Annotated in this window: 206 protein-coding genes, 4 tRNA genes, 1 pseudogene and 1 riboswitch (2 of these 212 running past the window's edge); of the genes and pseudogenes, 105 read left to right on the top strand and 106 right to left on the bottom strand. The window is 71.9% G+C overall.

What is annotated here, in order from left to right:
* Positions 1–104 carry the start of an HAD family hydrolase gene (locus ACFYXU_RS30575; protein ID WP_376507517.1) on the bottom strand. 559 nt of this gene lie to the left of the window's left edge, so only the first 104 of its 663 coding nucleotides appear in the window; it begins with the start codon at positions 102–104; its stop codon lies beyond the left edge, outside the window.
* A 186-nt stretch (positions 105–290) separates the two neighbouring features.
* On the opposite strand from ACFYXU_RS30575, the gene ACFYXU_RS30570 reads away from it, so the two are divergent.
* From ACFYXU_RS30570 to ACFYXU_RS30560, 3 genes are all read left to right on the top strand, one after another.
* Positions 291–1,154, top strand: coding sequence for a GNAT family N-acetyltransferase (locus ACFYXU_RS30570; protein ID WP_376507516.1), 864 nt, complete (start codon positions 291–293; stop codon positions 1,152–1,154).
* 87 nt (positions 1,155–1,241) lie between these two features.
* On the top strand, positions 1,242–1,700 hold the full coding sequence (locus ACFYXU_RS30565; RefSeq protein ID WP_376507515.1) for a MarR family winged helix-turn-helix transcriptional regulator: 459 nt from the start codon (positions 1,242–1,244) through the stop codon (positions 1,698–1,700).
* A gap of 25 nt (positions 1,701–1,725) precedes the next feature.
* Complete coding sequence (locus ACFYXU_RS30560; protein ID WP_329856038.1) at positions 1,726–2,178, top strand: GNAT family N-acetyltransferase; 453 nt, start codon at positions 1,726–1,728, stop codon at positions 2,176–2,178.
* Positions 2,179–2,287: 109 nt separating this feature from the next.
* Here ACFYXU_RS30560 and ACFYXU_RS30555 read toward each other — a convergent pair whose 3' ends face one another.
* On the bottom strand, positions 2,288–3,670 hold the full coding sequence (locus tag ACFYXU_RS30555) for a serine hydrolase domain-containing protein (protein WP_389460919.1): 1,383 nt from the start codon (positions 3,668–3,670) through the stop codon (positions 2,288–2,290).
* Positions 3,671–3,718: 48 nt separating this feature from the next.
* Positions 3,719–5,200 (bottom strand): replicative DNA helicase, encoded by a 1,482-nt coding sequence (dnaB, locus tag ACFYXU_RS30550; RefSeq protein ID WP_329856036.1) that lies wholly within the window; start codon positions 5,198–5,200, stop codon positions 3,719–3,721.
* Positions 5,201–5,624: 424 nt separating this feature from the next.
* On the opposite strand from dnaB, the gene ACFYXU_RS30545 reads away from it, so the two are divergent.
* Entirely contained in the window at positions 5,625–6,962 is a 1,338-nt protein-coding gene (locus ACFYXU_RS30545) for an MATE family efflux transporter (RefSeq protein ID WP_376507513.1), read from the top strand.
* Between the two features lie 147 nt (positions 6,963–7,109).
* Here the strand turns inward: ACFYXU_RS30545 and rplI are convergent, their stop codons facing one another.
* The 4 genes from rplI to rpsF all read right to left on the bottom strand — a co-directional run bounded on the left by rplI (position 7,110) and on the right by rpsF (position 8,836).
* Positions 7,110–7,556, bottom strand: coding sequence for a 50S ribosomal protein L9 (gene rplI / locus ACFYXU_RS30540; protein ID WP_053640001.1), 447 nt, complete (start codon positions 7,554–7,556; stop codon positions 7,110–7,112).
* A gap of 18 nt (positions 7,557–7,574) precedes the next feature.
* The gene (gene rpsR / locus ACFYXU_RS30535; RefSeq protein ID WP_005315025.1) at positions 7,575–7,811 is read right to left on the bottom strand and encodes a 30S ribosomal protein S18; all 237 of its coding nucleotides are present in this window, start codon (positions 7,809–7,811) and stop codon (positions 7,575–7,577) included.
* 57 nt (positions 7,812–7,868) lie between these two features.
* Positions 7,869–8,471, bottom strand: coding sequence for a single-stranded DNA-binding protein (locus ACFYXU_RS30530; protein ID WP_389407836.1), 603 nt, complete (start codon positions 8,469–8,471; stop codon positions 7,869–7,871).
* Between the two features lie 74 nt (positions 8,472–8,545).
* Entirely contained in the window at positions 8,546–8,836 is a 291-nt protein-coding gene (gene rpsF / locus ACFYXU_RS30525; protein ID WP_007383258.1) for a 30S ribosomal protein S6, read from the bottom strand.
* 285 nt (positions 8,837–9,121) lie between these two features.
* On the opposite strand from rpsF, the gene ACFYXU_RS30520 reads away from it, so the two are divergent.
* The 3 genes from ACFYXU_RS30520 (at position 9,122) to ACFYXU_RS30510 (ending at position 11,777) form a co-directional block, all read left to right on the top strand.
* Positions 9,122–9,436 carry a hypothetical protein gene (locus tag ACFYXU_RS30520; protein WP_329856006.1) on the top strand — a complete coding sequence of 105 codons (315 nt, stop codon included), beginning with the start codon at positions 9,122–9,124 and terminating at the stop codon, positions 9,434–9,436.
* 119 nt (positions 9,437–9,555) lie between these two features.
* Positions 9,556–10,674, top strand: coding sequence for a peptidoglycan bridge formation glycyltransferase FemA/FemB family protein (locus tag ACFYXU_RS30515; RefSeq protein WP_329856004.1), 1,119 nt, complete (start codon positions 9,556–9,558; stop codon positions 10,672–10,674).
* 71 nt (positions 10,675–10,745) lie between these two features.
* A complete protein-coding gene (locus ACFYXU_RS30510; protein WP_389407835.1) occupies positions 10,746–11,777 on the top strand; it encodes an alanine racemase in 1,032 nt (343 codons plus the stop codon).
* A gap of 74 nt (positions 11,778–11,851) precedes the next feature.
* On the opposite strand, the gene ACFYXU_RS30505 is transcribed toward ACFYXU_RS30510, so the two are convergent.
* Entirely contained in the window at positions 11,852–13,366 is a 1,515-nt protein-coding gene (locus ACFYXU_RS30505) for a glycosyltransferase family 87 protein (protein ID WP_389460917.1), read from the bottom strand.
* A 140-nt stretch (positions 13,367–13,506) separates the two neighbouring features.
* Positions 13,507–16,257 (bottom strand): transglycosylase domain-containing protein, encoded by a 2,751-nt coding sequence (locus ACFYXU_RS30500; RefSeq protein ID WP_389460915.1) that lies wholly within the window; start codon positions 16,255–16,257, stop codon positions 13,507–13,509.
* A 371-nt stretch (positions 16,258–16,628) separates the two neighbouring features.
* On the opposite strand from ACFYXU_RS30500, the gene ACFYXU_RS30495 reads away from it, so the two are divergent.
* The 3 genes from ACFYXU_RS30495 to ACFYXU_RS30485 all read left to right on the top strand — a co-directional run bounded on the left by ACFYXU_RS30495 (position 16,629) and on the right by ACFYXU_RS30485 (position 19,774).
* Positions 16,629–17,309 (top strand): helix-turn-helix transcriptional regulator, encoded by a 681-nt coding sequence (locus tag ACFYXU_RS30495; protein ID WP_329855996.1) that lies wholly within the window; start codon positions 16,629–16,631, stop codon positions 17,307–17,309.
* A 47-nt stretch (positions 17,310–17,356) separates the two neighbouring features.
* Complete coding sequence (locus ACFYXU_RS30490) at positions 17,357–18,439, top strand: inositol-3-phosphate synthase (RefSeq protein WP_329855994.1); 1,083 nt, start codon at positions 17,357–17,359, stop codon at positions 18,437–18,439.
* 75 nt (positions 18,440–18,514) lie between these two features.
* Entirely contained in the window at positions 18,515–19,774 is a 1,260-nt protein-coding gene (locus ACFYXU_RS30485) for an MFS transporter (protein ID WP_389460913.1), read from the top strand.
* An 87-nt stretch (positions 19,775–19,861) separates the two neighbouring features.
* On the opposite strand, the gene ACFYXU_RS30480 is transcribed toward ACFYXU_RS30485, so the two are convergent.
* Positions 19,862–21,304: a CCA tRNA nucleotidyltransferase gene (locus ACFYXU_RS30480; RefSeq protein WP_376507507.1), complete on the bottom strand. Its 1,443-nt coding sequence runs from the start codon at positions 21,302–21,304 to the stop codon at positions 19,862–19,864.
* Between the two features lie 235 nt (positions 21,305–21,539).
* On the opposite strand from ACFYXU_RS30480, the gene ACFYXU_RS30475 reads away from it, so the two are divergent.
* The 7 genes from ACFYXU_RS30475 (at position 21,540) to trxA (ending at position 31,194) form a co-directional block, all read left to right on the top strand.
* Entirely contained in the window at positions 21,540–23,948 is a 2,409-nt protein-coding gene (locus tag ACFYXU_RS30475) for a DUF6049 family protein (protein ID WP_389460911.1), read from the top strand.
* A 45-nt stretch (positions 23,949–23,993) separates the two neighbouring features.
* The gene (gene murJ, locus ACFYXU_RS30470; RefSeq protein ID WP_389460909.1) at positions 23,994–26,249 is read left to right on the top strand and encodes a murein biosynthesis integral membrane protein MurJ; all 2,256 of its coding nucleotides are present in this window, start codon (positions 23,994–23,996) and stop codon (positions 26,247–26,249) included.
* Positions 26,250–26,367: 118 nt separating this feature from the next.
* Complete coding sequence (locus tag ACFYXU_RS30465) at positions 26,368–28,059, top strand: protein kinase family protein (protein WP_389460907.1); 1,692 nt, start codon at positions 26,368–26,370, stop codon at positions 28,057–28,059.
* 35 nt (positions 28,060–28,094) lie between these two features.
* Complete coding sequence (sigM, locus tag ACFYXU_RS30460; protein ID WP_376507503.1) at positions 28,095–28,790, top strand: RNA polymerase sigma factor SigM; 696 nt, start codon at positions 28,095–28,097, stop codon at positions 28,788–28,790.
* On the top strand, positions 28,787–29,716 hold the full coding sequence (locus tag ACFYXU_RS30455; RefSeq protein WP_389460905.1) for a zf-HC2 domain-containing protein: 930 nt from the start codon (positions 28,787–28,789) through the stop codon (positions 29,714–29,716). Before sigM ends, ACFYXU_RS30455 begins: the two co-directional genes overlap by 4 nt.
* 140 nt (positions 29,717–29,856) lie before the next feature.
* Positions 29,857–30,822, top strand: a complete 966-nt coding sequence (gene trxB, locus ACFYXU_RS30450) for a thioredoxin-disulfide reductase (RefSeq protein ID WP_376507501.1) — start codon at positions 29,857–29,859, stop codon at positions 30,820–30,822.
* Positions 30,823–30,867: 45 nt separating this feature from the next.
* Positions 30,868–31,194, top strand: a complete 327-nt coding sequence (gene trxA / locus ACFYXU_RS30445; protein WP_329855980.1) for a thioredoxin — start codon at positions 30,868–30,870, stop codon at positions 31,192–31,194.
* 97 nt (positions 31,195–31,291) lie between these two features.
* On the opposite strand, the gene ACFYXU_RS30440 is transcribed toward trxA, so the two are convergent.
* The 9 genes from ACFYXU_RS30440 to rpmH all read right to left on the bottom strand — a co-directional run bounded on the left by ACFYXU_RS30440 (position 31,292) and on the right by rpmH (position 37,959).
* Positions 31,292–31,909 (bottom strand): GNAT family N-acetyltransferase, encoded by a 618-nt coding sequence (locus ACFYXU_RS30440; RefSeq protein ID WP_329855978.1) that lies wholly within the window; start codon positions 31,907–31,909, stop codon positions 31,292–31,294.
* A gap of 162 nt (positions 31,910–32,071) precedes the next feature.
* Positions 32,072–33,100 (bottom strand): ParB/RepB/Spo0J family partition protein, encoded by a 1,029-nt coding sequence (locus ACFYXU_RS30435; RefSeq protein WP_389407829.1) that lies wholly within the window; start codon positions 33,098–33,100, stop codon positions 32,072–32,074.
* Positions 33,097–34,173 (bottom strand): ParA family protein, encoded by a 1,077-nt coding sequence (locus tag ACFYXU_RS30430; protein WP_329855974.1) that lies wholly within the window; start codon positions 34,171–34,173, stop codon positions 33,097–33,099. Before ACFYXU_RS30430 ends, ACFYXU_RS30435 begins: the two co-directional genes overlap by 4 nt.
* Positions 34,174–34,409: 236 nt before the next feature.
* The gene (gene rsmG, locus ACFYXU_RS30425) at positions 34,410–35,126 is read right to left on the bottom strand and encodes a 16S rRNA (guanine(527)-N(7))-methyltransferase RsmG (protein ID WP_376516732.1); all 717 of its coding nucleotides are present in this window, start codon (positions 35,124–35,126) and stop codon (positions 34,410–34,412) included.
* Between the two features lie 118 nt (positions 35,127–35,244).
* Positions 35,245–35,757 (bottom strand): R3H domain-containing nucleic acid-binding protein, encoded by a 513-nt coding sequence (locus ACFYXU_RS30420; protein WP_361406218.1) that lies wholly within the window; start codon positions 35,755–35,757, stop codon positions 35,245–35,247.
* 29 nt (positions 35,758–35,786) lie between these two features.
* Positions 35,787–37,103 carry a membrane protein insertase YidC gene (gene yidC, locus ACFYXU_RS30415; protein ID WP_389407828.1) on the bottom strand — a complete coding sequence of 439 codons (1,317 nt, stop codon included), beginning with the start codon at positions 37,101–37,103 and terminating at the stop codon, positions 35,787–35,789.
* Positions 37,104–37,106: 3 nt separating this feature from the next.
* Entirely contained in the window at positions 37,107–37,433 is a 327-nt protein-coding gene (gene yidD / locus ACFYXU_RS30410; RefSeq protein ID WP_329855968.1) for a membrane protein insertion efficiency factor YidD, read from the bottom strand.
* Positions 37,430–37,801, bottom strand: a complete 372-nt coding sequence (gene rnpA / locus ACFYXU_RS30405) for a ribonuclease P protein component (RefSeq protein WP_361406212.1) — start codon at positions 37,799–37,801, stop codon at positions 37,430–37,432. The genes yidD and rnpA overlap by 4 nt, the downstream gene beginning before the upstream one ends.
* A 20-nt stretch (positions 37,802–37,821) precedes the next feature.
* On the bottom strand, positions 37,822–37,959 hold the full coding sequence (gene rpmH / locus ACFYXU_RS30400) for a 50S ribosomal protein L34 (protein ID WP_030205020.1): 138 nt from the start codon (positions 37,957–37,959) through the stop codon (positions 37,822–37,824).
* A gap of 397 nt (positions 37,960–38,356) precedes the next feature.
* On the opposite strand from rpmH, the gene dnaA reads away from it, so the two are divergent.
* From dnaA to ACFYXU_RS30345, 11 genes are all read left to right on the top strand, one after another.
* Positions 38,357–40,156 (top strand): chromosomal replication initiator protein DnaA, encoded by a 1,800-nt coding sequence (dnaA, locus tag ACFYXU_RS30395; RefSeq protein ID WP_389460902.1) that lies wholly within the window; start codon positions 38,357–38,359, stop codon positions 40,154–40,156.
* Between the two features lie 945 nt (positions 40,157–41,101).
* A complete protein-coding gene (gene dnaN / locus ACFYXU_RS30390; RefSeq protein WP_041130169.1) occupies positions 41,102–42,232 on the top strand; it encodes a DNA polymerase III subunit beta in 1,131 nt (376 codons plus the stop codon).
* 187 nt (positions 42,233–42,419) lie between these two features.
* On the top strand, positions 42,420–43,298 hold the full coding sequence (gene gnd / locus ACFYXU_RS30385) for a phosphogluconate dehydrogenase (NAD(+)-dependent, decarboxylating) (RefSeq protein ID WP_329855963.1): 879 nt from the start codon (positions 42,420–42,422) through the stop codon (positions 43,296–43,298).
* Positions 43,299–43,357: 59 nt separating this feature from the next.
* A complete protein-coding gene (gene recF / locus ACFYXU_RS30380; RefSeq protein ID WP_329855962.1) occupies positions 43,358–44,479 on the top strand; it encodes a DNA replication/repair protein RecF in 1,122 nt (373 codons plus the stop codon).
* On the top strand, positions 44,476–45,030 hold the full coding sequence (locus ACFYXU_RS30375; RefSeq protein ID WP_329855960.1) for a DciA family protein: 555 nt from the start codon (positions 44,476–44,478) through the stop codon (positions 45,028–45,030). The genes recF and ACFYXU_RS30375 overlap by 4 nt, the downstream gene beginning before the upstream one ends.
* A 651-nt stretch (positions 45,031–45,681) precedes the next feature.
* Entirely contained in the window at positions 45,682–47,712 is a 2,031-nt protein-coding gene (gene gyrB / locus ACFYXU_RS30370) for a DNA topoisomerase (ATP-hydrolyzing) subunit B (RefSeq protein WP_329855957.1), read from the top strand.
* A gap of 41 nt (positions 47,713–47,753) precedes the next feature.
* Positions 47,754–50,354 (top strand): DNA gyrase subunit A, encoded by a 2,601-nt coding sequence (gene gyrA / locus ACFYXU_RS30365; RefSeq protein ID WP_361406202.1) that lies wholly within the window; start codon positions 47,754–47,756, stop codon positions 50,352–50,354.
* 4 nt (positions 50,355–50,358) lie between these two features.
* Entirely contained in the window at positions 50,359–51,021 is a 663-nt protein-coding gene (locus ACFYXU_RS30360; RefSeq protein ID WP_376516719.1) for a DUF3566 domain-containing protein, read from the top strand.
* 98 nt (positions 51,022–51,119) lie between these two features.
* Positions 51,120–51,193 (top strand) — tRNA-Ile (locus ACFYXU_RS30355).
* Between the two features lie 147 nt (positions 51,194–51,340).
* Positions 51,341–51,475 carry a DLW-39 family protein gene (locus tag ACFYXU_RS30350; protein WP_003958712.1) on the top strand — a complete coding sequence of 45 codons (135 nt, stop codon included), beginning with the start codon at positions 51,341–51,343 and terminating at the stop codon, positions 51,473–51,475.
* Positions 51,476–51,818: 343 nt separating this feature from the next.
* Entirely contained in the window at positions 51,819–53,123 is a 1,305-nt protein-coding gene (locus ACFYXU_RS30345; RefSeq protein WP_389460900.1) for a hypothetical protein, read from the top strand.
* A 1-nt stretch (position 53,124) separates the two neighbouring features.
* Here the strand turns inward: ACFYXU_RS30345 and ACFYXU_RS30340 are convergent, their stop codons facing one another.
* Both ACFYXU_RS30340 and ACFYXU_RS30335 read right to left on the bottom strand, forming a co-directional pair.
* On the bottom strand, positions 53,125–54,600 hold the full coding sequence (locus ACFYXU_RS30340; protein ID WP_389460898.1) for a serine/threonine-protein kinase: 1,476 nt from the start codon (positions 54,598–54,600) through the stop codon (positions 53,125–53,127).
* A 63-nt stretch (positions 54,601–54,663) separates the two neighbouring features.
* Positions 54,664–55,212 carry a DNA-binding protein gene (locus ACFYXU_RS30335; RefSeq protein WP_329855948.1) on the bottom strand — a complete coding sequence of 183 codons (549 nt, stop codon included), beginning with the start codon at positions 55,210–55,212 and terminating at the stop codon, positions 54,664–54,666.
* Positions 55,213–55,341: 129 nt separating this feature from the next.
* Here ACFYXU_RS30335 and ACFYXU_RS30330 point away from each other — a divergent pair.
* The 3 genes from ACFYXU_RS30330 (at position 55,342) to ACFYXU_RS30320 (ending at position 57,611) form a co-directional block, all read left to right on the top strand.
* Positions 55,342–55,414, top strand: a tRNA-Ala gene (locus ACFYXU_RS30330).
* Positions 55,415–55,963: 549 nt separating this feature from the next.
* A complete protein-coding gene (locus ACFYXU_RS30325; protein ID WP_376508527.1) occupies positions 55,964–57,079 on the top strand; it encodes an acyltransferase family protein in 1,116 nt (371 codons plus the stop codon).
* A 157-nt stretch (positions 57,080–57,236) separates the two neighbouring features.
* Positions 57,237–57,611 carry a DUF6344 domain-containing protein gene (locus ACFYXU_RS30320; RefSeq protein ID WP_389460896.1) on the top strand — a complete coding sequence of 125 codons (375 nt, stop codon included), beginning with the start codon at positions 57,237–57,239 and terminating at the stop codon, positions 57,609–57,611.
* A 427-nt stretch (positions 57,612–58,038) separates the two neighbouring features.
* On the opposite strand, the gene ACFYXU_RS30315 is transcribed toward ACFYXU_RS30320, so the two are convergent.
* Entirely contained in the window at positions 58,039–58,737 is a 699-nt protein-coding gene (locus tag ACFYXU_RS30315; protein ID WP_389460894.1) for a DUF5324 family protein, read from the bottom strand.
* Between the two features lie 183 nt (positions 58,738–58,920).
* Here ACFYXU_RS30315 and ACFYXU_RS30310 point away from each other — a divergent pair, with 183 nt between their 5' ends.
* Both ACFYXU_RS30310 and ACFYXU_RS30305 read left to right on the top strand, forming a co-directional pair.
* A complete protein-coding gene (locus tag ACFYXU_RS30310; protein ID WP_329855941.1) occupies positions 58,921–59,448 on the top strand; it encodes a peptidylprolyl isomerase in 528 nt (175 codons plus the stop codon).
* Positions 59,449–59,473: 25 nt separating this feature from the next.
* Positions 59,474–60,337: a rhomboid family intramembrane serine protease gene (locus ACFYXU_RS30305; protein WP_389460892.1), complete on the top strand. Its 864-nt coding sequence runs from the start codon at positions 59,474–59,476 to the stop codon at positions 60,335–60,337.
* 327 nt (positions 60,338–60,664) lie between these two features.
* On the opposite strand, the gene crgA is transcribed toward ACFYXU_RS30305, so the two are convergent.
* Positions 60,665–60,919: a cell division protein CrgA gene (gene crgA / locus ACFYXU_RS30300; RefSeq protein ID WP_329855938.1), complete on the bottom strand. Its 255-nt coding sequence runs from the start codon at positions 60,917–60,919 to the stop codon at positions 60,665–60,667.
* Between the two features lie 140 nt (positions 60,920–61,059).
* Here crgA and ACFYXU_RS30295 point away from each other — a divergent pair, with 140 nt between their 5' ends.
* The 6 genes from ACFYXU_RS30295 (at position 61,060) to ACFYXU_RS30270 (ending at position 65,560) form a co-directional block, all read left to right on the top strand.
* The gene (locus ACFYXU_RS30295; RefSeq protein ID WP_376508521.1) at positions 61,060–61,827 is read left to right on the top strand and encodes a DUF881 domain-containing protein; all 768 of its coding nucleotides are present in this window, start codon (positions 61,060–61,062) and stop codon (positions 61,825–61,827) included.
* A 92-nt stretch (positions 61,828–61,919) separates the two neighbouring features.
* A complete protein-coding gene (locus ACFYXU_RS30290; protein WP_389460890.1) occupies positions 61,920–62,630 on the top strand; it encodes a class E sortase in 711 nt (236 codons plus the stop codon).
* Positions 62,631–62,694: 64 nt separating this feature from the next.
* Positions 62,695–62,856 (top strand): hypothetical protein, encoded by a 162-nt coding sequence (locus ACFYXU_RS30285; RefSeq protein WP_017240377.1) that lies wholly within the window; start codon positions 62,695–62,697, stop codon positions 62,854–62,856.
* Positions 62,853–63,491 (top strand): aminodeoxychorismate/anthranilate synthase component II, encoded by a 639-nt coding sequence (locus ACFYXU_RS30280; protein ID WP_389460888.1) that lies wholly within the window; start codon positions 62,853–62,855, stop codon positions 63,489–63,491. Before ACFYXU_RS30285 ends, ACFYXU_RS30280 begins: the two co-directional genes overlap by 4 nt.
* Positions 63,488–64,843 (top strand): class E sortase, encoded by a 1,356-nt coding sequence (locus tag ACFYXU_RS30275; protein WP_389460886.1) that lies wholly within the window; start codon positions 63,488–63,490, stop codon positions 64,841–64,843. Before ACFYXU_RS30280 ends, ACFYXU_RS30275 begins: the two co-directional genes overlap by 4 nt.
* Positions 64,844–64,882: 39 nt before the next feature.
* Entirely contained in the window at positions 64,883–65,560 is a 678-nt protein-coding gene (locus ACFYXU_RS30270; RefSeq protein WP_329855040.1) for a class E sortase, read from the top strand.
* 91 nt (positions 65,561–65,651) lie between these two features.
* Here ACFYXU_RS30270 and pknB read toward each other — a convergent pair whose 3' ends face one another.
* The 6 genes from pknB to ACFYXU_RS30240 all read right to left on the bottom strand — a co-directional run bounded on the left by pknB (position 65,652) and on the right by ACFYXU_RS30240 (position 73,852).
* The gene (gene pknB, locus ACFYXU_RS30265) at positions 65,652–67,673 is read right to left on the bottom strand and encodes a Stk1 family PASTA domain-containing Ser/Thr kinase (RefSeq protein WP_384563025.1); all 2,022 of its coding nucleotides are present in this window, start codon (positions 67,671–67,673) and stop codon (positions 65,652–65,654) included.
* A 157-nt stretch (positions 67,674–67,830) separates the two neighbouring features.
* Complete coding sequence (locus ACFYXU_RS30260) at positions 67,831–69,297, bottom strand: peptidoglycan D,D-transpeptidase FtsI family protein (RefSeq protein ID WP_376508512.1); 1,467 nt, start codon at positions 69,295–69,297, stop codon at positions 67,831–67,833.
* Positions 69,294–70,736: an FtsW/RodA/SpoVE family cell cycle protein gene (locus ACFYXU_RS30255; protein WP_329855037.1), complete on the bottom strand. Its 1,443-nt coding sequence runs from the start codon at positions 70,734–70,736 to the stop codon at positions 69,294–69,296. The genes ACFYXU_RS30260 and ACFYXU_RS30255 overlap by 4 nt, the downstream gene beginning before the upstream one ends.
* Positions 70,737–70,762: 26 nt before the next feature.
* Positions 70,763–72,277: a Stp1/IreP family PP2C-type Ser/Thr phosphatase gene (locus ACFYXU_RS30250; protein WP_389407821.1), complete on the bottom strand. Its 1,515-nt coding sequence runs from the start codon at positions 72,275–72,277 to the stop codon at positions 70,763–70,765.
* A gap of 179 nt (positions 72,278–72,456) precedes the next feature.
* Positions 72,457–72,975: an FHA domain-containing protein gene (locus ACFYXU_RS30245; protein WP_189803004.1), complete on the bottom strand. Its 519-nt coding sequence runs from the start codon at positions 72,973–72,975 to the stop codon at positions 72,457–72,459.
* A 10-nt stretch (positions 72,976–72,985) separates the two neighbouring features.
* The gene (locus ACFYXU_RS30240) at positions 72,986–73,852 is read right to left on the bottom strand and encodes an FhaA domain-containing protein (protein WP_389407820.1); all 867 of its coding nucleotides are present in this window, start codon (positions 73,850–73,852) and stop codon (positions 72,986–72,988) included.
* Between the two features lie 587 nt (positions 73,853–74,439).
* Between ACFYXU_RS30240 and ACFYXU_RS30235 the strand changes: the two genes are divergently transcribed.
* The 3 genes from ACFYXU_RS30235 to ACFYXU_RS30225 all read left to right on the top strand — a co-directional run bounded on the left by ACFYXU_RS30235 (position 74,440) and on the right by ACFYXU_RS30225 (position 77,170).
* A tRNA-Leu gene (locus ACFYXU_RS30235) sits at positions 74,440–74,526 on the top strand.
* Positions 74,527–74,695: 169 nt separating this feature from the next.
* A complete protein-coding gene (locus ACFYXU_RS30230) occupies positions 74,696–76,474 on the top strand; it encodes a sensor histidine kinase (RefSeq protein ID WP_389407960.1) in 1,779 nt (592 codons plus the stop codon).
* 36 nt (positions 76,475–76,510) lie between these two features.
* Positions 76,511–77,170, top strand: a complete 660-nt coding sequence (locus ACFYXU_RS30225) for a response regulator (RefSeq protein WP_389407819.1) — start codon at positions 76,511–76,513, stop codon at positions 77,168–77,170.
* Between the two features lie 65 nt (positions 77,171–77,235).
* Here ACFYXU_RS30225 and ACFYXU_RS30220 read toward each other — a convergent pair whose 3' ends face one another.
* On the bottom strand, positions 77,236–77,703 hold the full coding sequence (locus ACFYXU_RS30220; protein WP_376508547.1) for a MarR family winged helix-turn-helix transcriptional regulator: 468 nt from the start codon (positions 77,701–77,703) through the stop codon (positions 77,236–77,238).
* A 183-nt stretch (positions 77,704–77,886) separates the two neighbouring features.
* On the opposite strand from ACFYXU_RS30220, the gene ACFYXU_RS30215 reads away from it, so the two are divergent.
* The 4 genes from ACFYXU_RS30215 to ACFYXU_RS30200 all read left to right on the top strand — a co-directional run bounded on the left by ACFYXU_RS30215 (position 77,887) and on the right by ACFYXU_RS30200 (position 81,892).
* Positions 77,887–79,026: a hypothetical protein gene (locus ACFYXU_RS30215; protein WP_389460883.1), complete on the top strand. Its 1,140-nt coding sequence runs from the start codon at positions 77,887–77,889 to the stop codon at positions 79,024–79,026.
* A 140-nt stretch (positions 79,027–79,166) separates the two neighbouring features.
* On the top strand, positions 79,167–80,630 hold the full coding sequence (locus tag ACFYXU_RS30210; RefSeq protein WP_376508504.1) for a DUF2252 domain-containing protein: 1,464 nt from the start codon (positions 79,167–79,169) through the stop codon (positions 80,628–80,630).
* A gap of 43 nt (positions 80,631–80,673) precedes the next feature.
* Positions 80,674–81,492 carry a hypothetical protein gene (locus ACFYXU_RS30205; RefSeq protein ID WP_389461132.1) on the top strand — a complete coding sequence of 273 codons (819 nt, stop codon included), beginning with the start codon at positions 80,674–80,676 and terminating at the stop codon, positions 81,490–81,492.
* 55 nt (positions 81,493–81,547) lie between these two features.
* Complete coding sequence (locus ACFYXU_RS30200) at positions 81,548–81,892, top strand: rhodanese-like domain-containing protein (RefSeq protein ID WP_389407817.1); 345 nt, start codon at positions 81,548–81,550, stop codon at positions 81,890–81,892.
* Positions 81,893–81,907: 15 nt separating this feature from the next.
* Here ACFYXU_RS30200 and ACFYXU_RS30195 read toward each other — a convergent pair whose 3' ends face one another.
* The 6 genes from ACFYXU_RS30195 to paaA all read right to left on the bottom strand — a co-directional run bounded on the left by ACFYXU_RS30195 (position 81,908) and on the right by paaA (position 86,944).
* A complete protein-coding gene (locus tag ACFYXU_RS30195; RefSeq protein ID WP_389460881.1) occupies positions 81,908–83,041 on the bottom strand; it encodes an acyl-CoA dehydrogenase family protein in 1,134 nt (377 codons plus the stop codon).
* Positions 83,042–83,338: 297 nt separating this feature from the next.
* A complete protein-coding gene (locus ACFYXU_RS30190; RefSeq protein WP_389460879.1) occupies positions 83,339–84,427 on the bottom strand; it encodes a 2Fe-2S iron-sulfur cluster-binding protein in 1,089 nt (362 codons plus the stop codon).
* Complete coding sequence (paaD, locus tag ACFYXU_RS30185) at positions 84,428–84,925, bottom strand: 1,2-phenylacetyl-CoA epoxidase subunit PaaD (protein WP_329855027.1); 498 nt, start codon at positions 84,923–84,925, stop codon at positions 84,428–84,430.
* Positions 84,919–85,647 carry a 1,2-phenylacetyl-CoA epoxidase subunit PaaC gene (gene paaC, locus ACFYXU_RS30180; protein WP_389460877.1) on the bottom strand — a complete coding sequence of 243 codons (729 nt, stop codon included), beginning with the start codon at positions 85,645–85,647 and terminating at the stop codon, positions 84,919–84,921. Before paaC ends, paaD begins: the two co-directional genes overlap by 7 nt.
* Entirely contained in the window at positions 85,644–85,931 is a 288-nt protein-coding gene (paaB, locus tag ACFYXU_RS30175; RefSeq protein ID WP_329855025.1) for a 1,2-phenylacetyl-CoA epoxidase subunit PaaB, read from the bottom strand. Before paaB ends, paaC begins: the two co-directional genes overlap by 4 nt.
* A complete protein-coding gene (gene paaA, locus ACFYXU_RS30170; RefSeq protein WP_329855024.1) occupies positions 85,928–86,944 on the bottom strand; it encodes a 1,2-phenylacetyl-CoA epoxidase subunit PaaA in 1,017 nt (338 codons plus the stop codon). Before paaA ends, paaB begins: the two co-directional genes overlap by 4 nt.
* A 310-nt stretch (positions 86,945–87,254) precedes the next feature.
* Here paaA and ACFYXU_RS30165 point away from each other — a divergent pair, with 310 nt between their 5' ends.
* Genes ACFYXU_RS30165 through ACFYXU_RS30155 form a run of 3 tightly spaced genes read left to right on the top strand, consistent with a single transcriptional unit; the run spans position 87,255 to position 89,820 of the window.
* A complete protein-coding gene (locus ACFYXU_RS30165) occupies positions 87,255–87,923 on the top strand; it encodes a DUF5819 family protein (protein WP_329855023.1) in 669 nt (222 codons plus the stop codon).
* Positions 87,920–89,161, top strand: a complete 1,242-nt coding sequence (locus ACFYXU_RS30160) for an HTTM domain-containing protein (protein ID WP_389460874.1) — start codon at positions 87,920–87,922, stop codon at positions 89,159–89,161. Before ACFYXU_RS30165 ends, ACFYXU_RS30160 begins: the two co-directional genes overlap by 4 nt.
* A complete protein-coding gene (locus tag ACFYXU_RS30155) occupies positions 89,158–89,820 on the top strand; it encodes a TrmH family RNA methyltransferase (RefSeq protein WP_389460872.1) in 663 nt (220 codons plus the stop codon). Before ACFYXU_RS30160 ends, ACFYXU_RS30155 begins: the two co-directional genes overlap by 4 nt.
* A gap of 119 nt (positions 89,821–89,939) precedes the next feature.
* Here the strand turns inward: ACFYXU_RS30155 and paaN are convergent, their stop codons facing one another.
* A complete protein-coding gene (paaN, locus tag ACFYXU_RS30150) occupies positions 89,940–91,637 on the bottom strand; it encodes a phenylacetic acid degradation protein PaaN (RefSeq protein WP_376508489.1) in 1,698 nt (565 codons plus the stop codon).
* A gap of 124 nt (positions 91,638–91,761) precedes the next feature.
* Here paaN and ACFYXU_RS30145 point away from each other — a divergent pair, with 124 nt between their 5' ends.
* Both ACFYXU_RS30145 and ACFYXU_RS30140 read left to right on the top strand, forming a co-directional pair.
* Positions 91,762–93,345 carry a 3-hydroxyacyl-CoA dehydrogenase gene (locus tag ACFYXU_RS30145; RefSeq protein WP_389460870.1) on the top strand — a complete coding sequence of 528 codons (1,584 nt, stop codon included), beginning with the start codon at positions 91,762–91,764 and terminating at the stop codon, positions 93,343–93,345.
* Positions 93,345–93,938 carry a TetR/AcrR family transcriptional regulator gene (locus ACFYXU_RS30140; protein WP_389407811.1) on the top strand — a complete coding sequence of 198 codons (594 nt, stop codon included), beginning with the start codon at positions 93,345–93,347 and terminating at the stop codon, positions 93,936–93,938. Before ACFYXU_RS30145 ends, ACFYXU_RS30140 begins: the two co-directional genes overlap by 1 nt.
* Before the next feature lie 280 nt (positions 93,939–94,218).
* On the opposite strand, the gene ACFYXU_RS30135 is transcribed toward ACFYXU_RS30140, so the two are convergent.
* Positions 94,219–94,743, bottom strand: coding sequence for an Lrp/AsnC family transcriptional regulator (locus ACFYXU_RS30135; protein ID WP_361395796.1), 525 nt, complete (start codon positions 94,741–94,743; stop codon positions 94,219–94,221).
* Between the two features lie 192 nt (positions 94,744–94,935).
* On the opposite strand from ACFYXU_RS30135, the gene pdhA (ACFYXU_RS30130) reads away from it, so the two are divergent.
* The 7 genes from pdhA (ACFYXU_RS30130) to ACFYXU_RS30100 all read left to right on the top strand — a co-directional run bounded on the left by pdhA (ACFYXU_RS30130) (position 94,936) and on the right by ACFYXU_RS30100 (position 103,116).
* Positions 94,936–96,096: a pyruvate dehydrogenase (acetyl-transferring) E1 component subunit alpha gene (pdhA, locus tag ACFYXU_RS30130; RefSeq protein WP_361395793.1), complete on the top strand. Its 1,161-nt coding sequence runs from the start codon at positions 94,936–94,938 to the stop codon at positions 96,094–96,096.
* The gene (locus ACFYXU_RS30125; RefSeq protein WP_384562981.1) at positions 96,096–97,142 is read left to right on the top strand and encodes an alpha-ketoacid dehydrogenase subunit beta; all 1,047 of its coding nucleotides are present in this window, start codon (positions 96,096–96,098) and stop codon (positions 97,140–97,142) included. Before pdhA (ACFYXU_RS30130) ends, ACFYXU_RS30125 begins: the two co-directional genes overlap by 1 nt.
* On the top strand, positions 97,142–98,530 hold the full coding sequence (locus tag ACFYXU_RS30120) for a dihydrolipoamide acetyltransferase family protein (protein WP_389460868.1): 1,389 nt from the start codon (positions 97,142–97,144) through the stop codon (positions 98,528–98,530). Before ACFYXU_RS30125 ends, ACFYXU_RS30120 begins: the two co-directional genes overlap by 1 nt.
* A gap of 257 nt (positions 98,531–98,787) precedes the next feature.
* On the top strand, positions 98,788–99,642 hold the full coding sequence (locus ACFYXU_RS30115) for an NTP transferase domain-containing protein (RefSeq protein ID WP_389460866.1): 855 nt from the start codon (positions 98,788–98,790) through the stop codon (positions 99,640–99,642).
* Complete coding sequence (locus tag ACFYXU_RS30110) at positions 99,639–101,021, top strand: molybdopterin molybdotransferase MoeA (protein ID WP_389460864.1); 1,383 nt, start codon at positions 99,639–99,641, stop codon at positions 101,019–101,021. The genes ACFYXU_RS30115 and ACFYXU_RS30110 overlap by 4 nt, the downstream gene beginning before the upstream one ends.
* Positions 101,018–102,103: a potassium channel family protein gene (locus ACFYXU_RS30105; RefSeq protein ID WP_329855014.1), complete on the top strand. Its 1,086-nt coding sequence runs from the start codon at positions 101,018–101,020 to the stop codon at positions 102,101–102,103. Before ACFYXU_RS30110 ends, ACFYXU_RS30105 begins: the two co-directional genes overlap by 4 nt.
* A 26-nt stretch (positions 102,104–102,129) precedes the next feature.
* On the top strand, positions 102,130–103,116 hold the full coding sequence (locus ACFYXU_RS30100; RefSeq protein ID WP_389460862.1) for an NAD(P)H-quinone oxidoreductase: 987 nt from the start codon (positions 102,130–102,132) through the stop codon (positions 103,114–103,116).
* Between the two features lie 104 nt (positions 103,117–103,220).
* On the opposite strand, the gene ACFYXU_RS30095 is transcribed toward ACFYXU_RS30100, so the two are convergent.
* The 6 genes from ACFYXU_RS30095 to ACFYXU_RS30070 all read right to left on the bottom strand — a co-directional run bounded on the left by ACFYXU_RS30095 (position 103,221) and on the right by ACFYXU_RS30070 (position 111,174).
* Positions 103,221–103,769 carry a bacterial proteasome activator family protein gene (locus ACFYXU_RS30095; RefSeq protein ID WP_329855012.1) on the bottom strand — a complete coding sequence of 183 codons (549 nt, stop codon included), beginning with the start codon at positions 103,767–103,769 and terminating at the stop codon, positions 103,221–103,223.
* A 97-nt stretch (positions 103,770–103,866) separates the two neighbouring features.
* Positions 103,867–106,731 (bottom strand): FtsX-like permease family protein, encoded by a 2,865-nt coding sequence (locus ACFYXU_RS30090; protein ID WP_389460860.1) that lies wholly within the window; start codon positions 106,729–106,731, stop codon positions 103,867–103,869.
* A complete protein-coding gene (locus ACFYXU_RS30085; protein ID WP_329855010.1) occupies positions 106,728–107,462 on the bottom strand; it encodes an ABC transporter ATP-binding protein in 735 nt (244 codons plus the stop codon). Before ACFYXU_RS30085 ends, ACFYXU_RS30090 begins: the two co-directional genes overlap by 4 nt.
* A 136-nt stretch (positions 107,463–107,598) precedes the next feature.
* The gene (locus ACFYXU_RS30080; protein WP_389460858.1) at positions 107,599–108,303 is read right to left on the bottom strand and encodes a PadR family transcriptional regulator; all 705 of its coding nucleotides are present in this window, start codon (positions 108,301–108,303) and stop codon (positions 107,599–107,601) included.
* A gap of 95 nt (positions 108,304–108,398) precedes the next feature.
* On the bottom strand, positions 108,399–108,542 hold the full coding sequence (locus ACFYXU_RS30075) for a hypothetical protein (protein ID WP_329855008.1): 144 nt from the start codon (positions 108,540–108,542) through the stop codon (positions 108,399–108,401).
* 979 nt (positions 108,543–109,521) lie between these two features.
* Complete coding sequence (locus ACFYXU_RS30070; protein ID WP_389460856.1) at positions 109,522–111,174, bottom strand: protein kinase; 1,653 nt, start codon at positions 111,172–111,174, stop codon at positions 109,522–109,524.
* Positions 111,175–111,461: 287 nt separating this feature from the next.
* Here ACFYXU_RS30070 and ACFYXU_RS30065 point away from each other — a divergent pair, with 287 nt between their 5' ends.
* Positions 111,462–113,072: a protein kinase gene (locus ACFYXU_RS30065; protein WP_329855006.1), complete on the top strand. Its 1,611-nt coding sequence runs from the start codon at positions 111,462–111,464 to the stop codon at positions 113,070–113,072.
* A gap of 108 nt (positions 113,073–113,180) precedes the next feature.
* On the opposite strand, the gene ACFYXU_RS30060 is transcribed toward ACFYXU_RS30065, so the two are convergent.
* From ACFYXU_RS30060 to ACFYXU_RS30050, 3 genes and pseudogenes are all read right to left on the bottom strand, one after another.
* Positions 113,181–114,197, bottom strand: coding sequence for a phosphotransferase (locus ACFYXU_RS30060; protein WP_361395668.1), 1,017 nt, complete (start codon positions 114,195–114,197; stop codon positions 113,181–113,183).
* A 143-nt stretch (positions 114,198–114,340) separates the two neighbouring features.
* Positions 114,341–114,728: pseudogene (locus tag ACFYXU_RS30055) on the bottom strand (pyridoxamine 5'-phosphate oxidase family protein); the annotation flags it as partial.
* Positions 114,729–114,958: 230 nt separating this feature from the next.
* Entirely contained in the window at positions 114,959–115,618 is a 660-nt protein-coding gene (locus ACFYXU_RS30050) for a response regulator transcription factor (protein ID WP_329855003.1), read from the bottom strand.
* 338 nt (positions 115,619–115,956) lie between these two features.
* Here ACFYXU_RS30050 and pdhA (ACFYXU_RS30045) point away from each other — a divergent pair, with 338 nt between their 5' ends.
* The 5 genes from pdhA (ACFYXU_RS30045) (at position 115,957) to ACFYXU_RS30025 (ending at position 121,778) form a co-directional block, all read left to right on the top strand.
* Positions 115,957–117,147: a pyruvate dehydrogenase (acetyl-transferring) E1 component subunit alpha gene (pdhA, locus tag ACFYXU_RS30045; RefSeq protein WP_329855002.1), complete on the top strand. Its 1,191-nt coding sequence runs from the start codon at positions 115,957–115,959 to the stop codon at positions 117,145–117,147.
* A 2-nt stretch (positions 117,148–117,149) separates the two neighbouring features.
* Positions 117,150–118,130 (top strand): alpha-ketoacid dehydrogenase subunit beta, encoded by a 981-nt coding sequence (locus ACFYXU_RS30040; RefSeq protein ID WP_329855001.1) that lies wholly within the window; start codon positions 117,150–117,152, stop codon positions 118,128–118,130.
* Between the two features lie 10 nt (positions 118,131–118,140).
* Complete coding sequence (locus ACFYXU_RS30035; protein ID WP_389407804.1) at positions 118,141–119,550, top strand: dihydrolipoamide acetyltransferase family protein; 1,410 nt, start codon at positions 118,141–118,143, stop codon at positions 119,548–119,550.
* Positions 119,551–119,796: 246 nt separating this feature from the next.
* Entirely contained in the window at positions 119,797–120,471 is a 675-nt protein-coding gene (locus ACFYXU_RS30030; protein ID WP_389407803.1) for a GntR family transcriptional regulator, read from the top strand.
* Entirely contained in the window at positions 120,468–121,778 is a 1,311-nt protein-coding gene (locus tag ACFYXU_RS30025) for a nitrate/nitrite transporter (RefSeq protein WP_389407802.1), read from the top strand. The genes ACFYXU_RS30030 and ACFYXU_RS30025 overlap by 4 nt, the downstream gene beginning before the upstream one ends.
* A gap of 66 nt (positions 121,779–121,844) precedes the next feature.
* Here the strand turns inward: ACFYXU_RS30025 and ACFYXU_RS30020 are convergent, their stop codons facing one another.
* Positions 121,845–122,672, bottom strand: a complete 828-nt coding sequence (locus ACFYXU_RS30020; RefSeq protein WP_329854997.1) for a maleylpyruvate isomerase family mycothiol-dependent enzyme — start codon at positions 122,670–122,672, stop codon at positions 121,845–121,847.
* A 155-nt stretch (positions 122,673–122,827) separates the two neighbouring features.
* Here ACFYXU_RS30020 and ACFYXU_RS30015 point away from each other — a divergent pair, with 155 nt between their 5' ends.
* Positions 122,828–123,631, top strand: a complete 804-nt coding sequence (locus tag ACFYXU_RS30015) for a carbon-nitrogen family hydrolase (RefSeq protein WP_361395648.1) — start codon at positions 122,828–122,830, stop codon at positions 123,629–123,631.
* A gap of 207 nt (positions 123,632–123,838) precedes the next feature.
* On the opposite strand, the gene ACFYXU_RS30010 is transcribed toward ACFYXU_RS30015, so the two are convergent.
* Positions 123,839–124,447 (bottom strand): hypothetical protein, encoded by a 609-nt coding sequence (locus ACFYXU_RS30010; RefSeq protein ID WP_389407801.1) that lies wholly within the window; start codon positions 124,445–124,447, stop codon positions 123,839–123,841.
* A gap of 174 nt (positions 124,448–124,621) precedes the next feature.
* Positions 124,622–126,205, bottom strand: coding sequence for a PLP-dependent aminotransferase family protein (locus tag ACFYXU_RS30005; protein ID WP_389460852.1), 1,584 nt, complete (start codon positions 126,203–126,205; stop codon positions 124,622–124,624).
* 63 nt (positions 126,206–126,268) lie between these two features.
* On the opposite strand from ACFYXU_RS30005, the gene ACFYXU_RS30000 reads away from it, so the two are divergent.
* A complete protein-coding gene (locus ACFYXU_RS30000) occupies positions 126,269–127,480 on the top strand; it encodes a trans-sulfuration enzyme family protein (protein WP_376508452.1) in 1,212 nt (403 codons plus the stop codon).
* Between the two features lie 69 nt (positions 127,481–127,549).
* Here ACFYXU_RS30000 and ACFYXU_RS29995 read toward each other — a convergent pair whose 3' ends face one another.
* Entirely contained in the window at positions 127,550–128,041 is a 492-nt protein-coding gene (locus ACFYXU_RS29995) for an LURP-one-related/scramblase family protein (protein ID WP_389460849.1), read from the bottom strand.
* Positions 128,042–128,134: 93 nt separating this feature from the next.
* On the opposite strand from ACFYXU_RS29995, the gene ACFYXU_RS29990 reads away from it, so the two are divergent.
* A complete protein-coding gene (locus ACFYXU_RS29990) occupies positions 128,135–129,940 on the top strand; it encodes an NHL domain-containing thioredoxin family protein (protein ID WP_389460847.1) in 1,806 nt (601 codons plus the stop codon).
* A gap of 59 nt (positions 129,941–129,999) precedes the next feature.
* Here the strand turns inward: ACFYXU_RS29990 and ACFYXU_RS29985 are convergent, their stop codons facing one another.
* The 3 genes from ACFYXU_RS29985 to ACFYXU_RS29975 form a co-directional block, all read right to left on the bottom strand.
* The gene (locus ACFYXU_RS29985) at positions 130,000–130,344 is read right to left on the bottom strand and encodes a hypothetical protein (protein ID WP_376508444.1); all 345 of its coding nucleotides are present in this window, start codon (positions 130,342–130,344) and stop codon (positions 130,000–130,002) included.
* Positions 130,345–130,403: 59 nt separating this feature from the next.
* The gene (locus ACFYXU_RS29980; protein WP_329854989.1) at positions 130,404–131,711 is read right to left on the bottom strand and encodes a M18 family aminopeptidase; all 1,308 of its coding nucleotides are present in this window, start codon (positions 131,709–131,711) and stop codon (positions 130,404–130,406) included.
* Between the two features lie 267 nt (positions 131,712–131,978).
* Positions 131,979–133,808, bottom strand: coding sequence for an acyl-CoA dehydrogenase (locus tag ACFYXU_RS29975; RefSeq protein WP_361395791.1), 1,830 nt, complete (start codon positions 133,806–133,808; stop codon positions 131,979–131,981).
* Positions 133,809–134,149: 341 nt separating this feature from the next.
* On the opposite strand from ACFYXU_RS29975, the gene ACFYXU_RS29970 reads away from it, so the two are divergent.
* On the top strand, positions 134,150–134,656 hold the full coding sequence (locus tag ACFYXU_RS29970) for an SseB family protein (protein ID WP_329854988.1): 507 nt from the start codon (positions 134,150–134,152) through the stop codon (positions 134,654–134,656).
* A 125-nt stretch (positions 134,657–134,781) separates the two neighbouring features.
* Here the strand turns inward: ACFYXU_RS29970 and gcvH are convergent, their stop codons facing one another.
* Complete coding sequence (gcvH, locus tag ACFYXU_RS29965; protein WP_389407797.1) at positions 134,782–135,177, bottom strand: glycine cleavage system protein GcvH; 396 nt, start codon at positions 135,175–135,177, stop codon at positions 134,782–134,784.
* Between the two features lie 267 nt (positions 135,178–135,444).
* On the opposite strand from gcvH, the gene ACFYXU_RS29960 reads away from it, so the two are divergent.
* Together ACFYXU_RS29960 and ACFYXU_RS29955 are read left to right on the top strand one after the other, a co-directional pair.
* Positions 135,445–136,407 carry a pirin family protein gene (locus tag ACFYXU_RS29960; protein WP_389407796.1) on the top strand — a complete coding sequence of 321 codons (963 nt, stop codon included), beginning with the start codon at positions 135,445–135,447 and terminating at the stop codon, positions 136,405–136,407.
* Between the two features lie 88 nt (positions 136,408–136,495).
* Positions 136,496–137,578 carry an AI-2E family transporter gene (locus ACFYXU_RS29955; RefSeq protein ID WP_389407795.1) on the top strand — a complete coding sequence of 361 codons (1,083 nt, stop codon included), beginning with the start codon at positions 136,496–136,498 and terminating at the stop codon, positions 137,576–137,578.
* A 110-nt stretch (positions 137,579–137,688) separates the two neighbouring features.
* On the opposite strand, the gene ACFYXU_RS29950 is transcribed toward ACFYXU_RS29955, so the two are convergent.
* Positions 137,689–139,806, bottom strand: a complete 2,118-nt coding sequence (locus ACFYXU_RS29950) for a SpoIIE family protein phosphatase (RefSeq protein WP_389407794.1) — start codon at positions 139,804–139,806, stop codon at positions 137,689–137,691.
* Positions 139,807–139,976: 170 nt separating this feature from the next.
* On the opposite strand from ACFYXU_RS29950, the gene aspS reads away from it, so the two are divergent.
* Positions 139,977–141,785, top strand: a complete 1,809-nt coding sequence (gene aspS, locus ACFYXU_RS29945) for an aspartate--tRNA ligase (protein WP_329854983.1) — start codon at positions 139,977–139,979, stop codon at positions 141,783–141,785.
* A 133-nt stretch (positions 141,786–141,918) separates the two neighbouring features.
* Here aspS and ACFYXU_RS29940 read toward each other — a convergent pair whose 3' ends face one another.
* From ACFYXU_RS29940 to ACFYXU_RS29910, 7 genes are all read right to left on the bottom strand, one after another.
* Complete coding sequence (locus ACFYXU_RS29940; protein WP_389460844.1) at positions 141,919–142,443, bottom strand: SMI1/KNR4 family protein; 525 nt, start codon at positions 142,441–142,443, stop codon at positions 141,919–141,921.
* A 460-nt stretch (positions 142,444–142,903) separates the two neighbouring features.
* Positions 142,904–143,371 carry a hypothetical protein gene (locus ACFYXU_RS29935; RefSeq protein ID WP_389460842.1) on the bottom strand — a complete coding sequence of 156 codons (468 nt, stop codon included), beginning with the start codon at positions 143,369–143,371 and terminating at the stop codon, positions 142,904–142,906.
* A 20-nt stretch (positions 143,372–143,391) separates the two neighbouring features.
* A complete protein-coding gene (locus ACFYXU_RS29930) occupies positions 143,392–148,029 on the bottom strand; it encodes a putative T7SS-secreted protein (protein ID WP_389460840.1) in 4,638 nt (1,545 codons plus the stop codon).
* Complete coding sequence (locus ACFYXU_RS29925) at positions 148,029–148,676, bottom strand: hypothetical protein (protein ID WP_389460838.1); 648 nt, start codon at positions 148,674–148,676, stop codon at positions 148,029–148,031. Before ACFYXU_RS29925 ends, ACFYXU_RS29930 begins: the two co-directional genes overlap by 1 nt.
* Positions 148,673–149,068 carry an SseB family protein gene (locus ACFYXU_RS29920; RefSeq protein ID WP_389461130.1) on the bottom strand — a complete coding sequence of 132 codons (396 nt, stop codon included), beginning with the start codon at positions 149,066–149,068 and terminating at the stop codon, positions 148,673–148,675. Before ACFYXU_RS29920 ends, ACFYXU_RS29925 begins: the two co-directional genes overlap by 4 nt.
* 192 nt (positions 149,069–149,260) lie before the next feature.
* Positions 149,261–150,238 (bottom strand): helix-turn-helix domain-containing protein, encoded by a 978-nt coding sequence (locus ACFYXU_RS29915; protein ID WP_389460836.1) that lies wholly within the window; start codon positions 150,236–150,238, stop codon positions 149,261–149,263.
* 217 nt (positions 150,239–150,455) lie between these two features.
* Complete coding sequence (locus ACFYXU_RS29910) at positions 150,456–150,947, bottom strand: ATP-binding protein (protein WP_389460834.1); 492 nt, start codon at positions 150,945–150,947, stop codon at positions 150,456–150,458.
* 154 nt (positions 150,948–151,101) lie between these two features.
* Between ACFYXU_RS29910 and ACFYXU_RS29905 the strand changes: the two genes are divergently transcribed.
* Both ACFYXU_RS29905 and ACFYXU_RS29900 read left to right on the top strand, forming a co-directional pair.
* Positions 151,102–151,977 (top strand): helix-turn-helix domain-containing protein, encoded by an 876-nt coding sequence (locus ACFYXU_RS29905; RefSeq protein ID WP_376508419.1) that lies wholly within the window; start codon positions 151,102–151,104, stop codon positions 151,975–151,977.
* The gene (locus tag ACFYXU_RS29900) at positions 151,974–152,240 is read left to right on the top strand and encodes a DUF397 domain-containing protein (protein WP_389460832.1); all 267 of its coding nucleotides are present in this window, start codon (positions 151,974–151,976) and stop codon (positions 152,238–152,240) included. Before ACFYXU_RS29905 ends, ACFYXU_RS29900 begins: the two co-directional genes overlap by 4 nt.
* A gap of 16 nt (positions 152,241–152,256) precedes the next feature.
* Here ACFYXU_RS29900 and ACFYXU_RS29895 read toward each other — a convergent pair whose 3' ends face one another.
* Entirely contained in the window at positions 152,257–152,688 is a 432-nt protein-coding gene (locus tag ACFYXU_RS29895; RefSeq protein ID WP_389460830.1) for a helix-turn-helix domain-containing protein, read from the bottom strand.
* A gap of 199 nt (positions 152,689–152,887) precedes the next feature.
* On the opposite strand from ACFYXU_RS29895, the gene ACFYXU_RS29890 reads away from it, so the two are divergent.
* Together ACFYXU_RS29890 and ACFYXU_RS29885 are read left to right on the top strand one after the other, a co-directional pair.
* Positions 152,888–153,454 (top strand): Uma2 family endonuclease, encoded by a 567-nt coding sequence (locus ACFYXU_RS29890; protein ID WP_389407786.1) that lies wholly within the window; start codon positions 152,888–152,890, stop codon positions 153,452–153,454.
* 97 nt (positions 153,455–153,551) lie between these two features.
* On the top strand, positions 153,552–153,893 hold the full coding sequence (locus ACFYXU_RS29885) for a DoxX family protein (RefSeq protein WP_389407785.1): 342 nt from the start codon (positions 153,552–153,554) through the stop codon (positions 153,891–153,893).
* A 61-nt stretch (positions 153,894–153,954) separates the two neighbouring features.
* Here ACFYXU_RS29885 and metG read toward each other — a convergent pair whose 3' ends face one another.
* A complete protein-coding gene (gene metG / locus ACFYXU_RS29880; protein ID WP_389407784.1) occupies positions 153,955–155,562 on the bottom strand; it encodes a methionine--tRNA ligase in 1,608 nt (535 codons plus the stop codon).
* 71 nt (positions 155,563–155,633) lie between these two features.
* On the opposite strand from metG, the gene ACFYXU_RS29875 reads away from it, so the two are divergent.
* Positions 155,634–156,290, top strand: a complete 657-nt coding sequence (locus tag ACFYXU_RS29875; RefSeq protein WP_376508407.1) for a response regulator transcription factor — start codon at positions 155,634–155,636, stop codon at positions 156,288–156,290.
* Positions 156,287–157,372, top strand: coding sequence for a sensor histidine kinase (locus tag ACFYXU_RS29870; protein ID WP_376508405.1), 1,086 nt, complete (start codon positions 156,287–156,289; stop codon positions 157,370–157,372). The genes ACFYXU_RS29875 and ACFYXU_RS29870 overlap by 4 nt, the downstream gene beginning before the upstream one ends.
* A gap of 142 nt (positions 157,373–157,514) precedes the next feature.
* Here ACFYXU_RS29870 and ACFYXU_RS29865 read toward each other — a convergent pair whose 3' ends face one another.
* Positions 157,515–159,173: a VWA domain-containing protein gene (locus ACFYXU_RS29865; RefSeq protein ID WP_389460828.1), complete on the bottom strand. Its 1,659-nt coding sequence runs from the start codon at positions 159,171–159,173 to the stop codon at positions 157,515–157,517.
* 258 nt (positions 159,174–159,431) lie between these two features.
* Between ACFYXU_RS29865 and ACFYXU_RS29860 the strand changes: the two genes are divergently transcribed.
* The gene (locus ACFYXU_RS29860; RefSeq protein ID WP_389407782.1) at positions 159,432–161,495 is read left to right on the top strand and encodes a PhoX family protein; all 2,064 of its coding nucleotides are present in this window, start codon (positions 159,432–159,434) and stop codon (positions 161,493–161,495) included.
* Positions 161,496–161,520: 25 nt separating this feature from the next.
* Here ACFYXU_RS29860 and ACFYXU_RS29855 read toward each other — a convergent pair whose 3' ends face one another.
* The 7 genes from ACFYXU_RS29855 to ACFYXU_RS29825 form a co-directional block, all read right to left on the bottom strand.
* Positions 161,521–162,510, bottom strand: coding sequence for a hypothetical protein (locus ACFYXU_RS29855; RefSeq protein ID WP_329854960.1), 990 nt, complete (start codon positions 162,508–162,510; stop codon positions 161,521–161,523).
* Positions 162,511–162,566: 56 nt separating this feature from the next.
* Entirely contained in the window at positions 162,567–164,039 is a 1,473-nt protein-coding gene (locus tag ACFYXU_RS29850; RefSeq protein ID WP_361395580.1) for an APC family permease, read from the bottom strand.
* Between the two features lie 306 nt (positions 164,040–164,345).
* Positions 164,346–166,298: an FUSC family protein gene (locus ACFYXU_RS29845; protein WP_376508399.1), complete on the bottom strand. Its 1,953-nt coding sequence runs from the start codon at positions 166,296–166,298 to the stop codon at positions 164,346–164,348.
* 478 nt (positions 166,299–166,776) lie between these two features.
* The gene (locus tag ACFYXU_RS29840) at positions 166,777–167,019 is read right to left on the bottom strand and encodes a DUF2630 family protein (RefSeq protein WP_329854957.1); all 243 of its coding nucleotides are present in this window, start codon (positions 167,017–167,019) and stop codon (positions 166,777–166,779) included.
* 175 nt (positions 167,020–167,194) lie between these two features.
* Positions 167,195–167,626 (bottom strand): hypothetical protein, encoded by a 432-nt coding sequence (locus tag ACFYXU_RS29835; protein WP_376508395.1) that lies wholly within the window; start codon positions 167,624–167,626, stop codon positions 167,195–167,197.
* Between the two features lie 11 nt (positions 167,627–167,637).
* Positions 167,638–168,066 carry a hypothetical protein gene (locus tag ACFYXU_RS29830; RefSeq protein ID WP_389460825.1) on the bottom strand — a complete coding sequence of 143 codons (429 nt, stop codon included), beginning with the start codon at positions 168,064–168,066 and terminating at the stop codon, positions 167,638–167,640.
* Positions 168,067–168,103: 37 nt separating this feature from the next.
* Positions 168,104–168,901 carry an alpha/beta fold hydrolase gene (locus ACFYXU_RS29825; protein ID WP_376508391.1) on the bottom strand — a complete coding sequence of 266 codons (798 nt, stop codon included), beginning with the start codon at positions 168,899–168,901 and terminating at the stop codon, positions 168,104–168,106.
* Positions 168,902–168,980: 79 nt separating this feature from the next.
* Here ACFYXU_RS29825 and ACFYXU_RS29820 point away from each other — a divergent pair, with 79 nt between their 5' ends.
* The 4 genes from ACFYXU_RS29820 to ACFYXU_RS29805 all read left to right on the top strand — a co-directional run bounded on the left by ACFYXU_RS29820 (position 168,981) and on the right by ACFYXU_RS29805 (position 171,891).
* Positions 168,981–170,327, top strand: a complete 1,347-nt coding sequence (locus ACFYXU_RS29820) for a PLP-dependent aminotransferase family protein (protein WP_389460822.1) — start codon at positions 168,981–168,983, stop codon at positions 170,325–170,327.
* Positions 170,328–170,376: 49 nt separating this feature from the next.
* The gene (locus tag ACFYXU_RS29815) at positions 170,377–170,850 is read left to right on the top strand and encodes an RrF2 family transcriptional regulator (protein ID WP_389461128.1); all 474 of its coding nucleotides are present in this window, start codon (positions 170,377–170,379) and stop codon (positions 170,848–170,850) included.
* Between the two features lie 143 nt (positions 170,851–170,993).
* Positions 170,994–171,401 carry a RidA family protein gene (locus ACFYXU_RS29810; RefSeq protein WP_389407779.1) on the top strand — a complete coding sequence of 136 codons (408 nt, stop codon included), beginning with the start codon at positions 170,994–170,996 and terminating at the stop codon, positions 171,399–171,401.
* An 85-nt stretch (positions 171,402–171,486) separates the two neighbouring features.
* Entirely contained in the window at positions 171,487–171,891 is a 405-nt protein-coding gene (locus ACFYXU_RS29805) for a hypothetical protein (protein WP_389407778.1), read from the top strand.
* Between the two features lie 467 nt (positions 171,892–172,358).
* Here the strand turns inward: ACFYXU_RS29805 and ACFYXU_RS29800 are convergent, their stop codons facing one another.
* From ACFYXU_RS29800 to ACFYXU_RS29785, 4 genes are all read right to left on the bottom strand, one after another.
* A complete protein-coding gene (locus ACFYXU_RS29800; protein ID WP_389407777.1) occupies positions 172,359–172,727 on the bottom strand; it encodes a VOC family protein in 369 nt (122 codons plus the stop codon).
* A gap of 7 nt (positions 172,728–172,734) precedes the next feature.
* Positions 172,735–173,193, bottom strand: coding sequence for a universal stress protein (locus ACFYXU_RS29795; RefSeq protein WP_389407776.1), 459 nt, complete (start codon positions 173,191–173,193; stop codon positions 172,735–172,737).
* 78 nt (positions 173,194–173,271) lie between these two features.
* Complete coding sequence (locus ACFYXU_RS29790; RefSeq protein ID WP_389407775.1) at positions 173,272–173,895, bottom strand: FMN reductase; 624 nt, start codon at positions 173,893–173,895, stop codon at positions 173,272–173,274.
* Between the two features lie 4 nt (positions 173,896–173,899).
* Positions 173,900–174,979 carry an LLM class flavin-dependent oxidoreductase gene (locus ACFYXU_RS29785; RefSeq protein WP_361395785.1) on the bottom strand — a complete coding sequence of 360 codons (1,080 nt, stop codon included), beginning with the start codon at positions 174,977–174,979 and terminating at the stop codon, positions 173,900–173,902.
* Between the two features lie 256 nt (positions 174,980–175,235).
* Between ACFYXU_RS29785 and cbiE the strand changes: the two genes are divergently transcribed.
* On the top strand, positions 175,236–176,459 hold the full coding sequence (gene cbiE / locus ACFYXU_RS29780; RefSeq protein WP_389460820.1) for a precorrin-6y C5,15-methyltransferase (decarboxylating) subunit CbiE: 1,224 nt from the start codon (positions 175,236–175,238) through the stop codon (positions 176,457–176,459).
* On the top strand, positions 176,456–177,205 hold the full coding sequence (cobM, locus tag ACFYXU_RS29775; protein ID WP_329854946.1) for a precorrin-4 C(11)-methyltransferase: 750 nt from the start codon (positions 176,456–176,458) through the stop codon (positions 177,203–177,205). The genes cbiE and cobM overlap by 4 nt, the downstream gene beginning before the upstream one ends.
* A 24-nt stretch (positions 177,206–177,229) precedes the next feature.
* On the opposite strand, the gene ACFYXU_RS29770 is transcribed toward cobM, so the two are convergent.
* The 3 genes from ACFYXU_RS29770 to ACFYXU_RS29760 all read right to left on the bottom strand — a co-directional run bounded on the left by ACFYXU_RS29770 (position 177,230) and on the right by ACFYXU_RS29760 (position 179,271).
* The gene (locus tag ACFYXU_RS29770; RefSeq protein WP_099895366.1) at positions 177,230–177,304 is read right to left on the bottom strand and encodes a 50S ribosomal protein bL37; all 75 of its coding nucleotides are present in this window, start codon (positions 177,302–177,304) and stop codon (positions 177,230–177,232) included.
* Between the two features lie 129 nt (positions 177,305–177,433).
* Complete coding sequence (locus tag ACFYXU_RS29765; protein ID WP_329854942.1) at positions 177,434–177,997, bottom strand: GNAT family protein; 564 nt, start codon at positions 177,995–177,997, stop codon at positions 177,434–177,436.
* A 146-nt stretch (positions 177,998–178,143) separates the two neighbouring features.
* Positions 178,144–179,271, bottom strand: coding sequence for a cobalt-precorrin-5B (C(1))-methyltransferase (locus ACFYXU_RS29760; RefSeq protein WP_389407774.1), 1,128 nt, complete (start codon positions 179,269–179,271; stop codon positions 178,144–178,146).
* 12 nt (positions 179,272–179,283) lie between these two features.
* Between ACFYXU_RS29760 and ACFYXU_RS29755 the strand changes: the two genes are divergently transcribed.
* On the top strand, positions 179,284–180,030 hold the full coding sequence (locus ACFYXU_RS29755) for a cobalt-precorrin-6A reductase (RefSeq protein WP_389407773.1): 747 nt from the start codon (positions 179,284–179,286) through the stop codon (positions 180,028–180,030).
* A 75-nt stretch (positions 180,031–180,105) separates the two neighbouring features.
* Here ACFYXU_RS29755 and ACFYXU_RS29750 read toward each other — a convergent pair whose 3' ends face one another.
* From ACFYXU_RS29750 to ACFYXU_RS29740, 3 genes are read right to left on the bottom strand one after another with little or no spacing between them, the layout of a single operon-like run.
* A complete protein-coding gene (locus tag ACFYXU_RS29750; RefSeq protein ID WP_376508373.1) occupies positions 180,106–181,599 on the bottom strand; it encodes a precorrin-2 C(20)-methyltransferase in 1,494 nt (497 codons plus the stop codon).
* Positions 181,596–182,231, bottom strand: coding sequence for a precorrin-8X methylmutase (locus ACFYXU_RS29745; protein ID WP_376508536.1), 636 nt, complete (start codon positions 182,229–182,231; stop codon positions 181,596–181,598). Before ACFYXU_RS29745 ends, ACFYXU_RS29750 begins: the two co-directional genes overlap by 4 nt.
* Before the next feature lie 14 nt (positions 182,232–182,245).
* Positions 182,246–183,496, bottom strand: a complete 1,251-nt coding sequence (locus tag ACFYXU_RS29740) for a cobalamin biosynthesis protein CobG (RefSeq protein WP_389461126.1) — start codon at positions 183,494–183,496, stop codon at positions 182,246–182,248.
* 79 nt (positions 183,497–183,575) lie between these two features.
* A riboswitch (cobalamin riboswitch) is annotated at positions 183,576–183,704 on the top strand.
* A 37-nt stretch (positions 183,705–183,741) separates the two neighbouring features.
* On the opposite strand from ACFYXU_RS29740, the gene cobN reads away from it, so the two are divergent.
* Complete coding sequence (cobN, locus tag ACFYXU_RS29735) at positions 183,742–187,347, top strand: cobaltochelatase subunit CobN (protein WP_389407772.1); 3,606 nt, start codon at positions 183,742–183,744, stop codon at positions 187,345–187,347.
* Here the strand turns inward: cobN and abc-f are convergent.
* On the bottom strand, positions 187,344–188,936 hold the full coding sequence (gene abc-f / locus ACFYXU_RS29730; protein ID WP_389407771.1) for a ribosomal protection-like ABC-F family protein: 1,593 nt from the start codon (positions 188,934–188,936) through the stop codon (positions 187,344–187,346). The two genes, cobN and abc-f, sit on opposite strands and share 4 nt — an antisense overlap.
* A gap of 260 nt (positions 188,937–189,196) precedes the next feature.
* Here abc-f and ACFYXU_RS29725 point away from each other — a divergent pair, with 260 nt between their 5' ends.
* Positions 189,197–190,060, top strand: a complete 864-nt coding sequence (locus tag ACFYXU_RS29725) for an alpha/beta fold hydrolase (protein ID WP_389407955.1) — start codon at positions 189,197–189,199, stop codon at positions 190,058–190,060.
* Between the two features lie 85 nt (positions 190,061–190,145).
* Here ACFYXU_RS29725 and ACFYXU_RS29720 read toward each other — a convergent pair whose 3' ends face one another.
* On the bottom strand, positions 190,146–191,120 hold the full coding sequence (locus ACFYXU_RS29720; protein ID WP_389407770.1) for a S8 family serine peptidase: 975 nt from the start codon (positions 191,118–191,120) through the stop codon (positions 190,146–190,148).
* A 122-nt stretch (positions 191,121–191,242) separates the two neighbouring features.
* Between ACFYXU_RS29720 and ACFYXU_RS29715 the strand changes: the two genes are divergently transcribed.
* On the top strand, positions 191,243–192,187 hold the full coding sequence (locus ACFYXU_RS29715; RefSeq protein ID WP_389407769.1) for a DUF1648 domain-containing protein: 945 nt from the start codon (positions 191,243–191,245) through the stop codon (positions 192,185–192,187).
* 2 nt (positions 192,188–192,189) lie between these two features.
* Positions 192,190–192,546 (top strand): GntR family transcriptional regulator, encoded by a 357-nt coding sequence (locus ACFYXU_RS29710; protein WP_329854932.1) that lies wholly within the window; start codon positions 192,190–192,192, stop codon positions 192,544–192,546.
* Here ACFYXU_RS29710 and ACFYXU_RS29705 read toward each other — a convergent pair.
* Together ACFYXU_RS29705 and ACFYXU_RS29700 are read right to left on the bottom strand one after the other, a co-directional pair.
* Entirely contained in the window at positions 192,543–193,427 is an 885-nt protein-coding gene (locus tag ACFYXU_RS29705; protein WP_389407768.1) for an NAD-dependent epimerase/dehydratase family protein, read from the bottom strand. The two genes, ACFYXU_RS29710 and ACFYXU_RS29705, sit on opposite strands and share 4 nt — an antisense overlap.
* Before the next feature lie 96 nt (positions 193,428–193,523).
* Entirely contained in the window at positions 193,524–194,483 is a 960-nt protein-coding gene (locus tag ACFYXU_RS29700; protein WP_389460817.1) for a D-2-hydroxyacid dehydrogenase family protein, read from the bottom strand.
* A gap of 102 nt (positions 194,484–194,585) precedes the next feature.
* On the opposite strand from ACFYXU_RS29700, the gene ACFYXU_RS29695 reads away from it, so the two are divergent.
* The gene (locus ACFYXU_RS29695; RefSeq protein WP_389407767.1) at positions 194,586–195,896 is read left to right on the top strand and encodes a hypothetical protein; all 1,311 of its coding nucleotides are present in this window, start codon (positions 194,586–194,588) and stop codon (positions 195,894–195,896) included.
* A 390-nt stretch (positions 195,897–196,286) separates the two neighbouring features.
* Here the strand turns inward: ACFYXU_RS29695 and ACFYXU_RS29690 are convergent, their stop codons facing one another.
* From ACFYXU_RS29690 to ACFYXU_RS29680, 3 genes are all read right to left on the bottom strand, one after another.
* On the bottom strand, positions 196,287–196,724 hold the full coding sequence (locus tag ACFYXU_RS29690) for a hypothetical protein (RefSeq protein WP_376508266.1): 438 nt from the start codon (positions 196,722–196,724) through the stop codon (positions 196,287–196,289).
* Positions 196,721–198,184 (bottom strand): APC family permease, encoded by a 1,464-nt coding sequence (locus tag ACFYXU_RS29685; RefSeq protein WP_376508265.1) that lies wholly within the window; start codon positions 198,182–198,184, stop codon positions 196,721–196,723. The genes ACFYXU_RS29690 and ACFYXU_RS29685 overlap by 4 nt, the downstream gene beginning before the upstream one ends.
* Before the next feature lie 215 nt (positions 198,185–198,399).
* Positions 198,400–199,095: a TetR/AcrR family transcriptional regulator gene (locus tag ACFYXU_RS29680; protein WP_389407766.1), complete on the bottom strand. Its 696-nt coding sequence runs from the start codon at positions 199,093–199,095 to the stop codon at positions 198,400–198,402.
* Between the two features lie 142 nt (positions 199,096–199,237).
* On the opposite strand from ACFYXU_RS29680, the gene ACFYXU_RS29675 reads away from it, so the two are divergent.
* Positions 199,238–199,762, top strand: a complete 525-nt coding sequence (locus ACFYXU_RS29675; protein ID WP_389407765.1) for a hypothetical protein — start codon at positions 199,238–199,240, stop codon at positions 199,760–199,762.
* Positions 199,763–199,782: 20 nt separating this feature from the next.
* Here ACFYXU_RS29675 and ACFYXU_RS29670 read toward each other — a convergent pair whose 3' ends face one another.
* The gene (locus ACFYXU_RS29670) at positions 199,783–200,691 is read right to left on the bottom strand and encodes a GlxA family transcriptional regulator (protein WP_389407954.1); all 909 of its coding nucleotides are present in this window, start codon (positions 200,689–200,691) and stop codon (positions 199,783–199,785) included.
* A gap of 126 nt (positions 200,692–200,817) precedes the next feature.
* Here ACFYXU_RS29670 and ACFYXU_RS29665 point away from each other — a divergent pair, with 126 nt between their 5' ends.
* On the top strand, positions 200,818–201,552 hold the full coding sequence (locus tag ACFYXU_RS29665; RefSeq protein WP_376508263.1) for an MBL fold metallo-hydrolase: 735 nt from the start codon (positions 200,818–200,820) through the stop codon (positions 201,550–201,552).
* 60 nt (positions 201,553–201,612) lie between these two features.
* Here ACFYXU_RS29665 and ACFYXU_RS29660 read toward each other — a convergent pair whose 3' ends face one another.
* A complete protein-coding gene (locus tag ACFYXU_RS29660; RefSeq protein WP_376508262.1) occupies positions 201,613–202,011 on the bottom strand; it encodes a MerR family transcriptional regulator in 399 nt (132 codons plus the stop codon).
* Between the two features lie 69 nt (positions 202,012–202,080).
* Here ACFYXU_RS29660 and ACFYXU_RS29655 point away from each other — a divergent pair, with 69 nt between their 5' ends.
* Positions 202,081–202,440 (top strand): hypothetical protein, encoded by a 360-nt coding sequence (locus ACFYXU_RS29655; RefSeq protein WP_376508261.1) that lies wholly within the window; start codon positions 202,081–202,083, stop codon positions 202,438–202,440.
* 73 nt (positions 202,441–202,513) lie between these two features.
* On the opposite strand, the gene ACFYXU_RS29650 is transcribed toward ACFYXU_RS29655, so the two are convergent.
* From ACFYXU_RS29650 to ACFYXU_RS29640, 3 genes are all read right to left on the bottom strand, one after another.
* Entirely contained in the window at positions 202,514–202,789 is a 276-nt protein-coding gene (locus ACFYXU_RS29650; RefSeq protein ID WP_376508260.1) for an SCO5918 family protein, read from the bottom strand.
* A 100-nt stretch (positions 202,790–202,889) separates the two neighbouring features.
* Complete coding sequence (locus ACFYXU_RS29645) at positions 202,890–203,093, bottom strand: cold-shock protein (RefSeq protein ID WP_189803101.1); 204 nt, start codon at positions 203,091–203,093, stop codon at positions 202,890–202,892.
* Between the two features lie 276 nt (positions 203,094–203,369).
* Positions 203,370–204,203 (bottom strand): class I SAM-dependent methyltransferase, encoded by an 834-nt coding sequence (locus ACFYXU_RS29640; protein WP_389460815.1) that lies wholly within the window; start codon positions 204,201–204,203, stop codon positions 203,370–203,372.
* A 187-nt stretch (positions 204,204–204,390) separates the two neighbouring features.
* Between ACFYXU_RS29640 and ACFYXU_RS29635 the strand changes: the two genes are divergently transcribed.
* The 5 genes from ACFYXU_RS29635 to ACFYXU_RS29615 all read left to right on the top strand — a co-directional run bounded on the left by ACFYXU_RS29635 (position 204,391) and on the right by ACFYXU_RS29615 (position 207,927).
* On the top strand, positions 204,391–205,785 hold the full coding sequence (locus ACFYXU_RS29635) for a glutamate decarboxylase (RefSeq protein WP_376508258.1): 1,395 nt from the start codon (positions 204,391–204,393) through the stop codon (positions 205,783–205,785).
* A gap of 67 nt (positions 205,786–205,852) precedes the next feature.
* The gene (locus ACFYXU_RS29630; RefSeq protein ID WP_361395485.1) at positions 205,853–206,263 is read left to right on the top strand and encodes a VOC family protein; all 411 of its coding nucleotides are present in this window, start codon (positions 205,853–205,855) and stop codon (positions 206,261–206,263) included.
* On the top strand, positions 206,264–206,527 hold the full coding sequence (locus ACFYXU_RS29625; protein ID WP_389407763.1) for a hypothetical protein: 264 nt from the start codon (positions 206,264–206,266) through the stop codon (positions 206,525–206,527).
* A gap of 112 nt (positions 206,528–206,639) precedes the next feature.
* Positions 206,640–207,077: an iron chaperone gene (locus tag ACFYXU_RS29620; RefSeq protein WP_376508256.1), complete on the top strand. Its 438-nt coding sequence runs from the start codon at positions 206,640–206,642 to the stop codon at positions 207,075–207,077.
* Between the two features lie 97 nt (positions 207,078–207,174).
* Entirely contained in the window at positions 207,175–207,927 is a 753-nt protein-coding gene (locus tag ACFYXU_RS29615) for a GNAT family N-acetyltransferase (protein ID WP_376508255.1), read from the top strand.
* A 185-nt stretch (positions 207,928–208,112) separates the two neighbouring features.
* On the opposite strand, the gene ACFYXU_RS29610 is transcribed toward ACFYXU_RS29615, so the two are convergent.
* Complete coding sequence (locus ACFYXU_RS29610) at positions 208,113–211,253, bottom strand: hypothetical protein (protein WP_389460813.1); 3,141 nt, start codon at positions 211,251–211,253, stop codon at positions 208,113–208,115.
* Between the two features lie 123 nt (positions 211,254–211,376).
* Complete coding sequence (locus tag ACFYXU_RS29605) at positions 211,377–212,138, bottom strand: hypothetical protein (RefSeq protein WP_389460811.1); 762 nt, start codon at positions 212,136–212,138, stop codon at positions 211,377–211,379.
* Positions 212,139–212,443: 305 nt separating this feature from the next.
* On the opposite strand from ACFYXU_RS29605, the gene ACFYXU_RS29600 reads away from it, so the two are divergent.
* Positions 212,444–213,214, top strand: coding sequence for a glyoxalase (locus tag ACFYXU_RS29600; RefSeq protein WP_389407760.1), 771 nt, complete (start codon positions 212,444–212,446; stop codon positions 213,212–213,214).
* Positions 213,215–213,510: 296 nt separating this feature from the next.
* On the opposite strand, the gene ACFYXU_RS29595 is transcribed toward ACFYXU_RS29600, so the two are convergent.
* The 3 genes from ACFYXU_RS29595 to ACFYXU_RS29585 all read right to left on the bottom strand — a co-directional run bounded on the left by ACFYXU_RS29595 (position 213,511) and on the right by ACFYXU_RS29585 (position 216,273).
* Positions 213,511–214,107, bottom strand: a complete 597-nt coding sequence (locus tag ACFYXU_RS29595; protein ID WP_389460809.1) for a hypothetical protein — start codon at positions 214,105–214,107, stop codon at positions 213,511–213,513.
* Positions 214,108–214,399: 292 nt separating this feature from the next.
* Entirely contained in the window at positions 214,400–215,065 is a 666-nt protein-coding gene (locus ACFYXU_RS29590; protein ID WP_376508251.1) for a response regulator, read from the bottom strand.
* 35 nt (positions 215,066–215,100) lie between these two features.
* The gene (locus tag ACFYXU_RS29585; protein WP_389460807.1) at positions 215,101–216,273 is read right to left on the bottom strand and encodes a sensor histidine kinase; all 1,173 of its coding nucleotides are present in this window, start codon (positions 216,271–216,273) and stop codon (positions 215,101–215,103) included.
* 162 nt (positions 216,274–216,435) lie between these two features.
* Here ACFYXU_RS29585 and ACFYXU_RS29580 point away from each other — a divergent pair, with 162 nt between their 5' ends.
* From ACFYXU_RS29580 to ACFYXU_RS29570, 3 genes are all read left to right on the top strand, one after another.
* A complete protein-coding gene (locus tag ACFYXU_RS29580; RefSeq protein WP_376508249.1) occupies positions 216,436–217,161 on the top strand; it encodes an ABC transporter ATP-binding protein in 726 nt (241 codons plus the stop codon).
* Entirely contained in the window at positions 217,161–218,498 is a 1,338-nt protein-coding gene (locus tag ACFYXU_RS29575) for an FtsX-like permease family protein (RefSeq protein ID WP_389461124.1), read from the top strand. Before ACFYXU_RS29580 ends, ACFYXU_RS29575 begins: the two co-directional genes overlap by 1 nt.
* Positions 218,499–218,656: 158 nt before the next feature.
* Positions 218,657–219,412, top strand: a complete 756-nt coding sequence (locus ACFYXU_RS29570; protein ID WP_389460805.1) for a DUF4097 family beta strand repeat-containing protein — start codon at positions 218,657–218,659, stop codon at positions 219,410–219,412.
* Between the two features lie 126 nt (positions 219,413–219,538).
* Here the strand turns inward: ACFYXU_RS29570 and ACFYXU_RS29565 are convergent, their stop codons facing one another.
* From ACFYXU_RS29565 to ACFYXU_RS29550, 4 genes are all read right to left on the bottom strand, one after another.
* The gene (locus ACFYXU_RS29565; protein ID WP_389407753.1) at positions 219,539–219,691 is read right to left on the bottom strand and encodes a hypothetical protein; all 153 of its coding nucleotides are present in this window, start codon (positions 219,689–219,691) and stop codon (positions 219,539–219,541) included.
* A gap of 4 nt (positions 219,692–219,695) precedes the next feature.
* Positions 219,696–220,250, bottom strand: a complete 555-nt coding sequence (locus ACFYXU_RS29560) for a DUF5994 family protein (RefSeq protein ID WP_389407752.1) — start codon at positions 220,248–220,250, stop codon at positions 219,696–219,698.
* Positions 220,251–220,472: 222 nt separating this feature from the next.
* Positions 220,473–221,672, bottom strand: coding sequence for a PP2C family protein-serine/threonine phosphatase (locus tag ACFYXU_RS29555; RefSeq protein WP_389460802.1), 1,200 nt, complete (start codon positions 221,670–221,672; stop codon positions 220,473–220,475).
* A 201-nt stretch (positions 221,673–221,873) separates the two neighbouring features.
* A tRNA-Gly gene (locus tag ACFYXU_RS29550) sits at positions 221,874–221,944 on the bottom strand.
* 407 nt (positions 221,945–222,351) lie between these two features.
* Between ACFYXU_RS29550 and dcd the strand changes: the two genes are divergently transcribed.
* Both dcd and ACFYXU_RS29540 read left to right on the top strand, forming a co-directional pair.
* A complete protein-coding gene (gene dcd / locus ACFYXU_RS29545) occupies positions 222,352–222,927 on the top strand; it encodes a dCTP deaminase (RefSeq protein WP_017240230.1) in 576 nt (191 codons plus the stop codon).
* A 13-nt stretch (positions 222,928–222,940) separates the two neighbouring features.
* Positions 222,941–223,438 (top strand): phosphoribosyltransferase, encoded by a 498-nt coding sequence (locus ACFYXU_RS29540; protein ID WP_329854888.1) that lies wholly within the window; start codon positions 222,941–222,943, stop codon positions 223,436–223,438.
* 81 nt (positions 223,439–223,519) lie between these two features.
* On the opposite strand, the gene ACFYXU_RS29535 is transcribed toward ACFYXU_RS29540, so the two are convergent.
* Positions 223,520–224,422, bottom strand: coding sequence for a Yip1 family protein (locus ACFYXU_RS29535; protein WP_361395427.1), 903 nt, complete (start codon positions 224,420–224,422; stop codon positions 223,520–223,522).
* A gap of 202 nt (positions 224,423–224,624) precedes the next feature.
* Between ACFYXU_RS29535 and ACFYXU_RS29530 the strand changes: the two genes are divergently transcribed.
* On the top strand, positions 224,625–225,155 hold the full coding sequence (locus ACFYXU_RS29530) for a hypothetical protein (RefSeq protein ID WP_389460800.1): 531 nt from the start codon (positions 224,625–224,627) through the stop codon (positions 225,153–225,155).
* 59 nt (positions 225,156–225,214) lie between these two features.
* On the opposite strand, the gene ACFYXU_RS29525 is transcribed toward ACFYXU_RS29530, so the two are convergent.
* Positions 225,215–226,687: the 3' portion of a (Fe-S)-binding protein gene (locus ACFYXU_RS29525; RefSeq protein WP_389460798.1), read on the bottom strand. Its footprint extends 786 nt past the window's final position; 1,473 of the gene's 2,259 nt are visible here — the last part of the coding sequence; its start codon lies off the right edge, out of view — the gene reads right to left on this strand; it ends in the stop codon at positions 225,215–225,217.

Raw genomic sequence — 226,687 nt, 5'->3', positions numbered from 1 at the left:
CGTGAGATCTCCACCGCGGCGGCCGAGCCTCGGATCAGGGTGCCGTCAAGATCGAAGAGATGGAGGCGTCGCGTTCGGGTGTCTCGGGGTTTCACGTGAAACATCGTCCGCGCCCAGGACGCCGGAGGCAAAGGCTCCTCGCGCCCGCCGGTCCTCTCGCTTCAAAACGGTGGGCGCGGAACCGCCACCCTTGGCATCGGGCCGGAGACCCCCCTTCGAGGCAGTGAGCAGGAGATCGCCACGCGGTAAAGCGGTGGACGGGAGTTCGCCACGTCGGCCAGCCTGACAGGATGCCGATCTCCCCCACCCCGCTCGCGCAGCTCCCGGTCCGTCGCCTCACCACGCAGGACCTCCTCGCCTGCGCCGACCTCTCCGAGAACCGGGGCTGGCCGCGCGAGGAACACAAGTGGGGGCTGCTCCTGGCCGCCGGCACCGGCCACGGCATCGACGATCCCGACGGTCCGGGCCTGGCCGCCTGCACGGTGGTCACCTCGTACGGACCGGGGCTCGCCGCGATCGGCATGGTCCTCGTCGCCGAGCGGCACGCGCGCCAGGGCCTGGGACGCCGCCTCATGGAGCACGTCCTGGCGGAGGCCGGGGACACCCCGGTCACCCTGCACGCCACCCCGAACGGACAGCCCCTGTACGAACAGCTCGGGTTCACCGAGACGAGCCGGGCGGACATGGTGCGCGGACGCTTCACCTTCACCGTCCCGGCGCCGGACGTCCCGGTCCGCCCGGCGACCGCGGAGGACCTCCCGGCGATCCTGCGCCTGGACCACGAGGTGTTCGGCCTCGACCGCACCCACATCGTCGCCCGGATCCCCGCTTTCGCGGACCACCTCCGGGTCGCCGAGGAGGACGGCGAGATCACCGGCTTCGCGGCGGCCTGGCCCAACATGGACACACATGTCATCGGCCCTCTGATCGCGCGGGACCCGGGCACCGCCCAGGCCCTGATCGCCTCCCTGGCATCCGCCACCGACCGGCCGCTGCGCACCGACATCGACGTGCGCCACAGCTCGCTGCTCGGCTGGGTGAAGGAGAACGGCCTCGACACGATCGCGAGCAACGCGGTGATGATCCGCTCCCTGCCCCACCTCCCCGGCGACTGGCGCCGTCGCTTCGCTCCCCTGACGGTCGCTGCCGGGTAGGTTTACTTGCAGACGCGCATTATTGCGTCTCTTCGTCTACCCTGGAGCGGAGCCTTTCCGGCGCCGAGGAGACACCGAGGAGCGATCATGACCGCGACGGACCCCGCACTCACCGCGCTCTCCCAGCGCTGGTGCGCCCTCTCCCTGCTGCACGGCAGGATCGAGGCCCACCTGGAGCGCGCCCTGGAGTCCGGGCACGGTCTGAGCGTGCGGGAGTACTCGCTGCTCGACGTTCTCAGCCGTCAGCACAGCGGCCCGGGTGGTCACCTCCAGATGAAGCAGGTCGCCGACGCCGTCGTGCTCAGCCAGAGCGCCACCACCCGGCTCGTCACCCGGCTGGAGGACCGCGGCCTGCTGACCCGGTACCTGTGCGCCACCGACCGGCGTGGCATCTACACCGACGTCACCGAGACGGGCCTCACGCTCCTCGAAGAGGCCCGGCCCACCAACGACAGGGCCCTGCGCGAGGCTCTCGACGACGCCGCGAAGAACCCGGAGCTGGCACCCCTGGTGCAGGTCGTGGAGGGCGCGGTCGCGCCCGTGTGACTCGGCGGCGCGTACGCTGCCGGGCATGAGCGATCTTGAGATACGCCCCGCCACGGCGGAGGACCTCGCGGCCGTCGTCGCCATGCTCGCCGACGACCCCCTGGGCGCACAGCGCGAGTCCCCCGACGACCTCGCCCCGTACCTCGCGGCCTTCGAGCGACTCGCGGCCGACCCGAACCAGCACGTCGTCGTGGCCGTGCGCGGGGACAAGGTCGTCGGCACGCTCCAGCTGACGGTCATCCCCGGGCTCTCCCGCAAGGGCACCACGCGGTCGATCATCGAGGGCGTCCGCATCCACTCCGACGAGCGCGGAAGCGGGCTCGGGACCCAGCTCATCGAGTGGGCCGTCGCGGAGTCCGGCCGCCAGGACTGCCGGCTCGTCCAGCTGACGTCCGACGTCACCCGCACCGATGCGCACCGCTTCTACGAGCGCCTGGGGTTCGAGGCCTCCCACGTGGGGTTCAAGAAGAGTCTCTGAGGAGGCGTTTCACGTGAAACACGCCGGTTTCACGTGAAACATCCCTGGGCGCCGACCACCGGTCGGCGCCCCCACGGACGGACCCGTCCCCGACCGCTCCGCCGACGGCTCAGAGACCGCGCCAGCCCGCCTCGTCCACGCCGCCGGGCACCGCGTCCCCCGGCTCGTACGGCTCGCGCGTGAAGACGAACGACCCGAGGTCGAGATGGCTCACGCTGCCGTCGGCACGGCGCACCGCCCTGAGCGGCTCCCCCGCGTAGTAGCCGTTCAGCCCGACCCAGCCGCCCTCGGGCAGCGCCCGGAACCGAGCCGAGCGCCCGGCACCCTTCAGGGGTTCGAGCACCACGCTCCGCTCGGGACCGAGCCGCAGCCCGTAGGCGTACGTGCCCCAGTACCAGGGCCCGGTGAGCGCGAGCAGTTCCTCGTCGACCTCCGCCGCGGGAAGGGGCCGCCAGGGCTCCGGGAACCTCGGCTCCGCCTCCGCCACGATCCGCACAAGATCGGCGGCCACAGCCCCCGCCAGCGGGCCCGAGGTGGCATTGGAGAGGGCGATGCCCGCGAGCCCGTCCTCCACGCTCACCCACACACAGGCGACGAAGCCCGGCAGTGAGCCGGAATGCCCGATGAGCGTGCGGCCGTCCCGGCGCAGCAGCTGGAGCCCGAGCCCGTAGCTCCCCTCCCAGTCCCCTTCGCCCGCCGGGGCCGCCGGCGCGCGCATCTCCTCCACGGACGCGGCGGCGAGCACCCGCTCGTCTCCCGCCGCGAGGAAGGCGGCGAAACGGCCGAGGTCGGCGGCCGTGGACCAGAGCTGCCCGGCCGGCGCCATCAGGCCGAGGTCCTCGGACGGCTCGGGAAGCATGACGTCGGCCCAGGGGTGCACCGCCCAGCCACCCGCGTGCGGGGCCACGGGGGCCGACGTCGTCCGGCCCATCCCCAGCGGCTCCAGGATCTCGCGCCGCAGCGCCTCCTCCCAGGACACTCCCCGGACCGTCTCGACCAAGGAGCCGAGCAGCGTGTAACCGGGATTGGAGTAGTGGTGGCGCCGCCCCGGGGACTGGAGGAAGGGCTCCTCCCCCAGGACGTCGGAGAGTTCGGGCCGCAGCGCGCCGGAGGACCGCTCCCACCACGCACCGGGCGTCTCGGCCGCGAGACCGCCCGTGTGGCCCAGAAGCTGGGCGATCGTCACCTCACCGGCGCCCGTGCCCCTCAGGTGCTTCTCCAACGGATCGTCGAGCCCGAGCAGCCCCTCGTCCCGCAGCCGCATCACCAGCACGGCCGTGAAGACCTTGGTGATCGACCCGATCCTGAACTGGGTGTCGGCGTCCGGCGCGTGGCCGTCCACACAGCTGCGCGCCCCGCTCCACACCAGCGCTCCGTCCCGCACCACCGCCCCCACGAAGGAGGGGGTACGCCCCTGGGACTGGGCGACCGCGACGCGGTGCAGCAGAGCCCGCTCGGTCCCGGGCAGCAGGGCTTCGAAAGATGTCGTCATGCGGACCATCCAACGCGACGCCAGGGCGCCACGCTCCCCGTTTTCGGGTCAGGTCTGGGCCATGTCGACGAATCGGGAGTAGTGACCCTGGAAGGCCACGGTGATCGTCGCCGTCGGGCCGTTACGGTGCTTGCCGACGATGATGTCCGCCTCGCCCGCGCGCGGCGACTCCTTCTCGTAGGCGTCCTCGCGGTGCAGCAGGATGACCATGTCGGCGTCCTGCTCGATCGAGCCGGACTCACGCAGGTCGGAGACCATCGGCTTCTTGTCGGTGCGCTGCTCGGGACCACGGTTCAGCTGCGAGAGCGCGATCACCGGCAGCTCCAGCTCCTTGGCGAGGAGCTTCAGGTTTCGCGACATGTCGGAGACCTCTTGCTGGCGGCTCTCCTGCCGCTTGGAGCCGCCCGACTGCATGAGCTGCAGATAGTCGATGATGACAAGCTTGAGGCCGTTGCGCTGCTTCAGCCGGCGGCACTTCGCGCGGATCTCCATCATCGACAGGTTCGGGGAGTCGTCGATGTACAGCGGAGCCTGGGAGACGTCCGGCATCCGGCGGGCCAGGCGCGTCCAGTCCTCGTCGGTCATCGTCCCGGAGCGCATGTGGTGGAGCGCGACGCGGGCCTCGGCCGAGAGCAGGCGCATCGCGATCTCGTTGCGGCCCATTTCGAGGGAGAAGATGACGCTGGGCAGGTTGTGCTTGATGGAGGCCGCCCGGGCGAAGTCCAGCGCGAGGGTCGACTTACCCATGGCGGGACGGGCCGCGATGATGATCATCTGGCCGGGGTGGAGTCCGTTGGTGAGCGAGTCGAGATCGGTGAAGCCGGTGGGCACGCCCGTCATCTCGCCGCTGCGGGAGCCGATCGCCTCGATCTCGTCGAGCGCGCCTTCCATGATGTCGCCGAGCGGAAGGTAGTCCTCGGTGGTGCGCTGCTCGGTGACCGCGTAGATCTCGGCCTGGGCCGAGTTCACGATCTCGTCGACGTCCCCGTCGGCCGCGTAACCCATCTGCGTGATCTTGGTGCCGGCTTCCACGAGGCGGCGCAGCACGGCCCGCTCGTGGACGATCTCCGCGTAGTAGGAGGCGTTGGCGGCGGTCGGGACCGACTGGACCAGGGTGTGGAGGTACGAGGCTCCGCCGACACGGGTGATCTCGCCGCGCTTGGTGAGCTCGGCGCCGACCGTGATCGGGTCGGCGGGCTCACCCTTGGCGTAGAGGTCGAGGATCGCCGCGTAGACGGTCTCGTGGGCGGGCTTGTAGAAGTCGTTGCCCTTGATGATCTCCACGACGTCCGCGATGGCGTCCTTGGAGAGCAGCATGCCGCCGAGGACGGACTGCTCGGCGTCGAGGTCCTGCGGGGGAACGCGCTCGAAGCCGGAGAGCCCGCCGTCCCAGGAGCTCTCGCTTCCCCGCTCGTGCTGGTCGTCCCGGCCACGGCCCCGGCCTCGCCCTTCGCCGCGGGTACGGGTGGGCAGCCGGTCGCTCGGTCCGCTGTCGGCCCAAGGGTCGTCCATGGGCTCGGGAACGCTCACCAAGCCACCTCCTCCCGTCCGCTCCGCGGACCTCGCCGTGCCACTCTTTCTTACGCCACGGCCTTGATCAACGAGTGGCTTCGCGTCCGCTTCTGGCGCGTCGGGCGCCGGACCACGGTAGGCCCGCCGGAGGCGTCAGCCAATCTGGTTATCCACAGGCCCTGTGGGTGAAGGCCCAGATGCTGTGGAGAACTCCCCGGATCCTGTGCACGGAGCGGGGGACAGTCATGTGGACAAACTCATAACACCCTCGGCACCACACATCTGACCTGCGCTTTTCCCATCCACGGGCTGTGGGGGAGAAAAACTTCTGCCCCTGGACCAAGATCAGAACAAACGGCCCACACCCGAAGCCTCGCGCCAGGCAGAAGTAAGGATCACCAAGGCATTGCATCGCTTACCTGTGGAAGATTAGATTGAGCCCATGACTCAGGCCCCCGCGACCCCCAAGGCCGTCCGCCGGCAGCACGACCGCGAGATCGTCTCCCTCGCCCTGCCGGCCTTCGGTGCGCTCGTCGCCGAGCCGCTCTTCCTGATGGTCGACAGCGCCATCGTCGGCCACCTCGGCACACCCCAGCTCGCGGGCCTCGCGATCGCCGCCGCACTGCTCTCCACCGCCGTCAGCGTCTTCGTCTTCCTCGCCTACGCCACCACGGCAGCCGTCGCCCGGCGCGTGGGCGCGGGCGACCTCCCGGCCGCCATCCGACAGGGCATGGACGGCATCTGGCTCGCCCTGCTGCTCGGCGTCGCCGTGGTGGCGCTGACCCTGCCCGCGGCGCCGTGGCTCATCGACATCTTCGGGGCCTCCGACACCGCCGCCCCGTACGCCGTCACCTATCTGAGGATCTCCAGCCTGGGGATCCCCGCCATGCTGGTGGTCCTGGCCGCCACCGGCGTCCTGCGCGGCCTCCAGGACACCCGTACACCGCTCTACGTGGCCATCGCGGGCTTCGCGGCCAACGGCGCGCTCAACGTCGGTCTGGTCTACGGCGCCGGCCTCGGCATCGCCGGATCGGCCTGGGGCACGGTCATCGCCCAGTGCGGCATGGCCGCCGCCTACCTGGTCGTGGTCGTCCGGGGAGCCCGGAAGCACGGCGCCTCCCTCCGGCCCGACGCGGCCGGCATCCGCGCCTCCGCCCAGGCCGGCGTCCCCCTCCTGGTCCGTACGCTCTCGCTCCGCGCGGTCCTGATGATCGCCACGGCCGTCGCCGCCCGGATGGGGGACGCGGAGGTCGCGGCCCACCAGATCATCCTGTCCCTGTGGAGCCTGATGGCCTTCGCCCTCGACGCCATCGCCATCGCGGGCCAGGCCATCATCGGCCGCTACCTCGGAGCGGACGACGCCGACGGCGCACGTCAGGTCTGCCGCCGCATGATCCAGTGGGGCGTGGTCTCCGGTGTGGCGCTGGGCGCACTGCTGATCGTCGCCCGCCCCCTCTTCGTCCCCCTCTTCACCGGCGACACCACCGTGCAGGAGACGCTGCTCCCCGCCCTCCTGGTCGTCGCGCTCTCCCAGCCGATCTCGGGCGTGGTCTTCGTCCTCGACGGCGTCCTGATGGGCGCGGGGGACGGCCCCTACCTGGCGTGGGCCATGCTCCTGACGCTGGCCGTCTTCGCCCCGGTCGCGCTCATGGTCCCCGCGCTCGGTGGCGGGCTGACGGCCCTCTGGTGGGCGATGACCCTGATGATGACGGTGCGAATGGGCACGCTCTGGTTCCGCATGCGCTCCGGCCGCTGGATCGTCACCGGCGCCACCCGCTGAGCGGCGGGATGTTTCACGTGAAACGGCCGAAGGGCCGCACCCCGAGGAGTACGGCGGAGGGCCACACCCGAGGAGTACGGCAGAAGGGCCGCACCCCGAGGGGTGCGGCCCTTCCTCACTGCTGAGCGCAGACTGCCGGGGGCAGCGTTACGCGGCGACGACCTCGACGCCGAGCTTCGCGGCAACCTCGGGGTGCAGACGCACGGACACCTGGTGCGAGCCCAGGGTCTTGATCGGCGAACCGAGCTCGACGCGACGCTTGTCGACGTCGGGGCCACCCGCGGTCTTGATCGCCGAGGCGATGTCGGCCGGGGTCACGGAGCCGAAGAGACGGCCGGCGTCGCCGGAGCGAACGGCCAGGCGCACCTTCGTGCCCTCGAGCTGGGCCTTGATCTCGTTGGCCTGCTCGATGGTCGCGATCTCGTGGATCTTGCGGGCGCGGCGGATCTGCGCCACGTCCTTCTCGCCACCCTTGGTCCAGCGGATCGCGAAACCACGCGGGACCAGGTAGTTACGAGCGTAGCCGTCCTTGACGTCGACGACATCGCCGGCGGCACCGAGGCCAGAGACCTCGTGGGTCAGGATGATCTTCATTGTTCGGTCACCCTTTCCTTATCGCGCGGTGGACGTGTAGGGCAGCAGCGCCATCTCACGGCTGTTCTTGACGGCCGTGGCGACGTCACGCTGGTGCTGCGTGCAGTTGCCGGTGACGCGGCGGGCACGGATCTTGCCGCGGTCGGAAATGAACTTCCGCAGCATGTTCGTGTCCTTGTAGTCCACGTACGCGGTCTTGTCCTTGCAGAACGCGCAGACCTTCTTCTTAGGCTTGCGCACAGGCGGCTTCGCCATGGTGTTTCTCCTGTGTGATCAAGAAGTGGGAGTACGAGCTGCTTCTGGGGGCGTGCCCTAGAAGGGGGGCTCGTCCGAGTAGCCGCCGCCGGAGTTTCCACCCCAGCCGCCACCGCCGCCGCTGCCGCCCTGCTGGCCGCCGCCGGAGGAGGAGGGGCTGCCGGTCGCCCACGGGTCGTCGGCGGGAGCACCGCCACCACCCTGCTGGGAACCGCCGGAGTTTCCACCCCAGCCGCCACCGCCACCGCCGCCGCCCTGCTGGCCGCCGCCGCCGTATCCACCCTGGCCACCGCGACCGGTGGTCTTGGTGACCTTGGCCGTGGCGTTCTTGAGGCTGGGGCCGACTTCCTCGACGTCCAGCTCGTAGACCGTGCGCTTGACGCCCTCACGGTCCTCGTAGGACCGCTGCTTCAGCCGGCCCTGCACGACGACGCGCATGCCTCGCTGGAGCGACTCGGCGACGTTCTCCGCCGCCTGACGCCAGACCGAGCAGGTGAGGAAGAGGCTCTCGCCGTCCTTCCACTCGTTGGTCTGGCGGTCGAAGGTGCGGGGGGTGGACGCGATACGGAACTTCGCGACCGCCGCACCGGACGGGGTGAAGCGCAGCTCGGGGTCGTCGACAAGATTGCCGACGACCGTGATGACGGTCTCGCCTGCCATGGGGGAACCTCTCGGCGGGTTTGCTTCTGGCTGCTGTGTTGCTACTCGGACCCGATGACCTCTGAGCTAGAAGCTCAGTGGGTCTCGGGGCGGAGGACCTTGGTCCGGAGGACCGACTCGTTCAGGTTGAGCTGGCGGTCGAGCTCCTTGACGACCGCAGGCTCGGCCTGCAGGTCGATGACCGAGTAGATGCCCTCGGGCTTCTTCTTGATCTCGTACGAGAGACGACGACGGCCCCAGGTGTCGACCTTCTCGACCTTTCCGTTGCCCTCACGGACGACGGAGAGGAAGTTCTCGATCAGGGGGGCGACAGCGCGCTCCTCCAGATCGGGGTCGAGGATGACCATCACTTCGTAGTGACGCATGTGGAACCCACCTCCTTTGGACTCAGCGGCCACGGTCGTTCCGTGGCAGGAGGGTCGTGATGCGTGAGCGACGGTACCCACCCCCACTGACAGTCCCCCTCGGCTGGCGAGGGGTGCCGTCGGGGATCCCGGAGGGACCTGGGCAGACACCGGCGCAGCTGTACAGAGTACCCGCACATCGGCTTCCGGTTGAAATCCTCCGGGGAGGGGACGCAATCTGTACACAACGGATGCCGGCGGCGCCACGAGGCGCCGCCTTCCCGCAGGCACGCCAGGAGGTGCCCCATGGCACAGGCAATGCGACCCGAATCCGGCCACTCTCTCTTCGCGAGCGACGGCAAGCCCCACCCGCTCCAGGACACCCTGATGGCTGTCACGCTGGTGCTGGGGATCATCTCGTTCACCACCGCGCAGTTCCACAACCTGCACCTGCTGAGCTCCTGGTCGGGCCTGATCGGCATCCTGACCGGCGCGTACGGCCAGTTCATCTCCGTGACCACGCGCGAACGGTTCCTGCTGATCCTCGGACTCGGCGCCTCGGCCTTCGGCTTCTACCTCGGAATGGCGCACGGCGGCCTCTTCGGCGGCGTCATCAGCTGACCCCGACGGCACGTCGGGGCACACACACATATTCGGGGCGCTCCAAGGTCACAGTAGGCTTCGGCGCGAGAGCCGGAGCCCCTGACCGATGGGGACACACCTGCCGAGGAGCGCCCCGCATGAGCCTGACCCTGAGGACCATCAGCCGTGAGCAGCATCTGGCATTCATCCAGAGCCAGCCCTCGGCGAGCCACTGCCAGGTCCCGGCGTGGGCTGACGTGAAGACCGAGTGGCGCTCGGAGAACCTCGGCTGGTTCGACAAGTCCGGTGAGCTCGTCGGCGCCGGCCTGGTGCTCTACCGCCAGCTCCCGAAGATCAAGCGCTACCTGGCGTACCTGCCCGAGGGCCCGGTCATCAACTGGTACGCGCCGAACCTGGACGACTGGTTGCAGCCGATGCTGGCCCACCTCAAGCAGCAGGGCGCCTTCTCGGTGAAGATGGGCCCGCCGGTGGTCATCCGCCGCTGGGACTCGACCGCCATCAAGGCCGGCATCCAGGACCCCGACGTCAAGCGCCTCAAGGACGTCGAGGCCACCCACATCGAGCCGCGTGCCTTCGAGGTGGCGGACCGGCTGCGGAAGATGGGCTGGCAGCAGGGCGAGGACGGCGGCGCCGGCTTCGGCGACGTGCAGCCCCGCTACGTCTTCCAGGTGCCCCTCGCCAACCGCTCGCTGGACGACGTCCTCAAGGGCTTCAACCAGCTGTGGCGCCGCAACATCAAGAAGGCCGAGAAGGCCGGTGTCGAGGTCGTCCAGGGCGGCTTCGAGGACCTGGCCGAGTGGCAGCGGCTGTACGAGATCACGGCCGTCCGCGACCACTTCCGGCCGCGCCCGCTCTCGTACTTCCAGCGCATGTGGACCGTCCTCAACAACGAGGACCCCAACCGCATGCGGCTCTACTTCGCGCGCCACAACGGGGTGAACCTGTCGGCCGCGACCATGCTCGTCGTGGGCGGCCACGTCTGGTACTCCTACGGCGCCTCCGACAACATCGGCCGTGAGGTCCGGCCCTCGAACGCGATGCAGTGGCGGATGCTGCGCGACGCGTACGCCATGGGCGCGACCGTCTACGACCTGCGCGGCATCTCGGACTCGCTCGACGAGACCGACCACCTCTTCGGACTCATCCAGTTCAAGGTGGGTACCGGCGGCGAGGCCGTCGAGTACGTCGGCGAGTGGGACTTCCCTCTGAACAAGCTTCTGCACAAGGCGCTCGACATCTACATGTCGCGTCGCTGACCGTTCCGTAGGCTTCCTAGTCGTACACCCCAGTTTTTCACCGCTGCCATCAGAAAGGTTCCGGGCCGGCCATGGCGCTCTCCCTCTACGTCGACACCGCTCGCTGGCGGGCGCACCAGAAGACCGTCATCGACCAGTTCCCCGGGATCATCCCGGTGTGCAAGGGCAACGGATACGGCTTCGGGCACGAGCGCCTCGCGGACGAGGCGGCCCGGTTCGGCGCCGACATGCTCGCCGTCGGCACCACGTACGAAGCCGCGAAGATCAAGGACTGGTTCGGCGGCGACCTGCTGGTCCTCACGCCCTTCCGGCGCGGTGAGGAACCGGTTCCGCTGCCCGACCGGGTGATCCGGTCCGTCTCGTCCGTGGACGGCGTCCACGCCCTCGTGGGGGCCCGGGTCGTCATCGAGTGCATGAGCTCGATGAAGCGGCACGGCGTGCGCGAGGAGGAGCTCCAGCAGCTCCACGCCGCCATCGAGGACGTCCGTCTGGAGGGCTTCGCCCTCCACCTGCCCCTGGACCGCCCCGACGGCACGGACGCCGTCGAGGAGGTCATCACCTGGATGGACCGGCTGCGCAACGCCCGCCTGCCGCTGCACACCATGTTCGTGAGCCACCTGCGGGCCGAGGAGCAGGCGCGGCTCCAGCAGCAGTTCCCGCAGACCCGCTTCCGCGCCCGGATCGGCACCCGGCTGTGGCTGGGCGACCACGAGGCCACCGAGTACCGCGGCGCCGTCCTCGACGTGACCCGGGTCGCCAAGGGCGACCGCTTCGGATACCGCCAGCAGAAGGCCGCTTCGGAGGGCTGGCTGGTCGTCGTCGCCGGCGGGACCTCCCACGGCGTGGGCCTGGAGGCCCCGAAGGCGATGCACGGCGTCATGCCGCGCGCCAAGGGCGTCGCCCGGGCGGGCCTCGCCACGGTGAACCGGAACCTCTCGCCGTTCGTCTGGGCCGGGAAGCAGCGCTGGTTCGCCGAGCCTCCGCACATGCAGGTGTCCATCCTGTTCGTGCCGGCCGACGCCCAGGAGCCCCGGGTGGGCGACGAGCTCGTGGCGCACCTGCGCCACACCACGACGCAGTTCGACCGTCTCGTCGAGCGCTGAGCCGGCCGCGCGGCGCCGCGCGGGAGAAACACCTCACCCCCGGGAGTCCGTCTCCGGGGTGAGGTGTCTTCCGGTCAGTCGACCGCGCCCCACGGGAGGGCGGAGTCCTCAGTCGTGCCCCAGCGCACCCGCTGCCCCTCCAGCACCGTCGGGGCGGCGTGCCGGGCCGGGTGGGCCGCCCTGCCCGCCACGACGACGTCCCCGGCGCCGTCCAGGACGCCCCCCGAGGGGTCGTCCGCGCCGTCCTGGCGGACCGGGTCCTTCTCGGGCGCCAGGATGTCCCGTACGACCATCACGCACAGGTACAGCGTGCCGAGCAGGTGCAGGACGATCGCGAACTGGTAGCCGTCCGCCGGGAGGCCCTGCTTCTCGCCGCTGGTGGTGAACGCCAGGTACATCCAGACCCCGACGAAGTACATGACCTCGCAGCCCTGCCAGATCAGGAAGTCGCGCCAGCGGGGCCGGGCGAGCGCGGCCAGCGGCACCAGCCACAGGACGTACTGCGGCGAGTACACCTTGTTGGTCAGTACGAACGCGGCGACGACCAGGAAGGCCAGCTGGACGAAACGCGGCCTGCGGGGCGCCGTGAACGCCAGGTACGCGAGACCCGCCACCGCCGCCGCCATCAGCAGCAGCGCGTACAGGTTGGCCCGGTCCGGTGTGATGGCCTCGCCCGTGCGCTGGCTGATCAGCAGCCAGACCGAGCCGAAGTCGACGTTCCGGTCCCGGCTGAAGAGGTAGAACTGCTTCCACCCCTCGGGCGCGAGCAGCATCACGGGCAGGTTCACGGCCAGCCAGGCGCCCACCGCGCCGAGCACGGCCGTCCCGTACTCCCGCCACTTCCCGGCGCGCCAGCAGAGCAGCAGCAGCGGGCAGAGCAGCAGTATCGGGTAGAACTTGGCGGCCGTGGCCAGGCCCAGCAGGATCCCGAAGGCCAGCGGCCGGCTCCGCGACCACATCAGGACGGCGGCGGCGGTCAGGGCGACGGCCAGTATGTCCCAGTTGATCGTCGCGGTGAGCGCCACCGAGGGCGCGAGCGCGACCAGGAGCCCGTCCCAGGGCCGCAGGCGGTGCGTCCGGGTCACACAGACCGCCAGGACGGCCGCGCAGACCATGAGCAGACCCGCGTTGACCAGCCAGTACCACTGCTCCCGCTGCGTCATGTCGTCGCCGCCCGGCGTCAGCCAGGCCGCGACCTCCATGAAGAGGCCCGTCAGGACCGGGTACTCCAGGAACGGTATGTCGCCGCCCAGCCGGTCGAAGTACGGGACCAGGCCGTCGGCGAAGCCCCGCCCGGCGAAGAGGTGCGGGATGTCGGAGTAGCAGGCGTGCGTGTACTGGGAGGTCGTCCCGCGGAACCAGGCCCAGTTGTAGCAGGGCAGCTTCTGCACCATGCCGAGGGCGTACATGCCGAGGGCCACGAGGACGATCACCCGCACCGGCGTCAGCTGCCCGGTGCCGGCCGCCGCCCTGCGGCCGTAGGGGCCGCCGATCAGTTCGCTGCCCGCGGCGGCCACCTTGTCCCGGTGGGTGGGGACGACCGTCTGCGAGCGGTCCCGCGGGGCGCTCGACTTCTGGAGGCTCGGCATGGGGACATCCTGCCGTACGACCTCGGGAAAACGGCGAGGGCCGCCGCGGCCACTCCGTACGGAAGGTACGGAGCGGCCGCGACGGCCCTCGGGACGTGCCCGGACCGGCTCTCAGAAGAGAACCGGCGGAGGCTTCAGGATCACGGGAAGGTCCCCGCACCGCCCGGCCTGCCGTTCCCGTTGCCGCCGGAACTGTCGTCCGTCGCCGGGGGACTCGTCGTCGGCGTCTCGGTGGTCGGCGGTGTGGTCGTGGGCTCCCCGGTGTTGCCGCCCGGATCGCCCGGATCGCAGTTCCAGTCCAGGACGTCACAGGTCGTCTTGCCCGGCTTCGGCGTCCTGGTCGGCGTCGGCGGCGGGGTCGTCTGAGTCGGCGAGGCCGGGGGGGTCGTCGGCGGCGTCGTCGTCTCGGTGGGCGTCGGGGTCGCCGTCGGAGTCGGCGTCGGGCTCTTGGCACCGCCACCGAAGACGGGCCGGGCGCCCTCCAGCTTCTCCGGCTTCGGGAAGTCCACGAGCGGCATGCCCGCCACGGCGTCCGTCATGTACTCCCGCCAGATCCGGGAGGGGAACGACGAACCGTGGATCGTCGGCTGGTCACCCGTGCCGTACATCGGGAGGAAGGTGCGGCCCGTCTTCGACTCGTCGTCGTCGAACCGGTACATGTCGATGGCGGTCGCCAGCTGCGCCGTGTAGCCCACGAACCAGGCCGACATGTTGTCGTCGGTCGTACCGGTCTTGCCGGCCACCGCGCGGCCCGGGATGCGGGCCTTGGTGCCGGTACCCCGCGGGTCGTCCACGACGGACCGGAGCACGTCGGTGACGTTGCTCGCGATGGCCGGGCTGAAGGCCTCCTTGGGCTTCGCCTCGTGCTTGTGGATGACGACGCCGCCCCGCTTCACCCGCTCGACCGAGTACGGGTCGTTCTGCACGCCCTTGTTGGCGAAGGTGGAGTAGGCGCCGGCCATGCGGATGGCGCTCGGGCTGGAGACACCGAGGGAGAACGACGGAACGTCGCCCTTGACCAGGGACTCGTCGCGGAGACCGGCGGCCATGGCCGCGTCACGGACCTTGTCGATGCCGACGTCCATGCCGAGCTGCACGTACGGGGAGTTGGCCGACTTGATCATGGCGTAGCGCAGCGAGATCGGACCGTAGCTGGCGTCCTCGTCGTTGCTCTGGCGCCACTCGTCGCCCTTGTCGTCGAGCCAGATGTCCCCGTTGTACTTCCGGATCGTCAGGTCGTCCTTGCCGTTGTAGAGGCTCTTGTCCGGGTCGAGGATCGTGCGCTCGGAAGCGTCCTGGTCCGGGCCGAGCTCCTTGTCACGGACGCCGTCCTTCATCGCCGCGGCGAGCACGAACGGCTTGAACGTCGATCCGACCTGGGCGCCGGTCGCGTCGGCGTTGCTCTGGTAGTGCTTGGTGGCGTCGACGCCGCCGTAGAGGGCGACGATCTTCCCGGACGCCGTGTCGACCGAAGCGCCGCCGAACTGGACGTGCTTGTCCGTCTTGGGGCGCTTCTTCGGGTCGATGTTCTCCTTGATGACGTTCTTGATCGTCGTTTCCATCTTGTCCACCTTCTCCTTGTCGAAGGTGGTGTAGATCTCGTAGCCGCCGCGCTCCAGTTCCTGCTGCGTGATGCCGAACTGGTTCTTCATGTTCTGGTTGGCGGTGCTGACGAGGTAGCCGATCTGGCCGCTCAGGTTGGCACTCTTACGGATCTTCTCCACCTTGGGGAAGGTGGTGTACTTCGCCCGCTCGGCGGCCGTGAGATGCCCGTCCTTCTGCATCTCGTCGAGGATCCACTTCCACCGCTTGGTGGCCCGCGCGGTGTTCTTCACGGCGGAGGCTTCGGGATCGATGTCGGGGTAGCCGGCGGGGTCGTAGTACGTCGCACCCTTCAGCACCGCGGCGAGCAGCGCCGACTGGCTCGGGTCGAGCTTGTTGGCGTCCTTGTTGAAGTAGGCGCGCGCCGCGGCCTGGATGCCGTAGGCACCCCGTCCGTAGTACGAGGTGTTCAGGTAGCCGGCCATGACCTCGTCCTTGCCGAGCTCGTTGCCGACCTTCATCGAGATGAAGAGTTCCTTGACCTTGCGCGTGATGGTCTGCGACTGGTCGTCCAGGCGGTTGTTCTTCACGTACTGCTGGGTGATCGTCGAACCACCCTGGGTCTCGCCGCCCTTGGCCATGTTCCACACGGCGCGGGCGATGCCCATCGGGTCGATGCCGGAGTCGTCCCGGAAGGTCTTGTTCTCCGCCGAGATCACCGCGTTCTGCATCGACAGCGGGATCTCGCCGATCTGGACGATCTGCCGGTTGGTGCCGCTGCCCGTCGCGACCATGCGCGACCCATTGGCCCAGTAGTAGATGTTGTTCTGCGAGGTCGCGGTGTCGGCGGTGTTGGGAATGTCCACCCTCGAGTACGCGATGGCGGCGGCGCCCATGATGATCGCCACGAAGAAGAGGAAGGTGCCCGACACGAGCTTCCACGACGGCATCCAGCGACGCCAGCCGTACTTGTTGTGGCGCGGGTAGTCGATCAGGCGCTTCTTGCCCGGCTGACCACCGCCGGCGCCTTGACCCGGACCGCTGCCGCGACCACCGCCACCACCACCGCGCCGACCCCCACCGGGTCCGCCGGGGCCACCGGGACCGGAATCGGCTCCCTTGCGGCGGCTGCCGCGCTGGGCGGCCCGCCGGGCCTCCGCGCGGCCGCCGTAGGGACGCTGCTCCTCTCCGTGAGAGGAGGGCGGCCCGTACGAGGCCGTCGGGGCCCCCGTACCGGCGTCATGGGCCGGGGCCGACCTGCGGCCCGGCTGTTGGGCAGCGCGCCGTGCCGCCGCGCGACCGCCCGTCGGCGGCTGCTGCGGCGGCATTTTGCGACGATGCTCGCTCATCGAACGACTACTCCTCGGGCAGGCGCGTACGCCTGGAAGCGGCAGTTGAGTTCCGGTCCCCCCGAAATGGGCACGTCCGGACCCCATCGGAAGTCCCTCCGTACCGCAGCCGGTCACCCGCAGCACTGACGCCCCAGGGCATCGCTCGGTTCCCGGTGGTCTGCATGCCGCACAGACTACGCACGGCCAAATCCCACCTACAGCCGGACTTCACCCCAAATCAGGCAAGTCGACCGCTGTGAATTGATGATGTGACGCCGGTCACGGCCGTCCCGCTTGTCGAGACAGATCGGCCGTTCTATCGTGCTGATGTATCGAGTCGATACATCAGCACGGCATAAGGGCCCCGGAAGCGGAGGAGGAGGCGAAGGATGAGCAGACGCTCCGGCATCCTCGAGTTCGCCGTTCTCGGCCTGCTGCGCGAGGCCCCGATGCACGGGTACGAGCTGCGAAAACGCCTGAACACCTCGCTGGGCGTCTTCCGGGCCTTCAGCTACGGGACGCTGTATCCCTGCCTCAAGACGCTGGTCGCCAACGGCTGGTTGATCGAGGAACCGGGCAGCGCTCCCGAGGAGGCCCTCGCCGCTTCACTCGCAGGGCGCCGGGCCAAGATCGTCTACCGGTTGACCCCGGCAGGTAAGGAGCAGTTCGAGGAGCTCCTCTCCCACACCGGCCCGGACGCCTGGGAGGACGAGCACTTCGCGGCACGCTTCGCCTTCTTCGGGCAGACCGAGCGCGAGGTGCGGATGCGCGTGCTGGAGGGTCGCCGGAGCCGGCTGGAGGAGCGTCTGGAGAAGATGCGCGCCTCTCTGGCCCGGACCCGCGAGCGCCTCGACGACTACACGCTTGAGCTGCAGCGCCACGGAATGGAGTCCGTGGAGCGCGAAGTGCGCTGGCTGAACGAGCTCATCGAGAGCGAGCGGGCGGGACGGGATCAGCGATCCGGCCCCGACGCCCCCGCTCTGCACGACAACGATTCTGGAGAGACGGGCGGCCTGCCCCGGCACGGGGGCAGTACCCGGCCGGATCCGTCCGACGACACCGCCAAGTGAAACCCTGCGCCAGCAGGGCTTCCACGATCACACAGGGAGCAACCGGAATGGGTTCGGTTCGCGTAGCCATCGTCGGCGTGGGCAACTGCGCCGCCTCGCTGGTGCAGGGCGTCGAGTACTACAAGGACGCCGATCCGGCGGCCAAGGTGCCCGGCCTGATGCACGTCCAGTTCGGCGACTACCACGTCCGCGACATCGAGTTCGTGGCCGCTTTCGACGTCGACGCGAAGAAGGTCGGCCTCGACCTCTCCGACGCCATCGGCGCCAGCGAGAACAACACCATCAAGATCTGCGACGTCCCGAACGCGGGCGTCACGGTCCAGCGCGGTCACACGCTCGACGGTCTCGGCAAGTACTACCGCCTGACCATCGAGGAGTCCGCCGAGGAGCCCGTCGACGTCGTCCAGATCCTCAAGGACCGCCAGGTCGACGTCCTCATCTGCTACCTGCCCGTCGGTTCCGAGGACGCTGCGAAGTTCTACGCGCAGTGCGCCATCGACGCCAAGGTCGCGTTCGTCAACGCTCTCCCGGTCTTCATCGCCGGCACCAAGGAGTGGGCGGACAAGTTCACCGAAGCGGGCGTCCCGATCGTCGGCGACGACATCAAGTCGCAGGTCGGCGCGACCATCACGCACCGCGTGATGGCGAAGCTGTTCGAGGACCGCGGTGTCCGTCTTGAGCGCACGATGCAGCTCAACGTCGGCGGCAACATGGACTTCAAGAACATGCTGGAGCGCGACCGCCTGGAGTCCAAGAAGATCTCCAAGACCCAGGCCGTCACCTCGCAGATCCCGGACCGCGAGCTGGGCGACAAGAACGTCCACATCGGCCCGTCGGACTACGTGGCCTGGCTGGACGACCGCAAGTGGGCGTACGTCCGCCTCGAGGGCCGCGCCTTCGGCGACGTTCCGCTGAACCTGGAGTACAAGCTCGAGGTGTGGGACTCCCCGAACTCGGCCGGTGTCATCATCGACGCCCTGCGCGCCGCGAAGATCGCCAAGGACCGCGGCATCGGCGGCCCGATCCTCTCCGCGTCCTCGTACTTCATGAAGTCCCCGCCGGTGCAGTACTTCGACGACGAGGCCCTGGCCAACGTCGAGAAGTTCATCAAGGGTGAGGTCGAGCGCTAAAGCTCCGCACACTTGTCGATCGAGGGTCCCCGAGCCACTGCCCGGGGGCCCTCTTCGTATGTGAGTCTTGCTGCCATGTCCGTCGTACGTGATCTGCGCGTACTCCTGCGCCTGACGAACTTCCGCCGCCTGCTCGCCGTCCGGCTCCTCTCGCAGTGCTCCGACGGTGTCTACCAGGTGGCCCTGGCCACGTACGTCGTCTTCTCCCCCGAGAAGCAGACCTCCCCGACCGCGATCGCCTCCGCCATGGCGGTGCTCCTCCTCCCGTACTCGCTCGTGGGACCCTTCGCCGGAGTGCTCCTCGACCGCTGGCAGCGCCGACAGGTCTTCCTGTACGGGAACCTCCTGCGCGCGCTCCTCGCCTGCGGCACCGCCGTCCTCGTCCTCGCCTCGGTGCCGGACTGGCTCTTCTACGCCTCCGCGCTCTCCGTCACCGCCGTCAACCGGTTCGTCCTGGCGGGTCTCTCGGCCTCCCTCCCGCGCGTCGTCGACGAGGAGCGGCTCGTCCTCGCGAACTCGCTCTCCCCCACCGCGGGCACCCTCGCCGCGACCGTGGGCGGCGGACTCGCCTTCGGGGTCCGGCTCGTAGCCGACGACTCCGACGCCGCGGTCGTCGCCTTCGGCGCGGTCCTCTATCTCTGCGCCGCCCTCGCCTCCCTGCGCATGCCCCGGGCACTCCTCGGCCCCGACCCCGACCTCACGCCCCAGCCCCTGGCCTCGGCCCTGAAGGCGACGGCCCACGGGCTGGCGGCGGGGCTGCGGCACCTCGCCGAGCGACGGCCCGCCGCCCGCGCGCTCATCGCGGTGGGCCTCATGCGCTTCTGCTACGGCGCCCTGCTCGTCACCGTCCTCATGCTCGCCCGCTACGCGTGGAGCTCCACGGACTCCGAGGGCCTCGGTCTCCTGGGGCTCGCCGTCGCCGCCTCGGGTGCGGGCTTCTTCGCGGCCGCCGTCCTCTCCCCCTGGGCCGTGGGGCGGTTCGGGCCCTTCGGCTGGATGACCGTGTGCACGGCGGCGGCGGCCGTGCTCGTGCCGGCGCTCTGCCTGACCTTCGCCCCGACCCCGTTCCTCATCGCCGCCTTCGCCCTCGGACTCATCACCCAGGGGGCCAAGATCGCCACGGACACCGTGGTCCAGACGACCGTGGACGACTCCTTCCGGGGACGGGTCTTCTCGCTCTACGACGTGCTGTTCAACGTCGCCTTCGTGGGCGCGGCGGGCGTCGCCGCGCTGATGCTGCCGCCCGACGGCCGCTCGCCGCTGCTGGTCGTGCTGGTGGCGGTGATCTACGCGGCGCTCGCCGTGGCCCTGCGCCGGGAACGCCAGGAGGGGTGACGTTTCACGTGAAACGTCACCCCTCCCCGGCATCGACCGGGTCCCTGTTTCACGTGAAACATCACCCCGTCCAAGCGCTGGGCCGGCTCAGTCGCGTGCTGCCCACCACTCCTTGAGGGCCGCGACGGCCTGGTCGTACTCCATCGGCCCGTTCTCCAGCCGGAGCTCCAGCAGGAACTTGTACGCCTGGCCGATGGCCGGGCCCGGCCGGATGCCCAGAATCTCCTGGATCTGGTTGCCGTCGAGGTCGGGGCGGATCGCGTCCAGCTCCTCCTGCTCCTGGAGCTGGGCGATGCGGTCCTCCAGGCCGTCGTAGGCGCGGGAGAGCGCACCCGCCTTGCGCTTGTTCCGCGTCGTGCAGTCCGAGCGGGTCAGCTTGTGCAGCCGTGAGAGCAGCGGCCCGGCGTCCCGTACGTAGCGCCGCACGGCCGAGTCGGTCCACTCGCCGGTCCCGTAGCCGTGGAAGCGGAGGTGGAGCTCCACCAGGCGCGAGACGTCCTTGATCATCTCGTTGGAGTACTTCAGCGCGGTCATGCGCTTCTTGGTCATCTTGGCGCCGACCACCTCGTGGTGGTGGAAGGAGACCCGGCCGTCCTTCTCGAACCGGCGGGTGCGCGGCTTGCCGATGTCGTGGAGCAGGGCGGCGAGACGCAGCACCAGGTCGGGGCCGTCCTCCTCCAGGTCGATCGCCTGGTCGAGCACGGTCAGCGAGTGCTCGTAGACGTCCTTGTGCCGGTGGTGCTCATCGCTCTCCAGACGCAGCGACGGCAGCTCGGGCAGGACGTGCTCGGCGAGGCCCGTGTCCACGAGCAGTCCGAGGCCCTTCCGGGGGTGCGCCGACAGCAGCAGCTTGTTGAGCTCCTCACGGACCCGCTCGGCGGAGACGATCTCGATCCGGCCGGACATCTCCTTCATCGCCGTGACGACCTCGGGGGCGACCTCGAAGTCCAGCTGCGCGGCGAACCGTGCGGCCCGCATCATGCGCAGGGGGTCGTCGGAGAACGACTCCTCCGGGGTGCCCGGCGTGCGCAGGACCCGGGCGGCGAGGTCCTCGAGACCGCCGTACGGGTCGACGAACTCCTTCTCGGGAAGGGCCACGGCCATGGCGTTGACGGTGAAGTCGCGCCGGACGAGATCCTCGTCGATGGAGTCGCCGTAGGAGACCTCGGGCTTCCGGGAGGTCCGGTCGTACGCCTCCGAGCGGTACGTGGTGACCTCGATCTGGTAGCCGTCCTTCTGGGAGCCGACGGTCCCGAAGGCGATGCCGACCTCCCACACGGCGTCGGCCCACGGCCGGACGATCTTCAGTACGTCCTCGGGGCGGGCGTCCGTGGTGAAGTCCAGGTCGTTGCCGAGCCGGCCGAGCAACGCGTCGCGCACCGAACCGCCGACCAGCGCGAGGCTGAACCCGGCCTCCTGGAAGCGGCGGGCGAGGTCGTCGGCGACAGGGGACACACGCAGCAGTTCACTGACCGCGCGGCGTTGCACCTGGCTCAGTGCAGTCGGGGTGTCTTCGTTGGCGTTCGGCACAACAGAAAAGGGTACGTGCCCCGGCCCGCCGCGACGTCCCCGTTTCCGGCGGGACCGCACGCCCCGGAGTTCGGGGACCATGGACCCGACGGCACCGGCGGGCGCCCGGTCGAAGATCGGCTGGAGCAGTCCCCGGCACTTGCTCCCAGCATGCCTCGTTACCATGCCTGGACACAGCAACCGGGAACCACCGACACCACTGGCACCACAGACAACGACGAGGACGGGCGAACGCGTGGCCGAGGCGGCAGACATCCAGGGGACCGGTCCCTCACCTGCCCGCCGATGGCTGCGGCGCACGATCATCGTCGCCGTCGGGGCACCCCTTCTGGCCGGTCTGCTCCAGGCCCCGGTCACGGCCGCCCCGGCGGCCCCCGCCGAGGACGGCGCCGGCACCCGGACCGTCGATGTGTCCCTCGACACGATGACGCCGACCGCGCCCGCCGAGGGGGACACCGTCACCGTCACCGGCACGGTGACCAACCGGGGCAAGAAGGCCGTCACCGACGCGACCGTGAACCTGCGCGTCGGGCCGAGGATGACGAGCCGTAGCGAGATCGCGCAGGTCACGGGGCGCACCGGCTTCCGGGGAGACAGGGATCCCGCTCCCCTCGACGACGGTCCCGCCGTCAAGATCGACCGACTGGGCGCGGGCCTGAGCTCGGACTTCTCGCTCTCCGTGCCCGTCGCCGACCTCGGGATCGAGGACGAGGGCGTCTACCAGCTGGGCGTCTCCCTCAACGGGCAGACCTCGGACCGGCCGTACGACCGGGTGCTCGGCATCGAGCGGACGTTCCTGCCGTACCAGCCCGAGGCGACCGAGAAGAAGACCCAGCTCACCTACCTGTGGCCGCTGATCGGCTCGGCGCACGTCTCGGCGCAGACGGCCACGGACGACCAGCAGACCCCGGTCTTCGAGGACGACGACCTGGCGGCCGAGCTGCGCCCGGGCGGGCGCCTGGACGAGATGGTCGCGCTGGGCAAGGACCTTCCGGTCACCTGGGTGGTCGACCCGGACCTGCTGGCCTCGGTCGACGCCATGGCCAACGGCTACCGGGTCAAGGACGGCACCGCCCTGGACGTCCCCGGCAGGAACCAGGCCGTCGCCGAGCGCTGGCTGGACGCCCTGGAGAAGGCGGTGCAGGGGCACAAGGTCGTCGCCCTCCCCTTCGCCGACCCGGACCTGGCCTCCCTCGCCCATCGGGGCAGGGACGTGCCCGGCTCCCTGGGTCACCTCCAGTCGGCGACCGCCCTGGCCGGGATGACGGTCGAGACCGTCCTCCACGTCGAGGCCTCCACGGACTTCGCCTGGCCCGCCGACGGGGCCGTGGACCCCTCCATCGTGGCGGTCGCGACCTCGGCCGGCGCCGACAAGGTGATCGCCCGCAGCGACAGCGTCCGCGACGACCTCGCCTACACGCCCACGGCCGCCCGCCCGCTCGGCAACGGCAGCACCACGGCCGTCGTGAGCGACGCGTTGCTGTCCACCGCCTTCGAGGGGGACATGGTCCGCGCGGAGCGCTCCACGCTCGCGGTCCAGGAGTTCCTCGCGCAGACGCTCGCGATCACCCTGGAGCAGCCGGAGGACCAGCGGAGCGTCGTGGTCGCCCCGCAGCGGATGCCAACCGTCGCCCAGGCGCACTCCATGGCGACCGCCCTGGGCGGCCTCTCCGGACGCCGCTGGAGCCAGCCCAGCGACCTCCTCGCGGCCGCCGCGGCCAAGCCGGACCCGGACGCCTCCACCACGGTGCCGAGCAGCTCCCGCTACCCGAAGCGGCTGCGCGACCGGGAGCTCCCGGTGCAGGCCTTCCGTGACATGAAGACGACACGGGACGAGCTCAACGACTTCAAGGTCATCCTGACCCAGTCGGAACGCGTCGTGACGCCCTTCGGCAACGCGATCAACCGCGAGATGTCGACCTCCTGGCGCGGTGAGGCCCGGGCGGCGGCGATCTACCGCAACAACGTCCTGGACTATCTACAGAGCCTCACCAACGGCGTCCAGTTGGTCGACAAGTCGGACCTCACGCTCTCCGGCCGCAGCGCGACCATCCCGGTCACCGTCCAGAACAAGCTGTTGCAGGGCGTGGAACACCTGAAGCTGCGCCTCACCTCCGGCAACAAGAACCGGCTGGAGCTGAACGGCGAGAGGTACGCCGAGCTCCCGGTGAAGGTCGGCGGCGGGCACAGCCAGTCGGTGAAGTTCAGCGCCTCGGCCAACGTCAACGGCCAGGTGCCGATGACGGCCCAGCTCTACACCGAGGACGGCACCCCGTACGGGCAGCCGATGAACTTCACCGTGCGGGTCTCCGAGATCACTCCCACGGTGATGCTGGTGATCGCCGGTGGCGTCCTCCTCCTGGTGCTCGCCGGTGTCCGCATGTACAGCCAGCGCAAGCGCGTGGCCGCCCGGAACGCCGAGGCGGAGGCGGCCGAGGCCGCCGACGGCGCCGAGAGCGACGAGACAGCCGGGAGCGACGAGGGCGACGCCGCCGCGGACGACGCCGTGCCGGAGCCCCGTGAGGACGCCCCGCGCGAGCGGGGGTCCGACGGGGACGAACCCGTGCAGCCGAGTGACCCGACACCGGACACCGGGCACGAAAGCGGCGACCCGTCGGGCCCGGGTGAGAAAGTGGACCGTTGAGCGATGTCGTGGCCGGTCGGCCGGGGACGATGAGGTGGGGTAACCATGAACGCGCCGTACGACGGTGACCGCGGCCAGGGCCCGGGCGGCCCGGCGCCGTCCGGTGGGACGCCCGACGTGCCTCCCGGTGCCGGCCACCCGCCGGTGCCGCCCCCGCAGCAGGGCGCCCCTGGCCCGCAGGGGCAGCAGGACCCCTACGGGCAGAACCCGTACGCCCCGGAGCAGTACGCGCAGGACCAGTACCCGCAGGACCCCTACGTCCAGGACGCCTTCGCCCACGACCCGTACCGGGCCCAGGACCTGTCCGCGCAGGACCCGGTGACCGAGGCGCTGTACGACCGCGCCGCGCACCCGCCGCCCCCGCCCGGCACCTACCAGGACCCGCACGCGCTCTACCAGCAGCCGGCCGCGCCGCAGCACGCCCCCGACCCCCGGGTGTGGGCACAGACGCCGGCGCCCGAGCCGGACGGACCCTCGCGCCACCTGCCGTACGGCGACGACGCGCGCACGGTCCAGTTCACCGGGGTCGACGACCTGGTCACCCGGGCCGGTGAGGAGACCCCCGAGCCGGACGCGTTCGCGCACCTGTACCGGGACCAGCAGGCGCCCGGCCAGGTGCCGCCGCCCGCCCCGGAGCCGGACCCGCTGCCCGCGCCCGCCCCGAAGAAGTCGGGCCGCGCCTCCGGGCTGCTGAAGTCGAGCGCCGTGATGGCGGCCGGCACCCTGGTCTCCCGGCTCACCGGCTTCGTCCGCAGCCTGGTGATCACCGGTGCGCTCGGTGCCGCCCTGCTCGGTGACACCTTCACCATCGCCTACACCCTGCCGACGATGATCTACATCCTCACCGTCGGCGGCGGCCTCAACTCGGTCTTCGTCCCGCAGCTCGTCCGCTCGATGAAGAACGACGAGGACGGCGGCGAGGCGTACGCCAACCGCCTGCTCACCCTCGTCATGGTGGCGCTCGGCCTCATCGTGGCGCTGGCCGTCTTCGCGGCGCCGCTGCTGATCCGGCTGATGTCGAACACCATCGCCGACGACGCCGCGGCCAACAGCGTGGCCGTGACCTTCGCCCGCTACTGCCTGCCCACGATCTTCTTCATGGGCGTGCACGTGGTGATGGGCCAGATCCTCAACGCCCGCGGCAAGTTCGGCGCGATGATGTGGACCCCGGTCCTGAACAACATCGTCATGATCGTCACCTTCGGCCTCTTCATCTGGGTCTACGGCACCTCCGCCGAGTCCCACATGGGCGTGCAGACCATTCCGGACGACGGCATCCGCCTGCTTGGCATCGGCACCCTGCTCGGCCTCGTCGTCCAGGCCCTGGCGATGATCCCGTACCTGCGCGAGACCGGCTTCCGCTTCCGGCCCCGCTTCGACTGGAAGGGCCACGGGCTCGGCAAGACGGTCAAGCTGGCCAAGTGGACGGTCCTCTTCGTCCTTGCCAACCAGGCGGGCGTCCTGGTCGTCACCCAGCTCGCCACCGCCGCCGGTGAGGCGTCCGGGAAGAACGGCGCCGGCTTCCTCGCGTACTCGAACGCCCAGCTGATCTGGGGCATGCCGCAGGCCATCATCACGGTCTCCGTCATGGCCGCCCTGCTGCCGCGGATCTCCCGCGCCGCCCACGACGACGACCCGGGCGCCGTCCGGGACGACATCTCGCAGGGCCTGCGGAACTCCGCCGTCGCGATCGTCCCGGTCTCCTTCGCCTTCCTGGCGCTCGGCGTCCCGATGTGCACCCTGCTCTACGCCTCCAGCGGCATCGAGGCCGCCCAGGGCATGGGCTTCATCCTGATGGCCTTCGGCCTCGGTCTGATCCCGTACTCCGTCCAGTACGTCGTGCTCCGCGGCTTCTACGCCTACGAGGACACCCGGACGCCCTTCTACAACACGGTGATCGTCGCCGCCGTCAACGCGGCCGCCTCCGCCCTCTGCTACGTCGTCCTGCCCGCCCAGTGGGCCGTGGTCGGCATGGCCGCCTCCTACGGCCTCGCCTACGCGGTCGGCGTCGGCATCGCGTGGCGGCGGCTCAGCAAGCGTCTGGGCGGCGACCTGGACGGCACCCACGTGCTGCGGACCTACGCCCGCCTCTGCATGGCCTCCGTGCCCGCCGCGGTCGTCGCCGGCGCCGTCGGCTTCGGTCTGCTGAAGCTGCTGGGGGAGGGCGCCCTGGGCTCGCTGGTCGCGCTCGTCGTCGGCGGTGCGGTGCTCCTCGGCGTCTTCTTCGTCGCCGCGAAGCGCATGCGGATCGCGGAGCTGAACACCCTGGTCGGTATGGTCCGCGGACGCCTGGGACGCTGAACCCGGCGGGCCCGCACAACCATCGACGGGATCCGCGTGTCGTGCATAGCGTCCGACTGTGGGCACAATTGGCTTGGCTGTTGGATCTGACGCAACGGATGGGGAGGCAGGAACGACGGTGGCGGAACGTAGCACGGCTGCCGTCGACGTGGCCGACAACAGCGGTGACGACCCGCTGACCGCCAAGGCGGACACGGCCGCGACCGACGGGGTGGCGGAAGACCAGAAGGTGGCGGGCAAGACCGCCGAGGCCATGGAGAACAAGGCGGTCGAACGACAGAGCGGCGAACAGCCCTCGATCACGGCACCCGAGCTGCACAGCGGCCACAAACTGGCCAGACGCTACCGGCTCGAGGAATGCGTCACCCGTCTGGACGGCTTCAGCAGTTGGCGCGCCGTCGACGAGAAGCTGCGCCGCGCGGTCGGGGTCCACCTGCTGCCGGCCGACCACCCCCGGGCCCGGTCGGTCCTCGCCGCAGCCCGGTCCTCGGCGCTCCTCGGCGATCCCCGGTTCGTCCAGGTCCTCGACGCCGTCGAGGAGAACGACCTCGTGTACGTGGTGCACGAGTGGCTGCCGGACTCCACCGAGCTGACCGCGCTGCTCGCGGCCGGCCCGCTGGAGCCCCACGACGCCTACCAGCTCGTCACCCAGGTCTCCCAGGCCATGGCAGCCGCCCACCGCGAGGGCCTCGCGCACCTCCGGCTGACCCCGAGCGCCGTCCTGCGGAGCTCCACGGGGCAGTACCGGATCCGCGGCCTGGCCGTGAACGCCGCCCTGCGCGGCATCACCGCCGAGCGTCCGCAGCGCAACGACACCGAGGCGATCGGAGCCCTGCTGTACGCCGCGCTGACCCAGCGCTGGCCGTACGACAGCGACGCCTACGGCCTCTCCGGCCTTCCCAAGGGCGTGGGGCTGCTGCCGCCGGACCAGGTCCGCGCCGGCGTCCACCGGGGCCTCTCCGAGATCGCCATGCGGGCCCTGGCGAACGACGGGGCCACCGCCTCGCGTCAGGAACCGCCCTGCACGACCCCGGACGAACTGGCCAAGGCTGTGGCGGCGATGCCCCGCGTCCGTCCGCCGGAGCCGGAGTTCATCGCCCCGCCCGAGTACCAGCACACCACCTACCAGCAGGGCACCTACGGACGTCCTCAGGCACGTCCCATGGTCACGCAGCCGCTCGTCATCCCCCCGCCGCCGCTCCAGAGCCGCACGGGCAAGGCGCTGAAGTGGGTCGTCTCGGCCCTGCTGATCGCCGCACTGGGCCTCGGCAGCTGGCAGATCGCCGACCAGCTCCTCAAGCCGGAGCCCAAGAAGGACACCCCCATAGTCCACCCCTCGGCCGACGAGAAGCCCGCGGCGCCGAAGCCGATCGCCATCGCGTCCGCCGACGACTTCGACCCGCCCCCCGGGGGCAACGGGGAGGAGTACCCCGAGTCCGTGGCGAACGCCTACGACGGGGACCCGAGCACCTTCTGGCACACCAAGAACTACACCACCGCGCAGTTCGGCAACCTGAAGACCGGCGTCGGCATCGTGCTGGACCTGGGCTCGGACCAGAAGGTCAGCTCGGTCGACCTGTCGTTCGTCGGGGACACGAAGGTGGAGGTCCGCACGGCACCCGCGGGCGCCTCCTCGGCACCGTCCACGGCCGAAGGTTTCACCACCCAGGCATCGGACAGGGGCAGCGACGTGAAGTTGAAGCTCACCAAGCAGGTCACGACCCGCTACGTTCTGGTCTGGTTGACGGAGCTGCCCCTCACCGACGGTGAGTTCCGCGGCCAGCTGACCGAAGTCAAGGTCATGGGCTGACGACCAGGGGAGGGGGCTCACCGTTGGACCGACCGATGGACGACGCCACGGACGACCAGGAACTTCTGGCCCGCCATGTCGCCGGAGACCCGGACGCCTTCGGTGAGCTGGTGCGGCGTCACCGTGACCGGCTCTGGGCGGTGGCCCTGCGGACCCTGGGGGACCGCGAGGAAGCCGCTGACGCGGTCCAGGACGCGCTGATCTCCGCCTTCCGGGCCGCCCACACCTTCCGCGGCCAGTCGGCCGTCACGACCTGGCTCCACCGCATCACCGTGAACGCCTGCCTCGACCGGGTACGCAAGGCCGCTTCCCGCAAGACCTCGCCCGTCGACGACACCGACCGCTTCGAGCAGCTCCTCGACCCGCACGAATCGGCCGAGGCACCGGTGGAGCGCCACGATCTCCACCGTCAGGTGCTCGGCGCCCTCGCGGCGATCCCCGAGGACCAGCGCGCCGCGCTGGTCCTCGTCGACATGCAGGGATACCCGGTCGCCGAGGCAGCCCGTATCCTCGGCGTTCCCACCGGGACCGTGAAGAGCCGGTGCGCGCGCGGGCGGGCACGCCTCCTTCCGCTGGTCACTCATCTGCGCGCCGACACCGTGGGTAACGAGACCGCCGAAGGGGGAAGGAACCGGACGCCGGGGACATCCGTCCCACCGGTGGTGCCGGGACCGACGGAGACCGGACCGACAGATCCAGCTGCTGTGAAGGGCGGAGGTGGGCGCACGTGACTTCCACGGCCGACAGGGCCGACACCACACAGCACCCGGACGTCTCGGAGATCTCCGACCTGACCGAGGGGCTGCTGTCACCCACCCGCTCGGCGGCCGTACGACGGCACCTGGACGGCTGTCCCCTCTGTGCCGACGTGCGGTCCTCCCTCGACGAGATCCGGGGCCTGCTCGGTACCTTGCCGGGCCCGCCGCGGATGCCCGCCGAGATCGCGGGGCGGATCGACGCCGCTCTGGCCGCGGAGGCCCTCCTCAACGCCACTTCCCCACAGAGCGACACCCCCGTTTCACGTGAAACATCGCGCCCCTCCGACGGGACCGCAGCTTCGTCACCGGCGACGGACCGCCCTGCCGGACACCCCCGCGCCGGCACGGGTCCCGGCCGCCCCCGTGCGCGCCGACGTCGCCGCATCGCGCTGCTCTCCTCGATCGGCGCCGCGTTCGCAGCCGCGGTCCTCGGTACGAGCCTGTACGTGACCCAGACCGGCAACGTGACCGCCGGCCGTGCCGACAGCAGCACCAAGAAGGCCGAAGCGCTCGCGAGCGCCCCCCTCAGTCCGTTCTCCGGCGCTCCCGTCGAGGAGCGCGTCGACGCCCTCCTGAACGAGAGCCGCTCGCCCAAGACACCCCAGGGGGTCGGGCCCGAATCGATGTCCGCAGAGACCGACGGCACCACCTCCCGGCGCAACGGAGGGACCGACGTCCCCGCCTGCGTCCTGGCCGGTACCGGCCGGACCGACGGGGTGCTGGGCCACGAGCGGGGCGAATACCAGGGGACGCCCGCCTACCTGCTCGTCCTGTCGGATCCGGCGGACAGCAGCCGGGTCCAGGCCTACGTCCTCGACGCCTCCTGCGCCGACCGGCCCGCGAAGACCGGAGGCCCGGCCGCCGACCTCCTGGTGAGCCAGACGTATCCCCGCTCCTGACCTCGCTCTTCGTCCGGCTGCGGTGCCGCGCGGCGGTCTCGGGAATGTACGCCCCTTAGGATCCGTTGGGTGGGGTGAGAGCGACCGAGACAACCGCCCCCGTAGGCAGTGGCAAGTCTGCAGAGACGAGGAAGAAACCCGTGAGCGACGTCCGTAATGTGATCATCATCGGCTCCGGTCCCGCGGGGTACACCGCTGCGCTCTACACGGCCCGAGCGGCCCTCAAGCCCCTGGTCTTCGAGGGAGCCGTCACCGCCGGTGGCGCCCTGATGAACACGACCGAGGTCGAGAACTTCCCCGGCTTCCGTGACGGCATCATGGGCCCGGACCTCATGGACAACATGCGCGCCCAGGCCGAGCGCTTCGGCGCCGAGCTGGTCCCGGACGATGTCATCGCCGTCGACCTGACCGGTGAGATCAAGACGGTCACCGACACCGCCGGCACCGTGCACCGCGCCAAGGCCGTGATCGTCACCACCGGTTCCCAGCACCGCAAGCTCGGCCTCCCGAACGAGGACGCGCTCTCCGGTCGCGGAGTCTCCTGGTGCGCCACCTGCGACGGGTTCTTCTTCAAGGACCAGGACATCGCCGTGGTCGGCGGCGGCGACACCGCGATCGAGGAGGCGACCTTCCTCTCGCGCTTCGCCAAGTCCGTCACGATCGTCCACCGCCGCGACGCCCTGCGCGCCTCCAAGGCCATGCAGGACCGCGCCTTCGCCGACCCGAAGATCTCCTTCGCCTGGGACAGCGAGGTCACCGAGATCCACGGTGAGCAGAAGCTCAGCGGCCTGACCCTGCGCGACACCAAGACCGGTGCGACGCGCGAGCTCGCCGTCACGGGCCTCTTCATCGCCGTGGGCCACGACCCGCGCACCGAGCTCTTCAAGGGCCAGCTGGACCTGGACGAGGAGGGCTACCTCAAGGTCGCCGCCCCCTCGACGCGCACCAACCTCACGGGCGTCTTCGGCGCCGGCGATGTCGTCGACCACACCTACCGTCAGGCCATCACGGCCGCCGGCACCGGCTGCTCCGCCGCGCTGGACGCCGAGCGCTTCCTGGCCGCCCTCGCCGACAGCGAGAAGCTGGCCGAGACCCCCGCGGTCTGACCCCCCGTCTCTCTCCACCACACCCCGCGAATGAAGGAGGCCGCCGTGGCCGGCGCCCTGAAGAACGTGACCGACGCAGACTTCGATGACGTTGTCCTCAAGAGCGACAAGCCCGTCCTCGTGGACTTCTGGGCCGCCTGGTGCGGTCCGTGCCGCCAGATCGCCCCGTCGCTGGAGGCCATCGCCGCCGAGCACGGCGAGATCGAGGTCGTGAAGCTCAACATCGACGAGAACCCGGCCACGGCTGCCAAGTACGGCGTCATGTCGATCCCGACGCTCAACGTCTACCAGGGCGGCGAGGTCGTCAAGACCATCGTCGGCGCCAAGCCGAAGGCCGCGATCCTGCGCGACCTGGAGCCCTTCACCGCCTGACGCACGTCGTATGTTTCACGTGAAACAGAAACGGCCCGTCCCCGACAGGGGGCGGGCCGTTCTCGTGCACCGGAGCTAGAGAGTGTGACGACACGCCCTAGAGGGGCCGCAGCGCGGGCTCCTTCTGCACGGCGCCGAGCAGGCGGTCCAGGGCCATCTCGACGTCCTCCTTCCAGGAGAGCGTCGTCCTCAGGTCCAGTCTCAGCCGGGGGAACGCGTGATGCGGGCGGACCGTCTTGAAGCCCACCGCGAGAAGGTGCTCGGCCGGCAGCACACAGGCCGGCTCCTTCCACCGGGCGTCCCCGAACGCCTCTATCGCCTTGAAGCCCCGCCTCATCACGTCCTTGGCGACGGTCTGCACCACCACACGCCCCAGCCCCTGGCCCTGATAGCCGGGCATGATCCACGCCGTCATCAGTTGGACGGCGTCCGCCGCCACGGGACTCGTCGGGAAAGCCGTCGAGCGCGGGACATAGGCCGGGGGAGCGTAGAGGACGTAACCGACCGGCACCTCGTCGACATAGACCACGCGGCCGCAGGAGCCCCACTCCAGGAGAACGGCCGAGATCCAGGCCTCCTTCTCCACTTCCGGGCGCCCCGCTTTCACCGCCGCCTCACCGCTGACCGGGTCGAGCTCCCAGAAGACACAGGAGCGACACCGCTTGGGGAGATCCGGAAGGTTGTCCAGGGTGAGCGGTACGAGCCGACGCCCCACGACTGCTCCTCGTTTCCCTCGCCATCGCGCACGGATACGCCTCTCGGAATCGTATCGATCGGGCGATCGGGGCGATACCGCTCATAGGCAAAGGGCGGGCCGTGTTCCGATGAAGATCGGAACACGGCCCGCCCTGAGCGGCCTCGGCGAGCGGTGAGGAGGTCAGCCCTCGGCGTTCTTCTGGTCCATGACCCGACCCTCGCCGGGAGCCAGGGTCGAGAGGATCCGCTCCAGGTCGTCCATCGAGGCGAACTCGACGACGATCTTGCCCTTCTTCTGCCCCAGGTCGACCTTCACTCGCGTCTCGAAGCGGTCCGAGAGACGGGAAGCGAGGTCCGTCAGCGCGGGCGAGACCCGGGCACCGGCACGCGGCCCCTTCGGCTTGACCGCGGACGCGGGCTCCTCGGAGCCCATGAGGCTCACGATCTCCTCGACGCTGCGGACCGACAGGCCCTCGGAGACGATCCGGTACGCCAGCTTGTCCTGGGCCTCCGGGTCCTCCACACCGAGCAGGGCCCGCGCGTGGCCGGCCGAGAGCACCCCGGCGGCGACCCGGCGCTGGACCGGCGACGAGAGACGCAGCAGGCGCAGCGTGTTGGAGATCTGCGGACGGGAACGCCCGATCCGCTCCGCGAGCTGGTCGTGCGTGCAGCCGAAGTCCTTGAGCAGCTGCTCGTAGGCGTGGGCCTCTTCGATCGCGTTCAGCTGAGCCCGGTGGAGGTTCTCCAGGAGTGCGTCCAGGAGCATCTTCTCGTCGTCGGTGTCCCGGACGATCGCCGGAATCCGCTCCAGACCCGCCGTCGTCGACGCCCGCAGACGACGCTCACCCATGACGAGCTCGTAGCGGTCGGCCTCGACCTTGCGGACGACCACGGGCTGGAGCAGGCCGACCTCCTTGATGGAGGTGACAAGCTCGGCCAGCGCATCCTCGTCGAAGACCTCACGGGGCTGATGCCGGTTGGGAACGATGGCATCGATCGGAAGCTCGGTGAAGTAGGCACCGGCAGGAGGCTCCGGCAGGGCCACGGGCTCGGGCTCATTCCACGCCGGCGACGACTCGGGAGCCTGTGGGCTCTGCGGCAGCGTCGCCAGCTTCGCGGCGGCCACCCCGCGCTCCACCTGTCGCTCCTGGGGAGCAGCGGGAATCAGCGCACCGAGCCCACGCCCCAATCCCCTACGTCGCTCGCTCACTGGATCCCCTCCGACATGCTGCGCTGGTTGTTCTGGTGCCCTGCATGGGCGTGCTGCGGGTCGTACTGCACGGCAACCCCCCGCAGGGCGATCTCTCGGGCCGCTTCGAGGTACGACAGGGCGCCGCTGGAGCCCGGGTCGTAGGTGAGGACCGTCTGTCCGTAGCTCGGTGCCTCCGAGATGCGGACGGACCTCGGAATGCTGGTCCGCAGCACCTCCTCGGCGAAGTGGCTGCGCACCTCGTCGGCGACCTGCGAGGCGAGCCTCGTCCTGCCGTCGTACATGGTGAGCAGGATCGTCGAGACGTGGAGCCCCGGGTTGAGGTGCCCTCGGACCAGGTCGACGTTCCGGAGGAGCTGTCCCAGGCCTTCCAGCGCGTAGTACTCGCACTGGATCGGGATCAGCACCTCGGCGCCGGCCACCATGGCGTTGACCGTGAGGAGGCCGAGCGAGGGCGGGCAGTCGATCAGGATGTAGTCCAGCGGCTGCTCATAGGCCTGGATCGCCCGCTGGAGGCGGCTCTCGCGCGCCACCAGCGACACCAGCTCGATCTCCGCACCGGCGAGGTCGATGGTGGCGGGGGCGCAGAAGAGCCCCTCGACGTCCATGACCGGCTGCACCACGTCGGACAGCGGCTTGCTGTCCACCAGGACGTCGTAGATCGAGGGGACCTCGGCGTGGTGGTCGATGCCGAGCGCCGTCGAGGCGTTGCCCTGCGGGTCCAGGTCGATGACGAGGACCCGGGCACCGTGCAGGGCCAGGGACGCGGCAAGGTTGACCGTCGTGGTCGTTTTGCCCACGCCGCCTTTCTGATTGGCGACGACCATCACGCGGGTCTGTGCCGGGCGGGGAAGTCCCTCACCTGCACGACCCAGCGCCTCTACTGCCAGCTGGGCAGCACGACCGATGGGGGTGTCGTCCATCGGGGGCGGTGTTTCACGTGAAACATCCTCCCCCGCCGATTCGGTTCGGGGACCGGGGACCGGATCGGTCATCGGTCCCGCGATGTTGGCGTCGGACCGCAAGGATTCACTCTCCTCGGCTTCAGGCTCGCGATGAGCAGAGCCTGCCATGCTTTCGGGGTCGCGAACCAGCGAGGTCGGTGGTTCTGTGGGTGAATCCACCTCTGTGGACAGCTCCGTAACCCTCACGGGTGGCTTCACACGGGGTCTACGGTCCCTGGGCGTGGCAGCCGCGCGACCGCGGCTGATGATCCCCTGCAGCAGTGAGCGACGTTTCACGTGAAACACCATGCCCCCGCCACCCGGCCGGGACCGGTCGACACTCCGAAATGGGACGAATGCGACGCTCAGCGGCGTCGGCGGGTCTTGCTCGTCCGGGCCGCCTTGGCGCGCTTGGCAGCGAACCGCACGCCACCGGGGCTCTCTCCGACCTCCACCCGGACGACCGTCGACATCGGGTCGACGACGCCCTCACCGACCTGAAGGACCTGGGTCCCCACCACACCGAGCTTGGAGAGCGCGGCGCGAGCACCGTCGATCTCCTCCTGGGCGGTGTCGCCCTTGAGCGCCAGCATCTCTCCGTACGGGCGCAGCAGGGGAACGCCCCAGCCGGCCAGCCGGTCGAGCGGCGCCACGGCGCGGGCGGTCACCACGTGCACGGGCGTGATCTTGTCGAGCATCTCCTCCGCGCGCCCCCGGACCACGGTCACGTGGTCCAGGCCCAGCAGCTCGACGACCTCCTGGAGGAAGTTCGTCCTGCGCAGGAGCGGCTCAAGGAGCGTGATCTTGAGGTCGGGCCGGACCAGGGCCAGGGGGATGCCGGGCAGACCGGCGCCCGAGCCCACGTCGCAGACGGTGACGCCCTCGGGGACGACCTCCGAGAGGACGGCGCAGTTCAGCAGGTGGCGTTCCCAGAGACGAGGGACCTCGCGCGGGCCGATCAGCCCCCGCTTCACACCCGCGTCCGCGAGGAGCTCCGCGTACCGCACGGCCTCCGGGAAGTACTCACCGAAGACTGTCCGCGCCTGCTCCGGCGCCTCGGGGAGCTCCGCTGCCTCCGTCACGGGAACCGTCCTTCCGTACCGCACGCCCGGCGTGCGAGCGCGCTGTGGTGGCTGACTATCAAGGCTGACAAAGATCGGCCCCGCCTGCGAACAGACGGGGCCGACACTACGTGAGGGGTCAGGCCGGGAGCACGACGACGAAGCGCTGCGGCTCCTCGCCCTCGGACTCGCTGCGCAGACCGGCGGCGGCGATCGCGTCGTGCACGACCTTGCGCTCGAACGGCGTCATCGGGTCCAGCTTGACCGGCTCGCCCGAGGCCTTCACCTCGGCCGCGGCCTTGGCACCCAGCTCGGCCAGCTCGGCACGCTTCTTGGCCCGGAAGCCGCCGATGTCGAGCATCAGACGGCTGCGGTCACCGGTCTCGCGGTGCACGGCGAGTCGGGTCAGCTCCTGGAGCGCCTCCAGGACCTCACCGTCGCGACCCACGAGCTTCTGGAGGTCGCGGCTGCTGGAGTCGCTGATGATCGAGACCGCGGCCCGGTCCGCCTCGACGTCCATGTCGATGTCGCCGTCCAGGTCGGCGATGTCGAGCAGGCCCTCGAGGTAGTCGGCCGCGATCTCACCCTCCTGCTCCAGGCGGGTCAGGGTGTCGCCACCCTCGGCGGCGGCGGAGGTGGTGCCTTCCGTCACGGATGACTCCTTCTAGCTTCTGGGAGGGCTTACTTCTTGGAGGACGGGTGCTTGGGCCGCTGCTGGCCCTTGCGCTGACCCTGACCGGACTTGCCCTGGCGGGAACCGCCGGAGTTGGCTCGGCTCGGACGCTGGGGCTTGTCGGCCGGCGTCGCGTCCTCGGCCTCGGTGGTGGCCGGGGCCTGGGGCTTCTTCTCGAGCGAGGGGGTCGCCGCTTCGGCTGCCGGCTCGTCGCCGTCCTCGGTGTCCTTCGCCAGGGGGTGCTGAGCACCGGAGGCCTGGCGCTGGGCCTTGGTCTGGCGCTTGGGCTGCTGACGCCTGGCGGCGGCACCGCCCTCGGCCTCGGCCACGAGCGTGTCGCCCTTGATCACGGTGCCGTCGGCCTGGGCGGCGAAGCCGGCCTTGGAGAGGCCCACGAAGAAGCGGCGCTCGTTCTCGTTGCGGTCGCTGCCCTTGGCGACGATCACCTTGACGACGTTCTTCCGGCGGCGGCCGCGGACCTCACCGTGCTGCGTGACGCTCTTCAGCAGGCGCTGCAGGTAGGAGTCCTGCGCCTTGCTGCCCGGGGTCGGGTTCTGGTTGATCACGTACATCTGCTGGCCCATGGTCCACACGTTGGTGGTCAGCCAGTAGACGAGGACACCGACGGGGAAGTTGATGCCCATGACGGCGAAGATCACCGGGAAGATGTACATCAGCATCTTCTGCTGCTGCATGTACGGGGTCTTCACCGAGAGGTCGACGTTCTTCATCATCAGCTGGCGCTGGGTGAAGAACTGCGAGGCCGACATCATGATGATCATGACCGCGGTGACGATGCGGACATCGGTCAGCGAGGCGTTGAGCGCGGCGACCTCGGCGGCGGAGTTCGTGAACTTCGCGGCGAGCGGAGCGCCGAAGATGTGCGCCTGACGGGCGCTCTCGAGCAGCGGCTCGTCGATGACGCCGATCGTCTTGCCCGAGGCGATCGCGGAGAGCACGTGGTAGAGGGCGAAGAAGAAGGGCGACTGCGCCAGGATGGGAAGGCACGAGGAGAGCGGGTTGGTACCCGTCTCCTTGTACAGCTTCATCATCTCTTCGGACTGACGCTGCTTGTCGCTCTTGTAGCGCTCCTGGATCGCCTTCATCTTCGGCTGGAGCGCCTGCATGTTCCGCGTCGACTTGATCTGCTTGACGAACAGCGGAATCAGACAGATACGGATCAGCACCACGAGGGACACGATGGACAGGCCCCAGGCCCAGCCCGTGTCGGGGCCGAAGACCGCCCCGTACACCTTGTGGAACTGGACGATGACCCAGGAAACGGGCCAGGTGATGAAGCTGAACAGACTGGCAATCGTGTCCACTAATCAGGCTCCTTGAGCATTGGGCGAGGTCTCGGCGGCCGGGCTCGTCTCGGCGGGGGACCCGCCCTTGTCGCCGCGCAGCGCGTTCCGCAGCATCTCGTGCCAGCGGGGCCGCTTGCGCGCGGGGACGTGATCCACACCGCCGGGCGACCACGGGTTGCACCGCAGGATGCGCCAGGCGGTCAGGGCCGTGCCCTTGATCGCGCCATGCCGGTCGATGGCCGTGAATCCGTAGTGGGAACACGACGGGTAGTACCGGCAGACGGGGCCCAGGAGAGGGCTGATCGTCCACTGGTACAGCTTGATGAGAGCCAGCAGCGGGTACTTCATCGCGTGCCCCCTCCCAGCAGCCGCTGGAGAGCGGCGTCCAGGTCTCGGGCCAGCTGTGCGTGGTCGGCGTCGCCGGCTCCGGGCAACGCCCGTACGACCACCAGGCTACCGGGGGGCAGCTCGGTGAGGCGGTCGCGTACGAGATGGCGCAGGCGACGCTTGACCTGGTTGCGTACGACCGCACCACCCACGGCTTTGCTCACGACGAAACCCGCACGCGTCGGGGGAGCGCTCTCCCCAGGCGCGTGCGGGTTCGTTGCACCGCTGCGTAGGTGGACGACGAGGAGCGGGCGACCGGCCCGGCGACCTCGGCGTACCGCGGTTGCGAAGTCCTCGCGCCGCCTCAGCCGATTCTCGGTAGGCAGCACGTCATGACCTGTTAAGCAGATCAGGCGGACAGCTCAGAGCGACCCTTGGAACGGCGGTTCGCAAGGATGGCTCGGCCGGCGCGCGTGCGCATGCGCAGGCGGAAGCCGTGGGTCTTCGCGCGACGACGGTTGTTCGGCTGGAAGGTGCGCTTGCTCACTCGGGGGCTCCAGAAATGATTCGTAGATGGCGGGACATCGCCTGGCTGTCACCGTGCGCCCACGAGTAGCTCGCAATACGCCCGAGTGCACCGCTTCACGATCACTGACCGTGATCTTTGCCCATCGGAGGCAGGCGGCAGCAGCCATCGACAACTCGACCTGGTTACGGTACGCGCGGCTACGCCATCCGGTCAAACCGACCTGTCGCCACCCCCCATTGTGCACAGGCTGTGGACAACAACTTGAACCACGTCATCCGGCCCGACTACCGTGGACGGTCTCCACATTCTTTTGCCGTTCTGTCCTCACCTGTCCTCACCGGACCCGTCCTCACGGACTTCGACCCACCGTCCCCGAGAACCACACCATCGTGGGACCTGCGAGAAAGCGTGCCCTGTGGCTGACGTACCAGCTGATCTTGCCGCAGTGTGGCCACGCGTCCTCGAGCAGTTGCTCGCCGAGGGCCAGCAGGGGATCGAGCCGAAGGACAAGCAGTGGATCGAGCGGTGCCAGCCGCTCGCCCTGGTCGCGGACACGGCCCTGCTCGCCGTCCCCAACGAATGGGGCAAGCGGGTCCTGGAGGGCCGGCTGGCCCCGCTGATCAGCGAGACCCTCAGCCGTGAGTGCGGCCGGCCGATCCGGATCGCGATCACCGTCGACGACTCCGTCGGCGAGCCGACGCCGCCGGCGCCGCCGGCGCCCCCGGTGCAGCAGTCGCACCAGTCGCAGCAGCACCGGTACGACGAGCGCCCGCAGCCCGAGCCGTACGAGAAGTACGACGGCTACGGCCACCGGCCGCTGCCCGACGACGGCCTGCCCACCGCGCGCCCGGCCTATCCGGACTACCAGCAGCCGCAGCGGCCCGATCCCGGCGCCTGGCCGCGCACCCAGGAGGACCTCTCCTGGCAGCAGCCGAGGCTCGGCGGCTACCAGGAGCGCGCCCCTTATACGGGCCCGGAGCAGTCCCGGCAGACCCGGTACGACGAGCCCGCCCGCGGCTACGAGCAGCAGCGGCCGGAGCGCGCCGAGCTGCCCGACCCCCAGAACCACGGCCCGCGTCCGGGGCCCCGCCCCGGCGGTCCGGTCCCCGGACCGGGCGGAGTGCCGGGCGGCGGTCACGGCTCCTCGTCCGCCGGGCACGGCGCCGGCGCCCCGGGCGAGCAGCACGCCCGGCTGAACCCCAAGTACCTCTTCGACACCTTCGTCATCGGTTCCTCGAACCGGTTCGCGCACGCTGCGGCCGTCGCGGTCGCCGAGGCGCCGGCGAAGGCGTACAACCCCCTCTTCATCTACGGGGAGTCGGGCCTCGGCAAGACCCACCTGCTGCACGCGATCGGGCACTACGCGCGGAGCCTCTACCCGGGCACGCGCGTGCGGTACGTGAGCTCCGAGGAGTTCACCAACGAGTTCATCAACTCGATCCGCGACGGCAAGGGCGACACCTTCCGCAAGCGCTACCGCGACGTGGACATCCTGCTCGTCGACGACATCCAGTTCCTCGCGAGCAAGGAGTCGACGCAGGAGGAGTTCTTCCACACCTTCAACACCCTGCACAACGCCAACAAGCAGATCGTGCTGTCCTCGGACCGGCCGCCCAAGCAGCTGGTCACCCTGGAGGACCGCCTCCGCAACCGCTTCGAGTGGGGTCTGACGACCGACGTGCAGCCGCCGGAGCTGGAGACGCGCATCGCGATCCTCCGCAAGAAGGCGGTGCAGGAGCAGCTCAACGCCCCGCCGGAGGTACTGGAGTTCATCGCCTCCCGGATCTCGCGGAACATCCGCGAGCTGGAGGGGGCGCTGATCCGGGTGACGGCCTTCGCGAGCCTCAACCGGCAGCCGGTGGACCTCGGGCTCACCGAGATCGTCCTCAAGGACCTGATCCCGGGTGGCGAGGACAGCTCGCCGGAGATCACCGCTCCCGCGATCATGGCGGCGACCGCCGACTACTTCGGTCTGACCGTGGAGGACCTCTGCGGATCCTCCCGCAGCCGTGTCCTGGTGACGGCCCGGCAGATCGCCATGTACCTGTGCCGTGAGCTCACCGACCTGTCGCTGCCGAAGATCGGCGCGCAGTTCGGCGGCCGCGACCACACGACGGTGATGCACGCGGACCGGAAGATCCGTGCCCTGATGGCGGAGCGGCGCTCCATCTACAACCAGGTCACCGAGCTCACGAACCGCATCAAGAACGGCTGACGCACGGGCCCGCCGCAGGGCCCTCCAGAGCCTCTCCGAAGGGCGCCCCGGGACACCTCCCGGGGCGCCCTTCGGCCTTCCCGCGGTGCTCCGGGACGCGGGAAACGGGCCGCCCTTCCCACGGGGAAACGGGCCGTACACCCCCGCGAAGAGGCCTCGCGCGCACCGCGAACGGGCCGCGCACCCCTCGCGAACGGGTGGGGAACAGGTGGGGGTCGCGCACCCGCTGTTCGATTACTCCGTTCCGGTGGCAGGTTCTCCACAGATTGGGGGATGATCTCCCGTCCACAGGGTGGGGACTGTCGAGTTATCCGGATCCTGTCCACAGGCAGGGCTGGTGACAGATCATCACCCCAGGTCAGCCCCTTGTGGAATTGTTGGCAAACGATCTCCACAGCCTGTGGATGAATCTTTCGTCCACAGGCGGGCCCGACGGTTGTCCACCGGCCACCCACAGGGGACGGTGGGTTGCCCACAGCTTCTCCACACCGCTGTCCACTGTTCGGCAACGAAACACCCCCGCTCACTGGCCCGAGTGAAAGCGGTCACACCAAGGGAGACGTTTGGGCTGTGGGGAACGCGGGAAAAGCTGGGGACAGCGCTGGGGAGAACTCCCCATGGCCTGTGTACCGGCTGTGCAGAACTTTCGGGTGTCCACAGAAACCCCTGGTTGTCCACGGGCTCCACCCACAGGGTCGGTGGACAAAAAACTTGGCCTGACCTGGGAAAACGACGTTATCCACGGTTTCCACAGGCCCTACTACTACTCCCACATAGAGTTAGCCCGGAATTCGCTTCGAAGTGGGACGTGTGGACAACTCGGCGCCGGAGCTCCGACGCGCTCTCGTCGCGACTTGACCCCGAGCAGCACCAGGTGTCGGTGGCGTACGTCAGACTGGTTCCCGCAGTCGACGAAGAGCCAGCAACAAGCAGGAGGCGGTTCCGGTGAAGATCCGGGTGGAGCGCGACGTACTTGCCGAGGCGGTGGCCTGGGTGGCCCGCAGCCTCCCGGCCCGTCCGCCGGCCCCCGTTCTCGCGGGCCTCCTGCTGAAGGCCGAGGACGGCGCCCTGAGCTTCTCGAGCTTCGACTACGAGGTCTCCGCCCGCGTCTCCGTCGAGGCCGAGGTGGAGGAGGACGGCACCGTCCTCGTCTCCGGCCGTCTGCTCGCCGACATCTGCCGCGCCCTCCCCAACCGTCCCGTGGAGATCTCCACAGACGGTGTACGGGCGACCGTGGTCTGCGGCTCCTCCCGCTTCACCCTCCACACCCTGCCCGTGGAGGAGTACCCGGCGCTGCCGGAGATGCCCACCGCGACCGGCACCGTGCCCGGTGAGGTCTTCGCCTCCGCCGCCGCGCAGGTCGCCATCGCCGCCGGCCGGGACGACACGCTGCCCGTCCTCACCGGTGTGCGCATCGAGATCGAGGGCGACACCGTCACCCTGGCCTCCACCGACCGCTACCGCTTCGCGGTCCGCGAGTTCCTGTGGAAGCCGGAGTCCCCGGATGCCTCCGCGGTCGCCCTGGTGCCCGCGAAGACCCTCCTGGACACCGCCAAGGCCCTCACCAGCGGCGACACCGTCACCCTCGCGCTCTCCGGCTCCGGCAAGGGCGAGGGCCTCATCGGCTTCGAGGGCGCGGGCCGCCGCACCACCACCCGCCTCCTGGAGGGCGACCTCCCGAAGTACCGGACGCTCTTCCCCACCGAGTTCAACTCGGTCGCGGTGATCGAGACGGCCCCCTTCGTCGAGGCCGTGAAGCGCGTGGCCCTGGTGGCCGAGCGCAACACTCCGGTCCGGCTGAGCTTCGAGCAGGGCGTGCTGATCCTGGAGGCCGGCTCCAGCGACGACGCACAGGCTGTGGAGAGGGTCGACGCGCAGCTGGACGGCGACGACATCTCGATCGCCTTCAACCCGACCTTCCTGCTCGACGGTCTGAGCGCGATCGACTCGCCGGTCGCCCAGCTCTCCTTCACGACCTCCACCAAGCCGGCGCTGCTGAGCGGCAAGCCCGCGCTCGACGCCGAGGCGGACGAGGCGTACAAGTACCTGATCATGCCGGTGCGCCTGTCCGGCTGAGGCCCGGTGGCCGTGCCCGGGCGTCCCGGGGGAAGCCCCCCGGGACGGTGCGGAAGGGCGGAGCGGCCGTCCGGCTGAGACCGTCGTCGGGGGCGTCGCCTGAGCGGCTGACCCCACAGGTGTGCACACGGGTCCGGGCGTAGGCTCGGACCCGGGTACACCGCACACGACGCTTAAGGAATCTCTGATGGAGCTCGGTCTCGTCGGTCTCGGCAAGATGGGCGGCAACATGCGTGAGCGCATCCGCCGCGCAGGCCACACCGTCATCGGATACGACCGCAACCCGGACCTCGCCGATGTCCACAGCCTGGAAGAGCTTGTGGGCAAGCTCAAGGGTCCGCGCGTCGTGTGGGTCATGGTTCCGGCCGGTGCCGCGACCCAGTCCACCATCGACGAGCTGGCCGACCTGCTCTCCCCCGGCGACATCGTCGTGGACGGCGGCAACTCGCGCTGGACCGACGACGAGAAGCACGCCGAGGAGCTCGCCGCCAAGGGCATCGGCTTCGTCGACTGCGGCGTCTCCGGCGGCGTCTGGGGCCTGGAGAACGGCTACGCGCTGATGTACGGCGGCTCCGCCGAGGACGTGGCGCGGGTCCAGCCGGTCTTCGACGCCCTCAAGCCCGAGGGCGAGTTCGGCTCGGTCCACGCGGGCAAGGTCGGCGCCGGCCACTTCGCGAAGATGGTCCACAACGGCATCGAGTACGCCATGATGCAGGCCTACGCCGAGGGCTGGGAGCTCCTGGAGAAGGTCGACTCCGTCACCGACGTGCGCGAGGTCTTCCGCTCCTGGCAGGAGGGCACGGTCATCCGTTCCTGGCTGCTCGACCTCGCGGTGAACGCGCTGGACGAGGACGAGCACCTGGACCAGCTGCGGGGCTACGCGTCGGACTCCGGCGAGGGCCGGTGGACGGTCGAGGCCGCCATCGACAACGCCGTCCCGCTGCCGGCGATCACCGCCTCGCTGTTCGCGCGGTTCGCCTCCCGTCAGGACGACTCCCCGCAGATGAAGATGATCGCCGCGCTGCGCAACCAGTTCGGTGGCCACGCGGTCGAGACGAAGAAGTAATCCACAGGCTGTGCACCCCGCGGTGCGCAGCCGCCGGGGGAAGAAGGTCGGCGCCCACCATGCACGTCACGCACCTGTCGCTGGCCGACTTCCGCTCCTACGCCCGGGTCGAGGTCCCGCTCGACCCGGGCGTCACCGCTTTCGTGGGCGCGAACGGCCAGGGCAAGACCAACCTGGTCGAGGCCGTCGGCTACCTCGCGACCCTCGGCAGCCACCGCGTCGCCTCCGACGCCCCGCTCGTCCGGATGGGGGCGGAGCGCGCGGTCGTCCGGGCCGCCGTCACCCAGGGCGAGCGCTCCCAGCTGATCGAGCTGGAGCTCAACCCGGGCCGCGCCAACCGGGCCCGCATCAACAGGTCCTCGCAGGTCAGACCGCGTGACATCCTCGGCATCGTCCGCACCGTGCTCTTCGCGCCCGAGGACCTGGCGCTGATCAAGGGCGATCCCGGCGAGCGCCGCCGCTTCCTCGACGAGCTGATCACGGCCCGTACTCCGCGCATGGCGGGCGTGCGCTCCGACTACGAGCGCGTGCTCAAGCAGCGCAACACCCTCCTGAAGTCCGCGGCGATGGCCCGGCGCCACGGCGGCCGCGGCATGGACCTGTCGACCCTGGACGTGTGGGACCAGCACCTGGCCAGGGCCGGCGCCGAACTGCTCGCCCAGCGCCTCGACCTCATCGGCGTCCTGCGACCGCTCGCCGACAAGGCGTACGAGCAGCTCGCCCCCGGCGGCGGACCCGTCCTGCTGGAGTACCGCCCCTCCGCACCGGGCACCGGGCACACCCGCGAGGAGCTGTACGAGCAGCTGATCGCCGCCCTCGCCGAGGTCCGCAAGCAGGAGATCGAGCGGGGCGTCACCCTCGTCGGACCCCACCGGGACGAGCTCCTCCTCAAGCTCGGCGACCTGCCCGCGAAGGGGTACGCCAGCCACGGCGAGTCCTGGTCGTACGCGCTGGCCCTGCGCCTGGCCTCGTACGACCTGCTGCGCGCCGAGGGCAACGAGCCGGTCCTCGTCCTCGACGACGTCTTCGCCGAACTGGACGCGCGGCGGCGCGAGCGGCTCGCTGAGCTGGTGGCGCCGGGCGAGCAGGTGCTCGTCACCGCGGCGGTGGACGACGACGTCCCGGGGGTGCTCGCGGGCACGCGGTACGCCGTGTCCGGAGGGACGGTGGAGCGGGTATGAGCGACGGATCCTCTCCCCAGCCTGTGGACAAGCCGGCCGCCCCCGAGGCCTCCGGCGTCGACCTCGCACGGGTCGCGCTGCGCGCCGCCAAGGAGCAGGCGAGGGCGCGGGGCGCGGCGGCGGCGCAGAAGAAGCAGGCCCGGCGCGGCGGCGGGCTGCGCTCCGGCGCGCGCGCCGACGGACGCGACCCGATGGCGCTGGGCGCCGCGATCAACCGGCTGATCACCGAGCGGGGCTGGGAGACCCCGGCGGCGGTCGGCGGGGTCATGGGCCGCTGGCCGCAGATCGTCGGCGAGGACCTGGCGAAGCACTGCGTACCGCTGAAGTTCGACGACGAGCCGGACGCGCGCGTGCTGACCGTGCAGTGCGACTCGACGGCCTGGGCGACGCAGCTGCGACTCCTCGCGCCGACGCTGGTCGCGCGGCTCAACGAGGACCTCGGGCACGGCACCGTGCGGATGATCAAGGTCCTGGGCCCGGGTGCGCCCCGGCGCGGATACGGGCCGCTGAGGGCGCCCGGAAGCGTGGGTCCCGGCGACACGTACGGCTAGAGCGCCGGGCGGAGCGGGGCGGTGGTGCGGGCCCGGGGCGGTGCGGTGCCGGGGCCCGGGGCGGCGCGGGTGCGACCGACGGTCGCCGTCCCGCGCGGGCCGGCCACCGGGGCACACGGCCGAGAGCGTCCCCCACACCGTGGCCGCCCCGCCCACCCGAGGAGGGCCCGCACATCCAGAACGGCCAGGACGGCCCGCGCCCCGTAACCCCTCTCGCACGGCGGAGCACGCGCGCGGGGTGTGCGCGAGCCTCCCGTACGCCGGAACCCGCGAGGCCGTCAGAGGCGTCCCGCACCATGACCGGCCGGGTGGAGCGGTGTCCGGTTCCGGGTGGGGAGGGTCCGCGGCGCGGGCGGCGGCGTGTGGTCTGCGACACGCCTTTCGTCCCGGTGGGACCCCGGCCCGCGGCCGGGCGGAGCGTGCGCCCACAGGCTGCTACCGCCCGAAGCGCTGGGTGGCCGTCAGGGGGCTCTGGAGCCCCTATCCGGATATGGGGAGTCGTCTCGCGCCCGCCGAGGGCGGCACATGCGCATTCAGGTACCGGCAAACCCCCATGAGTGTCAGTGGTACCGGTAGACTGGGAGACAATCCCGCCACCCTGCGGAACATGTCGAACGACGCAGCCGCTCCGGTATGCCCGGAGAACGGCCTGTGCTGTGCCAGAAAGGGCGCTTCGTGGCCGATTCCGGCGACCCCAACGAGAACTCCCAGTACACCGCCAGCAACATCCAGGTCCTCGAAGGCCTGGATGCCGTGCGCAAGCGCCCTGGCATGTACATCGGCTCGACCGGCGAGCGCGGTCTGCACCACATGGTGCAGGAGGTCGTCGACAACTCGGTCGACGAAGCCCTGGCCGGCCATGCCGACACCATCGACGTGACGATCCTGGCCGACGGCGCCGTCCGCGTCGTCGACAACGGCCGAGGCATCCCGGTGGGCATCGTGGCCTCCGAGGGCAAGCCGGCCGTCGAGGTCGTCCTGACCGTGCTGCACGCGGGCGGCAAGTTCGGCGGCGGCGGCTACGCCGTCTCCGGCGGTCTGCACGGTGTCGGCGTGTCCGTCGTCAACGCCCTGTCCACCAAGGTCTCCGTCGAGATCAGGACGGACGGCCACCGCTGGACGCAGGACTACAAGATGGGCGCCCCGACCGCCCCGCTCGCCCAGCACGAGGCGACCGACGAGACGGGCACCTCGGTCACCTTCTGGGCCGACCCGGACATCTTCGAGACCACCGAGTACTCCTTCGAGACGCTCTCGCGGCGCTTCCAGGAGATGGCCTTCCTCAACAAGGGCCTGACGATCACGCTCACCGACGAGCGCGAGTCCGCGAAGGCGACCGTCGGAGCCGACGACCCGGACGTCGAGGCGGCCGCCGCGCCGACCGCGCGCACGGTCAGGTACCACTACGAGGGCGGCATCGTCGACTTCGTGAAGTACCTCAACTCGCGCAAGGGCGAGCTGATCCACCCCACGGTGATCGACCTGGAGGCGGAGGACAAGGAGAAGTCCCTGTCCCTCGAGGTCGCGATGCAGTGGAACAGCGGCTACAGCGAGGGCGTCTACTCCTTCGCCAACATCATCCACACCCACGAGGGCGGCACGCACGAGGAGGGCTTCCGTGCGGCGCTGACCTCGCTCATCAACAAGTACGCGCGCGACAAGAAGCTGCTCCGCGAGAAGGACGACAACCTCACGGGCGACGACATCCGCGAGGGTCTGACGGCGATCATCTCGGTCAAGCTGAGCGAGCCGCAGTTCGAGGGCCAGACCAAGACCAAGCTGGGCAACACGGAGGTCAAGACCTTCGTCCAGCGCGCGGTCTACGAGCACCTCAATGACTGGCTGGACCGCAACCCGATCGAGGCCGCGGACATCATCCGCAAGTCGATCCAGGCCGCCACCGCGCGCGTGGCCGCGCGCAAGGCGCGCGACCTGACCCGGCGCAAGGGCCTCCTGGAGTCGGCGTCGCTGCCGGGCAAGCTCTCCGACTGCCAGTCGAACGACCCGTCCAAGTGCGAGATCTTCATCGTCGAGGGCGACTCCGCCGGCGGCTCGGCCAAGTCCGGCCGCAACCCGATGTACCAGGCCATCCTGCCGATCCGAGGCAAGATCCTGAACGTCGAGAAGGCCCGGATCGACAAGATCCTCCAGAACACCGAGGTCCAGGCGCTCATCTCGGCCTTCGGCACCGGTGTGCACGAGGACTTCGACATCGAGAAGCTCCGCTATCACAAGATCATCCTGATGGCGGACGCCGACGTCGACGGCCAGCACATCAACACGCTGCTGCTGACCTTCCTCTTCCGCTTCATGCGGCCGCTGGTCGAGGCCGGCCACGTCTACCTCTCCCGCCCGCCGCTCTACAAGATCAAGTGGGGCCGGGACGACTTCGAGTACGCCTACTCGGACCGGGAGCGGGACGCGCTCGTCGAGCTGGGCAAGCAGAACGGCAAGCGGATCAAGGAAGACTCGATCCAGCGCTTCAAGGGTCTCGGCGAGATGAACGCCGAGGAGCTGCGCGTCACCACCATGGACGTCGAGCACCGTGTGCTCGGCCAGGTCACCCTGGACGACGCGGCCCAGGCCGACGACCTGTTCTCGGTGCTGATGGGCGAGGACGTCGAGGCACGTCGCTCCTTCATCCAGCGCAACGCCAAGGACGTTCGCTTCCTCGACATCTGAGTCGGTCTCAGCTGACCGTACGAAAGGACTGACGACCAGCAATGGCCGACGAAACCACCCCGACCGGGACCACCGAAGAAGAGCCCGTGCTGCGGATCGAGCCCGTCGGGCTCGAGACCGAGATGCAGCGCTCGTACCTCGACTACGCGATGTCCGTCATCGTGTCCCGCGCCCTGCCCGACGTACGGGACGGTCTGAAGCCCGTGCACCGTCGCGTGCTGTACGCGATGTACGACGGCGGCTACCGGCCCGAGAAGGGCTTCTACAAGTGCGCCCGCGTCGTCGGTGACGTCATGGGTACGTACCACCCGCACGGCGACTCCTCGATCTACGACGCGCTCGTCCGCCTCGCCCAGCCCTGGTCGATGCGCATGCCGCTCGTCGACTCCAACGGCAACTTCGGCTCCCCGGGCAACGACCCGGCCGCCGCGATGCGTTACACCGAGTGCAAGCTCATGACGCTGTCGATGGAGATGCTCCGGGACATCGACGAGGAGACCGTCGACTTCCAGGACAACTACGACGGCCGCAACCAGGAGCCGACGGTCCTGCCGTCCCGCTTCCCGAACCTGCTGATCAACGGCAGCGCCGGCATCGCCGTCGGCATGGCCACCAACATCCCGCCGCACAACCTCCGCGAGGTCGCGGCCGGCGCGCAGTGGGCGCTGGAGCACCCCGACGCCAGCCACGAGGAACTCCTCGACGCGCTGATCGAGCGGATCAAGGGCCCGGACTTCCCCACCGGCGCGCTCGTCGTCGGCCGCAAGGGCATCGAGGAGGCGTACCGCACCGGCCGTGGCTCGATCACGATGCGCGCGGTCGTCGAGGTCGAGGAGATCCACAACCGCCAGTGCCTGGTGGTCACGGAGCTGCCCTACCAGACCAACCCGGACAACCTCGCGCAGAAGATCGCCGACCTGGTGAAGGACGGCAAGATCGGCGGCATCGCCGACGTCCGCGACGAGACCTCGTCCCGGACCGGCCAGCGCCTGGTCATCGTGCTCAAGCGCGACGCCGTCGCCAAGGTCGTCCTGAACAACCTGTACAAGCACACCGACCTCCAGACGAACTTCGGCGCGAACATGCTGGCGCTCGTCGACGGCGTGCCGCGCACCCTCTCGCTCGACGCGTTCATCCGCCACTGGGTGACGCACCAGATCGAGGTCATCGTCCGCCGGACGAAGTTCCGGCTGCGCAAGGCCGAGGAGCGCGCCCACATCCTGCGCGGCCTCCTCAAGGCCCTCGACGCGATCGACGAGGTCATCGCGCTCATCCGGCGCAGCGACACCGTCGAGGTGGCCCGCACGGGCCTGATGGGCCTGCTGGAGATCGACGAGATCCAGGCCAACGCGATCCTGGAGATGCAGCTCCGCCGGCTCGCCGCCCTGGAGCGCCAGAAGATCGTCGCCGAGCACGACGAGCTCCAGGCGAAGATCAACGAGTACAACGCGATCCTGGCCTCCCCGGAGCGCCAGCGGGCGATCGTCAGCGAGGAGCTGTCCGCGCTGGTCGAGCGCTTCGGCGACGACCGCCGCTCCAAGCTCGTGCCCTTCGACGGCGACATGTCCATCGAGGACCTGATCGCCGAGGAGGACATCGTCGTCACCATCACGCGTGGCGGCTACGTGAAGCGGACGAAGACCGAGGACTACCGCTCGCAGAAGCGCGGCGGCAAGGGCGTGCGCGGCACGAAGCTCAAGCAGGACGACATCGTCGACCACTTCTTCGTCTCCACGACCCACCACTGGCTGCTCTTCTTCACCAACAAGGGCCGGGTCTACCGGGCCAAGGCGTACGAGCTGCCGGACGCCGGCCGGGACGCCCGCGGCCAGCACGTGGCCAACCTGCTGGCCTTCCAGCCGGACGAGCAGATCGCCCAGATCCTGGCGATCCGCGACTACGACGCCGCGCCCTACCTGGTGCTCGCCACCAAGGCCGGTCTGGTGAAGAAGACCTCCCTGAAGGACTACGACTCGCCGCGGTCCGGCGGTGTCATCGCGATCAACCTCCGGGAGCGCGAGGACGGCAGCGACGACGAGCTGATCGGCGCCGAGCTGGTCTCCTCCGAGGACGATCTGCTGCTCGTCTCCCGGAAGGCGCAGTCGATCCGCTTCACCGCGACGGACGACGCGCTGCGTCCGATGGGACGCGCCACCTCGGGTGTCAAGGGGATGAGTTTCCGCGCGGACGACGAGCTGCTCTCGATGAATGTCGTCCGGCCCGGTACGTTCGTCTTCACCGCGACCGACGGCGGGTACGCGAAGCGCACCCCCGTCGACGAGTACCGCGTCCAGGGCCGTGGCGGCCTCGGCATCAAGGCCGCCAAGATCGTGGAGGACCGCGGCTCGCTCGTGGGCGCGCTGGTGGTCGAGGGGACCGACGAGATCCTCGCCATCACGCTGTCCGGCGGTGTGATTCGTACGCGAGTCAACGAAGTCAGGGAGACCGGCCGTGACACCATGGGCGTCCAGCTGATCAACCTGGGCAAGCGCGATGCCGTCGTCGGCATCGCACGGAACGCCGAGGCGGGCGGCGAGGACGAATTCGTCGACGGTGCCGACGACGCCGAGGGCGTGGTCGAGCCGGTCGAGGCCGAGGCAGTCGAGGGCACGGAGCCCTCGGCCGGGGAGCACGAGGAGTAAGAGCGTGAGTGGAGCCACGGGCGCCGGATCGGCGGCTGCCGGAGCTTCTGCTGGTGCTGGAGCGAACGGCGCCCGTGGCTCCGCCACGGACTCCCAGGGGGTTGCGGTGACGGACACTCGGGGGCAGCAGCCCTCGTACGAGACCTACAACGGGCCACTGCCCGGCGAGCGCGCTGGTGCGCAGCCGGGCGGGCCCTACCACCCGCCGCAGGCGTACGGCACGCCTGCGGGCGGTACGGCGGGCGGGCAGACCGGGGCCGTGCGCCGGCCCCGGACCGGGGCGCGCACGACGCCCAGGACGCGCAAGGCGCGGCTGCGGGTGGCCAAGGCCGATCCGTGGTCGGTGATGAAGGTGAGCTTCCTGCTCTCCATCGCGCTGGGCATCTGCACGGTCGTGGCCGCGGCGGTGCTGTGGATGGTCATGGACGCCATGGGCGTCTTCTCGACGGTCGGCGGCACGATCAGCGAGGCCACGGGCTCGAACGAGTCCAACGGCTTCGACCTTCAGTCGTTCCTGTCGCTGCCGAGGGTGCTGATGTTCACCTCGGTGATCGCCGTGATCGACGTGGTCCTGATGACGGCGCTCGCGACGCTGGGCGCCTTCATCTACAACCTGTCGGCCGGTTTCGTGGGCGGGGTCGAGCTGACGCTGGCCGAGGACGAGTGACGGGCGCGGGGGCCGGGTAGGAACCGATTTTGGGACTGGCCCCCACGTGCGCTAATGTTCAGGAGTCAGCGCGGCGGGGAGACACCGCAGAGCGCGGCGGGGCTATAGCTCAGTTGGTTAGAGCGCATCCCTGATAAGGATGAGGCCACAGGTTCAAATCCTGTTAGCCCCACAGTTCAGATCGACCCGGATGGATACTCCATCCGGGTCGATCTGTTTGTGTGAGGTTTGAAGCTCGTACAGGTCACCGATCGGTATCGGTCGATGTGTAGAGTGGGCGTCAGAAGTCTCCTACGTCAACGAAAGACGAGGTCGCGCGGTGAAGAAGCTTCTCCTGGTCGCACTGGCCGCCATCGGCGGGCTCCTCGTGTACCGCCAGATCCAGGCGGATCGCGCCGAGCAGGACCTGTGGACGGAGGCGACCGACTCCGTGCCCGCAGGTTCCGGTGTCTGAGAGACACACACTCTGTGGGTGAGGCCCCGGCCGCGTGAGCGGACCGGGGCTTCACTGTTTCTCGCGGCTCTGCTCGGCGCTTCCAGCGTCTCTGCTCGTGGCTCTTCCGGCGGCTTTTCTGGCGGCCGGGGGTGCCGCCCCCGGATTACCTCCGGCGCGCCGTAGTCGGGCTCTCGTCCCTTGCGCGAGCAAAGCGACCTGATTCCGAACAGGAGACCGGTGCGCCGGACACCGGCGGTGCGGGCGGGGCAGGATGGACCGGCGTCGGGCCGGCGCGGTGGACGGCCGGCACCGATCGCCCCCGGCGGGCGCGGCGCGGGGCGGGAACGGACGGGAGAAGCACGTGAGCACGCAGGCCGTGAAGCGGACCGGAATCGTCCGGACGGCGCGAGCCCTCATCGCCGCGGCGGCCGCCGCGGGCGCGGTGACGGCACTGCCCGCCCAGGCCGGGGCGGCCGAGGGGACCGGCGGGACGCCCGCACCGGCGTACGCCTTCGACGCGGCGGCCCGGCGGATCCAGGGGGCCGCCTCCAGCCTCGACGCGAAGCCCCTCACGACCGGCCGGACGTACCGCGACACGCTCCGGAAGAACGGCAAGGTCTACTACCGGGTCGACCTCGACGCGCGGCGGAACTCGTACGTCTCGGTGGTCGCCGTCCCCAAGCCGGGCGGCAAGGTCGCGTACGGCGACGGGTTCAAGGTCAGCGTCCAGGACAACTCCGGGACCGACTGCGGCTCCCAGGACGTCGACTTCGGGGCCGGTCAGTACGCCAGGCCGCTCGCCGCCTACGCCCGCCGGACCGTCGACCCCGACGCCTACAGCTGTCAGAAGCCGGGCGCCTACTACGTGCTCGTCGAGCGCGAGTCCGCGGCCGACTCCACCCCGGACGACTGGGAGCTGGAGCTCCGGTACGTGACCGAGCCCCTCCTGAAGCAGCCGGGCCCCACGGCGCTCCCCGAGGCCTGGGCCTCGGGCGTGCCCGCGCCGCCGGCCGGCGGCCCGCGGAAGCGGCAGGGCGGCGCCGGATTCCACGAGGCCGTGTCGCTGCGCGAGGGCGAGTGGCGGGCCGACATCCGGCCCGGGCAGACGCTGTTCTACCGGGTGCCGGTGGACTGGGGGCAGCAGCTCTTCGCCGGTGCCGAACTGGGCAGCGGCACCGAGGGCGACTCGGTGAGCAACGCGCTCACCCTCTCGCTCGACAATCCGGCCCTCGGGTTCGTCGACATGAACACGGTCAGGTACGACGGGAAGCCCGCGTCGCTGGCGCTCGATCCGCTGCGGCCGGTGGCCCACGAGAACCGCACCTCGTACGAGGAGGCCACCAACGGCATGCGGTTCGCCGGCTGGTACTACCTGTCGGCGACGCTGAGCCCGGAGGTCGCCGCCGCCTACGGGGACAAGCCGGTGCCGCTGACGCTCCGGGTCAACGTCGAGGGCGCCCCGAAGCCGGCGCCCCCGTACGACGGGGACCCCGGGCCGTTCGCGGTGACGGCGGACGACCGGGAGGCCGCGGCGAGCGGCGCGGCGGCGGCGACGGAGCCGTCGAACGGCGCGATGAAGGCCGTCGCGGCGGCCGGGATCGGCACCGGGACCGTCCTGCTCCTCGGCCTCGGGGCGTGGACCCTGCTGGCCAGGCGGCGGGCCTGAGTCAGATCCGCGTCAGGGCCCAGAAACCCACCGCGAACGACACCAGCGCGAGCAGGAGCACCGGGACCGCCACCTTCGGGGGCGGTCCCGGCCGTCGTACGGGGGCGGGGGCCGGGGCGACGGGGGTCGTGTAGGGCTGGGCGGGGAGGTGCGGGTAGGGCGCCGCGTACGGCGTAGTGGGCGTGGCGGGCGTGGCGGCGTATGGCGTCGCGGGGGTGGGTGCGTACGCCGGCGAGGGGGCCGGGCGCGTGACCGGGGGCGGCAGGTGGAAGCTGCCCGTCTCGGAGGGCCCGGGGAGCGGCGCGGGGGCTCCTGGCGCGTGTGCGGGCTGCTGGGCGGCGGGGCGGTGGGGCTCGTGGGGCTGGTACGGCCGCTGTGGCGGCTGTACGGGCCGCGCCGGGGGCTCTGCGGGCCGTACGGGCCCTTCGGGCCGGGCGGTGGGCTCGGCGGGTTCCCTGGCCTCGGTGGGGGCTGTGGGGGCTGGGACGGGTGCGGGGACTGTGGGTCCGGTGGGTCCGGTAGGTCCGGTGGGTCCGGTGGGTCCGGTGGGGTCGGTGGGTCCGGTAGGGCCAGTAGGGCCAGTGGGTCCGCTGGGGGCCTTCGGGCCTTCGGGGCCGAAGCCGGCCGGGAGGGGGCCCAGGCGGTCGGGGATCTCGACGGGGCCCTCGTCGGCCCGCGCGTCGGGCAGCACCTCGACGGCGGCGCCCAGCGCCTTGCGCGCCCCCGTGGCCGTACGGAAGCGGGCCTGCGGATCGGGCTGGAGCAGGCCGGCCAGCACCTGCCACAAGGGCTCGGGGACGCCCTCCGGGGCTCCCGGGGTGCCGCGCGCCAGGAAGTGCTCGATCAGCGCCCGGGAGTCCGGCTTGCGGCCCTGGAGCAGATGGAGGGCGACCAGGCCGACGGCGAAGAGGTCGGCGGTGAAGTCCGGCTCGGCGCCGAGGAGCTGCTCGGGCGCGAAGTAACCGGGCGTCCCCACCACGTAGTTGGTCTCGGTGAGGCGGGGTTCACCCTTGCGCATGGAGATGCCGAAGTCGGACAGCCGCAGGTGCGGGCGCCCGGAACCGGTCACCTCCATGAGGATGTTGGCGGGCTTGATGTCCCGGTGCACGACCCCCTCGGCGTGCACCGCGGCCAGGCCCGACAGCAGCTGGTCCAGGAGGACGCAGACGAACCGGGGCGGGAGCGGGCCCCGGTCCCCGATGACATGGGCCAGCGAGCCGCCGGCGACCAGGTCCATGGTGAAGAGGACCTTGTCGTCGTCGGCGGCCCAGCTGGCCGGGGCGAGGACGTGCGGATGATCGATCCGCAGCGCCTGCTCCCGGACGAAGCGGAGCAGGGTGTGGGCGTCGCTCTGCAACAGGACCTTGGCCGCCACGTAACGGCGGCGCCGGTGGTCCCAGGCGCGCCACACGGCCCCGGCCCCGCCGCGCCCGATCGGGTCGACCAGCTCGTACCGACCAGCGAAGACCTCACCCATCGTGCTGCGCCCGCTCCCCGTGTGCGTCGTCTCCCGCGGTGCCGGCCGGCTGCCGGCCCGGGGTCAGTTCTGGTGCGACTCGTAGTGGGCGACCGCGTCGGCGGTGCGCCCGGCGCCGTACACCCGGAGGAACTCTGCCAGCTCCGGATGGGCCGGGGCGAGCGAGTCGGCGGCGTCGATGATGTCGCCGGCGGCGGCCACGGAACGCAGCAGCGACTGGATCTCGCGGACCACCCGGCGGACGGTCGGCCCACCGGAACCGGCGGTGGGCTGGCCCGTGCCGGTGAGGACGGAGCCGCCCTGCGACTTCTTGACCTCGTCCATCCGGTCGGTGGCCTCGGCGGCGCTGACGCTGCCGTCGGCGACCTGGACAGCGAGCTCCTGGAGGGCCTGGACGCGCTGGACGACGGCCGGATTGCCGATCTTGGCCCGCTGGCCGCTCATCAGCTGCGACAGCATGGGCGCGGAGAGCCCGAGCACGGCCGCCAGCCGGGCCTGGTTCAGCCCGAGATCGTCGATCAGGCGGCGGAAGAGCGCCCCCAGCGGCTCTCCGTACCAACTGCGCTGAAGCTCTCTGGCTCTTGCCGTGGCTTCCTGCTGCGCTGCGTCCATCACTTCTCCCCATCCCTTAGGTTCGCCACTGCGAACCTCGCTCAGCATCTTACGGAGCGTGCTCGCGGACCGGGAGTCCCAATCCTTTTGCCGGACATGGGGGGTGACCCGGTACGCTGTCCTCGTTCCGGGGCCTTAGCTCAGTTGGTAGAGCGCTGTCTTTGCATGGCAGATGTCAGGGGTTCGACTCCCCTAGGCTCCACGCTTCATCGCCCCCTTGACCTGCGTCACAGCGGTCAAGGGGGCGTTTTCGTGCCGCCGGCGCGGCCTGTGGTCGCTGCGTGAGCGACGCGGTCGGCGAGATGCCGTCGCCCGGGTGGGGCACCTGTGTGGATCACTCCGAAGGATTCTCCGGCGGTCTCCCGATTTCTTCCTTCGGGGGTGGGGGAGGGTGTGCCGCCATCGCCGCGCCCGGCCGTCGAGCCCGTCAGGTGATCGTTCGGCCCCTCGGGCGGGTGGGACAGAGAGGGTGCGCCCGGGGCGGGTGTGCCGCCGTCCCTGCCTCGCGTCGACCGCGTTCGGGATTTGCGCAAAGGGCTCTCGGGGTGGCGGTGAGGCTTGTGCCACGGTGCATGGAGCCCCTGCGCTTTTCGACCGCAACATCTGACGCCCAGTGATATGTGACACAAACCGGAAGTTGTGTCGGAGCTGTGAGCAACCTATGCGCCGGTCGGCGGTCTGACGGTGTCGGGGGAAAGCAGGGTGAACCCCTTCGGTCAGGGATCTGTACGTATGTGGGGGGATCTTCCCGGTGCTGACTCAACTCCAGCCGGCGCGTCGCGCGCGGCGCCTCAGGCGTCTTGAGACGAGCGACGTTCCGAGTCCCGGGACGAGGCGTCCACCCCGGCTGCACGCGCTCGACGGGATCAGGCTCCTGGCGGCGCTCATGGTGGTCGCGTACCACTACACGGCGCGCGGCGGCGGCTGGCCGACGCCGGTCCGGGAGATCTTCCCCGAGATCTTCCCCCTGACGGCGTACGGCTATCTCGGAGTCCAGCTCTTCTTCCTCATCAGCGGCTTCGTCGTCTGCATGAGCGCGTGGAACCGCCCCGCCAAGGCCTTCTTCGTCTCACGCGTGGTCCGGCTCTACCCGGCGTACTGGTTCGGGGTGGTCGCGACCACCGTCACCGTCATGGTCATCCCCGGCGGCCGCCGCCACCTTCCGTGGAACGACCTCCTGACCAACATGACGATGCTCCAGCAGGCCTTCTGGATCCCGCACGTCGACAGCGTCTACTGGACCCTCTTCACGGAGCTCCGCTTCTACCTGCTCTTCACCCTGGTCGCCTGGTGGGGCCTGACGTACAAGAGGGTCCTGCTCTTCTGCTGCGTCTGGGGCGCCGCCACGCTGGTCGTCGCCAAGGCGCCGCCCGGACCGCTGCGGATGCTGCTGATACCCGAGTACAGCTGGTTCTTCATCGCCGGAATGGCGTTCTACCTGATGTACCGGTTCCGCCCGAACCTCATGCTCTTCGGCATCGTCGGCCTCTGCTTCTGTGCCTCCCTCGCGCCCACCATCAACGAGTTCAAGCACCTCACGCCCTTCCTCGGGCGGCGTGCCGCGTGGCCCGTGATCGTGCTGCTCGCGGCGTTCTTCGGGGTCATGGCGCTCATCGCCACGGGCCGGCTCTCCCGCGTCCAGTGGCGGTGGCTGCCGGTGCTCGGCGCGCTGACGTACCCGCTGTACCTGCTCCACCAGGTCATCGGCTGGGAGCTGATCGGCTACCTCGCGCCGCGCGAGCTGGTCTCCCCGTGGGCGCTCGTCGGCCTGCTGGTGCTCGGGATGCTGCTGCTGTCGTACCTGGTCAACAAGCTGGTGGAGCAGCCTCTGAGCGCCTATCTCAAGCGAGGGCTCGCACAGCTCTGACGCCGGTTTGCACCCGGACGGGTGGTGTTCATCGGAAGAACTGCGCGGCGGCGGCGGTGCTGCGTGGAAATCGGGCGCGCATCCACATCATGAGGAAAGTACGTAAAGCGCGCAAACCGAAATGCACCATCCGAGAACGTCACGAAAGTGAGGGGCCATGGCCACCGCCAAGGTCAAGCAGTTCTGGACCGCCTTCATCTCCGTCCTCTTCGCCCTCTTCGCCTCCGTCGGCCTGGCGACCACCGCCGCCGCGGCCGGGCAGCCCGCCGTCCAGCAGCCCGAGGAGCCGGCCGCGCCCGCCGCCGACCGCGCCGTCCCGACGGCGGAGCGGGCCCTCGCCTCCGTACCCGCACAGCGGGCCCACCGGTGGCCGCTCGCCGGGGACCGTGCCCTGCCGCCTACGATCAAGCAGCGCATCGCCGCCGAGGCCCACGGTTCCTCGCCCTCCTCGCGCCAGCGCGCGTCGGCGACCGCGGGCGTCGAGGGCGACCCGGTCGCGCTGACGGAGCAGGCGCTCGCCGCCGCCGCGTAGGAAGAGGGGAGACGACGCATGCTCCCCCCACTCCACGCGCGGGGCCGGTGGAACCCGACGGCATGCCCGTACGACCCGGCAGGACCGGATCGGACCGAGCAGGACCGGGCAGGACCGAGCAGCAAGCCGGCAGGACCCCGGAGAATCCAGGCAGGACCCCGCCAGGACGTCAGCGAGACCTGAGGACGACCCGACAGGATCCCGACAGGACGTCGGCAGGACGTCAGCAGGATCCGAGTACGGCCCGGCAGGAACCGGCAGGAACCGGCAGGACCCTGGCAGAGGAACCCCGCCAGGACCCGAGTAGCACTCAGCGAGAACCCGGCAAGAACCCGGCAAGAACCCGGTAGGACCCCAGCAGGACCCCAGCAGGACCCCAGCAGGACCCCGGTAGGACCCCGGTAGGACCTCGGCAGAGGGCGGTCGGTCAGCGGCGTTCGTCGCGTTCGGCGGCTTCTGCGGCGGCCGCGGCATCCGCCTCGGTCTCCACCTCCTTGTCGTGGGACACCCCACTGTCGTCGACGGACGACAGCGAGGAACCCTCGCCCACCTCGGTGGGAGCCGGAGGTTCGACCAGCCAGTCGGGATTGGACTGCTTGTCCCACCACTTCCAGGCGGCGAAGGCGCCGCCCGCCAGCAGCCCGAGGACGACGAGTCCCTTGGCGAGACGTCCGGCCCTGGCCCGACGCTCATGCTGCTTCACGATCTTGTGGATGTCCTCCGGTGTCACCTGTCCGCGCAGCGCGGCCCAGGCGGCAGTGGAACGCGACCCGGCCTCCTCGAGGACCGGAGTGGTCGCGGCGACCGCGCTCTCGACGCGCGGAACGGTGTAGTCGGCCGCCTGACGGGCGGCCTTGCGGGTCTTGACCGCCGCGGTGTGCGCGGCCGCGTCGACCCGCGGTGGTACATGCGGTGCGACGTACGAGTCGTACTGCGTACGAGCCTGCGCGCGGGCCTGAAGCGCGGCCTTCGAAACCTTCGGCGCGACCCACGTCCGCGCCTCGTGCGCGTAGTGCGTGGCCTGGTCCTTGGCCGTCTCCGCGTACGGCGCCACCACTTCCGCGGCGTGCAGGACGCTCTCCTTGGCCGAACCTGTCGCGGAGCGCACGCTGTCCATGCGGGTCACGGGATTCCTCCTCCTCGGCGGCGATCTCGGTTTTTCGCTTTTCCATCCTTTTCAAAATCATGCCCGCCGGAGCGGGGTCCGGCATGTGGGGCTGGCATACGGGGCATGCGAGGATCGGACACGCCAGAGACAGACGTGACATGACGCGGCACGACGCGTCTCGACGTGGGACGGAAGGCGACCGTGGCCGAGCAGCTGTACGCGACCCTCAGGACGAGCCTGGGCGACATCGAGGTGCGGCTGATGCCGTTCCACGCGCCGAAGACGGTCCGGAACTTCGTCGAACTCGCCTCCGGCGAGCGTGAGTGGACGCACCCCGCCACCGGCACGGTCTCCTCGGACCCGCTCTACGACGGAACGGTCTTCCACCGGGTCATCAAGGGCTTCATGATCCAGGGCGGCGACCCGCTGGGGAACGGCACGGGCGGACCCGGGTACGAGTTCGCCGACGAGTTCCACCCGGAGCTCTTCTTCGACCGCCCCTACCTGCTCGCCATGGCCAACGCAGGCCCGGGCACCAACGGCTCGCAGTTCTTCGTCACCGTCGGCCCCGCGACCTGGCTGAACCGCAAGCACACCATCTTCGGCGAGGTCGTCGACAAGGAGAGCCGGAAGGTCGTGGACGCGATCGCGACCACCACCACCGACCCCCGCACCGAGCGCCCGGTCCAGGACGTCGTCATCGAGTCCGTGGTGATCGAGAAGCGCTGAGACGGAAGGGACGGGGAGTCCGACCATGGACACGCAGCCCGGTCTGCTGCGCTGCTACCGCCACCCGGAGGCCGAGACCGGCATCCGCTGCGTACGCTGCGAGCGCCCCATCTGCACGCAGTGCATGATCTCCGCCTCCGTCGGCTTCCAGTGCCCCGAGTGCGTCCGGGGCGGCTCGGGGACGGGGCACGCCGCCGACGCCAACCGGCCCCGGACGCTCGCCGGCGGCACGGTGGCGGAGGACGGGCGTCTCGTCACCAAGATCCTCATGGCGATCAACCTGGCGCTGTTCATCGCCGTCCAGGTGGTCGGGGACCGGCTCGTCGACGACCTCGCGCTGATCGGCGGCGCGTACCTGCCGAGCGGGGAGCTCGTCGGGGTCTCGGACGGCCAGTGGTACCGCCTGCTGACCTCCGCCTTCCTCCATCAGGAGGTCCCGCACTTCCTCTTCAACATGCTGGGCCTGTGGATGATCGGCGGGATCGTCGAGCCGGAGCTGGGGCGGATCCGGTACACCGCGCTCTGTCTGCTCTCCGGGCTCTCCGGCTCCGCGCTCGCCTATCTGCTCTCCCCGCAGAACCAGTTCTCGCTCGGCGCCTCCGGCGTCGTCTACGGCCTGATCGGCGCCTGGATCGTGCTGGCCCGGCGCATGCGGCAGGACATGCGGCCCGCGCTTCTGTTCGTAGCGCTGAACCTGCTCATCACGTTCACCCGTCCGGGGATCTCCTGGCAGGCGCACGTCGGCGGTCTGGTCGCCGGCGTCCTGCTGACGTACGCGATGGTGCACGCGCCCCGGGCCCGCCGGGACCTCGTGCAGTACGGGGCCTGCGCCCTGGTGCTGCTGATCGACCTGGGGATCGTGCTCGCCCGCTCGGCCGCGCTCACCTGAGCAGAGCGGGCTGTGGAAGAGCTCTCCTGTGAGCTTTCCCCAGAGTTATCCACAGTGCGTGGCGGATCCTGTCCCCTGTGTGGGGAAAAACCTCGCCCCTCGCCTCTGACCTGGTGTTTTTCCAGGGAGGCGAGGGGCGTCGGGTTTACCGCCGAGGGTGATTCCGGTCATACCGGCGTCAACCCCGTGCGAGTTATCCACAGATCTTCGTAAGTTATCCAGTGCTGTGCACAACGCTGTGGATAAGCTCGGGGGAGAGCTTGACGAGGGGCCGCCGTGACCGCTATCGCGACCGCTGCCGCGACCGCGCGGACGACCCGGTCGCCGCTACTTCCACTGCGTGGAGACGCCGAAACCGGCCGCGATGAAACCGAAGCCCACCACGATGTTCATGTTCCCGATCGACTTGACCGGCATCGAACCGTCGGTGACGTAGAAGACCACGATCCACACCAGTCCGATGGCGAACAGGGCCAGCATCACCGGAGCCACCCAGCTGCGGTTGGTCAGCTTGATGTTGGTGGCCTGCTTGGCGGGCGGAGGCGTGAAGTCGGCCTTCTTGCGGATCCGTGACTTCGGCACGAGGGACTCTCCTGTCGATGCGCTGCGTGACCGCGCAGGGAACTGTGGCTGGCGCCGGGATGTGACGAAGGAGGACGACTGCGTCCCCCAGGCGTCCGTTAGCGTAGTGCTTCCGAGGCACCGAAGGGGATCAGGGTACGTTGAGCAATTCCGCCGACACTCCCGGAACGCCGGGCCGCACCACGAGGTGGCGCCCCGTCCGCGTGCTCACCCTTGCCGTTTTCGCCCTCGCCGGACTGATCTTCGTCACCAGTTTCAACACCGCCAAGGGCACCAACCTCCGCACGGACGCCTCGCTCCTCAGGCTCTCCGACCTCATCGAGGAACGCAGCCACAAGAACGCCGGTCTGGACGAGTCCGCCGCCGCCCTGCGCGGCCAGGTCGACTCCCTCGCCGCCCGGGACGACGGCTCCACGCGCGCGGAGGACGAGAAGCTCGACGCGCTGGAGGCAGCCGCCGGCACCACCGAGGTCGCGGGCTCCGGCCTCACCGTCACCCTCGACGACGCCCCGCCGAACGCGCAGGCCGCCCCCGGCTACCCGGAGCCGCAGGCCAACGACCTGGTCATCCACCAGCAGGACCTCCAGGCCGTGGTCAACGCCCTCTGGCAGGGCGGCGCCCAGGGCATCCGGGTCATGGACCAGCGGCTCATCTCCACCAGCGCCGTGCGCTGCGTCGGCAACACCCTGATCCTCCAGGGCCGCGTCTACTCCCCGCCGTACAAGATCACCGCCGTCGGTGACCGGTCCCGGCTGAACAGGGCCCTGGCCGACTCCCCCGCGCTCCAGAACTACCAGCTGTACGTGAAGGCGTACGGGCTCGGCTGGAAAGTCGACGAGCACAGGGCGGTGACTCTTCCCGGGTACTCGGGCACAGTGGACCTCCACTACGCGAAGCCGGTGAGCTGACCGATACGCCAAGCCGGTGAGCCTGAGGGCTACGCGGAGCCGGTGAGCCTGACGGCTGCGCGGAGCCGGTGAGCTGACAGCGGGAGGGCCGCTTGCGTCTCGTCGTCCGGACCCTCAGCGAGCTGTGCATCACCGCCGGCGCCCTGGTCGTCCTCTTCGTGGCCTACCTCCTGTACTGGACCGGCGTCCAGGCCGACAGCGCGAGCGCCGCCCAGATCGACACCCTCCAGCGCGCGTGGACCGACACACCCGTCACCGACCCGCCCCTCACCGCCGCACCGGACCCCGCCACCGCGCCGGACCCCGGCCCCGCGCGCGTACGCGCGCCGTACGTCCCCGGCAAGGGCATCGCCGTGATGTACGTCCCCCGGCTCGGCCGCGACTGGAAGTGGCCCGTCCTCGAAGGCACCGGGCCCGGCGTCCTCAAGCAGGGGCTCGGCCACTACGCCCGCACCGCCGCCCTCGGCGACACCGGCAACTTCGCCGTCGCCGGCCACCGCCGCACCCACGGCGACCCGTTCAAGGACTTCCCGCGACTGCGGCCCGGCGACCCGATCGTCCTCACCGACGGCACCACCTGGTTCACGTACCGCGTCGACCGAGGCCCCTATCGGACCGTCCCCGGCGACACCGCCGTCGTCGACCCCGTCCCCCGGAAGTCCGGCTTCGACGGGCCGGGCCGCTACCTCACCCTCACCACCTGCGACCCCGAGTGGGGCAGCAGCCACCGGCTGATCGTCTGGGCGCACCTCGACGCCACCCGCCCGGTGACCGACGGCCGTCCACAGGCTTTGGACAGCTGACCCCCGAGGGTCCCCTCGCCCCGTACTCTGGTCCCCGTAACGAACGGAAGGGGCGGTCGACGTCATGTACGGCTGGATCTGGCGGCATCTGCCGGGCAACGCGTGGGTACGGGCGCTGCTCTCGATCGTGCTGGTCCTCGCGGTCGTCTATGTCCTCTTCCAGTACGTGTTCCCCTGGGCGGAGCCTCTGCTTCCGTTCAACGATGTGACGGTGGACGGCCAGTGAGCGCGCGAATTCTCGTCGTCGACAACTACGACAGCTTCGTCTTCAACCTCGTTCAGTACCTGTACCAGCTCGGCGCGGAGTGCGAAGTCCGCCGCAACGACGAGGTCGAGCTGAGCCACGCCCAGGACGGCTTCGACGGCGTCCTGCTGTCCCCCGGTCCCGGCGCGCCCGAGCAGGCCGGCGTCTGCGTCGACATGGTCCGGCGCTGCGCCGACACCGGCGTGCCCGTCTTCGGCGTCTGCCTCGGCATGCAGTCGATGGCCGTGGCGTACGGCGGCGTCGTCGACCGCGCGCCCGAGCTGCTGCACGGGAAGACCTCGCTCGTCACGCACGAGGGCCAGGGCGTCTTCGCCGGTCTGCCCTCGCCGTTCACCGCGACCCGCTACCACTCGCTGGCCGCCGAGCCCGCCGCCCTGCCGGCCGAGCTGGAGGTCACCGCGCGCACCGAGGACGGCATCATCATGGGGCTGCGCCACCGTGATCTGGCCGTCGAGGGCGTGCAGTTCCACCCCGAGTCGGTGCTCACCGAGCACGGACACCTGATGCTGGCCAACTGGCTGGAGCAGTGCGGCGACAAGGGGGCGGTCGACCGATCGGCGGGCCTCGCTCCGGTGGTGGGCAAGGCCGTCGCGTGACGGCGGGCTCGCCGTGGTTCCGGCCGACCAACGGCCCCGAGCCCGAGCCGATACCCGGGGACCCGTACGCACCCGCGGAGCCGTACCCGCCGGCGGAACCGTACGCACCCGCCGATCCGTACGCGCCCGCCGAGTCCTACGCGCCGACCGAGCCCTATCCGGGGGCCGAACCCCACGGGGCCGGTGCCCCCTACGCACCAGCGGAGCCGTACCCGGGCGCCGAACCGTACGCGCGGCCCGACACCGCGTACCTGCCCGCCCAGCCCTACGCGCGGCCGTCCGAGCCGTACGCGGCCCCCGAGTCGTACGCGCCGTCCGAGCCCTACGCGGCCCCCGAGCCGTACGCGTACGAGCAGCCGCCCGCGTCCCCCCGGGCCACCCCTCAGGAGAGCCCCTACGAGCCCCCGTACGGGGCGTACGAGGCGGAGGAGGCCCAGCGGGACCAGAGGGGCGAGACGATGCCGCTGCGGGCCCTGGAGGACGCCCCGGAGCCGCCCGCCGAGCCGACGACCGCGGGCCCGGGCCGCGCCGAGCGCCGCCGCGCCGCCAAGGGCGGCCGCGGCAGGAACCGGGGCGGCGCTTCCGCGCGTACCGGAAGCCCCGCCGGGTCCGCCGCGGCCGAAGGGCGGCCCCTGTCCCGCGTCGAGGCCCGTCGCGCGGCCCGCGCCGCCAAGGAGAGCGTCGGCGTCGTCGCCAGTCGTGCCGTGGGTGAACTCTTCATCACCTTCGGCGTCGTCATGCTGCTGTTCGTCACCTACCAGTTGTGGTGGACGAACGTCCTGGCCGGTCAGGAGACCGACAAGGCCAAGGCCCAGATCGAGGACACCTGGGCCCACGCCGACGACGGCGGCAAACCCGAAGCCTTCGAACCCGGCAAGGGCTTCGCCATCATGTACATCCCCAAACTCGACGTCGTCGTCCCCATCGCCGAAGGCATCAGCAAGAGCAAGGTCCTCGACAAGGGCATGGTCGGCCACTACGGCGAAGGCACCCTGAAGACCGCCATGCCCGCCGACAAGGAAGGCAACTTCGCGGTCGCCGGCCACCGCAACACCCACGGCGAACCCTTCCGCTACATCAACCAGCTCAAGCCCGGCGACCCGATCGTCGTCGAGACCAAAAGCGCCTACTACACCTACGAGATGGCGAGCATCCTGCCGCAGACCTCGCCGTCCAACATCTCCGTCATCGACCCCGTACCCAAGCAGTCCGGCTTCAGGGGACCCGGCCGGTACATCACACTCACCACCTGCACCCCCGAGTTCACCAGCACCTACCGCATGATCGTGTGGGGCAAGCTCGTCGAGGAACGCCCGCGCAGCAAGGGAAAGCCGCAAGCGCTCGTAGGCTGAGACCCGACACCTCCTTTGACGGGACGACGGGACGACCAAGTGGCACGCGCGCGCAACCGGATCGCCGGGATCATCAGCCTCTTCGGCGAACTCCTCATCACCGCGGGCCTGGTGCTCGGTCTCTTCGTCGTCTACTCGCTGTGGTGGACGAACGTCCTCGCCGACCGCGCCGCCGACAAGGACGGCGCCCAGGTCCGCGACCGGTGGGCCGACCAGGGCCCCGGCGCACTCGACACCAAGGACGGCATCGGCTTCCTCCACGTCCCCGCCATGAAGAACGGCGAGGTCCTCGTGAAGAAGGGCACCGGCACGGACGTCCTCAACCACGGCGTCGCCGGCTACTACACCGACCCGGTCAAGTCCGCGCTCCCGCAGGACAAGCAGGGAAACTTCACGCTCGCCGCGCACCGTGACGGGCACGGGGCCAAGTTCCACAACATCCACAAGCTGAAGACCGGCGACGCGATCGTCTTCGAGACCAAGGACACCTGGTACGTCTACAAGGTCTACAAGACGCTGCCGGAGACCACGAAGTACAACGTGGACGTCCTCCAGCCCGTCCCGACGGAATCCGGCAGGACCAAGCCCGGCCGGTACATCACGCTGACCACCTGCACCCCCATGTACACCTCGGACTACCGCTACATCGTCTGGGGCGAACTGGCCCGCACGGAGAAGGTCGACCGCGACCGCACCCCTCCGGCGGAACTGCGCTGAGCCTCAAGAAAGCGCCCCGGACACGGGAGAGCCCCGGCATCCGTTCTGGATGCCGGGGCTCTCCCGTCGTACGTGCCGGTGCGGGCGGGCGTCAGTCGAAGAAGCCGCCGCCACCGCCGGGGTTGCCGTTGTTGTTGTCCCCGCCGCCACCGCCGCCCATCGTGAAGACGGTCACGGTCTCACCGGTGTTGATCATCGAGCCCGCTCCCGGGTTCGAGCTGATCACCGTGGCGTCCTCCTTGTCGGAGCCCGCCTGCGCCACCTGGAGGCCGAGGCCCTCCAGCTGCGCCTTGACGTCCTTGTACTTCTTGCCCGCGATGTCGACCGGGATCTGGACCTGGGTCTGCTGCGGGCCCTTAGAGACCTTCAGCACGACCTGGACGTCCTTCGGCTGGTTCGACGGGCCCTGCGGGGTCTGGTCGACGACCGTGCCCGCGGGCTCGTTCGAGTCGACGTCCTCCTTGGACACGTTCGTGAAGCCGATCGCGTTCAGCTGCTGGACCGCCTGGTCGTAGGTCCGGCCCTTGAAGCTGGGAAGCTCGGACAGCTGCTTCTTCGCGACCGTGATCGTGATGCCGGAGTTCTGCTCCGCCTTCGTGCCGCCGGCCGGGTTCTGGCGCAGGACCGTGCCGGGGTCCTCCTCGGACTCCTCCTGCGTGACCTTCACCTTGAAGCCCTTGGCCTTGAGGCTCTCCTCGGCGCGCTCCTGGGACTGCTCCACGACGTCCGGGACCTCGATGAGCGGGGCGCCCTCGGAGACGTACACCTGGACCGTGCCGTCGGCGTCCATCTTCGCGTTGCCGTCCGCGACCGGGTCCTGGCGGCAGATGCTGTCCTTGGGCTGGTCGCACCGCTCGGTGCCCGCCTGCTGGATCTTCACCTGGGCGTTCTTCGCCAGGTCCTGCGCCCCCTGCATGGTCTGGCCGACCAGCTGAGGAACGCCGACCTTCTGCGGGCCGTCCTTCTTGTCGAAGAGCGAGACACCGATGAAGATCGCGCCGACGAGCACCAGGATGCCCGCGAGGACCAGCAGGATCGTCGAGGTGTTCGACTTCTTCTGGCCACCGCCGCGACGGCGGTCCGGGCGGTCGTCGTAGCCGTAGCCGCCGTCGTCACCGTTCACCGGAGGCATCATCGACGTCTGGCCGGCCGGGTCGGCCTGGCGCAGCGCCGTCGTCGGCTGGTCCTCCGGCTGATAGCCGTAGCCCCCGCCGTACGCGGGCGCGCCCGCCATGCCCATCCCCATGCCCATCGCGGCGGCGGCCGCGACCGGCTGACCGTCGAGGCAGGCCTCGATGTCCGCGCGCATCTCGTCGGCGGACTGGTAGCGGTAGTCGGGGTCCTTGACCAGCGCCTTCAGGACGATGGCGTCCATCTCGGGCGTGATCTCGGCGTCGAAGTTGCTCGGCGGCTGCGGCTCCTCGCGGACGTGCTGGTACGCGACCGCGACCGGGGAGTCACCGATGAACGGGGGACGGACGGTGAGCAGCTCGTAGAGCAGGCAGCCCGTGGAGTACAGGTCGGAGCGGGCGTCGACCTGCTCGCCCTTGGCCTGCTCCGGGGAGAGGTACTGGGCCGTGCCGATCACCGCGGCGGTCTGCGTCATGGTCATGCCCGCGTCGCCCATGGCGCGCGCGATGCCGAAGTCCATGACCTTGACCTGGCCGGTGCGCGTCAGCATCACGTTCGCCGGCTTGATGTCGCGGTGCACGATGCCGGCGCGGTGCGAGTACTCCAGCGCCTGGAGGATGCCGACCGTCATTTCGAGGGTGCGTTCGGGCAGCAGCTTGCGCCCGGAGTGCAACAGCTCACGCAGGGTCGAACCGTCGACGTACTCCATCACGATGTACGGGATGGAGACCTGGTCGACGTAGTCCTCGCCGGTGTCGTAGACCGCGACGATCGCCGGATGGTTCAGCGAGGCGGCGGACTGTGCCTCACGGCGGAACCGGGCCTGGAAGGACGGATCACGGGCCAGATCGGCCCGCAGCGTCTTCACGGCGACGGTGCGGCCGAGCCGGGTGTCCTGGGCGAGGTACACCTCGGCCATGCCACCACGGCCGAGCACCGGGCCCAGCTCGTACCGGCCGCCGAGGCGACGCGGCTCTTCCATAGCTAATCCAGCCCTCTCCGTCTGTCCCGACCGCACCCATGGGTGGTCCGGCGGTGTGTGCTGTTCGCGCATACGCTACCGGCCCCGGGAAGGCGATCCGCCCGGGGCCGGTAGCTGATACCCGACCGGTACCTGGCTCGTACGGGGTCCGAGCAGGTCAGCCCCGGCTCTTGATGACCGCCTTCATCACGGCCTTCGCGATCGGGGCCGCGAGGCCGCCACCGGTGATGTCCTCACGGTTGGTGCCCTCGGAGTCCTCGACGACCACGGCGACCGCGACGGGCGAGCCCTCGGAGGTCTTCGCGTACGAGATGAACCAGGCGTACGGGCGCTTCGCGTTCTTCTCGCCGTGCTGGGCGGTGCCGGTCTTGCCGCCGACCTTCACGCCGTCCATGTTCAGGTCGGCGTTGCCGCCGGTGCCCTTGGTGACGACGTTCTCCATCATCTGCTGGAGCAGCTGCGCGTTCTCCGGGGAGACCGGGCGGCTCATCTCCTCCGGCTCGTTCTGCTTGATGACGTCGAGGTTCGGGGCCCGCAGCTGGTCGATCATGTACGGCTTCATCAGCTTGCCGTCGTTGGCGATCGCGGCCGTGACCATCGCCATCTGAAGTGGGGTGGTCGCGGTGTTGAACTGGCCGATCGACGACAGCGCGTTGCCACCTCGGTCGGAGTTCTTGTCGAAGACGGAGGCGGAGGAGCGGACCGGGGTGAACTGCTCGGAGTTGAAGCCGAACTTCTCCGCCATCTCGACCATCTTGTCGCGGCCGACGTCGTCGCCGAGCTTCGCGAAGACCGAGTTGCAGGAGATCTCCAGCGCGTGGCTGAGGCTGGTGTTCGCGCAGCCCGTCGCGTGGTTGACCATCTCCCGGTTGGAGAGCGGGATCTTCCAGCCCTCGGGGGTCTGGGTCGCCGCGTTGATGTCGGTGACCTTGCCGTTCTCCAGCGCCGCGGCGGCGGTGACGACCTTGAAGACGGAACCGGGCGGGTAGATCTCGCGGAGCGCGCGGTTCTGCTTCGGCTTGTTCTTGTTCTTCTCCAGCGCGACCCAGGCCTTCTCGTCGTCGCCCGAGTACCCGGCGAAGGAGGCGGGGTCGTACGACGGCGTGGACGCCATCGCGAGGATCTTGCCGGTCTTCGGCTCGATGGCGACGACGGCGCCCGTCTTCTCGCCCAGCCCCTTGTAGGCGGCCTTCTGCGCGGCGCCGCTGAGGGTGGTGACGACGTCGCCGCCCTTCTTCTTCTCGCCCGTGAACATGGCGAGCGTGCGATCGAAGAAGAGCCGGTCGTCGTTGCCGGTGAGGATGCCGTCCTCGATCTTCTCGATCTGGTTGGCGTCGTAGGCCTGCGAGGCGTACCCGGTCACCGGGGCCCACATGGGGCCGTCCACGTAGGTCCGCTTGAACTTGTAGAACTTGTCGCCCGAGTCCGTGGAGCCCGTTATGGGCTTGCCGTCGACGATGATGTTGCCGCGCTCGTTCGAGTACCGCTCGATCTGGACGCGCCGGTTGTTCGGGTTGGCGTTCAGCTCGTCGGCGCGGACGAACTGGAGCCAGTTGTCGCGGACGAGCAGGGCGAAGACGAGCAGGCCGCAGAAGATCGCGACCCGGCGCAGGGGCTTGTTCACGGACGGACCACCTGGGTCATCTCGGCGTCGGGGTTCGGGGCGGGGGCGGGCGCCGGGCGGCGCGCCGTGTCGCTGATCCGGATCAGGATGCCGATCAGGGCCCAGTTGGCGATCACGGACGAACCGCCGTACGCGAGGAACGGCATCGTCATACCGGTGAGCGGGATGAGCCCCATCACACCGCCGGCGACGACGAACACCTGGAGCGCGAACGCGCCGGAGAGGCCCATCGCGAGCAGCTTGCCGAAGGGGTCGCGGGCCGCGAGGGCGGTGCGGACACCGCGCTCGATGATCAGGCCGTAGAACAGCAGGAAGACCATCACGCCGGCCAGGCCGAGCTCCTCGCCGACCGTGGCGAAGATGAAGTCGGAGTTGGCGGCGAACTGGATCAGGTCCGAGTTGCCCTGACCGAGGCCGGTGCCGAGGATGCCGCCGGAGCCGAAGGACATCAGCACCTGGGTCATCTGGTCACAGGCGTACGCCATGTTGGAGCCCTCGGGGGCCGTCTTCAGGCAGTCGAACGGGTCGAGCCAGGCGGCGACGCGGGACTGCACGTGGCTGGCGGTCGAGCCGACGACGACCGCGCCGGCCGACGACATCAGCAGACCCATGACGACCCAGCTGGTCCGCTCCGTGGCCACGTACAGCATGATCACGAACATGCCGAAGAAGAGGAGCGAGGTACCGAGGTCGTTCTCGAAGACGAGGATCAGGAGGCTGATCGCCCAGATCGTGAGGATCGGGCCGAGGTCACGGCCGCGGGGCAGGTAGAGCCCCATGAAGCGGCGGCTCGCCAGGGCGAGCGCGTCCCGCTTCACCATCAGGTAGCCGGAGAAGAAGACGGCCAGCACCAGCTTGGCGAACTCTCCGGGCTGGATCGAGAAGCCGCCGACGCGGATCCAGATCTTGGCGCCGAAGACGTCCGTGCCGAGGCCCGGGACCAGCGGCAGCAGCAGCAGGACGAGGGCCGCGGCCATCGAGATGTACGTGTAGCGCTGGAGGACGCGGTGGTCCTTGAGCAGCAGCAGCACGCCCACGAACATGGCGATGCCGATGGCCGAGTACATCATCTGGTTGGGCGCGGACGGGCTGAAGGCACCGTACGAGCGCTTCGCCAGCGAGATCAGCCGCGGCGACTGGTCCAGTCGCCAGATCAGCACCAGGCCCATGCCGTTGAGCAGGGTCGCCAGCGGGAGCAGCAGCGGGTCCGCGTACGGGGCCCACTTCCGCACCACCAGGTGCGCGACGCCCGCGAGCAGGGCCAGGCCGAGGCCGTAGCCCGCCATCCCGGCCGGGACCTTGCCGTCGATGGCCAGGCCCACGTTGAGGTACGCGAACACGGGGATGACGACGGCGAACGCGAGCAGCGCCAGCTCGGTGTTGCGGCGGCTCGGCGCCTCGATCGCGCCGATGGTGGTCGTGTTGGTGACAACGCTCATGGTGGTGAAAGGCCCCCTACGGGTGCTTACTGCTTGCCGCAGTTCGAGGCCAGCTTCTGCTCCTCCGCGGTGAGGGTGGGACCCGGGGACGGAGCGGCTGTGGTGGGCTTGGGGTCGGGAGTGGCGGAGCCGTCGGGCTTCTGCGTGGCCGGCGGCTTGCTCGCCTGGTCGGCGGCCTTCTCGGCGGCGGCGTGCCGCTGCTCGGCCTTCTTGCAGGCCGAGGCCTGCACGGCCAGCTCGGTGATCTTCGTCCGGGCCTTGTCGAGGCTGCCGCCCGCGATCGTGTCCTCGACCTGCTTCCGCTGGTAGGCGGGCAGGTACTTGAGTTCGATCTCGGGGTGGTCCGTCTCGACCTTCGAGAGCGACACCCAGGCCAGGTCCTGGCTGATGCCCTGGTACAGCGCCACGTGCTGGTCCTTGGAACCCACGAAGTACTGCGTCTGCGTCCAGCGCCAGCCGCCGTAGAGGCCGCCGCCGACGAGGCCGAGGACGAGAAGGAGGAAGAAGGTGCGCTTGAGCCACTTGCGGCCGGTGCGCGGCTTCACGAAGTCGTCGTCCGTGTACGACTCGAAGGAGCCCTGCGGGGGCATGCCGCCCATGCCGCCGTATCCGTGGTCCTCACCGCTGCCGGGCGGACCGAAGCCGCCGCCGCCGCCGGCGGGCGGCTGCTGCTGGTGCGGCGCGGTGCGGCCGAGGCCGGAGGCGCGGCCGGCCGGGGTCTGCATCGCCCCGCCGTCGTTCAGCTGTGCCTGGTTCTCGGCGACGGCGCCCACGATGACCGGGGTGTCGCTGAGGTGACCGGCGAGGGTGTCGCCGCCGTCGACGTCGAGGACGTCGGCGACGATCACCGTGATGTTGTCGGGGCCGCCGCCGCGCAGCGCGAGCTGGATCAGCTCCTGCACGGTCTCCTGCGGGCCCTGGTAGCTGGCGAGGGTGTCCTCGAGGGTCTGGTGCGAGACCACGCCGGACAGGCCGTCGGAGCAGATCAGATAGCGGTCGCCGGCCCGCACCTCACGGATCGAGAGGTCGGGTTCGACGTGGTCGCCGCTGCCGAGCGCGCGCATGAGGAGCGAGCGCTGCGGGTGGGTGGTGGCCTCTTCCTCGGTGATCCGGCCCTCGTCGACGAGGCGCTGGACCCAGGTGTGGTCCTGGGTGATCTGGGTGAGGACGCCGTCGCGGAGCAGATAGGCGCGGGAGTCGCCGACGTGCACGAGGCCGAGCCGCTGGCCGGTCCACAGGAGGGCCGTGAGCGTGGTGCCCATGCCCTCCAGCTGCGGGTCCTCCTCGACCATCATCCGCAGCTGGTCGTTGGCGCGCTGCACCGCCGTACCGAGCGAGGTGAGGATGTCGGAGCCGGGGACGTCGTCGTCGAGCGTGACGAGCGTGGAGATCACCTCGGAGGAGGCGACCTCGCCGGCGGCCTGGCCGCCCATGCCGTCGGCGATCGCGAGCAGCCGGGGACCGGCGTAACCCGAGTCCTCGTTGCCCTCGCGGATCATGCCCTTGTGCGAGCCCGCGGCGAAGCGCAGCGACAGAGTCATGCGCACCTGCCCTGTCGCCGCTGCATCGGGGTACAGCCGGTCTCGACCCACACTGCCCGCCCTCCGGTCGCTCCGGTCACGCCGGTCGCTTCAGTCGCTCCGGTCGGGAGCGCGGCACGGCCGTCCGCGGGGACCGTCCCGGCTCGCTCGCTCCACTCGCGCCTATTCATGATGTAGCACTACTTCCGCAGCTCGATGACGGTCTTGCCGATGCGGATCGGCGCGCCCAGCGGAATGGGTGTGGCGGTGGTGAGGCGCGTCCGGTCGAGATACGTGCCGTTGGTGGATCCGAGGTCCTCGACGATCCACTGGCCGTCCCGGTCCGGGTAGATCCTGGCGTGGCGGCTCGACGCGTAGTCGTCGTCGAGGACGATCGTCGAGTCGTGCGCCCGGCCCAGCGTGATCGTCTGGCCCTGGAGGGCGACGGTCGTGCCGGTGAGGGTGCCCTCGGAGACGACCAGCTTGGTCGGGGCGCCGCGCCGCTGGCGGCCGCCCGTACTCTGCTGGCCGCGCTGCTGCGGTGGCGCGGCGGCCTGGCGCGCGTTCTGCTGAGGTCGCGCCTCTTGGCGCCGCGAACCGCGCTGGGTGACCCGCGTACCGAAGAGGTCGCTGCGGATGACCTGGACGGCCACGATGACGAACAGCCACAGAACGGCCAGGAAACCCAACCGCATGACCGTCAGGGTCAGCTCTGACATTGCCCCCGCTTCACCCTTCGGCTTGCCGGTAAACGATGGTGGTGCTGCCCACGACGATCCGCGAGCCGTCGCGGAGCGTAGCGCGGGTGGTGTGCTGCCCGTCCACCACGATGCCGTTGGTGGATCCCAGATCCTGGATCGTCGAGGGCGTTCCGGTCCGGATCTCGCAGTGCCGGCGGGAGACGCCGGGATCGTCGATCCTCACGTCCGCGTCGGTGCTGCGGCCGAGGACCAGAGTCGGGCGGGAGATCTGATGGCGGTTGCCGTTGATCTCGATCCAGCGGCGCACGGAGCCGCCCGATCCGGCGGGGGTGCCGGGGCCGGGCGTGGATCCGGGGCCGCTCGCCTGCCGCCCCGAGGGCGCCGTCGGCCGGTGGCCGGGCGCGCCGGGAGGCGGGGAGGCGGGCATGGGCGGGGCGCCGGCCGGGGGGTACCCGTAGCCGCCGCGGCCCTGCTGCTGATGCTGCTGCTGCCCCGAGGAGGGCGGCTGCGGCTGTGACGTACTCGACGCGAGCGTGCGGCTGCGGACGCGGTACAGGCCGGTGTCGAGATCCTCGGCCTTCTCCAGGTGGACCTTGATCGGGCCCATGAAGGTGTACCGCTGCTGCTTCGCGTAGTCCCGGACCAGGCCGGCGAGCTCGTCGCCGAGCTGACCCGAGTAGGGGCTGAGACGCTCGTAGTCCGGCGTGCTCAGCTCCACGATGAAGTCGTTGGGGACGACGGTCCGCTCGCGGTTCCAGATCGTCGCGTTGTTGTCGCACTCGCGCTGGAGGGCGCCGGCGATCTCGACGGGCTGGACCTCGGACTTGAAGACCTTGGCGAAGGTGCCGTTGACCAGGCCTTCGAGACGCTGCTCGAAACGCTTCATGACTCCCATGGGGCACCTCCTCGGTCGTTGTCGTCCTGGTACTGCTTACTGATCGTATCCACGCGTCGGGAAATCGGCTGGTTCCCCTTCTCTGCCCTGTGGACGAGTGTCACCTCTCACAGGCTTTCCCCACGGATCGTAGAGGCGGCCTGTGGACAGTGTCCCGCACCCGGCTGTGGGAGCGGAGGCGCGGGCCGTGGTTCCGGGAGGGTCCGTCCCCATCCGCCCTCCTTCTTCCCTCCTTCATCCGTCCTTCTCGCTTCCCGCTCGCTTCCCTCACGGCTCCTTCTCCCCTCCTCTCCTTCTCCCGTCGTCCCCGTCTCACTCCCTTTTCGTCGCCCCGGTCGGTCCGCTGCGGCCCTTCCGGCCCGGCCTCTCCATCGCCCCGGTCCGGTTTCCTCCGGGGGCGCCGGAGGGGCCGTCCCGCGACCCCGGTCGCCCGGCCCGCCGCCGCTCCCGGGCGCCCCGTCCCTCTCCTTGTTCTCCTTGGGCGGGGGCGAAACAACGGATGTGAATCCACGGTCTGCGGCGTGCTAATCTTCAGATGTCGCCAGGCGCTCCCACCGAAAAGTGAGAGGGCAGGGAGACCACCCAATGCGCGGGTGGCGGAATAGGCAGACGCGCTGGATTCAGGTTCCAGTGCCCGAAAGGGCGTGGGGGTTCAACTCCCCCCTCGCGCACCAGACGGAAGCCCCGTAGGTCATCGACCTACGGGGCTTCCGCGTATGTCGGCATCGATGTGAGCCTTCCCACGTCCGGCGCGGGGGACGCGCGACTTTGGTCTTCGGAGCCCGAGACGAAAGGGGGACGCCCGGGGTGCCGGGCGCTGCCTAGGGTTCGAGCGTGGACGACATGTCGAAGCGGGGGAGCTGGAGCGCGCGGGAGATCGGGACCCGGGCCGCCGCCTGGTGGCGCTGGTTCGCGCTGCCCGGGCAGTGGTCGCGACGCAGGATCACCGGTGAGGTGGCCCTCGCCGTGGTCGTCGCCGTGCTGGCCGCCGGCACCGAGGAGCTCCTGGGCGGCGCCGGCTGGCGGCTGGCGGCGGTCGCCGCCGGTGCGGCCGTCCTGTCCCTGCTGCGGCGCGGCCTCCCGGCGGGCGTCCTCGTCCTCACCGCGGGGCTCGCGCCCTTCGTGCCCGGTCTGGGGCCGCTGCTCCTCGTGCTCGGCTGGTCCTCCGGACGGTACGTCGCCAGCGCCGGGCGGGCCCTGGCCGCGTTCGTCGCCGCCTTCGTCCTGAACGTCGGCGGGACGCTCCTGGAGAGCTGGGACCGTCAGCGGCTGCTCACCGTCGCCTTCATGGCGACCCTCTACTACCTGGGCACCACCCTCGCCCCCGGCCTCGCCCACCGCTACTGGACCCAGCGCCGGACTCTGCTGCACGCGCTCCAGGAGCGCAACGCGCAGCTGCTGTGGGAGCGGAGCATGGTGGTCTGGCAGGCCCGGCTGCGCGAGCGGCAGCGGATCGCCCAGGACATGCACGACAGCCTCGGGCACCAGCTGGCGCTGATCGCCGTGCACACCGGGGCCCTGGAGGTGGACCGGGACCTGAGCGAGCGGCAGCGCGAAGTGGTCGGCGTCCTGCGGAACGCCTCGGTGACCGCCATGCACGAACTGCGGGAGGTCGTCGGGATACTCCGCGACGGGCTCGCGGCGGAGGACGGGACGGCGTCGCCGCCCGCACCGGCCGGCGACGAGACGGGACGGGCCGCGCGCGGGATCGCCGGCATCGAGGGGCTCGTGGCGGCCGCCCGCGCCGCCGGCACCTCGGTCGGGCTGCGCCGGGTCGGGGAGGAGAGACCCCTCGCGCCGGCCGCCGACCACGCCGCGTACCGGATCGTGCAGGAGGCCCTGACCAACGCCTACAAGCACGCGCCGGGCACGGAGATCGGCGTCGAGCTGCGGTACGAGCCGGACACCTTCGTCGTCGAGGTCGTCAACGGGGACCCCGTCGACGGGCCGGTGAAGGACGTCGTGAGCGGCGGGCAGGGGCTCGCCGGGCTCGTCGAGCGGGCCCGGCTGGTGGGCGGCATGTGCCACGCCGGTCCGGCGGACGACGGCGGGTTCCGGGTGGCCGGGATGCTCCCCTACGGCGCGGCGCCCGTCGCGGAGGCGGCGCCTTTGGTCGATGCCGCCGACGACTTCCGGCAGCAGACCACGAAGCCGCTGGCGGGGGATGGTCGTCCGGTCGCGGTCGGACCGGTCGACTGGACGTACACGGAGCGGGAGCTGGCCATGGCGGTGCGTGGGGGCAAGGGCAGGAGCACGGGCGGGGCGGTCGCGATCGGCTGCGGGATCGCGTTCGCGGCGCTCGCCCTGCTGGTCGTGGCGGGCGGCTTCGGCCTCTACTTCCTCATGGGTTCGCTGAAGGAGGGGATGATCGACCCGGGGCAGTACGACGCGGTCAAGGTCGGGATGACCGAGAAGGAGGTCCGCGACCAGCTGCCGTCCGGCGACACCATCGCCACGGCCGGCCTGGACGGCTCCGGGCCCGCGCGGCCCGAGGGCGCCACGTGCCTGGTGCTGATGTCCTCGGAGCTGGGCGAGACCTACGAGGAGGAGCCCGTTTTCCGGTTCTGCTTCAAGGACGGCAAGCTGATCGAGAAGAAGTCGTACGCGGTCGAGCAGCGCTAGGGCTGACGCCCGTACCGGAGGCGTGGGGGAGAAGCTGTGGCACGGCAGCCCATCAGGGTCGTGATCGCCGACGACGAGCCTCTGATCAGGGCCGGGATCCGGATGATCCTCATCTCGGACCCGGAGATCCAGGTCGTCGGAGAGGCCGCCGACGGGCGGGCGGCGATCGAGGCCGCACGCGCGCACGCCGCCGACGTGGTCCTCCTCGACATCCAGATGCCGGTGCTCGACGGCCTGTCCGCCCTGCCCGAGCTGCGCCGGGCCGCACCGGCGGCCCGGGTGATCATCCTGACGACCTTCGGGGAGCGGGAGAACGTCCTGCGGGCCCTGGAGCACGGGGGCGCCGGCTTCCTCCTGAAGGACACCGCGCCCGCCGAGCTGATCGGCGCGGTCAGGGCCGCCGCCGCGGGAGACGCCTATCTGTCCCCGGCGGCGACCCGGCACGTGGTGGAGCGGCTCGCCACCGGCCGGGAGGGCGCGCGCGCCGAGGAGGCGCGGGCACGGGTGGCGGCGCTCAGCGAGAAGGAGCGTGACGTCCTGGCGCTGCTCGGCGAGGGCCTCTCCAACGCGGACGCCGGCAAGCGGCTCCACATGAGCGAGGCCACGGTGAAGACGTACGTGAGCCGGATCCTGGCCAAGCTGCATTGCGAGAACCGGGTGCAGGCGGCGCTCCTCGCACGGGACGCGGGGCTGTGAGGTACGGCGCCGGGTCGCGGTCCGGCGCCGGGGCGTCCCGGGCCTCCTGAGCGTCCCGGGGCTTCTCAGACCGAGGGGGTGCCGGGGGCGGGGCTCGCGGCCGCGGTGTTGTAGCGCAGCAGGTACGCGGCGAAGCGGGCGAGGTCCTCGGCCGGCCAGTCGTCCAGGCGCTCCTGGAAGGCGGCGAGGCGGTTCGTCTGGGCCGCGGCGAGGACCTTCGTTCCGGCCTCGGTGGGATGCAGCACGTGCACCCGGTGGTCCTCGGGCGCCGGGCGGCGCTCGACGAACCCGAGCTTCTCCAGGCCGGCGACCTGGCGGCTGACCGTGGACTTGTCCAGGAAGTAGTGGGCCGCGAGATCGGTGGCGCGGCAGCCGCGCTGCTCCTCGATGTGCGCGAGGAGCGTGTACGAGACGAGCGGCAGCTCGGGGTGGACCCGGGCGGCCGCCGCGCGGGCCCGGCGGGCGAAGGCCGTCAGCTCGCGCTGGATGACGTCCACGGACGCCTCGCGGGGTGGCTGTGCGCCGGCGGTCATCGTGCGCTCCCTGGTGTGGTCGTTCGAGGCCATTCCGGATCTCCCCGGGTTGCCGTGGCTGCTTCTGAGCTGATCCGGGGCCCTGGGGTGCCGCGGTCGCACGGGTGAGGTTGGCACCCCACGGGCCTTCAGTTGTATAGTACAACGAGTCTTTAGTTGTAAAAGCCAACCATGGAGGTCTCGGTGTCCGCAGGACCGAACACCAGCGGCGCGTTGCGGCATGTCCTCGGACATCTGCTCACCCCCCTGTTGATGTGCGTCGGCATGGGGCTCGCCTACCTCGGCGCCTTCCACGCGCCCGAACCCCACCACCTGCGCGTCGACGTCGTCGGCTCCGGACCCACCACGCAGGTCCTCGCGCAGACGCTCCAGAACGAGGGAGCGGGCGCCCTGGACGTCCGTACCGTCCCCGACCGGGCCACGGCCGTCTCCGCGCTGCACGAGCAGCGCAGCTTCGGCGCCTACATCCCCGGGGAGAAGCCCGAACTGCTCGTCGCGTCCGGCTCCTCCGACACCAGCGCCATGGCGGTCGAGAAGGTGTTCACCAAGGTCGCCGCCGCCCAGGACGCACCGCTCGCGGTCACCGACACCGCCCCCACCGCCTCCGGCGACCCCACGGGCCAGGGCGTCTTCTTCCTGCTCGTCGCCCTCAGCATCGGCTCGTACGCCTCCGTCGCCGTCATCGGCGGGGCCGGAGCCGTCCTCCCGCTGCGGATCAGGGCACTGCTCGCCGCCGGCATGTCCCTCGTCGTGAGCCTGATCGGGACCCTCTTCGCCGGGCCCGTCTTCCACCTGGTCGACCACGGGCTCGGCGGCGTGTGGGCGATGGCGTGGCTGTACGCGGCGGGCATCCTGGCCGTCGGCGTCGGCCTGCACACCTTCCTGCGCCGCTGGACCACGCTCGGCGTGATGGTGCTCTTCGTCATGCTCAACTTCACGAGCTCCGGCGGCATCTACCGGCCCGAGCTCCAGCCCGGTTTCTTCGGTGCGCTGCACGCCTTCTGGAACGGCGCGGGCTTCGTCGAGGGCGTACGCGGCCACGTCTACTTCGGCGGCCACGGACTCGGCGGGAACGTCCTCGTCCTTGCCCTCTGGCTCGTCGCGGGCGCCGTGCTCCTCGTCCTCGCCGGACTCACGGAGACCCGTCGCCGGAAGGCGGACGACGCCCTCACCGCGACACCGGCACCGGCCGTACCCGGGGCCCGGTCGGCGGCCGAGGACCGCGGGGCCGGGGGCGGGTCCGAGGCCGGGTCCGGGGCCCGGTCCGGTGTCGAGACCCGGGCCGGGGCCGAGGAGGAGATGGAGGAGGCCGTCGGCGTCTGACGGCCCGTGCCACGGGCGGGGGCGCGAGGTTGTCCACAGGCTGGGCGGGTGCGTTGTCCACAGGGGGAGACGGTCGATCGGGAACGGCTGTACGGTCAGGGCCGGATGATGTTGGACATCGCATCGGGGGAGGGCGTCCCATGGACGAGATCCGGGCCGTCGTGCCAGGGCAGCGGGGTACGGACGGCGGGCAGGACGGGGCACGCGTCCCGCACGTGGCGGGATTCGCGCGCCGCGCCGCCCCCGGCACCACCGGGGTCTCCCCCAAGCACCGGGGCAAGCAACTGCGCGAGCTGATCCCCCGCTCCTCGCACGACCGGCCGGCGCTCGCCGCCGACCGGCCGGACGCCGTCCGCGCCGTCGAGGAGTCGAGCCGCGGCCGGGTCCCCGAGCTCACGCCGATACGGGTCGGCAGGATGGCGGCGAGCCCCTTCGCCTTCCTGCGCGGCTCCGCCGGGCTCATGGCCCAGGACCTCGTCGGCACCCCCGTCACCGGAATCACCGCCCAGCTGTGCGGCGACGCGCACGCCGCCAACTTCGGTCTCTACGGCGACGCGCGCGGCCGGCTCGTCATGGACCTCAACGACTTCGACGAGACCGTCGTCGGCCCCTGGGAGTGGGACCTCAAGCGCCTCGCCACCTCCCTCGTCCTCGCCGGGCGGGAGGTGGGGGCGAGCGAGGAGGTGTGCCGGGCCGCGGCGTTCGACACGGCCGGCGCGTACCGGCGGACCATGCGGCTGCTCGCCAAGCTCCCCGCACTCGACGCCTGGAACGCGATCGCCGACGAGGAACTCGTCTCGCACACCGACGCCCGTGACCTCCTCGGCACCCTGGAGCGGGTTTCCGCCAAGGCCCGCAACAACACCAGCGCCCGGTTCGCCTCCCGGTCCACCGAGGCCGTGGACGACGCCGAGGGCGGCGGCCGCAGGTTCGTGGACGCTCCCCCGGTGCTGCGCAGGGTCCCGGACGCCGAGGCGGCCGCGGTCGCCGACTCCCTCGGCGCGTACCTGGAGACCGTGTCCGAGGACAGACTGCCGCTCCTCGCCCGGTACGCCGTCCACGACGTGGCCTTCCGGGTGGTCGGCACCGGCAGCGTCGGCACCCGCTCCTACGTGGTCCTGCTCCTGGACCACCGGGGCGAGCCGCTGGTGCTCCAGGTGAAGGAGGCCCGCCCGTCGGCCCTGCTGCCCCATCTGCTCGCCGCGGGCTTCACCGTCCCGGAGAGCGGCCACGAGGGGCGGCGCGTGGTGTTCGGGCAGAAGCGGATGCAGGTCGTCAGCGACATCCTGCTGGGCTGGACCACCGTCGAGGGACGGCCGTTCCAGGTACGGCAGTTCCGTAACCGCAAGGGCAGCGTCGACCCCGCCGCCCTCACCGCGGACCAGCTCGACGACTACGGCCGCATGACCGGTGCCCTCCTCGCCCGCGCGCACGCCCACAGCGCCGACCCGCGCCTGATATCCGGCTACTGCGGCAAGAACGAGGAGATCGACGAGGCCGTGGCGTCCTTCGCCGTCTCGTACGCGGACCGCACCACGGCCGACCACGCCGATCTGCTCACCGCCGTCCGCACGGGCCGCATCGCGGCGGAAACCGGAGTCTGAGGACCGTAGGCTGGTGGGGACGGAGCGGAACGAGGACGGCGGCGTGGACGTGAGCGTGGACCAGGGTGTGGGCGAGGGACCCGGGGACGAGCGGCCCGAGGCCCGGTTGGAGCGGGCCGTACGGGTGGCCGAGCAGGCGCTGATCGAGTTCGAGATCGCCGTCGAGACCTTCCGGGTCGAGGTGGAGAACTTCTCGCGGCTGCACCACCAGAAGCTGGGCCCGATGTACGCGCGGCTCGACGAGCTCGACGCGCGGATCGCCGAGGCCAGGGCGGCGCGGACCGGGGACCCCGAGGATCTGCGGCGGGCGCAGGAGGCGCGGGCGGCCGTGCTGCCGATGCCCGGTGTGGACGAGCTGTTCCACGAGTGGATCGACGCCGACGGGCTCTCCCCCGAGGCCGCCGCGATGCTCACCGACCGGCCGGTGCAGCCGCCGAAGCGGGTCCGTCCCGCCGAGGAGGCCCGCAGGCTCTACCGCGAGCTGGTCCGCAAGGCGCATCCCGACCTGGCGCGCGAGGAGGACGAGCGGAAGCGGCGCGAGGAGTTCCTCACGCGGGTGAACGCCGCCTATGCCCGGGGTGACGAGACGCTGCTGCGCGAGCTCTCCGCGGAGTGGGAGGCCGGTCCCGCGCCGGCCGAGGAGCGGCTCAGCGAGAGCGAGGAGCTGTACGCGCGCCTGGAGTGGCTGGCCGAGCGCAAGGACATGCTGTCGGGGCTGGCGCGGGAGCTGGAGGAGAGCGCGATCGGCGCGATGTTGCGGATGGCGCCCGACGATCCGGACCGGCTCCTGGAGGAGATCGCCGAGCAGCTGCTCGCGCAGGTCTCGGATCGGGAGACCGAGCTGGCGGAGCTGGTGCAGTAGGTTTTCCGTGCGCCCGAGTTCCTTCGGGCGGTACTGACGAGAGAAGGCCCGTCCCATGAATTTCTCCCCGCTGCCCTCGGTGGACGCGGCTTCCGTGCCGGCCGATGCCCTGGTGCTGGACGTCAGGGAGGACGACGAGTGGAACGCCGGTCATGTCGAGGGTGCGCTGCACGTGCCGATGAGCGGCTTCGTGGCGCGCTTCGGTGAGGTGACGGAGGTCGTGGCCGAGCGCGGCCGCGCCTATGTGATGTGCCGGGTGGGCGGCCGCTCGGCGCAGGTCACGCAGTATCTGGTGCAGCAGGGCTTCGACGCGGTGAACATCGACGGCGGGATGCTGGCCTGGGACGGTGCCGGGCGTCCGATGGTGGCGGAGGGCGGAAGCCCGGCCTTCGTGCTCTGACGCGGGCGCGGGGCGTCAGCCGAGGAGGTGGGCGGCCAGCAGGTCGCCGAGGGCCTCTTCGTGGGCCGCGGCGGGGCCGAGCGCGAGTTCGAGGTGCTTGGCCCAGGCGTGGTAGCGGTGCAGCGGGTAGTCGGTGTCGGCGCCGAAGCCGCCGTGCAGGTGCTGCGCGGTCTGCACCACGCGGCGCACGCCTTCGGAGGCCCAGATCTTGGCGACGGCGATGTCCCCCGCCACAGGGAGTGCTCCGTCGGCGTCGTGGGTGAGGCGCCAGGCGGCCTGCCAGAGGGTGGCCTCCATGGCGCGCAGGTCGATGTAGCGGTCGGCGGCCTGGACGGCGACGGCCTGGAACGTGGCCACGGGGTGGCCGAACTGTTCGCGTTTTCCGGTGTATTGGCTCGTCATGCCGAGGACGGTCTCGCCGAGGCCGAGGGCGAGCGCGCACGTTCCGGTGGTGAGGATGTCGCGCAGCCGGTCCCAGGCGCCGTCGGCGTCGATGACGTCGGCTTCGTCGAGCCGTACGGCGTCGAGGTTCAGTTCGGCGAGGAGCTCGCCGCTGGTGGAGTACTGGGCGGTGAGGTCGAGGCCGTCCTGGGCGCGGGGCACCAGGGCGAGGACGGTGCGGCCTTCGGCGGTGTGCGCGGGGACGGCGATGAGGTCGGCCGTGTGAGCCCAGGGGACGGCGGTCTGGGTTCCGTCGAGGATCCAGTCGGTGCCGTCGCGGTGGGCGGTGACGGCCCGGTCGGCGGGCTCGTGGCCGGTGCGTCCGTGGGCGGCGGCGGTGAGGACGAGTTCGCCTCGGGCGACGCGGGGGAGGAGCGCGGCGGCCGTACGAGGGTGGGCGTGGCGCTCGATAGTGAGGGCGACGGCGCTGGTCTCCAGGAGCGGGACGCGGGCGAGGACACGGGCGGACTCGCGCAGGACGAGGCAGAGGGCGACGGGGTCGAGTCCGGCGCCGCCGTGTTCGGGGGCCAGGGTGAGGCCGAGGAGGTCGGCGGCGGCGAGGCGCGCCCAGAGCGGGCGGTCGTGGTCCTCGGCGACGGCGCCCGCGGTGAGGGCGGGGCTGGGGACCGCGTCGGGCGTGACGTCCGCGAAGACGGCCTTCGCCGCTTCGACGGCCGCCTGCTGTTCTTCGGTGAAGGTGAAGTCCACGGTGCTGCCTTCCCGTTGCCGACCCTGTGTCTCTGACGGTTCGTCAAGATAGAACAGGTTCTAGGGGAAGGGAATGGCGGTGCCGCCCGCACTTGGGCGGCACCGCCATGGGCCAGGGTGCCGACGGGACCGCCATGGGCCAGGGTGCCTGCGGCACCGCCATGGGCCAGGGTGCCGGCGGGACCGCCATGGGCCCGGGTGCCTGCGGCACTGCCATGGGCCCCGGTAACTGCGGCACTGCCACGGGCCCGGGTGCCGCACTCGTCGGCGCGTGGGGCCGGCCGGTGTCCGGGGTCGTCAGCGGTCGAAGTCCAGCTCCACGTCCGGGGTGGCGGGGTGGGACTGGCAGGCCAGCACGTATCCGGCGTCCGTCTCCTCCGGCTCCAGGGCGAAGTTGCGGTCCATGCGCACCTCTCCGCCGACGAGGAACGCGCGACAGGTGCCGCACACGCCGCCCTTGCAGGCGTACGGAGCGTCCGCGCGGGCGCGGAGCACGGTGTCGAGCAGCGTCTCGCCCCGCTCCACCGGCCAGGTCCCGGACCGGCCGTGGAGGGTCGCCGTCAGGGTGGCGTCCGCCGGGGCGTCGGCCGCGGGTGCCGGGGCGGGCGCGGAGCCGTCGTCGACGTGGAAGATCTCCTGGTGGACCCTGGCCCGGTCGACCCCCAGGCCGCGCAGGGCCTGCTCGGCGCCCTGGACGAGCCCGAAGGGACCGCAGAGCAGCCAGCCGTCGATGGTGTCGACCGGCAGCAGCGCGGGCAGCAGCCCGGCGAGCCGCTCGCGGTCGAGGCGGCCGGACGGCAGCCCGGCCTGCTGCTCCTCCCGGGACAGCACCGTGACCAGCTGGAAGCGCTCCGGATGGCGGTCCTTGAGGTCGGCGACCTCGTCGAGGAACATCGTGGACGCGGCGGTGCGGTCGCTGCGGATCAGGCAGAACCTGGCCTCGGGCTCGCGGGCGAGCAGGGTGGCGGCCATCGAGAGGACCGGCGTGATGCCGCTGCCGCCGACGACGGCGGCGAAGTGGCCGGGGCGCGGCGCGAGCGTGAAGCGGCCCATGGGCTCCATGACCTCGACGAGGTCGCCGACGGCCAGCTCCTTGAGCGCGTACGTGGAGAACGAGCCGCCGTCGACGAGCCGGATGCCGACGCGCAGGACGGGGGGCTCGCCGGCCGGGGCGGCGGGGGCGCAGATCGAGTAGGTGCGCCGGACCTCCTCGCCGTGCTCGTCCGTGCGGCGCAGGGCGAGGTGCTGGCCGGGGACGTGGCGGTACGTCTCGTGGAGCTCGGGCGGGACCGCGAAGGTGACGGCCACGGAGTCGTCCGTGAGTCGGTCGACCTCGCTCACCCGGAGCGGATGGAATCCGGCCCGTCCGGCGGCTGAGGACACCATCTACAGCTCCTTGAAGTGGTCGAACGGTTCGCGGCAGGCGGTGCAGCGGCGCAGTGCCTTGCACGCGGTGGAGGAGAAGCGGCTCAGGAGCTCGGTGTCGGTGGATCCGCAGTGCGGGCAGCGGATCGCCAGGGTGAGTGCCACGGGGCCGCCGGCGGGTCCCTGGGGGCGGGGCGGGGCGATGCCGAACTCGGTGAGTTTGCGGCGGCCTTCCTCGCTGATGTCGTCGGTGGACCAGGCCGGGGCGAGGACGGTGACGACGGTGACGTCCGGCACGCCGTGCTCGTGGAGGGCCTGCTCGATGTCGGAGGACATGGCCTCGATGGCGGGGCAGCCCGTGTACGTGGGGGTGAGGGAGACCTCGACCCGGCCGGGGCCGAGGACCTGCACGCCCCGCATGACGCCGAGTTCCTCCAGGGTGAGGACGGGCAGCTCCGGGTCGGGGACCGAGCCGGCGACGCGGCTCAGCTCCTCTTCCAGGGCCGTCATGGTCACCATGTCGCCCCCGGGTGGCTGCGGTGCAGGTGCTGCATCTCGGCGAGCATCCGCCCGAAGGACTCGGTGTGCAGGCCCTGGCGTCCGGCACCCGCGCGCCAGGCGCCGGTGCGGGGGCCGGAGGGCACGGTGAGGGTGGCCCGGGCGAGGACGCCGCCGACCGAGTCGAGCCAGGCGGCGTCGAGGGCGGGGAGGTCGAGGTCGAGGCCGTCGACCGGCTGGAACAGTTCGCCGGTGTACCGCCAGAGGGCGTCGCAGGCGCGCTGCATCCGCTCGTGGCTCTCGGGGGTGCCGTCGCCGAGGCGCAGGGTCCAGTGCTCGGCGTGGTCCTGGTGGTAGGCGACCTCCTTGACGGCCTTGGCCGCGAGGCCGGCGAAGGGGCCGTCGCCGGTGGCCAGCCGCCCGTACAGGAGGCGCTGGTAGGTGGAGAAGTAGAGCTGCCGGGCGATGGTGTGGGCGAAGTCGCCGTTGGGCTGCTCGACCAGCTGGCTGTTCCGGAAGGAGCGCTCCTCGCGGAGGTAGGCCAGCTCGTCCTCGTCGCCGACGAGGGAGAGCAGGACCCGGGCCTGGCCGAGGAGGTCGAGGGCGATGTTGGCCAGGGCGACCTCCTCCTCCAGGACGGGGGCGGCGCCGGCCCACTCCCCCAGGCGGTGGGAGAGGACGAGGGCGTCGTCGCCGAGGGCGAGCGCCGCGACGGCGGTGCGGGTGTCGGTGGTGCCGGTCACAGGTGCTTCACCCCCTCCGGGATCTCGTAGAAGGTGGGGTGCCGGTAGGGCTTGTCCGCGGCCGGTTCGAAGAAGGGGTCCTTCTCGTCGGGCGAGGAGGCGGTGACGGCCGCCGAGGGGACGACCCAGATCGACACGCCTTCGGACCGGCGGGTGTACAGGTCGCGGGCGTTGCGCAGGGCCATCTCCGCGTCGGGTGCGTGGAGACTGCCCGCGTGGGTGTGGGACAGTCCGCGGCGGGAGCGCACGAACACCTCCCACAGCGGCCAACCGTCGGTCGTCATGCCTGTGCCTCCCCGTGCTTCCCGGTGTGCTTCTCGGCGTAGGCCGCCGCGGCCTCTCTGACCCAGGCGCCGTCCTCGTGGGCCTGGCGCCGCTTGGTCAGCCGCTGGTCGTTGCAAGGGCCGTTCCCCTTGAGGACGTCCCAGAACTCGGCCCAGTCGATGGGGCCGAAGTCGTAGTGCCCGCGCTCCTCGTTCCACCGGATGTCGGGGTCGGGGAGGGTCAGGCCGAGGGCCTCGGCCTGGGGCACGGCGATGTCGACGAAGCGCTGGCGCAGCTCGTCGTTGGAGTGGCGCTTGATCTTCCAGGCCATCGCCTGGGCGGTGTGCGTCGACTCGTCGTCCGGCGGGCCGAACATCATGAGCGAGGGCCACCACCAGCGGTCCACCGCGTCCTGCGCCATGGCGTGCTGGGCCTCGGTGCCGCGGGAGAGGGCGAGCAGGGCCTCGTACCCCTGGCGCTGGTGGAAGGACTCCTCCTTGCAGACCCGGACCATCGCGCGGGCGTACGGGCCGTAGGAGCAGCGGCAGAGCGGGACCTGGTTGGTGATCGCGGCGCCGTCGACCAGCCAGCCGATCGCGCCGACGTCGGCCCAGGTCAGCGTCGGGTAGTTGAAGATCGAGGAGTACTTCTGGCGGCCGGAGTGCAGCTTGTCGAGCAGCTCGTCGCGGCTGGTGCCGAGGGTCTCCGCCGCGCTGTACAGGTACAGGCCGTGGCCGGCCTCGTCCTGCACCTTGGCCATGAGGATGGCCTTGCGCCGCAGGGAGGGCGCCCGGGTGATCCAGTTCGCCTCCGGCTGCATGCCGATGATCTCGGAGTGGGCGTGCTGCGCGATCTGCCGGACGAGCGAGGCGCGGTAGGCCTCGGGCATCCAGTCGCGCGGCTCGATCCGCTCGTCGGCGGCGACGGCGGCGTCGAACACGGCCTCGTAGGCCGCCTGCTCCGCCGCCGCGGCCGCGTCCGACGCGACGGGTGCGCCCGCGGTCCCTGCCGTCCCTGCCGTCACTGCGGTCATCAGATCCCCTACCGACCGATCGTTCGGTTGAATGACTTCAATGGTGGGTCGGCGGCCCGTATGGTGTCAACCCTGTGGATAACCGAGGTGGGCCGATCGGGATCGGGGCGGGATGGACGCGTACGTCGAAAAGGACGCGGCGGGGGCGGGCGACGACGGGCGGAGATCCTCCGAGGGCGCGCCGACAGCCCCGCACGGAGGCCCGCCGGCAGCTCCTCCCGAAGACCCCTCGGACGCCCCTTCGGAAGGTGCGTCCGCCGCTGCCCAGGAGGCGCCGGGAGCACCCGCCCAGGGGGCCGGTGCCGGGATCATGGCCCTCTCGCTGCCCTACCAGGTCGTCGTCGCCGTGGCGCTCGCCGTCGCCGCCGTGTTCGCCTGCGTCCACCTGGCGATGGTGTTCCTCCACGTGGCCCCGTCCAACACGCTGACCAAGCGGCACGGCGAGGCCGTCGGCGACTGGATCTACCCCGAGTTCGAGCAGAACTGGAAGCTCTTCGCTCCCAATCCGCTCCAGACGAACATCTCGGTCGAGGTCCGCGCCGAGACCGTCGCCGCCGACGGCTCCAGCCGCACCACCGGCTGGATCGACCTCACGGCCCAGGACATCGAGGCCATCCGGCACAACCCCCTGCCCAGCCACACGCAGCAGAACCAGCTCCGCAGGGCCGTGGACTTCTACGTGAACACCCACCCCGAGGGCCAGCGGGCCGAAGGGCTGCGCGCCGCCCTCGCGGAGCAGTACATGCGCCGGCTCGCGATGCTCAGGCTCGACGCCCTCGAAGGCCCCGACGGCCGGGCCCTCGGCCCCGAGGCCCGGCGCGTCCAGCTCCGTACCGTCTCCCGGCCGGTCCCCGCCGCCCGGTGGAGCACCGAGAAGCACCGGACCACGCCCGGCTACCGCGACTTCCCGTGGTGGAACGTCACCGACGCCGACCGGTCCGCCGGTGCCGGCACGAGCCGCACGGAGGCGGGCCGATGAGCGACTCCCCCACCACGCCCGCGCCCGCCCGCGAACCCCTCGACCGCCGCCTCGCCCGCGGCGTCCAGGCCGTCACGGGCCGCACCCTCGGCCCGTACCAGAGCGCGATCGTGCGAATCGGCTTCTCGCTGACCTGGCTGGTCTTCCTGGTGCGCGAGCTCCCCCACCGGCACCAGCTGTACGGGCCCGACTCCCCCTGGTCCTGGGAGATGGCGCGCTCGCTGATCGCCGACAACCGGGCCTTCACCGTGCTCATGTGGTCGGACGGCCGGCTCTGGTTCGAGGTCGTCTACGCGCTCGCGGGGCTCTCCGCCGTGCTGCTGCTGCTGGGCTGGCGGACCCGCGCCGTGTCCGTCGTCTTCATGGTCGGCGTCCTCTCGCTTCAGAACCGGGCCGTCTTCGTGGGCGACGGCGGCGACAACGTCCTCCACCTCGCCGCGATCTACCTCGTCTTCACCCGCTGCGGCCGCGTCTGGTCCCTGGACGCCCGGCGGGCGGCCCGCGAGGCCCGCGCGGCCCGTGCGGGGGAGCCGCCGCGCCGCGATGTCGTCGGACCGCTGCTCTGGGTCGTGCTCGGCGGCTTCCTCCTCGCCGCGACCTGGTTCAGCGACGTCTCCGGCGAGTGGTGGATTCCGGTGCTGCTGTGGGTGCTGTGGCTCGGGAACGGCCTGTGGTGGCTGGTGTGCCGGGTCGCGCCGGGGGAGCCCCGCACGCTGCTCGACGCCCTCGCCAACCTCGCCCACAACGGCGTCCTGCTGGTGCTCATGGTCGAGGTCTGTCTGATCTACTCCACGGCCGGCTGGTACAAGATCCAGGGCTCGCGCTGGCAGGACGGCACCGCGCTGTTCTACCCGCTCCACCTGGACTACTTCTCGCCCTGGCCCGGCCTCTCCGACCTGCTCGGCTCCAGCGGGATCATGGTGATGCTGCTGACGTACGGCACGGTGATCGTCCAGGTCGCCTTCCCGTTCACGCTCTTCAACCGCAAGGTCAAGAACGTCCTGCTGGTCGTGATGATGCTGGAGCACGCCGGGATCGCGGTGCTCCTCGGGCTGCCGGTCTTCTCGATCGCGATGATCTCCGCCGACGCGGTGTTCCTGCCGACGGCGTTCCTGGTGGTGCTGGGCACCCAGGTCGTCCGGGGCCGGGACCGGCTGTTCCGGCGGACCCCCGCGGGGACGGTGCCCGAGCAGCGCCGTACGGGTGAGGAGCGCGGTCGCCGTACCCTCGTCGGGTGAGCACCACGCATGAGCAGCCCGAGCCGGTCCAGTACGACGAGGGCTTCGGCCCCGAGATCGGCGTCGGGCCGCACCCGGAGCCGTGGCCGCGGGACGAGCGGTACGACCCCGAGCTGCTGGCCGGCGGCGACCGGCGCAACGTGGTGGACCGCTACCGCTACTGGACGCGTGAGGCCGTCGTCGCCGACCTGGACACCCGGCGCCACGACTTCCACGTGGCCGTGGAGAACTGGGGCCACGACTTCAACATCGGCTCGGTGGTGCGGACCGCCAACGCCTTCCTGGCGAAGGAGGTCCACATCGTGGGCCGGCGCCGCTGGAACCGGCGGGGCGCCATGGTCACCGACCGCTACCAGCACGTCCGGCACCACCCGGACACCGCGTCGCTGACCTCGTGGGCCGCCGCCGAGGGCATCCCCGTCATCGGGATCGACAACCTGCCGGGCGCGGTCCCGCTGGAGCGGACCGTGCTGCCCCGCCGCTGTGTGCTGCTCTTCGGGCAGGAGGGCCCGGGGCTCACCGAGGAGGCCCGCGCCCACGTGGAGATGGTCTGCTCGATCGCCCAGTTCGGCTCGACCCGGTCGATCAACGCGGGCGCGGCGGCCGCGATCGCCATGCACGCGTGGGTGCAGCGGTACACGGAGATCGAGGCGCCGTAGGCCCCCCGGGCCCGGCCTTGTAGCCCCCGGCCTGTCCGTGGGGCCCCGCCGTACGCCCGAAGCCCGTCCGTGGGCCCCGTGGCGGCCCCGGGGGGCGCCACGGGGATCGCGTCCGGCCGTCAGGCCTGGCGGCGGACCTCCACCACGCGGAAGCGGTTGGAGACGAAGGCGCCGTCGCACAGCGCGGCGTTCGCCGCCGGGTTTCCGCCGGAGCCGTGGAAGTCGGAGAACGCGGCCGTCTGGTTCACGTACACCCCGCCCGTGAGGTTCAGCGAGAGCTGGGCCGACTCCTCCAGGCAGACCTCCTCCACCGCGCGCTCGGTGTCCGCCGAGGTCGTGTAGGCGCCGACCGTCATGGCGCCCTTCTCGCGGACCGTGCGGCGCAGCAGCTCCAGGGCGTCGGCGGTGGAGTCCACCGAGACGGCGAAGGAGACCGGGCCGAAGCACTCCGAGAAGTACGCGGCCTCGGCGTCCGGCTTGGAGCCGTCGAGCTTCACGATGACCGGGGTGCGGACCACGGCGTCCGGGTACTCCGGGTTGACCACCTCGCGGGAGGCGAGCGCGACCTCGCCGAGCCCGGCGGCGGCTTCGAGGCGCGCCTTCACGTCCGGGTTGACCAGGGCGCCGAGCAGCCCGTTCGCCCGGGCGTCGTCGCCCAGCAGGCCGCCGACCGCCGCCGCGAGGTCGGCGACGACCTCGTCGTACGTCCGGGGGCCCTGGTCGGTGCCGATGCCGTCGCGGGGGATGAGCAGGTTCTGCGGGGTGGTGCACATCTGGCCGCTGTACAGGGAGAGCGAGAAGGCCAGGTTGGCCAGCATTCCCTTGTAGTCGTCGGTGGAGTCGACCACGACCGTGTTGACGCCGGCCTTCTCGGTGTAGACCTGGGCCTGGCGGGCGTTGGCCTCCAGCCAGTCGCCGAAGGCGGTGGAGCCGGTGTAGTCGATGATCCGGATCTCGGGCCGGACGGCCAGCGTCTTCGCGATGCCCTCGCCGGGCCGCTCGACGGCGAGCGCCACCAGGTTGGGGTCGAAGCCGGACTCGGCGAGCACCTCGCGGGCCACCTCGACGGTGAGCGCGAGCGGCAGGACGGCGCGCGGGTGCGGCTTCACCAGGACCGGGTTGCCGGTGGCGAGGGAGGCGAACAGGCCCGGGTAGCCGTTCCACGTGGGGAAGGTGTTGCAGCCGATGACCAGGGCGATGCCGCGGCCGACCGGGGTGAACTCCTTGCTGAGCTCCAGGGGGTCGCGCTTGCCCTGCGGCTTGGACCAGCCGGCCCGGCCGGCGGGCGTGCGGGTCTGCTCCGCGTACGCGTAGGCCACGGCCTCCAGGCCGCGGTCCTGGGCGTGCGGGCCGCCGGCCTGGAACGCCATCATGAACGCCTGCCCGCTGGTGTGCATCACGGCGTGCGCGAACTCGTGGGTGCGGGCGGAGATCCGGGCGAGGATCTCCAGGCAGACCAGCGCGCGGGTCTCCGCGCCGGCGTCCCGCCAGGCGCCCGTCCCGGCGCGCATCGCGGGCAGCAGCACGTCCAGGTCGGCGTGCGGGTACTCGATGCCGAGGGACGGGCCGTACGGCGAGGTCTCGCCGCCGGTCCAGCCGTCCGTGCCGGGCTGGTCGAGGTCGAATCGGGTGTTCAGCCGGGACTGGTGGGCGGCGAGACCCGCCGCCGCGTCGAGCGAGCCGTCCGCGCCGTACGCCTTGGGGTGCTCGGGGTGCGGCGACCAGTAGGCGCGGCTGCGGATGGTGTCGAGCGCCTGGTCGAGCGTGGACCGGTGCTTCTCGGCCAGACGGTCGGTGGTCAGCTGAGCGGTGGCCATGGATGGACCAACTCCTCGTCGAGCTGGGCAGGGAGACGCGTACGGAGTTAGAGTAACCGAACGATCGGTCGGGACAAGGGGGTCCGTCGATCCTGTGGAAAACCCATCGGGGAGGATCACTCCTATGAGCGCCAACGTGACCGTCAGGGGGAGCGACGACGTGACCGCCAGTGAGACCGCCGCCGTGGCACAGGACAGCACCGCCGCCGTCGGACGGGACCGGACCGTCGCCGTCGTGGGCACCGGGACCATGGGCCAGGGCATCGCCCAGGTCGCGCTGGTCGCCGGCCACCCCGTCCGCCTCTACGACAGCGCTCCCGGACGGGCCGCCGAGGCCGTCGCGGCCCTCACCTCCCGCCTGGACCGGCTCGTGGAGAAGGGCCGGCTCGACGCCGCCGCACGGGAGGCCGCCGTCGGCCGGCTGCACGCGGCCGACGACCCCGCCGAGCTCGCGGACGCCGCCCTGGTCATCGAGGCGATCGTCGAGGACCTCGCGGTCAAGCAGCGGCTCTTCGCCGACCTGGAGAAGATCGTCGGCGACGACACCGTCCTCGCCACCAACACCTCCTCCCTCTCCGTCACCGCCATCGCCGGGGGGCTGGGCCTGCCCGGCCGCTTCGTCGGACTCCACTTCTTCAACCCGGCGCCGCTGCTCCCCCTCGTCGAGGTCGTCAGCGGCTTCGCCACCGATCCGGACGTCGCCACGCGCGCGTACGGGACGGTCAAGGGCTGGGGCAAGACGCCGGTGCGGTGCGCGGACACCCCCGGCTTCATCGTGAACCGGGTCGCCCGCCCCTTCTACGCCGAGGCGCTCCGGGTCTTCGAGGAGGGCGCGGCCGACCCCGCCACCATCGACGCGGCCCTGCGCGACTGCGGCGGCTTCCGCATGGGGCCCTTCGAGCTGACCGACCTCATCGGCCAGGACGTGAACGAGGCCGTCACCCGCTCGGTGTGGGAGTCCTTCCACCAGGACCCGAAGTTCACGCCCTCGCTCGCCCAGCGGCGGCTCGTCGAGTCGGGCCGCCTCGGCCGCAAGTCGGGGCACGGCTGGTTCTCGTACGCGGACGGCGCCGAGCGTCCCGCGCCGCACACCGCGGAGCCGGCCGGGGCGCCGGAGCGGATCGTCGTGCGCGGCGACCTGGGGCCCGCCGAGCCCCTGATCGGGCTCTTCGAGGAGGCCGGGATCAAGGTCCGGCGCAGGAGCGGCCACGGGTACGTCCAGCTGCCCGGCGGCGCCCGGCTCGGGCTCGCCGACGGCGAGACCGCCTTCGAGTACCAGGGCGAGGAGATCATCCACTTCGACCTCGCCCTGGACTACGCGCGCGCGTCCCGGATCGTCCTGTCGACCGGCGAGCACACCTCGGCCGAGTCCCTCGCCGAGGCCGTGGGCCTCTTCCAGGCGCTCGGCAAGCAGGTGTCCGTGATCGGCGACGTGGCGGGCATGATCGTCGCCCGTACGGTCGCGATGCTCGCCGACCTCGCGGCCGACGCCGTCGCCCGGGGGGTCGCCACCGCGGAGGACGTCGACACGGCGATGCGGCTCGGGGTCAACTACCCCGCCGGGCCGCTGGAGTGGGCCGGGAAGGTCGGGCACGCGCGCGTGCGGGACCTGCTCGCCGAGCTGCACACCCGCTACCCGACGGGGCGGTACGCACCCAGCCCGGCCACCGCCCGGCATGCCTGCGTCGAAGAAGGGCAGGACTTCTGATGGCCACGGTGAAGCGCGACACGTACACCCCCGAGACGCTGCTCTCGGTCGCGGTGCGGGTCTTCAACGAGCGGGGCTACGACGGCACGTCGATGGAGCACCTCTCCAAGGCCGCCGGCATCTCGAAGTCCTCGATCTACCACCACGTCTCCGGCAAGGAGGAGCTGCTGAGACGCGCGGTCAGCCGGGCGCTCGACGGGCTCTTCGCGATCCTCGACGAGCCGGGCGCCGGGCGCGGCCGGGCCGTCGAGCGGGTCGAGTACGTCACGCGCCGCACCGTCGAGGTGCTGATCGAGGAGCTGCCCTACGTGACGCTGCTGCTGCGCGTGCGCGGCAACACCGCGACCGAGCGGTGGGCGATGGAGCGGCGCCGCGAGTTCGACCACAAGGTGGCCGATCTGCTGAAGGCCGCCGCCGCCGAGGGCGACCTGCGGGCCGACGTGGACATCCGGCTCGCGACCCGGCTGCTCTTCGGCATGATCAACTCGCTGGTGGAGTGGTACCGGCCGCACCCGGACGGGTCCGCGGAGCGGGAGCAGCTCGCCGACACCGTCGCCCACCTGGCCTTCGACGGGCTGCGGACGGCCCGCTGAGCTGGGTGCGGGTGGCATGTGCGGGGTGGCTCCGGCTGACGCGGGGCTGCCGTCCGTACGGTGCGAGGACGGGCTCCGGCTGAGGCGGGGCGGGGGCAGGTGCGGGGCGGCTCCGGCCGACGCGCGGCCTGCCGTCCGTACGGCGCGGGGGACGACCCCGGTCGGCGCGGGGCCTGCCCGGACGTCCGGCGTCTGGCCTGATCGTCTTCCGGACGGCGCGGGAGCGGCTGGAGCCGGGGGTGAAACAGCCCGTCCGTCCCCCGTACGGCCCCCTCGGGGGTCAGCGGCCCGGGATGCGGTGGTCCGGGTCCAGGTCCGTCTCCTCGAAGACCAGCAGGGTCCGGGTGGAGAGCACCTCGGGGATCGACTGGAGCTTGGTGAGCACCAGCTCCCGCAGGGTCCTGTTGTCGGGTGTGTGGACGAGCAGCAGGACATCGAAATCGCCGCTGACCAGGGCGATGTGCGCGGCGCCCGGCAAGGCCTGGAGCTGTTCGCGCACGGTCCGCCAGGAGTTCTGGACGATCTTGAGCGTGATGTAGGCGGAGGCCCCGTGGCCCGCCCTCTCGTGGTTCACGCGCGCGCTGAAGCCGCGGATCACCCCGTCGTCGATGAGCCGGTTGATGCGCGCGTACGCGTTGGCCCGGGACACGTGCACCCGCTCGGCCACGGAGCGGATCGAGGCGCGGCCGTCCGTCTGCAGGATCCGCAGGATGTCGCGGTCGATGGCGTCCAGCGGGCGCGCCGGGGGCCCGGTGAGCCCCGTCCCCGGGGCCGGCGCGACGACCTGCTCCCAGTCGTCGGCCATTTGTTCATCCGCCATGTGCCCCCGCCTCTCTCCGGTGGACGACCTGCCCTTATCCCAGGCTGTGGAGAACCGTTTGTCCACAGGCTGAAGGTGCCTGTAGCCAAAATGCCTCCACGACCGAACAATCGGTAGGTGAGGCGCGCCACACTCGCGCCACCCGCCTTCGGGTCTTATGCCCGCTCCCACGAGGAGGTGGACTCGTTGCAACAGCGCAGTTCGACAGTCCAAGAGCCGCCCGGTGCCGTTTCCGCCCACCGGCACACCCCGCCGCCGGCGTGGCAGCCCCGCACCGACCCCGCACCGCTGCTGCCCGAGGCCGAGCCGCTGCGCGTGCTCGGCACGGACGCCGTGGCCGACGCCGACCCCGCGCTGCTGCTCCGGCTCTACGCGGAGCTGATCCGCGGCCGCCGGTACAACACGCAGGCCACCGCCCTCACCAAGCAGGGCAGGCTCGCCGTGTATCCGTCCACCACCGGCCAAGAGGCGTGCGAGATCGCCGCCGCCCTCGCCCTGGAGGAGCGGGACTGGCTCTTCCCCTCGTACCGCGACACCCTCGCGGCCGTCGCCCGGGGCCTCGACCCGGTCCAGGCGCTGACCCTCCTGCGCGGCGACTGGCACACCGGGTACGACCCGCGCGAGCACCGCATCGCGCCGCTCTGCACCCCGCTGGCCACCCAGCTCCCGCACGCGGTGGGCCTCGCCCACGCCGCCCGCCTCAAGGGCGACGACGTCGTCGCCCTCGCCATGGTCGGCGACGGCGGCACCAGCGAGGGCGACTTCCACGAGGCGCTGAACTTCGCCGCCGTGTGGCAGGCCCCCGTGGTCTTCCTCGTCCAGAACAACGGCTTCGCGATCTCCGTGCCGCTCGCCAAGCAGACCGCGGCCCCCTCGCTCGCCCACAAGGCGGTCGGATACGGGATGCCGGGCCGGCTCGTCGACGGCAACGACGCGGTCGCCGTCCACCAGGTCCTCACCGAGGCCGTGGCGCGCGCCCGGCGCGGCGGCGGACCCACCCTCGTCGAGGCGGTCACCTACCGGATCGACGCCCACACCAACGCCGACGACGCCACCCGCTACCGCGCGGCCGGCGAGGTCGAGTCGTGGCGGGCGCACGACCCGATCCTGCTGCTCGAACGGGAGCTGACCGAGCGCGGCCTGCTCGACGAGGACGGCAGGCGCGCGGCGGCCGAGGCCGCCGAGACGATGGCGGCGGAGCTGCGCGAACGGATGAACGCCGACCCGGTGCTCGACCCGATGGAGCTCTTCTCCCACGTCTACGCGGAGCAGACGACACAGCTGCGCGAACAGGCCGCGCAGCTGCGCGCCGAGCTCGAAGCCGAGGGTGAGGCGTGATGACGACCGCGACGACCGGCCCCGCGGCGGCCAAGGCCGGCGGGACCGCCGGGAAGCCGAAGCCGGCCACGATGGCGCAGGCGCTCCAGCGCGCCATGCGCGACGCGATGGCCGAGGACCCGACCGTCCACGTGATGGGCGAGGACGTCGGCACCCTCGGCGGCGTCTTCCGGGTCACCGACGGGCTCGCCAAGGAGTTCGGCGAGGACCGCTGCACCGACACCCCGCTGGCCGAGGCCGGCATCCTCGGCGCGGCCGTCGGCATGGCCATGTACGGGCTGCGGCCGGTCGTGGAGATGCAGTTCGACGCGTTCGCGTACCCGGCGTTCGAGCAGCTGATCTCGCACGTGGCGAAGATGCGGAACCGGACGCGCGGCGCGATGCCGATGCCGATCGTCATCCGCGTCCCGTACGGCGGCGGGATCGGCGGCGTCGAGCACCACAGCGACTCCTCCGAGGCCTACTACACGGCCACTCCGGGCCTGCACGTCGTCACCCCGTCCACCGTCGAGGACGCCTACGGGCTGCTGCGCGCGGCCATCGCCTCCGACGACCCGGTGGTCTTCCTGGAGCCCAAGCGGCTCTACTGGTCCAAGTCCGACTGGTCCCCCGAGGCCCCCGCCGCCGTCGAGCCGATCGGCAAGGCCGTCGTGCGGCGCCGGGGCACCGGCGCCACGCTGATCACCTACGGTCCCTCCGTGCCGGTCTGCCTGGAGGCGGCGGAGGCCGCCCAGGCCGAGGGCTGGGACCTGGAGGTCGTCGACCTCCGCTCGCTCGTGCCGTTCGACGACGAGACGGTCTGCGCCTCGGTGCGGCGCACCGGACGCGCGGTCGTCGTCCACGAATCGGCCGGCTTCGGCGGCCCCGGCGCGGAGATCGCCGCGCGCGTGACCGAGCGCTGCTTCCACCACCTGGAGGCGCCGGTGCTGCGGGTCGCGGGCTTCGACATCCCGTACCCGCCGCCCATGCTGGAGCGGCACCACCTGCCGGGCGTGGACCGGGTCCTGGACGCGGTCGCGCGACTTCAGTGGGAGGCGGGGAGCTGATGGCGCAGGTGCTGGAGTTCAAGCTGCCCGACCTCGGTGAGGGACTCACCGAGGCCGAGATCGTCCGCTGGCTGGTCGCCGTCGGTGACGTCGTCGCCGTCGACCAGCCGGTCGTCGAGGTCGAGACGGCCAAGGCGATGGTCGAGGTGCCCTGTCCCTACGGCGGTGTCGTCACCGCCCGGTACGGCGAGGAGGGCACCGAACTGCCCGTCGGCGCCCCGCTCCTGACGGTCGCCGTCGGCGGCACGGGTGCGCCGGAGGAGCTCGCCGAGGCCGCTCCCGGAGCGGCGCCCACGGCCGCCGACTCCGCCGTCTCGGCCGTTTCGTCGGAGTATTCGGGCAACGTGCTCGTCGGCTACGGCACGGCCGGGCCCGCCGCCCGGCGCCGCCGGGTGCGGCACACGAACCCGGCGGCCGCGCAGGCGCCCGTCACGGCTCCGGCGGCCGCTCCCGCCCCTGCCGCCGCCGCCCCCGCCCCCGTCGCCGTCGCGGCGGCGGTTCCGGTGTCCGCCGGGCCCGTGCCCGTCATCTCGCCGCTCGTGCGGAAGCTGGCCCGGGACCGTGGCCTCGACCTGCGGGAGGTGCGTGGCTCCGGGCCCGAGGGGCTGATCCTGCGGGCCGACGTCGAGCTGGCCCTCGCGGCCCTGGAGCAGCCCGTCGCCCCGGCGCCCGCGCCCGCCGTGGCGGTCGCCGCGTCGACCGGAGAGCGGGTCCCGCTGCGTGGCGTCCGTGGCGCGGTGGCGGACAAGCTGTCCCGCAGCCGCACCGAGATCCCCGACGCGACCTGCTGGGTCGACGCCGACGCGACCGAACTGATGGCGGCCCGCGCCGCGATGAACGCGGCCGGCGGACCGAAGATCTCGCTGCTCGCGCTCCTGGCACGCATCTGCGCGCACGCCCTGGCCCGGTTCCCCGAGCTCAACTCGACGGTGGACACGGCCGCCCGGGAGATCGTCCGGCTGCCGTCCGTGCACCTCGGCTTCGCCGCCCAGACCCCGCGCGGGCTCGTCGTCCCCGTGGTCCGGGACGCCGGGACCCGCACGGCCGAGTCGCTGACCGAGGAGTTCGCCCGGCTCACCGAGGCGGCCCGGCAGGGCGCGATCACCCCGGCCGATCTGACCGGCGGCACGTTCACCCTGAACAACTACGGGGTGTTCGGGGTCGACGGCTCCACGCCGATCATCAACCACCCCGAGGCGGCGATGCTCGGGGTCGGCCGGATCATCCCCAAGCCCTGGGTCCACCAGGGTGAACTGGCCGTCCGTCAGGTGGTGCAGCTCTCGCTCACCTTCGACCACCGCGTCTGCGACGGCGGCACGGCGGGCGGCTTCCTGCGGTACGTGGCGGACTGCGTCGAACAGCCTGCGGTGCTGCTCCGCACGGTCTGAGGCGGGTGGTCGCGTCCGGCGTGGTGTGACCCGGGGCGGCCCGGCTCCGTCCGACGGCCCTTGCCGTCCTCGGTGCCGGAGGCTCTCTTCGGTGCCGGAGGCTCCGGTGTCCGGAGCCTCCGGGCCGGTGTGCGTGGGTGCGGCGCGGGGCCTCCGGCACGGTGTGCGTCGGTGCGGTGTGCGTCGGCGCGCGGTCTTCGGGGCCGCGCGGCGCACCCGTCCGGCGGTGACGGCGGGCGGCCGACCATACTGCTGGGGTGACCACCGCATACGACGCCGTCGTACTCGCCGGGGGTGCCGCCCGGCGCCTCGGCGGTTCCGACAAGCCCGGGGTACGGGTCGGGGGCAGGACCCTCCTCGACCGGGTGCTCGCGGCCTGTGCCGACGCGGGCCGGACCGTGGTCGTCGCCGACCCCCGCCCCACCGGCCGTCCCGTCCGCTGGACGCGGGAGGATCCGCCCGGCGGCGGCCCGCTGGCCGCCCTCGGCGCCGGGGTGCGCGCGACCGGCGCCGACACCCTCCTCGTACTCTCCGCCGACCTGCCCTTCCTGGACGCGGCCACCGTCCGCCGCCTCCTCGACGCCCTCGACACGGCCCCCGGCGCCGAGGCCGCGCTCCTCACCGACCCCGAGGGGCGGGACCAGCCGCTCGTCGCCGCCTACCGCCGCACCCCGCTCCTACGGGAACTCGCCGTCATCGGCGAGCGGCGCGGCACCCTCGCGGACGGTCCGCTGCGCCTCCTCACCGGAGGGCTCGTGCTCACCCGGGTCGCCGCCGCCCCCCTCGCCTCCTTCGACTGCGACACCTGGGAGGACATCGCCGCGGCCCGGGCCCGCATCAGGGAGCATGGGACCGTGCTGGATGAATGGATCACCGCAGTCAAGGACGAGCTGGGCATCGAACTGGACGTCGACACCGGCGTGCTGCTCGACCTCGCCCGTGACGCCGCCCACGGAGTGGCCCGCCCCGCCGCGCCCCTGACCACCTTCCTGGTCGGCTACGCGGCGGCCCGTGCGGGCACCGAGGGCGGGCCCGAGGCGGTCGCCGAGGCCGCCCGCAAGGCCGCCGCGCTCGCCCAGCGCTGGGCCACCGAGCAGGACGAGGCCGGATGACCCTGAAGGAGCCCCTTCCCATGGCCCCCGAAACGGCCGCGGGCGCGAAGGCCGAGCCGCCGCACCGGGCCACCCCCTGGCCCGAGGCCCGGCGGGCGGCCGCGCGCGCCGGGACCGCCGCGCGGGCCCCGCGCGCACCCCGGCGCCTCCCGCTCGGGCAGGCGCTCGGCGGGATCCTGGCCGAGCCGCTCCTCGCCCTCACCGACCTGCCGTCCTTCGACACCTCCGCCATGGACGGCTGGGCCGTCGCGGGCCCGGGTCCCTGGACGGTCCGCGCGGAGTACCCCGTCCTCGCCGGTCAGGGGCCCGCCGCCGCTCTGACCGAGGGCGAGGCCGTACGGATCGCCACCGGCGCCCGCGTCCCGCCCGGGACCACCGCCGTCATCCGTACCGAGCACTCCCGTACCGAGCACTCCCGTACGGGGCTCTCCCCTGCGGAGCCCTCCCTGACCGAACGGGCCGCCGCCGGTCTCCTGCTGCACGCCCTGCGCGACGTCGTCCCCGGGCAGGACATCCGGCCCCGGGGCCAGGAGTGCCGCTCCGGCGACGAACTGCTGTCCGCCGGCACCGAGGTCACCCCCGTCGTCCTGGGCCTCGCCGCAGCCGCCGGCTACGACGAACTCGCCGTACCGGCGCGCCCCCGGGTGGAGGTCCTCGTCCTCGGCGACGAGCTGCTCACGGCCGGGCTCCCCCACGAAGGCCTCATCCGCGACGCACTCGGCCCGATGCTCGGCCCCTGGCTGGAGGCGCTCGGCGCCGAGGTGCTCGCCACCCGGCGGATCCGCGACGACGCCGAGCAGTTGTACGCGGCCGTCACCGGTTCCCCCGCCGACCTGGTCGTCACCACCGGGGGCACCGCCGCCGGGCCCGTCGACCACCTCCACCGGGTGCTGGACAAGGCGGGCGCCACGCTCCTGGTCGACGGGGTGAAGGTCCGCCCCGGCCACCCGATGCTCCTCGCGGCCCTCGACGGCCGCCGCCACCTCGTCGGTCTGCCCGGCAACCCGCTCGCCGCCGTCTCCGGGCTCCTCACGCTCGCCCAGCCGCTCCTCGCGGCCCTGGGCACCACCGTCCCCTCCGAGGGCTCCGCGGGCGGCACCACCGTCTCCCCCGGGGGCTCCGCGGGCCGCGCCCCCGTCCTGGAAGCGGTTCACGGGCACCCGTACGACACCCGGCTCGTGCCCGTCGTCCGCCGGGGGGAGCAGCTCGTCCCGCTGCGCTACAACGGGCCGGCCATGCTCCGGGGCATCGCCGTCGCGGACGGCATGGCCGTCGTCCCGCCCGGCGGCGCCCCGTCCGGCGCGGAGCTGGACGTCCTCGACCTCCCCTGGCCGCCGACGTCGGGTGCCGTACCGGCGCAAGGAGCGTGTTTCACGTGAAACTTCCCAGTCGTGACGTCATGGCGCGCCACGCGGACGAGCGCATCACGGGCCCCCAGGTCCGGCTGCCGCGCAGGATCGTCGAGAAGCCGCTGCGCCAGGTCGGCAAGCGGCTGCTCATGGCGCTCGGCGTGCTCCTGGTGACGGTCATGATCGTCTACCTCGACCGCGACGGCTACCACGACAACGCCGACGAGACGCTCGACTTCCTCGACTCCGCCTACTACGCGACCGTCACGCTCTCCACCACCGGATACGGCGACATCGTCCCGTACAGCGACTCGGCACGGCTCGCCAACATCCTGCTGGTCACGCCCCTGCGCGTGCTCTTCCTGATCATCCTGGTCGGCACCACTCTCGAGGTCCTCACCGAGCGGACCCGGGAGGAGTTCCGGCTGAACCGCTGGAGGTCCACCTTGCGCGACCACACCGTCATCGTCGGCTTCGGGACGAAGGGCCGGTCCGCGATCCAGACGCTCTGCGCGACCGGGCTCCGCAAGGACCAGATCGTCATCGTCGACCCCTCCAACAAGGTGATCGAGACCGCGAACGCCGACGGCTTCGTGGGTGTCATCGGCGACGCGACGCGCAGCGACGTGCTCCTGCGCGCCGAGGTGCAGCGCGCCCGGCAGATCGTGATCGCCACCCAGCGCGACGACACCGCCGTCCTGGTCACCCTGACGGCCCGCCAGCTCAACCGGGGCGCCAAGATCGTCGCCGCGGTCCGCGAGGAGGAGAACGCCCCGCTGCTCCGCCAGTCCGGCGCCGACGCGGTCATCACCAGCGCCAGCGCCGCCGGGCGCCTGCTCGGCCTCTCCGTGCTGAGCCCCAGCGCCGGCACGGTGATGGAGGACCTCATCCAGCAGGGCTCGGGACTCGACCTCGTGGAACGCCCGGTGACCAAGAGCGAGGCCGGCAAGAGCGTCCGGGAGACCGGCGACCTGGTGGTCAGCGTGCTCCGCGGCCACCGGCTGCTCGGCTACGACGACCCGGCGGCCAGCCCCCTCCAGCTCACCGACCGGGTCATCACCATCGTGCGCGCCGCGCCGGTGACCCCGCTCTCCACGCCGCCTGATGACTGACGCTCCGGACGAGTAGCCTCGCCGCCATGTATGCGATCACGATTCCGGAACCCGGTGGTCCCGAGGCCCTCGTCTGGGCCGAGGTGCCCGATCCCGTACCCGGCGAGGGCGAGGTGCTCGTCGAGGTGGTGGCGAGCGCCGTCAACCGCGCCGACCTGCTCCAGCGGCAGGGCTTCTACGACCCGCCGCCCGGCAGCTCCCCCCACCCCGGCCTGGAGTGCGCGGGCCGCGTCGCCGCCCTCGGCCCCGGGGTGTCCGGCTGGGCCGTCGGCGACGAGGTGTGCGCGCTGCTCTCCGGCGGCGGATACGCGGAGCGGGTCGTGGTCCCGGCGGGCCAGCTGCTGCCGGTCCCGGAGGGCGTCGACCTGGCCACGGCCGCCGCGCTCCCCGAGGTGGCGTGCACCGTCTGGTCCAACATCTTCATGATCGCCCACCTGCGTCCCGGCGAGACGCTGCTCGTGCACGGCGGTGCGAGCGGCATCGGCACGATGGCGATCCAGCTGGCCAAGGCGGTCGGCGCCCGGGTCGCGGTCACGGCCGGGGGCCCGGAGAAGCTGGCGCGCTGCGCCGAGCTGGGCGCGGACATCCTGATCGACTACCGCGAGCAGGACTTCGTGGAGGAGCTGGCCAAGGCGACGGACGGGGGCGGTGCGGACGTCATCCTGGACATCATGGGCGCCAAGTACCTGGAGCGGAACGTCAAGGCGCTCGCCGTGAACGGCCGCCTGGTCGTCATCGGTCTCCAGGGCGGGGTCAAGGGCGAACTGAACCTCGGGGCGCTGCTCGCGAAGCGCGCCGCCGTCATGGCGACCACGCTGCGGTCCCGTCCGGCGCGGGAGAAGGCGGCGATCGTCGCCGCCGTGCGGGAGCACGTCTGGCCGCTGATCGGCGCGGGCACGGTCCGGCCGGTCGTGGACCGCACCCTCCCGATGCCGGAGGCGGCCGAGGGTCACCGGGCGCTGGAGGACGGCCGGCACGTCGGCAAGGTGCTGCTGATGGTGCCGCGCGACTGACCTCACGCGCTGGTGCCGCTCCGACTGACCTCACGCACGGTGCGGCCCATGGACGCGCGCGAAGGGCCCGGCACCTCTGGTGCCGGGCCCTTCGTGACGGTGCTCTACAGGTACGGGCCCGAGCGGACCGCGTGGCCATGACCGTGGTCGTCGTCATCGTCGTCGTGCGACGCGCCCGGAGGCAGGGCGCGGCGCATCTGCTCCAGCTGGGCGCGGGCCGCCATCTGCTGGGCGAACAGCGCCGTCTGAATGCCGTGGAACAGGCCCTCCAGCCAGCCCACCAGCTGCGCCTGCGCGATGCGCAGCTCGGCCTCGGAGGGGATCGCCTCGTCCGTGAACGGCAGGGAGAGCCGCTCCAGTTCCTCCACGAGCTCGGGTGCGAGCCCGTCCTCCAGCTCCTTCACGGAGCTGGCGTGGATGTCCTTGAGCCTGACCCGGCTCGCCTCGTCCAGAGGGGCCGCCCGTACTTCCTCCAGGAGCTGCTTGATCATGCTGCCGATCCGCATGACCTTCGCCGGCTGCTCGACCATTTCCGTCACCGGGACCTCGCGGGGTTCGTCGTCGCCCTGAGCGCCGCCGAGCGCCATCCCGTCCTGTCCCACGATGAGGACCTGGGGGCTCTCCTGCGACCTGTCATTCCTCGGCATCTCCATGCCGCCATTCTCTCGTACATACGCGTCATCACAGGGTGTGCCCCTGTACGCGGGTGATCCACCCTCGTACAGGGGCACAGGACGGGAACGGAGACCGTCAGGTGGCCGCGCGGCGGGCCAGCGCACCGCGGGAGCGGGTCACCAGGGCCGCCAGGAGCGCCGCGCCGAGGGGTACGGCGACGAGCAGCCCGGCCAGCGTCTCCCAGGGGATGACGATCGGCACGTGGGGCGGGGTGAGGTCGCCGCTCCAGCCCTCGGCGACGTTCTGCTCGTAGAAGCGGATCAGGTCGCGCTCCTCGGTGAGCCGGAGACCGATGGCGGGCAGCAGTCCGGCGGCCGAGCCGAGGACCACGCCCATCGCGGCGACGACTCCGCACTGGAATCCGCTGAGGGTCCGGCGGACCCGGGGCGGGGCGCCCACGGCGGCGAGCGTCTTCAGATCGGCCTCGGCGTCGGCCTGGGCGAGGCCCGTGGCGATGCCGGCGGCGCCGATCGTGACGAGGCCCGCGAAGATCGCCAGCGAGAGCAGGATGATGCCGTAGTCGTTGACGTATCCCTCCTCCAGCTGCGTCTCCACGTTGCTGCCGAGCTTGGCGAGGTCGCCGTCGAGCTTCTGGCGCTGCTCGCTGTCCGGGAGCCGGTCGGTGCTGACGTACACGCCCATGGGCACCGTGGAGAGTCCTGCGGCCTTGGCGGTGGCCGGGGTCATGAGGGCCTGCACGCCGTAGGACTTCTTCTCGCCGGGCACCAGGTAGGCCGGCACGGAGCTGACCTTGCCGGGGGCGGGGCGGCCCGCCTCGGAGGCCTTGTCGGCGGCGGCGATGTCGGTGATCTGCTTGATCCCGACGGCGCCCTTCGTGTCGACCAGCGCGCGGTTGAAGGTGACGATCTTCCCTTCGGCGAGGGCCTTCACGGTCGCGGGGTCGTCGACGCCGAGGACCTGGAGGAGCTTGGCGTCACCGATGACCAGTCCGCCGTCGGAGATGTACATGCCGTTGCTCGCGGAGGTCTTGCAGCGCCAGTCCTCGGTGAGCATCTTCCGTCGCTGCTCGGGCGTGAACTTCTCCGAGGCGTCGCCGCCGGAGGGGCCCGAGGCGTACATCGGGCACTCGTTCGCCGGCGGGACGATGACCTCGTAGCGGCCGCATCCCGGGTCGCCGCCCCAGGGCGGGCAGCCGGGCTTGCCGACGGAGACGCGCTCGACGTCGGCGCGGACGTCGACGGGGAAGTTGCGCTGGACGGCGTCGCGGACGGCGGGGACGTCCCGGCCCCCCTCCTCCTGGACGAAGGCGGTGGCGACGCCGTACGGCAGGGAGGCCTCGTACTCGGCCCTGCCCTGGGCCTCGCGGCTGGCCATGTACGTGGTGACGGCGACCGTCCCGGCGACGGCGGCGAGCACGGCGGCGACAGCGGGTGCCGTGCGGCCCCGGTTGCGGACGGCGTCCCGCAGCGCGAGGCGCGGGGAGAGCGGCAGCCAGCGGCCGGTCCGCCCGAAGAGGCCCACCAGCGCCGGGGTCATGGCGACGACGCCCAGCTCGGCGAGGGCGGAGCCGGCGGCCACCAGGGCGACCTGCTCCGAGACCATCGAGCCGAAGAGGGCGACCGCGCCGCCGAGGAGGAGCGCGGCCAGGCCGATCAGGGGCAGCACCCGGCTGCTGCGGCGGACCCCGCGGCGTCCGGTGAGCGAGGCGAGGACGGTCTGACGGGAGGCGGTCACGGCCGGGACGATCGCGGCGAGCAGACCGGTCAGGACCGCGAGCAGCGCGATGCCGAGCAGTTCGAGCGGCCGGACGTCGAAGGCCCCGAACCGCTGGTTCATGGTGCTTTCGAGGACCGGCTGGAGCAGCAGCGTCAGGATCACGGCGAGGACGGTTCCGGTGACGGCGGCGGCGACGCCGATGACCAGGCCGCCGCTCAGCACGATGGCCCGGATGTGGCTGCGGGCGCCGCCGTTGGCCCCGACCAGACCGAGCTGGCGGCGCGAGCGGCGGGCGCCGACCGCGAAGGCGGGTCCGGCGAGCAGGCAGATCTCCAGCATCGCCAGGCCGACGACGGTGGCGAGCGAGGCGAGCGCGGCGGCGTCGGCCCCCGGGCTGGCGTCGTAGTTCGACCAGCCGTCCTTCTGGTAGAGCGGGACCTCGGAATCGGCCGGCGGGTCGAGCATCACGGCACGCGAGACGACGGTGACACCCTTGGCGTTGATCTTCTGCACGCTGTTCCACGTGAAACCACCGGACGCGCGCACCAGGTACGAGACGGAGGTGCCGGGCGCCGGCAGACCGGCCTTCTCGACCGCCTTCGTGTACGGGGCGATGAAGGCCCCCGGCACCGTGTTGATCTGATCGGCGTCGAGCGTGTCGGGAAGTTCGTAGGAGCCGACGATCCGGTACGGGCGGTCGAAGTTGCGGGCGGAAAGGGTCGAGCCGACCGACAGACCGCTGGCCTCCAGGAAGTGCGAGGTCGCCATGACCTCGTCGGCCTTCTCCGGGAAACGTCCTTGCAGGAGCGTCATGATGCCGCGGGCGACCGGGTCGGACGCCTTGAGCTCCCGCACCTCGGTCATGAGCAGACCGTGCGTCGTCGTCAGCTTGGCCGAGGCCGTGGTGTCCGTGAGGACGCTGGAACCCGCGGGAATGGTCCGGGGGACGTCCGTGGGGCCGGTCGGCCAGGGCTCGTTCTCGTAGTCCTTGACCGGGGTGTGCGTCTCGCCGGCCGGGTCCTGGTAGATCGGGACACCGTTGACGTCGGCGTCCCGGAAGCGCGCGTCGGCCGCGCCGAGCTGCCGGTCCGCCCGCTCGGCGGGGGAGAGCCCGGAGCTGCGGTAGGTCAGGTCGAGGGCGCTGACGCCCAGGATGGGCAGCGCGATCATCGCGAGGACGAGGGCGCTGCGGCCCTTGGAGCGCCAGGCGTCACGGCGGGCTATGCGGATCGCGGCCCGCCAGGAGTGGAACCAGGTCTTCACGCCTCGGCCACCTGGCCCCGGAGGAGCGAGTCGGCCTCGCTGCGCACGGTCTGGTCGACGATGGCGCCGTCCCGCAGGAACACGACCCGGTCGGCCCAGGCGGCGAACCGCGGCTCGTGGGTGACGAGGACGCCGGCGGCGCCCGCGTCGCAGCGGGTGCGGAGGAGGGCGAGCACGGACTCGCCGGTCTCGGAGTCGAGGGCACCGGTGGGCTCGTCGGCGAGGACGAGGCGGCGGTCGCCGACGAGGGCGCGGGCGATGGCCACGCGCTGCTGCTGGCCGCCGGACATCTCGTCGGGGAAGCGGTCGGCGAGGTGGCCGAGCCCCATCTCCTCCAGGGCGGCGAGGGCCTCGACGCGCGCCTTGCGGGAGGAGGTCCCGTCCAGCTCGCGGGGCAGGGCGACGTTCTCGGCGGCGGTCAGGGCCGGGATGAGGTTGTAGTCCTGGAAGACGTATCCGATGCTGCGGCGGCGCAGGGCGGCGAGCTGCTTGACGCCGGCGGTGGTGATGTCGGTGTCCTCGACGATCACGCGGCCGGAGCTGGGGGTGTCCAGGCCGCCGGCGATGGTGAGCAGCGTGGACTTGCCGGAGCCCGACGGGCCCATGACGGCGACGAGTTCGCCGGGGTAGACGGCGAGGTCGATGCCGCGCAGGGCATGCACCTCGGTGGCGCCCGCGCCGTGGACGCGGGTCAGGTTCTGGAGTTGCAGCACGGGCTGCTGTGACGACATGGAGGGGTCCCCCCGTTGGCCGTACGCGGCGGTCGGCCGGTACGGGTGCGTGCGGTGGAAGTGGTGCGTGAGGGGTACGGACGGGGCGCGCGCGTGTGCGGTCGGCGCGCCCGGACGTACCGGTGGTCGGAGCGGGCTAGGAGGCCGGAGCCCCCGGTACGGCGGAGGCGCTCGGTACGGCCGAGGCGCTGGGCGAGGCATCGGTGCCCGGTGCGGACGGGGCCGGCTGTGCGGCGGCCGGGCCCGCGGGCGCCGTCGACGTCGTCGGCGCGGCCCCCGGACCCGCCGCGGCGGCCGTCGCCGAGAGACGGATCAGCCGGGCCTCGCAGTGGTCCAGCCAGCGGGCCTCCGCCTCGGTCTGGAAGATCAGCTGCTCCAGGACGAGCAGCCAGGCCACGTCGTCCCGCTCCCGCGCGCCGCCGCCCTCGACGGCGAGCAGGGCCTGCGCCTTGAGCCGGGTGTAGTCCTGCATCGCCTTCACGGTGTGCCGGCGCTGGGACTGGATGACGTTCCGGATGTCGACGCCGGGGGCGCCCACGGCCATGGCGAGCTTGATGGCCAGCTCGTCACGGGCGGGGCTGGTGCGGTCCACCGGCTTCTCGAACCAGGTCCTGAGCTCGGCGCGGCCGCTGTCGGTGATGGCGTAGAGCGTGTGCCCGGCCTCGTCCGCACCGCCCTGGGCGACCATGCCGTCGCGTTCGAGACGGTTGAGGGTCGTGTAGACCTGGCCGACGTTGAGCGGCCAGGTGGAGCCGGTGCGGGACTCGAACTCCGTCCGGAGCTGTGAGCCGTAGCGAGGGCCGCGTTCGAGAAGGGCGAGGAGCCCGTGGCGGATCGACATACTCAGTATGTATACCGGGTATGCCGTCGCGGACAACCGTCCTGAGGGGGAAGCGGAGGGTCCGACTCAAGGAGGACCCGGCCGCTCCCGCGAGGTCAGCGGCGGCGCATCCGGAGCCCGAGGAAGCCGATGCCGAGCCCCATCAGGGCCATCCCCACGCCCAGGGTGAGGACGGGAATCCGCTGGTCGGCGAGGGTGGGCGCGGCTTCGGCCGACAGATCCGGCGCCGATACGGGCACGCTGGCGGACGCCCCTTCGGGCAGCCCCTCGTCCTCCTCGCGTACCGGTGTCTCCCCCTCGGCGGCGGGCTCGCGGTCGCGCGGGGTTGTAGCGGTTTCGGTACGAGAGCGGGCGGGCGGCGGCGCCGAGACGGCGGCGGCGGGCTCGGTGCGCCCGGGGCGTGGCCGCCCCTCACCGGCGGGCCGCCCCGCGAGCGAGGCGGAAGTGGCGGGGGTGGGCGCGTCCGACGGCGCGGCGCTCGGCGCGGGCGGCGTCCCGGTGCCGGTGGGCGCGGGCGCCGGAGAGGCCGGGGCGCGCGTGCCCACCGGAGGCCCGGACGGCGAGGCCGGCGGACGGGTCGTCGGTGGACGGGTCGCCGGGGGGCCGGACGGCGTGGCGGGCGCGGAGGGAGAGGGGGAGGCCGACGGCGCGGTCGGCGAGGAGGCGCCGGGGGAGGGAGTCCGACGCGGACGCGGCCCCGGGTCCGGGTCCGGGTCCGCGGTGGTGTCCCAGGACCTGCCGGACGCCTCCCCCGGGTGGGGGACGGGCACGAGGTGCGCGGGCCGGACCGAGTGCACGACGGGCGCGGGGCGCGCCACGGGCGCCGCGTACCCCAGGGGCGCGGCGGACAGGATGCAAGCGCAGGTGAACGTGCAGGTGAGCGCGGGGCGAAGGGCCCGTGCGCGCGCCGTGCGGAGTGCTGGAGTCACCGGGTGACCCCCTCCCGTACCGAGCCGCCGAGGTGTTCGACTCAGCGTCACATACCGGTGTGCTTCCGGCATCCGGGACGGGGCAGGGGGCGTACGGCGGTCCTCGGGACCACCGCGGCGGGTGGCCCGTCGCGATCTACGGCGGTCCGTGTCACTCCTGCGCCGGGTGGCCCGTCGCGATCTACGGCGGTCCGTGTCACTCCTGCGCCGGGTGGCCCGTCGCGATCTGCGACGGTCCCCGTCACTCCTACGCCGGGTGGCCCGTCGCGATCTGCGACGGTCCCCGTGACTACTGCGGCGGGTTGCCCGTCGAGATCTTGAGGGTGAACTCGGCGTCCTCGTCCGTGATGTCCTCACCGGCCGGCGGGTACTGCTCCAGGACCGTGCCCTCGCCGTACGTGGACTCGTCCACCGGGGTCTGGGTCATGATCTTCCACCCGGCCGCGCGGACGCAGTCCTTCACCGACTGGATGTTCTTGTAGGTGAAGTTGGGGACCTCGAACTTCGCCGGGTCGTCGTTCGACTCCGAGGGCTGCGTGCACTTCTTCGGGTCGATCGTCTTGGTCAGGTCCGGTCCCTTGTGGCCGGGCGCCGCCGACTCGCTCTGCTGCGTCTGGGTGCCACCCGTGCCGCCGGCCTGCGGGTCCTCGCCCTTGTCGTTCAGGTTGAGCGCGACGAGCAGGCCGCCGACCGCGAGCAGCGCGACGGCGACGGCGCCGACGATCACCCGCGTGCTGCGGCCGGAGCCCGAGCCGCCGCCGCTGCCGCCCGTCGTGACGGGCGCCTGGGTCGACGCGTACGGCGCGGGCGCGGGCGTCGGCGCGTACGGCGCGGGGGCCGGGGTCCGGTAGGCCGGCGGCTGCTGCGGGTAGCCGTACGACGGGGCGGGCGCGGGCGTCGCGGGGCCGTACGGGCCGGGCTGGGCCGTCGGCGGCAGGTAGGGCTGCTGCACACCGTGCTGGGACGGCGGAGGGGTCTGGCCGATCGGCGGGAAGACCGCCGAGCCGACGCCCGCGCCGCTGCTGACCGGACCGCCCTGGACGATCACCGGCGCACCGGTCTGCCCGGCCGAGAGGACCCGCAGGCACTCGTCGCGCATCGCCGCGGCGCTCGGGAACCGCTCGTTCGGGTTCTTCCGCAGGGCGCGGGCGACGAGCGCATCCATCGCCGGGGTCACCGAGCGGTTGACGGAGGACGGGGTGACCGGCTCCTCCTGCACGTGCGCGTAGGCGATGGCGAGCGGGGAGTCGGCGTCGAAGGGGAGACGGCCCGTCAGCAGCTGGAAGAGCATGATGCCGACCGAGTACAGGTCGGAGCGGGCGTCCACCGCGCGGCCGAGGGCCTGCTCGGGGGAGAGGTACTGCGGCGTGCCGACGACCATGCCGGTCTGCGTCATCGAGGTGACACCGGACTGCATGGCCCGCGCGATGCCGAAGTCCATGACCTTGACGACGCCGCGCTTGGTCGTCATCACGTTGCCCGGCTTGATGTCCCGGTGGACCAGGCCCATCTCGTGGCTGACCTCAAGCGCGGCGAGCACGTCGGCCGTGACCTTCAGCGCCTTGTCGGCGGGCATCGCTCCGTACTGCCGCACGTCGGAGGCGAGGACCGAGCCGAGCGGCTGCCCCTCCACGTACTCCATGACGATGTACGGCATGACGGCGCCGTCGAGGGTGTCCTCGCCGGTGTCGAAGACCGAGACGATGTTCGTGTGCGAAAGCTTCGCGACGGCCTGCGCCTCGCGCCGGAACCGCTCGCGGAAGGACTGCTCCCGGCCGAGCTCGGTGTGCAGCGTCTTGATGGCGACCTGCCGGTCGAGGGCGCTGTCGTACGCCAGGTACACCGACGCCATGCCGCCCTCGCCGAGAAGGTCACGCAGCTGGTACCGGCCGCCCGCGACCGAACCGCCCGCGTAGCGGCCCTGTGCGCCGTCCTGGCTCATCTGTGCTTCCCCCTACGCGCACGTGGCGGCGTCGATCCGGAATTTCCTGGCGCAAGTCTGCCGTAGGGCAGTGACACGTCAAGCCGCGCACCGGTTCGGTACCCGTTCCGTGACCCTCCGCACAGGCGCCTCCGCCGAACCGTTTCCGCGCTCCGGGAGGAAAGCCGTCGAATTTGCACAGGTGTACGTCGAGGGGATTGGATGGCCGGTCCATCTCGGACCGTGGTGTCGTACGGAGCCTGTAGCGTGACGACTGGACACGGCACGACAGACGACGGCGAGGACTGATGGCACCCGAATCCGGAGCAGGTGGCGGTGTGCCGGACGCGTCGGCGGAATCCTGGGGCGAGGGCGGGGTCGTCGGTGACGGCCGGTACCGCCTGACGCACCGCCTGGGCCGAGGCGGCATGGCGGAGGTCTTCGCCGCCGAGGACGTGCGGCTCGGCCGCACCGTGGCCGTCAAGCTGCTGCGCTCCGACCTCGCCGAGGACCCGGTCTCCAAGGCACGCTTCACCCGCGAGGCGCAGTCCGTCGCGGGCCTCAACCACCACGCCATCGTCGCCGTGTACGACTCCGGCGAGGACATCGTGGCCGGCCGGCCCGTGCCGTACATCGTGATGGAGCTGGTCGAGGGCCGCACCATCCGTGACCTGCTGCTCAGCGCCGAGGCGCCCGGCCCCGAGCAGGCGCTCATCATCGTCTCCGGGGTCCTGGAGGCGCTGGCCTACTCGCACCAGCACGGCATCGTGCACCGCGACATCAAGCCGGCGAACGTGATCATCACCCACAGCGGCGCGGTGAAGGTCATGGACTTCGGCATCGCGCGCGCCCTGCACGGCGCGCAGTCGACGATGACCCAGACCGGCATGGTCATGGGCACCCCGCAGTACCTCTCCCCCGAGCAGGCGCTCGGCAAGGCGGTCGACCACCGCTCCGACCTGTACGCGACGGGCTGCCTGCTCTACGAGCTCCTCGCGCTGCGGCCGCCCTTCACCGGCGAGACGCCGCTGTCCGTCGTGTACCAGCACGTGCAGGACGCGCCGGTCCCGCCGTCCGAGGTGACCGGGTCCGTGCCGCCGGAGCTCGACGGCCTGGTGATGCGCTCGCTCGCGAAGGACCCGGACGACCGGTTCCAGAGCGCCGAGGAGATGCGCGGGCTGATCCAGTACGGCCTGTCGATGCTCCAGCAGCAGGGCGGGTACACCGGCACGTGGAACACGGGGCCGGTCGCGATGCACGAGGGCGGGCACACCCCGGGCGGCGGCATGGCCGCGACGACCGCGATGGGCCACCCGATGCACGGCGAGACCGCGCAGGGTCCGATCCTTCCGCCGATGAACCCGGACGACGGCGGGTACGTCGGCTACGACGGCGGCTCAGGCGGCACCGGAGGCTACGCCCAGGACGGATACGGCTCGTCGAACGGCGGCGGGAGACGCGGCAAGGTGGTGCTCTTCGCCGCGCTCGCGGTGATCGCGGTCGTCGCCGGAGTCGTCTTCGCCCTCGACAAGGCCGACAAGGGCGGCACCCCGGGCGGCACCCCGAAGACCGTCACCAATTCGCCGTCGACGGCCTCCGAGGAGCCCACCCCCTCCGAGGAGCCCTCCACGGAGACCACCGAGGACCCGGGCACCTCGACCGGCGGCTCGACCGAGCAGCCGTGGACCCCGCCGCCGACCAGCGACCCGACCTGGTCCACGCGCACGCCGACGACCGAGCCGCCGACCCAGCCGACGACCACGCCGCCGACGGATCCCACGGGCACGCCGACGGAGCCGACCGGCGAGCCGACGACCGAGCCGCCCACGCAGCCGACGGGCGAGCCGACCGACGACTCCTCCGGCGGCAACACGAACCCGGACACCACCCCGCCGGGCACGGGCACGGAGACGGGCTGACCGAGGCCCCGGGCGCCTGATCGCATGGCCCGGGGGTCCGGTCCCGCAGCCGTGGGCGCGCTGATCGCGCGCCTCAGGACGGGGCCGCCCGCCCACGCTCCGGCGCGGTCAGCCCGCGAAGGCGTCGCGGACCGCCTCGTGCTCGCGCGTCCACCAGACCGCCAGGGCCGACACCGCGGGGAACTGCGGGTCGGCCCTCCGGTCGTGCAGCTGGTAGCGCCAGCGCAGCGTCCAGAAGTCGTTCAGCCGCTCCCACCACACCCGGTGGGCCGCCGCCGCCATCTCGGCGCCGTCCGCGCCCGCCGCCCGCCGGTACGCGCGCGCGTACGCCCGGACCTTCTCCAGGGCCAGCTCCCCCTCCGGCCGTACGAAGAAGATGGCGGCGGCCCTGACCGCCTCCTCGGCCCTGGGGCGGACCCCGAGCCGGTCCCAGTCGACGATCGCGGCGGGCTCCGCGCCCCGGTACAGCAGGTTCAGCGGGTGGAAGTCGCCGTGCACCCAGCCGGCGGCGGAGGCGGGCGGCGGCCGGTGGTGGGCGTGCTGCGCGAGCAGCCGTCGCCGCTCCCTGAGGCGGTGCTCGGCGAGCGCGTCGAAGCTGTCGCGCGGGCGGTGCGCGCGGGCGAGGCGGAGCAGCTCCTCGATGGCCAGGAAGGTGTCCTCGGGGCGGGCGCTCCCGTGGTCGCCGCCCGTCGGCGGGGACTCCATGACCTGCTCCAGGCAGGTGTGGACGCGCCCGAGGAGGGTGCCGAGCCGCCGTGAGCAGCCGGTGGACAGCTGGGCGCCGTCGCGGTGCCGGCCGTCGACCCAGGGGTGCAGGGCGTAGCAGTGGCCGCCGACCTGGGCGACCGTGCGGCCCCGGCTGTCGGGGAGCGGGGGAGCCACGGGCAGGCCGACGGCGGCGAGCCGCTGGGTGGCCCGGTGCTGGCGGGTGATGGTGGCCCGGTCCGAGGTGGGGGCGTCGAGGTGCTGCTTGAGGAAGTAGGCGCCGCGCGTGGTGGAGAGCCGGTAGCCGCGGTTGAGCAGGCCCTCGGTCACGGGGACGCAGGAGAGGGGTTCGCCGACGTCGCTGTAGCGGCGCAGGAGCGGGCCGACGGGCGGAGCGAGCGATACAGATGAGCGCGGCACTCCGCAGATGTTAGATCACGCTGCGTGGTGGAGGTGTCGCTCCGGGGAACGTCCCCCGGAGGGGTGTCCCTCGGGCGGGTGGCGCTCGGAGCGGGGGCTCCCGGGGTCCCGTTCCCCGGAGGGCGTTCCGGTGCCGGACCGGCCGCTGTAGTCGAGCTCGTGGACCGTCACGAACTGCGGCTCGATCCGCATGAACACCGGGGTGAAGGGCTCGCCGTCCACCTGGACGGGCTCGGGGCCGAAGGCGGCCCGCTCCCGGTCCGTGGGCTCGACGATCTCCGCGGTGCCCGTGAACTGCACGGACCAGACGTGCTCGGCCTCCGAGCCGAGGTTGTCCGCGCCGTACGCGACGACGCTGCCGTTGCAGGCGCGGTGATAGCCGAGGCCGCGGTGCATCCGGAGCAGCACGCGGCCGTCGGCCACGATGTGGCGGGCGGGGACGACGAACGGCATCGCCCGGATGCTCGTCGCCACCCGGCCGTACGACACGCGGCTGAGGAGCTCGATGGCGCGGATCTCGTCGGAGGACATGGCTTCCACTCTCCGCCACCGGCACCGTGTCGGAAAAGGGGCCCCTGCCCCGGTCCGACGGGGACGTAGGTCCCGAATCACGGCCCCGGGCCCCGCCCCGGACCGTACCGGTGAGGCGGGACCTCCCTTCGTGCGGGCCGTCGGTGAGGCTCGCGCGGGCCGTCGGTGACGCCGGTGCGGGCCGTCAGTGACGCTCGTGCGGGCCGTCGGTCACGCTCGCACGGGCGCCGTCAGTGACGCTCGGCCTGGAGCCGCGCCACGTACGCCGCGGCCTGCGAGCGCCGCTCCATGCCCAGCTTCGACAGCAGGCTGGAGACGTAGTTCTTGATCGTCTTCTCCGCCAGGTGGAGCCGCTCGCCGATGACCCGGTTGGTCAGGCCCTCGCCGATCAGGTCCAGGATCTTGCGCTCCTGCTCGGTCAGGTTGGCGAGCTTGTCGTCGCCCTTCGGGTTGTTGCCGTCGCGCAGCCGCTCCAGGACCCGGGCGGTGGCCACCGGGTCGAGCAGGGACTTGCCGGCCGCCACGTCCCGCACGGCGTTCAGGAGCTCGTTGCCCCGGATCGCCTTGAGGACGTAACCCGAGGCCCCGGCCATGATCGCGTCGAAGAGCGCCTCGTCGTCCGCGTACGAGGTCAGCATCAGGCACTTGACGGCGTCGTCCTGCGAGCGGATCTCCCGGCACACCTCCACTCCGCTGCCGTCGGGCAGCCGGACGTCGAGCACCGCGACGTCGGGGCGGGTCGCGGGGATCCTGACCAGCGCGTCCGCGGCCGTGCCGGCCTCGCCGACCACCTCGATGTCGTCCTCCACGGAGAGCAGCTCGTGGACGCCGCGCCGGACGACTTCATGGTCGTCCAGCAGAAATACCCGGATTTTTCCTTCTTCGCGCACGCAGCCAGTCTCACATATTGGGTCTTCCGGCGCCCGGGGTGCGCGGGATAACGTGCCGGGTGTTCCGACGACGGCGTCGGGTCGTTGTCCATGCGCTGACCAGCGGCGCTTCCCCCATTTCTCGATTTACTTGGAAATCCAAGCAAAATCGCAGGTCAAGTGGGGTTTCGCGGGAATGCCGCGTAATGGGTAACGTGCCTATGACGGCGTTCGCCGGGGCACCTGTCACGCCCGACTCCGGCCGCGTCGCACCCACCCCGTGCGAAGGTACGGACAAGGCGGAGCCGCACTGGCCTCACCGGCGAACCCGGGGGCCGGACCGACGGAGGAGCACGCACGTGACCGTGGAGAGCACTGCCGCGCGCAAGACGACGCGACGCAGCAGCGGCACCAAGCGCACCGCAAGCGCGAGCACGAGCACCACCAAGAAGGCGACGGCGAAGCCCGCCACGGCCTCGGAGCCCGAGCTCGTCCAGCTGTTGACGCCCGAAGGGGAGCGCGTCCAGCACCCCGACTACGACATCGACCTGAGCGCCGAGGAACTGCGCGGGCTCTACCGCGACATGGTCCTCAGCCGCCGCTTCGACGCCGAGGCCACCGCCCTGCAACGGCAGGGCGAACTCGGCCTGTGGGCCTCGCTGCTGGGCCAGGAGGCCGCCCAGATCGGCTCCGGCCGCGCCCTCCGGGACGACGACTACGTCTTCCCCACCTACCGCGAGCACGCCGTCGCCTGGTGCCGCGGGGTCGACCCCACCAACCTCCTCGGCATGTTCCGCGGCGTGAACAACGGTGGCTGGGACCCCAGCACCAACAACTTCCACCTGTACACGATCGTCCTCGGCTCGCAGACCCTGCACGCCACCGGCTACGCCATGGGCATCACCAAGGACGGCGCGGACTCCGCCGTGATCGCCTACTTCGGCGACGGCGCCTCCAGCCAGGGTGACGTCAACGAGTCGTTCGTCTTCTCCGCGGTCTACAACGCCCCGGTCGTCTTCTTCTGTCAGAACAACCAGTGGGCGATCTCCGAGCCCATCGAGAAGCAGACCCGCGTCCCGCTCTACCAGCGCGCCCGCGGCTTCGGCTTCCCCGGCGTGCGCGTCGACGGCAACGACGTCCTGGCGTGCCTGGCCGTGACCCGTTCGGCGCTGGAGCGCGCCCGCCGCGGCGAGGGCCCGACGCTCATCGAGGCGTACACCTACCGCATGGCCGCGCACACCACCTCCGACGACCCGACCCGCTACCGCCGCGACGCGGAGCGCGAGGAGTGGGAGGCCAAGGACCCGATCCTGCGCCTCAAGGCGTACATGGAGCGCGAGGGCCACGCCGACGCCGCCTTCTTCGAGGAGCTGGAGACGGAGAGCGAGACGCTGGGCAAGCACGTCCGCGAGGTCGTCCGCGCCATGCCCGTCCCGGAGCACATGGCGATCTTCGACAACGTGTACGCGGACGGCCACGCGCTCGTCGACGAGGAGCGCGCGCAGTTCGCCGCCTACCAGGCGTCCTTCGAGGGCGGAGAGGCCGAGTAACCATGGCTGTTCAGAAGCTTCCCCTCGCGAAGGCGCTCAACGAGTCGCTGCGCAAGGCCCTGGAGACCGACCCCAAGGTCCTCATCATGGGCCTCGACGTCGGCAAGCTCGGCGGTGTCTTCCGGATCACCGACGGCCTTCAGAAGGACTTCGGCGAGGACCGGGTCATCGACACCCCGCTCGCGGAGTCCGGCATCGTCGGCACCGCGATCGGTCTCGCGCTGCGCGGCTACCGGCCGGTCGTGGAGATCCAGTTCGACGGCTTCGTCTTCCCGGCGTACGACCAGATCGTCTCCCAGCTGGCGAAGATGCGGGCCCGTTCGCTCGGCACGGTGAAGATGCCGATCGTCATCCGCATCCCGTACGGCGGCGGCATCGGCGCCGTCGAGCACCACTCGGAGTCCCCCGAGTCGCTCTTCGCGCACGTCGCCGGCCTCAAGGTCGTCACCCCGGCGAACCCCTCCGACGCCTACTGGATGCTCCAGCAGGCGATCCAGAGCGACGACCCGGTCATCTTCTTCGAGCCCAAGCGCCGCTACTGGGACAAGGGCGAGGTCGACACCGAGGCCATCCCCGGCGAGCTGCACCGGGCGCGCGTCGCCCGCGAGGGCACGGACCTCACCCTCGTCGCGTACGGCCCGATGGTGAAGACCTGCCTGGAGGCGGCCGCCGCCGCGGCCGAGGAGGGCAAGTCGGTCGAGGTCGTCGACCTGCGCTCGATCTCGCCGCTCGACTTCGACACCGTCCAGGCCTCGGTCGAGAAGACCCGCCGCCTGGTGGTCGTCCACGAGGCGCCGGTGTTCTTCGGCTCCGGCGCGGAGATCGCCGCCCGGATCACCGAGCGCTGCTTCTACCACCTGGAGGCCCCCGTCCTGCGGGTCGGCGGCTACCACGCGCCGTACCCGCCGGCGCGCCTGGAGGAGGAGTACCTGCCGGGCCTGGACCGCGTGCTCGACGCCGTCGACCGCTCGCTGGCGTACTGAGGAGAGCACCGTGACGATCCGCGAATTCAAGATGCCCGACGTGGGCGAGGGCCTGACCGAGGCCGAGATCCTCAAGTGGTACGTCCAGCCCGGTGACACCGTCACCGACGGGCAGGTCGTCTGCGAGGTCGAGACGGCGAAGGCGGCCGTGGAGCTGCCGATCCCGTTCGACGGGACGGTCCACGAGCTGCTGTTCCCCGAGGGCACCACGGTCGACGTCGGCCAGGTCATCATCTCCGTGAACGTGGGCGGCGGCGCCGCCCCCGAGGCGCCGGCGGCCCCCGCCGCCGTCGCGGTCCCGGAGCCCGCCCCGGCGCCGGCCGCCGAGCCCGCGCCGGAGGGCCGCCAGCCGGTCCTCGTCGGCTACGGCGTGGCCGCCAGCTCCACCAAGCGGCGCGCCCGCAAGGCGCCGACGGCCGCCGCGGCGACGACGGTGCCGGCGCCCGCCGCCGCACCGGTGATCGTGCCCGAGCAGCTGAACGGCCACGCGTCGGCCGCTGCCCGCCCGCTGGCCAAGCCGCCGGTCCGCAAGCTCGCCAAGGACCTCGGCGTCGACCTGGCGTCGGTCACCCCGACCGGCCCGGACGGGATCATCACCCGCGAGGACGTCCACGCGGCGGCCGCTCCGGCGCCCGCCCCGGCCGTCGAGGCCCCGGTGCCCGCAGCCGCTCCGGCCCCGGTCGCGGCGCCCGCCGCGACGACGGCGGTGGCGTCGGAGGCCCGGGAGACCCGGGTGCCCATCAAGGGCGTGCGCAAGGCCACGGCGGCGGCGATGGTCGGCTCGGCCTTCACGGCCCCGCACGTCACCGAGTTCGTGACCTTCGACATCACGCGCACGATGAAGCTGGTCGAGGAGCTCAAGTCCGACAAGGACATGGCGGGCCTGCGGGTCAACCCGCTCCTCATCATCGCCAAGGCCGTGCTGGTCGCGGCCCGGCGCAACCCGGACATCAACGCGGCCTGGGACGAGGCGGCGCAGGAGATCGTCCTCAAGCACTACGTGAACCTGGGCATCGCCGCGGCCACCCCGCGCGGTCTGATCGTGCCGAACATCAAGGACGCGCACGCCCAGACCCTGCCCGAGCTCTCGAAGTCCCTGAGCGAGCTCGTCGCCACCGCCCGCGAGGGCAGGACGACCCCGGCGGCGATGCAGGGCGGCACCTTCACCATCACCAACGTGGGCGTCTTCGGCGTCGACACCGGTACGCCGATCCTGAACCCGGGCGAGTCCGCGATCCTCGCGGTCGGCGCGATCAAGCTCCAGCCCTGGGTCCACAAGGGCAAGGTGAAGCCGCGCCAGGTCACCACGCTGGCCCTCTCCTTCGACCACCGCCTGGTCGACGGCGAGCTCGGCTCCAAGTTCCTGGCGGACGTCGCCGCGATCCTGGAGAACCCGAAGCGGCTCATCACCTGGGCGTGACGGATGAGTTCGCCCGTTTCATGACGGACGGGTTCGCCCGTTTCGCGTGAAACATCCGGTGGCGGCATCAGCCGCCACCGGATGTTCCTTTTCCGGGCGCCGCGCCTTCCCGTGGGCACCGCCGCCCGCCCCCGTACCTCGCCCCATCCCCACTCCCGCCCCGGCCCCCCGCCCTACCCCCGGCCTCCCGGTCCAGGATGCGGACGCGGCTGCCTGTTGCACCTCTGTTGTATCTATGCTGTGCGCATGCCATCAGCGCCAGCCGGCCCCGCCCCGCAGCCCACCAAGCAGGCCCCCGCCGCCGACCGTGTCTACATGCACGTCAAGCAGGCCGTACTCGACCGCCGGTACGAGGGCGGAACCCTCCTCACCGAGGGCGAGCTCGCCCAGGCCGTCGGGGTGTCCAGGACCCCCGTCCGCGAGGCGCTGCTCAAGCTGGAGATGGAAGGGCTGCTCAAGCTCTACCCGAAGAAGGGCGCCCTCGTCCTCGCCGTCTCCGCGCAGGAGATCGCCGACGTCGTCGAGACCCGGCTGCTCGTCGAGGAGTTCGCCGTCCGCCGGGCCGTGCCCGCGCCCGCCCCGCTGATCACCCGCCTCGAAGAGCTCCTGGAGGAGCAGAAGCGGCGCGCGGAGGCCGGCGACCTCGCCGAGGTCGCCGTCACCGACCGCTGCTTCCACGCCGAGATCGTCCAGCACGCCGGCAACCAGATCCTCGCCCGCCTCTACGACCAGCTCCGCGACCGCCAACTGCGCATGGGCGTCGCCGTGATGCAGTCCCAGCCCGACCGCATCGCCAAGAACATCACCGAGCACGCCGAGATCCTCGACCGCATCAAGTCCGGTGACGCCGAGGGCGCCGCGCACTGCGTCCGCCAGCACCTCAGCTGGGTCAAGGTCCTGGTCCGGGGTGACGAGCGGTGAACAGCTCCTACGGATCGGCCGTCACCCTCCCCGGAGACCCGCCCGGCGGACGCCGCGCCGCCCTCGTCTGGGGCGTCGGCGTCGCCGTCTACTTCGTCGCCGTCATCTTCCGCACGTCCCTGGGCGTCGCCGGACTCGACGCCGCCGACCGCTTCGACGTCAACGCCTCCGCCCTCTCCACCTTCTCCATCCTCCAGCTCCTCGTCTACGCGGGCATGCAGATACCCGTCGGCCTCCTCGTCGACCGGCTCGGCACCAAGAAGGTCCTGACCCTCGGCGTCGTCCTCTTCACCATCGGCCAGCTCGGCTTCGCGCTCTCCCCCTCGTACGGCACCGCGCTCGCCTCCCGCGCCCTCCTCGGCTGCGGCGACGCCATGACCTTCATCAGCGTCCTGCGCCTCGGCAGCCGCTGGTTCCCGGCCCGCCGCGGCCCGCTGATCGCCCAGCTCGCCGGACTCATCGGCATGGCCGGCAACCTCGTCTCCACCGTCTTCATCGCCCGCGCGCTGCACGGCTTCGGCTGGACGGCCACCTTCGTCGGCAGTTCCTTCGCCGGCGTCCTCGTCCTGGTCCTGCTGCTGTTCTTCCTCAAGGACCACCCCGAGGGGTACGCGCCGCAGCCCTCCCCGCACGCGGGCGCCGCCTACGTCCGCCGCCAGATCGCCGAGTCCTGGCGGGAGCCCGGCACCCGGCTCGGCCTCTGGGTGCACTTCACCACCCAGTTCCCGGCCATGGTCTTCCTGCTGCTCTGGGGGCTGCCGTACCTCGTCGAGGCGCAGGGCCTCTCCCGGTCCACCGCCGGGACCCTGCTCACGCTGGTCGTGCTCTCCAACATGGTCGTCGGCCTCGCGTACGGGCAGATCATCGCCCGCCACCACACCGCCCGCGCGCCGCTCGCCCTCGGTACGGTCGCGGCCACCGCCCTGCTGTGGGGGACCACCCTCGCCTACCCCGGCGACCACGCGCCGATGTGGCTGCTCGTCACCCTCTGCCTGGTCCTCGGCGCCTGCGGACCGGCCTCGATGATCGGCTTCGACTTCGCCCGCCCGGCCAACCCGCCGGAGCGCCAGGGCACCGCCTCCGGCATCGTCAACATGGGCGGCTTCGTCGCCTCGATGACGACGCTGCTCGCCGTCGGCGTGCTGCTCGACGCGACCGGTGACAACTACCGGATCGCGTTCTCCTCGGTCTTCGTCCTGGAGGTCCTCGGACTCGCGCAGATCCTGCGCCTCAAGGCCCGCACCCACCGCAGGGAACGGGAACGGCTCGTCGCCAGCCGCGTCGAGGCCGTGCACGTACCCGTCTGACGGCCGACGGGGTCACGCCTACGCCGGGCGCCGCGATCCACGAGGGCGTCACGCCCCCGCCGCGACCTACCGGGGCGTCACCGCGAAGTTCTCCAGGATCGCGGCGGCGAGATCCGCGTCGCCCTCGGTCTTCACCCGGTCGGCCACCTCGGCCGGCCGGACCCGGCCGCAGGCGAGGCGGACGAACGTCTCCCAGTCCGTCGCCAGCGTCACGGCGGGCCCCAGCGACGGCGCGCCGTCGATCGAACCCCGGCCCTCCGCGTCGACCCGTACCGTCCGCAGGAACTCCACCGGACCCGTCACGTCCAGCACGACCGCCGAGGACGCGGGCGCCCCGGCGTCCTTCGCCACCACGTCCGGCAGCGCCTCCAGGAGCACGTCCCGGGTCACCAGAGCGCCCGCCGAGTCCAGGTTCCCCGGCACCCCCAGCGCCGCCCGCAGATCCTGCTCGTGCACCCACACGTCGAAGGCGCGGTCCCGGTAGGCCAGTTCCAGGGACTGCTCGCCGCCCAGCGGAGCACGGATCAGACGCTCCGGAGGGCGGGTCTCGTTGCGCAGCTGACGGGCCCGCCGGATCAGGATGTACTCCAGCTCCGAGGTCATCTCCGGGGAGGTGTGGTGCCGCCGCACATCGACCTGCACCTCCATGTAGCGCGCGAAGTCACTGCGCACGTGGTACAGATCGCGGGGCAGGGAGTGGATCGGCCGAGGATCCCCGAGCATCTCGGTCTCCATGCCGATCACATGGGAGACGATGTCCCGCACCGACCAGCCGACGCACGGTGTCGGCCGGTTCCACTCGCCCTCCACGAGCGGCTGCACCAGCTCGGCTATCGCTTCGATGGAGTGGGTCCAGGCGTCGGCGTAGTTCTGGAGGCTGGGATGGACGGTCACGGGACCCCTCGGCGGTTCTTCGGTGCGCGGGCTCAAAACACGACTGGGTGGGAGGCTCGGACGCTAAGTTACGCTGCCCGAAGGCACCCCGGCAGTGCTTTCGTGTGACGATCGTAGGCCGGTGTAGACGGCTCGAATGCCAGGACGGTGGTAGTGTGCGCGCCTCGCTGATCCAGATCGCGGTAGACCCGGACGAACCGGTCGACGCCCGACGCGCCCGCGCGGCGCGCCTCGTACGGGAGGAATCCGGCCACGCCGACCTCGTCGTCCTGCCGGAACTGTGGACCGTCGGCGCCTTCGCGTCCGACCTCTTCGCCGCCGAGTCCGAGCCGCTGAACGGCCCCACCCACCGGGTGATGGCGGCCGCGGCCCGCGACGCCGGGGTGTGGCTGCACGCCGGCTCCTTCGTCGAGGCGGAGGGCGGCGCCCTCTACAACACCTCGCTGGTCCTCTCCCCCGACGGCGAACTCGCCGCCTCGTACCGGAAGATCCACCGCTTCGGCTTCGACAAGGGCGAGGCCGTGATGATGGCCGCCGGCGAGGACCTCGTCACCGTCGACCTGCCGCACCTCACCGTCGGCGTCGGCACCTGCTACGACCTCCGCTTCCCCGAGCTCTTCCGCGGGCTCGTCGACGCCGGGGCCCAGGCCTTCGTCCTCCCGGCCGGCTGGCCCGCCCTGCGCCGCGCGCACTGGACCCTCCTCGCCCGGGCCCGGGCCGTCGAGAACCAGGCGTACGTCCTGGCCTGCGGCACCGCCGGTACGCACGCGGGCGTGGAGCAGGCCGGGCACTCGATCGTCGTCGACCCCTGGGGCGAGACCCTCGCGGAGGCCGGCCCCGGCGAGGAGGTCCTGCGGGTCGTCCTCGACCCGGAGAAGGTCCGCACGACCCGGGAGCAGTTCCCCGCGCTGAAGGACCGGGTCCTGGGCATCGCACCACCGGCGGCCCGGCGCGGCTGACTGACGCCGCCCGCCCGGGCCCCCTGGGCCCGGGCGCCGACAGGACGGCGCCCGGGCCCAGGGGGTGTGCGTCGACCAGCCCGGGCTCGCGGCCGGATCGACACCGGCCGCCGCCTCCGCGACCGGGTCAGCCGGCCAGGACCGGGTCGGCCAGTACTGGGTCAGCCGGTCAGGACCGGGTCTGCCGGTCAGGACCGGCTCTGCCGGTCAGTACTGGGACTCGGTCCAGAAGTGGGTCACGCGGGAGACCCCGGCCCGCACCGCGCCGAGCCGCGTCAGGGTCGAGCGGTCGACGCCCGCGAAGATCAGGGCGAGGGACAGGTCCCCGCCCTCGGCCCGCCCGCCGACGTGCACCGAGAGCCTCCGGTTCTTCCCGCGCCCGTCCTCGCGGACCGTGATCCGCACACCGGGGTCCTCGTCGTCCGCCGCGCGGCTCAGGACATAGCCGCGCTGGTCGAGGGCCGCGAGCCGGTAGTGGTCCCCCGCGTACCGCATCTCCAGGGCGCGCTGCTCCAGCGTGGCGCCGAAACGGTTCCGCGTCACGTACACCATCCGGTCGCCGACCCGCAGGGTCGACCGGTTGAGGCCGGGCAGCCTCATCCCCTCGACGTGCGGCCCGCGCGCCTCGAAGGAGGCGGTCGGGAGCCGCTCGCCGCGCGCCTCCGAGACGAGCGACTCGGGAGACGTACGGGGGAGGGGACAGGTCAGCGTGATCGCGCCGAACTCCGGCGAGACCCCCTGCCAGCCGGCCCGGAAGTCGTGCCGGTTCCCCTCCTTCCACGCCCGGAGGTCGAACGGTGTGACGTGGCTGTGCATGTCTCTCCAACTCCTGATCGGTCGAAGGGGGTTCAGCGCGCTGCCCGGCTTCTTCGCGCCGTCCTCGATCCCGTCCCCGAGGCGGCGCTGCCCGGCTTCTTCGCGCCGTCCTCGATCCCGTCCCCGAGGCCGGACGCCCTGTCGTGCCCCCGGCGACCCGGGCGGGGCGCACGGTCAGACGGTGATTCCCCGGAGGAACGACCGCCCCGCCCCGATCCGCGATCCCGGGGACCGACCGTACCCGGACACCGGGTGATGCTCGGGCGCCTGGTCGCTGTCGGGCCCCTGGTCCCGGTGCGACGCCCGGTGCCCCGGCTCCCCGCCGCTCTCCCTCCCCCCGTCGTACTCCGCCCACGCCGCCGCCAGCCTCCGTACCGCCTCCGTCAGCACCTCCGGAGCCGCCAGGAAGTGCAGCCGCAGCCGGCGGACGCTCCCGCCGAGCGCGTCGGTCGTCGCCCCCGGCAGCACGGCCACCCCATGACGCAGCGCCAGCTGCGCGAAGGACACCCCGTCGCCGTGCGGCAGCCGCACCCACAGTGTCTGCCCTCCCGCCGCCGGCGGACACGACCACGACGGCAGCAGCCGCGCCAACTCCCCCCGCAGATGGTCGTGCCCCGCACGGGCCGCCCGCAGCCGGGCCGACAGGACCGGCGTGTAGGAGTCCAGCAGCCGGACCGCCACCAGCTGGGACGGCACGTCACTGCCCAGGTCGTGCAGCGCCTTCAGCCGGGCCAGGCGGGCGACCAGCGGCGCCGGTCCACGCACCCAGCCGATCCGCAGCCCGCCCCACACCGCCTTGCTCAGCGACCCGACGCCCACGACCTCCCCGTACGAGGACAGCGGCGGCCCGTCGGCGTCCGCGTCGAACCCGAGGTCGGCGAGGACCTCGTCGTCCACGAGCGGGACCCCCAGCGCGTTCGCCGCCTCGACCAGCCGGCGCCCGGCGAGCGGCGGCAGCACCGCGCCCGTCGGATTCTGGAACCGTCCGATCACATACGCCAGCGCCGGACGGTGACGCTCCATCACCCGCACCGCCTCCGCCACGTCCACCCCGTCCGGCCCCACCGCCACCGGCAGCGGCACGGCCGCCGCCTCCCGGAACAGGTCCAGCGCCCCCGGATACGTCGGCGCCTCCACGAGCACCCCGTCACCGGGCGCGAGCAGCAGCCGCGCGAGCAGCGCGAGCGCCTGCTGGGCCCCGGTGGTGACCAGGATCTGCTCCGGCCCGGTCGGCACGCCCCGTGCCGCGTACCGGGCCGCGACCGCCGCCCGCAGCGCCCCGATCCCCGCCGGGTGGTAGCCGAGGTCCCCGTCGGGCAGCGCGAGCGAGCGGTACGCCTCCGCCAGCTCGGCCGGCGGCCGGTCCGGGGCCGCGCAACTCAGCAGGATCACGTCGTCCGGCGCCTCCAGGAGGTGCAGGAAGAGCGGGTTCGAGGTCTCCTTCACCCGGGGCGCGTCCAGCGGCAGCGCGGACGCCGCCACCCGGGTCCCGCTGCCCTGGCGCCGCACCACCCGCCCCTCCTGCCGGAGCGTGTCGTACGCCGCGACCACCGTCGTACGCCCCACGGCCAGCGCCGCCGCGAGCCGCCGGTCCGGCGGCAGGAGCGCACCCGGCGGCAGCGCGCCCTCGTCGATCAGCCGGCGCAGCCGCGAGGCGAGCAGCAGGTACAGCGGACCCCGCCCGGCGGACCAGCGGCCGAGGCGGGCGACCAGGTCGTCGGCGGCGGGAAGGGACGCGGACGCTTCGATTGGTTCCATCGCCGAACCAATCTGCCGGGATTGGACCTGGGAAGGCAAACGGCCGTTCCCGAGACTGCATCCATGACCGACTCCCCGCGCGCCGGGTCCGTGCACGGCCTCCCGCGTCCCGAGACCCTCGCCGTCCACCCCCCTCACGTCGAGATCACCGGCAGCAGGCCCCTCGGCGTCCCCCTCCACCAGGGGCACGTCTTCGCCTTCGACTCGGCCGACGCCCTCGCCGAGGGCTTCACCTCGCCCGACGCCTTCCTGTACGCCCGCCTCGGCAACCCCACGGTCCGCACCCTGGAGGACGCCGTCGCCCGCCTGGAGGGCGGCGCCGCCGCCCTCTCCTACGCCTCCGGCATGGGCGCGATCAACGCCGTCCTGCTCGGACTCCTCGGCAGCGGCGACCACGTCGTCGCCCAGACCTGCCTGTACGGCGGCACGTACGCGGTCCTCGGCGACCTCGCCGCCCGCTGGGGCGTGGACGTCACGTACGTCTCCGGCAACGACCCGGAGGAGGTGCGGGCGGCCCTGCGGCCCGAGACCCGGCTCCTCTACCTGGAGACCATCGCCAACCCGACGACCCGCGTCGCCGACGTCCCCGCGCTCGCCGCCGTCGCCGCCGAGGCCGGGATCCCCGTCGCCGTCGACAACACCTTCGCCTCCCCGCTGCTCTGCCGGCCCCTCGACCACGGCGCCGACATCGTCGTCCACTCCGCCACCAAGTACCTCGCCGGGCACGCGGACGTCCTCGGCGGCGTCGCCGTCTTCAAGGACCGCGAACTGTTCGGCCGGGTCCGCCGCCACTCCGTCGAACAGGGCGCCTCCACCGACCCGTTCGCCGCCTGGCTGACCCTGCGCGGCATGCAGACCCTGTCGCTGCGCATCGAGCGCCAGTGCGCGAGCGCCGCCGAACTCGCCGCCCGGCTCGAAGCGCACCCCGCGGTCGAGGCCGTGCGCCACCCCTCCCTCGCGAGCCACCCGGACCGGGCGATCGCCGCACGCCTGCTGCCCGACGGGGGCGGCGGCGTGATCTCGCTCGACCTGGCGGGTGGCAGGGAGGCGGGCCGCGCCTTCGTCGAGGCCGTACGGCTCGCCTCCCTCAGCGTCTCCCTCGGCGACGTGAAGACGCTCGTGATGCACCCGGCGTCCACCTCCCACCACCAGCTGGACGCGACGGCGCTCGCGGCGGCCGGCATCGGCGCCGGCACGGTCCGGCTCTCGGTCGGCATCGAACACGTCGAGGACCTGTGGACGGACCTGGAGCAGGCCCTGGAGAAGACACCCTGACCGGCCCCGGGGCGGCACCCCACCCGGCCCGGCCGTGGCGGCGGCACGCGCCGCCGCCGCTGCCCCGGGTCAGTCCTCCCGCTCCCGCTCGGCCATGCGGATGACACACACCGCGACGGCGATCTGGAGCGCCGCGTCCGCGTCCTCGCGCACCACGTTCACCGCGTACGTCTCACGGACGTGGAACCACTGCCGGGAGATGTGCGCCAGGAGCTCCCCGTCGTACTCGACGGTGAACTCCCGGTCCAGGATCCGTCCGCTGACGTCCAGCTCGGTGCCGTCGACGAGCGTCACCCGGTAGTGGTTGCGGAGCAGGGAGAGCCGCTTGCGGCGGACGGTCGCGAGGGGCCGCTCGTCCTGCTCGATGGTCATCGTGTCCCGCAGGCTGAACATCTTCTGCCGCAGCGTGACGAGGACGTGCCCGTCGGGGTCCTTCAGCTCCAGGGTGTCGCGCAGCCGCAGCGCCTTCCCGTCGACGAGAAAGGCGTGCCGCCCCTGCTCGTCCTCGATCCAGTAGTCGTCACCGATCGCGAAGATCTTGTCCCGCACGAGATATTTCACGCCCCCATCCCTGCCCGCCCCACCGCCCTTCTCACCCGGGACAACGGGTGAACGGGTCGGCGGGCGGGTGGCGGCGGATGGCAAGCTTGAAGCATGAACGATGACGCCCCGGCGCCCACCCCCGCGCCCGTGCCCCGACGTGCCCGTGTCCGTGCCCCCGAGCTGATCGGCAAGGGCGGCTGGCTGAACACGGGTGGCAAGGATCTGAAACTGGCTGATTTCCGAGGTCGCGTATTGATCTTGGATTTTTGGACGTTTTGCTGCATCAACTGCCTGCACGTCCTCGACGAGCTCCGGGACCTGGAGGAGAAGCACCGGGACACGCTCGTGATCGTCGGGGTGCACTCGCCGAAGTTCGTGCACGAGGCCGAGCACCAGGCCGTCGTCGACGCCGTCGAGCGGTACGAGGTGCACCACCCCGTGCTCGACGACCCGGAGCTCGCGACCTGGAAGCAGTACGCCGTGCGGGCGTGGCCGACGCTCGTCGTCATCGACCCCGAGGGGTACGTCGTCGCCCAGCACGCCGGTGAGGGGCACGCCAACGCGATCCGGACCCTCGTCGAGGAGCTGGAGGCCGAGCACGAGGCCAAGGGGACGCTGCGGCGCGGGGACGGGCCCTACGTGGCGCCCGAGCCCGTCGCGACCGATCTGCGCTTCCCCGGGAAGGCCGTCCTGCTCGACAGCGGCCGCTTCCTCGTCTCCGACACCACCCGGCACCAGCTCGTCGAGCTCGCCGAGGACGGGGAGACCGTCGTCCGGCGGATCGGCGAGGGGGTCTTCCGCGAGCCGCAGGGCCTCGCGCTCCTGCCCGGCGGGAAGGTCGTCGTCGCCGACACCGTGAACCACGCGCTGCGCACGTACGACCCGGAGACGGGCGCGATCGAGCTCGTCGCCGGCACCGGGAAGCAGTGGTGGCAGGGGTCGCCGACCTCCGGCCCCGCGCTCGGCGTCGACCTGTCGTCGCCGTGGGACGTGGCCTGGTGGCAGGGCAAGGTGTGGATCGCCATGGCCGGTGTCCACCAGCTGTGGACGTACGACCCGGCGACGGAGACCGTGGAGGTCGCGGCCGGCACCACGAACGAGGGGCTCGTCGACGGCCCCGCCGCCGAGGCCTGGTTCGCGCAGCCCTCCGGGCTCGCCGCCACCGAGGACCGGCTGTGGATCGCCGACTCCGAGACCAGCGCGGTGCGCTGGATCGACACCGACGGGGTCGTCCACACCGCCGTCGGCACCGGGCTCTTCGACTTCGGCCACCGCGACGGCGCCGCCGGCCAGGCCCTGCTCCAGCACCCGCTGGGCGTGACCGCCCTGCCCGACGGCTCGGTCGCCGTCTCCGACACGTACAACCACGCCCTGCGCCGCTACGACCCCGCCACCGGCGAGGTCACCACGCTCGCCACCGATCTGCGCGAGCCCAGCGACGCGGTCCTCGTCGGCGGCGACATCGTCGTCGTCGAGTCCGCCCGGCACCGGCTGACCCGGCTGCGGCTTCCCGAGGAGGCCGTCCAGGTCGAGTCCGCGGCCTACCGGACGCAGCGCGAGGCCACCGGCGTCGCGCCCGGCCGGCTCCGGCTGGACGTCGTCTTCCAGGCGCCGACCGGGCAGAAGCTGGACGAGCGGTACGGCCCCTCGACCCGTCTGCTCGTCTCCTCGACCCCGCCGGAGCTGCTGCTCGGCGGCGACGGCACCGGGACCGATCTCTTCCGCGAGCTCGACCTGAACCCGGACGTGACCGAGGGCGTGCTGCACGTCTCGGCGATGGCCGCGTCCTGCGACGACGACCCGGCCAACGATTACCCGGCCTGCCACGTCCACCAGCAGGACTGGGGCGTCCCGGTGAAGGTCACGGCCGACGGCGTCGCCCGCCTGCCGCTGATCCTCGCCGGCATGGACGGCTAGGGCGTGTCGTCACGCTCCCGTCTGCCCCGCGGGCAACGACGGGAGTGGGACGACACGTCCTAGCGGATCGTCCCCTGGTTCCTGGACGGGCGCCCCGCGGCCCCGTCCAGGCACCCCTCGACCCAGGCGGCCGGGTCGTGCACGGCCCGTTCGCCGCCCATCCCCTGCCGCTCCATGAGCGCGCACTCCCCGGCGAGCAGCGACTTCACGCGCGTGCCGTCGACGTCGTAGCCGCGGATCCGGGAGGCCTGCACGAAGCCGCCCTCGTAGGCGATGTCCGTGCCCCACGGGGGCCGTTCGTGGTAACGGCCGATCAGGAAGCCGGCCGTCCCCGTGCCCAGGAGCACGGCGACGGCGGCGCCGATGACGAACTTCCGCAGCGGCGGACCCTCATGACGATGCATGGGTCCGACGCTGCCAGCCGGGACCTTTCGCGGATGTTTCGCGAACGGCCCGGCGGCCCTCAGCCCTCCAGGAAGGCGACCAGGGCGTTCGCGAGGAGGTACGGGTCGTCCGCGCCGCAGAGTTCGCGGGCGCTGTGCATCGAGAGGATCGCGACGCCGATGTCGACGGTGGAGATGCCGTGGCGGGCGGCGGTGATCGGGCCGATCGTGGTGCCGCAGGGCATGTCGTTGCTGGAGACGAACGACTGCCACGGCACCCCCGCCTTCTCGCAGGCGGCGGCGAAGACCGCGCGGCCGCTGCCGTCGGTGGCGTAGCGCTGGTTGACGTTCACCTTGAGGATCGGGCCGCCGTTGACGCGCGGGTGGTGCGTCGGGTCGTGGCGCTCCGCGTAGTTGGGGTGGACCGCGTGGCCGGTGTCGGAGGAGAGGCAGACGGTGCCGGCGAAGGCGCGGGCCCGGTCCTCGTAGGAGCCGCCGCGGGCGTAGACGGAGCGCTCCAGGACGTTGCCGAGGAGGGGCCCCTGGGCGCCGGTGTCGGCCTCGGAGCCGTTCTCCTCGTGGTCGAAGGCGGCGAGGACCGGGATGTACGGCAGGTCGTCGCGGCCCGCGAGGGAGGCGAGCGCGGCGGTGGCGGCGTGCACGGAGAGCAGGTTGTCCATGCGGGGGCCGGCGAGGAGCTCGCGGTCGCGGCCGAGGTAGGCGGGCGCGTCGACGGCGTGGACCATGAGGTCCCAGCCGGTGACGTCCTCGGCGTCGACGCCGGCCTCGGCGGCGACGAAGGAGATCAGGTCGCCCTCGTGGACCTCGCCGATGCCCCAGATGGGCTGCATGTGGCGCTGGCGGTCGAGCTTGAGGCCGTCGTTCACGCCCCGGTCGAGGTGGATCGCGAGCTGCGGGACGCGCAGCAGCGGCCGGTCGACGTTGACGAGGTGGTGGCTGCCGTCGCGGAGGGTGAGGCGGCCGGCGAGGCCGAGGTCGCGGTCGAGCCAGGTGTTGAGCAGGGTTCCGCCGTAGATCTCGACGGCGACCTGGCGCCAGCCCTGGGCGCCCATGTCGGGCCGCGGCTTCACGCGCAGGTTGGGGGAGTCGGTGTGCGCGCCGACGATCCGGTACGGGGTGTGGGCGGCGGCGCCCTCCGGCACGTACCAGGCGATGATCGCGCCGCCGCGGATCACGTACTTCCCGCCGCTGGTCGCGTCCCAGGCCGCGGTCTCCTCGACCCGGCGGAAGCCGGCCTTCTCGAGCCGTTCGGCGGCGCTCGCCACCGCGTGGTACGGCGAGGGGGAGGCCGTCAGGAAGGCCATCAGGTCGTCGGTGTGGCCGCGGTCGAAGGGGCCGGCGGTGGGACGGGAAGCTGCGCTGCTCATGGGTTCACCTTACGCAGGGACCGGAATACGAATACGGGGCCCCGGAGAAAGGAATCGGCGGGGGAGGGCTGGGTGCGGGGGTGGCGGAACGGCTCGCACCCCGTGCCTCCCCGGGCACTGGAACGGCCCGCTTGCCGGGGAGGCGCGCGGGCAGCAGACCGGCTCGCCTCCCGGGCAGTGGCACGGTCCGTCCCCGAGGCGCGCGGGCAGCAGAACGGCCCGCCCCCCTCCCCGGGGACGGGCCGTGCCTGCGGGGCGGGGCGCGTCCTAGAACGCGGCCTCGTCCAGGTCCATGAGCGAGCCGTCGACCGCGTCCGCGAGGGCGCGCTCGGCGGAGACGCCGGGCAGGACGTTGGCGGCGAAGAACTTCGCGGCCGCGATCTTGCCCTGGTAGAAGGCGACGTCCTTGCCGGTCGCGCCGGCGGCGAGCTTCTCGGCGGCGACGGCGGCACCGCGCAGCAGCAGGTAGCCGACGACGACGTCGCCGGAGGCGAGCAGCAGGCGGGTGGTGTTGAGGCCGACCTTGTAGATGTTCTTGACGTCCTCGCCGGTGGCGGTGAGGTCGGTGATCATCTTGCCGACGATCCCCTCCAGGTCGACGGCGGCCTTGGCGAGCGCGTCGCGGGCGCCGGCCAGCTCTTCGCCGCCGGTGCCGACCGCGAGGAACTTCTTGATCTCCTCGGACAGCGCGTTCAGGGAGGCGCCCTGGTCGCGGACGATCTTGCGGAAGAAGAAGTCCTGGCCCTGGATGGCCGTGGTGCCCTCGTAGAGGGTGTCGATCTTGGCGTCCCGGATGTACTGCTCGATCGGGTACTCCTGGAGGAAGCCGGAGCCGCCGAAGGTCTGGAGCGACTGCGCGAGCTGCTCGTAGCCCTTCTCGGAGCCGTAGCCCTTCACGATGGGCAGGAGCAGGTCGTTCAGGCCGTGCAGGGCCTTGGCGTCCTCGCCTGACGCCTCGGCGACCGCGATCGCGTCCTGCACGGAGGCCGTGTAGAGCACGAGGGAGCGCATGCCCTCGGCGTACGCCTTCTGCGTCATCAGCGAGCGGCGGACGTCGGGGTGGTGCGTGATGGTGACCTTGGGGGCGGCCTTGTCCATGAAGTTGGCCAGGTCGGTGCCCTGGACGCGCTCCTTGGCGTACTCCAGGGCGTTGAGGTAGCCCGTGGAGAGGGTGGAGATCGCCTTCGTGCCGACCATCATGCGGGCGAACTCGATGATGAGGAACATCTGGCGGATGCCGTCGTGCTTGTCGCCGATGAGCCAGCCCTTGGCGGGGTGCCGGTCGCCGAAGGTCATCTCGCAGGTGTTGGAGGCCTTGAGGCCCATCTTGTGCTCGACGTTCGTGGCGTAGACGCCGTTGCGCGCGCCCAGTTCGCCGGTCTCCCAGTCGAACTCGTACTTCGGGACGAGGAAGAGGCTCAGGCCCTTGGTGCCGGGGCCGGCGCCCTCGGGGCGGGCGAGGACGTAGTGGAGGATGTTCTCCTCCATGTCGTGCTCACCGGAGGTGATGAAGCGCTTCACGCCCTCGATGTGCCAGGAGCCGTCCTCCTGCTGCACGGCCTTGGTGCGGCCGGCGCCGACGTCCGAGCCCGCGTCGGGCTCGGTGAGGACCATGGTGGAGCCCCAGCGCTTCTCGACGGCGATCTGCGCGGCCTTCTTCTGCTGCTCGTTGCCCTCGTTGTAGAGGATGCCGGCGAACGCCGGGCCGGAGGAGTACATCCAGATGGCCGGGTTCGAGCCGAGGAGCAGCTCCGCGTAGGCCCAGATGAGGGAGCGCGGGGAGACGGTGCCGCCGATCTCCTCGGGGATGCCGAGGCGCCAGTACTCGGACTCCATGAAGGCGTTGTACGACTTCTTGAAGGTGGCCGGGACCGGGGCGGTGTTGGTCTCCGGGTCGAAGACCGGCGGGTTGCGGTCGGCGTCGGCGAAGGACTCCGCGAGCTCGTTCTCGGCGAGACGGCGGATCTCGTCGAGGATGCTCTTGGCGGTCTCGACGTCCATCTCCTCGAACGGACCGGTGCCGTAGACCTTGTCGCGGCCGAGAACCTCGAAGAGGTTGAACTCGATGTCGCGGAGATTCGACTTGTAGTGGCCCATGGCGACGGCTCCGTAAGGCTCGGGGAGGGCAGATTCCTCGTACACGTACCAGCGAGTAGCAACACGCTCTCTCCGATGATGCTACCCACCGGTAATAAGAAGCAACCCCTATCCGTCCATCTGTGACGTCCGCGACGTCAATCCCGCGCGTCAAGGCCGTGTGGAGGCTTGCCGACGGGCGAGTGGGAATCGGCGGCGGACGGAGCGCGAGGCGTAACCGGTCCGATACTTTCGGTGACGGAGCGTCCGGGATCCTGGACGGGCGGCCACCCCCCCCGACCCCAGTGGTCACGCCCCGGCAGGGGTCCTGCCGGGGCGGCGCGCTCGATAGGCTTGCCCCCATGTACGGCTACGAGCAGAACCCGGGTGCCCAGCAGCAGTACGCGCCGCCCCAGCAGGGGCAGTACGCCCCGCCGCAGGCCGGCATGCAGGCGGGGATGGCCGGCGGCGGATACGCCCAGCAGCAGCCCCCGCTCTACCCGGAGCCCTCGCCCCCCTCGCTCGCGGACGCCGTGCGTGCCTTCACGACCGGCACCCTGGCCGCCGAGGACTTCCAGCAGATCTTCGCGACCTCCAAGGTCTACTGCCCGCGCGGCGACAACCCCGGGTTCCTGGCCCTGCACAACACGCAGCAGCCGGTCATCCCGATGTTCACCTCGCTCAAGGAACTGCGGCGGTACGCGGGCAAGGAGTCGAAGTACTTCGTGATCACGGGCGCCGAGGTGATCGACCTGCTGCCGACCGGCTACGGCTTCGTCCTGGACATGGAGGGCGACCACCGGATGGTCTTCGACGCGAAGGCCGTGGAGCAGATGGTCGACTTCGCGATGCGGCGGATGTACGGCTGACGGAGGCCTGACGCTCGCGGGCGGGCCCGGCGGGTCCCTGAGGGGTCGCCGGGCCCGCCTTCGTCTCGTGGGGCCCGGTTTTCCCCTCCCGGCGGTCGCCGGGCCCGCCCCCGTTCTCGTGCGGCCTAGCCCTCGTCGTCCGTGATGTGCTTCTCGTACTGCTCGGCGTCCAGCAGGCCGTCCAGCGCGCCGGTGCCGGCGACGTCGATGTCGACGATCCAGCCGTCGCCGTACGGGTCGGTGTTGATGTTCTCGGGGTCGGCCTCCAGGTCGGGGTTCACGGCCACGACGCGGCCGGACAGCGGCGCGTACAGCTCGCTCACCGACTTGACCGACTCCAGGGTTCCGAAGGGTTCGCCCGCCTCGATGTCGCGGCCCACGGTCGGGACGTCCACGAAGACGATGTCACCGAGCTGCTTCTGCGCGAAGTCCGTGACGCCGACACGGACGCGCTTGTCGCCCGTCTTCTCCACCCACTCGTGGTCCTTCGTGTACTTCAGGTGGTCCGGGTTGTGCGACATGCGGGCTCCTCCACGGTCGTCCGGGCGCCGGGCGGACCGCCCGGCGCGCACAAGCCTCGCGGAGCGGGCGGGGGCGCGGAGGCGCCGCTCACCCGGACGGAGGATCGGCTTCCGGCCGTCCCCCGAAGAAGGGCCGGGAGCGGTCGGCTTTCGGCCGTCCCCGTGGAGCTCCCGGGAATGGCGCGGAGCCGTTCCGCGTTCCAGGTGGCAGGAAGTTCATCGTTCAACTAAAGTGGACGTACAAGGTCGCACCTAGGAGGTCGGGTCATGCCCGCAGTGACTGTCGAGAACCCGCTCACCCTGCCGCGCGTCGCGGCCCCCGCCGACGCCGCCGCCCGCCCCGTCCTGGCCGTGACCACGGCACCCTCGGGGTTCGAGGGCGAGGGATTCCCGGTGCGCCGCGCGTTCGCCGGGATCAACTACCAGTACCTCGACCCGTTCATCATGATGGACCAGATGGGTGAGGTGGAGTACGCGCCCGGCGAGCCCAAGGGCACCCCCTGGCACCCCCACCGCGGCTTCGAGACCGTCACCTACATCATCGACGGGACCTTCGACCACCAGGACTCCAACGGCGGCGGCGGCACCATCACCAACGGCGACACCCAGTGGATGACCGCCGGCTCCGGCCTCCTGCACATCGAGGCCCCGCCGGAGTCCCTCGTCGTCAGCGGCGGGCTCTTCCACGGCCTCCAGCTCTGGGTGAACCTCCCCGCCTCCGACAAGATGATGGCCCCCCGCTACCAGGACATCCGCGGCGGCCAGGTCCAGCTCCTCACCACCCCCGACGGCGGCGCCCTGCTCCGGGTCATCGCCGGCGAGCTCGACGGCCACGAGGGGCCCGGCATCACCCACACCCCGATCACGATGATCCACGCCACCCTGCGCCCCGGCGCCGAGATCAGCCTGCCGTGGCGCGAGGACTTCAACGGCCTCGCGTACGTGCTCGCCGGCCGCGGCACCGTCGGCACCGACCGCCGTCCGGTCCACACCGGCCAGACCGCCGTCTTCGGCAAGGGCGGCGCGCTCACCGTCCGCGCGGACGAGAAGCAGGACGGGAACACCCCCGACCTGGAGGTCGTCCTCCTCGGCGGACAGCCGATCCGCGAGCCCATGGCGCACTACGGCCCGTTCGTCATGAACAACCAGGCCGAACTGCGCCAGGCCTTCGAGGACTTCCAGGCGGGCCGCCTCGGCACCGTCCCGGCCGTCCACGGCATGGGCGAGTAGCGGCCGCCCGCACACCGCTTGACGGGCCGTCACCCGTACGGCCCGTCAGCGCGCGACGCCACGCCGACCGGCGTGGTCCGGTGGTCGGGTGCAGACCAGCCGAGCGCCGCTCCTCCCCGAACCCGCCCGGCGGTTCGCCGCCTGGTGCGTCGTCCTGCTCCTCGCCGCCGGCGTCGCCGCCGTCTTCATCTGGCTCTGCGTCGTCTTCAAGACGGCCGTCACCCCCGTCCTGCTCGCGATCCTCGGCACCGCGCTCCTCGGGCCCCTCTACCGCCGCCTGCTGCGGATGAAGGTCCGCGAGGCGCTCGCGGCCGCCCTCACGGTCGTCGCCGTCCTCGTGGTCGTCGGCGGCGCCACGTACATCGTCGTCGTCGCCCTCATCGACACGGGCGACCAGATCGTCGCCTCGCTCCGGCAGGCCGCCACCGACATCGCCAAGCACCTCGGGGCGGCCGGCACCTCCCTCGACGACCTCGCCAGGAACGCCAAGGTCCTCCTGGAGAAGTTCGGCGGGACCGCGGCCTCCGGGGTCATCAGCGGCGTCAGCATCGTCGGCCAGATGCTCGCCACCGCCGTCCTCGCCCTCCTGCTCATCTTCTTCTTCCTGAAGGACTCCGACCGGGCGGCGGGCGCCCTGCGCTCCCTCGCCCCGCGCGCCACCGGCGACCTCGTCGAGGCGATGGCGCGCCGCGCGTTCGAGGCCGTCGAGGGCTTCATGCGCGGCACCACCTTCGTCGCGGCCGTCGACGCCGTCCTGATCGGCATCGGCCTCGTCGTCCTCGGGGTGCCCGGCGCGGTCGGGCTGGCCGCGCTCGTCTTCGTCACCGCCTACATCCCGTACCTCGGGGCCTTCCTGTCCGGCGCGATCGCCGTCCTCGTCGCCCTCGCCGACCGGGGCTTCGTCATCGCGCTGTGGGTCCTCGGCATCGTCCTGGCGGTCCAGGTCCTGGAGGGCAACGTCCTCCAGCCGATGGTCCAGAGCAGGACCGTGCAGATGCACCCCGCCGTGGTGATGCTCGCGATCACCGCGGGCGCGTCCGTCGCCGGCATCCTGGGCATGCTGCTCGCCGTACCACTGACGGCCGCGGCGACCGGGATCCTGGGGGAACTGAGGACGCGGTACGGGCCGGGGGCTGCGGAGGCGTACGGGGACGGGGACGCGGGCGGCTGATCAGGCGGGGGCGGGGGCGGTCCCGCGCTTGCCGCGCCACCCGGGGCGCGGTCCGCCAAGGAGCCCTCCGCCGGTGCGGTCGGCCAAGGGCCGGTCCGCCCAGGAAGGTCCTATGCCCCCGCCCCCTCACCCCTCGGCGGCTCGTTCAGTTCGAACCAGATCGCCTTGCCCTCGCCCCGCGGGTCGACGCCCCACGCGTCCGCCAGCATCTCCATCAGCACCAGGCCGCGCCCGCTCGACGCCATCTCGCCCGGGTGCCGCTTGTGCGGCAGCTCGTCGCTGCCGTCGGAGACCTCCACGCGCAGCCGCCGCGACTTCTGGCCGCACGCCACCTCCGCGACCAGGAGCGCGTCGCCGTCGGTGTGCACCAGGACGTTCGTGACCATCTCGGAGACCATCAGGACCGCGGAGTGGAGCTGGTCCCCGTCCGACCAGTCGTGCAGCAGCTGCCGCATCTGCTCGCGCGCCTCGGCGATCCGCTCCGGCTCCGCCTGGGCGATCGTCATCAGGGTGCGGCGCGGAGCCTCCCGCACGGTGTCGGCGGGCCGGCGGGAGAGCAGCAGGACCGCGATGTCGTCCTCCCTGCGGTCGGCGAGCGGCCCCGTCGTGTGGTGCGAGCCGGGCCCGTGGACGGCCTCCACGAGGGTGTCGGCGAGCGCCTCCAGGTCGTCGCCCTCGTGGGACTCCAGGAGCTTCCTGACCCGCTCCCAGCCGGTGTCCAGGTCGTGCCCGCCGGTCTCCAGGAGTCCGTCGGTGCAGACCATCAGGGTGTCGCCGGGGTCCAGGGTGAGCCGGGTGGTGGGGTAGTCGGTGTCGGGGTCGATGCCCAGCGGCAGCCCGCCGGCCGTGGGCCGCAGCAGAACCGTTCCGTCGTTCATCCGTACCGCCGGATCGGGATGCCCCGCCCGCGCGATGTCGACCGTCCCCGTCTCCAGGTCGACCTCCAGGTAGAGGCAGGTCGCGAAGCGCGGACCGCCGTTCTCGTGCTCCTCCCCGTCGGTGATCCCGTACAGGAAGCGCGAGGCGCGCGAGAGGACCGCGTCCGGCCGGTGGCCCTCGGAGGCGTACGCGCGCAGGGCGATCCGCAGCTGCCCCATCAGCCCGGCCGCCCGCACGTCGTGCCCCTGCACGTCGCCGATGACGAGCGCGATCCGGCCCGCGCCGCGCCCGCCGGCGCGCGTGGTCCCGCCGGGCAGCCGGATCACGTCGTACCAGTCGCCGCCGACCTGGAGCCCGCCGCCGGTCGGCACGTACCGCGCGGCGACCCGGATGCCGGGGATCCCCGGCCCGAGGACCGGCATCATCGTCCGCTGGAGTCCGAGCGACAGCTCGCGCTCCGACTCGGCCACGCCCGCGCGTGCGAGGGCCTGCGCGAGCATCCGCGCGACCGTCGTCAGCACCGACCGCTCGTCGGGCGTGAAGGCCACGGGGTGCTTGAAGGCCGCCATCCAGGCCCCCATCGTCCGCCCGGCGACGATCAGGGGGACGAAGGCCCAGGAGCGGCGCCCGAAGCGCTGCGCGAGCGGCCAGGTCATGGGGAAGCGCCGCAGGTACTCCTCCGGCGTCGGAAGGTAGATGGCCCGCCCAGTCCGGGCGACCTCGGCCGCCGGATAGTCCGTGTCCAGCGACATCGACGTGAACGGGCCCTCGTCGCCCTCGCCGTGCCCGTGGTGGCCGATGACCGTCAGCCGCTCGCCGGCCACCCCGAAGACGGCGAGCCCGTCCGGCGAGAAGCCCGGCATCGAGAGCGAGGCCGCCACGCGCAGCACCTCGGCCGTGGACCGCGCCTCGGCGAGCGCCCGCCCCGCGTCGAGGAGGAAGGCCTCCCGGGAGCGGCGCCAGTCGCCGGTGACGGGGGTGCGGGCGGCGGTGCCGGGCTGCTGCTCGGCGACCTCCTGGAGGGTGCCGACCAGCTGGTAGTCGTCGCCCCGGACGAGCGGCTTCGACCGGCTCCGTACGGTACGGAGCACCCGTCCGTGCTCGTCCATGATCCGCAGCCGCGCCTCGGCGAGGGTGCCCTCGGCGACGGCGAGGTTGACCACCCCGTCGATCTCGTTCCAGTCGACCGGATGGAAACGGGACCGTACGGCCGCCTCGCTGAGCCGCACGGGCTCGGCGGGCAGCCCGAGCAGCCGGGCGGCCTCGGCGTCGAGCGAGACGATCCCGGACGCGTTGTCCCAGCGCCACAGGCCGGTCGCGATCGCGGCCAGGACGTCCTCGGTGCGCATTGCCCCACTTTATGAATATCGGACAGCAGGTCGCCACCGAGAGTATTCGAAATCCGATCTTGGCCCGGCCGGTACTCTGGGTGGGTCTGCCCGCGTGTCCTGTGACATCTGTGACAGGGGCCACAGGGCAGTCGCCCACCACCGAGATCCCGAAGACTGGATGAACGACGATGCATCGGTACAGGTCCCACACCTGCGGCGAGCTCCGCGCCTCTGACGTCGGCACCGACGTCCGGCTGAGCGGCTGGCTGCACAATCGGCGCGACCTGGGCGGCATCCTCTTCATCGATCTGCGCGACCACTACGGCATCACGCAGCTCGTCGCCCGCCCCGGCACCGCCGCGGCCGAGGTCCTCGACAAGCTGACCAAGGAGACCGTCGTCCGCGTGGACGGCAAGGTCGTCTCCCGCGGCGCGGAGAACGTCAACCCCGAGCTGTCGACCGGCGAGATCGAGATCGAGGCCGCCACGGTCGAGGTCCTGGGCGCCGCGAAGCAGATCCCCTTCACCATCAACGCCGACGACGGCGTCAACGAGGAGCGGCGCCTGGAGTACCGCTTCCTCGACCTGCGCCGCGAGCGCATGCACCGCAACATCATGCTGCGCTCCGCCGTCATCGCCGCCATCCGCTCCAAGATGGTGGCCCTCGGCTTCAACGAGATGGCGACCCCGATCCTCGCCGCGACCTCCCCCGAGGGCGCCCGCGACTTCGTCGTCCCGTCCCGTCTGAACCCGGGCAAGTTCTACGCGCTCCCGCAGGCGCCGCAGCAGTTCAAGCAGCTGCTGATGATCTCCGGCTTCGACCGGTACTTCCAGATCGCGCCCTGCTTCCGCGACGAGGACGCCCGCGCGGACCGCTCGCCGGGCGAGTTCTACCAGCTCGACGTCGAGATGTCGTTCGTCGAGCAGGAGGACGTCTTCCAGCCCATCGAGAAGCTCATGACGGAGCTCTTCGAGGAGTTCGGCGGCGGCCGCCACGTCACCTCGCCGTTCCCGCGCATCCCGTTCCGCGAGTCGATGCTGAAGTACGGCAACGACAAGCCGGACCTGCGCACCGCCCTCGAACTCGTCGACATCTCCGACGTCTTCGAGAACTCGGAGTTCAAGGCCTTCGCCGGCAAGCACGTCCGCGCGCTCGCCGTCCCGAACACCGGCGACCAGCCGCGCAAGTTCTTCGACGGCCTCGGCGACTTCGCGGTCTCCCTCGGCGCGAAGGGCCTGGCCTGGGTCCGCGTCGGCGAGGAGAACGCCCTCACCGGCCCCATCGCCAAGTTCCTCACCGAGGAGAACGTCAAGGTCCTCAGCGAGCGCCTCGGCCTCGCCCCCGGCCACGCGATCTTCTTCGGCGCGGGCGAGTTCGACGAGGTCTCCAAGATCATGGGCCCGGTCCGGGTCGAGGCCGCCAAGCGCGCCGGCCAGTTCGAGGAGAACGTCTTCCGCTTCGCGTGGATCGTGGACTTCCCGATGTACGAGCGGGACGAGGAGACCGGCAAGATCGACTTCTCGCACAACCCGTTCTCCATGCCGCAGGGCGGCCTGGAGGCCCTGGAGACCCAGGACCCGCTGGACGTCCTCGGCTGGCAGTACGACATCGTCTGCAACGGCATCGAGCTCTCCTCCGGCGCCATCCGGAACCACGAGCCCGAGATCATGTTCAAGGCCTTCGAGATCGCGGGCTACAGCCGCGAGACCGTCGAGTCCGAGTTCGCCGGCATGCTCCGCGCCTTCGAGTACGGCGCCCCGCCGCACGGCGGCATCGCCCCGGGCGTCGACCGCATCGTCATGCTCCTCGCCGACGAGCCGAACATCCGCGAGACGATCGCCTTCCCGCTGAACGGCAACGCCCAGGACCTCCTGATGGGCGCCCCGACGGAACTGGACGAGTCCCGCCTGCGCGAGCTGAACATCCAGCTCCGCAAGCCGGTCGAGAAGAAGACCACGGACATCACGGACGCGGTCCACCCGGACGCGGCGCGGTAGTCGTCAGAGCGCCTGTAGGGCCCGGAATCCTCACGGATTCCGGGCCCTTCGCGTTCCCCCGGCGCATCCCTCCTCGCTAGCAGGGCCCGGAAGGCTGTGTCGCCGAGTCGGCGGGAAGGGGCGGCGTCACGGATCACAGCCTTCGGACGTCATGCGTGGTGAGCGGGAACGAGGAGGAGAGAATGTCCGAGCGCAGCCCACCGTCGAGGATGTCTGCAAGGAATCGTGTACAGGACACGGCGAAGTGCTCCCATCGTCCACCGCGTGCCTCGTTCACCATGACGGTCCACCGCTCCGGAGGAACCCCCGGCGCGACGAGCCAGTAGAGACACCCTCCGTTGTCCGTGACCGCCCAAGGAACGACCCGGACCCCCTCCGCCTCCAGTTCCACCGGCTTCTTCTCGAACTCCCACAGGTCTTCCAGGTCCTCGGCCTGATTCCGGGCCCATACGAGGAGGTCGTAGTGGTGGTTGGGGCAGCCGGGTTCGAGGACGTACAGGTAGTCGTCCCAGTTGCTTCCGCCGTAGCGGCGGACGAGTTCCTTGTAGTCGGCGGGAAGCGCCCACCCGATGGCGTGCTCGACCTCGGCCCAGTCCTTCTGGCGGGACTCGACCGGAGCCGGCGCGATGACGGAAAGCCGGGCAAGGCCGTCGGTCATGGCGTGAACACACCTCTCTTCCGGGCTGGGCACAGACGCGATCTCCAACGGTAGGCGAGATCGGCTCCGCGAGGACTTCCCGTCGTGCGACCGCCCGCTCACTTCGGAGCGGGCCGGAGAAGCGCGGTGGTCATGTAGCCGCGGCGTGGGTGGCCCACGCGGGCGGCCTTGCTGTGTCAGGGCGCTGTTGCCTTGCCCTGCTCCAGGCGCTCAAGGAGGGACCACAGAGGAGGCTTGCCGGATTGCTTCATGTGCTCCTCGAGGATCGTGAAGGGCGGATGGTTGGAGGGCGCTCCGGTCTCCCAGACCGTGTCGCACTCCTCGCAGATCCTGAACGGTTCGCCCGTGCCGATCACTCGACACCTGACCACCCATCCCTGATCGCACCTTGGACACCAGATCACCGAGAGCTCCTCTACGAATCCGGGAAAGCCTTGTGTTCGCTGTTGCAGCGCACGAATCACCACGTAGCGAAAGGCGTTCGCCTCGCGAACTCGGGAGCTGCGCGGCGTAGCGCAGCCCCGAACTCGCCGGCCAGTCCGGCGAGAAGCTTCAGCGCTTCATCGTGCGGCACGGTTTCCACCTCAGGATGCGGGCGCCAGCTGGTTCTCGAGACGCACCGGATCTCCGTCACATTGTTCGAGGTCGTGAAGATCAGGCGTCGTTCGATCCCCTGGCCGTAGAGGTCGATCTCGGTCGACCTGCCCTGCCTCAGGCTTTCCATGGCGGACGGGAGCTGCTCGATCACCGTCGAAAGATCGTACGACACATCGACCGGCCATTCATCCTGCCCGAATCCTGACATGATGAATTGTGCATCGGTTTCAGAAAGCAGCTGACATGCATCCATGGCCAGCGACTCGTAATCGTCGGAAAGCTCGGTCTCCAGTGGGTCTGGAAGCTCCGTGGAGGGTGGTGTGAGAGACATTCGAAGAATCATTTTACCGGTCACTTCACAATCGGGAATGCTGTCCTATAGGTGCCGTCGGGTTTGGGGACCATGCGAACATGGGTCGGCTCCACGATCTGTCCATCAGGCTTGATTACTTGCCCCAGGCCCGGAGGAATCGGCACATCGCGTACGCCGCCATCGGGATCGTGGTGCGCCTTGAGGAACTCTATAGCCTTGGTATTGTCCAACCACTGTCCTTGATCCTTTCCAGTGCCGTGTGCGCGGTCTGTCAAGCTCTCAGTGTTCTTCTTTCCCGATCCGTGTTCACTGAACGTGTGTCCAAAAGTGGGACGGCTCTTCTCGTTCCAGTTGAGATCCTCGGTCTTCTTCTTGCAGGGTTTGAGGCCGAGGGGATCCGACCAGCTGTGAGGGTTGGATACATAGGATCTGGGAGTAGGCGCGGGAGTCAGGCCCAACGGATCCGGTGTCAGGTACCGGGCGGCATCAGGGTCGTAGTACCGAAAGTAGTTGTAGTGCAGCTCTGTTTCCGGGTCGAAGTACTGCCCGGGGAACCGGAGTGGGGTATAGGTAGTGCTCCCGGCTGCCCACGTGGTTGTGCCCCACAATGTGCTTCGCATGTTCCAGGCGACTTCGCCCGACTCGTCGATCAATTCGCTCGGCGTGCCGATCAGATCGGTGACAATGGCGAAGAAACGTTCGTCGATCACCGTATCCGGCGCGTCGGGTGAGAGGATGCGCTCCGTTTGAGCGAGCGGATGCAGGCCTTCATGATCCCAGGTGAGTGTCACAGGATGGGGGAGGGCCGCAGCAGTCGTCATCTGCTCGCACAAGGTGGTGTCGTCCCAGACGAACGAGATTTGCTCGATGATCGTCCGCTTGTCGTCAGCAAGGCGTTGTTTGGATATACGTCGGCCAAGTGCGTCGTATCGGTACAGCCACACCGAGCCGTCTGGAGTCGTGATGGATGTCAACCGATCCTCGGCATCCCACGAGTAGCGCCAGGTATCGGGTTTACGTGACAGTCGGGTCTTCTGCCTTAGGACTATTCTTCCCTGGGCGTCATGTTCATAGCGGGTATTGCCCGCGCGGGAGATCTGGGTCCCGTTGTAGCTACGGTGGCCCGCCGAGTCCTGCCCTGCATGCGTAGTGGGCCATGACGCCTCGGTCTGGTTTCCCACCGCGTCATAGGCGTAGCGTTCTGTCCAGTCGGCGGCGTGGACAGCCGTGACGCGGCCGATCGCGTCGAGGTCGAATCGCCGGGCCCCTCCGAGTTCGTCGTGTATGCCGACCAGATTGCCGTCGGCCCGATAGGCATAGCTGCGGCGCCGGCGCGTATGCCCACGACCGAGGACACTCTGCTCGGTCATCCGGCCCATGACGTCATAGGTGTGGGCGATCGCCGCTGAGGCTCCGATGCGACGTGTCACCTCCCTTCCTGACGCATCACGATCGAACGTCAATGTCCGGCCGGAAGTAGTGAGTGAGGCAAGGTGTCCGGACGGGTCGTAGGTCCAGGAGCTGATCGCACCGCTGGGCGTTGTCCGACCAGTCCGGCGCCCGAGGAGGTCGTACTGGAAGGTGACAGTGCGGTCGTCGACCGCTTCCGCAGCGAGCCGTCCGTAACGATCGCGCAGCCGGGTGAGAGTGGTCCCACCGTTCGTGGCGACGGTGAGTTCGTCGAAGATGTCGTACTCGAACGAAGTGACCGTGTTGGCGACGTCCTTGCTGACGATCTGTCCGAGTGCGTTGTACTGGAACCGGATGCTCTCGCCCATGCCGTTGGTACGCGAGATCAGCCTGCCCGCCGGGTCATAGCCGTAGGCAAGGGTCCGGTTGTCGAAGTCTGTTTCAGCGTTGAGCCGCCCAATGGGGTCATATGCGTACCGCCAAGTGAGACCTTGGGGGTTCTTGACCATGGTCAGCCGAAGGTTGGTGTCGTGGGTGAACTCGTATCGGACGCTGTCTGGGCCGGTGCGTGCTGTGAGGAGGTCGAAGTCCGAGTACTCGTAGGTGGTGACCCCGCCCAGCGCGTCAGTGTGGCTGACGCAGTTGCCTTCGCCGTCGTAGGCCCATGACTGCTCGCTGCCGTCCGCCTCGATACGGCGGGCGAGTTGGCCCTCTACGGTCCACTCGAACCGGGCAGTCGAGCCACACGCATCAACAAGGGCAACGGGCCGACCGAATCTGTCCCGCTCGATCCGCGTCGTTGCACCGAGCGGGTCGGTGACCTCAACCTGCAGGCCGGCCTCGTCACAGCGGACGCCGGTGGTGTGGCCGAGGGCGTCCGTGACGGTGACGAGGTGTCCCCGCTCGTCGTAAGCGAAGTGGGTCGTTGCCCCGGACGGTTCAGCGAGGGAGGTCCGGTTCCCACGTCGGTCGAATGTCTGACGAGTGACCGATCCGTCTGCAGCCACGACGCGCACGGGGAACCCCGACTCGGCGTACTCCGCGACAAGTCGTCGCCCGTCCGGCCGCACGAGTACGCTGAGTCGTCCGGCCGTGTCATAGACGTATCGGTCGACATTTCCGAGCGGGTCAGTTCGCGACTGAAGGCGATTGTGCCGATCATGTTCAAGGCGGGTGACATAGCCCAGGGCGTCGATCTCGGCTACGACGTTCGAGCGGCTGTCGACCGCGAACTTCTTGGTGTGTCCTTGGCCGTCGGTTATCGATGTCGTGCTCAGGCCGGTGACGGGATCTGATTCGCCCCAGGTGAAGTGGGATTCGACGTGCCCGTTGGTTCCGGACTGGTAGACGCAGCGGTCCTGGCCGTCATAGACGTAGTCGTAGCGATTGCAGTTGGTGTCGGTCCACGAGGTGATGCGGCCCTGGTCGTCGCAGCCGAAGCGGAGAGGGCGCCCCGAGGAGTTGACGACCGTGGTGAGGTGGCCGTCCGTGTAGCCGTAGCGCAGGATCTCCTGGTCGGAGCCGTCCGCCGCCGCCTCCGCGAGGTGGAGGGCGGTGACACGCCCCTCGCTCGTCGTGAGTTTCAGGTGGTAGCCGCCGTGATGGACGATCGCCTTCGGGGCGCCCGCTTCGTCGTAATCGAAGGCGATCCAGCGGCCGTTGCGATCATCGATCTGCGCGAGTAGCGCGAGCCCTTCACTGTGGTCCACGAAGTGCCAGACCTTGCCCGTGACGGGATCGGTGATGGTGTAGCCGTCTTCGACCCGGTTCATCGGCCATCGACGGCCGTGAGTGGGCATGACCGGTACACCCGGCGCCGGGTGCGGATACGCCAACAGACTCCCCTCGTCACAGCTGAAGATCACACCTTCCGCGTCGACCTCCAGCCGTTGGTCCACCGTGCTCGACCAGGTTGGGCCGAACCAGCGGCCTGAACGGTGTGACGAGTCGAACGTGCGCTGAAAGATGAGGGGGAGCGATCCGGGAAGGGCGATGTCCGTCTGCGGCAGCAGCATGCGGCCGGTCGCCATGTCCACCGGATCGCCGTCGCACGTGTTGTCTCCACACCGGTTGCTGTTGTGGTTCGGGTCCTTCTCCTGGTCCCCGCGACTGCCGTGCGGCTTCCTTCCGCCGGGCAGGTGCTTGGTGCCGTTCAGCCCCGCGCGCAGCCCTCCCCGGATCACCCCCGCGCCCTTCGTTCCCAGCACCTCCGGCACCAGCCTGCCGAAGAACTCCGACGGGTCGCCCTTCGCCGCCTCCCAGGCGTTCTTCAGAGCGCGGTCCGGGTTGGCGGCCGTGGACACCAGGCCGGCGAGCGTCATGTTGACGCCCTTGTAGTAGTCGGCCGGGTGGGTCAGGTTGTACGGGTCCACCGGGTTGACCGAGCGGACGAAGTTGAGGAGGCCCGCCGTGCCCTTGACGATGCCACCGCCGAAGTGGGCCAGTTCGATGCCCTGCCCCAGGCCGTAGTCCATCAGCTCCAGCTTGGCCCGCTCACGGCCCGTCGGCTCCTCGGGGGCGTGCGCGAGCGCGGCGCTGACGGCGGCCTTGGCGGTGTCGCCCGCCTCGTTGCGGGCCTTGCGCGCGTCGTTCAGGATCTCCTTGGCCCGCTGCCGCTTGGCCTTCCCCGGGTCCGAGAACGCGCCCGGGTCCGGCAGCGGATTGTCTCCGGTGCGAGCCGCGTTGTAGGCGTCGACCTTCTTGTTGTACGTGTCGACGGCCGCCTTGGAGTCCCCGTCGCCCTCCTTGTAGAGGGCTACCGCCTCGCGCGCCTTGCCCTGCGCGCTCACGACCGCCTTGGAGTACGTCTCCAGGGCCTTGGCCGCGTTCTCCATCGCGTCCGCCGCGTGCAGCCAGTCCGTCGGCAGCGTCGAGAACTTCTCCCGGAACGCGTCGGCCGCCTCGCCCTTCCAGTGACCCGAGTCCAGCTTTCGCATGCCGCTGCCGACCAGGTCGAAGGCCTTCTGGAAGTCCCGGAGGTTCTTCACCGCCTCGGCGATCTTCTCCGGCTTCCCGTGGATCAGCTCGTCCGCTTCCTCGGTCTGCCCGAGCTGCTGCTCCCCGACCTGCGCGCCGAGGGAGGACGCGGTCTCGTCGCCCCAGTCCTCGACCGAGTCCGCGATGGCGTGCGCACCGATCTTGTCCAGGCCCTGGCCGGCCTTGTCGGTCACATAGTCGACGCCCTCACCGACGAGCTCCTTGCCCTTGTCGATGCCGTCACCGATCTTGTCGATGCCCTTGTCGACCAGACCTCCCCAGTCCACCATCAGCGGTTCTCCCCCCAGCGCGGCTGCTCGGCCTGCTCGACGGTCGCCTGGTCGGGATCAAGCAGGTCCTTGAGTCGCTGGTCCGCTCCGTCTCGGGTCGCCGAGTCGATCACACCCGAGCGCTCCAGTCCGTCGAGCATCGAGTCCTCCACGTCGTACGTGGTGTTCTTCCAGGTCTGCTTGACTTCGTCGTGCGCCCCGCTGAACGACTCCCCGCTCCAGTCCGCGCCGTCCCACATGTGCTGGTCGCGGATGCTGTCCCAGCTCTTCTGCTTGACCTCGTCCTCGGTGAGGTGCGGGTTCCCGTTGAGGGAGTTCACACCGATCTTGATCGAGTCCTTGATGTACTGCTCCTGCTCCGCGAACGAGCCGGCCGACAGGCCGACCGCCTGCGTGAAGCCGTTTCCCCGCAGCGTGAGGGCGCGTATGCCCCACTCCCAGCGGTCGCAGAACGTCTCGAACTGCGACGTCAGGCCGCCGTGCCCCAACTCCATCCCCGAGAGGGCCAGATCGGAGAAGCCGCGGCCCGTCGACGCCTCCCCGATCATCCCGAGCTCCTTCAGCTCGGCATGCGCCAGGTCGATGCCCTTCGCTATATCCGTCAGCGCCGCCGCCGGCGCCGCCAGGTCAGGCGTGTTCCCACTCATCGCGTCCCCGTTCCCCCGAGATCCACCGTGTCCTCCAGGTCCACCGCCGCCTCGTCCGGAACGATCCCCGCCACCGGCGGAAAGAGCGTCCCGTCCGTACTGCCCGCGTCCAGCGCGACTCCGCCCGGGCCCGGCAGCATCGGCACCATCACGTCGAGGAGCCGCGCGCCCAGGATCGTGCGGTACGTCCACTCCCGCCCGGCGTCTCCCCGGGCCGCCGCGAACCTGCCCAGCGCCTCCTCATCCGAGAACGCGCAGATCCATCGCACCCCGTTGAAGTCCGCGGTCCACAGACTGTCCTGGTCGTCGAACGGCACCAGCACGGCCGTCCGCCGGAATTCGCCGAGCAATCGCGCAAACTCCCGCCGGGCCTCGCTGATCCCGTCGGCCAGGTCCGCCTGCGGCGAGGCCGGTGCGGGCGGCTCCTCCGGGATCGCCTGCTCACCCGGACCCACTGCCTCCGCAGGTGCGTCCGCCAGATCCGCGAGTCTCGAAACCTGCCGAGACCTCGGTATGTCGTTCCCGTGCTCCCTCACCCGCGCATGCTGTCACGCGTCCGTTCACACGAGCAACGAACATAAGTCCTATCTCGCCACTGTCGCGCAGCCTCCGCACGCGCCCGGTTTTGGGCCTCGGTAGGCGCGGTCGCAGGTGTCGCAGTTCTGGAGGGGGTGCGGGACGGGCGGGCGTGGTGGGAGGAAGGGTGGGAGCGGGGGGAGTTGGGCCGTCAGGCGGTGGGCCAGGAGGGCGGCGGGGCGGCGGAGGGGCTCCGCGGGGAGCAGGGTGGTCAGGGCGCGGTGGATGCAGTCGGGCGTGACGTCGCGCTCCAGCCAGGTCACCACGCCCGGCGCGAGGTGTTCGGCGTCCGTGGCGGAGATCAGCAAGCGGGTGTCGGTCCTGCGGAGGCCGGAGAGGATGCCGATGGCCGTCTGGACCTGGTCGGGGGTGGCGTACGCGGGCTGCGGTACGGCCGGCAGGGCGGCCGGCCTGCGGGGTTCGCGTCGGCGGGGCGCGGGATCATGAGCCTCGCGTCGGCGCGGCGCGGGCTCCTGTGCCTCGCGTCGGCGGGGCGGGGGCGCCTGTGCCTCGCGTCGTCGTTGCGGTGGCTCTTGGGTCCCGCGTCGTCGGGGTGGGGGCTCCGGCTCGGGCCTCGGGCGGGGGGTGTTCCCGCCGCCGGTGCGGCCGAGGGGGCGGTTGCAGGAGATCGTGCGGGTGACGACGTGGCCGGCCGGGGTGCGTTCCTTGTTGCGGCGCACGTAGCCGTGGGCCTCCAGCTCGCGCAGCGCCGCGGCGATCCGCGTCGTGCCCTCCGGGAAGCGGCGGGCCAGGGAGCGGATGTCCACCGGCGATCCGGTCGGCAGCGACTGGATGTGGGTCGCCAGGCCGATCGCGGTGAGTGAGAGCTCCTCGTGCTGTGCGAGGTGGTTTCCGACGACCGTGAAGTGAGTGGCGTGAGGGGCGTTCTCGTGCACCACTCCGGCCGAAGTCCCCCGGGAAGGGTGGTTCTTGGCCTCGTCACGGGACGCGGCGGGCGCCTGGGCGCTAGGGTTCTGGCTATCCATTGCGGAAGTCGCTTCTTCCTCGGTGGTCAGGCCCTCGCACTGGGATGGCCGTCCCGGCGAGGGCCGACGCATGTCTGCGTTCGGCTCTGTTGGGCAGAGCGTAGATCAAACAACCCACCACTTCGCCAGCTGAGTTGGCCTTCTTCACCCGTGTGAGTGAGAGCCCGCTTCCGGGAGGGGAAGGGTGGGGCTTGGTGGGGTTTCTTTCTCTCCGGAGTTACTTGGGGAGACCGACCACGGCACCGGTGACCAAGGGATCGGTCCCCGGTGGGCCGGTGACGTCGAACTCGGCCCACACGGTCTTCTGCGGCACGGGACCGAGCCTCACCCCCCACCGGTCCGCGAACGCCTCCACCAGCAGCATTCCCCGCCCGCCCTCCTCGTCCGGCGCCGTCCCTCCGAGCCTGGGCAGGCTCTCCGCCCGGGTGTCCGTCACCTCGATCCGGAGGCCCTCCGCAGACACCCGCAGCACCAGACGGAAGCTCCGGCCGCCGACCCTGCCGTGCGTCGCCGCGTTCGCCGCCAGCTCCGCCACGACCTGCGCCGCCGCCTCGGGCACTCCGTACGGCAGCTCCCTGTCCCGGAGCCACTCCACCGCGAGCAGCCGCGCGAGCCGGGCCCCACGAGGGGTCGGCGACAGGAGCACGCCGAAGTGCGCTGGTGAGAGGGGTACTTGGGTGGTGCTGTGCATGGTGTTCTTCTGATTCACGTCACCGAGCGTGGCGGCCCTCGCCTAGCGTGAACAGTGACGGCATCGATGCGTACGGTGACTGTCCGGCGCTTGTCCACTGCTGTCCGGGCTGTCCGGACCCCCTTCACGGGTAGGGGCGTCGCGCCACGAAGCGGCGAGGGAAGGGTGCGGTATGTCGGTGGATGGTGCGGCGCAGCGGCTCAAGACCGAGGCGGACGAGCCGGGGTGGGAGGTCGACCCGGACGACGACTGGGGCGTGGCCGTGGTCGCCACCGTGGGACGGCAGTTGCGGCTGCGGAGGGAGGCGGTGGGGATGCGGGCCGCCGAGATTGGGACCGCCACGGGCTACGGCGAAGACCTCATCTACAAGATCGAGAGCGGCAAACGGATCCCGCGCCCCGAGTTCCTGGACAAGGCGGACGAGGTCCTGGGGGCGGGCGGCCTCCTCTCGGCCATGAAGGAGGACGTGGCGAAGGTCCGGTACCCGAAGAAGGTAAGGGAGTTGGCCACGCTGGAGGGGCGGTCGGTCGAGATCGGGGTCTACGAGTGCATCAGTATCAACGGCCTGTTGCAGACCCCTGATCACGCCCGAGCTCTGTTCGAGGTTCGACAGCCCGCATACTCGCCGGACGAGGTGGAACGGCTGGTGACCGCCCGCATGGCGCGGCTGTCCGTCTTCGAGCGATCCCCCGCGCCTTCGCTCAGCTTCGTCCAGGAAGAGGCGACGCTGAGACGCCGTGTCGGCGGCACAATGGTGTGGCGGCAACAGCTCGAACACCTGCTGGAGGTGGGGCGCATGAACAGCGTTGCGCTCCAGGTGATGCCGACGCAGAGTGAGGCCCATCCCGGTCTCAGCGGGAGGATCGAACTGTTGAAGTTCGAGGACGGCTCGGCAGTGGGACGTTCTGACGGCGCATTCAACGGGCGTCCGACCCACGAGCCGAAACAACTGAGGATCCTTGAACTGAGGTATGGCACCATCCGGGCTCAGGCGCTCCCGCCGGGGGAGTCATTGGCCCTCATCGAGCAATTGCTGGGAGAAACATGATCCGCAAGACCTCTGCCGGGGACCTCGGCGAACTGGTGTGGTTCAAGAGCAGTTACAGCAGCGGTCCCGAGGGCGACTCCTGCATCGAGGTCGCCTGGCGCAAGAGCAGCTACAGCAGCAGCAGCGAGGGCGACTCCTGCGTCGAGGTCGCCGCCACCCCCGCCACCGTCCACGTCCGCGACTCCAAGAACCTCGGCGGTCCCCAGCTCGCGCTGACGCCCGGGGCCTGGGCGGGCTTCGTCTCGTACGCGGTCGGCAGCTGACGTACACCGACCTCAGTCATCGAGAGGCCGACGAGGCCGGCCACGCGATGTCGTCGATCGCCAGCCACGGTGCGGTGGCGATCGCCGTGGGAGTGAGCCCCGTGAATGACCTGACCTCGCGGTGAAGAGGGGACTGGTCGGCGTAGCCGCTCTCGGCGGCGACGCCGGCGACGGCGTGACCCGCCGCGAGGAGCCGTGCGGCGTGGTCGAACCGCACCAGCCGCGCGGCGCGTTTGGGTGTGATGCCGAGTTGGGACCGGAAGCGGGCCGACAGGCGCTTCCGGCTCCAGCCGACCTCGTCCGCGAGCCCTTCGACCCGTGTCCGCCCCTGGCTGGTGCGCGTCCGACGCCAGGCGAAGGCGACCTCCGGGGCGACCGGCGTGCGGGTGTCCAGGCGTCGGCCGACGAGGTCCGCCGCGATCGCGGGCTCTCTGTCGTGGGCATTCATGCGAGTGATGGCGCGGCGGGTGCCGGTGATCGGTCTTGTACGAATGTCGTCACCCGCGCGGGTGAAAGCACGAGAAAGTCTGGATACCAGGCCAGGGGCATATGTCAGCGTGCCTGTCATGGCGACAGCGACGACCCCCGTCGAGCGGACCGGGAAGCACGTACCGTGGAAGGCACCACCGATCCGGGAGGAGTCTGCCGTGAGCGTCCTGACTCAGGAGGGGTTCGAGGAACTGGCCCGTCTGGGCGAACGCGTGGACGAGTCCCTGCGCCTTGAATTCGTCAACGGGAAGATCGGGGAGAAGGCGTTGCCGGACGGTGATCACGGGCGGATCATCGAGTGGCTCACCCGCCTGTGCCTTCAGGCCGACGCCGGTTGGTGGCTCTATCCCGATCAAGGGCTCAGGATCGAGAAGTACCGCAAGGGCAACGCCCGTCCGGACGGCTGCCTCGCGCCGAGCGACACCTTCGTCGGACAGGGCGAGTGGGCCAGTCCCGACGGCGTCCTCATGACCGTCGAGGTCACGTCGGGCGACTCGGACACCGGGCAGTGGGACCGGGTGCAGAAGCCGCACGCCTACGCGGAAACGGGGATTCCCGTCCACCTGCTGATCGACAGGACCGCGGGCGAGGTCAAGGTCCACTCCCAGCCGGACGGAGAGCGCTACGAGATGGTCGCGACCGTGCCCTTCGGCAAGACCGTCACCCTCCCCGAGCCGGTGGGGATGGAACTGGACACGGAGCCCTTGAAGAACTGGGTTCGCTGACTTTTCTCGCGCGGGCTGTCACACATCCCGTCCCCGCTCCGTCAGTGCGGTGTCCGGCTCGGTCGAGGCGGACGTCGGAAGGGCCTAAGGAGCCGGGATGTCCACCACCGCCATCGTCGTCACCGCCGTCGCCGCGTTCATGGCCGGGTTCTCCGGGGCCTCGGTCTTCTTCCGGGCGAAGTTCGTCGTCGAGCCGCTCGCCGCGTACGGGGTGCCGCGCGCCTGGTGGAACTGGCTCGGGGCCGCCAAGGCCGCCGGGGCCGTCGGGCTCGTCGTCGGGTTCTGGGTGCCGGTCATCGGGACCCTCGCCGCGATCGGGCTGGTCCTCTACTTCGCCGGGGCCGTGATCACCGTGCTGCGGGCCCGCGCCTACGGCCACGCCCCCTTCCCGCTCGTCTACATGGCGCCCGCCGTCGCCGCCCTCGCCCTGACCTGGTGACCGTGGGCAGCGAAAAGGCCGCCGCCCCCCGCAGAGGGGGACGGCGGCCTTCGCCGTTGCGTCAGTCCTTCTTCGGGTCCTCCAGGCGCGGGAACAGCACCGCGCCCTTCGTCACCGTCGCGCCCGCGGGGAGCCGGCCCCACTCGCCCGAGGACTGGACCGGCTGGGCCGCCAGGGTGCCCAGGGACTCCTCGGCGCCCAGGGACTCCCAGAGCGCCTGCGAGGTCTCCGGCATGATCGGGTTCAGGAGGACCGCGACGGCGCGGAGCGACTCCGCGGCCGTGTAGAGGATCGTCGCCAGGCGGGCCTGGCCCTCCGGCGACTCGTCCTTCGCGACCTTCCACGGCTCCTGCTCCGTGATGTAGCCGTTGACCTGCTTCACGAAGTCGAAGATCGCCAGGATGCCGCCCTGGAAGTCGAGCTCCTCGCCGATCTTCGCGTCGGCGGTCTCGACGGCCTTCGCCAGGCCCTCGTGGATCGCCTTCTCCGCGTCGCCGTCGGCCGCCGACGCCGGCAGCGCGCCGCCGAAGTACTTGCCGACCATCGCCGCCACGCGCGAGGCCAGGTTGCCGTAGTCGTTCGCCAGCTCGGACGTGTACCGGGCGGTGAAGTCCTCCCACGAGAACGAGCCGTCCGAACCGAACGCGATCGCCCGCAGGAAGTACCAGCGGTACGCGTCCACGCCGAAGTGCGAGGTCAGGTCCTGCGGCTTGATGCCCGTCAGGTTCGACTTCGACATCTTCTCGCCGCCGACCATCAGCCAGCCGTTCGCCGCGACCCGGCCCGGCACCGGCAGACCCTGCGCCATCAGCATCGCCGGCCAGATCACCGCGTGGAAGCGCAGGATGTCCTTGCCGACCAGGTGCGTGTTCGCCGGGAAGGTCTCCTCGAACTTCGCCGGGTTCTCGTTGTAGCCGACGGCCGTCGCGTAGTTCAGGAGCGCGTCGACCCACACGTAGATGACGTGCTTCTCGTCCCACGGGATCGGGATGCCCCAGTCGAACGTCGAGCGCGAGATCGACAGGTCCTGAAGGCCCTGCTTGACGAAGTTCACGACCTCGTTGCGCGCCGACTCCGGCTGGATGAAGCCCGGGTTCGCCTCGTAGAACTCCAGCAGCTTCGGGCCGTACTCGCTCAGCTTGAAGAAGTAGTTCTCCTCCTTGAGGATCTCCACCGGCTTCTTGTGGATCGGGCACAGCTTCGTGCCGTCCTCGGCCTCGATGAGGTCGCCGGGGAGCTTGTACTCCTCACAGCCCACGCAGTACGGGCCTTCGTACCCGCCCTTGTAGATCTCGTCCTTGTCGTACAGGTCCTGCACGAACTCCTGCACGCGGTCGGTGTGACGCTTCTGCGTGGTGCGGATGAAGTCGTCGTTCGCGATGTTCAGGTGCTCCCAGAGGGGCTTCCACGCCTCCTCGACGAGCTTGTCGCACCAGGCCTGGGGCGTGACGTCGTTCGCCTCGGCCGTGCGCATGATCTTCTGACCGTGCTCGTCCGTGCCGGTGAGGTACCACACCTTCTCGCCGCGCTGACGGTGCCAGCGCGTGAGCACGTCGCCTGCGACGGTCGTGTAGGCGTGGCCCAGGTGAGGAGCGTCGTTGACGTAGTAAATGGGGGTCGTGACGTAGAACGCCTTCGCCCCCTGCTTCTCGGATCCAGTGGCCGCCATGGTCGAAATCCTAACGGCCCGACGAAGATCCCCTCACATCGATAAACAGGGGGGTGTGGATGATGAACGGCATGCGTGTACTCGTAGCCGAGGACGAGCGGGACCTCGCCGCGCTCCTCGCCACCGGCCTCCGCCGCGCCGGCTTCGCCGTCGACACCGTCCACGCGGGCGACGACGCCCTGGAGCGGCTCGCCCTGGACGCGTACGACGTCCTCGTCCTCGACCGCGACCTGCCCCGCGTCCACGGCGACGACGTCGCCCGCCGGGTCCTCGCCGACGGATCCCCCACCCGGATCCTCATGCTCACCGCCTCCGCCGCCGTCGAGGACCGCGTCGAGGGCCTCGACCTCGGCGCCGACGACTACCTCGGCAAGCCCTTCGACTTCCCCGAGCTCGTCTCCCGCGTCCGGGCCCTCCGGCGGCGCTCCGCCCGCCCCGCCCTGCCGCCGCTCCTCGCCCGCGACGGCCTCGTCATGGACACCGTCCGCCGCACCGCCGCCCGCGACGGACGGGACCTCGACCTCTCCCCCAAGGAGTTCTCCGTCCTCCAGCTCCTCCTGGAGGCCGACGGCGCCGCCGTCTCCGCCGAGGAGCTCCTCGAACGCGCCTGGGACGCCCACGCCGACCCCTTCACCGGGGCCGTACGCGTCTGCCTGAGCAAGCTGCGGGCCAAGCTCGGCGAACCCCCGCTCATCCGGACCGTCCAGGGCGTGGGGTACCAGCTGTGAGCGACGAGCCGATCCTCGGCGCCGGGTCCACCATCCGCACCCGCATCGCCCTCGTCTACGGAGGCGTCTTCCTGGTCCTCGGCGCCGCCCTTCTGATTTTGGTGAACCTGCTGGTCAGGGCCGGTACGGACGCCGACGCGGACGCGATCGTGGCCCGCGCCGACGGGGCCGCCGTCGTCGAGGCGTACCGGATCGGCGACGACGTCAGCCGGGCCGCCGGGCAGCAGATGCTCATGTGGTCCTCCCTCAGCCTGCTCGTCATCGCGTGCGTCGCGGTCGTGGTGGGCTGGTGGACCGCCGGGCGCGTCCTGCGGCCCGTCCACGAGATGACGGCCCGCGCCCGCCGGCTGTCCGGGCTCGACGAGAGGCTCGACGTGCGCGGGCCCGACGACGAGCTCAAGGAGCTCGGCGACACGATCGACGCGCTGCTCGGACGCCTGGAGACCGCCTTCGACAGCCAGCGCCGCTTCATCGCGAACGCCTCCCACGAGCTGCGCACCCCGCTCGCCACCCAGCGCGCCGCGCTCCAGATCGGGCTCGACGAGGACTGCGAGGTCCGGCAGGTGCTCCTCGACGCCAACCGGCGCAGCGAGCGCCTCATCGACGGACTGCTGCTCCTCGCGCGCGGCGAGCGCGGGCTCGACGCACGGGAGGACGTGCGGCTCGGGGACGTCGTCACGGAGGAGTACGCGGGCGCGTGCGTGGCGGACGACGGCGGTGTCGTACGGGGCAGCCGGGTGCTGCTCGCGCACCTCGTACGGAACCTCGTCGCGAACGCCGTCGCCTACAACGTGCCGGGAGGCGAGGTCCGCGTGCGGGTCGGGCCGCCCGGGGTCCTCACCGTCGTCAACACCGGGCCCGTCGTCCCGGACGGCGACGTCGACGCGCTCTTCGAACCCTTCCGGCGCGGGGAGGGGCGGGACCGGACGGGGCCCGGCGCGGGGCTCGGGCTCTCCATCGTGCGGTCCGTCGCCGTCGCGCACGGCGGTGCGGTGCGCGCGGTGGCGCGGGGGGCGGAGGAGGGCGGCGGGCTGGTGGTGACGGTGACCCTGCCGGTCACCGCCACCCCCGCCGCGGGCTAGAGCCGTCGGCCGGAGTCGTCGGCCGCTGTTGTTGGCCTGAGCCGTGGGCTGGAGCCGTGGGCCGGGGCCCGTCGGTCTGAGCCGTGGGCTGGAGCCGTGGGCCGGGGCCCGCCGGCCGGAGCCGTCGGGCAGGGCCCGTCGGCTAGAGCTCCAGGCCGGTGAGCAGGCCCCGGTAGAACGCCGCGTGCGGCGTCTCCACGGGCGTCACGCCCGCGAAGTACGTCGCCGTGCGGGGGGTGCCGTCGAGCTTCCGCAGGAAGTCGAAGGCCTTGCCGTTCCCCTCGCCCCAGGCCACGAACCGCCACTGCAACGGACGGTCGGCGGCCTCGGCGAGCGCCTGCACGGCGGCCGCCCTCGACTCCGGGGCGCCGTCCGTCTGGAAGACGACGAGCGCCGGGCGGGCCGGGTCGTTCTTCTCGTGGTGGGCCAGGACCTCTTCCACGGCACGGTGGTAGTTGGTGCGGCCCAGGCGGCCCAGGGTGCCGTTGATCGCCTCCACGCGGGTGGGGGTGAGACCGGCCGGGGTCAGGTCGACGGTGCCGTCGATGTCCGTCGAGAAGAACACGGTCGTGACGGTGGCCGTCTCGTCCAGGTGCGCCGCGAGCGCCGTGACCTGCTCGGCGAGCCGCTGCACGGAACCGTCCTTGAAGTACCCGCGCATCGAACCGGACCGGTCCACGACCAGGTACACCGTGGCCCGCGCCCCCGTGAGCTGCTGCTTCTTGAGCTGCGCGCCGGCGGCCTTGTACGCGTCCACGAGGTGCGGCGCGACGGCCCGGACGGCGGCGAGGGGGAGGGCGGGCTTCCCGGGGGCGGGGGCGGGGGCCTCGTCGGCCGGAGCGGCGGTGACGGGTGCGGGGGCCTCGTCGGCCGGGGCCTGGTCGGTGGGTGCCGCCGGTGCCGCCAGCGCTTCCGGTGCCGCCAGCGCTTCCGGTGCTTCCGGTGCAGCCGGGGCGACGGCGGCGGGCGCGGCCTGCGGCTCCTCGATCTGCGGCTCGGCCGGGGTGACGTCGTCAGCGACGACGAGCGCCTCGGGCTCGGCGAGGACCGCTTCCGGCTCCGCCGGGACCGTGACCTCGGCCTGCGGCTCGGCCGCGGCCTCCGCCTCCGGCGCGGGCGTGCTGTCCGCCGCTGCGACCGTCTCCGGCTCCTCGGGGGTGACCGGCTCCTCGGGAGTCGCCACCGAGGCGGGCTCGGCGGCCTCGACGGGCTCCTCGACGGCGTCGGCCACGACCACCGCTTCGGCCGGTGCCGCCGCCTCCGGCTCGGGAGTCGTGGACTCCTCGGCCACCGCAGGCTCGTCGGCAGGCGCCGTGGCCTGCGGCTCATGTACGGCCTTCTCCTCGGCCACCTCGGCAGGCGCCGCCGTCTCGGCCACCGGGGCCACCGGGGCCACCTCGGCCACCGCAGCCTCCTCGGCCGGTGCCGCCGCCTCCGGCTCGGGAGCCGTGGTCCCCTCGGCCTCGGCCACCTCGGACGCCTTCGGCTCCTCGGCCGGCACCGTCGGCACCGTCGGCTCCGCCGTCCGGGCCTTCGGGATCTGGGGGTTGTCGAAGGCCGCCGCCACCAGGTCGTCCGCCGCGCGGTGTGCCTCCGTCTCCGGTGCGGCCGGGGCCGCCGGGGACGCCGCCGGCTCCGGCGTCCCGGACTCCGCCGACGCGACCCGGTCCGACGCCTCGACCGGCTCCGGGGCGGTCGTCGTCGTCTCCTGGTTCTCACGCGTCTGGGGCGGGACGGAGGTTGCCGGGGATTCCTCGCGGTCCCGGCCGAACACCTTGCGCAGCATGCTCCGAATACCCATGGGCGAACCCTTTCGCATGAGTGGGGGTGCGGTGTGAATGTCCGTACTGGGCGTTTCGGGACGTTCATCCCTGGCCAGGGCGGACACGTAAGGTTAGCGGCCGCCCCCTCCTCCTCCGGTGACCCGGTCGCCCCCGGTTGCCGTGCATTCATGCGGCGTTCATTCCGCTGCCGTCCCTGTGCAGATGTGTGCACATAGCGTCGCCGCCGAAGGAATCCGACACCATGTCGGCGCAGTCGTGCGCCGGAGGAGGACGAAGTGCGCAAACTGCTGCCGCTGCTGAGCACGAACCCCCACGGAGGCGGCCGTTCCGCTCTCACCTGCCGGTACCGGTGCGGTGACGCCTGCTTCCACGAGGTGCCCAACACCAGCGACAACGCGTACGTCGGCGACGTCATAGCCGGTGTCCTCTCGCGCCGTTCCGCCCTCCGCGCCGCCGCCGTCGTGACCGTCGCCTCCGCCGCCGGTGGCGCCGTCGTCCTCGGCAACGTGCCCCTCGCCCAGGCGCAGCCGAACCACCGGCACAAGCCGCAGCCCGCCGACGGCGCCCGCGGCCTCCGCTTCGCGCCCGTCGCGCCCAACAACGACGACCGGGTCACCGTCCCCGCCGGATACGCACAGAACGTGGTCATCCGCTGGGGCGAGCCGATCCTCCGCGGCGCGCCCGCCTTCGACTCCGAGAAGCAGACCGCGAAGGCGCAGGCCGGGCAGTTCGGCTACAACAACGACTTCCTGTCCCTGCTGCCGCTGCGCGAGGAGCACGACCGTCAGGTCCTCGTCGCGAACCACGAGTACACCGACGAAGTGCTCATGTTCCGCGGGTACGACCCCGCCAACCCGACCCGCGAGCAGGTCGAGGTCGCCTGGGCCGCGCACGGCCTCTCCGTCGTCGTGGTCCAGGAGGAGCACCGGACCGGCCGCCTCACGCCCGTCACCCGCCACCGCCTCAACCGGCGCCTGCACACCACCAGCGAGTTCCGGGTCACCGGCCCGGCCGCCGGCAGCGCCCTGCTGAAGACCTCCGCCGACCCGACGGGCCGCACGGTCCTCGGCACGCTCAACAACTGCGCCGGCGGCACCACCCCGTGGGGCACCACCCTCCACGGCGAGGAGAACTTCAACCAGTACTTCGCCAACGGTTCCAGCGCCACCGACAAGCGGTACGGCGTCGGCACCGGGGCCACCGAGCGGAAGTGGGAGCGCTTCGACCGGCGCTTCGACCTCAAGCAGGAGCCCAACGAGGTGCACCGCTTCGGCTGGGTCGTCGAGCTCGACCCGTACGACCCGGAGTCGACGCCCCGCAAGCGCACCGCGCTCGGCCGCTTCAAGCACGAGGCCGCGCAGCCGCGCCTCACCGAGGACGGCCGCCCGGCCGTCTACATGGGTGACGACGAGCGGTTCGACTACTTCTACAAGTTCGTGTCGAGCAAGCGGATGAAGAAGGGACACTCGCGGGCCGCCCACGAGCACAACCTCACGCTGCTCGACGAGGGCACCCTGTACGTCGCCCGGCTGACCGGCGACTCGCCGGCCGCCGAGATCGACGGCACCGGCAAGCTCCCGAACGACGGCGAGTTCGACGGCACCGGCGTGTGGATCCCGCTCGCCACGGCCGGCCCCGACGGCGCCGTCTCGCACGTCCCCGGCATGACCGCCGAGGAGGTGTACGTCTTCACCCGGCTCGCCGGTGACAAGGTCGGCGCCACCAAGATGGACCGGCCCGAGGACGTCGAGCCGTCGCCGCGCAGCGGCCGCGTCTACGTCGCGCTCACCAACAACACCGACCGGGGCAAGGCCGGCAAGGCGCCCGCCGACGAGGCCAACCCGCGCAACCTCAACAAGCACGGGCAGATCCTGGAGCTCGCCGAGCACTGGGACGACCCGTCCGCCGACGGCTTCGCCTGGCGCCTGTTCCTCGTCGCCGGCGACCCGAACGACCCGGCCACGTACTTCGCCGGCTTCCCCAAGGAGAAGGTCTCCCCGATCTCCTGCCCGGACAACGTCGCCTTCGACCCGCACGGCAACCTGTGGATCTCCACCGACGGCAACCAGCTCGGTTCGCACGACGGCCTGTTCGGCGTCGCCACCCGGGGCGAGCGGCGCGGTGAGCTCAAGCAGTTCCTGACCGTGCCGACCGGCGCCGAGACCTGCGGCCCGCTCGTCCAGGACCGCCGCGTCCTGGTCGCCGTGCAGCACCCGGGCGAGGTCGACGGCGCCTCCGTCGAGAAGCCCGCCTCCGTCTGGCCCGACGGGCCCGGGAAGATCGTCCGCCCGTCGGTCGTCGCCGTGTGGCGCACGGACGGCGGCGACATCGGAGTCTGACGCCCCACGGGGCCCGGGAGCGGGGTCACCCCGCTCCCAGGCCCTCCGCGAACCGGGTGAACTGCTCCTCGGGGTCGCCCGTGTACGCCCACGGCACCCACGCCGCCCGCGCGCCGAGCAGCCCCATCAGCTCGCGGGCCAGCTCCACCTGGCCCGCGTAGCAGGCGGCGTGCGCGAGGAAGTTCAGGTCGCCGACCTCCTCGGGCGCCACCGGCCGCCCCGGGTCCCGCCCGCCGATCCACCGCGCGTGCGTCCGGCGCAGCTCGGTCACCGCCAGCTCGTGCTTCCAGTGCTGGTCGAAGCCGCGCACCGGGCCCCGGCCGAGCGCGCCGTCCGCGATGTACCGGTACTCCTCGACCCGCGCCACCTGCACCAGGACCGGCAGCGGGGAGCCGGGAGGTGCCACGCCCGCCGCGTCGCGCGCGAAGTCGTACATGCTGCCGTGCGTGCCGTGCCACCGCGCCGACCAGTAGCGCAGCACCTGGATGTGGCCCTCGGTGTTGTACGGGTCGCGGCGCCTCAGCTCGTCGAACCAGTGCCGCAGTTCACGGCGCGGCACCCCGCCCTCGTAGAGCCGCGCCACCGAGAGCAGCGACACCCACGGCATCGGGTCGGCCGGAGCCGCCTCGGCGGCGCCCCGGCAGGCGTCAACGGCGGAGTCGATCCGGCCCCGGTCGAGCGTGGCGCCCCGGCCGGCCGCGATGGCCGCGTCGAAGACCCGTACGACCTCGGTCGCGGCCCGCAGCACGGCGGCGTCGGGATTGCCGGGCTCGGCGGCCCGCCAGGTCTCGACCGTGGAGCTGCCGGCGGCGGCGTGCGACAGGAGCCGCAGCCGGTGGGTGCGGCGCGCCCAGTCCGTGCCGGTGGCGGCGAGCAGGTCCCGCACGCCCTGCCAGCGGCCGATCACGATGTCGTGGCGCGCCTCGGTCAGCGCCCGGTCCCCGAAGTCCGGGTCGAAGTCGGGCGCGAAGCGCTCGGGACGTGCCGGGCGCGCGGAGCGGCGGCGTACGGCCATCGGGGGCCTCCTTCGGGTTCGGCTGCCGTCAGAAGTCGCTCGGTGCGGAAGGGGGGTCAGAAGTCCGTCGCGTAGTTCTTGTCGCGGGCTCCGGTGCTGCGGGTGGCCGGGGCCGAGCCCTCCGCCGCCGCCAGCGCGCGGACCGCGTCCAGGCGGGCGGGGCGGTAGTAGTCGCTGCCCCGGCGCCAGTACACGACCAGCGGGATCACGCCCAGGAGCAGTCCGCCCAGGCCGATGGTGACGGCGGTCGTGGAGAGGACGCTGAGCGACTCGACGAAGGCCCACAGCATGAACGCGGAGCCGAGGAGCGGCCAGAGGCCCCCCAGGAGCAGGTTCCGCACGGAGCGGAAGAGGACCGCCTTGTACGCGACGACGGCGGCGATGCCCGCGAGGCCGTAGTAGAAGGCGATCTGGAGGCCGATGGCGGAGACGGCGTCGCTGATCAGCTGCTGCACGGAGTCGGCGGCCGCGGCCGCGCAGAACATGACGAGGGCGGCGCCGCCGACGGTGGCGATCGCGACCCAGGGGGTGTTCCAGCGGCGGTGCACGAGGCCGAGCGCGGCGGGCAGGGTCCGGTCGCGGCCCATCGCGAAGAGGGAGCGGGTGACCTGGAGGAGGGTGGTCTCCAGGGTGGCGACGGTGGACAGGACGACGGCCACGACGAGCAGTTTGCCGCCGACGCCGGGCCAGATCTCCTGACCGAGGACGGCGAGGACGTTCGGCCCCGCGGCGCGGATCTCCTCGGCGCTCAGCAGGACGTTGACGGCGACGGTGAAGGCCTCGAAGAGGAGGAAGACGAAGCCGACGCCGACGAGCGCGGCGAGGCCCGCCGTGCGGCGGCTGTCGCGGGTCTCCTCGCTGAGGTTGCTGGTGACGTCCCAGCCCCAGTAGTAGAACGCGGCGATCAGCGCCCCGGCGGCGAAGCCCTCCGGCCCGTCGAAGCGGTCGAGCGCGAACCAGGACCAGTCGAAGGCGGTGGCGCGGCCCCGGTGCGCGACGGCGGCCAGGACGAAGCCGAGCAGGATGAGCATCTCGATGCCGGACATCACGAGTTGCGCGCGCACGGTGAGGCGGGCGCCGCCCAGGACGACGAGCAGCATCATCAGGAACCAGCCGGCGCCGACGGCGGCCGCGAGCGGGGTGCGCGCGGCGAGGTCGGGGTCGATCAGGGAGAGCGTGAGGGAGCCGGCGGGCAGTGAACCGGCCACCATGAAAACGGTGGCGGCGAAGACGAGCGCCCAGCCGGAGAGGAAGCCGAGGAAGGGGTGGAGGGTGCGGCCCACCCAGGAGTATCCGGCGCCGGCGTTGACGTCGATGCGGCCGAGGCGGGCGTACGCGAGGACGATGCCGAGCATCGGTATCGCGCAGTAGAGCAGGGCGGCGGGTCCGGCGAGGCCGACCGCGCCGAAGAGGACGGCGGTGGTCGCGGCCAGCGAATAGGCGGGGGCGCTGCCGGCGACGGCCATCACGATCGTGTCGAAGGTGCCGAGGACGTTGGGCTGGAGCCCTCTGTTCGTGGTGGTGCGCATGGCGGGTCCTCGAGGACGCGGGGGGCTGAGGGGGGTGTGGTGCGGTGCTACGGGGGTGCGTTGCGGTGCGGTGACGCGGTGCGGTGGGCCGGGGAGGGGAGCGGGGGCCGAGGGCGGGGCTCGGGGCGGGGTCGGGGAGGCAGGGCGAAGTGGCGCGTCCGCCGGGCCGGTTGCGGACGGCGGCGGGCGCGGATCACGGTGAATCGAGCGCATCGTAGTCGCCCGGGTGGCTTCCGGTAACGGCGGCGGGGAAGGTTCCGTTCCGTGACCGCCGGTAAGTCCTCCCGTACGCCCCCGGAGGGAGGTTTACCGCAGGTCGGGACCGGCGATGGCGCGGGCCGCGGCGACCTCCTGACGGAGCGGCGCCAGGACTCCGTTCTCGTCGCCGGGCAGCTCCGCGCGCACCTCGACGAGGGTGGCGCTCGCGCGCAGCCCGTCCGCGAGCTCCCGCAACTCCCGCCGCACGGCGTCGACCTCGGCCGGATCGGGCGCGGGGGCGCCGTGGTCGACCCGGATCCGGGCCGCGGTCGTCGCGTCCACGATCCGTTCCACGGCGACGACGAGCGGCCACCAGGCGGCGGCGCGGGTGCCGGTCGGCGGGGGTTCGGTCAGGGCGCGCTGGAACTCGGAGCGGACGGTCGAAAGGTCGCGGTAGAGCGTGCGCCGGGCCCGCAGCCGGGCGCCGTGGTCCTCCCGCGCGCCGAACGCCCGCTCCACGTAGGCGGCGGAGTCGGCGACCGCGTCCGCGAGCCGGTCCCCGATCCGGGCGTGCCAGGACTCGGGCCAGAGCAGATAGCCGGCGACCAGGGCGATGGCGCAGCCGATGAGCGAGTCGTAGAGGCGGGGCAGGACGAGGTCGAAGCCCTGGTGGTTGAGGGCGTCGGAGAGCAGCAGGATCACCGGTGTGATGGCCGCGGTCTGGAAGGCGTACCCCTTCGCGGAGAAGGCGGGGATCAGGGCCGCGAGGACGGCCGTCACCGGCACGTCCCACCAGCCGCGCGGCACCTGGGACAGCACGAGCGCGGCGAGGACGAGCCCGGCGGCGGTTCCGGCGGCGCGGAGCACGGCCCGGGAGAACACCGAGCCGAAGTCGGGCTTCATCACGAACGTGACGGTGAGCGCGACCCAGTACGAGCGGGGTACGGCGATCAGCGACACCAGGGCCTGGGCCAGGCCGATGCAGAGCGCCAGCCGCAGGCCGTACCGCCAGGAGGCCTCGGAGAAGAGGACCGCGCGGGTGACGCGGCGGACGCGGACCCGCAGCGCGGCGGGCCGGCCGAGCCGGTCGTCGACGTTGTACGGGTCGGGGTCGGAGGCGTGGACGACGGCGGCGGCGTGCCGCAGGGCGTGGTCCACGGCCTTCTCGGCGGGCCGTTCGGGCTCGGGCAGGTCCGGTTCGGGGTCGCCGGTGCGGCCCTCGGCGACGGCGTCCGCGAGGTCCCGCACGGCCGCCGGGATCGCCGGGGACAGCGGGCCGACGAGCCTGGCCCGCAGATGGGCGGCGGGCGCGGCCTCGACGAGCGGGATGACGACGTTCAGCTGGGCCAGGACGCGGACCAGGGAGGGCGCGCGGCCGTGCTGGCGGGCGCGGCGGGCGAGGACCAGGTCGTACGACTGGTTGAGGGAGGCGGTGACGGCCTGCCGTTTCTCCTCGTACGCGCCGGTGCCGGTGGCCTCGTAGAGCTCGGCGACGGTCCGGTAGGTCGCCGCGACGGCCTCCCGTTCGGGCACGGCGCGGCGCATCGGCCAGCCGAGGAGGGTGAGCGCGAGGACGAACAGCCCGCCGAGGGTGAGGAGCACGGGCGCCGTCCACCACGGGTCGGGCATGGGCAGACCGGCCCCGACGACCGCGTTGAGCAGCAGGAGCAGGCCCGACACGGAGGCGACCGCGCCGATCGAGGAGATCATCCCGGAGACCAGGGCGACGAGGGTGAGCGCGGCGACCGCGAGCCAGCCCTGCCCGAAGACGAGGGTCCCGAGGGTGACGCCGACGGCGCCGAACAGCTGTGGCAGGGCGATGTTGTAGACCCGCATCCGGTACGCGTCGGCGGTGTCGCCGATGACGCCGGAGAGCGCCCCCATCGAGACGAGCGCGCCGTACGCGGGCCGGTCGACGGCGAGCCCGACGGCGAGGGGCACGGAGAGCGCGATGGCCGCGCGGACCACGGCGGCCCAGGGGATGGGGGTGGGCGCGGGCCTGAGACCTGCGGTCAGCCAGGCGGGCGGGGTGATCCGGACGGGTCCTGCGGGACGTGCCATGCGCCCAACGTACGACGCGCGGGGCACGCGGCCGCGTCCGGTGGGTGCCTCGGCTGCGCGTCTGGGCCTTCGCCCCGCGCGCGCGTGCGCCCGCGCCCGGGTGGGCCGCCGCCCCGCACCCGTCGTGGGGCCCGTCGCCCGCTGCCCGTGTGGGCAATCGTCCCGCTGGGGCGGGACGGGTGGGCACACGGGACGGCGCCCTTCGCGGCGCCTCCGCCTCCTGTGCCTGGACCCGCACCGCCCGGGTGCCGTCACCGGTGGTGCGGGTCGGGGCGCGGGAGCCTCTGGCGCCGGCAGGGCGCGGGTCCGTTGTGCCCACCCGTTCCGCCCCTTGCGGAACGCCTGCCCACAACGGGCGGGCCGTGGGCCCACAATGGCGGGCGCGGGCCCACAACGGGGGCGGTGGGGGCGCCGCCCACAGCGCGGCGGGCGCGGGCCCGCAACGGGCGGGGGCGCCGCCCGCAACGGGCCGGCGGGGTCAGTTGCGGTAGGACTCGACCTCCGACGGTGGGCGGAGGGACGCCTCGTCCGGGTTCTCTCCGAACTCCGCCTTCGCCCGCCGCTGCCGCAGCAGGTCCCAGCACTGGTCGAGCCGTACTTCGAGGTCGGCGAGGCGGGTGCGCTCCTCGGGCTGGAGGCCGCCGGTGCCCGCGCGCTCGCGCAGGGCGCGCTCCTCCTCGACGAGGGCGCCGATGTCGTCCAGGATCTCCTCGTTGTCCATGCCTTCCAGCGTGGCGGATCGGCGCCCGGCGCGCAGGTCGAGATCGGCGAGGGCGGCCCGGTGGCCGGTGTTTCCAGCAGGCGGCAGCCGGTGGCGACCGCGGACACGGTGAGGAGCAGCCGCGCGGCCCAGGCGCCGAGGCGGCGCCTGGGGAGCGGTGGTGCGTCCACGGGCCTCAGTGGCGCAGGGCCTGCCCGATCTCCGCCTTCGGGGTGCCCGAGAGGGTCCGGTTGCTGCGTGCCGTACCGGTCTTGGACTTCCCCGGCTCGACCCCGTCGATGCTGAGGACGACGGAGTCGAGCAGATTGCCGTCCGCGTCACGGAAGTTGACCATGACCGTGTAGTCGGCCTTCTTGTCCTTGGGGTTGGTCGCCGTGATCGTGGCGACCGTGCGGTCCCCGTCGGCGCTGGTGGGGCCCGCGCTGACGTCTCCGCCGGCGTTCACCCCGTCCTTGACCTCGTTCATCTTCTCCTCGGCGGCCGAGGCGACGGCCGCCGTGGCGGAGGAGACGATGTCGCCGGCCTTGTCCGACGCGGCGTCGCAGCCGGTCAGGGCGAGGAGCAGGGCGGTGGAGGCGAGCGCGAGGCCCGTCGTACGGCGTCTCATCCGGCCGCTCCTCAGTACTTCTCGCGCGCGCCGCGGGCGTCGTCCGTGGCCAGTGCCCAGATCACGAAGATCGACACGGCCATGGAGAAGAGCGCCCACCACGGCTGGTAGGGGAGGAAGAGGAACTGGAAGAGCAGGTTGAGCGAGGCCAGGCAGATGCCGGCGACCCGGCCCCACTCGGCGCCCTTGAGGATCCCGAAACCGGCGATGGCGACGACGACGCCGAGGATCAGGTGGATCCAGCCCCAGGCGGTGAGGTTGAACTTGAAGACGTAGTCGCCGACGCGGGTGTAGACGTCGTCCTCGGCGATGCCGGCGATGCCCTGGAAGATGTCCATGAAGCCGGTGACCAGCATGAGGACACCGGCGAAGAGGGTGCCTCCCGCGGCCCATGCGCCCGCGGAGCTGTCCGGCCTGGGAGGTGCGCTGTTCTGGCTCATGGCCCCATCGTCGGAGCGTTCGTACGTTTCCGAACCTTCAGCTGGGCCGGACGAGTGAGCGCAGGAAGGCGTCGAGGGCCGCGTCGAACTCCTCGGGCCGTTCCAGGTTGGGCAGGTGCGCGGCCCGTTCGATCACGGTGAGCGTGGAGCGGTCGAGCAGGGCGTGCATCTCCTCCGCGTCCGCGACGGGGGTGTACGTGTCGTCCCGGCCGACCACGACGAGCGCGGGGACCGCGAGGGCGGCGAGCGTCGCGCGGTAGTCGGGGCGCTCGGCCCGGCCGCGCAGGGCGGCGGCCGCGGCGGCCGGGTCGGTGGCGCGCATCATGCGGTGGACGTGCGGTGCGGCGTGCGCGTTGTACGGGGCGACCATCCGGTCCAGGACCTCGTCGGCGTACCCCCGCATGCCCTCCGCGAGCAGCCGGTCGGCCATGGCGTTCCGGGCGGCCCTGCCCTCCTCGGTCTCGGCGGCGGGGAAGGTGTCGGCGAGGACGAGCCCCCGGACCCGGCCGGGGTGGCGGCGGACGAGCTCCATGGCGATCTGGCCGCCCATGGAGAGCCCGGCGAGGACGCATTCCCCGATCTCCAGGTGGTCCAGGAGGGCGACGAGGTCCTCGGCGAAGTCGCCGAGGGCCGTGGCGCCGGTGGAGGCGCCCAGGGGTGTGGCGCCGTAGCCGCGCAGGTCGGGCGCCAGGACGCGGTGGGTGCGGGAGAAGCGGTCGATCTGCGGCTGCCACATGGTGTGGTCGAAGGGGTGGCCGTGGACGAGGAGGAGGGCGGGGCCGGTGCCCCGGTCCTCGTAGAAGGTGCTGGTGGCGAGGGTTTCGGCGACGGGCATGACGGCAGGCTAGGCAGCCGCGACTCCTCGGTGCAATAAGATCTTTGCTCTCGGTGCAATGAGGTCGGGGAGGTCTCCGGTGGACGAGTACCGCAGGATCGCGGACCGGGTCGAGGCGGCCGTACGGGACGGGCGGCTGCGGCCCGGAGACCGGATGCCGCCGCAGCGGGTCTTCGCCCGCCGCCACGGGATCGCGAACTCGACGGCCATCCGGGTCTACGGGGAGCTGGCCCGCCGCGGCCTGGTCGTCGGCGAGGTCGGGCGCGGCACCTTCGTCCGGGCCGCGCCCCCGCTGCCCGGGCCCGCGCTCGCCGAGGCGACCGGCGCCGCGCCCGTCGACCTCCAGCTCAACTACCCGTCGGCCGAGGGCCAGCCGGAGCTGATGGCCCGGGCGCTCGCGGCGCTCGCCCGGCCCGACGTGCTCGCCGAGGCCGTCTCCCGGCCGGCGCCCGCGACCGGCACGGCCGAGGCGAGGGACGCGGCCTCGGCCGTCCTGGCCCGGCCCGGCTGGGCGCCGGACCCCGACGCCGTCCTCTTCGCGGGGAACGGCCGCCAGGCCATCGCCGCCGCGCTGTCCGCCCTCGTGCCGCCCGGCGGCCGCCTCGGCGTCGAAGCACTCACGTACCCGCTGGTCAAAGCCGTCGCGGAACGCCTCGGCATCCGGCTCGTCCCGCTCGCCCTCGACGCGGAGGGCGTACGGCCCGAGGCGCTCGCGGCCGCCCACCGGACCGCGCCGCTCGCCGCCGTCTACCTCCAGCCGACCCTGCACAATCCGCTCTCCACGACCGCCGGGGAGGGCCGCCGGGCCGAACTCGCCGCGCTGCTGCGCCGCCTGGACCTGACGGCCGTCGAGGACACCACCTGGGCCTTCCTGCTGCCCGACGCGCCCGCGCCGCTCGCCGCGCACGCGCCCGAGCGGGTCCTCCTGGTCGACAGCCTCTCCAAGCGGCTCGCCCCCGGTCTGACCGTCGGCTACCTCGTGACGCCCGGGAGGTTCCGTACGGCGGCGGCCGACGCCCTGCGCTCCGGCGCCTGGACCGCGGGCGGGCTCGCACTCGCCGCCGCCACCCGCTGGACCGGGGACGGCACGGTCGCCGGGGCCGTCGCCGCGAAACGGGCGGACACCGGGGCGCGGCACGCCCTGGTCCGGCGCCGGCTCGCGGGACACGCGCTGCGGACCTCCCCGCACGCGTACTACTGCTGGTGGGAGCTGCCCTCGCCCTGGCGCGCGGAGACGTTCACGGCGGCGGCCGCCGCGCGCGCGGGCGTGGCGGTCACCCCGGGCAGCGCCTTCGCGGTGGGCTCCGGCACGGCCCCCGACGCCATCAGGCTGGGCCTGGCGTCGCCGCCCCTCGCGGTCCTGGACGAGGCGCTGGCCCGGCTGGCGTCGGTGGCGGACTCCGGGCCGGGGGAGGCCGAGGGGTAAATCCCTTGATCTTCATGATCCTGGATACATAACATCCAGGATCATGAAGATGAGTGAGGGCGTGGAGTGGGCGCTGCACAGCTGCCTGAACCTGGCCTGGATCGGACCCGAGCGGGCGGTCACCGCGGCCCGCCTCGCCGCCTACCACGACCTGCCCGCCGCCTACCTCAACAAGCAGCTCCAGGCGCTCGCACGGGCCGGGATCGTCACCTCCGTCTCCGGCCCCAAGGGCGGCTTCCGCCTGGCACGCGGCCTGGACCGGATCACCCTCATGGACGTCTACACCGCGATCGAGGGCCCCGAGGAGGCCTTCCGCTGCACCGAGATCCGGCAGCAGGGACCCGGCGCGGGACCCCCGCGGGCCTACGCGGCCGAGTGCGCCGTCGCCGGCGCCATGGGCCGGGCCGAACTGGCCTGGCGGCGCGAACTGGCCGCGCAGACCCTGGACGACGTCCGCCGACGGGCCGAACTCCAGGCCCCGACGGCGCCGGACCGGCTGCGGAGCTGGTTCACGGGCACGTGACCGGCGGCGGGCGGCCGGGGCCTGCTTCCTCGCCGGTCCCCGCGGTTCCTGGCCGGGCCCCGTCCGGTGGCGCCGCCTCAGTGATTCCGGACCTCGCACATCCACTTCATGGCTCCCCCGTACCCATCGGAAGGAACGTCCCCATGACCGACCAGCGCGTCATCACCAACCCCGCCACGCTCCACGACCCCACCCCCTTCGGATACAGCCACGCCGTCTCCGCCCCCGGCGAGCTCGTCTTCATCGGCGGCCAGTACGCCTCCGACCCGGCCGGAGCGCCCGTCCCCGGCGACTTCACCGCCCAGGTCGAGCTCTCCCTCACGCACCTGCGGCACGCCCTCGAAGGCGTCGGCCTCGGCCTCGAACACGTCGTCCGTCTCGGCACCTACATCGTCGACCACGACCTCGCCAAGCTGGAGGTCCTCGGCAAGGCCCTCCACGCCCACTTCGGCGAGCGGCTGCCCGCGCAGACCCTCAGCGGCGTCGCGGCGCTCGCGCTGCCGGGCATGCTCTTCGAGATCGACGCCGTCGCCGCACGGCCCGCCGCCTGATCCACTTGCGGGGCGTCCGGCGCGGGTGTGCCCTGGAGGGTGCGGGACCGCCAACCAGGGGGGCGAGAGACGAGGAGCTCCTGCCATGGCCGCACACGCAGCGGCGCCCACCGGGCGCCGGATCAGCTTGAATGGCTGGGGAGCCCCGGTCACGATCGGAATCCTGTACGGCCTCTACACCGCGACCAACGCGCGCGAGGGCGGCCCCTGGGGTCTGGGGCAGCTCTGGGTCGGCCTCATCTCGGCCGTCGTCCTCACCGTCGCGATCTGGGCCCTCCGGCACTACGGACACGCCCTCCCGCGCGAGTTGCGCGGCGCGGCGTGGGGGGCGCTGGTGGGCATCTCGGTCGGGTTCCTGTACAGCCTCACCGGGGCGAGCGTGCTCTCGTCGAGCGGTCTGGGGCTGATGAGTGGGGCGGTGTCGGGGGGTGCGGCGTTCTATCTCTTCTACACGCACGAGGACGGCCGGGGGCGTGCGGCGGCTTGGTGACGCGCGCGCAGCGCCCGCGCCCGCGGGGGCCCGCGCCCGCGGGGGCCCGCGCCCCGGGCCCCCGCGTGCCCGCGCCGCTGTGCGGGCCTTCGCCTCGCGCCCGTGTGGGCCGCGGCCCCGCCCTCGTGGGGGCCTTCGCCCCGCGACCCCGTGTGCCCGCGCGCGTGTGGCCCCGTCGCCCGAAGCCCGTGTGGGCAATCGTCCCGCAGGGCGGGACGGGTGGGCACACGGGACGGCGCCCTCTCGCGGCGCCTTCGCGCTCCGCGCCCTGGCCCGCACCACCGGGTGCTGCACCTGGTGGTGCGGGTTCAGGCGCTACGGCCTCTGGCGCCGGCAGGGCGCTGGTCCGTTGTGCCCACCCGTTCCGCCCCTTGCGGAACGCCTGCCCACAACGGGGGCGGCGGGGGCGCCTGCCCGCAGCGGGCCGGGCGCGCCGCCCACAACGGCGGGGCGCGGCCCACAACGAGTCAGGTGCGGGGGGTCGTCTGCTGGATCGACCAGCGGTTGCCGTCCGGGTCGTGGAAGTAGACGAACGACCCCCACGGCTGGTCGTCGATCTCCGTGACCTCGATCCCCCGGCCGCGCAGATCCGCGTGCGCCGCCTCGATGTCGGTCACCACCACCTGCATGTTGTCCAGCGAGCCCGGCACCATCTCCGTGATGCCCTTGCCCAGGGCGATGGAGCAGGCGGAGCCGGGCGGTGTGAGCTGGACGAAGCGGATCTCCTCGCTGACGGTGATGTCGTGGTCGGCGTGGAAGCCGACCTTCTCGTAGAAGGCCTTGGCCCGGTCGATGTCGGTGACGGGCACGCCGATCAGTTCGAGCTTGATGTCCATGGGGGCATCATGCGCCGGGATCCGTCCCGTCGCTCCCCGTTCCGCCCCGCACGACGACGACCGGGCACGGCGCGTGCTGGGTGACGTGGGAGGAGACCGAGCCGAGGACCGCCGCCTTGAAGCCGCTGTACCCGCGGTCGCCGACGACCAGCAGCTCCGCGCCGGACGCCGCGTCGACGAGGGCCTGCGCGGCGTTGCCGCCGACCACCGTACGGGTGGCGCCGGCGGCCTGCTCCGGGGTGAGGGTGGCGTCCAGCGCCTGGTCGAGGATCTGCCCGGCGAGCTGCTCGGGGTCGAACTGGAGCGGGACGCCCGGCATCACGCTCGCCCAGACCGCCGGGTACTCCCAGCTGATCACCGCCTCCAGGGTGTCCCCGGTGAGGGCCGCCTGCGCGGCGGCCCACTTCAGCGCCTTCAGGGCCGGTTCCGATCCGTCCACGCCCACCACGATCCTGCCGCCGGCCATCGCCGACCTCCGTTTCGCTGTCGGGAACCCGAGGGGCCCGAGGCCTCCCGGGGCTCCCTCACAACGTAACAAAGGCGATCAATCCAAGCGAAGGTCGGCCAACTGCTTCTCGAACGGGACGATCTCCTCCTCGTCCTCCCGGCGGGCGGGCCGCGCCGCGACCGTGTCCGCGAACTCCTGGCCCGCGCGGGTGATCCGGGCCGGCAGCCCGTCGGTGTACGCGTCGCCGCCCGAGCCCCAGTCCTCCGAGGCCGCGTAGACCGCGGTGGGGACGACGAGGGCCCGCAGGTAGGCGAAGAGCGGCCGCAGGGCGTGGTCGAGGACGAGCGAGTGGCGGGCGGTGCCGCCGGTCGCGCCGATCAGGACCGGGGTGCCGGTCAGCGCGGCCGGGTCGATCAGGTCGAAGAAGGACTTGAAGAGACCGCTGTAGGAGGCCGTGAAGACGGGGGTGACGGCGATGACGCCGTCCGCGCCCGTCACCGCGTCGACGGCCTCTTGGAGCGCGTCCGACGGGAAGCCGGTGACGAGGTTCTTCGCGATGTCGACGGCCAGGTCGCGCAGTTCGACGACCTGGACGTCGACGGCGTACTCCTGCTCGGCCAGCCGGTACCGGGCCGCCTGGAGCAGCCGGTCGGCGAGCAGCCGGGTGGACGAGGGTGCGCTCAGCCCGGCGGAGACGGCGACGATCTTCAGGGTCCGCATGGCGTCAGACCTCCTGGGACGCGAGGACGGCGGGGTGGAGCGGGGCGGTCTCGGGCACGCCGGCGGGGCGCAGGTTCGCGAACTCCTTGCGCAGGACCGGGACGACCTCCTCGCCGAGGAGGTCGAGCTGCTCCAGGACGGTCTTGAGGGGCAGCCCGGCGTGGTCGACCAGGAAGAGCTGGCGCTGGTAGTCGCCTGCGTACTCGCGGAAGGACAGGGTGCGTTCGATGACCTCCTGCGGCGAGCCGACGGTCAGCGGGGTCTCGCGGCTGAACTCCTCCAGGGAGGGGCCGTGGCCGTAGACCGGCGCGTTGTCGAAGTACGGGCGGAACTCCCGTACCGCGTCCTGGGAGTTCTTCCGCAGGAAGACCTGGCCGCCGAGGCCGACGATCGCCTGCTCGGGGGTGCCGTGGCCGTAGTGGGCGTACCGCTGCCGGTAGAGCCGGACCATCTTCTCGGTGTGCTGCTTGGGCCAGAAGATGTGGTTCGCGAAGAAGCCGTCGCCGTAGTAGGCGGCCTGCTCGGCGATCTCGGGGGAGCGGATGGAGCCGTGCCAGACGAAGGGCGGGACGCCGTCGAGGGGGCGCGGGGTGGCGGTGAAGCCCTGGAGGGCCGTGCGGAACTTGCCCTCCCAGTCGACCACGTCCTCCCTCCACAGCTTGTGGAGGAGCGCGTAGTTCTCGATGGCGAGCGGGATCCCCTGCCGGATGTCCTGGCCGAACCACGGGTAGACGGGGCCGGTGTTGCCGCGGCCCATCATCAGGTCCACGCGGCCGTCGGCGAGGTGCTGGAGGGTCGCGTAGTCCTCGGCGATCTTCACCGGGTCGTTGGTGGTGATGAGCGTGGTCGAGGTGGACAGGATCAGGCGCTCCGTGCGGGCGGCTATGTGCCCGAGGAGGGTCGTCGGGGAGGACGGGACGAACGGCGGGTTGTGGTGCTCGCCGGTCGCGAAGACGTCGAGCCCGACCTCCTCGGCCTTGAGCGCGATCGCGACGGTGTTCTTGATGCGCTCGTGCTCGCTGGGGGTGCGGCCGGTGGTGGGGTCGGTCGTCACGTCGCCGACGGTGAAGATCCCGAACTGCATCGTGCTCACCTCTCGCGTTCCTGGCTAGTGGTTGAAGCTTAAACTATCCCGCTCAACGGTGCCACCCCGTCGTCTATTCCGGCCGGTGCCGCAGGGCGCGGACGGCGGCCGGGCCGGGGGCGGGCCGAGGCGCGGACGGGGGCCGGGCCGGGGCGCGGACGAGCTTCGGAGAGGGGCCCCGGCGGCGCCCGGCCGGGCCCCCGAGTGGGGCCCGCCACGTACCGGCGGAACGCGGCCCTCACGTAAAGTCGCGCAGGTGAACGGTGCGATAGCGGTCGTCGGAATCGGCGCGGACGGCTGGGACGGGCTCCCCGAGAGCTCCCGCCGCGTCCTGCGGACCGCCGAGGTCCTCGTCGGCGCCCCCCGCCAGCTGGCCCTCCTCCCCGCCGACTGCGCGGGCGAGCGGATCACCTGGCCCTCCCCGCTCCGGCCCGCCGTCCCCGGACTGCTCGCCGCCCACGAGGGCCGCGCGGTCGCCGTCCTCGCCAGCGGCGACCCGAGCTTCCACGGCATCGCCCGCACCCTCGCCGAGACCGTCGGCGCCGACCGGCTCCGCGTCCACCCGCACCCCTCCTCCGTCTCCTACGCGTGCGCCCGCCTCGGCTGGCCCCTGGAGGCCGTCGAGACCGTCTCCCTCGTCGCCCGGCCGCTCGCCGCGCTCTCCGCCGCCCTGCACGACGGCCGCCGCCTGCTCGTCCTCAGCGAGGGCGCCGGGACCGCCGCGCGGGTCGCGGAGCTGCTGCGCGCGACCGGCTGGGGCGGCACCCGGATCCGCGTCCTCGAACAGCTCGGCGGCCCCGGCGAGCGGCTCCTCGACGGGACCGCCGCCGACTGGCCCCACGAGCGCACCGACCCGCTGAACGTCCTCGCCCTCGACTGCGCGCGCGACCCCGGCACCCTCCGGCTCGGCACCGTGCCCGGACTCCCCGACGCGGCGTACGAGCACGACGGCCAGCTCACCAAGCGGTACGTGCGCGCCGCGACCCTCGCCGCGCTCGCCCCCGCCCCCGGCGAACTCCTCTGGGACATCGGCGGCGGCTCCGGCTCCATCGGCGTCGAGTGGATGCGGGCCCACCGCTCCTGCCGGGCGATCGCCGTCGAGCGGTCCCCGGAGCGGGCCGCCCGCATCGCCCGCAACGCCGACGCCCTCGGCGTCCCCGGCCTGGAGGTCGTCACCGGCCCCGCGCCCGCCGCCCTCGCCGGCCTGCCCACCCCCGACGCGGTCTTCATCGGCGGCGGCCTCACCGCCCCCGGACTGCTCGACACCTGCTGGGACGCCCTGCCGCCCGGCGGCCGGCTCGTCGCCAACACCGTGACGCTGGAATCCGAGGCGCTGCTCGCCGACCACTACCGCCGCAGGGGCGGCGAACTGGTCCGTCTCGCCGTCTCCACCGCCGTGCCCGTGGGCGGCTTCACCGGCTGGCGCCAGGCCATGCCCGTCACGCAATGGTCCGTAACGAAGGGTTGTACAGAGGAATGACCGTCTACTTCATCGGCGCGGGCCCCGGCGCGGCCGACCTCATCACCGTGCGCGGCGCGCGGACCCTCGCCCGGTGCGGGGTCTGCCTCTACGCCGGCTCCCTCGTCCCCACCGAGCTGCTCGCCGAGTGCCCGCCGGACGCGAAACTCGTCGACACGGCGCAGCTGGACCTGGACCGGATCGTCGCGGAGATCACCGCCGCCCACGCGGCCGGCCACGACGTGGCCCGGCTGCACTCCGGCGACCCGTCGGTGTTCAGCGCGGTGGCGGAGCAGATGCGGCGGCTGGACGCGGCCGGCATCCCGTACGAGGTCGTGCCGGGCGTTCCCGCGTTCGCGGCGGCCGCGGCGGCGCTCAAGCGGGAGCTGACGGTCCCGACGGTCGGCCAGACGGTGATCCTCACGCGCATCGCCCAGCAGGCCACCCCGATGCCGGAGGGCGAGGACCTCGCGACCCTCGGCCGCAGCGGCGCCCTGATCGTGCTGCACCTGGGGGCGCGGTACGTCGACCGGATCGTCTCCGAACTCGTCCCGCACTACGGCGCGGACTGCCCGGCCGCGGTCGTCGCGATGGCGAGCCGGCCGGACGAGGTGGTGCTGCGGGGGACCCTGGAGGACATCGCGGACCAGGTGAAGGAGGCCGGGATCACCAAGACGGCCGTCATAGTCGTGGGCCGCACGCTGGCGGCGTCCGAGTTCCGCGACAGCCACCTGTACGACCCGGCCCGGGACCGCCACACCTGCTGACGGTCCCGTCCGCGGCCCGGTGCCTCAGGCGTTGGGCCGCTTGCCGTGGTTCGCCTTCTTCTTCTTGCGGGCCCGCTTCTTGTTGCCGCGCTTCGCCATGGGAACTCCTCCTTCTCGTAGGGGACTCCTGCGGGGTCGAGCCTAGGCACGGGAAGGAGGACGCGCATCCGGTTCGACGGTTCCGAACGTCAGTGCGGGGGCCGGTGCGAGGAACAGGGGCGCGCGTACTCAAGGTCTGACGGCGGCCGTCCCCGACCACTCCGGCGCCAGGACCGACATCACCGTCGCGTCCACCCGCTCCCCCTCCCACAGCAGCGCGCCCCGCAGGACGCCCTCGGCGCGGAAGCCGGCCTTCTCGTAGGCGCGGCGGGCGCGCGGGTTGAAGGCGTACACCTCCAGCCAGATCCGGTACAGGCCGAGCGCCTCGAAGCCGTGGCCGACGATCAGCCGGGTCGCCTCCGTGCCCAGGCCCCGGCCGACCGCGTCCGGGACGAAGGCGATCCGGAAGGCGCAGCTCTCGTTGCCGGGGTCCCACTCCAGGAGGACGGCCTCGCCGACGACCCGGCCGGTGGCCCGCTCGACCACGGCGAGGTCCAGCCGGTCGTCCCGCGCGCCCCGCGAGCCGTACCAGGTCACGAGCGCCGCCTCGTCGAACCGCGTGTGGCTCCCGGTCAGCCGCATGACCTCCGCGTCCTCGAACAGCGGCAGCAGCGCGGGCACGTCCGCCGCGGTGACGGGCCGGAGGACCACCAGGTCGCCGGTGAGGGTGGGCTTGTGCGAGAAGTCGGTCATCCGGGGATTCTCGGCGCGCGGTCACCCGGCTGTCGTCCGGTTTTTGGGCCCGCCACCGTCGAGCGGGCAGCTGTCGTCCGGTCCACGGCCCGCCACCGACGGGCGTCCGGTCCACGCCCCGCCACCGACGGGCGGTCACCCCGCTGTCAGCCGGTCCACGGCCCCGCCACCGACGAGCGGCCCACCACCGTGCCCGCGCGGTCGATGCAGATGACGTCCACCGCGACCGGGGCGCCGCGCAGCACCGTCAGGGCCTCGTCGCGGGCGCGGGCGGCGACCAGGTCGCCCAGGGGGACGGCGGCGGCCTCGCAGAGGCGGAGGGCGGCGAGGCCCGTGTTCGCGGCCGCGATCTCGGCCGCGAGGGGCTCCGGGGCACCGCCCGCGCGGGCCAGGTCCGCGAGGAAGCCCTTGTCGACCTGGGAGCGGGCCGAGTGCAGGTCCAGGTGCCCGGCGGCCAGCTTGGACAGCTTGGCGAAGCCGCCGCAGATCGTGAGCCGGTCGACGGGATGGCGCCGGATGTACTTGAGGACGGCGCCCGCGAAGTCGCCCATGTCCAGCAGGGCGATCTCCGGAAGGTCGTAGATCTCCCCGACCGTGCGCTCCGACGTCGATCCGGTGCAGCCCGCCACGTGGGTGAGGCCGCCCGCGCGGGCCACGTCGACGCCCCGGCGGATGGAGTCGATCCAGGCGGAGCAGGAGTACGGGACGACGACGCCGGTCGTGCCGAGGATCGACAGGCCGCCGAGGATCCCGATCCGGGGGTTCCAGGTGGAGCGGGCGATCTCGGCGCCGTGGTCGACGGACACGGTGATCTCGACGTCGCCGCTCCCGCCGTGCCGGGCGGCGACCTCCGCCACGTGCGCCCGCATCAGCTGCCGGGGCACCGGGTTGATCGCGGGCTCGCCGACCTCCAGGGGCAGCCCCGGGAGGGTGACCGTGCCGACGCCCTCGCCCGCGCGGAAGACGACGCCGGAACCGGGCGGCAGGAGCCGTACCGTCGAGCGGACCACGGCCCCGTGGGTGACGTCCGGGTCGTCGCCGGCGTCCTTGACGACGGCGGCCATCGCCGAGCCGTCCGCCAGGGACTCGGCGGTCAGCGCGAAGGAAGGCGTCTGGCCCTTCGGCAGCGTGATCGTCACCGGGTCGGGGAAGTCGCCGGTCAGCAGCGCGGTGTACGCGGCGGTGGTGGCCGCCGTCGCGCACGCGCCGGTCGTCCAGCCCGGCCGCAGGCCCGTGTGCTTGAGTTGGGCCTCACGCCCGCCGCCTGAAGTCACGAAGAGGCTCCTGTGCACATACTCATTCTCGGCGGGACCACCGAGGCCCGCGCCCTCGCCGGACTGCTGCACGGACGGTTCCGGGTCACCAGCTCCCTCGCGGGACGGGTGGCGAGCCCGCGGCTGCCGGCCGGGGAGGTGCGGATCGGCGGGTTCGGGGGCGTCGACGGGCTCGTGGACTGGATGGCGGGACACGCCGTGGACGCGGTCATCGACGCCACCCATCCCTTCGCCGAGCGGATCAGCTTCAACGCGGCCCGGGCGGCCGCCACCGCCCATGTTCCCCTGCTGGCGCTGCGCCGTCCCGGCTGGGTCCCGGTGGAGGGCGACGACTGGCGGTCGGTGGCGTCCCTGGAGGAGGCGGCCCGGACGCTGGACGGTCTGGGCGACCGGGTGTTCCTGACGACGGGCCGGATGGGCCTGGCGGCCTTCGCGGACTGCCCGCAGTGGTTCCTGGTCCGCTCGGTGGACGCCCCCGACACGGCCGGGCCCGCGCGCACCGAACTGCTCCTGGACCGGGGGCCCTTCACGCTGGAAGGGGAGCGGGAGATCCTGGCCCGCCACCGGATCGACGTCGTGGTGACGAAGGACAGCGGCGGCGCGGCGACGGCCCCGAAGCTCCGCGCGGCCCGCGAGGCGGGCCTCCCGGTGGTGGTGGTCCGCCGCCCCCCGGTCCCGGCGGGCGTGACGACGGCGGCCTCCCCGGAGGAGGCCGCCGCCTGGGCCGCCGCTCGGCCGGGGGCGTCCCGAGCACGGTGACCCCGGCCCGGTGCGGGGTCCTGTCGTACGCGGCCGGGGCGGTGCCGGCCGGTAGCGGCGGGCGGACCCCGCCGGTCAGCCGTACCGTCGCGGCGTCCACGTGATCGTGCGGCCGTCGCCCCGTTCGGCCGACCGGGTCTGCGAGGAGCCGATCAGCAGGAGGGTGCGCATGTCGACCTCGGAGGGGTCCAGGGTCTTCAGGGTCAGGATCCGGACCGACTGCTCGGGGCCGCCGACATCGCGGGCGACGACCACCGGGGTCTCCGGGGCGCGGAGCTCCAGGAGGAGCTCGCGGGCGGCGGCCACCTGGTGGGTGCGGGACTTCGAGCCCGGGTTGTACAGGGCGATGACCAGGTCGGCGGAGGCGGCGGCGCGCAGCCGGGCCTCGATGACGTCCCACGGCTTGAGCCGGTCGGACAGGGAGATCGTCGCGTAGTCGTGGCCGAGGGGGGCGCCCGCCGCCGCCGCGGCCGCGTTCGCCGCGGTCACCCCGGGGAGGACCCGTACGGGCACGTCGGCGTACTCCGGTTCGCAGGCGACCTCCAGGACCGCCGTCGCCATGGCGAAGACGCCCGGGTCGCCGCCGGAGACGACCGCGACCTTCCGGCCGCGCCGGGCCAGGTCGAGGGCGAACTCGGCGCGCTCGGACTCCACCTTGTTGTCGGAGCCGTGGCGGATCTGGCCGGGGCGCAGGACGGGGACCCGGTCGAGGTACGTCGTGTAGCCGACGAGGACGTCGGCGTTGACGAGCGCGCCCCGCGACTCGGGGGTCAGCCAGGGCGCGCCGGCGGGCCCGGTGCCGACGACGGTGACCTCGCCGGTCTCCCGCGCCGGGGGCTCCTGGTCGACGCGGGAGGGCAGGACCGCGACGGAGAAGTACGGGACGGACTCCGGGTCCACGTCCGTCAGCCGCTCCGTGCGCTCGCCCTTCATGAAGGCGCGCTCCACGTAGCGGGCGTCGTCCAGCCGGCCGGCCCGCTCCAGGGCCCGCCGCACGGTCGGGAAGGTGCGGCCCAGCTTCATCACGACCGCCGAGTCGGTGCCCGCGAGGCGGGCCGTCAGCTCGTCCTCCGGCAGGGTGCCGGGGATGATCGTGAGGACCTCCTCCGCCTCGCACAGCGGCTCCCCGAGCCGGGCGGCGGCGGCGCTGACCGAGGTGACGCCGGGCAGGACGGTCGTGTCGTAGCGGTCGGCGAGCCGCTTGTGCATGTGCTGGTACGAGCCGTAGAAGAGCGGGTCGCCCTCGGCGAGGACGGCGACGGTGCGGCCGGCGTCGAGGTGGGCGGCGAGGCGGGCCGCGGCCTCCTCGTAGAAGTCGTTCAGGGCGCCCCGGTAGCCGCCGGGGTGGTCCGTGGTCTCCACCGTGAGCGGGTACATCAGCCGCTCCTCGATGTGGTCCTCGCGGATGTGCTCGGCGGCGATGGAGCGCGCGATGGAGCGGCCGTGGCGGGCCGAGTGGTAGGCGATGACGTCGGCCGCCGCGATGGCCTTCACGGCGGCGACGGTCATCAGGTCCGGGTCGCCGGGGCCGAGCCCGACGCCGTACAGCTTGCCGGTCACGGGGCTCATGCCTGGATCTCCGCTTCGTGGGCGAGGGCGTTGATCGCGGCGGCCGTGATCGCGCTGCCGCCGCGCCGGCCCCGGACGACCAGGTAGTCGAGGCCGAGGGTGTTCTCGGCCAGGGCGTCCTTGGACTCGGCGGCGCCGATGAAGCCGACGGGTATGCCGAGGACGGCGGCGGGCCTCCCGGCGCCCTTCGCGATCATCTCCAGGAGGTGGAAGAGGGCGGTCGGCGCGTTGCCGATGGCGACGACGGAGCCTTCGAGGCGGTCCCGCCACAGCTCCAGGGCGGCGGCGGAGCGGGTGGTGCCGAGCTCGGCGGCGAGGGCGGGCACGGCCGGGTCGGAGAGCGCGCAGAGCACCTCGTTGTCGGCGGGCAGCCGCTTGCGGGTGACGCCGCTGGCGACCATCTGGGCGTCGCAGAGGATCGGCGCGCCGGCGCGCAGGGCCGCGCGGGCGTTCGCGACGACCTGGGGGGAGTACGCGATGTCCTGCACGAGGTCGGTCATGCCGCAGGCGTGGATCATCCGGACCGCCACCATGGCGACGTCGGCGGGCAGGTCCGCGAGGTCCGCCTCGGCGCGGATCGTGGCAAAGGACCGGCGGTAGATCTCCGTCCCGTCCTTCTCGTAGTCGAACATCCTGGTGCTCTCGCTCATCTCGTCGTGCGGGCCTTGGTCACTGCGTCGGGCAGGGCGGTACGGGGGGTGGGGACGCCGTCCACCCGGTAGCTGTCGTCGCCGGTGGCGAGGACGTCGGTCCAGGCGCCGTGCGGGTGTCCGCAGCGGCGCTCGCACCCGGAGAAGTGCACGGGCAGGACGGGACGGGCGGGGTGTCCCGGCGGGCCGGGGCGGCGCGCGGCGGGTCCCGGGGCGGCGTCGGCGCGGACGTCGGCGAGGGACTTCGCGCAGCCGGGCCGCCCGGTGCAGGCGGTGACCCCGGCCCAGGGGGAGTCGGGGCGGGTGATCAGCCCGGCCGCGTCGAGCAGGGGCAGCAGGCCGGGGTCCGTCCCGGCCACGACGACCCCGCGCCAGGGCGTGAGGCGCACCTCGTCGGCGGGGAGCAGCGCCCGCAGCCGGGCGGCGGTGAGCCGGCCGAGCGGGGCGAGCACGGAGAGGGCGGCGGGTCCGAGGACGCCGGGCGCGGGGGGAGGGCCGTGCGGGAGCGCCGGCGCGGGGACGGGCTCCCCGGCCACCCCGCACTCCGCCAGGTCCACCCCGTACCCCCGGGGCAGCTCGCGGACCCGCCAGGCGCCGGTGCCGGCCTCGGCGGCCGCGGCCAGGAAGCCGCCCGCCGCGGCCAGGGCGGCCGAGGGCGCGTCGGAGGCCGCGAGCCGGACGGCCCGCCCGCCGACGTGCAGCTCCGCCGCCCCGCCGCCCACTGCGACCAAGGTCACATCCCCGCCGAGTCCGGCGACGTCTCCCCGGCCGTCGTCGAGGACGAAGAGGAACCGGCCGGAGAGCGCAGACGCCCACGGCGCGGACAGCAGGTGGCTGTCGAGCTCACGGGCCCACAACTGCACGTCGGACGCGCCGAGTCCGTCGAGGCCCGAGGCGGGCGAGGCGACGATGTTGCGGACGCGCTCGTGGGTGGGGGAGGGCAGCAGGCCGGCCTCGGCGAGGAGCGCCGCCAGCTCGGCCCCGCAGTCGTCGGCGAGGCCGCGCAGCTCCGCGTTGCCGCGCGAGGTGATGCTGAGCCGCCCGTCGCCGAGGGTCTCGGCCGCGTCCGCCAGGACCTCGACCTGATGAGCCGTCAGGCGACCTGCGGGCAGCCGCAGTCGGGCCAGGCGTCCGTCGTCGGCGGAGTGCAGGCGCAGCGCCCCGGGGCAGGCGTCGCCACGGTCCCGTACGCGCGGTTCGCCCGGTTCGGGCACCGGGGGTGGGGTGGGCGGCATGGCGGCGAGCATACCCACGGGGAACCGGCCGGCCACCGGGTGTGATCCGGTCGACCCCGCCGCTCCCTGGGGCCCGCCGACGCCACGATCTAGGATGCAGATCGGCATGGGGTCCCAGGACCCCGGGGAGGAAGCCCGGTGAGATTCCGGCGCGGTCCCGCCACTGTGAGCCCGCACCCGCGGGTGAGTCAGGAACTCCCGCCGTCCATCTGACCACCCGGGGCGCGGACAACCCCGAGGAAGGCCTGAGCCTCGCCATGCTCCTGCTGCTGTCGCACTCCGACACCGACCTGCTCAGCGCCCGCGCGGCCGGAGGGCCGGTGGAGTACCGCTTCGCCAACCCCTCCCGCCTCCCCCTGGCCGACCTGCCCGCCCTGCTCGACGGCGTCGACCTCGTCCTCGTCCGGCTCCTCGGCGGCGTCCGCTCCTGGCAGGAGGGCCTGGACACGATCCTGGCCGCCGGGAAGCCGGTCGTCGTACTGAGCGGCGAACAGGCCCCCGACGCCCAGCTCATGGAGGCCTCCACCGTCCCCGTCGGCGTCGCCACCGAGGCGCACGCCTACCTGGCGCACGGCGGCCCGGCCAACCTGGAGCAGCTGGCCCGCTTCCTCTCCGACACCGTCCTGCTCACCGGCCACGGCTTCGAGGCCCCGGCGGCCGCCCCCACCTGGGGCCCGCTGGACCGGACCGCGAAGGACGGCGACGGTCCGACGATCGCCGTGCTCTACTACCGCGCCCACCACATGAGCGGGAACACCGCCTTCGTCGACGCCCTCTGCGGCGCGATCGAGGACGCCGGCGCGCGCGCCCTCCCGCTGTACGTGGCGTCCCTCCGGGCCCCCGAGACGGAGCTCGTCGACACGCTGCGCACCGCCGACGCGATCGTCACGACCGTCCTCGCGGCCGGCGGCACCAAGCCCGCCGAGGCCCAGGCCGGAGGCGACGAGGAGGCCTGGGACGCGGGCGCGCTCGCCGCGCTCGACGTGCCGATCCTCCAGGCGCTGTGCCTGACCGGCTCGCGGTCGGCGTGGGAGGAGAACGACGAGGGCCTGTCCCCGCTGGACGCCGCCAGCCAGGTCGCGGTGCCCGAGTTCGACGGCCGCCTCATCACCGTCCCGTTCTCCTTCAAGGAGATCGACGCCGACGGTCTGCCCGCGTACGTCGCCGACGCCGAGCGGGCGGCCCGCGTCGCCGGGATCGCCGTCCGGCACGCCCGGCTCCGCCACATCCCGAACGCCGAGAAGCGGCTGGCGCTCGTCCTCTCCGCGTACCCGACGAAGCACTCCCGCATCGGCAACGCGGTCGGTCTCGACACCCCCGCCTCCGCCGTGTCCCTGCTCCGCCGCCTGATCGCGGAGGGCTACGACTTCGGCCCCGAGGCCGACCTGCCCGGCGTGGTCTCCGGCGACGGCGACGAGCTGATCTACGCCCTCATCGAGGCCGGCGGCCACGACCAGGACTGGCTGACCGAGGAGCAGCTCGCGAAGAACCCGGTCCGCATCCCGGCCGCCGACTACAAGCGCTGGTACGCGACGCTGCCCGCCGAGCTCCGCGAGCAGGTCGAGGAGCACTGGGGCCCGGCGCCCGGCGAGATGTTCCTCGACCGGTCCCGCAATCCGGAGGGCGACCTCGTCCTCGCCGCCCTGCGCCGCGGGAACCTGCTGGTCCTCATCCAGCCCCCGCGCGGCTTCGGCGAGAACCCGATCGCGATCTACCACGACCCCGACCTCCCGCCGTCCCACCACTACCTGGCGGCCTACCGCTGGATCGCGGCCCGCGCCGAGGACGGCGGCTTCGGCGCCGACGCCATGGTCCACCTGGGCAAGCACGGCAACCTGGAGTGGCTGCCCGGCAAGAACGCCGGCCTGTCCGCCGCCTGCGGCCCCGACGCGGCCCTCGGCGACATCCCGCTGATCTACCCGTTCCTCGTCAACGACCCGGGCGAGGGCACCCAGGCCAAGCGGCGCGTGCACGCCACCCTGGTCGACCACCTGGTCCCGCCGATGGCCCGCGCCGACTCGTACGGCGACATCGCGCGCCTGGAGCAGCTCCTCGACGAGTACGCGCAGATCTCCTCCATGGACCCGGCGAAGCTGCCCGCGATCCGCGCGCAGATCTGGACCCTGATCCAGGCGGCGAAGCTCGACCACGACCTCGGCCTGGAGGAGCGCCCGGAGGACGACGGCTTCGACGACTTCCTGCTGCACGTCGACGGCTGGCTGTGCGAGGTCAAGGACGCCCAGATCCGCGACGGGCTGCACGTCCTCGGCGGTGCCCCGGAGGGCGAGGCCCGGGTGAACCTGGTCCTGTCCATCCTGCGCGCCCGCCAGATCTGGGGCGGCACGCAGGCGCTGCCCGGTCTGCGCGAGGCCCTCGGCCTGGACGAGTCGGCCGCGACCCGGACCACCGCCGACGAGGCCGAGGCGAAGGCCCGCGAGCTGGTCGAGGGCATGGAGGCCGCCGGCTGGTCCGTCGACGCGATCGGCACGGTCGCCGCCGCGTACGGCTCCGAGGTCCGGGACGTGCTGCGCTTCGCCTGTGAGCAGGTCGTGCCGCGCCTGGCCGCCACCACCGACGAGCTGGCGCACGCCGTGCACGCCCTGAACGGCGGCTTCGTCCCGGCCGGACCGTCCGGCTCCCCGCTGCGCGGCCTGGTCAACGTCCTGCCGACCGGCCGCAACTTCTACTCGGTCGACCCGAAGGCCGTGCCGTCCCGGCTCGCCTGGGAGACCGGGCAGGCGCTGGCCGACTCGCTGCTCACCCGCTACCGCGACGACAACGGCACGTGGCCGACCTCCGTCGGCCTGTCCCTGTGGGGCACGAGCGCGATGCGCACCGCCGGCGACGACGTCGCCGAGGCCCTCGCCCTGCTCGGCGTCCGCCCGCTGTGGGACGAGGCCTCGCGCCGGGTCAACGGCCTGGAGCCGATCCCGCTCGACGAGCTCGGCCGTCCGCGCGTCGATGTGACGCTGCGCATCTCGGGCTTCTTCCGGGACGCCTTCCCGCACGTCATCGGCCTCCTCGACGACGCCGTACGGCTCGTGGCGGGTCTGGAGGACGAGTCCGCCGAGGACAACCACGTCCGGGCGCACGCGCAGGCCGACCTCGCGGAGCACGGCGACGAGCGGCGCGCCACCACCAGGATCTTCGGCTCCCGTCCGGGCACGTACGGCGCGGGCATCCTCCAGCTGATCGACTCGCGGGACTGGCGCACGGACGCCGACCTCGCCGAGGTGTACACGGTGTGGGGCGGTTACGCCTACGGGCGCGGGCTCGAAGGACGTCCGGCGCGCGCCGAGATGGAGACCGCGTACAAGCGGATCGCGGTGGCCGCGAAGAACACGGACACCCGCGAGCACGACATCGCCGACTCGGACGACTACTTCCAGTACCACGGCGGCATGGTCGCGACCGTCCGCGCGCTCACGGGCACCTCCCCGGAGGCGTACATCGGCGACTCGACCCGTCCGGAGACCGTCCGCACGCGCACGCTCGTCGAGGAGACCTCCCGGGTCTTCCGGGCCCGCGTGGTCAACCCCCGCTGGATCGAGGCGATGCGCCGCCACGGCTACAAGGGCGCGTTCGAGCTGGCGGCGACCGTCGACTACCTCTTCGGGTACGACGCGACGACGGGTGTGGTCGCCGACTGGATGTACGACAAGCTCACCCAGGAGTACGTGCTCGACGCGGAGAACCAGGCCTTCCTGAAGGAGGCCAACCCGTGGGCCCTGCACGGCATCGCCGAGCGGCTGCTCGAAGCCGAGTCGCGCGGCATGTGGGAGAAGCCGGACCCGGAGACGCTGGCCGCCCTGCGCCAGGTCTTCCTGGAGACGGAGGGCGACCTGGAGGGCTCGGACGACTAGGTCCGCGCCAGGGCCGGGGTCAGGTCGAGGACCCGGCCCCGGAATCCCTCCCGCAGCCGCCGGTCGTGGCTGACCACGATCAGCGTGCCCCGGTACGCGGCGAGCGCGGCCTCCAGCTCCTCCACCAGGCCGGGGGCCAGGTGGTTGGTCGGCTCGTCGAGGAGGAGCAGGTCGGCGGGGGAGGCGACCAGCCGGGCCAGCTCCAGCCTGCGGCGCTGCCCGGTCGAAAGCAGCCGGACCGGGGTCGTCAGATCGCGGGCCGCGAAGAGCCCGAGGGCGAGCAGCTCGTCCTCGCGGCCCTCTCCGAAGGCCTCGCCCACCGTACGGGGGTCGGTGGGTGGGGCCGTGTCCTGGCGGAGCAGCCCGACCCGGGCGGGCACGGTCACCGTGCCCGCGTCCGGGGCGAGTTCGCCCGCCAGGACCCGGAGGAGGGTGGTCTTTCCCGCGCCGTTGGGCCCGGTGACCAGGAGGCGCCCGCCCGGGTCGAGGTGGAGGGCGTCGAGGTGCAGTCTGCCGTCGACGCGTATCCCGGCGAGATCGACGGGCGCGCCCTCCCCCGCGATCTCCGTGCGGAACCGGAGCGGTTCCGGCGGCGGGGGCACGGGGTGGCCGGTGAGCCGGGCGAGCTGCTCGCGGGCCGCGCGGATGCGGCTCATCGCGCCGTGCGCCCGTGACCGGGCGCGGAAGGCGCCGGCCCCGCTGAACGCGGCCGGGGCCTTGCGGGGGATCGCGGAGAAGCGGTCGATGTTCGTGTCGGCGAGGGCCCGGTGGCGGGCGAGTTCGGCCTTCCACTCCTCGTACGCGCGCTGCCTGCGGGCCCGTTCGGCGGCGCGTCCGGCGAGGTAGCCCGGGTAGCCGTCGCCGTACCGCCGCACGGTGTGGCGGTCCTCGTCGACCTCCAGGACGGCGGTCGCGACCCGGTCGAGGAAGACCCGGTCGTGGGAGACGGCCACGATCGTGCCCCGGTGGGCGCGCAGCCGGTCCTCCAGCCAGGACACGGCCTGGTCGTCGAGGTCGTTGGTCGGCTCGTCGAGGAGCAGCAGTTCGGGCTCGGCGGCGAGGACGGCGGCCAGGGCGAGCCGGGAGCGCTGTCCGCCGGAGAGCGTCCCGAGCGGCCGGGCGCGGTCGAGGGGGCCGGGCTCGCCGAGCCTGCGGAGGACGGTCTCGACGCGCCGGTCGGCTCCGGCGCCGCCCCGGGCCTCGTGGGCGGTGAGCAGCCGGGCGTATCCGGCGAGGTCCCCGGTGGTGGCGAGCTCGGCCTCGGCGGTGCGGATCGCCCGCTCCAGCTCCCGCAGTTCGGCCAGCGCGTGGTCGACGGCGTCGCCGACGGTGGCGTCCGGGGGGAGGTCGAGGGTCTGGGCGAGGTGGCCGAGGCCGCCGGGGGACTCGACGGTCACGGTGCCGTTGTCGGGGGCCTCCAGGCCGGCGAGGAGCCGGAGGAGGGTGGACTTCCCGGAGCCGTTGTCGCCGACGACGCCGAGGCGTTCGCCGGGGCGGACGGTGAGGGAGACCCGGTCCAGCACGGTGCGGTTCCGCACGTGCCGGTCGTCGTAGCGCTTGGTGACGTCGATGCATTGGGCACGGAACAAGGGCGACCTCCTGACCTCGGGAACACGGATCGAGTGAGACGATACGTATCGTCTCGTTGCTCGATGGGTCGAAGGTACGCCGGACCCGGCCGTTTGGCAAAACGTTCCGTCTCGTCGGACCGGGCGGAAGTGCTGAGGCGGACTCCGATGAGTTCCGGCGGCGCCGGGGGTCCATCCCCGTGACGGGCCCACCACCGAGTCCCCGTAGCCCGGCCCACCACCGAGTCCCCGTGACCGGCCCCACCACCGAGGAGATCACCATGGCCGAGACCGACACCCGCACCCTGGACACCGCCGGTGCGACCCTCCGCTACGACGTGCGCCCCGGCACCGGGACCGGCGGCCGCCCCCTGCTGCTGATCGGCTCCCCCATGGACGCGAGCGGCTTCACCACGCTCGCCTCGCACTTCGCCGACCGGACGGTCGTCACGTACGACCCGCGCGGGGTGTCCCGCAGCGCGCGCACCGACGGGGCGGCCGAGACGCTCCCGGAGGAGCACGCGGACGACCTGGCCCGGCTGATCGAGGCGCTCGGCGCCGGGCCCGTGGACGTCTTCGCGAGCAGCGGCGGCGCCGTGAACGCCCTCGCCCTGGTGGCCCGCCGCGGCGACCTGGTGCACACCCTGGTGGCGCACGAGCCGCCGACCGCCCAGGTCCTCCCGGACCGGGAGGCGGCCCTCGGGGTCTGCGCGGACGTCCACGCGACCTATCTGCGGGACGGCTGGGGCCCCGCGATGGCCAAGTTCCTCGCGGTGACGAGCCGGCAGGGCGAGTTCCCGGCGGACTGGGCCGAGGAGCCCGCCCCGGACCCGGCCGCGTTCGGCCTGCCCACCGAGGACGACGGCTCGCGCGGCGACCCGCTGCTCGGGCAGAACATGCGCGGCTGCACCTCCCACCGCCCCGACTTCCCCGCGCTGCGGGCCGCGCCGACCCGGATCGTCGTCGCCGCGGGCAAGGAGTCCGAGGGCACCTTCGCCGCGCGCGCCGCGGTGGCCGTCGCCGAGGGGCTCGGCACCCCGCTCGCCGTCTTCCCGAGCCACCACGGCGGCTTCCTGGGCGGCGAGTTCGGCCAGCAGGGCGCCCCGGCGGAGTTCGCCGAGGCGCTGCGGGCCGCCCTCGCCTGAGCGCCTGCTCCGACTCCTGCGACTCCACCGAATACTCCGACTCCACCGAATACTCCGACTCCACCGACTACTTCGACTCCACCGACTACTTCGACGCGGCGGCGGCCCGTACGGCCGCCGCCGCGTCGACGTTCCCCAGGCCCAGCTTGAGCAGCTTCCCCGGGTTCGAGGCGGTGTCGCGGATGGTCTGCGCGATGGCCTCCGGGGCCAGGCCCTGGTGGTGCAGGAGCGCCGCCACGGCGGAGACGTACGGCGAGGCCATCGAGGTGCCGGACAGCTTCCCGTAGCCCGAGACGTTCGTCAGGCTCTCCCGCGTCCGGTACGTCGGAAGGGTCGAGAGGATGTCGACGCCCGGCGCCGACACGGCGTCGCGCGCGCCGAAGTTGCCGAAGGAGGCCGGCTTCCCGTCGCGGCCGGCGGCGTTGACCACCAGGACCGGGGTGTCCACCTCGTACGGCTGGAGCGCGGTCGCGTCGTTGCCCGCGGCGGCGACGACGACCGCGCCCTTGCTGTGGGCGTAGGTGATGGCCTGGTTGAGGACGCCGCCCTTGAGCAGGCGGGCCATCAGGCCGGACTCGCCGAGGGAGAGGTTGACGACGTGGGCGCCGTGGTCGGCGGCCCAGACGATGCCCTTGGAGATGTCCGCGTCGCTGCCGGTGCCGTCCGGGCCCAGCACCCGGACCGGCATGATCAGGGTGCCGGGCGCGCCGCCCGCGCCGCCGACGCCGTTGTCGGTGTGGGCCGCGGCGATCCCGGCGACGTGCGTGCCGTGGCCGTTGGCGTCGTCGGGGCGGTCGTCGCCGTCGACGAAGTCGTGCCCGGCGACGAGCCGGCCCTTGAGGTCCGGGTGGCCGAGGTCGACGCCGGTGTCGACGACGGCGATGACGGTGTCCTCACCCCGGGTGGTGCTCCAGGCGTCCGGCAGCCGCAGCGCGTCGAGCCCCCACTGCTGACCGCGCAGCGGGTCCGGCCCCTCGTCGACGCCGCAGCCGGTGACGAGCCCGGCGACGAGGGTGGCGAACGCGGTGAAGACGACAGGAGTGACGGACCGGCGGCGCATGAGATCTCCCCAGTGGTCTGGCTGCGACCCAGTGAACAGCCGGTCCGGGCGCGTCGCATCTCGAAGATCACCCTCACTCAACCCGCATTGTTCTAGTAGAGTGCAAACAAGGGAGGTTTTCCATGAACCGTGCCACGCCCCGTCTCCGCGCGCTCGCCGCGCTGCCCTTCGTCCTCGCGCTCGCCGCCCACCTGTTGGTCCTCGCGCTCCTCCACGACCGGCTCCCCGACCCCCTCGCCACCCACTTCGACGGCGGGGGCCGGGCCGACGGCTACACGAGCCCCACCGCGTTCACCGTGATCAGTACGGCCCTGCTCCTCGGCTTCGGCGCCGGCTGGACGCTCCTCGTCCGCCGCGGCGCCCTGTGGGGAGCCTGGGCGACCGCCGGATTCACCGGCACGCTCCTCGTCCTCCTCGTACGGGACAACCTGGACGCCGCCGACCCGGCCGGGGTCTCCTCACCGCTGGTGAACCTCACCGTCGCGGCGGCCGTCGGTGGCCTCTTCGCCGCCGGGGGCCTGGCTCTGACCCGCCTCGTCCCGCCGGAGGACGCCGCCCCGGCCGTCGACCCGGACGGCCCGCGCCTCCCGCTCGGCGCGAGCGAGGTCGCCGGCTGGACCCGCGCCACCGGCTCCCGGCCGCTCACCGTCCTCGCGGCGCTCGCCCTGGTCGCCGCCCCGGCCGTCCTGCTCCTCGCGCCCTGGCCGGGCGCCCTGCTCGGCCTCCTCGGCCTCGTCATCGGCGTGCCCGGTCTCGCCCTGGCCCGGATCCGCGTCACCGTCGACCGGCGCGGCCTCACCGTCCGCCCCGCGCTCGGCTCCCGGCCCCGGATCCGGGTGCCGCTCGACGAGGTCGCGGGCGCCGACGTCCGGGACGTCTCCGCCGTCGCCGACTTCGGAGGCTGGGGCTACCGGGTCCGGGCCCACCGGACGGGCGTGGTGCTGCGGTCCGGGGAGGCCCTCGTCGTCCGGCGGTCCGGCGGGCGCGAGTTCGCCGTCACCGTGCCCGACGCGCGCACCGGCGCGGCACTGCTGAACACGCTCGCCGCGCGGCATGGGAAGGTCTGACCGTGCTCTTCCGTGTCGATCCGGCCTCGGCCGTCCCGCTCGGCGACCAGATCGCCGCCTGTGTCAGGGGGGCCCTCGCCGACGGCTCCGCCGCCCCCGGCGAACGGCTCCCGGCCGCGCGGGAACTCGCCGACTCCCTCGGGGTCAACGTCCACACCGTCCTGCGCGGCTACCAGCGGCTCCGCGAGGAGGGCCTCATCGAACTCCGGCGCGGCCGGGGCGCCCTGATCGTCCCCGGCGCCACGGCCCCGGACCGCGCCCGCCTGATCTCCCGCCTCCGTGAGGCGGCGGAGGAGGCCCGCGAACTGGGCCTGACGGAGACGGAGTTCCTGGACCTGGCCCGCACGAGTCTGGGCTAGGGCCGGTCTTCGGAGCCGGGCCCCGCTCCGGAACGCACCCCTTGGAGGGCTCCCTGGTCCCCGAAGCCCGTCCGCCAGGACGCGCGGGCCGGGGCCCACCCCAGCGCGCGGGCCCGGGTGTTCAGCGCGCCGCGCGCCCAGGGCGCGCGCCCCTCGGTCCGCTCCGGGGCCGGGACGCGCAGGGCCGAGGCGAGCACCGGCAGCCAGAGGTGCCCGGGGGCCGGCTCGTCGTCCACCACGTTGTACGCGCCCGGGGGCCAGTCCAGCGCCCGTACGGCCGCCTCGGCGGCGTCGGCGACGTGCACGAACGAACTGACCGAGTCGTCGGCCGCCAGGCTCCCGAGGAACCGCGCCGCCGGGTCCCCCGCCAGCGCGGCGGCGACCGCGCCGCCCGGCGCGTACCAGGTGCCGGGCCCGTAGAGGATCCCGTACCGCAGCACCACCGCCTCGGGCAGCTCGGCCACCGCGGACTCCAGGGCCCGCACCCCGGCCACGATCCCGGCCCGGGGCGGCTCCCCGGCCGGGTCGAGCGGGACGGACTCGTCGGCGGGCGCGTCCCCGGGCGCGTACGCCCAGCTGATCGACTGCGCGACGATCCGGCGCACGCCCACCGCGCGCGCCGCGTCCACCAGATGACGGGTGCCGTCGACGCGGACCCGGTTGTTCGCAGCCCCGTCGGCCCCGGCCAGGTCCGTGAGCTGGTGCACGACCGCGTCCGGCGCGATCCGGGCCACCGCCCGGCGCACCGCCTCCGCGTCGAGCACGTCCACGGGCCGCGGCCCACGCCGCGAGACGCCCACGACCTCGTGGCCGGCGGCCTCCAGACGGGGCGCCAGCTGACGACCCACGGCACCCGTGGCACCCGCGACCAGTACACGCATGGGCCCACCTTAGAAGGCGGCCCGCCGGACCGTCAGGTCAGCTCGTGGACCGGGACCCCGCCCGGCGCACCGCCTCCGAGACGCCCCGCCGGACCGTCAGGTCAGCTCGCGGACCGGGGTACCCGCGAGGAACGCCTCGATGTCCTCGACCGCCTCGCCGAAGTAGCGTCCGTAGTTGCCCGCCGTCACATAGCCGAGGTGGGGGAGGGCCAGGACGTTCGGGAGGGTCCTCAGCGGGTCGTCGGCGGCCAGCGGCTCCGTGTCGTACACGTCCAGGCCCGCCCCCGCGATCCATCCCTCCCGCAGCGCCCGCAGCAGCGCGGCGCCGTCGACGAGCCCCGCCCGGGACGTGTTCACGAGGTACGCCGACGGCCGCATCGCCCGCAGCTCCCGCTCCCCGACCAGGCCCCGGGTGCGCGCGGACAGCACCAGGTGCAGCGACACGAAGTCGCTGCCGGCGAGCAGGTCCGGCAGGTCCTTCGCGCACCGCACGCCGTGCTCGGCGGCCCGCTCCTCCGTCAGGTGCGGGCTCCAGGCGGCCACGTCCATGTCGAAGGCACGGCCGATCCGGGCCACCCGGCCGCCGATCTTGCCCAGGCCGACGAGCCCGAGCGTCCGGCCCGCCAGGTCGGCGCCGACCGTCGACTGCCACGGACCTCCCTCGCGCACCGCCCGCGCCTCGGCGGGCACGTGCCGGGCCAGGCCGAGCAGCAGGGCCCAGGTCAGCTCGGTGGGCGGTGCGGGGCTGCTGGCGGTGCCGCACACCGTGACGCCCCGCGCGCGGGCCGCGGCGACGTCGACCGAGGCGTTGCGCATGCCGGAGGTGATCAGGAGCCGGAGCCGGGGCAGTCGGGCCAGGAGCTCCGCGTCGACCGGGGTCCGCTCCCGCATCACCACGAGGACCTCGCAGTCCTCGACGGCGGCGACGAGCGCCTCCCGGTCCGTGAGGTGCTCCCGCAGCACGCGGACGTCCACCCGGTCCGCGAGCGGGCTCCAGTCGGCGGAGGAGAGGGCGACGCCCTGATAGTCGTCGAGTACGGCGCAGCGCAGCTTCATGACCGCATGATCGCGTACACCCGCACGCCCCGCCCAGGGCGACAGAACCCTCCCCCTTTCGGAGAATCGCCATGAATGGGCACATTCTGAGGAGTGGGTGCAATGAGCGAAGCGGCCGGGGACCACGACGACGAACTCTCGGTGCTCCGGGCCCGCGTGGCCGCCCTGGAAGCGGACAAGACGACCGCCCGGCCGCCCCACCACCGCGTCCGCTCCTTCTTCGCCGCCCTGCTCATCGTCATCGGCTGCGTCCTCGTCCCGCTCGGCATCGTCGCCTCCTGGACGTCGAGCATCGTCGGCGACACCGACCGGTACGTACAGACCGTCGCCCCCCTCGCCGACGACCCGGACGTCCAGGCCGCCGTCGCCGACCGGGTCACCGACGCCGTCATGCAGCACATCGACCTGACCTCCCTCCTGGAGGGCGTCGCCCCCGACCAGCGGCCCCTGGCGGCGAAGGCGCTCGGCAAGCTCGGCGGCTCCCTGGAGAGCGCGGTCAAGAGCTTCGTCCACGAACGGGCCCAGGACGTCGTCGCCTCGTCGGCCTTCGAGACGATCTGGACCGACGCCAACCGCGCGATCCACACCTCCCTCGACCGCGCCCTGACCGGCAGCGACGAAGGCGCCGTGAAGATCGAGACGGACACGGTCACCATCGACCTCGCGCCCGTCATCGACCGCGTGAAGCAGCGGCTCGTCGACTCCGGGCTCGACGTCGCGGCCAAGATCCCCGAGATCCACACGAACTTCACGGTCGTCAAGTCCGACGACATCGGCAAGGTGAAGACCGGCTTCGCGCTGCTCCAGGCGCTGGGCGTGTGGCTGCCGGTGATCGCCGTCCTGCTCGTCGTCGGCGGGGTGCTGCTCGCCGTGCACCGGCGCCGCACCCTGGTCGCCGCGGCCCTCGGCGTCGCGTTCGCGGCGATCGTCCTCGGGGTCGCCCTGACCGTCTTCCGCACGGTCTACCTGAACGCCCTCCCCGCCGACGTCTCCCCGGCCGCCGCGGGCTCCGTCTACGACACCCTGATCCGCTTCCTGCGCACCTCGGTCCGGGTGTACGCGACCCTCGGCGTCATCCTCGCCCTGGCCGCCTGGCTCTCGGGCCCGAGCCGCCCCGCCGTCCTGGTCCGCGGCCTCTGGCACTCCGGCCTCACCGCTGCCCGCGACACCGCCGACCACGCGGGCATGCGGCTCGGCCCGCTGGGCCCCTTCGTCGGCCGCTACCGCGTCTGGATCACCTGGATCCTCGTCGCCGGGGCGGTCGCCGCCGTCGTCTTCTGGCCCTACCCGACCGCCTGGGTCGTCGTGGTCATCGTCCTCCTGCTGCTCCTGGTCCTCGCGGTGGTGTCCTTCCTGGCGGAGGAACCCGCCGACGAGACCGCCGAGGACACTCCGCCGGAGAAGCGGCTCTAGGCGCTCTGGCCGGGCCGCCCCCCGGGGGCGGCGACGGGACCCGTGGCCGAGGCGCCGAAGCGGCCGGGCCACGGGTCTCCGGCGGTTCCGGCGGCGGCCGGGGGCGGCCCACGATGGCCCGCGACGGCCGGGGACGGCCGGCTCACCCGCCTCCGGTCCGGTCGGCGGCGGTCCCGACGTACCGGCGGCGCACCCGGTGCGGGAGGAGCGGCGCCCTTGCCCACGCCCCGGTCCGCGAAGGCCGACGCCCCCGGCCCCCTCTCCGGCGTCACGGAGGAGGGCGCCGGGGGCGTCGTGGGAGAGGCGTCGCGGGAGGGCCTTGAGGGAGAGGCGTCGTGGGAGAGGCCTCGCAAGGGGGCGGCGGGGGCGGCGGGGTCACGGCCCCGCGCGTCACCGGCGGACGGTGTCGTCCGTCTTCAGGTCGTCCACCTGGTCGTCGAACTCGTCCAGCTGGTCCGGGCAGTAGACCTGGAGGACGATCCGCTCGGCCTCCACGGCCTTGGTGTCGGAGATGACGGGCCGCATCCCGGGGCCGGTGGCGCCGTTGGACTGCTGGATCTTCCACAGCGCCGTCTTCAGGGCGTTGCCCGGCTGCTCGCAGACCTGACCGCCGTCGGTGCCGAGCAGCCGCTCCACGGTGTCGGTGTCGGGGGACGGGTATCCGGCCTTCACCAGCGCCTGCTGGAGCTGGTGGGCCTTGGACTCGGTCTTCTGGTTCGTCCGCACGGCCGAGTAGCGGACGAGGCCGGTGACGACCAGGCCGACCAGGATGACGATCGCGCCCCAGTAGATGACCTTGTGCTCGGAGGCGAAGCGGGTGGGACTCATGCCCGGTCTCCCTCGCTCGGGACGCCGGCGTCGGCGGTGCGCCAGCCCGGCTTGCGGAACTTCAGGAAGGCCCAGGGGATCAGGAGGCCCAGGATGACCAGGCCGCCGCCGACGATGGCGATGTACACCCAGACGCTGCCGCCGCCGAACTGGGAGCTGGGGACGAAGCCGATGCAGAGCGCCGCGAGCGAGGCGAGCAGGCCGGTGACGCACAGGACGCCCAGCGCGGGGGCCCGGTAGCCGCGGGGGTGGTCGGGCTGGGTCTTCCGCAGCCGCATCGCCGCGGTGAACATCAGCAGGTAGACGATCAGGTACACCTGCGTGGTGATGACCGAGAAGATCCAGTAGGCGCTGGAGACGTTGGGGATCAGCGCGTACCCCAGGGCGATCACCGTGGTGACGATGCCCTGGGTGACCAGGATGTTCTGCTGGATGCCGTTCTTGTTGAGCTTCTGAAGGAACGGCGGCAGGTAGCCCTCCTGGCGGGAGATCTCCAGCAGGCCCTTGGAGGGGCCGGCGAGCCAGGTGAGCATGCCGCCGAGCGAGGCGGACACCAGGGCGACGGCGGCGATCGGGGTGAGCCAGCCGATGTGGAAGTACTCGAAGAAGGCGTCGAAGGCCTGCATCACGCCCGCCGTGAGGCTGAGCTGGTCGGAGGGCACGACCCAGCTGATGGCGAGCGCCGGGAGGATGAAGATCAGCAGCACCAGGCCCATGGCGAGGAACATCGACTTCGGGTACTCCTTCGCCGGGTCCTTCAGCGAGGAGACGTGCACGGCGTTCATCTCCATGCCGGAGTACGACAGGAAGTTGTTGACGATCAGCACGAGGCTGGCGAGTCCCGTCCACTGCGGGAGCAGGTTGGACGCGGTCATCGGGGCGGCCGAGGGGTTGCCCTGGCCGAGGAAGACCATGCCGAGGACCACCAGCAGCGTGCCGGGGATTAGGGTGCCGATGATCAGGCCCCAACTGGCCAGCCCGGCCAGCGCCTTGGTGCCGCGCGAGGAGACCCAGACGCCCGTCCAGTAGAGGACCATGATGACGATCGCGGTGTAGGGGCCGTTGGAGGCGAGCGCCGGGTCGACGATGAACGCGATGGTGGACGCGACGAACCCGAGCAGGCTCGGGTAGTAGAAGATCGTCATCGCGAACTGGCACCACACGGCGAGGAATCCGAGCGGCTTCGAGAGCCCCTCCGAGACCCATCGGTACACGCCGCCGTTCCAGCCGGAGGCGAGCTCCGCGGAGACGAGGGCGGTCGGGAGCAGGAAGACGATCGCCGGGACGAGGTAGAGGAAGACGCACGCCAGGCCGTAGACGGCCATGGTCGGCGCGGCGCGCAGGCTCGCCACCGAGGCGGTGGTCATCAGGGCCAGGGTCACCCAGGTGAGGGTGGTGGGCGCGGGCCGTGTCGCGGCCCGCGGTCTGGGGACGTCGGCCGGTGTGTCGATGCTGCTCAAGGGGGCCTCCCGCGGCTCGGACGATCGGCTCAGCGTCGAACGGCCCCGGAGGCCCGGCAACCGGGGACACCCGCACGGGTGAGCCCCCGCGACCTCCGGCGCGCGCCACCCGGGCCCCGCCGACGCGGGGTCACCGGCGGCCCCTCGGGCGGAGGCTCAGCCCTTGGGCGTGGCCTCCGGCGAAGGGTCGGGCTCCGGCCCCCTCCCGCGCAGGTTCAGCCCCCGGTCGCCGTCTCCGGCGTACGGAGGCCTCGCTCCAGGCCGTCGAGCAGGGCCGTGAGCCCGAAGGCGAAGGTGTCCCCGGGCCCCTCCGCGTACGCCTCGGCCGCCCCGGCCTCGATGCGGCTCCGCAACCGGGGGAAGCGTACGGCCACCTCCGCGGCTTCCTTCATCGTGGCGGCGAACACCTCCTCGGCGTCCTGGCCGTCGCGCTCGATCCGCCGGGTGAGCGCGGCCGTGGCGGCGGCGGGGGCGGCGTTGCCGAGGACGTAGGTGAAGACGGCCGCGGCGGCCCGGTCGGCGGCGGGCCCGGCGAACCCGCCGGCCTCGTACACCGCGAGGTTGTGGTCGTCGTGGCGGGCCTTGCCCTCGCCGTGGAAGAGGTGGGTCGCGAAGGCCTGCACGAGCCAGGGGTGGCGGGTGAACATCGCGTACAGGTCCCCGGCCATCGCGGTGGCGGCGGTGCGCCAGTCCACGGCGTCGAGGTCCGGCAGCCGGACCTCGTCCCAGACCTGGTCGCCGGCGAGCGTGAGCAGCAGGTCCTTGTTCTTGACGTGCCAATAGACGGCGGTGGGCGCGGAGTTCAGGCGCTGCCCGAGACCGCGCATGTTGAGGCCTTCGAGGCCCTCCTCGTCGAGGAGGGCGACGGCGGTACGGACGATCTGCTCGCGGGTGAGCGTGGGGCGGGGCATGGGTTCACGATAGGTCACCGGGAAGCGAATTGCACTTAGTTCAAGAGACTGCTTGCACTTAGTTCAAGTCTGCTCCTACAGTTCTCAGCATCGCCACTTGAACTAAGTGCAAGTGGATCGGAACCGACAGCAGGAGCCCACCGTGCAGACCTCCACCGTCCTCGCCGCGACCGCCCAGATCCTCGTCGCCGCCGCCTTCGTCAGCATCCCCGTCCTCCGCCACCGCTTCGGCGCCGTCGCCACGTCCGCGGCCGTCGCCGAGCTCCGGCGCCAGGGCGTCCGCCCGGAGGTCCTGGAGGAGAACCGGCTCCGGTTCGACGCGAGCGGTCACGAGTGGTGGGCGCCCGGCGCCTTCGCCGCCGCGTCCCTCGCCGCCGCCGTCCTCAACCTGGCCGGAAGCGGCTGGGGGACCACCCTGACCCTGGTCTTCTCCTCGATCGCCTTCCTGGCCAACCTGGCGATCCTTCAGAGCCAGCTCGGCGCCGTGAAGTCCGTCCGGGCCGCCTTCCGGCGCAAGGGCGACCCCGAGCTCCTCCGGGTCGACGTCCCCGCCTTCCTCGCCGCCGCCGAGGGCGCCTTCCCGGCCTGGACCCGCACCCTCCAGAACGTCCGGCACACCGTCGTCTTCGCCGGCTCCGCCCTGGCCGTCCTGCTCCTCGCCCTGTGACCGCGCCGGAGCGCCGCCGGTCAGGGCGTACGGCCGAAGGAACGGCGGTACGTGCGCGGGGGCACGCCCCGGCGGCGGACGAACTGGGCGCGGAGCACCGCCGCGCTGCCGAAGCCGACGGCCCGGGCGACCTCCTCCACCGGCAGGTCCGTCGTCTCCAGGAGCTCCTCCGCCCGGCCGAGGCGCAGCCCGAGCAGCCAGGTGTGCGGTGTGGTGCCGGTCGAGGCCGCGAACCGGCGGGCGAAGGAACGCCGGCTCATCAGGGCCCTGCGGGCCAGCTCGGCGACGGGCAGCGGCTCGTGGAGGTTCTCCCGGGCCCAGGCCAGCACGTCGGCCAGCCGTTCGTCCCGGCTGTCCTCGGGCACGGGCGCCGTCAGGTACTGGGCCTGGCCGCCGTCGCGGTGGGACGGCAGCACCAGGTCCCGGGCGATGGCGTTGGCCGTGGCCGCCCCGTACTCCCGCCGCAGCAGGTGCAGACAGAGGTCGAAGCCGGCGGCGGCGCCCGCGCCCGTGACGACCGTCCCCTCGTCCACGTAGAGCGCGTCCGGTGCGACGACGACCTCCGGGTGCCGCTCGGCCAGGAGTCCGGCGAACCGCCAGTGGGTGGTGGCCCGCCGCCCGTCGAGCAGCCCGGCCGAGGCGAGTGCGAAGGCCCCGACGCAGTGGGCCGCGACCAGCGCCCCGCGCGCGTGCGCGGCGCGCAGCGCGTCGAGGACGGCGGGCGCCGGAGGCGTACGGAAACCCGCCCACGGCAGGGCGATCACCAGGTCCGCTCCGGCCAGCCGGTCCAGACCGTGGTCGACCACCAGCGGCAGCCCGACGTCCGTACGGACCCGGCCCGGGCGGTCGGTGCAGAGCGCGAAGTCGAAGGCGGGCAGCCCCTGGCCGCGAGCGTCGAAGACCTCGGAGACGATCCCGGCACCGAGCATGCCGACACCGTGCGGGGCGTAGGCGGCGACGGTCGGGAAGGGCACGGGGCGAGTGTGGCACGAATCCCGCGATCAGTGGCAGCACGGCCACTCGTGAAGGCCCTTGCCGCGCAGAAGACTTGGGGCATGACGACGACGCAGAAGAAGAACGAGACCCCGGAACTCGCCGCGCCCACCGCCGAGGTACCCACCGCCGACGCACCCAGCGCTGTCGGGCCCGCCACCCCCGCGCCCGCCCCCGGCTCCGTCGACGCCCCCGCCGCGCGTACCGCCGACGCCCCCGCCGCGCGGACCGCCGTCCACGCGATCCTGACCACCGGCTACACCCTCTCCACCGGACCCGGGGTGGCCGCCACCGTCTCGTACGTCCACGACGGCGACCGGCACGTCGTCGTCGACCCCGGCATGGTCGCGGGGCGCGACCGGATCCTCGGCCCGCTCGCCGCGCTCGGCCTGGGCCCCGACGACATCACCGACGTGGTGCTGAGCCACCACCACCCCGACAACACCATGAACGTCGGCCTCTTCGGCCGGGCCCGGGTCCACGACCACAAGGCGATCTACGAGAACGACCAGTGGACCGACCGCGACGCCGAGGGCCACGAACTCACCCCGTCCCTGCGGCTGATCCGCACCCCCGGTCACAGTGCCGAGGACATCACCCTCCTCGCGGGCACGGCGGACGGCGTCGTCGCCTTCGTGGGCGACCTCTGGTGGCGGCCGAACGGCCCCGTCGAGGACCCGGTGGCCCCCGACCACACGGTCCTGCTCGCCTCGCGTCTCCGCGTCCTCGCCGCCGCCGACGTCATCGTCCCCGGCCACGGCCCCGCCTTCCCGGCCGACGACACGGCGCCGCGCTAGGGCGTGTCGTCACACCCCCGACTGGCCCGCGGGGCGACGACGGGAGTGGGACGACACGCCCTAGCGTCCGCCCGGGTCCCCGCGGTGCGCCCCGCGCGGCTGCTCGGACTGCTTTCCCTCGCCCGGGGTGCCCGCGCCCGTCGCCTCCGCCGCGCGGCGGTACTCGGCGTTGATGCGCTGGGCCTCCTCCAGCTGGTCCTCCAGGATGACGATGCGGCAGGCCGCGTCGACCGGGGTGCCCTGGTCGACGAGCTCACGGGCGCGCGCCGCGATCCGCAGCTGGTAGCGGGAGTAGCGCCGGTGGCCGCCCTCGGAGCGCAGCGGAGTGATGAGGCGGGCCTCGCCGATCGCGCGGAGGAAGCCGGGGGTGGTGCCGAGCATCTCGGCGGCGCGCCCCATCGTGTACGCCGGGTAGTCGTCGTCGTCGAGCCGGTCGCCGAGCGGACTGTCCGCTGTCATCTGCACCTCTTCTTGGGGCCCTGGGGGAAATTCAACCACCGGCGGGTGCGGCGCCTAGAATCGGCTCTCATGTCGAAGCCTGACGAGCTGCTCGTTGACATCGCCGCCACGGTGGAGTCCGGGCGGAGCAATCAGATGTCGCTGACCGTGGTCGCGGGGGGTGTGGTGCTCACCGGGCGCCTGGCTCCGGAGGCCCTGTGGCGACAGCGCGTGTCGGAGGTCCTGACGGATTCGCCCCGGCTGGGTGAGTTCTCCCAGGTCTTCAGCCCCGTCGTACCGACGGACGATCCCCCCACCCACCTCCACTTCCACCTCGCCCGGATCCTCCAGGGGACGGTGGGCATGCCGGAGACCGGTGGCATGTACCGCGTGGCGATCGCGGACGTCAGCGCCTGGACGGTGGGGGACTTCAGCTACTCCGACCGCTGAGGGCGCGAGCCCGGCCATGACAGCGCCCCGCACCGGATCTCCCGGTACGGGGCGGCAGTCACGCGCCCGGCCGTCAGAAGGCCTCGGTGGACGCGTCCTCGGGCCCGGGCAGCACGGAGGCGGTGCCGCAGGTGAATCCGAGGCGGGTCATGGCGCGGACGACCTCGCCGGAACTGAAATCGCGGCGGTCCTGGCGGGTGATGACCTGGCCCACCTGTTTCGCGGGATAGCGGCGACGCCCGATGGTCACGAAGTCACCGACGGCGGCCTCGGGCTTGATTCCGCTCATCGATTCCAGCACGTCGGCCTTCGTCAGGTCGAAAGGGTAACGGGCGATGATGACGCGCATGGTGCCTCTCAGGGGTGAGGGGGGCGGGGAATCGCCGGAAACGCGACGAGCCGGGACCCGCACCCCTGGGTGCGGGTCCCGGCTCGTATCGCGCGTCGCGTCAGGCGGAGACGATGTTCTCGGCCGTCGGGCCCTTCTGGCCCTGCGCGATGTCGAAGGTCACCTTCTGGCCCTCCTGGAGCTCACGGAAGCCCTGCGAGGCGATGTTCGAGTAGTGCGCGAACACGTCGGGGCCGCCGCCGTCCTGCGCGATGAAGCCGAAGCCCTTTTCCGCGTTGAACCACTTCACGGTGCCAGAAGCCATGTCGATTTCTCCTTCGGGGCAGTGCTCGGAATCCACACCGTGCGGACTCCGTGTCGCCGCGATGATCGCCCCGACCGGAAATACCGACCAGCCGGAAGAACCGGCCATGCTCATGCTTTGGGAACCACAACTGCAACTACTGCCGACAGTAGCACGGGAGAATCGGCCCGTCGGGTGAATGAATTCACCCGACATGTGCGCACGAGGAATTCTCGCGCGGCTCCATGACGAATTCTCACTTCGCGATCTCAGATTTCCTGGTGCGGCTTCCGGCGATCAGCGCCTGACTCCCGAGACCACGAGGAACGGCGGATGGCCGGCCTCCGCGGGGTCGGGCCCGAGCAGCGCCGACGCGTGGGTCAGTACCGGCTCGTGGACGTCCAGGTCGGTGAACCCCGCCTTGCCGAGCACGTCGAGGTACGTCTGGCACGGCCAGTGGTGGTCGACCCGCTCCAGCGGGGCGGCTCCGCCGGGCCGCTCCAGGCGCGACCGCCGGCGCTCGCCCTTGGTGTAGACGCGGCCGGGCTCGCCGCTGCGGAACGTGGAGAAGCGGATGCCCGTGGTGCGGGGATTGGCGTCCAGGACGGCGAAGCGGCCGCCGGGGCGCAGCACCCGGTGCGTCTCGGCGGCGAGGTCGTGCAGGTCCTCGATCTCCCCCGTACCGGTGAAGACGAAGCAGGCCATGGCGGCGTCGACGGATCCGTCGGCGAGGAAGCCGAGGCCGCCGTCGTCGGTCGCCCGGTACTCGATCCGAGGGTGCGGGCGCCGCTCCCGGGCGATCTCCAGCGCGCGGGGCGCGAGGTCGACGGCCACCACGCGGGCGTCGGACGCCTCCACGACGCGGGTGGCGACCTTGCCCGGCCCGCAGCCGTAGTCCAGGACCGTGCGGACGGCACAGGAGCCGATGCCGAGGGCGTGGAAGACGGCCGGGTAGCCGATGAGGCGCTCGGGCACGTCGTCGTAGGACTCGAGGTCCTCGAAGACGTCGGAGGCACCGGAGGCGTCGAGCGAGGCCTCGGAGGCACCGAAGGCGGCCTCGGAAGCGGCCTCGAAGGCGGCGTCGGAGGCGTCGATGCCGTCGGCCGGGCGCGGGGTCGTGCGAGGGGTCATGAGGTGGGGGCCTTCCGCTGATGATCCAATTCGTCCGGAACGTACTGGTCGGGGGAGCCCCGGGACAGGGCCTGGGCGGCCCCCTCACCCGGGTGGGTCAACGGCCGTGGCCGCCGCCGGGCGCCCCGCCCGGCCGCGTGGGTTGATGAGAGGACTGTCGACGAGACCGCTGATCGAAGGGGAAACTGTGGCGCTCCACGAGATGAAGGCCCCGCAGAGTGCCGACGCGGCGACGGACGTGTTCGCGTCCGCGCTCAGCGAGCGGGTCCTCCCGAAGCACCGCATGCCGGAGGAGTCCAACCTCCCCTCGGTCGTCTACGCCATGCTCCACAACGAGCTGCTGCTCGACGGCAACGCGGCACAGAACCTCGCGACGTTCTGCACGACGTGGACCGACGACGAGGTCCGCAAGCTGATGGACGAGTGCCTCGACAAGAACATGATCGACAAGGACGAGTACCCGCAGACCGCCGAGATCGAGTCGCGGTGCGTGAACATCCTGGCCGATCTGTGGAACGCCCCCGGCAGCGCGTCCGGCGAGGGCGCGGCGCTCGGCTGCTCCACCACCGGCTCCAGCGAGGCCGCCATGCTCGGCGGCCTCGCCCTGAAGTGGCGGTGGCGGGAGAAGCGCCGGGCCGAGGGCAAGTCGACCGACCGGCCCAACCTCGTCTGCGGCCCCGTGCAGATCTGCTGGGACAAGTTCGCCCGCTACTTCGACGTGGAGCTGCGCCAGGTCCCGGTGGAGCCCGGCGCCACCGGCCTGCGCCCGCACCAGCTGAAGGACTACGTCGACGAGAACACCATCGGCGTCGTCGCGATCCTCGGCGTCACCTACACCTGCGACTACGAGCCGGTCGCCGAGCTCGCGGCCGCGCTCGACCGGATCCAGGCGGAGACGGGCCTCGACGTGCCGATCCACGTCGACGCGGCGAGCGGCGGCTTCATCGCGCCCTTCCTCCACCGGGACCTGGTCTGGGACTTCCGGCTGCCGAGGGTCTCCTCCATCAACGCCTCCGGCCACAAGTTCGGCCTCGCGCCCCTCGGCGTGGGCTGGGCCGTCTGGCGCACCGCCGACCTCCTTCCGGAGGACCTCGTCTTCCGGGTGAACTACCTGGGCGGCGACATGCCGACGTTCGCCCTGAACTTCTCCCGCCCCGGCGGCGAGATCGTCGCCCAGTACTACAACTTCCTGCGCCTGGGCCGGGCCGGCTACCGGCGCGTGCAGGAGGCCTGCGCGCTGACCGCCCAGTACCTCGCGGGGAAGATCGCGGCGATGGGCCCGTTCACGCTGCTGTACGACGGGCAGGGCGCGCTGCCGGCGGTCTCGTACACCCTCACCGACCCGGAGGGCGCGGGCTTCAGCCTGTACGACCTCTCCGACCAGCTCCGGATGCGCGGCTGGCAGGTCCCGTCCTACCCGCTGCCCCCCGACCGGCAGGAGACCGTCATCCAGCGCGTCATGATCCGCCACGGCATCGGCCGCGACGAGGTCGACCTGCTGGCGCAGGACATGGGCCGCGCCCTGGAGCGGCTGACCCAGGGCGTGCCGGCGGACGCCGACCGCTCCGGCTTCCACCACTGAGACACGCACGGGGACCGATCAGGTTTCGAGAAGCGCCCCGCCGGGTGCCCCAACTAGCGTGGTGGGCATGGACATCAGCATTCACACCACCGCCCTTCCGCACGACGACCCGGACGCGTCCCTGGCGTTCTACCGGGACGCCCTCGGCTTCGAGGTCCGCAGCGACGTCGGGCAGGGCAGGATGCGGTGGATCACCGTCGGGCCGGCGGGGCAGCCGGGGACGTCGATCCTCCTGGCGCCCCCGGCCGCCGACCCCGGCATCACCGAGGACGAGCGCCGCACCATCACGGAGATGATGGCCAAGGGCACGTACGGCTGGATCCTCCTGGCCACCAAGAACCTCGACGCCACCTTCGAGAAGGTGCGGGCCGCGGACGCGGAGGTCGTCCAGGAGCCGACGGACCAGCCGTACGGCATCCGCGACTGCGCCTTCCGCGACCCCGCGGGCAACCTGATCCGGATCCAGGAGGTCCGCTAGATGTGCCGCCCGGGATGGGCGCAGGCGCGCGTCACGGCCCGGCACCTGGACGACCTCACCCGTCTGCGCCGGGTCCGGGACCGCATCGACCGGGAGTACGCGCGCCCGCTGGACGTCCTGGAGCTGGCCCGGGCGGCGGACCTGCCGCCCGCGCTGTTGACCCGCCGCTTCCGCCTGGCCTACGGGGCCCAGCCGTACGACTACCTGCTGACCCGCCGCGCGGAACGCGCACGGACGCTGCTGCTGCACGGCGCCGAGTCCTGACCACGGGGCACGGTTCGCCGACTCCTGACCACCACGGGGCACGGTTCGCCGACTTCTGACCACCGCACGACGCCGACTCCTGACCACCGCACGACCACGAGGGGAACCCACCATGGCCGCGAACGAGAAGTCCTACGACGGCTTCACCGACGACGAGCGCGACGCGATGAAGGAGCACGCCAAGGAGATGAAGGCGGCGAAGCGCCGCGGGGCGAAGGCGGACGTCGAGCCGGAGGTGCTCGCGAAGATCGCCGAGATGCCTGACGAGGACCGGGTCCTCGCCGAGCGCGTCCACGCCCTCGTGAAGGAGCACGCCCCGGACCTCAGGCCGAAGCTCTGGTACGGCATGCCCGCCTACGCCAGGGACGGCAAGGTCGTGTGCTTCTTCCAGAGCGCCCAGAAGTTCAAGTCCCGTTACGCGACGCTCGGGTTCAGCGACCAGGCCGCCCTCGACGAGGACAGCCTCTGGCCCACCTCGTACGCCCTCACGGCCCTGGACCCGGAGACGGAGAAGCGGATCGCGGCCCTCCTCGCGCGGGCGGCGGGCTGACCCCGAGGGGGCGTCGGCGGAGGAGCGCCCGGTGCGGCCGGGGGCCGGTGGTCAGTCGGCCCGGGCCGCCGGTCAACGGCCCACTACCGTAAGCGCAATGACAACGAGACCACCGTCCCTGACCCTGGCCGAGGCACCGCTGCGGCAGGCCCGCAACTCCGCCGCCCTCTGGATCGCGACCGGGGTGACCCGGGGGCACGAGGTCGTCCGGCGCCGTGGCTTCGTCGCCGTCGACGGCGACGCGCGGGCCGGTCTGCGGATCCTGGTGCAGGAGCCCGACCTCGACCCGGGCGAGCTCGCCGAGCTCGGCGAGCTGGCGGGACGGGCCGGGGGCCCGGTGCTCGTCGAGGACCCGTTCAGCGCGACCGACCTGAGCCACCTGGCGATGCGGAACTGGCAGATGCCGGTCATGCTGCGCCCGCCCGGTCCCGTCGGCGCACCGTCGCTGGAGGTGATCGAGGCACGGAAGCCCGAGGACCTCCGGGCCGCCGAGCGGATCGTGATCGAGGGCTTCGAGCTGACCGGGTTCGAGCCGCACGTCCCCGGCGAGCTGTTCCCGCCGGCGCTGATCGAGCAGCCGGGCGTGGACGTGTTCGTCGCCCTGCACGAGGGCGTGCCCGCGGGGGCGGGGGTCAGCGTCGTGGACGACGGCGTCGCCGCCCACTACTGGATCGGCACGGCGACGGCCTTCCGGTCGCGCGGCGTGGGACGGGCCGTCATGCTCGGCGCCCTCGCCCGGGTGGCGGACCTGCCGGCCACGCTCACCGCGTCGAAGCTGGGCCGGCCGCTGTACGAGTCCCTCGGCTACACCGTCGCGGCCCCGGCGACCTGGTGGGCCTCCACCGCGTGACACGACGGGGCCCCGGGCCCCGGGGCCCCGCCCCCCGGGGGCGGCGCGCACCGGATTGAGTACCGCTACTCAGGCCGGGGGCCGTCCGGGGGAGGCCCGTCGCCGCGACTCCCCCGGACCCGGCCGGGCGCCCCTGCCGGGCTCCGTCCCGGCTGAGCGGCCCCTCCCGGCCAGGCGCCCCCCGGCTAGGCCCCCCTCGGGGCCGTTCCCGTGGCCTTCGCCGCGTCGTCGACCAGCCCCTGGGCGACCTCGGCGGCCAGCAGGAAGGGCAGCAGGCGGTTGTTCGGCGCCTCGTGGTCGCGGTAGCGGGCGAACGGCAGCAGCGAGGCGAAGAGCGCCCAGCGGTACTCGACATCGGTGCACGCCCAGTTCGGCTGCTCGCACCCCTTGAGGATGGCCCGCAACCGCTTCACACAGGTCAGCACGCGCCGCACCTTCGGGTCGGCCTGCTCCGGGATCTCCGGGGCCCACAGCGCGTCACCGCACTGCCCCTGCGCGAACCAGGCCCGGATCTCGGCCAGTTGCTCGGGCGTCCACGCGAACGTCCGGGACCAGAGCGCCGACTCCAGGCGGGCGAAGTCCTTGCAGATGTGGCCGCGGTGCGTGGTCTCGAAGTCGATCAGATACAGGTCGGGCACGGGCCGCTCCGCGCCGCCCACCAGGACGTTCTCGCAGTGCAGATCGCCGTGGGAGACACAGGTGAGGTACGAGCGGGTGGTCAGCCCGCCCTGGCGGTCGTACAGCAGCCATTCGAGCAGCTCGGACGGATCCTCCCCGGCGACGGCCTCCCCGGCGGCGGCTTCCCCGGCGGCGGCCTCCCCGGCGGCGTCCGTCCCGGCGACGGCGCCCCCGCCGGCGGCGCAGCCCCTGTCCCCTTCGTCCCCGTCGTCGCCGGGGAAGACCTCCGCGATGTGGGCCACCAGCCAGAGCGGGTTGGTCAGCTTCGCGTCGTCGTCCGTGAAGACCTCGGTCCCCGGGAGCGAGGACCCCTTGAAGAGCTCGCCGAGGGTACGCGGCCGCCAGGTGAGCCCGCCCTCGACGCCGAAGATCTCGGCGACCTCGGGGGCCCGGAAGTGCTCCAGCTCCGTCCGGGCGTCCTTCCCGGGGGCGTAACTGGTCCGGTCGTAGTCGTCCGGGCGCAGCGCCGGGTACTCGCCGCGCAGGTCTCCCATGGCCCGGCTGGCGTTGCTCAGCCACGGCCCGAGGGCCTCCAGGAGCAGCTCGTCGACCACGTCCTGGAGCTTCTCGTCCTTCGCGTCCCCGGTCCTGACGAGCCAGGTGCGGAAGGTGGTCGGCTCGTCGCGGTTGCGGAAGACGTACGAGGTCAGGATGCCCTGGTAGCGCAGCCCGTTGCTGCTGTTGATGACGGTCACCGTCGACACCGAGCACTTGCTCGACCGGTAGACGGGGTGGAGCGCCTCGCCGTAGCGGTCGAAGTTCTCCTTCTCGCGCTGCACCTTCGCCGCCTCGTCGATCTTGAGGACACCGATGGGGCCGAAGACGTTCGAGGCGAGGAAGGTCGGCACGGGCCGGTCGGCGAAGAGGGCGCCCTGCATCACGGCGCCGTTCGTCCGGGGGGCCAGCTCCACGGCCACGCCCTGGAGCAGCCGGTTGGGCAGCTGGACCGTGGAGTCCCGCTCGGCCAGCGACATGGACGTGGAGGCGCGGGCGCCGGCCGCACCCGGCTCCCAGGCGTTCCGCACCACGCGGATGGCGCGGGCCGCGCCGAGCATCTCCAGGCAGCGCTCGCGCCAGAAGCCGCGGGTCTTGTCCTCGTCCTCCGTGCCCGGCCCCGCGGCCGTCTCGTACGACCGGAAGTACAGGGCCGCCAGCAGCCGGTCCAGGCCCTCCGCCTTCCAGTTGGAGAGCAGCAGCAGGATGAAGGCGACGCTGTTCCAGCGCTCGGGCTCGTCCGACCACTGGCGCAGCAGGGAGGCGGCCCAGGTGTCGGGGTGGTGGTAGCGCCCGGGGCTGTCCTGCCTCTGCACTCGCCGGTGGGCCCGGGTCTCACCGGGCTCCACGGGCTCCGGGCCTCCGACGAGGAGCCGTATGCCGACGGCGTGCCGCACCCAGCGGCACACGAAGTCGACGCGCCCCAGGTGGTAGTCGCGGAGCTCGCCGACGGCGACGAGCGTGGTCGCCTCCGCGGCGGCGAGGAGGAGCTCACGGCGGTCGTTGTTGTAGCGGTGCTCGACCTGGAGGGTCTGGAGGTAGCCGAGGACGTCGGCCGCGATCTGATGGCCGTTCTCCGGAAGGTGCACCCGCAGGGAGAGGTTCAGGAGCGCGGTGGCGAGCCACTCCAGCCGGATTCGCTGCGCCTCGGAGGCCGTGCCGCCGCGGGTGTACGCGCGCAGGTCGTTGGCCGCGACGTGCCGCACCTCCTTCGCCCGCTCGTGCAGCGGTTCGTAGACGTCGGCCGGGACCGAGACGCCGACGAGCTGCTCCCGGAGGTGCACCAGGTCGTCCTCCAGGATCGCGATGAACTGTTCCGAGGCGGTCGGCGCGTGCCGCCGGATCACCCCGGCCACGTGCTCGCCGAAGGCGTCGAGCAGCTCGTGGGCGGGCGTCCCGTCGGCGCCGCCGCGCCACTCCAGGAGCAGCTGGTCCCAGCTGACGTTGCGCGGGTGGTCCCGGAGCGCCCTCAGGCTCTCGGACTCGCCCTCCTCGCCGTCGTAGTCGGCGGTGGCTGTCCGTCGCCACGAGGACCCCACGCCGGGACCGCCGTCGGCGCCGCCGTAGGGCCGGGGGCGGGGGACGGGCGCCGGGGCGACGATCGGCTGAGCCGGCGCCGGGGTGACGGTCGGCTGGACCGCCACCGGGGGAGCCTGCGGGGCGGGAGCCGGCGCCTCCGCCATGGGGGCCGGTGCGGGGGCGGGCGCCGCGATCGGCGTCGGGGCGGGCGCGGGGGCGGGGGGCCGGAGGGTCGCGTGCGGCGAGAGAGGGGGGACCGGGCCGCCGACGCCGGGCGGAAGGGCGTCCAGTTGCAGCAGGAGCTCGGTGCACTTCTCGAGCGACACGGCGAACCGATCCGCGTTGCGGTAGCTGTAGAGCCGTACCGCTATGTCGAGGAGCTCGCGCGCCCGCTCCGGGTCCGTCCGCATGAAGTGCTCGGAGGCCGCGAGGAGGGCGGTGTTGGCGATCTTGAAGGCGGGTCCGACCTGATTGCCCTCGGAGAGCTCCTGTTCGGCCTGCGCCATGACCGTGCGCGACCGGGCGAACCGGGGCACGAGCCGCGGTTCGGCGGTCACGACATCGTTCATGGCATCGGCGACGATGATCAGGAACTGATCGAAGTCGTCCGGGGAGATGAATGGCGTCATTGCCATGCCCTTTCGTACCGCATGCGTGCATCGAGTCGTTGCGCACTGATCTATCGCGGATCACGCGGGGGACGGGAGGCGTCAACACGCCACCCATCCGCGTTCGAAAGAAAGGCTTCTGAGGGAACGTCAGGAAGCGGGAGTGAGGTCCTCCCGGTACCTCTTGTCGCCCGCCAGAAAGGCCGACTGAGGCAGGACGACGTGCGACTGCGCCCGACCGCGCGCGATCTCGACACGGTTGACGCCGATCACCCGGCCCTCGCCGGCATCGCCCGCCAGTTCGAGCAGGGCGTCCCGGAGCCGAGACGCCTCCGGGGTGTCCGTCACCAGGTCGTAGACGTCGAAGAAACGGATCTGCTTGTACGTCTCGCCCGGGACCTTCAGTGGACCGTCGATCACGCGCCGAGCTGACCGGAAAACGACCTCGCGGGCCAGCGGCACGAGTTCCTCATGGCCCACCTCGCCGAGTTCCTCGACGAGTTCACGCCGCAGACAGTCGGTCGCGGTCTCCCGGTCGACCTCCTTGGACAGCCAGCGCGCGAAGCCGAGCACGCGCAGCGCGCCCAGGAAGCCGCGCAGGTCGTGCCGCATCACCTCGCGGTTGCGGCTCTCCGGCTCGAAGCCCAGCCGCTCCAGGGTGCGCCGGGCGCCCTCCTGGTACTTCACGACACCGCCGGGCGGGCCGAAGGCGCCCGGCCGGTTGCCCGAGGCGAACAGCACGTAGTGGTCCTCGTCGTGGACGCGCAGCAGCACGGCCACCGAGACCCGCGTCCGGGCGAACGGCGTGAGCAGGACCTTCAGCAGCGACAGATGCTTCCTGTTCGCCCACAGGAGCCGGCCCATGCCGGACAGCAAGGCCACGACGATGCCGACAACGATCTTCTCGACCATGGGGCGCCCCCTCCGTCACACCACGACACGCCTCAATCCAGATCCACCCAATGTACGGCTACCGACGCCGACTTGGCGTAAAGATGCCGCCGCGGAGCCCGCCGATTCTCAGGTCCGGTGCCGGCGGCGGGGAGCGTCACGAAGGGCAGCCCTCGCGTCCGGCGGAACGGATCGCCCCGACGACACCCCGGTCCCTCCCCCGCCCCGCGGGGGTGAAGGCGGCGGAGTCCCGGGGGCGCCCGGACCGAATCTGCGGCAGGCTCGGAGGTCCGGGGCGGGATCGGAGAGCGGGAAGGACGGCGCAGGTGGCGGAGGCGATGGTGCGGGCGAACGAGACCACGGTGCCGGTGCTGCCGTGCGTGTCGGTGGAGGAGACGCTGGAGTTCTACGAGGCGCTCGGGTTCAAGGCCACGCACAAGCAGACCCGGCCGTACCTCTACCTGGCGCTGGAGTGGAGCGGTCTCGCGCTCCACTTCGCGACGCCGCCGAAGGGCGTCGACCCGAGCGGGGAGGACGTCGGCGGCTGTCTGGTCCTGGTCGACGAGGTCGCGCCGTACCACGCGGAGTTCACCCGGGCCCTGCGCGCCGCCTACGGCAAGGTCCTGGCCAAGGGCAGGCCGCGCATCACCCGCTTCCGGCCCGGCGCGAGCCGCTTCACCGTCGTCGACCCCTCGGGGAACTCCCTCATCTTCATCCAGCGCGACGAGCCCGCGGAGCTGGAGTACGGCGGCTCCACGAGCCTCACGGGCCTGGCGAGGGTCCTGGACAACGCCCGCGTCTTCAGCGAGTTCAAGAACGACGACCGCACGGCGCTCCGGGTCCTCACCACGGGCCTGCGCAAGCACGGCGACACCGCCCCGCCCCTGGACGTGGCCCGCGCCCTCGCCACCCTGATCGAACTCGCCACCGCCCTGGAGGACCCCACCGAAGTCGACGCCTGGCGCCGCCGCCTCACGGCCCTCCCCCTCACCGAGACGGAACGCCACCAGGTCACGACCGACCTCCGCACCACCGCCACCCTCCACCTGTGGACCACGGAGCCGCCCCCGGACCACGACGAGGCCTCAGGGCGCTGACCTGCGACTTCGCGGAAGCGTGGGGGACGGGAGGGGACCCGCGCCCGTAACCGGACCCCGACCACGAGGACCGGCTCAGCCGCCGGACAGCGTCGTCGCCACTGACTGGAACCAGGCACCGTGGGAGAACGGCTCGGCCGCCGCCGACCTCCATGCCGAGCTCGGCGGCGGCCAGGGCGTAGTCGTCCTCGTCCAGGGGGCGGTCTCCCGGTCGGGACAGGAGGCGGAACGGGTCAGCATGGTCGCCTTGCTCCAGGACGGGGGAGCGGCGGACCCCGCCGGCTCCGGTGTGCTTCTCAGTTCGCGTGGAAGGACCAGAAGACCCCGACCTCGTCCGCGCTCACGGCGATCAGCCCGAGATCCATCATGTGGTCGCTGAAGGCCCGGCCGCCGGAGAGCCCTCCGGCGAGGAAGTCCGGCGAGGCGGAGTCCCGGGCGAGGTCCGACGACGTGCGGAAGACGGCGTCGTCACCGAACCTGCCGAGCACGGTCCGGGCGTCGGCCAGCACGTCCTCCCGGTCGGTTCGCTCCCGGACAGGCCGGGCCTCGAAGAACCACTCTTGGGACAGAGAGGCGAGCAGATCGGCGGCGGCGGGGGCCGTCACCGGGTAGGTCCACGCGTGCACCTGCTCGGCGTCCGGCGGGAGGAAGGGATACGACGGACGGGCGCTCTCGGGGCCCGCCTCGTCGGCGTCCCAGTCCAGGGAGCGCCAGTGCCGGGGGTCGGCGACCGAGCGCTCCATGACGTCCAGGACGTCCCGCCCCCAGTCCTCGTGGCGTCGAGATCCCGCCGCCGCGAACGTGTACACGTCGTCCAGGAGCCGCTCCAGCGCGGCACCCCAGGCCGCGCCGTCGGCGTCGTGGGTGCTGTCGGTGTTGCTGTCGGGGCGCATTCGGCCTCCGCTCGGTCGGTCAGGGGGCGGGCATGGTCCGGTGTGGCTCTGAGCTGCTCTGATGGACCGCTGAGGTTCGGCGGTATTCGGCAAGGTCAGCCGACGTTGTCACCCAGTTGGACACGCGCTGGCCAACGGGCCGAAACGGGGGGGGCTGTTGTCGGCGGCGGCGTGAGGGCCTACGCCCTCCAGCCACGCTGTGGTCAGCACCTCACCGGCCGCGACCCCTCCGCCGCACGCGACCGCGTCGACCTGTACCTCGCCTGCGCCATCGACACTTCCTGAGGCATTCTCAGTTGTATTCGAACCAGGTGAGAATCGCCTTGACGCGTCGATTGTCCTCGTCGGGCGGCATGCCGAGCTTCACGAAGACGTTCGCCACATGCTTGCTGACGGCGGCGCCGGAAAGGAAGAGCTCGCTCGCGATGTCCGCGTTGGAGTGCCCCTGAGCCATGTGGGCGAGCACTTCCCTTTCGCGGGCGGTGAGCCGGGCCAGCGGGCCCTGGGGCGAATCCGCGCGGGTGACGTGGCGGACGACCTCGGGGTCGATCACGACACCACCCGCGGAGACCGTCTCGACAGCGCGCAGGAAGTCGGCGACCCGGCCCACTTTCTCCTTGAGCAGGTATCCGACGGCTCCGTCGGCACCCGGGCCGTTCAGAAGCTCCCTCACGTAGGGGCCCGTGACGTACGCGGAGAGAACCAGCACCGGAAGGTCCCGGTGGCGGGAGCGCAGATCGATCGCGGCACGCAGTCCGTCGTCGGTGTTCTTGGGGGGCATCCGGACATCCGTGATCACCATGTCCGGGGCGTCGCCGGAACGCGTCAGCTCGTCGACCACGGCGACCAGCTCGTCGGCGTCCTCGCATTCGCGGACGACATCGTGATCGTGGGAGGTCAGGATTTCCCGGATGCCGGCTCTGATCAGAACGCTGTCATCTGCCAGAACAATTCTCATGACCCCTCCCCGGGGAAATGTCGGGCTCCGATTGATCACCATGGGGGTTGGCTGGGAGCGGAAGCCGAAACCTGCGTCCCGCCGCCCGGTGGGCTGAGAATTTCGAGATTCCCGCCGACACTGCGCATGCGCTCGCGGAGTCCGGCGAGCCCGGAGCCCGCGTCGATCCTCGCGCCACCCACACCATCGTCCTGCACCCGCACGTGTACGTCGGTCGCGGCGCACCGCAGGTCCACCCGGGCGATTCCCGCGCCTGCGTGCTTCGCGATGTTCGTCAGGGCTTCGGACACCGTGAAGTACACGGCGGTCGCCGTCGGTGACGAAAGCACGGAGTCGTCGCCGGTGCTGGTCAGCTCGACCCGCAGGGGCGATCGCGCGGCCAGCTCGCGGACGGCGGCGACGAGACCGAGGTCGCTCAGTTCACGGGGATGGATGTCGCGGACCGTCTCCCTGAGCCGTTCCAGTGCGCGCTCCGCGTGATCCCGGGCCTGCTGTGCCAGCCGCACGACGCGTTCCTGGTCGGAAGCCGCGGCCGTGGCGGCGGCTTCCAGCATTCCCAGACGCATGACGACGGCGACGAGTTCCTGTTGGGCGCCGTCATGCAGATCGCGTTCGATGCGCTGTCGCTCGAATTCGAAGGCCGCTGTCAGCGAGGCACGACTGGTCCGGAGCTCCTCCAGTTTCGCGAGCAGATCCGGGTCCCGGCTGCGGGAGAAGGAACGCAGCAAGAGGTCGCGAAGAAATGAGGTGCCGGTCAGTACGGTCGCGGTGACCGCGCCGAGAACGACACCCGCGGGAACGGCGAGGACGGTCTGCCCCACGGATTCCGGGGTGAACGGACCGACCTGCGCGGCAATGCCGAGGAGCCAGAAGACGGGGGAGAGCACCAGCACCGCGGCGCCGATGAACCCGAAGAAGGCCACCAGCAGCGACAGTACGGACAGGAGGGTGGCGGTCACGAGAACCGGGAGATCGGTGCGCCACATCGACCGCGAGCGCAGCCGGAGCGACACCCACTGGGCCCAGCTCTGGTCGGAGGGCTTCAGCGGCGTGGTGTCGGCACCGCACCACCGGGCTCTCGACCGGTCCGTCTCGGCCACCACCGGGGACGAGACCGGGAAAACGAGAAGGGAAATCAGCAGAATCGGAAAAGCCATTGCCGCGGTGCATTCCGTCAGCACTCTGCGCGCCATACGAACCTGCGCCATGCCCGTCATTCTCGCACACCGCGGATCGCGCAAAAGGTAGACCTGGGTCTACCTTCCAGCAGTTCAGGCACCAGTGTGGCCCTCGCTCCGCCCTGGTTTGCTCGAAGCATGCCCATCGCTGCTACCGCTTCCACACCCTGCATCCGTTTGCGCGGACTTCACATGGACTTCCCCGTCCCGGGTCGTCGACGCGAGACGTCTCGGGTCCTGCACGACATCGACCTGGACATTCCCGAAGGCCGGCTGACCGCCATTGTCGGCCCCTCCGGGTCGGGAAAGTCGACGCTCCTGCTCTGCGTCGCCGGTCTGGAGCGGGCGACCGCGGGTTCCATCGAGGTCCTGGGAACGGACGTCCTGTCGCTCTCCCCGCGCGAGCAGGCCGCATTCCGCAGTGAGAACGTCGGATTCGTCTTCCAGGAGTACAACCTCGTCAGTTCGCTGACGGTCGAGGACAACATCGCCCTGCCGGCGCGACTCGCCGGCCGTCGGGTGCCCAGGTCGAGGGTCGGCGACGCCATGTCGAGGCTCGGCATCGCCCAGCACGCGCGGCGGCGCCCCGACCGGCTCTCCGGAGGCGAACGCCAGCGCGTCGCCGTGGCCCGGGTCGTCGCGAACCAGCCGAGGATCGTCTTCGCGGACGAGCCGACCGGCGCGCTCGACCTCAAGTCCGGTCACGTCGTACTCGATTGGCTGCAAGCGCTTCCCGCGCAGGGAACCACGGTCCTCATGGTCACCCACGACCCTCACGCGGCCGCGCGTGCCGATCAGGTCGTGGTCCTGGGGTCCGGGCGTGTGCACGCCGTCATCCCCGGGGGCGATTCCCACGCGGTGAGCGACGCCGTCCTCGCGGCGCAGTCGCAGGACGAGGCGGGAGGGCGGACGTCGTGATGCGACTGGTCCTGTCGGACATCCGGATGCAGGCGTCCATGTGGCTGTGGACGTTCGTGTGCGCGGTGGTCGGTGCGGCGTGCTCGGCGGGCTCGGTCATCGCCCTGTTCTCCGCCGTCTCGGCGGCGCGGGCGGCGGGTGACGCGCGGATGGTGTCCGCGTCGATCGCGCTCGGCGGCAACATCGTCTTCTTCACCGTGCTCGCGGCCGTGGGCGTCGTCGCGTCCACCGTCGGTCTGACCCTGACGACCCAGCGACGCGATCACGCCCTGTGGGCGATCCTCGGGATCCCACGCAGACGCATCAGGTTCATCCTGCGCACGGAACTGGTCGTGCTCGGCGCCGCGGCCGGCGCGCTGGCGGTACCGCTGGCCCCCCTCGTCGCCGACACCGCCCTCGGGCAGTGGACGACCGAGGGACTCGACCTGCACGGAGCCACGGCCGGATTCCAGCCCTGGCACATCGGGGTGAGCGCGCTGTGCGGAGTGGTCCCGTGTCTGCTCGGCGGCTGGGGAGTCACACGCCGGGCCGCCAGGACGCCGGAGATGCGCGCGTTTCGAGACCTCTCCGATCCCCCGGCGCGGCCCGGCGTCGCGCGCGGCGTTCTCGCCCTCTGCCTCCTCGCCGGGGTGCTCGGGATGTGGATTCCCGGGCTGGGACTCGAACTCGACGGCGGGACCGAACAGCGGACGGCGTTCGCCTTCGCCGGAAACCTCTTCCTCATCTGCCTGTTGCTGCTGATGGGGCCCTGGGTGATCACCCCGCTGATGAGGTTCTGGACCGCGCTCGTGCCCGGACGCGGGGTCGCCTGGCACCTCGCCGTGCGGTCGTGCCGCAGCCGTGCCGCGAGAAGCGTCACCACGGTGCTGCCCTTCGCCCTCTCCCTGTCGTTCGTCGGACTCTTCATGGTGATGGCGAACGTCATGCCCGGAAGCACCGCCGCGCTCGACGACGTCCTGGTCGTGCTGGGCTGGGTCTTCGTCGTGTCCTGGGTCGGCGGCCTCGCCGTGATCGCCCTGGTCGGGCGGGAACGCACCTGCGATTCCGCCGTGGTGACGGTCGCCGGCGCGCGGCCGGGCGTGGTCACCCGATCGACGATCTACGAGGGCGTGATCTACGCGGTGACGGCGATCCTCTTCGGCGCGATCTCCCTCACGGTCGCGAGCGCCACGCTCGCCGCGGGCGCCGAGACCAGCGTCGTCCGGGTCCTGGACGGCCTCCCCTGGACGACCCTCGGCCTGCTCGCCGGGGTGACGCTCGTGACCACGTGCCTCGCCCTGACCCTCCAGGCCGTCCGCGTGTCGCGCACGGTCGCCGTCCGCGCTCTGCGCGCGTGAAGCGGGGCGCCGTACGGACCCGCCGCCGCGACAGCGGGTTCCCCGGCCGGTGACCAGGTGGCCCGCCGCCGCAACGGAACACCCCCTGAACTCACCACCACCAAGCTCGGCATGCGGCCCTCGCATGTCCAGAACCGCGAAGGAACAGAACAATGAAAATGAGGCCCCACGCTGTGCTCGCCCTCGGGGGCGTCGCGGTCCTCACCGTCGTAGCCACGGGATGCGGCCCGGAAGACACCCCGTCGAACACGGTCGCGGAATCGAGGACATTCGACTTCAGCGGGAAGAGCCTGACCGTGACGTCCGGCTCCGCCGATCTGCGACTCGTAGCTGCCGATGTCGAGGGACTTCGGGTGTCACGTCAGGTCAGCGGTACGAAGGTCGGCGGCGAGGTAGAGGCCGGGTGGAAGCTCGAAGGCGGAACCCTCGCGCTCACGGTGGACTGCACGGGTGTCTCCGTCAACTGCGGTGCGCAGTACACCGTGAAGGTGCCGCGCGACGTCGCGATCACAGTCGAGAACGACAAGGGCCTCGTCGAAGCCAGCGGCTTCACCGCGGACTTCTCGGCCAAGGCCGGCGACATGCGGTTGTCGGACCTCAGCGGCCCCCATCTGGACCTGGAAGGCCGCGACGGAACCATCGAAGGCGACAGGATCTCCGCGAAGTCGGTCACCGTCGCCTCGCGGAACGGCGACAGCGAGCTGAACTTCGCCTCCGCGCCCGACCTCGTCGATGTACGAAGCCAGGACGGCGACGTGCGGATCGGCCTGCCGGAGTCGACGTACGCGGTGGACACGGCGGCCAAGAAGGGCGACGTCACCGTGGACGTCACGAAGAACGACACGAGCGGCCATGCCGTGCGGGTCCACACCCGTAACGGGGACATCTCCGTCGGCAAGAGGGACCAGCCGTGACGGCGGTACCGGATTGATCCTGGGGGATCCGGGCCCTTCACGTGCCCCCTCATCCGGAGAACGACGAAGCCCCAGGTCGCTGACCTGGAGCTCCGTAGAGAGCGGATGACGGGAATCGAACCCGTGCTATGGGCCGGGTGGCCGGCGCGTGGTCGGGAAGGGAGCGCCGGTCTGATGGGCGGTGGTGCGTTCGTCGTGCCGGGCGTTGCGCCGGTGGATCAGGCGGGTGCCGAGCGCGATCAGCAGGGCGATGACGGCGATCGTGATCAGGGTTTCCACGGGGTCACCTCCGCAGGCGCCTCGGCACGGGGATCATCCGTGCGCCGGTGAGTGGGTGTCGCAGGGGCGCCGGGGTGGCCCCGCCGTCGGTCTCCCAGGCGTCCTCGCTGCTGCGGGCGTCCCGCATCCGGCGGCCGGTCGCGGCCTCGTCGGACATCAGGGCACCGGCGGCCAGGACGCTGCCGGGGAGGGCGGCGGCGGTCATGAGCCGGGCGGCCGAGGCGGGTTCGGTCTCGGGCGGGATCACCAGGAGATCGCAGCGGCCGACGGTGTAGGAGAGCAGGATCATCTTGTCGGGATCCATTTCGGTGAACCAGCCGACGTGCACGGTGTGCCCGGTGACGGCGACCTTGTGCGGGACGACGGGCCAGCGGGTGGGGTTCACCGCGATGCGCGTGATGCGTCCGAAGTGCTCCTCCAGTGCGTCGACCAGGGAGGGAAGTTCGGCGGCCAGGTCATGCGAGCGAGGCCACCAGGCGCCGTCCAGGAGGCCGGCGAGGGTGGTCTTCGGTGTCAGTGACAGGCGCGCCGAAAGCAGCGGTGCGAGGGGAGTGGTCATGATCGCGGACCCGTCTCCGGGCCGCCCCGTCGGGCGGCCCAGTGTCTTGATCGCCGGAAACGACGTCCGCGTGGGAGCGGGTGCCCGACTTACTCCCGGTCCTTTCACCGTACTCCGCCCAGGGGCCGGACGAGCCTTTCTGACCAGGTGACTTCCCGCCGGTCACGCCGCCCGGCCGACGGCAGCGGCCATGACACCCGACGCGGCGCGTGACGCCGCGGCTCATCCGCGCCACTCGACCAGGACCAGGGTGGCGTCGTCCGAAGTGGCGTTGCCCCGGGCCCGCTTGAGGGTCTGGGAGAGGTCCCGCACCACCGCGCGGACCTCTCGGTCCGCCCGCTCCAGTCGGTCCACCCAGTCGATCAGCTGTTCCTCGCCGAACTCCTCCTGCCCGCTCTCGTGTTCCTCGACCAACCCGTCGGTGAAGCAGAGCACGCGATCCCCCGCGTCGAGCATCACTTCGCTGACCTGCGGCTGTGCTCCTCCGAAACCGACGGGCAGGGTCGTGGGGCTGTCCAGACGGCCCACGACGCGGTGCCGGCGGATCAGCATCGGGGCGGGGTGCCCGGCGTTGACCCACTGGAGGCGACCGGTGGGGGTGTCCAGTCGCATCATCTGCGCGGTCACGAAGTGGTCGGGTGCGAACTGCTCGGCCACGGCCCGGTCCATGAAGAGGTAGATCTCCGAGAGCTCGACGCTGATGCGGCGGGCGTGCCGGTACGCGCCGATGGCCACGGTGGCCATCGTGGCCGCGTCCAGGCCGTGACCCATGGCGTCGATCATGGCGAGGTGGAAGGTGTCCCCGTTCAGGGCGTAGTCGAAGCTGTCGCCCGCCACGTCGTAAGCGGGCTCCAGAACGCCGGCGACGGTGACGCGCGGCGTCACCATGGACAGGGGTGGCAGCAGCGACCACTGGATCTCGGCGGCGACGCTCATCGCTTCGCTGCGACGGGTGCGGAAGAAGAGGTCGGTGTAGCCGTTCTTGGTCTGGGTCATGTCGGCGATCAGCCCGGCGATCCTGCGCAGCAGGCGGCGGTCGGCGTCGTCGACGGCGTCCAGCGTGACGGCCAGGACGCCCGCCTGGTCGCCTCCGGACACCAATGGCAGCAGGACCCGTACGCCGTCGGCCAGCACGAGTTCGACCGGGCGTGAGGTGAGGAGGCACCGGCCCGCGTCCGAGTCGTCGATGACCTGCGGTTCCCCGCCCGCCAGCCCTTCGACCGGCAGGGGGACCAGCCGCTGCTGCCCGTAGTCCTGGAGCAGGATCTGCGGATCCCGTCCCCCCAGCCGCGCCACCGTATCGGCGAGAACCGGCCCGACCAGATGCGGCGGCAGCTCATGGGCCCGGTCCAGGAGCCCGCCCAGCAACCCCTCTCCGAAGCTCTCCGAGCGATCCGGGTCCCCGGGCGATCCGACGGTCATCCCGCTCCCTCTCGTAGGGCGACCGGACGGGCTGCGCGGCGCCTGCCGTTCAGGGACCGACGCAGGTCCGGGGCGGCCGATGCCCGAGGGCCACGGAGCCGGGCCCGTCGGCGGCGATCTCGCCCTCAGGATGCTCCTCGACGGCAGGGCACGCCACACGACGACGAAGCCCCAGGTCTCTGACCTGGGGCTTCGTAGAAGAGCGGATGACGGGAATCGAACCCGCGCTATAAGCTTGGGAAGCTCATGTTCTACCATTAAACTACATCCGCACAACGGCCGGATGATCCGTGCCGCATCGTTGCACACTGTACCCCATGCGCCACTTGAGGCGAAGTTCGTGCCTTCGGCGTGTGCGGAGTGCCGTGGCGGAGGGTGCCCCGTTCATCCCCTAATGTGGCTGATCGTCCACCACGTGTGTAGGGGAAGGGACTTGATGGTTTCGATGGAGCGCACCGTCGTCCGTTGTGCCGAGGGGCATGTTTTCAGTACCGCTTCGTTCCCGCTTCAGCAGCTCGGTGCCGGGCGGATCGGGCCCGGGCGGCTCATCCGGTGTCCGCGGTGTGCGCGGCTGCGGCATGCGGTGCCGGTGGAGGCCGGACGGCGCTGAGCCGTGCGGGCCGGGGCGCGGGCGACTGCCGATTGGGGCAGGTCCGCGCCCTCTGCGTATCGTGGGGGCGTGCTTCTCTCAGACAAGGACATCCGGGCCGAGATCGATGCCGGACGGGTGCGCATCGACCCGTACGACGAATCCATGGTGCAGCCCTCGAGCATCGACGTGAGGCTTGACCGCTTCTTCCGGGTGTTCGAGAACCACCGCTACCCGCACATCGACCCCGCCGTCGAGCAGCTCGACCTGACGCGTGAGGTCGAGCCGGAGGGCGACGAGGCGTTCATCCTGCACCCGGGCGAGTTCGTGCTCGCCTCGACCTACGAGGTCATCACCCTGCCGGACGACATCGCCTCGCGTCTGGAGGGGAAGAGCTCCCTGGGGCGCCTCGGGCTCGTCACGCACTCCACCGCGGGCTTCATCGACCCCGGTTTCTCCGGGCACGTGACCCTGGAGCTGTCGAACCTCGCCACCCTGCCGATCAAGCTCTGGCCGGGGATGAAGATCGGCCAGCTGTGCATGTTCCGGCTGAGCTCGCCCGCCGAGTTCCCGTACGGGAGCGAGCGGTACGGCTCGCGGTACCAGGGGCAGCGGGGGCCGACGGCCTCCCGCTCGTTCATGAACTTCCATCGGACCCAGGTGTGAGGCGGTCGCAGGCATGAGTGACGTACGCGAGAACCTGACCTACGAGGGCTTCGGCACCGCCGTCCGCGAGCTGGCGCAGACCATCGCCGACGACGGCTACGAGCCCGACATCGTGCTCTCCATCGCCCGCGGCGGCGTCTTCGTCGCCGGCGGTCTGGCCTACGCCCTGGACTGCAAGAACATCCACCTCGTGAACGTGGAGTTCTACACCGGGGTCGGCACCACCCTGGAGATGCCGGTCATGCTGGCGCCCGTGCCGGACGCGATCGACTTCAGCGACAAGAAGGTGCTCATCACCGACGACGTCGCCGACACCGGCAAGACGCTGAAGCTCGTCCACGACTTCTGCGTCGACCACGTCGCCGAGGTCCGCTCCGCCGTGATCTACGAGAAGTCCCACTCCCTCGTGAAGTGCGAGTACGTGTGGAAGAAGACCGACGAGTGGATCAACTTCCCCTGGTCGGTCGAGCCGCCCGTCGTGAAGCGCGAGGGCCAGGTCCTCGACGCCTGAGCACGCCTGAGCACGCCTGAGCCTGATTGTGCGGAAGGCCCCCACCGCGAGCGGTGGGGGCCTTCTCCATATCCGTACGGGTTACAGCGTGCCGAGCTTGATCAGGCTCAGCAGGGCCACCAGCTGGATCGCCGAGGCGCCCAGGGCCTTCGGCCACGGGAGGTCGTGCGAGCGGCTCACCATCACGGTGAAGAGCGCCCCGGCCGCCAGCCAGGTCACCCAGCCGATGACCTGCACCAGGCCGTTCTCGCCGCCGAGGAAGACGGCGAAGACCAGGCGCGGGGCGTCCGTGATCGACATGATCAGCATGGAGAGGCCGATCGTGGGCTGCCAGGCCCCGTCGCCGCCCAGCTGGCGCGCCAGGGTGTGGGTCACCGCGCCCAGGATCAGTCCGCCGACCACGAAGGCGACGCCCGTGATCAGGGCGGCCGAGAAGGTGGGGTCGAGCGTCTCCTCGCCGGCCTTGTCGAAGCCGAAGATCGCCAGGAGCCCGTAGAGGAACGTGACGATCAGCGCCGGACCCCAGACCGCGTGGTCCCGCATCCGCAGGAAGGTGTCCGCCGGGCGGAGCACGATGCCGGTGAGGAGCGGCCTCCACGGGAGCCGGGGGCCCGTCGGTACGGGGGCGGGCGGCGGGCCGCCCTGGGCGTACGGGTCGTCCACGCTGAACATCTGGGTGTGGCCCGGGTTGTTCGCCGCCGCGTGCTGCGGGTTCTCCTGCCGGCCGTAGGGGTCGCCGAAGTACTCCGGCTCCCCGTACGGCTGCTGCGGGTGCCCCTGCTGACCGTACGGCTGCTGCTGCCCGTACGGCTGTCCGTGCTGCCCCTGCTGTCCGTACCCCTGCTGCGGGCGCCCCTGCGGCGGCTGCTGCCACTGCTGCTGCGGGTGCGGCGGCGGGGCCGCGTCGTACCCGTACGGCGCCTGCTGCGGTTGTTGTTGCGGGGGGCGGTTGTCCCGGCCGCGTCCGTTCCTGAATCCAGCCACGCCTTGAACGTACCCGTTCATTCCGTACGGACGCTCCCCAGGACCGGCCTTGCCACTGAGCTGTGACATCCCCTAGGGGTGATCCCGGCCGTGACGTGGTCGCGGGGGAGGCGCCGGACGGGCGTTACAAAACAGACGTATCACCTCAATGTCGTACTCGTAGCTTCGGAGGCGTCAGAGACCCGAGCAAGGAGCTCTTCCGATGCGAGTCAGCCGTCGTTCCGTCCGTACCGCCGCCGTCGCCACCGGGGCCGCCGCCGCCCTCCTCCTGCCGGCCGCCGGGGCCGCCCTGGCCGCCGAGGCGCCCGCCCCCGCGCCCGCCGCGACGGCGGGCGACCCGTCGGTGTTCTGGCGGAACGTCGACCTCGCCGACGGCTCGCTCGCCAAGGTCTACCAGGACGGTCCCGGCCGCTTCTCCGCCGAGATCTACGGCGGCGGCACGCTGATCGGCACCCTCGTCAGTACCCACGGCAAGCCCGCCCACGGGGAGCACGACGGGCTCCACGTCGTCCTGCGGCCCGACGGGACCGTCTCCTCCTGGCTGGACCACGGCCCCGCGCCGAAGCCCAAGCCCGCCCCCGAGCCCGCTCCCGAGGTCGTCAAGCTGCCCGACGGGCACACCGCCACCTTCTTCGCCGGCCGGGACGGGCGGCCCTACGTCAAGCTCTCCGTCTCCGGCGGCAAGAGCTGGACCTACGACTTCCACGGGACCCTCGTCTCCGCGCACCGCTGAGGGCACGGAAAAGGGGCCGCCCCGCGCTCGCGCGGGGCGGCCCCTTCACGTGTCCGGGATCAGACGGCCGGCTCGGGCTCCTCCGACGCCGCCTCAGGCTCGGGGTCGACCGGGGTCTTCACCGACTCCAGCAGCAGCTGCGCCACGTCCACGACGGTGACCGACTCCTTGGCCTTGCCCTCGTTCTTCTTGCCGTTCACGGAGTCCGTGAGCATGACGAGGCAGAACGGGCAGGCGGTGGAGACGATGTCCGGGTTGAGGGACAGGGCCTCGTCGACGCGCTCGTTGTTGATGCGCTTGCCGATCCGCTCCTCCATCCACATCCGCGCGCCGCCGGCGCCGCAGCAGAAGCCGCGCTCCTTGTGGCGGTGCATCTCCTGCTGGCGCAGGCCGGGGACGGCGGACATGATCTCGCGCGGCGGCGTGTAGACCTTGTTGTGCCGGCCCAGGTAGCAGGGGTCGTGGTAGGTGATGAGGCCGTCGACCGGGGTCACCGGGACCAGCTTGCCCTCGTCGATGAGGTGCTGGAGCAGCTGGGTGTGGTGGATGACCTCGTACTCGCCGCCGAGCTGCGGGTACTCGTTGGCGATGGTGTTGAAGCAGTGCGGGCAGGTCGAGACGATCCGCTTCGCCGACTTCGGCTTCTTGGTCGACTCGTCCTCGTCATCCTCGCCGAACGCCATGTTCAGCATGGCGACGTTCTCGGCGGCGAGCTGCTGGAACAGCGGCTCGTTGCCCAGGCGGCGGGGGGAGTCACCCGTGCACTTCTCGTCGCCGCCCATGATCGCGAACTTGACGCCCGCCATGTGCAGCAGCTCCGCGAAGGCCTTCGTCGTCTTCTTGGCGCGGTCCTCCAGGGCGCCGGCGCAGCCGACCCAGTAGAGGTAGTCGAACTCGGAGAGGTCCTCCGCGTCCTTCCCGATGATCGGGACCTCGAAGTCGACCTCCTTGGTCCACTCGACGCGCTGCTTCTTGGCGAGACCCCAGGGGTTGCCCTTCTTCTCCAGGTTCTTCAGCATCGTGCCGGCCTCGGACGGGAAGGCGGACTCGATCATCACCTGGTAGCGGCGCATGTCGACGATGTGGTCGATGTGCTCGATGTCGACCGGGCACTGCTCGACGCAGGCGCCGCAGGTGGTGCAGGACCACAGGACGTCGGGGTCGATGACGCCGTTCTCCTCGGCGGTGCCGATGAGGGGGCGCTCGGCCTCGGCGAGCGCGGCGGCGGGGACGTCCTTGAGCTGCTCCTCGGTCGCCGTCTCGTTGCCCTCCATGTCCTTGCCGCCGCCCGCGAGCAGGTACGGCGCCTTGGCGTGCGCGTGGTCGCGCAGCGACATGATGAGGAGCTTGGGGGAGAGGGGCTTGCCGGTGTTCCAGGCGGGGCACTGCGACTGGCAGCGGCCGCACTCGGTGCAGGTGGAGAAGTCGAGGATGCCCTTCCAGGAGAACTGCTCGACCTGGGAGACGCCGAAGACGGCGTCCTCGGCCGGGTCCTCCCAGTCGATCTCCGCGCCGCCCGTGGTCATCGGCTG

It is taken from the genome of Streptomyces sp. NPDC002232, assembly GCF_042890295.1.
Taxonomy (GTDB): Bacteria; Actinomycetota; Actinomycetes; order Streptomycetales; family Streptomycetaceae; genus Streptomyces.
Note: the sequence above shows the minus strand (reverse complement) of the source record. Positions and strands in the feature narration are given on the sequence as shown.

Coding starts and splice junctions, on each gene's coding strand:
- ACFYXU_RS29985 (WP_376508444.1), bottom strand. CDS start 130,344: ATGCATCGTCATGAGGGTCCGCCGCTGCGGAAGTTCGTCATCGGCGCC.
- ACFYXU_RS30005 (WP_389460852.1), bottom strand. CDS start 126,205: ATGGAACCAATCGAAGCGTCCGCGTCCCTTCCCGCCGCCGACGACCTG.
- ACFYXU_RS30245 (WP_189803004.1), bottom strand. CDS start 72,975: ATGTCAGAGCTGACCCTGACGGTCATGCGGTTGGGTTTCCTGGCCGTT.
- ACFYXU_RS29625 (WP_389407763.1), top strand. CDS start 206,264: ATGTGCCGCCCGGGATGGGCGCAGGCGCGCGTCACGGCCCGGCACCTG.
- paaA (WP_329855024.1), bottom strand. CDS start 86,944: ATGACCGCAGTGACGGCAGGGACGGCAGGGACCGCGGGCGCACCCGTC.
- ACFYXU_RS29925 (WP_389460838.1), bottom strand. CDS start 148,676: ATGAGTGGGAACACGCCTGACCTGGCGGCGCCGGCGGCGGCGCTGACG.
- ACFYXU_RS29830 (WP_389460825.1), bottom strand. CDS start 168,066: ATGAGCCAGAACAGCGCACCTCCCAGGCCGGACAGCTCCGCGGGCGCA.
- ACFYXU_RS30065 (WP_329855006.1), top strand. CDS start 111,462: ATGGCACCCGAATCCGGAGCAGGTGGCGGTGTGCCGGACGCGTCGGCG.
- ACFYXU_RS29840 (WP_329854957.1), bottom strand. CDS start 167,019: ATGGACAACGAGGAGATCCTGGACGACATCGGCGCCCTCGTCGAGGAG.
- ACFYXU_RS29610 (WP_389460813.1), bottom strand. CDS start 211,253: ATGGCAATGACGCCATTCATCTCCCCGGACGACTTCGATCAGTTCCTG.
- murJ (WP_389460909.1), top strand. CDS start 23,994: ATGAACGCGCCGTACGACGGTGACCGCGGCCAGGGCCCGGGCGGCCCG.
- ACFYXU_RS29905 (WP_376508419.1), top strand. CDS start 151,102: ATGTCGGTGGATGGTGCGGCGCAGCGGCTCAAGACCGAGGCGGACGAG.
- ACFYXU_RS29740 (WP_389461126.1), bottom strand. CDS start 183,496: ATGCTCGCCGCCATGCCGCCCACCCCACCCCCGGTGCCCGAACCGGGC.
- ACFYXU_RS29660 (WP_376508262.1), bottom strand. CDS start 202,011: ATGACAGCGGACAGTCCGCTCGGCGACCGGCTCGACGACGACGACTAC.
- ACFYXU_RS29605 (WP_389460811.1), bottom strand. CDS start 212,138: ATGGTCGAGAAGATCGTTGTCGGCATCGTCGTGGCCTTGCTGTCCGGC.
- ACFYXU_RS30320 (WP_389460896.1), top strand. CDS start 57,237: ATGGCCACCGCCAAGGTCAAGCAGTTCTGGACCGCCTTCATCTCCGTC.
- ACFYXU_RS29950 (WP_389407794.1), bottom strand. CDS start 139,806: ATGCGCACCGAGGACGTCCTGGCCGCGATCGCGACCGGCCTGTGGCGC.
- ACFYXU_RS29725 (WP_389407955.1), top strand. CDS start 189,197: ATGGCCGAGACCGACACCCGCACCCTGGACACCGCCGGTGCGACCCTC.
- ACFYXU_RS29650 (WP_376508260.1), bottom strand. CDS start 202,789: ATGCGCGTCATCATCGCCCGTTACCCTTTCGACCTGACGAAGGCCGAC.
- ACFYXU_RS29555 (WP_389460802.1), bottom strand. CDS start 221,672: ATGACCGTCGGATCGCCCGGGGACCCGGATCGCTCGGAGAGCTTCGGA.
- ACFYXU_RS30140 (WP_389407811.1), top strand. CDS start 93,345: ATGGCCACGGTGAAGCGCGACACGTACACCCCCGAGACGCTGCTCTCG.
- ACFYXU_RS29875 (WP_376508407.1), top strand. CDS start 155,634: ATGCGTGTACTCGTAGCCGAGGACGAGCGGGACCTCGCCGCGCTCCTC.
- ACFYXU_RS29695 (WP_389407767.1), top strand. CDS start 194,586: ATGAGCGAAGCGGCCGGGGACCACGACGACGAACTCTCGGTGCTCCGG.
- ACFYXU_RS29560 (WP_389407752.1), bottom strand. CDS start 220,250: ATGACCACTCCCCTCGCACCGCTGCTTTCGGCGCGCCTGTCACTGACA.
- ACFYXU_RS29705 (WP_389407768.1), bottom strand. CDS start 193,427: ATGCGTGTACTGGTCGCGGGTGCCACGGGTGCCGTGGGTCGTCAGCTG.
- ACFYXU_RS30165 (WP_329855023.1), top strand. CDS start 87,255: ATGGCCCTCTCGCTGCCCTACCAGGTCGTCGTCGCCGTGGCGCTCGCC.
- pknB (WP_384563025.1), bottom strand. CDS start 67,673: ATGGAAGAGCCGCGTCGCCTCGGCGGCCGGTACGAGCTGGGCCCGGTG.
- ACFYXU_RS29745 (WP_376508536.1), bottom strand. CDS start 182,231: ATGTTCGACTACGAGAAGGACGGGACGGAGATCTACCGCCGGTCCTTT.
- ACFYXU_RS29655 (WP_376508261.1), top strand. CDS start 202,081: ATGTCGAAGCCTGACGAGCTGCTCGTTGACATCGCCGCCACGGTGGAG.
- cobM (WP_329854946.1), top strand. CDS start 176,456: ATGACCGTCTACTTCATCGGCGCGGGCCCCGGCGCGGCCGACCTCATC.
- ACFYXU_RS29850 (WP_361395580.1), bottom strand. CDS start 164,039: ATGCGCACCACCACGAACAGAGGGCTCCAGCCCAACGTCCTCGGCACC.
- ACFYXU_RS29630 (WP_361395485.1), top strand. CDS start 205,853: ATGGACATCAGCATTCACACCACCGCCCTTCCGCACGACGACCCGGAC.
- ACFYXU_RS29935 (WP_389460842.1), bottom strand. CDS start 143,371: ATGTCTCTCACACCACCCTCCACGGAGCTTCCAGACCCACTGGAGACC.
- paaD (WP_329855027.1), bottom strand. CDS start 84,925: ATGGTGACCATGACGGCCCTGGAAGAGGAGCTGAGCCGCGTCGCCGGC.
- ACFYXU_RS29670 (WP_389407954.1), bottom strand. CDS start 200,691: ATGCTCGGTGCCGGGATCGTCTCCGAGGTCTTCGACGCTCGCGGCCAG.
- sigM (WP_376507503.1), top strand. CDS start 28,095: ATGGACGACGCCACGGACGACCAGGAACTTCTGGCCCGCCATGTCGCC.
- ACFYXU_RS30160 (WP_389460874.1), top strand. CDS start 87,920: ATGAGCGACTCCCCCACCACGCCCGCGCCCGCCCGCGAACCCCTCGAC.
- ACFYXU_RS29790 (WP_389407775.1), bottom strand. CDS start 173,895: ATGCGGACCCTGAAGATCGTCGCCGTCTCCGCCGGGCTGAGCGCACCC.
- ACFYXU_RS30515 (WP_329856004.1), top strand. CDS start 9,556: ATGAGCCTGACCCTGAGGACCATCAGCCGTGAGCAGCATCTGGCATTC.
- ACFYXU_RS30190 (WP_389460879.1), bottom strand. CDS start 84,427: ATGGTGTCCTCAGCCGCCGGACGGGCCGGATTCCATCCGCTCCGGGTG.
- ACFYXU_RS30250 (WP_389407821.1), bottom strand. CDS start 72,277: ATGACTCTGTCGCTGCGCTTCGCCGCGGGCTCGCACAAGGGCATGATC.
- ACFYXU_RS30555 (WP_389460919.1), bottom strand. CDS start 3,670: ATGACGACATCTTTCGAAGCCCTGCTGCCCGGGACCGAGCGGGCTCTG.
- ACFYXU_RS29800 (WP_389407777.1), bottom strand. CDS start 172,727: ATGGACATCAAGCTCGAACTGATCGGCGTGCCCGTCACCGACATCGAC.
- ACFYXU_RS29715 (WP_389407769.1), top strand. CDS start 191,243: ATGAACCGTGCCACGCCCCGTCTCCGCGCGCTCGCCGCGCTGCCCTTC.
- ACFYXU_RS30085 (WP_329855010.1), bottom strand. CDS start 107,462: ATGTCGTCACAGCAGCCCGTGCTGCAACTCCAGAACCTGACCCGCGTC.
- ACFYXU_RS29580 (WP_376508249.1), top strand. CDS start 216,436: ATGGACTTCCCCGTCCCGGGTCGTCGACGCGAGACGTCTCGGGTCCTG.
- ACFYXU_RS29540 (WP_329854888.1), top strand. CDS start 222,941: ATGAGTGACGTACGCGAGAACCTGACCTACGAGGGCTTCGGCACCGCC.
- ACFYXU_RS29570 (WP_389460805.1), top strand. CDS start 218,657: ATGAGGCCCCACGCTGTGCTCGCCCTCGGGGGCGTCGCGGTCCTCACC.
- ACFYXU_RS30375 (WP_329855960.1), top strand. CDS start 44,476: ATGAGCGACGGATCCTCTCCCCAGCCTGTGGACAAGCCGGCCGCCCCC.
- ACFYXU_RS29900 (WP_389460832.1), top strand. CDS start 151,974: ATGATCCGCAAGACCTCTGCCGGGGACCTCGGCGAACTGGTGTGGTTC.
- ACFYXU_RS30220 (WP_376508547.1), bottom strand. CDS start 77,703: ATGACCGCCGGCGCACAGCCACCCCGCGAGGCGTCCGTGGACGTCATC.
- ACFYXU_RS29895 (WP_389460830.1), bottom strand. CDS start 152,688: ATGAATGCCCACGACAGAGAGCCCGCGATCGCGGCGGACCTCGTCGGC.
- paaN (WP_376508489.1), bottom strand. CDS start 91,637: ATGGCCACCGCTCAGCTGACCACCGACCGTCTGGCCGAGAAGCACCGG.
- metG (WP_389407784.1), bottom strand. CDS start 155,562: ATGGCGGCCACTGGATCCGAGAAGCAGGGGGCGAAGGCGTTCTACGTC.
- ACFYXU_RS29590 (WP_376508251.1), bottom strand. CDS start 215,065: ATGAGAATTGTTCTGGCAGATGACAGCGTTCTGATCAGAGCCGGCATC.
- ACFYXU_RS30120 (WP_389460868.1), top strand. CDS start 97,142: ATGGCGCAGGTGCTGGAGTTCAAGCTGCCCGACCTCGGTGAGGGACTC.
- ACFYXU_RS29865 (WP_389460828.1), bottom strand. CDS start 159,173: ATGGGTATTCGGAGCATGCTGCGCAAGGTGTTCGGCCGGGACCGCGAG.
- ACFYXU_RS30000 (WP_376508452.1), top strand. CDS start 126,269: ATGACCGACTCCCCGCGCGCCGGGTCCGTGCACGGCCTCCCGCGTCCC.
- ACFYXU_RS29615 (WP_376508255.1), top strand. CDS start 207,175: ATGACAACGAGACCACCGTCCCTGACCCTGGCCGAGGCACCGCTGCGG.
- ACFYXU_RS30560 (WP_329856038.1), top strand. CDS start 1,726: ATGAGCGATCTTGAGATACGCCCCGCCACGGCGGAGGACCTCGCGGCC.
- ACFYXU_RS29805 (WP_389407778.1), top strand. CDS start 171,487: ATGGCCGCACACGCAGCGGCGCCCACCGGGCGCCGGATCAGCTTGAAT.
- ACFYXU_RS30485 (WP_389460913.1), top strand. CDS start 18,515: ATGTCCGTCGTACGTGATCTGCGCGTACTCCTGCGCCTGACGAACTTC.
- ACFYXU_RS30040 (WP_329855001.1), top strand. CDS start 117,150: ATGGCTGTTCAGAAGCTTCCCCTCGCGAAGGCGCTCAACGAGTCGCTG.
- ACFYXU_RS30255 (WP_329855037.1), bottom strand. CDS start 70,736: ATGAGCGTTGTCACCAACACGACCACCATCGGCGCGATCGAGGCGCCG.
- ACFYXU_RS30305 (WP_389460892.1), top strand. CDS start 59,474: ATGGACACGCAGCCCGGTCTGCTGCGCTGCTACCGCCACCCGGAGGCC.
- ACFYXU_RS29810 (WP_389407779.1), top strand. CDS start 170,994: ATGACCGACCAGCGCGTCATCACCAACCCCGCCACGCTCCACGACCCC.
- yidD (WP_329855968.1), bottom strand. CDS start 37,433: ATGAAGTACCCGCTGCTGGCTCTCATCAAGCTGTACCAGTGGACGATC.
- ACFYXU_RS30240 (WP_389407820.1), bottom strand. CDS start 73,852: ATGGGAGTCATGAAGCGTTTCGAGCAGCGTCTCGAAGGCCTGGTCAAC.
- ACFYXU_RS29930 (WP_389460840.1), bottom strand. CDS start 148,029: ATGGTGGACTGGGGAGGTCTGGTCGACAAGGGCATCGACAAGATCGGT.
- ACFYXU_RS30145 (WP_389460870.1), top strand. CDS start 91,762: ATGAGCGCCAACGTGACCGTCAGGGGGAGCGACGACGTGACCGCCAGT.
- ACFYXU_RS29680 (WP_389407766.1), bottom strand. CDS start 199,095: ATGCCCCGCCCCACGCTCACCCGCGAGCAGATCGTCCGTACCGCCGTC.
- ACFYXU_RS30340 (WP_389460898.1), bottom strand. CDS start 54,600: ATGGGTGAGGTCTTCGCTGGTCGGTACGAGCTGGTCGACCCGATCGGG.
- ACFYXU_RS30110 (WP_389460864.1), top strand. CDS start 99,639: ATGACCCTGAAGGAGCCCCTTCCCATGGCCCCCGAAACGGCCGCGGGC.
- ACFYXU_RS29665 (WP_376508263.1), top strand. CDS start 200,818: ATGACGACGACGCAGAAGAAGAACGAGACCCCGGAACTCGCCGCGCCC.
- ACFYXU_RS30430 (WP_329855974.1), bottom strand. CDS start 34,173: ATGGCAGGCTCTGCTCATCGCGAGCCTGAAGCCGAGGAGAGTGAATCC.
- ACFYXU_RS29885 (WP_389407785.1), top strand. CDS start 153,552: ATGTCCACCACCGCCATCGTCGTCACCGCCGTCGCCGCGTTCATGGCC.
- ACFYXU_RS30285 (WP_017240377.1), top strand. CDS start 62,695: ATGTACGGCTGGATCTGGCGGCATCTGCCGGGCAACGCGTGGGTACGG.
- ACFYXU_RS29585 (WP_389460807.1), bottom strand. CDS start 216,273: ATGGCGCAGGTTCGTATGGCGCGCAGAGTGCTGACGGAATGCACCGCG.
- ACFYXU_RS30490 (WP_329855994.1), top strand. CDS start 17,357: ATGGGTTCGGTTCGCGTAGCCATCGTCGGCGTGGGCAACTGCGCCGCC.
- ACFYXU_RS29750 (WP_376508373.1), bottom strand. CDS start 181,599: ATGAGCCCCGTGACCGGCAAGCTGTACGGCGTCGGGCTCGGCCCCGGC.
- ACFYXU_RS29975 (WP_361395791.1), bottom strand. CDS start 133,808: ATGGGCCACTACAAGTCGAATCTCCGCGACATCGAGTTCAACCTCTTC.
- ACFYXU_RS30010 (WP_389407801.1), bottom strand. CDS start 124,447: ATGCACAGCCACGTCACACCGTTCGACCTCCGGGCGTGGAAGGAGGGG.
- aspS (WP_329854983.1), top strand. CDS start 139,977: ATGCATCGGTACAGGTCCCACACCTGCGGCGAGCTCCGCGCCTCTGAC.
- gnd (WP_329855963.1), top strand. CDS start 42,420: ATGGAGCTCGGTCTCGTCGGTCTCGGCAAGATGGGCGGCAACATGCGT.
- ACFYXU_RS30510 (WP_389407835.1), top strand. CDS start 10,746: ATGGCGCTCTCCCTCTACGTCGACACCGCTCGCTGGCGGGCGCACCAG.
- ACFYXU_RS29960 (WP_389407796.1), top strand. CDS start 135,445: ATGCCCGCAGTGACTGTCGAGAACCCGCTCACCCTGCCGCGCGTCGCG.
- ACFYXU_RS29640 (WP_389460815.1), bottom strand. CDS start 204,203: ATGACCCCTCGCACGACCCCGCGCCCGGCCGACGGCATCGACGCCTCC.
- ACFYXU_RS30545 (WP_376507513.1), top strand. CDS start 5,625: ATGACTCAGGCCCCCGCGACCCCCAAGGCCGTCCGCCGGCAGCACGAC.
- ACFYXU_RS30500 (WP_389460915.1), bottom strand. CDS start 16,257: ATGAGCGAGCATCGTCGCAAAATGCCGCCGCAGCAGCCGCCGACGGGC.
- ACFYXU_RS29700 (WP_389460817.1), bottom strand. CDS start 194,483: ATGAAGCTGCGCTGCGCCGTACTCGACGACTATCAGGGCGTCGCCCTC.
- ACFYXU_RS29645 (WP_189803101.1), bottom strand. CDS start 203,093: ATGGCTTCTGGCACCGTGAAGTGGTTCAACGCGGAAAAGGGCTTCGGC.
- rpsF (WP_007383258.1), bottom strand. CDS start 8,836: ATGCGTCACTACGAAGTGATGGTCATCCTCGACCCCGATCTGGAGGAG.
- ACFYXU_RS30095 (WP_329855012.1), bottom strand. CDS start 103,769: ATGGAGATGCCGAGGAATGACAGGTCGCAGGAGAGCCCCCAGGTCCTC.
- ACFYXU_RS29815 (WP_389461128.1), top strand. CDS start 170,377: ATGAGTGAGGGCGTGGAGTGGGCGCTGCACAGCTGCCTGAACCTGGCC.
- ACFYXU_RS29980 (WP_329854989.1), bottom strand. CDS start 131,711: ATGAGCAGCGCAGCTTCCCGTCCCACCGCCGGCCCCTTCGACCGCGGC.
- ACFYXU_RS29795 (WP_389407776.1), bottom strand. CDS start 173,193: ATGGCCGGCGGCAGGATCGTGGTGGGCGTGGACGGATCGGAACCGGCC.
- ACFYXU_RS29690 (WP_376508266.1), bottom strand. CDS start 196,724: ATGAGTCCCACCCGCTTCGCCTCCGAGCACAAGGTCATCTACTGGGGC.
- ACFYXU_RS30530 (WP_389407836.1), bottom strand. CDS start 8,471: ATGGCAGGCGAGACCGTCATCACGGTCGTCGGCAATCTTGTCGACGAC.
- ACFYXU_RS29845 (WP_376508399.1), bottom strand. CDS start 166,298: ATGGCACGTCCCGCAGGACCCGTCCGGATCACCCCGCCCGCCTGGCTG.
- ACFYXU_RS29785 (WP_361395785.1), bottom strand. CDS start 174,979: ATGCAGTTCGGGATCTTCACCGTCGGCGACGTGACGACCGACCCCACC.
- rpsR (WP_005315025.1), bottom strand. CDS start 7,811: ATGGCGAAGCCGCCTGTGCGCAAGCCTAAGAAGAAGGTCTGCGCGTTC.
- ACFYXU_RS30200 (WP_389407817.1), top strand. CDS start 81,548: ATGAATTTCTCCCCGCTGCCCTCGGTGGACGCGGCTTCCGTGCCGGCC.
- ACFYXU_RS30335 (WP_329855948.1), bottom strand. CDS start 55,212: ATGGACGCAGCGCAGCAGGAAGCCACGGCAAGAGCCAGAGAGCTTCAG.
- ACFYXU_RS30565 (WP_376507515.1), top strand. CDS start 1,242: ATGACCGCGACGGACCCCGCACTCACCGCGCTCTCCCAGCGCTGGTGC.
- paaB (WP_329855025.1), bottom strand. CDS start 85,931: ATGACGACCGACGGTTGGCCGCTGTGGGAGGTGTTCGTGCGCTCCCGC.
- ACFYXU_RS30230 (WP_389407960.1), top strand. CDS start 74,696: ATGTCGAAGCGGGGGAGCTGGAGCGCGCGGGAGATCGGGACCCGGGCC.
- ACFYXU_RS30100 (WP_389460862.1), top strand. CDS start 102,130: ATGTATGCGATCACGATTCCGGAACCCGGTGGTCCCGAGGCCCTCGTC.
- recF (WP_329855962.1), top strand. CDS start 43,358: ATGCACGTCACGCACCTGTCGCTGGCCGACTTCCGCTCCTACGCCCGG.
- ACFYXU_RS30080 (WP_389460858.1), bottom strand. CDS start 108,303: ATGTCGATCCGCCACGGGCTCCTCGCCCTTCTCGAACGCGGCCCTCGC.
- ACFYXU_RS30135 (WP_361395796.1), bottom strand. CDS start 94,743: ATGGCCGACGACTGGGAGCAGGTCGTCGCGCCGGCCCCGGGGACGGGG.
- ACFYXU_RS29620 (WP_376508256.1), top strand. CDS start 206,640: ATGGCCGCGAACGAGAAGTCCTACGACGGCTTCACCGACGACGAGCGC.
- ACFYXU_RS29595 (WP_389460809.1), bottom strand. CDS start 214,107: ATGCGCCCCGACAGCAACACCGACAGCACCCACGACGCCGACGGCGCG.
- rplI (WP_053640001.1), bottom strand. CDS start 7,556: ATGAAGATCATCCTGACCCACGAGGTCTCTGGCCTCGGTGCCGCCGGC.
- gyrA (WP_361406202.1), top strand. CDS start 47,754: ATGGCCGACGAAACCACCCCGACCGGGACCACCGAAGAAGAGCCCGTG.
- ACFYXU_RS29720 (WP_389407770.1), bottom strand. CDS start 191,120: ATGCGCCGCCGGTCCGTCACTCCTGTCGTCTTCACCGCGTTCGCCACC.
- ACFYXU_RS30520 (WP_329856006.1), top strand. CDS start 9,122: ATGGCACAGGCAATGCGACCCGAATCCGGCCACTCTCTCTTCGCGAGC.
- ACFYXU_RS29990 (WP_389460847.1), top strand. CDS start 128,135: ATGAACGATGACGCCCCGGCGCCCACCCCCGCGCCCGTGCCCCGACGT.
- ACFYXU_RS30125 (WP_384562981.1), top strand. CDS start 96,096: ATGACGACCGCGACGACCGGCCCCGCGGCGGCCAAGGCCGGCGGGACC.
- ACFYXU_RS29970 (WP_329854988.1), top strand. CDS start 134,150: ATGTACGGCTACGAGCAGAACCCGGGTGCCCAGCAGCAGTACGCGCCG.
- ACFYXU_RS29825 (WP_376508391.1), bottom strand. CDS start 168,901: ATGCCCGTCGCCGAAACCCTCGCCACCAGCACCTTCTACGAGGACCGG.
- cobN (WP_389407772.1), top strand. CDS start 183,742: ATGCTCCTGCTGCTGTCGCACTCCGACACCGACCTGCTCAGCGCCCGC.
- ACFYXU_RS30570 (WP_376507516.1), top strand. CDS start 291: ATGCCGATCTCCCCCACCCCGCTCGCGCAGCTCCCGGTCCGTCGCCTC.
- gcvH (WP_389407797.1), bottom strand. CDS start 135,177: ATGTCGCACAACCCGGACCACCTGAAGTACACGAAGGACCACGAGTGG.
- ACFYXU_RS29855 (WP_329854960.1), bottom strand. CDS start 162,510: ATGGCCGTACGCCGCCGCTCCGCGCGCCCGGCACGTCCCGAGCGCTTC.
- ACFYXU_RS29575 (WP_389461124.1), top strand. CDS start 217,161: ATGCGACTGGTCCTGTCGGACATCCGGATGCAGGCGTCCATGTGGCTG.
- ACFYXU_RS30030 (WP_389407803.1), top strand. CDS start 119,797: ATGCCATCAGCGCCAGCCGGCCCCGCCCCGCAGCCCACCAAGCAGGCC.
- ACFYXU_RS30505 (WP_389460917.1), bottom strand. CDS start 13,366: ATGCCGAGCCTCCAGAAGTCGAGCGCCCCGCGGGACCGCTCGCAGACG.
- ACFYXU_RS30210 (WP_376508504.1), top strand. CDS start 79,167: ATGGACGAGATCCGGGCCGTCGTGCCAGGGCAGCGGGGTACGGACGGC.
- ACFYXU_RS30070 (WP_389460856.1), bottom strand. CDS start 111,174: ATGAGCCAGGACGGCGCACAGGGCCGCTACGCGGGCGGTTCGGTCGCG.
- ACFYXU_RS30495 (WP_329855996.1), top strand. CDS start 16,629: ATGAGCAGACGCTCCGGCATCCTCGAGTTCGCCGTTCTCGGCCTGCTG.
- ACFYXU_RS29765 (WP_329854942.1), bottom strand. CDS start 177,997: ATGACCGACTTCTCGCACAAGCCCACCCTCACCGGCGACCTGGTGGTC.
- ACFYXU_RS29530 (WP_389460800.1), top strand. CDS start 224,625: ATGCGAGTCAGCCGTCGTTCCGTCCGTACCGCCGCCGTCGCCACCGGG.
- ACFYXU_RS29940 (WP_389460844.1), bottom strand. CDS start 142,443: ATGACCGACGGCCTTGCCCGGCTTTCCGTCATCGCGCCGGCTCCGGTC.
- ACFYXU_RS29915 (WP_389460836.1), bottom strand. CDS start 150,238: ATGGATAGCCAGAACCCTAGCGCCCAGGCGCCCGCCGCGTCCCGTGAC.
- ACFYXU_RS29835 (WP_376508395.1), bottom strand. CDS start 167,626: ATGAGACGCCGTACGACGGGCCTCGCGCTCGCCTCCACCGCCCTGCTC.